Annotated in this window: 231 protein-coding genes, 3 tRNA genes, 3 pseudogenes and 1 riboswitch (1 of these 238 running past the window's edge); of the genes and pseudogenes, 159 read left to right on the forward strand and 78 right to left on the reverse strand. The window is 52.9% G+C overall.

What is annotated here, in order from left to right:
* From BN2591_RS22490 to sdiA, 10 genes and pseudogenes are all read left to right on the forward strand, one after another.
* Window positions 1-604, forward strand: a 604-nt coding sequence (locus tag BN2591_RS22490; protein WP_143468280.1) for a flagellin, incomplete at its 5' end; no start/stop codon positions are given.
* Between the two features lie 158 nt (window positions 605-762).
* Window positions 763-1,198, forward strand: a pseudogene (gene tnpA, locus BN2591_RS22495) (IS200/IS605 family transposase).
* A gap of 245 nt (window positions 1,199-1,443) precedes the next feature.
* Entirely contained in the window at window positions 1,444-5,115 is a 3,672-nt protein-coding gene (locus BN2591_RS22500) for a glycosyltransferase (protein ID WP_086873987.1), read from the forward strand.
* A gap of 302 nt (window positions 5,116-5,417) precedes the next feature.
* A complete protein-coding gene (locus tag BN2591_RS22505; protein WP_007371523.1) occupies window positions 5,418-6,137 on the forward strand; it encodes an RNA polymerase sigma factor FliA in 720 nt (239 codons plus the stop codon).
* A 62-nt stretch (window positions 6,138-6,199) separates the two neighbouring features.
* Complete coding sequence (gene fliZ, locus BN2591_RS22510) at window positions 6,200-6,751, forward strand: flagella biosynthesis regulatory protein FliZ (RefSeq protein WP_017458347.1); 552 nt, start codon at window positions 6,200-6,202, stop codon at window positions 6,749-6,751.
* An 83-nt stretch (window positions 6,752-6,834) separates the two neighbouring features.
* Window positions 6,835-7,635 (forward strand): cystine ABC transporter substrate-binding protein, encoded by an 801-nt coding sequence (gene tcyJ, locus BN2591_RS22515; protein WP_017458346.1) that lies wholly within the window; start codon window positions 6,835-6,837, stop codon window positions 7,633-7,635.
* 108 nt (window positions 7,636-7,743) lie between these two features.
* On the forward strand, window positions 7,744-8,730 hold the full coding sequence (gene dcyD, locus BN2591_RS22520) for a D-cysteine desulfhydrase (RefSeq protein WP_086873988.1): 987 nt from the start codon (window positions 7,744-7,746) through the stop codon (window positions 8,728-8,730).
* Window positions 8,731-8,751: 21 nt separating this feature from the next.
* Window positions 8,752-9,420, forward strand: coding sequence for a cystine ABC transporter permease (tcyL, locus tag BN2591_RS22525; protein ID WP_086873989.1), 669 nt, complete (start codon window positions 8,752-8,754; stop codon window positions 9,418-9,420).
* Window positions 9,417-10,169, forward strand: a complete 753-nt coding sequence (gene tcyN / locus BN2591_RS22530; protein ID WP_086873990.1) for an L-cystine ABC transporter ATP-binding protein TcyN — start codon at window positions 9,417-9,419, stop codon at window positions 10,167-10,169. Before tcyL ends, tcyN begins: the two co-directional genes overlap by 4 nt.
* 285 nt (window positions 10,170-10,454) lie before the next feature.
* On the forward strand, window positions 10,455-11,177 hold the full coding sequence (sdiA, locus tag BN2591_RS22535; protein ID WP_086873991.1) for a quorum-sensing transcriptional regulator SdiA: 723 nt from the start codon (window positions 10,455-10,457) through the stop codon (window positions 11,175-11,177).
* Window positions 11,178-11,243: 66 nt separating this feature from the next.
* On the opposite strand, the gene BN2591_RS22540 is transcribed toward sdiA, so the two are convergent.
* The gene (locus BN2591_RS22540) at window positions 11,244-11,468 is read right to left on the reverse strand and encodes a DUF2594 family protein (RefSeq protein WP_020454169.1); all 225 of its coding nucleotides are present in this window, start codon (window positions 11,466-11,468) and stop codon (window positions 11,244-11,246) included.
* Window positions 11,465-11,575: a hypothetical protein gene (locus tag BN2591_RS25035; RefSeq protein ID WP_419177755.1), complete on the reverse strand. Its 111-nt coding sequence runs from the start codon at window positions 11,573-11,575 to the stop codon at window positions 11,465-11,467. Before BN2591_RS25035 ends, BN2591_RS22540 begins: the two co-directional genes overlap by 4 nt.
* 359 nt (window positions 11,576-11,934) lie before the next feature.
* Between BN2591_RS25035 and uvrY the strand changes: the two genes are divergently transcribed.
* From uvrY to BN2591_RS22570, 6 genes are all read left to right on the forward strand, one after another.
* On the forward strand, window positions 11,935-12,591 hold the full coding sequence (gene uvrY / locus BN2591_RS22545) for a UvrY/SirA/GacA family response regulator transcription factor (protein WP_017458339.1): 657 nt from the start codon (window positions 11,935-11,937) through the stop codon (window positions 12,589-12,591).
* Window positions 12,588-14,420 (forward strand): excinuclease ABC subunit UvrC, encoded by a 1,833-nt coding sequence (uvrC, locus tag BN2591_RS22550; RefSeq protein ID WP_086873992.1) that lies wholly within the window; start codon window positions 12,588-12,590, stop codon window positions 14,418-14,420. Before uvrY ends, uvrC begins: the two co-directional genes overlap by 4 nt.
* A gap of 56 nt (window positions 14,421-14,476) precedes the next feature.
* Window positions 14,477-15,025 carry a CDP-diacylglycerol--glycerol-3-phosphate 3-phosphatidyltransferase gene (gene pgsA / locus BN2591_RS22555; RefSeq protein WP_017458337.1) on the forward strand — a complete coding sequence of 183 codons (549 nt, stop codon included), beginning with the start codon at window positions 14,477-14,479 and terminating at the stop codon, window positions 15,023-15,025.
* Window positions 15,026-15,174: 149 nt separating this feature from the next.
* Window positions 15,175-15,250, forward strand: a tRNA-Gly gene (locus BN2591_RS22560).
* Between the two features lie 54 nt (window positions 15,251-15,304).
* A tRNA-Cys gene (locus BN2591_RS22565) sits at window positions 15,305-15,378 on the forward strand.
* Window positions 15,379-15,391: 13 nt separating this feature from the next.
* Window positions 15,392-15,478: transfer RNA gene (locus BN2591_RS22570), tRNA-Leu, on the forward strand.
* A 273-nt stretch (window positions 15,479-15,751) separates the two neighbouring features.
* Here the strand turns inward: BN2591_RS22570 and BN2591_RS24830 are convergent.
* From BN2591_RS24830 to BN2591_RS22585, 3 genes are read right to left on the reverse strand one after another with little or no spacing between them, the layout of a single operon-like run.
* On the reverse strand, window positions 15,752-16,057 hold the full coding sequence (locus BN2591_RS24830) for a hypothetical protein (protein ID WP_244173055.1): 306 nt from the start codon (window positions 16,055-16,057) through the stop codon (window positions 15,752-15,754).
* Between the two features lie 41 nt (window positions 16,058-16,098).
* Window positions 16,099-16,347, reverse strand: a complete 249-nt coding sequence (locus BN2591_RS22580; RefSeq protein WP_086873993.1) for an Ogr/Delta-like zinc finger protein — start codon at window positions 16,345-16,347, stop codon at window positions 16,099-16,101.
* Between the two features lie 48 nt (window positions 16,348-16,395).
* Entirely contained in the window at window positions 16,396-17,547 is a 1,152-nt protein-coding gene (locus BN2591_RS22585) for a phage late control D family protein (protein WP_086873994.1), read from the reverse strand.
* 150 nt (window positions 17,548-17,697) lie between these two features.
* On the opposite strand from BN2591_RS22585, the gene BN2591_RS22590 reads away from it, so the two are divergent.
* Genes BN2591_RS22590 through BN2591_RS22615 form a run of 6 tightly spaced genes read left to right on the forward strand, consistent with a single transcriptional unit; the run spans window position 17,698 to window position 23,362 of the window.
* Window positions 17,698-18,879, forward strand: a complete 1,182-nt coding sequence (locus BN2591_RS22590) for a phage tail sheath subtilisin-like domain-containing protein (RefSeq protein WP_086873995.1) — start codon at window positions 17,698-17,700, stop codon at window positions 18,877-18,879.
* Window positions 18,880-19,395: a phage major tail tube protein gene (locus BN2591_RS22595; RefSeq protein WP_071920348.1), complete on the forward strand. Its 516-nt coding sequence runs from the start codon at window positions 18,880-18,882 to the stop codon at window positions 19,393-19,395.
* Window positions 19,396-19,451: 56 nt separating this feature from the next.
* The gene (locus BN2591_RS22600; RefSeq protein ID WP_086873996.1) at window positions 19,452-19,751 is read left to right on the forward strand and encodes a phage tail assembly protein; all 300 of its coding nucleotides are present in this window, start codon (window positions 19,452-19,454) and stop codon (window positions 19,749-19,751) included.
* Between the two features lie 41 nt (window positions 19,752-19,792).
* Window positions 19,793-19,918, forward strand: a complete 126-nt coding sequence (locus BN2591_RS24835) for a GpE family phage tail protein (protein WP_256371265.1) — start codon at window positions 19,793-19,795, stop codon at window positions 19,916-19,918.
* Complete coding sequence (locus BN2591_RS22610) at window positions 19,908-22,862, forward strand: phage tail tape measure protein (RefSeq protein WP_425268962.1); 2,955 nt, start codon at window positions 19,908-19,910, stop codon at window positions 22,860-22,862. The genes BN2591_RS24835 and BN2591_RS22610 overlap by 11 nt, the downstream gene beginning before the upstream one ends.
* Before the next feature lie 11 nt (window positions 22,863-22,873).
* Complete coding sequence (locus BN2591_RS22615) at window positions 22,874-23,362, forward strand: phage tail protein (protein ID WP_086873998.1); 489 nt, start codon at window positions 22,874-22,876, stop codon at window positions 23,360-23,362.
* On the opposite strand, the gene BN2591_RS24840 is transcribed toward BN2591_RS22615, so the two are convergent.
* Window positions 23,359-23,457, reverse strand: coding sequence for a hypothetical protein (locus tag BN2591_RS24840; RefSeq protein WP_425268963.1), 99 nt, complete (start codon window positions 23,455-23,457; stop codon window positions 23,359-23,361). The genes BN2591_RS22615 and BN2591_RS24840 overlap by 4 nt on opposite strands.
* Here BN2591_RS24840 and BN2591_RS22620 point away from each other — a divergent pair.
* Window positions 23,417-23,560 (forward strand): tail fiber assembly protein, encoded by a 144-nt coding sequence (locus tag BN2591_RS22620; protein WP_244173056.1) that lies wholly within the window; start codon window positions 23,417-23,419, stop codon window positions 23,558-23,560. The two genes, BN2591_RS24840 and BN2591_RS22620, sit on opposite strands and share 41 nt — an antisense overlap.
* Here BN2591_RS22620 and BN2591_RS22625 read toward each other — a convergent pair.
* The 16 genes from BN2591_RS22625 to BN2591_RS22700 form a co-directional block, all read right to left on the reverse strand.
* A complete protein-coding gene (locus BN2591_RS22625; protein ID WP_086873999.1) occupies window positions 23,535-24,128 on the reverse strand; it encodes a tail fiber assembly protein in 594 nt (197 codons plus the stop codon). The genes BN2591_RS22620 and BN2591_RS22625 overlap by 26 nt on opposite strands.
* Window positions 24,128-25,435 (reverse strand): phage tail protein, encoded by a 1,308-nt coding sequence (locus BN2591_RS22630; protein ID WP_086874000.1) that lies wholly within the window; start codon window positions 25,433-25,435, stop codon window positions 24,128-24,130. Before BN2591_RS22630 ends, BN2591_RS22625 begins: the two co-directional genes overlap by 1 nt.
* Complete coding sequence (locus BN2591_RS22635) at window positions 25,432-26,040, reverse strand: phage tail protein I (RefSeq protein ID WP_086874001.1); 609 nt, start codon at window positions 26,038-26,040, stop codon at window positions 25,432-25,434. Before BN2591_RS22635 ends, BN2591_RS22630 begins: the two co-directional genes overlap by 4 nt.
* Window positions 26,033-26,929: a baseplate assembly protein gene (locus BN2591_RS22640; protein WP_086874002.1), complete on the reverse strand. Its 897-nt coding sequence runs from the start codon at window positions 26,927-26,929 to the stop codon at window positions 26,033-26,035. The genes BN2591_RS22635 and BN2591_RS22640 overlap by 8 nt, the downstream gene beginning before the upstream one ends.
* Window positions 26,916-27,284 carry a GPW/gp25 family protein gene (locus BN2591_RS22645; protein ID WP_086874003.1) on the reverse strand — a complete coding sequence of 123 codons (369 nt, stop codon included), beginning with the start codon at window positions 27,282-27,284 and terminating at the stop codon, window positions 26,916-26,918. The genes BN2591_RS22640 and BN2591_RS22645 overlap by 14 nt, the downstream gene beginning before the upstream one ends.
* Window positions 27,281-27,865 (reverse strand): phage baseplate assembly protein V, encoded by a 585-nt coding sequence (locus tag BN2591_RS22650; protein ID WP_086874004.1) that lies wholly within the window; start codon window positions 27,863-27,865, stop codon window positions 27,281-27,283. Before BN2591_RS22650 ends, BN2591_RS22645 begins: the two co-directional genes overlap by 4 nt.
* Window positions 27,865-28,506: a phage virion morphogenesis protein gene (locus BN2591_RS22655; RefSeq protein ID WP_086874005.1), complete on the reverse strand. Its 642-nt coding sequence runs from the start codon at window positions 28,504-28,506 to the stop codon at window positions 27,865-27,867. Before BN2591_RS22655 ends, BN2591_RS22650 begins: the two co-directional genes overlap by 1 nt.
* Entirely contained in the window at window positions 28,503-28,964 is a 462-nt protein-coding gene (locus tag BN2591_RS22660; RefSeq protein ID WP_086874006.1) for a phage tail protein, read from the reverse strand. Before BN2591_RS22660 ends, BN2591_RS22655 begins: the two co-directional genes overlap by 4 nt.
* The gene (locus tag BN2591_RS22665) at window positions 28,961-29,524 is read right to left on the reverse strand and encodes a hypothetical protein (RefSeq protein WP_086874007.1); all 564 of its coding nucleotides are present in this window, start codon (window positions 29,522-29,524) and stop codon (window positions 28,961-28,963) included. Before BN2591_RS22665 ends, BN2591_RS22660 begins: the two co-directional genes overlap by 4 nt.
* The gene (locus BN2591_RS22670) at window positions 29,521-30,006 is read right to left on the reverse strand and encodes a lysozyme (RefSeq protein ID WP_086874008.1); all 486 of its coding nucleotides are present in this window, start codon (window positions 30,004-30,006) and stop codon (window positions 29,521-29,523) included. The genes BN2591_RS22665 and BN2591_RS22670 overlap by 4 nt, the downstream gene beginning before the upstream one ends.
* The gene (locus tag BN2591_RS22675; protein ID WP_079518316.1) at window positions 30,006-30,308 is read right to left on the reverse strand and encodes a hypothetical protein; all 303 of its coding nucleotides are present in this window, start codon (window positions 30,306-30,308) and stop codon (window positions 30,006-30,008) included. Before BN2591_RS22675 ends, BN2591_RS22670 begins: the two co-directional genes overlap by 1 nt.
* A gap of 51 nt (window positions 30,309-30,359) precedes the next feature.
* Window positions 30,360-30,560, reverse strand: a complete 201-nt coding sequence (locus BN2591_RS22680; RefSeq protein ID WP_086874009.1) for a tail protein X — start codon at window positions 30,558-30,560, stop codon at window positions 30,360-30,362.
* Window positions 30,560-31,057, reverse strand: a complete 498-nt coding sequence (locus BN2591_RS22685; RefSeq protein WP_086874010.1) for a head completion/stabilization protein — start codon at window positions 31,055-31,057, stop codon at window positions 30,560-30,562. Before BN2591_RS22685 ends, BN2591_RS22680 begins: the two co-directional genes overlap by 1 nt.
* A 102-nt stretch (window positions 31,058-31,159) precedes the next feature.
* Entirely contained in the window at window positions 31,160-32,068 is a 909-nt protein-coding gene (gene gpM, locus BN2591_RS22690; protein ID WP_086874011.1) for a phage terminase small subunit, read from the reverse strand.
* Between the two features lie 48 nt (window positions 32,069-32,116).
* Entirely contained in the window at window positions 32,117-33,166 is a 1,050-nt protein-coding gene (locus tag BN2591_RS22695; protein WP_086874012.1) for a phage major capsid protein, P2 family, read from the reverse strand.
* Between the two features lie 23 nt (window positions 33,167-33,189).
* Window positions 33,190-34,023: a GPO family capsid scaffolding protein gene (locus BN2591_RS22700; RefSeq protein WP_086874013.1), complete on the reverse strand. Its 834-nt coding sequence runs from the start codon at window positions 34,021-34,023 to the stop codon at window positions 33,190-33,192.
* A 159-nt stretch (window positions 34,024-34,182) separates the two neighbouring features.
* On the opposite strand from BN2591_RS22700, the gene BN2591_RS22705 reads away from it, so the two are divergent.
* The 4 genes from BN2591_RS22705 to BN2591_RS22720 all read left to right on the forward strand — a co-directional run bounded on the left by BN2591_RS22705 (window position 34,183) and on the right by BN2591_RS22720 (window position 40,380).
* Entirely contained in the window at window positions 34,183-35,904 is a 1,722-nt protein-coding gene (locus tag BN2591_RS22705; RefSeq protein ID WP_086874014.1) for a terminase large subunit domain-containing protein, read from the forward strand.
* Window positions 35,905-35,906: 2 nt separating this feature from the next.
* A complete protein-coding gene (locus BN2591_RS22710; RefSeq protein WP_086874015.1) occupies window positions 35,907-36,959 on the forward strand; it encodes a phage portal protein in 1,053 nt (350 codons plus the stop codon).
* 554 nt (window positions 36,960-37,513) lie between these two features.
* On the forward strand, window positions 37,514-39,283 hold the full coding sequence (locus tag BN2591_RS22715) for a GmrSD restriction endonuclease domain-containing protein (protein ID WP_086874016.1): 1,770 nt from the start codon (window positions 37,514-37,516) through the stop codon (window positions 39,281-39,283).
* A 281-nt stretch (window positions 39,284-39,564) separates the two neighbouring features.
* Window positions 39,565-40,380: a hypothetical protein gene (locus BN2591_RS22720; RefSeq protein WP_086874017.1), complete on the forward strand. Its 816-nt coding sequence runs from the start codon at window positions 39,565-39,567 to the stop codon at window positions 40,378-40,380.
* Between the two features lie 117 nt (window positions 40,381-40,497).
* Here BN2591_RS22720 and BN2591_RS22725 read toward each other — a convergent pair whose 3' ends face one another.
* From BN2591_RS22725 to BN2591_RS22760, 8 genes are all read right to left on the reverse strand, one after another.
* Window positions 40,498-42,948 (reverse strand): replication endonuclease, encoded by a 2,451-nt coding sequence (locus BN2591_RS22725; RefSeq protein ID WP_086874018.1) that lies wholly within the window; start codon window positions 42,946-42,948, stop codon window positions 40,498-40,500.
* Window positions 42,949-42,979: 31 nt separating this feature from the next.
* Window positions 42,980-43,843, reverse strand: coding sequence for a DNA adenine methylase (locus BN2591_RS22730; protein ID WP_086874244.1), 864 nt, complete (start codon window positions 43,841-43,843; stop codon window positions 42,980-42,982).
* A gap of 6 nt (window positions 43,844-43,849) precedes the next feature.
* On the reverse strand, window positions 43,850-44,068 hold the full coding sequence (locus BN2591_RS22735; RefSeq protein WP_086874019.1) for a TraR/DksA family transcriptional regulator: 219 nt from the start codon (window positions 44,066-44,068) through the stop codon (window positions 43,850-43,852).
* Window positions 44,068-44,307, reverse strand: coding sequence for a DUF2732 family protein (locus BN2591_RS22740; protein ID WP_086874020.1), 240 nt, complete (start codon window positions 44,305-44,307; stop codon window positions 44,068-44,070). The genes BN2591_RS22735 and BN2591_RS22740 overlap by 1 nt, the downstream gene beginning before the upstream one ends.
* A 3-nt stretch (window positions 44,308-44,310) precedes the next feature.
* Window positions 44,311-44,517, reverse strand: coding sequence for a hypothetical protein (locus tag BN2591_RS22745; RefSeq protein WP_086874021.1), 207 nt, complete (start codon window positions 44,515-44,517; stop codon window positions 44,311-44,313).
* Window positions 44,518-44,599: 82 nt separating this feature from the next.
* Complete coding sequence (locus BN2591_RS22750; protein ID WP_086874022.1) at window positions 44,600-44,830, reverse strand: phage filamentation protein Fil family protein; 231 nt, start codon at window positions 44,828-44,830, stop codon at window positions 44,600-44,602.
* Entirely contained in the window at window positions 44,820-45,050 is a 231-nt protein-coding gene (locus BN2591_RS22755; RefSeq protein WP_086874023.1) for a hypothetical protein, read from the reverse strand. The genes BN2591_RS22750 and BN2591_RS22755 overlap by 11 nt, the downstream gene beginning before the upstream one ends.
* Before the next feature lie 10 nt (window positions 45,051-45,060).
* Window positions 45,061-45,264 (reverse strand): DNA-binding protein, encoded by a 204-nt coding sequence (locus BN2591_RS22760; protein ID WP_086874024.1) that lies wholly within the window; start codon window positions 45,262-45,264, stop codon window positions 45,061-45,063.
* Window positions 45,265-45,567: 303 nt separating this feature from the next.
* Here BN2591_RS22760 and BN2591_RS22770 point away from each other — a divergent pair, with 303 nt between their 5' ends.
* Genes BN2591_RS22770 through BN2591_RS22785 form a run of 4 tightly spaced genes read left to right on the forward strand, consistent with a single transcriptional unit; the run spans window position 45,568 to window position 48,539 of the window.
* Window positions 45,568-45,954 (forward strand): helix-turn-helix domain-containing protein, encoded by a 387-nt coding sequence (locus BN2591_RS22770; RefSeq protein ID WP_086874026.1) that lies wholly within the window; start codon window positions 45,568-45,570, stop codon window positions 45,952-45,954.
* A 9-nt stretch (window positions 45,955-45,963) separates the two neighbouring features.
* Window positions 45,964-46,587 carry a hypothetical protein gene (locus BN2591_RS22775; protein WP_086874027.1) on the forward strand — a complete coding sequence of 208 codons (624 nt, stop codon included), beginning with the start codon at window positions 45,964-45,966 and terminating at the stop codon, window positions 46,585-46,587.
* 38 nt (window positions 46,588-46,625) lie between these two features.
* On the forward strand, window positions 46,626-47,501 hold the full coding sequence (locus BN2591_RS22780; protein ID WP_086874028.1) for a BRCT domain-containing protein: 876 nt from the start codon (window positions 46,626-46,628) through the stop codon (window positions 47,499-47,501).
* A complete protein-coding gene (locus BN2591_RS22785) occupies window positions 47,502-48,539 on the forward strand; it encodes a phage integrase (RefSeq protein WP_086874029.1) in 1,038 nt (345 codons plus the stop codon).
* 543 nt (window positions 48,540-49,082) lie between these two features.
* Here the strand turns inward: BN2591_RS22785 and tyrP are convergent.
* Window positions 49,083-50,294, reverse strand: coding sequence for a tyrosine transporter TyrP (gene tyrP / locus BN2591_RS22795; protein ID WP_086874245.1), 1,212 nt, complete (start codon window positions 50,292-50,294; stop codon window positions 49,083-49,085).
* Window positions 50,295-50,582: 288 nt separating this feature from the next.
* Between tyrP and BN2591_RS22800 the strand changes: the two are divergent.
* Window positions 50,583-50,866 (forward strand): annotated as a pseudogene (locus tag BN2591_RS22800) (hypothetical protein).
* A 66-nt stretch (window positions 50,867-50,932) separates the two neighbouring features.
* Complete coding sequence (locus BN2591_RS22805; protein WP_086874031.1) at window positions 50,933-51,172, forward strand: YecH family metal-binding protein; 240 nt, start codon at window positions 50,933-50,935, stop codon at window positions 51,170-51,172.
* Window positions 51,173-51,211: 39 nt separating this feature from the next.
* Here the strand turns inward: BN2591_RS22805 and ftnA are convergent, their stop codons facing one another.
* Both ftnA and yecR read right to left on the reverse strand, forming a co-directional pair.
* Complete coding sequence (gene ftnA, locus BN2591_RS22810; protein ID WP_017458333.1) at window positions 51,212-51,709, reverse strand: non-heme ferritin; 498 nt, start codon at window positions 51,707-51,709, stop codon at window positions 51,212-51,214.
* Window positions 51,710-51,916: 207 nt separating this feature from the next.
* Window positions 51,917-52,249 (reverse strand): YecR family lipoprotein, encoded by a 333-nt coding sequence (yecR, locus tag BN2591_RS22815; RefSeq protein WP_025263568.1) that lies wholly within the window; start codon window positions 52,247-52,249, stop codon window positions 51,917-51,919.
* Between the two features lie 237 nt (window positions 52,250-52,486).
* On the opposite strand from yecR, the gene BN2591_RS22820 reads away from it, so the two are divergent.
* Window positions 52,487-53,125: an RpiB/LacA/LacB family sugar-phosphate isomerase gene (locus BN2591_RS22820; RefSeq protein ID WP_017458331.1), complete on the forward strand. Its 639-nt coding sequence runs from the start codon at window positions 52,487-52,489 to the stop codon at window positions 53,123-53,125.
* 52 nt (window positions 53,126-53,177) lie between these two features.
* On the opposite strand, the gene BN2591_RS22825 is transcribed toward BN2591_RS22820, so the two are convergent.
* Entirely contained in the window at window positions 53,178-54,602 is a 1,425-nt protein-coding gene (locus tag BN2591_RS22825; protein ID WP_086874032.1) for an MFS transporter, read from the reverse strand.
* A gap of 213 nt (window positions 54,603-54,815) precedes the next feature.
* On the opposite strand from BN2591_RS22825, the gene azuC reads away from it, so the two are divergent.
* From azuC to otsA, 8 genes are all read left to right on the forward strand, one after another.
* Entirely contained in the window at window positions 54,816-54,899 is an 84-nt protein-coding gene (azuC, locus tag BN2591_RS22830; protein ID WP_017458329.1) for a stress response protein AzuC, read from the forward strand.
* A gap of 120 nt (window positions 54,900-55,019) precedes the next feature.
* Entirely contained in the window at window positions 55,020-55,271 is a 252-nt protein-coding gene (locus BN2591_RS22835) for a DUF2766 family protein (RefSeq protein WP_017458328.1), read from the forward strand.
* 117 nt (window positions 55,272-55,388) lie between these two features.
* Complete coding sequence (locus tag BN2591_RS22840) at window positions 55,389-55,946, forward strand: DJ-1 family glyoxalase III (protein WP_065368168.1); 558 nt, start codon at window positions 55,389-55,391, stop codon at window positions 55,944-55,946.
* A gap of 317 nt (window positions 55,947-56,263) precedes the next feature.
* A complete protein-coding gene (locus tag BN2591_RS22850) occupies window positions 56,264-57,244 on the forward strand; it encodes an arabinose ABC transporter substrate-binding protein (RefSeq protein ID WP_017458326.1) in 981 nt (326 codons plus the stop codon).
* A 70-nt stretch (window positions 57,245-57,314) separates the two neighbouring features.
* On the forward strand, window positions 57,315-58,829 hold the full coding sequence (gene araG / locus BN2591_RS22855) for an L-arabinose ABC transporter ATP-binding protein AraG (RefSeq protein WP_086874033.1): 1,515 nt from the start codon (window positions 57,315-57,317) through the stop codon (window positions 58,827-58,829).
* A 14-nt stretch (window positions 58,830-58,843) separates the two neighbouring features.
* Window positions 58,844-59,824 carry an L-arabinose ABC transporter permease AraH gene (gene araH, locus BN2591_RS22860; RefSeq protein WP_017458324.1) on the forward strand — a complete coding sequence of 327 codons (981 nt, stop codon included), beginning with the start codon at window positions 58,844-58,846 and terminating at the stop codon, window positions 59,822-59,824.
* A 186-nt stretch (window positions 59,825-60,010) separates the two neighbouring features.
* Complete coding sequence (gene otsB / locus BN2591_RS22865; protein WP_086874034.1) at window positions 60,011-60,817, forward strand: trehalose-phosphatase; 807 nt, start codon at window positions 60,011-60,013, stop codon at window positions 60,815-60,817.
* Window positions 60,792-62,216: an alpha,alpha-trehalose-phosphate synthase gene (gene otsA, locus BN2591_RS22870; protein ID WP_086874035.1), complete on the forward strand. Its 1,425-nt coding sequence runs from the start codon at window positions 60,792-60,794 to the stop codon at window positions 62,214-62,216. Before otsB ends, otsA begins: the two co-directional genes overlap by 26 nt.
* Window positions 62,217-62,249: 33 nt before the next feature.
* Here the strand turns inward: otsA and uspC are convergent, their stop codons facing one another.
* A complete protein-coding gene (gene uspC, locus BN2591_RS22875) occupies window positions 62,250-62,675 on the reverse strand; it encodes a universal stress protein UspC (protein ID WP_020454153.1) in 426 nt (141 codons plus the stop codon).
* Window positions 62,676-63,452: 777 nt separating this feature from the next.
* Between uspC and flhD the strand changes: the two genes are divergently transcribed.
* The 17 genes from flhD to cheZ all read left to right on the forward strand — a co-directional run bounded on the left by flhD (window position 63,453) and on the right by cheZ (window position 80,987).
* Window positions 63,453-63,803: a flagellar transcriptional regulator FlhD gene (flhD, locus tag BN2591_RS22880; protein ID WP_017458320.1), complete on the forward strand. Its 351-nt coding sequence runs from the start codon at window positions 63,453-63,455 to the stop codon at window positions 63,801-63,803.
* 2 nt (window positions 63,804-63,805) lie between these two features.
* Window positions 63,806-64,384 (forward strand): flagellar transcriptional regulator FlhC, encoded by a 579-nt coding sequence (gene flhC, locus BN2591_RS22885; RefSeq protein WP_086874036.1) that lies wholly within the window; start codon window positions 63,806-63,808, stop codon window positions 64,382-64,384.
* A gap of 126 nt (window positions 64,385-64,510) precedes the next feature.
* Entirely contained in the window at window positions 64,511-65,398 is an 888-nt protein-coding gene (motA, locus tag BN2591_RS22890; RefSeq protein WP_086874037.1) for a flagellar motor stator protein MotA, read from the forward strand.
* Window positions 65,395-66,354 (forward strand): flagellar motor protein MotB, encoded by a 960-nt coding sequence (motB, locus tag BN2591_RS22895; RefSeq protein ID WP_086874038.1) that lies wholly within the window; start codon window positions 65,395-65,397, stop codon window positions 66,352-66,354. Before motA ends, motB begins: the two co-directional genes overlap by 4 nt.
* Before the next feature lie 4 nt (window positions 66,355-66,358).
* Complete coding sequence (gene cheA / locus BN2591_RS22900; protein ID WP_086874039.1) at window positions 66,359-68,407, forward strand: chemotaxis protein CheA; 2,049 nt, start codon at window positions 66,359-66,361, stop codon at window positions 68,405-68,407.
* Between the two features lie 22 nt (window positions 68,408-68,429).
* Complete coding sequence (gene cheW / locus BN2591_RS22905) at window positions 68,430-68,933, forward strand: chemotaxis protein CheW (RefSeq protein WP_007371553.1); 504 nt, start codon at window positions 68,430-68,432, stop codon at window positions 68,931-68,933.
* Between the two features lie 421 nt (window positions 68,934-69,354).
* Window positions 69,355-69,924 carry a Csu type fimbrial protein gene (locus BN2591_RS22910; protein WP_086874040.1) on the forward strand — a complete coding sequence of 190 codons (570 nt, stop codon included), beginning with the start codon at window positions 69,355-69,357 and terminating at the stop codon, window positions 69,922-69,924.
* Window positions 69,925-70,015: 91 nt separating this feature from the next.
* A complete protein-coding gene (locus tag BN2591_RS22915; RefSeq protein WP_086874246.1) occupies window positions 70,016-70,489 on the forward strand; it encodes a Csu type fimbrial protein in 474 nt (157 codons plus the stop codon).
* Between the two features lie 14 nt (window positions 70,490-70,503).
* On the forward strand, window positions 70,504-71,268 hold the full coding sequence (locus BN2591_RS22920) for a fimbrial biogenesis chaperone (protein WP_086874041.1): 765 nt from the start codon (window positions 70,504-70,506) through the stop codon (window positions 71,266-71,268).
* A complete protein-coding gene (locus tag BN2591_RS22925; protein ID WP_086874042.1) occupies window positions 71,244-73,637 on the forward strand; it encodes a fimbria/pilus outer membrane usher protein in 2,394 nt (797 codons plus the stop codon). The genes BN2591_RS22920 and BN2591_RS22925 overlap by 25 nt, the downstream gene beginning before the upstream one ends.
* Window positions 73,637-74,599 carry a Csu type fimbrial protein gene (locus BN2591_RS22930; protein ID WP_086874043.1) on the forward strand — a complete coding sequence of 321 codons (963 nt, stop codon included), beginning with the start codon at window positions 73,637-73,639 and terminating at the stop codon, window positions 74,597-74,599. The genes BN2591_RS22925 and BN2591_RS22930 overlap by 1 nt, the downstream gene beginning before the upstream one ends.
* A gap of 86 nt (window positions 74,600-74,685) precedes the next feature.
* Complete coding sequence (gene tar, locus BN2591_RS22935; protein ID WP_086874044.1) at window positions 74,686-76,350, forward strand: methyl-accepting chemotaxis protein II; 1,665 nt, start codon at window positions 74,686-74,688, stop codon at window positions 76,348-76,350.
* A 41-nt stretch (window positions 76,351-76,391) separates the two neighbouring features.
* Window positions 76,392-77,990: a methyl-accepting chemotaxis protein IV gene (gene tap / locus BN2591_RS22940; protein WP_086874045.1), complete on the forward strand. Its 1,599-nt coding sequence runs from the start codon at window positions 76,392-76,394 to the stop codon at window positions 77,988-77,990.
* A 19-nt stretch (window positions 77,991-78,009) separates the two neighbouring features.
* Window positions 78,010-78,879: a protein-glutamate O-methyltransferase CheR gene (gene cheR / locus BN2591_RS22945; protein WP_086874046.1), complete on the forward strand. Its 870-nt coding sequence runs from the start codon at window positions 78,010-78,012 to the stop codon at window positions 78,877-78,879.
* Window positions 78,876-79,925, forward strand: coding sequence for a protein-glutamate methylesterase/protein-glutamine glutaminase (locus BN2591_RS22950; protein ID WP_020454143.1), 1,050 nt, complete (start codon window positions 78,876-78,878; stop codon window positions 79,923-79,925). Before cheR ends, BN2591_RS22950 begins: the two co-directional genes overlap by 4 nt.
* A 17-nt stretch (window positions 79,926-79,942) precedes the next feature.
* Entirely contained in the window at window positions 79,943-80,332 is a 390-nt protein-coding gene (gene cheY, locus BN2591_RS22955; protein ID WP_007371559.1) for a chemotaxis response regulator CheY, read from the forward strand.
* Between the two features lie 10 nt (window positions 80,333-80,342).
* Window positions 80,343-80,987, forward strand: a complete 645-nt coding sequence (gene cheZ / locus BN2591_RS22960; RefSeq protein WP_020454142.1) for a protein phosphatase CheZ — start codon at window positions 80,343-80,345, stop codon at window positions 80,985-80,987.
* 81 nt (window positions 80,988-81,068) lie between these two features.
* On the opposite strand, the gene BN2591_RS22965 is transcribed toward cheZ, so the two are convergent.
* The gene (locus BN2591_RS22965; RefSeq protein WP_244173057.1) at window positions 81,069-81,617 is read right to left on the reverse strand and encodes a CPBP family intramembrane glutamic endopeptidase; all 549 of its coding nucleotides are present in this window, start codon (window positions 81,615-81,617) and stop codon (window positions 81,069-81,071) included.
* 390 nt (window positions 81,618-82,007) lie between these two features.
* Between BN2591_RS22965 and flhB the strand changes: the two genes are divergently transcribed.
* The 5 genes from flhB to bglB all read left to right on the forward strand — a co-directional run bounded on the left by flhB (window position 82,008) and on the right by bglB (window position 88,669).
* Window positions 82,008-83,159 (forward strand): flagellar biosynthesis protein FlhB, encoded by a 1,152-nt coding sequence (flhB, locus tag BN2591_RS22970; protein ID WP_086874247.1) that lies wholly within the window; start codon window positions 82,008-82,010, stop codon window positions 83,157-83,159.
* Complete coding sequence (gene flhA / locus BN2591_RS22975) at window positions 83,152-85,230, forward strand: flagellar biosynthesis protein FlhA (RefSeq protein WP_086874048.1); 2,079 nt, start codon at window positions 83,152-83,154, stop codon at window positions 85,228-85,230. Before flhB ends, flhA begins: the two co-directional genes overlap by 8 nt.
* Window positions 85,230-85,652: a flagellar protein FlhE gene (flhE, locus tag BN2591_RS22980; RefSeq protein ID WP_086874049.1), complete on the forward strand. Its 423-nt coding sequence runs from the start codon at window positions 85,230-85,232 to the stop codon at window positions 85,650-85,652. Before flhA ends, flhE begins: the two co-directional genes overlap by 1 nt.
* A gap of 292 nt (window positions 85,653-85,944) precedes the next feature.
* Window positions 85,945-87,519, forward strand: a complete 1,575-nt coding sequence (locus tag BN2591_RS22985; protein ID WP_086874050.1) for an MFS transporter — start codon at window positions 85,945-85,947, stop codon at window positions 87,517-87,519.
* A 10-nt stretch (window positions 87,520-87,529) separates the two neighbouring features.
* Window positions 87,530-88,669 (forward strand): beta-galactosidase BglB, encoded by a 1,140-nt coding sequence (gene bglB / locus BN2591_RS22990; protein WP_086874051.1) that lies wholly within the window; start codon window positions 87,530-87,532, stop codon window positions 88,667-88,669.
* A gap of 60 nt (window positions 88,670-88,729) precedes the next feature.
* On the opposite strand, the gene argS is transcribed toward bglB, so the two are convergent.
* On the reverse strand, window positions 88,730-90,463 hold the full coding sequence (gene argS / locus BN2591_RS22995; RefSeq protein WP_086874052.1) for an arginine--tRNA ligase: 1,734 nt from the start codon (window positions 90,461-90,463) through the stop codon (window positions 88,730-88,732).
* 146 nt (window positions 90,464-90,609) lie between these two features.
* Here argS and BN2591_RS23000 point away from each other — a divergent pair, with 146 nt between their 5' ends.
* Together BN2591_RS23000 and cutC are read left to right on the forward strand one after the other, a co-directional pair.
* A complete protein-coding gene (locus BN2591_RS23000; RefSeq protein WP_086874053.1) occupies window positions 90,610-91,170 on the forward strand; it encodes a VOC family protein in 561 nt (186 codons plus the stop codon).
* A gap of 56 nt (window positions 91,171-91,226) precedes the next feature.
* A complete protein-coding gene (cutC, locus tag BN2591_RS23005; protein ID WP_086874054.1) occupies window positions 91,227-91,970 on the forward strand; it encodes a copper homeostasis protein CutC in 744 nt (247 codons plus the stop codon).
* A 117-nt stretch (window positions 91,971-92,087) separates the two neighbouring features.
* On the opposite strand, the gene cmoB is transcribed toward cutC, so the two are convergent.
* Genes cmoB through BN2591_RS23030 form a run of 5 tightly spaced genes read right to left on the reverse strand, consistent with a single transcriptional unit; the run spans window position 92,088 to window position 95,665 of the window.
* Complete coding sequence (cmoB, locus tag BN2591_RS23010; RefSeq protein ID WP_086874055.1) at window positions 92,088-93,059, reverse strand: tRNA 5-methoxyuridine(34)/uridine 5-oxyacetic acid(34) synthase CmoB; 972 nt, start codon at window positions 93,057-93,059, stop codon at window positions 92,088-92,090.
* The gene (gene cmoA / locus BN2591_RS23015; RefSeq protein WP_086874056.1) at window positions 93,056-93,796 is read right to left on the reverse strand and encodes a carboxy-S-adenosyl-L-methionine synthase CmoA; all 741 of its coding nucleotides are present in this window, start codon (window positions 93,794-93,796) and stop codon (window positions 93,056-93,058) included. The genes cmoB and cmoA overlap by 4 nt, the downstream gene beginning before the upstream one ends.
* Window positions 93,797-93,835: 39 nt before the next feature.
* Window positions 93,836-94,231 (reverse strand): MAPEG family protein, encoded by a 396-nt coding sequence (locus BN2591_RS23020; RefSeq protein WP_017456923.1) that lies wholly within the window; start codon window positions 94,229-94,231, stop codon window positions 93,836-93,838.
* Window positions 94,232-94,283: 52 nt separating this feature from the next.
* Complete coding sequence (locus tag BN2591_RS23025) at window positions 94,284-95,102, reverse strand: DUF72 domain-containing protein (RefSeq protein ID WP_086874057.1); 819 nt, start codon at window positions 95,100-95,102, stop codon at window positions 94,284-94,286.
* The gene (locus BN2591_RS23030; RefSeq protein WP_065368184.1) at window positions 95,099-95,665 is read right to left on the reverse strand and encodes a hydrolase; all 567 of its coding nucleotides are present in this window, start codon (window positions 95,663-95,665) and stop codon (window positions 95,099-95,101) included. The genes BN2591_RS23025 and BN2591_RS23030 overlap by 4 nt, the downstream gene beginning before the upstream one ends.
* Window positions 95,666-95,931: 266 nt before the next feature.
* On the opposite strand from BN2591_RS23030, the gene aspS reads away from it, so the two are divergent.
* From aspS to ruvC, 4 genes are all read left to right on the forward strand, one after another.
* Entirely contained in the window at window positions 95,932-97,710 is a 1,779-nt protein-coding gene (gene aspS / locus BN2591_RS23035) for an aspartate--tRNA ligase (RefSeq protein ID WP_086874058.1), read from the forward strand.
* Window position 97,711: 1 nt separating this feature from the next.
* Window positions 97,712-98,155: a dihydroneopterin triphosphate diphosphatase gene (nudB, locus tag BN2591_RS23040; RefSeq protein WP_020454127.1), complete on the forward strand. Its 444-nt coding sequence runs from the start codon at window positions 97,712-97,714 to the stop codon at window positions 98,153-98,155.
* 145 nt (window positions 98,156-98,300) lie between these two features.
* The gene (locus BN2591_RS23045; RefSeq protein WP_007371580.1) at window positions 98,301-99,041 is read left to right on the forward strand and encodes a YebC/PmpR family DNA-binding transcriptional regulator; all 741 of its coding nucleotides are present in this window, start codon (window positions 98,301-98,303) and stop codon (window positions 99,039-99,041) included.
* A 37-nt stretch (window positions 99,042-99,078) separates the two neighbouring features.
* Entirely contained in the window at window positions 99,079-99,600 is a 522-nt protein-coding gene (ruvC, locus tag BN2591_RS23050) for a crossover junction endodeoxyribonuclease RuvC (RefSeq protein ID WP_086874059.1), read from the forward strand.
* Between the two features lie 26 nt (window positions 99,601-99,626).
* Here ruvC and BN2591_RS23055 read toward each other — a convergent pair whose 3' ends face one another.
* Window positions 99,627-100,445: a helix-turn-helix transcriptional regulator gene (locus BN2591_RS23055; protein ID WP_086874060.1), complete on the reverse strand. Its 819-nt coding sequence runs from the start codon at window positions 100,443-100,445 to the stop codon at window positions 99,627-99,629.
* A gap of 95 nt (window positions 100,446-100,540) precedes the next feature.
* On the opposite strand from BN2591_RS23055, the gene BN2591_RS23060 reads away from it, so the two are divergent.
* The 3 genes from BN2591_RS23060 (at window position 100,541) to ruvB (ending at window position 103,151) form a co-directional block, all read left to right on the forward strand.
* On the forward strand, window positions 100,541-101,422 hold the full coding sequence (locus tag BN2591_RS23060) for an SDR family oxidoreductase (RefSeq protein WP_086874061.1): 882 nt from the start codon (window positions 100,541-100,543) through the stop codon (window positions 101,420-101,422).
* 98 nt (window positions 101,423-101,520) lie between these two features.
* Window positions 101,521-102,132, forward strand: a complete 612-nt coding sequence (gene ruvA / locus BN2591_RS23065; RefSeq protein WP_086874062.1) for a Holliday junction branch migration protein RuvA — start codon at window positions 101,521-101,523, stop codon at window positions 102,130-102,132.
* A gap of 8 nt (window positions 102,133-102,140) precedes the next feature.
* A complete protein-coding gene (gene ruvB / locus BN2591_RS23070) occupies window positions 102,141-103,151 on the forward strand; it encodes a Holliday junction branch migration DNA helicase RuvB (RefSeq protein WP_086874063.1) in 1,011 nt (336 codons plus the stop codon).
* 39 nt (window positions 103,152-103,190) lie between these two features.
* Here ruvB and znuB read toward each other — a convergent pair whose 3' ends face one another.
* Window positions 103,191-103,976 (reverse strand): zinc ABC transporter permease subunit ZnuB, encoded by a 786-nt coding sequence (gene znuB / locus BN2591_RS23075; protein WP_086874064.1) that lies wholly within the window; start codon window positions 103,974-103,976, stop codon window positions 103,191-103,193.
* Window positions 103,973-104,728, reverse strand: a complete 756-nt coding sequence (gene znuC, locus BN2591_RS23080) for a zinc ABC transporter ATP-binding protein ZnuC (RefSeq protein WP_086874065.1) — start codon at window positions 104,726-104,728, stop codon at window positions 103,973-103,975. The genes znuB and znuC overlap by 4 nt, the downstream gene beginning before the upstream one ends.
* 78 nt (window positions 104,729-104,806) lie before the next feature.
* Here znuC and znuA point away from each other — a divergent pair, with 78 nt between their 5' ends.
* The 3 genes from znuA to lpxM all read left to right on the forward strand — a co-directional run bounded on the left by znuA (window position 104,807) and on the right by lpxM (window position 108,196).
* On the forward strand, window positions 104,807-105,751 hold the full coding sequence (gene znuA, locus BN2591_RS23085) for a zinc ABC transporter substrate-binding protein ZnuA (RefSeq protein ID WP_086874248.1): 945 nt from the start codon (window positions 104,807-104,809) through the stop codon (window positions 105,749-105,751).
* A gap of 15 nt (window positions 105,752-105,766) precedes the next feature.
* Window positions 105,767-107,095 (forward strand): murein DD-endopeptidase MepM, encoded by a 1,329-nt coding sequence (mepM, locus tag BN2591_RS23090; protein ID WP_086874066.1) that lies wholly within the window; start codon window positions 105,767-105,769, stop codon window positions 107,093-107,095.
* A gap of 129 nt (window positions 107,096-107,224) precedes the next feature.
* Window positions 107,225-108,196, forward strand: a complete 972-nt coding sequence (gene lpxM, locus BN2591_RS23095) for a lauroyl-Kdo(2)-lipid IV(A) myristoyltransferase (RefSeq protein ID WP_086874067.1) — start codon at window positions 107,225-107,227, stop codon at window positions 108,194-108,196.
* Window positions 108,197-108,246: 50 nt separating this feature from the next.
* Here the strand turns inward: lpxM and pyk are convergent, their stop codons facing one another.
* Window positions 108,247-109,689, reverse strand: coding sequence for a pyruvate kinase (pyk, locus tag BN2591_RS23100; protein WP_017456939.1), 1,443 nt, complete (start codon window positions 109,687-109,689; stop codon window positions 108,247-108,249).
* A 126-nt stretch (window positions 109,690-109,815) separates the two neighbouring features.
* Window positions 109,816-110,685: a MurR/RpiR family transcriptional regulator gene (locus tag BN2591_RS23105; RefSeq protein ID WP_017456940.1), complete on the reverse strand. Its 870-nt coding sequence runs from the start codon at window positions 110,683-110,685 to the stop codon at window positions 109,816-109,818.
* Between the two features lie 342 nt (window positions 110,686-111,027).
* Between BN2591_RS23105 and zwf the strand changes: the two genes are divergently transcribed.
* The 3 genes from zwf (at window position 111,028) to kdgA (ending at window position 115,229) form a co-directional block, all read left to right on the forward strand.
* On the forward strand, window positions 111,028-112,503 hold the full coding sequence (gene zwf, locus BN2591_RS23110; RefSeq protein ID WP_086874068.1) for a glucose-6-phosphate dehydrogenase: 1,476 nt from the start codon (window positions 111,028-111,030) through the stop codon (window positions 112,501-112,503).
* 234 nt (window positions 112,504-112,737) lie between these two features.
* Complete coding sequence (gene edd, locus BN2591_RS23115) at window positions 112,738-114,549, forward strand: phosphogluconate dehydratase (protein WP_086874069.1); 1,812 nt, start codon at window positions 112,738-112,740, stop codon at window positions 114,547-114,549.
* 38 nt (window positions 114,550-114,587) lie between these two features.
* The gene (gene kdgA, locus BN2591_RS23120) at window positions 114,588-115,229 is read left to right on the forward strand and encodes a bifunctional 4-hydroxy-2-oxoglutarate aldolase/2-dehydro-3-deoxy-phosphogluconate aldolase (protein ID WP_007371596.1); all 642 of its coding nucleotides are present in this window, start codon (window positions 114,588-114,590) and stop codon (window positions 115,227-115,229) included.
* 217 nt (window positions 115,230-115,446) lie between these two features.
* Here kdgA and purT read toward each other — a convergent pair whose 3' ends face one another.
* Window positions 115,447-116,625, reverse strand: a complete 1,179-nt coding sequence (gene purT, locus BN2591_RS23125) for a formate-dependent phosphoribosylglycinamide formyltransferase (RefSeq protein WP_086874070.1) — start codon at window positions 116,623-116,625, stop codon at window positions 115,447-115,449.
* 131 nt (window positions 116,626-116,756) lie between these two features.
* On the opposite strand from purT, the gene BN2591_RS23130 reads away from it, so the two are divergent.
* The 4 genes from BN2591_RS23130 (at window position 116,757) to ptrB (ending at window position 120,412) form a co-directional block, all read left to right on the forward strand.
* Window positions 116,757-117,095, forward strand: coding sequence for a YebG family protein (locus BN2591_RS23130; RefSeq protein ID WP_086874071.1), 339 nt, complete (start codon window positions 116,757-116,759; stop codon window positions 117,093-117,095).
* A gap of 58 nt (window positions 117,096-117,153) precedes the next feature.
* A complete protein-coding gene (yebF, locus tag BN2591_RS23135; protein ID WP_086874072.1) occupies window positions 117,154-117,504 on the forward strand; it encodes a protein YebF in 351 nt (116 codons plus the stop codon).
* A gap of 94 nt (window positions 117,505-117,598) precedes the next feature.
* Window positions 117,599-118,258 (forward strand): tellurite resistance TerB family protein, encoded by a 660-nt coding sequence (locus BN2591_RS23140; RefSeq protein WP_086874073.1) that lies wholly within the window; start codon window positions 117,599-117,601, stop codon window positions 118,256-118,258.
* A 78-nt stretch (window positions 118,259-118,336) separates the two neighbouring features.
* Complete coding sequence (ptrB, locus tag BN2591_RS23145; protein ID WP_086874074.1) at window positions 118,337-120,412, forward strand: oligopeptidase B; 2,076 nt, start codon at window positions 118,337-118,339, stop codon at window positions 120,410-120,412.
* Here ptrB and exoX read toward each other — a convergent pair.
* Entirely contained in the window at window positions 120,394-121,056 is a 663-nt protein-coding gene (gene exoX / locus BN2591_RS23150; protein WP_086874075.1) for an exodeoxyribonuclease X, read from the reverse strand. The genes ptrB and exoX overlap by 19 nt on opposite strands.
* A gap of 11 nt (window positions 121,057-121,067) precedes the next feature.
* On the reverse strand, window positions 121,068-121,298 hold the full coding sequence (locus BN2591_RS23155) for a DNA polymerase III subunit theta (RefSeq protein WP_086874076.1): 231 nt from the start codon (window positions 121,296-121,298) through the stop codon (window positions 121,068-121,070).
* A gap of 137 nt (window positions 121,299-121,435) precedes the next feature.
* Here BN2591_RS23155 and yobA point away from each other — a divergent pair, with 137 nt between their 5' ends.
* The 4 genes from yobA (at window position 121,436) to BN2591_RS24425 (ending at window position 124,306) form a co-directional block, all read left to right on the forward strand.
* On the forward strand, window positions 121,436-121,810 hold the full coding sequence (yobA, locus tag BN2591_RS23160) for a CopC domain-containing protein YobA (RefSeq protein ID WP_086874077.1): 375 nt from the start codon (window positions 121,436-121,438) through the stop codon (window positions 121,808-121,810).
* A gap of 3 nt (window positions 121,811-121,813) precedes the next feature.
* A complete protein-coding gene (copD, locus tag BN2591_RS23165; protein ID WP_086874078.1) occupies window positions 121,814-122,683 on the forward strand; it encodes a copper homeostasis membrane protein CopD in 870 nt (289 codons plus the stop codon).
* Window positions 122,684-122,701: 18 nt separating this feature from the next.
* Window positions 122,702-123,040 carry a YebY family protein gene (locus tag BN2591_RS23170; protein WP_086874249.1) on the forward strand — a complete coding sequence of 113 codons (339 nt, stop codon included), beginning with the start codon at window positions 122,702-122,704 and terminating at the stop codon, window positions 123,038-123,040.
* Window positions 123,041-123,952: 912 nt separating this feature from the next.
* Window positions 123,953-124,306, forward strand: coding sequence for a hypothetical protein (locus BN2591_RS24425; protein WP_143468282.1), 354 nt, complete (start codon window positions 123,953-123,955; stop codon window positions 124,304-124,306).
* 292 nt (window positions 124,307-124,598) lie between these two features.
* Here the strand turns inward: BN2591_RS24425 and BN2591_RS23175 are convergent, their stop codons facing one another.
* Window positions 124,599-125,546: a VirK/YbjX family protein gene (locus BN2591_RS23175; RefSeq protein ID WP_086874079.1), complete on the reverse strand. Its 948-nt coding sequence runs from the start codon at window positions 125,544-125,546 to the stop codon at window positions 124,599-124,601.
* Window positions 125,547-125,721: 175 nt separating this feature from the next.
* On the opposite strand from BN2591_RS23175, the gene pphA reads away from it, so the two are divergent.
* Complete coding sequence (gene pphA, locus BN2591_RS23180; protein ID WP_086874080.1) at window positions 125,722-126,366, forward strand: protein-serine/threonine phosphatase; 645 nt, start codon at window positions 125,722-125,724, stop codon at window positions 126,364-126,366.
* Here pphA and BN2591_RS23185 read toward each other — a convergent pair whose 3' ends face one another.
* The 5 genes from BN2591_RS23185 to yebS form a co-directional block, all read right to left on the reverse strand.
* Window positions 126,367-126,558 (reverse strand): YdfD/YebW family protein, encoded by a 192-nt coding sequence (locus BN2591_RS23185; protein ID WP_086874081.1) that lies wholly within the window; start codon window positions 126,556-126,558, stop codon window positions 126,367-126,369.
* A 105-nt stretch (window positions 126,559-126,663) separates the two neighbouring features.
* On the reverse strand, window positions 126,664-126,903 hold the full coding sequence (locus BN2591_RS23190; protein WP_017456958.1) for a YebV family protein: 240 nt from the start codon (window positions 126,901-126,903) through the stop codon (window positions 126,664-126,666).
* Between the two features lie 116 nt (window positions 126,904-127,019).
* The gene (gene rsmF / locus BN2591_RS23195; protein WP_208616159.1) at window positions 127,020-128,459 is read right to left on the reverse strand and encodes a 16S rRNA (cytosine(1407)-C(5))-methyltransferase RsmF; all 1,440 of its coding nucleotides are present in this window, start codon (window positions 128,457-128,459) and stop codon (window positions 127,020-127,022) included.
* 78 nt (window positions 128,460-128,537) lie between these two features.
* Window positions 128,538-131,171: a PqiB family protein gene (locus BN2591_RS23200; RefSeq protein ID WP_159457507.1), complete on the reverse strand. Its 2,634-nt coding sequence runs from the start codon at window positions 131,169-131,171 to the stop codon at window positions 128,538-128,540.
* Window positions 131,140-132,423, reverse strand: coding sequence for a membrane integrity lipid transport subunit YebS (gene yebS, locus BN2591_RS23205; RefSeq protein WP_086874084.1), 1,284 nt, complete (start codon window positions 132,421-132,423; stop codon window positions 131,140-131,142). Before yebS ends, BN2591_RS23200 begins: the two co-directional genes overlap by 32 nt.
* 132 nt (window positions 132,424-132,555) lie before the next feature.
* On the opposite strand from yebS, the gene BN2591_RS23210 reads away from it, so the two are divergent.
* From BN2591_RS23210 to htpX, 4 genes are all read left to right on the forward strand, one after another.
* Window positions 132,556-133,053: a GAF domain-containing protein gene (locus BN2591_RS23210; RefSeq protein WP_086874085.1), complete on the forward strand. Its 498-nt coding sequence runs from the start codon at window positions 132,556-132,558 to the stop codon at window positions 133,051-133,053.
* Window positions 133,054-133,149: 96 nt separating this feature from the next.
* Window positions 133,150-133,836, forward strand: coding sequence for an RNA chaperone ProQ (gene proQ, locus BN2591_RS23215; protein ID WP_086874086.1), 687 nt, complete (start codon window positions 133,150-133,152; stop codon window positions 133,834-133,836).
* Between the two features lie 19 nt (window positions 133,837-133,855).
* The gene (prc, locus tag BN2591_RS23220; RefSeq protein WP_086874087.1) at window positions 133,856-135,904 is read left to right on the forward strand and encodes a carboxy terminal-processing peptidase; all 2,049 of its coding nucleotides are present in this window, start codon (window positions 133,856-133,858) and stop codon (window positions 135,902-135,904) included.
* 193 nt (window positions 135,905-136,097) lie between these two features.
* A complete protein-coding gene (gene htpX / locus BN2591_RS23225) occupies window positions 136,098-136,979 on the forward strand; it encodes a protease HtpX (protein WP_086874088.1) in 882 nt (293 codons plus the stop codon).
* Window positions 136,980-137,148: 169 nt separating this feature from the next.
* On the opposite strand, the gene BN2591_RS23230 is transcribed toward htpX, so the two are convergent.
* Window positions 137,149-138,522 carry an MFS transporter gene (locus tag BN2591_RS23230; RefSeq protein ID WP_086874089.1) on the reverse strand — a complete coding sequence of 458 codons (1,374 nt, stop codon included), beginning with the start codon at window positions 138,520-138,522 and terminating at the stop codon, window positions 137,149-137,151.
* 177 nt (window positions 138,523-138,699) lie between these two features.
* Between BN2591_RS23230 and kdgR the strand changes: the two genes are divergently transcribed.
* A complete protein-coding gene (gene kdgR / locus BN2591_RS23235; RefSeq protein ID WP_045511376.1) occupies window positions 138,700-139,491 on the forward strand; it encodes a DNA-binding transcriptional regulator KdgR in 792 nt (263 codons plus the stop codon).
* A gap of 50 nt (window positions 139,492-139,541) precedes the next feature.
* Here kdgR and BN2591_RS23240 read toward each other — a convergent pair whose 3' ends face one another.
* Complete coding sequence (locus tag BN2591_RS23240; protein WP_086874090.1) at window positions 139,542-139,781, reverse strand: YobH family protein; 240 nt, start codon at window positions 139,779-139,781, stop codon at window positions 139,542-139,544.
* Window positions 139,782-139,941: 160 nt separating this feature from the next.
* Between BN2591_RS23240 and mgrB the strand changes: the two genes are divergently transcribed.
* From mgrB to rlmA, 6 genes and pseudogenes are all read left to right on the forward strand, one after another.
* Window positions 139,942-140,085 (forward strand): PhoP/PhoQ regulatory lipoprotein MgrB, encoded by a 144-nt coding sequence (mgrB, locus tag BN2591_RS23245; protein WP_086874091.1) that lies wholly within the window; start codon window positions 139,942-139,944, stop codon window positions 140,083-140,085.
* 74 nt (window positions 140,086-140,159) lie between these two features.
* The gene (locus BN2591_RS23250; RefSeq protein ID WP_086874092.1) at window positions 140,160-140,447 is read left to right on the forward strand and encodes a YebO family protein; all 288 of its coding nucleotides are present in this window, start codon (window positions 140,160-140,162) and stop codon (window positions 140,445-140,447) included.
* An 18-nt stretch (window positions 140,448-140,465) separates the two neighbouring features.
* Window positions 140,466-141,455, forward strand: coding sequence for an MBL fold metallo-hydrolase (locus BN2591_RS23255; protein WP_086874093.1), 990 nt, complete (start codon window positions 140,466-140,468; stop codon window positions 141,453-141,455).
* A gap of 511 nt (window positions 141,456-141,966) precedes the next feature.
* Window positions 141,967-142,108 (forward strand): annotated as a pseudogene (locus BN2591_RS24430) (DUF2627 domain-containing protein).
* A gap of 12 nt (window positions 142,109-142,120) precedes the next feature.
* The gene (gene cspE / locus BN2591_RS23265; protein ID WP_001062678.1) at window positions 142,121-142,330 is read left to right on the forward strand and encodes a transcription antiterminator/RNA stability regulator CspE; all 210 of its coding nucleotides are present in this window, start codon (window positions 142,121-142,123) and stop codon (window positions 142,328-142,330) included.
* A gap of 140 nt (window positions 142,331-142,470) precedes the next feature.
* Entirely contained in the window at window positions 142,471-143,286 is an 816-nt protein-coding gene (gene rlmA / locus BN2591_RS23270) for a 23S rRNA (guanine(745)-N(1))-methyltransferase (RefSeq protein ID WP_086874094.1), read from the forward strand.
* On the opposite strand, the gene mntP is transcribed toward rlmA, so the two are convergent.
* From mntP to manX, 5 genes are all read right to left on the reverse strand, one after another.
* Window positions 143,283-143,849 carry a manganese efflux pump MntP gene (gene mntP / locus BN2591_RS23275; RefSeq protein WP_143468283.1) on the reverse strand — a complete coding sequence of 189 codons (567 nt, stop codon included), beginning with the start codon at window positions 143,847-143,849 and terminating at the stop codon, window positions 143,283-143,285. The genes rlmA and mntP overlap by 4 nt on opposite strands.
* Window positions 143,850-143,855: 6 nt before the next feature.
* Window positions 143,856-144,029, reverse strand: a riboswitch (yybP-ykoY riboswitch).
* A gap of 196 nt (window positions 144,030-144,225) precedes the next feature.
* Entirely contained in the window at window positions 144,226-144,684 is a 459-nt protein-coding gene (locus BN2591_RS23280) for a DUF986 family protein (protein ID WP_086874095.1), read from the reverse strand.
* 55 nt (window positions 144,685-144,739) lie between these two features.
* The gene (locus BN2591_RS23285; protein WP_065368270.1) at window positions 144,740-145,591 is read right to left on the reverse strand and encodes a PTS mannose transporter subunit IID; all 852 of its coding nucleotides are present in this window, start codon (window positions 145,589-145,591) and stop codon (window positions 144,740-144,742) included.
* A gap of 12 nt (window positions 145,592-145,603) precedes the next feature.
* Window positions 145,604-146,404: a PTS mannose/fructose/sorbose transporter subunit IIC gene (locus tag BN2591_RS23290; RefSeq protein ID WP_017456976.1), complete on the reverse strand. Its 801-nt coding sequence runs from the start codon at window positions 146,402-146,404 to the stop codon at window positions 145,604-145,606.
* Window positions 146,405-146,467: 63 nt separating this feature from the next.
* The gene (gene manX / locus BN2591_RS23295) at window positions 146,468-147,430 is read right to left on the reverse strand and encodes a PTS mannose transporter subunit IIAB (protein ID WP_086874097.1); all 963 of its coding nucleotides are present in this window, start codon (window positions 147,428-147,430) and stop codon (window positions 146,468-146,470) included.
* 457 nt (window positions 147,431-147,887) lie between these two features.
* On the opposite strand from manX, the gene yoaE reads away from it, so the two are divergent.
* A complete protein-coding gene (gene yoaE, locus BN2591_RS23300) occupies window positions 147,888-149,447 on the forward strand; it encodes a CNNM family cation transport protein YoaE (RefSeq protein ID WP_086874098.1) in 1,560 nt (519 codons plus the stop codon).
* 3 nt (window positions 149,448-149,450) lie between these two features.
* Here the strand turns inward: yoaE and BN2591_RS23305 are convergent, their stop codons facing one another.
* The 4 genes from BN2591_RS23305 to pabB form a co-directional block, all read right to left on the reverse strand.
* Window positions 149,451-151,049, reverse strand: a complete 1,599-nt coding sequence (locus BN2591_RS23305; protein WP_086874099.1) for an EAL domain-containing protein — start codon at window positions 151,047-151,049, stop codon at window positions 149,451-149,453.
* A gap of 160 nt (window positions 151,050-151,209) precedes the next feature.
* Complete coding sequence (gene sdaA / locus BN2591_RS23310) at window positions 151,210-152,574, reverse strand: L-serine ammonia-lyase (protein ID WP_086874100.1); 1,365 nt, start codon at window positions 152,572-152,574, stop codon at window positions 151,210-151,212.
* Window positions 152,575-152,748: 174 nt separating this feature from the next.
* On the reverse strand, window positions 152,749-153,327 hold the full coding sequence (locus BN2591_RS23315) for a CoA pyrophosphatase (protein WP_086874101.1): 579 nt from the start codon (window positions 153,325-153,327) through the stop codon (window positions 152,749-152,751).
* Window positions 153,328-153,330: 3 nt separating this feature from the next.
* Window positions 153,331-154,683 carry an aminodeoxychorismate synthase component 1 gene (gene pabB / locus BN2591_RS23320; protein WP_086874102.1) on the reverse strand — a complete coding sequence of 451 codons (1,353 nt, stop codon included), beginning with the start codon at window positions 154,681-154,683 and terminating at the stop codon, window positions 153,331-153,333.
* Window positions 154,684-154,767: 84 nt separating this feature from the next.
* On the opposite strand from pabB, the gene BN2591_RS23325 reads away from it, so the two are divergent.
* Entirely contained in the window at window positions 154,768-154,950 is a 183-nt protein-coding gene (locus tag BN2591_RS23325; protein WP_017456983.1) for a YoaH family protein, read from the forward strand.
* Here BN2591_RS23325 and BN2591_RS23330 read toward each other — a convergent pair whose 3' ends face one another.
* Window positions 154,951-155,295 (reverse strand): RidA family protein, encoded by a 345-nt coding sequence (locus BN2591_RS23330; protein WP_086874103.1) that lies wholly within the window; start codon window positions 155,293-155,295, stop codon window positions 154,951-154,953. It lies immediately after the preceding gene.
* Window positions 155,296-155,408: 113 nt separating this feature from the next.
* Between BN2591_RS23330 and yoaA the strand changes: the two genes are divergently transcribed.
* The 5 genes from yoaA (at window position 155,409) to rnd (ending at window position 161,793) form a co-directional block, all read left to right on the forward strand.
* Complete coding sequence (yoaA, locus tag BN2591_RS23335) at window positions 155,409-157,319, forward strand: DNA repair helicase YoaA (RefSeq protein ID WP_086874104.1); 1,911 nt, start codon at window positions 155,409-155,411, stop codon at window positions 157,317-157,319.
* Window positions 157,320-157,377: 58 nt separating this feature from the next.
* Window positions 157,378-158,073, forward strand: coding sequence for a tRNA (adenosine(37)-N6)-threonylcarbamoyltransferase complex dimerization subunit type 1 TsaB (gene tsaB, locus BN2591_RS23340; RefSeq protein WP_086874105.1), 696 nt, complete (start codon window positions 157,378-157,380; stop codon window positions 158,071-158,073).
* Between the two features lie 36 nt (window positions 158,074-158,109).
* Complete coding sequence (locus BN2591_RS23345) at window positions 158,110-158,703, forward strand: Slp/YeaY family lipoprotein (protein ID WP_086874106.1); 594 nt, start codon at window positions 158,110-158,112, stop codon at window positions 158,701-158,703.
* 206 nt (window positions 158,704-158,909) lie between these two features.
* Window positions 158,910-160,595, forward strand: a complete 1,686-nt coding sequence (gene fadD, locus BN2591_RS23350; RefSeq protein WP_141399327.1) for a long-chain-fatty-acid--CoA ligase FadD — start codon at window positions 158,910-158,912, stop codon at window positions 160,593-160,595.
* Window positions 160,596-160,665: 70 nt separating this feature from the next.
* Entirely contained in the window at window positions 160,666-161,793 is a 1,128-nt protein-coding gene (gene rnd, locus BN2591_RS23355) for a ribonuclease D (RefSeq protein ID WP_086874108.1), read from the forward strand.
* Window positions 161,794-161,884: 91 nt separating this feature from the next.
* Here the strand turns inward: rnd and minE are convergent, their stop codons facing one another.
* Genes minE through minC form a run of 3 tightly spaced genes read right to left on the reverse strand, consistent with a single transcriptional unit; the run spans window position 161,885 to window position 163,682 of the window.
* Window positions 161,885-162,151 (reverse strand): cell division topological specificity factor MinE, encoded by a 267-nt coding sequence (gene minE / locus BN2591_RS23360; RefSeq protein ID WP_017456990.1) that lies wholly within the window; start codon window positions 162,149-162,151, stop codon window positions 161,885-161,887.
* 3 nt (window positions 162,152-162,154) lie between these two features.
* On the reverse strand, window positions 162,155-162,967 hold the full coding sequence (gene minD / locus BN2591_RS23365) for a septum site-determining protein MinD (RefSeq protein WP_017456991.1): 813 nt from the start codon (window positions 162,965-162,967) through the stop codon (window positions 162,155-162,157).
* A 22-nt stretch (window positions 162,968-162,989) separates the two neighbouring features.
* A complete protein-coding gene (minC, locus tag BN2591_RS23370) occupies window positions 162,990-163,682 on the reverse strand; it encodes a septum site-determining protein MinC (RefSeq protein ID WP_086874109.1) in 693 nt (230 codons plus the stop codon).
* Between the two features lie 122 nt (window positions 163,683-163,804).
* Here minC and BN2591_RS23375 point away from each other — a divergent pair, with 122 nt between their 5' ends.
* The 3 genes from BN2591_RS23375 (at window position 163,805) to BN2591_RS23385 (ending at window position 165,425) form a co-directional block, all read left to right on the forward strand.
* The gene (locus BN2591_RS23375) at window positions 163,805-164,080 is read left to right on the forward strand and encodes a YcgL domain-containing protein (RefSeq protein ID WP_086874110.1); all 276 of its coding nucleotides are present in this window, start codon (window positions 163,805-163,807) and stop codon (window positions 164,078-164,080) included.
* Between the two features lie 146 nt (window positions 164,081-164,226).
* Complete coding sequence (locus tag BN2591_RS23380) at window positions 164,227-164,886, forward strand: fumarylacetoacetate hydrolase family protein (RefSeq protein ID WP_086874111.1); 660 nt, start codon at window positions 164,227-164,229, stop codon at window positions 164,884-164,886.
* A 92-nt stretch (window positions 164,887-164,978) separates the two neighbouring features.
* Window positions 164,979-165,425: a YcgN family cysteine cluster protein gene (locus BN2591_RS23385; RefSeq protein ID WP_086874112.1), complete on the forward strand. Its 447-nt coding sequence runs from the start codon at window positions 164,979-164,981 to the stop codon at window positions 165,423-165,425.
* On the opposite strand, the gene BN2591_RS23390 is transcribed toward BN2591_RS23385, so the two are convergent.
* Entirely contained in the window at window positions 165,400-165,699 is a 300-nt protein-coding gene (locus tag BN2591_RS23390; RefSeq protein WP_086874113.1) for a hypothetical protein, read from the reverse strand. The genes BN2591_RS23385 and BN2591_RS23390 overlap by 26 nt on opposite strands.
* Window positions 165,700-165,790: 91 nt before the next feature.
* Complete coding sequence (dsbB, locus tag BN2591_RS23395; RefSeq protein ID WP_086874114.1) at window positions 165,791-166,321, reverse strand: disulfide bond formation protein DsbB; 531 nt, start codon at window positions 166,319-166,321, stop codon at window positions 165,791-165,793.
* Window positions 166,322-166,653: 332 nt separating this feature from the next.
* On the opposite strand from dsbB, the gene fadR reads away from it, so the two are divergent.
* The gene (gene fadR / locus BN2591_RS23400) at window positions 166,654-167,373 is read left to right on the forward strand and encodes a fatty acid metabolism transcriptional regulator FadR (RefSeq protein ID WP_086874115.1); all 720 of its coding nucleotides are present in this window, start codon (window positions 166,654-166,656) and stop codon (window positions 167,371-167,373) included.
* A 32-nt stretch (window positions 167,374-167,405) separates the two neighbouring features.
* On the opposite strand, the gene BN2591_RS23405 is transcribed toward fadR, so the two are convergent.
* Window positions 167,406-168,938, reverse strand: coding sequence for a SpoVR family protein (locus BN2591_RS23405; RefSeq protein ID WP_065368286.1), 1,533 nt, complete (start codon window positions 168,936-168,938; stop codon window positions 167,406-167,408).
* 277 nt (window positions 168,939-169,215) lie between these two features.
* Between BN2591_RS23405 and BN2591_RS23410 the strand changes: the two genes are divergently transcribed.
* Together BN2591_RS23410 and dadX are read left to right on the forward strand one after the other, a co-directional pair.
* Window positions 169,216-170,556: a D-amino acid dehydrogenase gene (locus BN2591_RS23410; protein WP_341864808.1), complete on the forward strand. Its 1,341-nt coding sequence runs from the start codon at window positions 169,216-169,218 to the stop codon at window positions 170,554-170,556.
* Between the two features lie 18 nt (window positions 170,557-170,574).
* On the forward strand, window positions 170,575-171,645 hold the full coding sequence (dadX, locus tag BN2591_RS23415) for a catabolic alanine racemase DadX (RefSeq protein WP_086874117.1): 1,071 nt from the start codon (window positions 170,575-170,577) through the stop codon (window positions 171,643-171,645).
* Between the two features lie 15 nt (window positions 171,646-171,660).
* Here dadX and BN2591_RS23420 read toward each other — a convergent pair whose 3' ends face one another.
* Together BN2591_RS23420 and ldcA are read right to left on the reverse strand one after the other, a co-directional pair.
* Window positions 171,661-173,394 carry a potassium/proton antiporter gene (locus BN2591_RS23420; protein ID WP_086874118.1) on the reverse strand — a complete coding sequence of 578 codons (1,734 nt, stop codon included), beginning with the start codon at window positions 173,392-173,394 and terminating at the stop codon, window positions 171,661-171,663.
* A gap of 123 nt (window positions 173,395-173,517) precedes the next feature.
* Window positions 173,518-174,429 (reverse strand): muramoyltetrapeptide carboxypeptidase, encoded by a 912-nt coding sequence (gene ldcA / locus BN2591_RS23425; RefSeq protein WP_086874119.1) that lies wholly within the window; start codon window positions 174,427-174,429, stop codon window positions 173,518-173,520.
* Window positions 174,430-174,529: 100 nt separating this feature from the next.
* On the opposite strand from ldcA, the gene emtA reads away from it, so the two are divergent.
* On the forward strand, window positions 174,530-175,141 hold the full coding sequence (gene emtA, locus BN2591_RS23430; protein WP_086874120.1) for a membrane-bound lytic murein transglycosylase EmtA: 612 nt from the start codon (window positions 174,530-174,532) through the stop codon (window positions 175,139-175,141).
* Here emtA and ycgR read toward each other — a convergent pair whose 3' ends face one another.
* On the reverse strand, window positions 175,142-175,873 hold the full coding sequence (gene ycgR / locus BN2591_RS23435; RefSeq protein ID WP_086874121.1) for a flagellar brake protein YcgR: 732 nt from the start codon (window positions 175,871-175,873) through the stop codon (window positions 175,142-175,144).
* Between the two features lie 210 nt (window positions 175,874-176,083).
* Between ycgR and BN2591_RS23440 the strand changes: the two genes are divergently transcribed.
* Window positions 176,084-176,338, forward strand: coding sequence for a GlsB/YeaQ/YmgE family stress response membrane protein (locus BN2591_RS23440; RefSeq protein ID WP_017457007.1), 255 nt, complete (start codon window positions 176,084-176,086; stop codon window positions 176,336-176,338).
* 70 nt (window positions 176,339-176,408) lie between these two features.
* Here BN2591_RS23440 and BN2591_RS23445 read toward each other — a convergent pair whose 3' ends face one another.
* On the reverse strand, window positions 176,409-178,130 hold the full coding sequence (locus BN2591_RS23445; protein ID WP_086874122.1) for an alpha,alpha-trehalase: 1,722 nt from the start codon (window positions 178,128-178,130) through the stop codon (window positions 176,409-176,411).
* A gap of 984 nt (window positions 178,131-179,114) precedes the next feature.
* Between BN2591_RS23445 and BN2591_RS23450 the strand changes: the two genes are divergently transcribed.
* From BN2591_RS23450 to BN2591_RS23670, 45 genes are all read left to right on the forward strand, one after another.
* Window positions 179,115-179,606: a hypothetical protein gene (locus BN2591_RS23450; protein WP_086874123.1), complete on the forward strand. Its 492-nt coding sequence runs from the start codon at window positions 179,115-179,117 to the stop codon at window positions 179,604-179,606.
* 23 nt (window positions 179,607-179,629) lie between these two features.
* A complete protein-coding gene (tssJ, locus tag BN2591_RS23455) occupies window positions 179,630-180,136 on the forward strand; it encodes a type VI secretion system lipoprotein TssJ (RefSeq protein WP_016495647.1) in 507 nt (168 codons plus the stop codon).
* 24 nt (window positions 180,137-180,160) lie between these two features.
* A complete protein-coding gene (gene tssK / locus BN2591_RS23460) occupies window positions 180,161-181,504 on the forward strand; it encodes a type VI secretion system baseplate subunit TssK (protein ID WP_016495648.1) in 1,344 nt (447 codons plus the stop codon).
* Between the two features lie 17 nt (window positions 181,505-181,521).
* Window positions 181,522-182,760, forward strand: a complete 1,239-nt coding sequence (locus BN2591_RS23465; protein WP_086874124.1) for a DotU family type VI secretion system protein — start codon at window positions 181,522-181,524, stop codon at window positions 182,758-182,760.
* Between the two features lie 3 nt (window positions 182,761-182,763).
* The gene (tssM, locus tag BN2591_RS23470; RefSeq protein ID WP_086874125.1) at window positions 182,764-186,375 is read left to right on the forward strand and encodes a type VI secretion system membrane subunit TssM; all 3,612 of its coding nucleotides are present in this window, start codon (window positions 182,764-182,766) and stop codon (window positions 186,373-186,375) included.
* Between the two features lie 18 nt (window positions 186,376-186,393).
* Window positions 186,394-187,104 (forward strand): type VI secretion system-associated protein TagF, encoded by a 711-nt coding sequence (tagF, locus tag BN2591_RS23475; RefSeq protein WP_086874126.1) that lies wholly within the window; start codon window positions 186,394-186,396, stop codon window positions 187,102-187,104.
* A gap of 11 nt (window positions 187,105-187,115) precedes the next feature.
* Complete coding sequence (gene tssA / locus BN2591_RS23480) at window positions 187,116-188,129, forward strand: type VI secretion system protein TssA (RefSeq protein WP_086874127.1); 1,014 nt, start codon at window positions 187,116-187,118, stop codon at window positions 188,127-188,129.
* Window positions 188,130-188,203: 74 nt separating this feature from the next.
* A complete protein-coding gene (gene tssB / locus BN2591_RS23485) occupies window positions 188,204-188,728 on the forward strand; it encodes a type VI secretion system contractile sheath small subunit (protein ID WP_016495653.1) in 525 nt (174 codons plus the stop codon).
* A gap of 3 nt (window positions 188,729-188,731) precedes the next feature.
* On the forward strand, window positions 188,732-190,234 hold the full coding sequence (gene tssC / locus BN2591_RS23490) for a type VI secretion system contractile sheath large subunit (protein WP_017457015.1): 1,503 nt from the start codon (window positions 188,732-188,734) through the stop codon (window positions 190,232-190,234).
* Window positions 190,235-190,273: 39 nt separating this feature from the next.
* A complete protein-coding gene (locus BN2591_RS23495; protein ID WP_086874128.1) occupies window positions 190,274-190,711 on the forward strand; it encodes a Rap1a/Tai family immunity protein in 438 nt (145 codons plus the stop codon).
* Window positions 190,712-190,960: 249 nt separating this feature from the next.
* Entirely contained in the window at window positions 190,961-191,443 is a 483-nt protein-coding gene (locus tag BN2591_RS23500; protein ID WP_086874129.1) for an Hcp family type VI secretion system effector, read from the forward strand.
* A 49-nt stretch (window positions 191,444-191,492) separates the two neighbouring features.
* Entirely contained in the window at window positions 191,493-191,939 is a 447-nt protein-coding gene (locus BN2591_RS23505) for a DUF5675 family protein (protein ID WP_086874130.1), read from the forward strand.
* Window positions 191,940-191,954: 15 nt separating this feature from the next.
* Window positions 191,955-192,626, forward strand: a complete 672-nt coding sequence (locus BN2591_RS23510) for a hypothetical protein (protein WP_143468284.1) — start codon at window positions 191,955-191,957, stop codon at window positions 192,624-192,626.
* Window positions 192,627-192,711: 85 nt separating this feature from the next.
* Window positions 192,712-193,536: a peptidoglycan-binding protein gene (locus BN2591_RS23515; RefSeq protein ID WP_086874132.1), complete on the forward strand. Its 825-nt coding sequence runs from the start codon at window positions 192,712-192,714 to the stop codon at window positions 193,534-193,536.
* Complete coding sequence (locus BN2591_RS23520; protein ID WP_143468285.1) at window positions 193,536-194,348, forward strand: lysozyme inhibitor LprI family protein; 813 nt, start codon at window positions 193,536-193,538, stop codon at window positions 194,346-194,348. Before BN2591_RS23515 ends, BN2591_RS23520 begins: the two co-directional genes overlap by 1 nt.
* A gap of 57 nt (window positions 194,349-194,405) precedes the next feature.
* On the forward strand, window positions 194,406-195,230 hold the full coding sequence (locus BN2591_RS23525; protein ID WP_086874134.1) for a lysozyme inhibitor LprI family protein: 825 nt from the start codon (window positions 194,406-194,408) through the stop codon (window positions 195,228-195,230).
* Window positions 195,231-195,359: 129 nt separating this feature from the next.
* A complete protein-coding gene (tagH, locus tag BN2591_RS23530) occupies window positions 195,360-197,165 on the forward strand; it encodes a type VI secretion system-associated FHA domain protein TagH (RefSeq protein ID WP_086874135.1) in 1,806 nt (601 codons plus the stop codon).
* Window positions 197,162-197,956 carry a PP2C family protein-serine/threonine phosphatase gene (locus BN2591_RS23535; protein ID WP_017457022.1) on the forward strand — a complete coding sequence of 265 codons (795 nt, stop codon included), beginning with the start codon at window positions 197,162-197,164 and terminating at the stop codon, window positions 197,954-197,956. Before tagH ends, BN2591_RS23535 begins: the two co-directional genes overlap by 4 nt.
* A gap of 20 nt (window positions 197,957-197,976) precedes the next feature.
* Window positions 197,977-198,966, forward strand: coding sequence for a hypothetical protein (locus BN2591_RS23540; RefSeq protein ID WP_086874136.1), 990 nt, complete (start codon window positions 197,977-197,979; stop codon window positions 198,964-198,966).
* A 9-nt stretch (window positions 198,967-198,975) separates the two neighbouring features.
* Window positions 198,976-199,788, forward strand: coding sequence for a type VI secretion system accessory protein TagJ (locus BN2591_RS23545; RefSeq protein ID WP_086874137.1), 813 nt, complete (start codon window positions 198,976-198,978; stop codon window positions 199,786-199,788).
* The gene (gene tssE, locus BN2591_RS23550) at window positions 199,781-200,350 is read left to right on the forward strand and encodes a type VI secretion system baseplate subunit TssE (protein ID WP_086874138.1); all 570 of its coding nucleotides are present in this window, start codon (window positions 199,781-199,783) and stop codon (window positions 200,348-200,350) included. The genes BN2591_RS23545 and tssE overlap by 8 nt, the downstream gene beginning before the upstream one ends.
* A gap of 2 nt (window positions 200,351-200,352) precedes the next feature.
* Window positions 200,353-202,224 carry a type VI secretion system baseplate subunit TssF gene (gene tssF, locus BN2591_RS23555; protein ID WP_017457026.1) on the forward strand — a complete coding sequence of 624 codons (1,872 nt, stop codon included), beginning with the start codon at window positions 200,353-200,355 and terminating at the stop codon, window positions 202,222-202,224.
* Window positions 202,221-203,264 (forward strand): type VI secretion system baseplate subunit TssG, encoded by a 1,044-nt coding sequence (tssG, locus tag BN2591_RS23560; protein ID WP_086874139.1) that lies wholly within the window; start codon window positions 202,221-202,223, stop codon window positions 203,262-203,264. The genes tssF and tssG overlap by 4 nt, the downstream gene beginning before the upstream one ends.
* Before the next feature lie 113 nt (window positions 203,265-203,377).
* Window positions 203,378-205,996 (forward strand): type VI secretion system ATPase TssH, encoded by a 2,619-nt coding sequence (gene tssH / locus BN2591_RS23565; protein WP_086874251.1) that lies wholly within the window; start codon window positions 203,378-203,380, stop codon window positions 205,994-205,996.
* 26 nt (window positions 205,997-206,022) lie between these two features.
* The gene (locus BN2591_RS23570; protein ID WP_086874140.1) at window positions 206,023-207,489 is read left to right on the forward strand and encodes a serine/threonine protein kinase; all 1,467 of its coding nucleotides are present in this window, start codon (window positions 206,023-206,025) and stop codon (window positions 207,487-207,489) included.
* A 142-nt stretch (window positions 207,490-207,631) separates the two neighbouring features.
* Window positions 207,632-208,009 carry a DcrB-related protein gene (locus BN2591_RS23575; RefSeq protein ID WP_016495669.1) on the forward strand — a complete coding sequence of 126 codons (378 nt, stop codon included), beginning with the start codon at window positions 207,632-207,634 and terminating at the stop codon, window positions 208,007-208,009.
* A 60-nt stretch (window positions 208,010-208,069) separates the two neighbouring features.
* Window positions 208,070-210,463, forward strand: coding sequence for a type VI secretion system Vgr family protein (locus tag BN2591_RS23580; protein ID WP_244173058.1), 2,394 nt, complete (start codon window positions 208,070-208,072; stop codon window positions 210,461-210,463).
* Between the two features lie 10 nt (window positions 210,464-210,473).
* Entirely contained in the window at window positions 210,474-210,845 is a 372-nt protein-coding gene (locus BN2591_RS23585) for a hypothetical protein (protein ID WP_086874141.1), read from the forward strand.
* A gap of 124 nt (window positions 210,846-210,969) precedes the next feature.
* Window positions 210,970-211,317 carry a DUF3592 domain-containing protein gene (locus tag BN2591_RS23590; RefSeq protein WP_086874142.1) on the forward strand — a complete coding sequence of 116 codons (348 nt, stop codon included), beginning with the start codon at window positions 210,970-210,972 and terminating at the stop codon, window positions 211,315-211,317.
* 166 nt (window positions 211,318-211,483) lie between these two features.
* Entirely contained in the window at window positions 211,484-211,831 is a 348-nt protein-coding gene (locus BN2591_RS23595) for a DUF3592 domain-containing protein (protein ID WP_086874143.1), read from the forward strand.
* A gap of 298 nt (window positions 211,832-212,129) precedes the next feature.
* The gene (locus tag BN2591_RS23600) at window positions 212,130-212,501 is read left to right on the forward strand and encodes a hypothetical protein (RefSeq protein ID WP_086874144.1); all 372 of its coding nucleotides are present in this window, start codon (window positions 212,130-212,132) and stop codon (window positions 212,499-212,501) included.
* 109 nt (window positions 212,502-212,610) lie between these two features.
* Entirely contained in the window at window positions 212,611-212,985 is a 375-nt protein-coding gene (locus tag BN2591_RS23605) for a hypothetical protein (RefSeq protein WP_086874145.1), read from the forward strand.
* A 304-nt stretch (window positions 212,986-213,289) separates the two neighbouring features.
* Window positions 213,290-213,649 (forward strand): hypothetical protein, encoded by a 360-nt coding sequence (locus BN2591_RS23610; RefSeq protein WP_086874146.1) that lies wholly within the window; start codon window positions 213,290-213,292, stop codon window positions 213,647-213,649.
* Window positions 213,650-213,866: 217 nt separating this feature from the next.
* Complete coding sequence (locus tag BN2591_RS23615) at window positions 213,867-214,214, forward strand: DUF3592 domain-containing protein (protein ID WP_086874147.1); 348 nt, start codon at window positions 213,867-213,869, stop codon at window positions 214,212-214,214.
* 203 nt (window positions 214,215-214,417) lie between these two features.
* Window positions 214,418-214,792, forward strand: a complete 375-nt coding sequence (locus BN2591_RS23620; protein WP_244173059.1) for a hypothetical protein — start codon at window positions 214,418-214,420, stop codon at window positions 214,790-214,792.
* A 22-nt stretch (window positions 214,793-214,814) separates the two neighbouring features.
* Window positions 214,815-215,213 (forward strand): hypothetical protein, encoded by a 399-nt coding sequence (locus BN2591_RS23625; protein ID WP_086874149.1) that lies wholly within the window; start codon window positions 214,815-214,817, stop codon window positions 215,211-215,213.
* The gene (locus BN2591_RS23630) at window positions 215,213-215,575 is read left to right on the forward strand and encodes a hypothetical protein (RefSeq protein ID WP_086874150.1); all 363 of its coding nucleotides are present in this window, start codon (window positions 215,213-215,215) and stop codon (window positions 215,573-215,575) included. The genes BN2591_RS23625 and BN2591_RS23630 overlap by 1 nt, the downstream gene beginning before the upstream one ends.
* An 85-nt stretch (window positions 215,576-215,660) precedes the next feature.
* Entirely contained in the window at window positions 215,661-218,201 is a 2,541-nt protein-coding gene (locus BN2591_RS23635) for a DUF2169 family type VI secretion system accessory protein (RefSeq protein WP_086874151.1), read from the forward strand.
* Window positions 218,198-219,283 (forward strand): pentapeptide repeat-containing protein, encoded by a 1,086-nt coding sequence (locus tag BN2591_RS23640; RefSeq protein ID WP_086874152.1) that lies wholly within the window; start codon window positions 218,198-218,200, stop codon window positions 219,281-219,283. Before BN2591_RS23635 ends, BN2591_RS23640 begins: the two co-directional genes overlap by 4 nt.
* Window positions 219,280-219,885, forward strand: a complete 606-nt coding sequence (locus BN2591_RS23645) for a DUF3540 domain-containing protein (protein WP_143468286.1) — start codon at window positions 219,280-219,282, stop codon at window positions 219,883-219,885. The genes BN2591_RS23640 and BN2591_RS23645 overlap by 4 nt, the downstream gene beginning before the upstream one ends.
* Window positions 219,886-219,889: 4 nt before the next feature.
* Window positions 219,890-220,282: a DUF4150 domain-containing protein gene (locus BN2591_RS23650; protein WP_016495682.1), complete on the forward strand. Its 393-nt coding sequence runs from the start codon at window positions 219,890-219,892 to the stop codon at window positions 220,280-220,282.
* 98 nt (window positions 220,283-220,380) lie between these two features.
* A complete protein-coding gene (locus BN2591_RS23655; protein WP_086874253.1) occupies window positions 220,381-222,963 on the forward strand; it encodes a type VI secretion system Vgr family protein in 2,583 nt (860 codons plus the stop codon).
* Complete coding sequence (locus BN2591_RS23660) at window positions 222,953-223,474, forward strand: hypothetical protein (RefSeq protein WP_086874153.1); 522 nt, start codon at window positions 222,953-222,955, stop codon at window positions 223,472-223,474. The genes BN2591_RS23655 and BN2591_RS23660 overlap by 11 nt, the downstream gene beginning before the upstream one ends.
* 110 nt (window positions 223,475-223,584) lie before the next feature.
* Window positions 223,585-224,013: a DcrB-related protein gene (locus tag BN2591_RS23665; RefSeq protein ID WP_086874154.1), complete on the forward strand. Its 429-nt coding sequence runs from the start codon at window positions 223,585-223,587 to the stop codon at window positions 224,011-224,013.
* Window positions 224,014-224,026: 13 nt separating this feature from the next.
* On the forward strand, window positions 224,027-227,627 hold the 5' portion of the coding sequence (locus BN2591_RS23670) for an RHS repeat-associated core domain-containing protein (RefSeq protein WP_086874155.1). The gene runs 845 nt beyond the window's last position; 3,601 of the gene's 4,446 nt are visible here — the first part of the coding sequence; the start codon lies at window positions 224,027-224,029; the stop codon falls past the right edge of the window.

Consider the following 227,627-nt stretch of genomic DNA (forward strand, 5'->3'; position numbering starts at 1 on the left):
GCAGAACAGCTCCAACTCTGCCTCTGACATCGACTCCATCCAGGCTGAGGTTAACCAGCGTCTCGCGGAAATCGACCGAGTAACCAAGCAGACTGACTTTAACGGCATCAAAATACTGAACAATGATGATGCGAAAACTTTCAACTTCCAGGTTGGCTCCAAAGATGGTGAGACTATCGGTATCACCATGAATGATAGTTCCGGCTGGAACCTGTACTCTGCGACCGGTACTTCCGGTGCCGGCAATGCCAGCGTCAGCGGCACTGATCGTAAAATCAAAGTCAGTGGCTTCGATGTACTGACTGCAACCGGCACATCAGGTACTACCACTACCGGTGCGCTGTCTACTATCGACGATGCTATCAAAGCGGTCGATACTCAGCGCAGCCTGCTGGGTGCGTCTCAGAACCGTTTTGAGTCCACCATCTCCAACCTTAATAACACCGTGAACAACCTGTCTTCTGCCCGTAGCCGTATTCAGGATTCTGATTACGCGACGGAAGTGTCGAACATGTCCCGCGCGCAGATCCTGCAGCAGGCTGGTTCTTCCGTCCTGGCCCAGGCCAACCAGGTTCCGCAGACCATGCTGTCCCTGCTGCGTTAATCGCAGAACCCGTAACATAAGAAAAGCGCCGCTTGTCGGCGCTTTTTTATTGTCATCCCTACACCACCTCCCGAGGAGGTGGTGTATAGCCTGAAGAATGCCCATGCCGGAATATCTCTGCTTACTTACCGCAAGCAAGTAGAAGGAGACAAACCGACATGGGACTTTACAGGAATTCATCCCATGTATATTGGCGTTGCAAATACCACATAGTCTGGACGCCCAAGTACCGATTCAGGATCCTGAAAGATAAGCTGGGTAAGGAACTGTACAGGACGATCTATATCCTGTGTGGAAGAAAGGATTGTGAGGTTCTGGAGTTAAATGTTCAGCCCGATCATGTACATCTTGTTGTAATCATTCCATCTAAGCTCTCGATATCAACTCTGATGGGCCATCTAAAAGGCCGCAGCGCCATCAGGCTTTATAATTGTTTTCCACATATTAGGAAGACGCTATGGGGAAACCATTGTTTGGTCCCGAGGCTGCTTTGTCGATACGGTGGGAGTGAATGAAGAAATTGTCAGGCGGTATGTGAGGCATCAGGAGAAAACGGAACAAACGCACGAACAGCAGATGGAGTTGCTGGAGTAGTTATCGAATGTTGACAGCAGCCCCCTTACAGGGGGCATTCTCAAAAGCCACCTTCTCAGAAGGTTGTCTTTTACTGTCACTTCTGTGGCTGCGAATCACCCGCTGTCTGATGTAATCCGCAAGAATACCCGCGTTTTATAGCTGATTTTTCGAATTTGGATTTTGTTCTATCAGGTAAATTTGAGTTTTACGAAGTTTATTGACGTACTGTCTGCAGTACCTCTTACTCAGCCAATGGAAAAATTATGCCCCGGATATTAATCACAACCAACCACTTAGAGAAACTTCAGGGAAGCGAACTCGTCACGCTGGAAGCCGTACAGTTTTTTCTGGAGCAAGGATGGGATGTTGATGTTTTTACTCATCTTATTGGTGGTGATCTTGAGCAACTTTTTCTGCAACTGGAACACCAGGATAAGTTGTTACTGACCAACGATGATAACTATCCGTTCGAGGGCGATTACGATATCATTTGGCTGCAACATAGTGTCATGAACAAATGGCTACGCAGGCATATCTTTGAAGAAGGGGTTCGTACACGCTTTATTTTCAATCATATGTCGTCGTTTGCGGATATGGAGTTACCTGTACCGGGTATACCAGAAAACGATATGGCTTATCGCATCTTAGCCGTGTCATACGAATGCAGCGATGTACTGAAAGTGAAAGGGATCGATCCTGCGAAGATTTCGCTGTTTGATAACCCAGTGCCCGATCGCTATATCACTGCTGATGCTGCGAAACCTTTTCCTGAACTAAAAAAAGCACTATTTATTTCCAATCACCGTCCACCCGAACTTGATGAGGCAGCCAAACTACTTATAGCAGAAGGCGTGGAATGTGTGCTTCTCGGCGGTCATAACAAGCAGGTGCGGGTTACACCTGAATTAATCAGCAGCTATGATGTAGTCGTCACGATTGGTAAATCGGTTCAGTATTCTTTAGTCGCTGGCGTCCCCGTCTATATCTACGATCTGTATGGCGGCGATGGCTATCTTATGGCCGACAATCTGGAAAAATCCCACTACCATAATTTCTCCGGTCGTGCGACAAACAAGAAACGCAGCAGTGACACTATCTGTAACGAGCTCTTGGCTGGCTATGCAGAAGCGCGCAGTTTCGTTATGGATAATCGTGCTGAGTTTGCCAGCCGCTGGAGTTTAAATAACAAACTTTCTGCCTTGATAGATTTGAATGATGAAGCCTCTTTTTTCCAGTTCAGCGAAACGGCATTCCGTGAAATAGACTTGCATAACAAAAAACTCAGGAAATTGGTTGAGCCTTCCTGGTCATACAGCAAATGGTTTAGCTCGATTCAAGATGGTGAAAAACGTCTTGAAGCTGTGGAATACATTTTGAAGGAAAATGATGCTCTAATTCCGATAGACGTCATTATCTATCGCCAGGAAGAGACGATTGATATTGAAGCGACATTGGAAAGTATTGAAGGGCAGAAATATAAGGCTAATAAGGTCTGGCTGCTCAGCGGCGATGTTGCAGGTCAGCAGTACGTTGAAGCGATCAATGGCACTGAGCGCAGCCGCTTTAATGCAAACCTTAACGATATTATTTCTGCACTCAACTCTTCCATTGTTTTGTTTGTGCATGCCGGAGATAAAGTTTTTCCACACACTTTACTGGCTATAGCCGAAGCTAAGATGCTGAAACCTCAGGCAAAAGCTTATTACTTTGACGAAGAAATTTTTGTCGATGAAGGTAAAGCACATCCTATATTAAAACCTGACATCAACATCGATTTATTAAGAAGCTATCCGTATGTAGGCAAGATGCTTGCATTTGATGTAGCAACGTTAACCGAGGAAAGCGCATCTATTAATATCTATGGTGAGTTTTTTGCAGTCTCGATGTTGTTCAAACTGATTGAGCAGCAAGGGCTTGCCGTGATCGAACACCTTGAGAAAATATGTTTACGTACAAACATATCCAGCCTTGCTTGGTTAACAAAAGATAATTACCAACATTACAAAATGCTGGTAGGTCAACACCTTACTAACCTGAATGTGAAAGCATGTATTGATACCATTTTTATTAACAATAATGCATCGCTGGATATTAAATATACGGAGTTTGAGACTGCCAGTGCCTCAATCATCATCATTGCCAATAATGATGTTAAGGCATTAAGTGGTTGCGTAGAAAAACTGCTGGAACTCACCAACGGAATTGCGTTCGAGATTATTCTTATTAGCTATAATGAATTGTTGCCTGAGGTTAAAATGTATTTGCAACAGCTGGCTAATTTAGGAATACCGCAGCTTAGAGTATGTAGCTGGCAGGGCGGATATAGTTGGCCGGGCATGAATAATATGGCGGTTACTGAGAGTCGGGGTGATATTGTCGTATTTTTAAATCCAGACATGTTAATCGTCGAATCCGACTGGCTTAGCACGCTTGCGGGGTATTTTTCTCGTCCCGAGATCGGGTTAGTCGGGCCAAAAATTATTAACCAAGATGCCCAGGTGATTGGCGCTGGCCTGGTTTTAGGGATGAACGGTAATGTTGGCAGAATCTTCGATGGTGAATCCACTGCTGCTGCTGGTTATTTAAATCGCTTGCAGGTAGCCAATAACATGAGTGCGTTGACGCATGAATGTTTATTAGTTCGTAAAGACGTATTTATTGCCGTATCCGGATTCAATGCAGATGAATTTACGGCGGGTTTTAGCGAAGTGGATTTGGCTTTGCGATTAACACAAAACGGCTATTGCCATGTTCTAGTCCCTTCCGTCAGATTAGTGTGTCTTAATATCGGTTTTGCGAGTAGTCGCCAGAGTGATGCTGGCCTGCAAGAGCGTTTTTACGAAAAATGGCTTTCTTCACTGCATTCCGATCCGGCTTATAATCGTAACCTGAGCCGACATTCACCTGGCTTCGAATTATCGCCGTATCTGGCGACAGTGCATCGTAATCTGCCTGGTAAACCGCTTCCTGTGGTTATCGCTAATAACGCCGACAGGCACGGTTGTGGTTACTATAGAATTATTCACCCTTTCAATGCACTGGCAAATGAGCTTTTTATTGACGGTGGTACGAGCGATCTTTTACTTAAACTTCCAGATATTATGGAGTTTGAACCTGATACGATACTTATTCAGCCAGGGGCACGTAGGGGATTGTCGTCATATATAGAGAGAATCAAGAAATTCTCTAATGCAAATATCATCCTTGATTATGACGACTATGCTCCGAATATCCCTGTGCGTAGTTCAGTTCGTCGTTTTATTAAGCAGGATATCATCAAGGATATCCGCAAAGATTGTCAGTTAGCTGATCGGATAGTGGTTTCCACCCCTGCGCTGGCTGAAGAGTTCTTTCGATTTTCTGACTCCATCGTGGTGGCACCAAACGGGCTGCCTCGCGATATCTGGGGTAAATTAAAATCACGTCGGCAGGTTGGACAGAGATTGCGTGTTGGTTGGGCTGGCGGCGCGACTCATACCGGTGACTTATCCATTCTCAAACCATTAATGAAAATGTTTGAAAATGATGTGCAATGGGTATTTATGGGAATGCAGCCGCAGGGGATTGATTGCGAATTTCACAAGGGGGTTCCAATCGAGGTATATCCTGAAAAACTTGCAAGCCTTGATCTTGACCTTGCGCTTGTTCCGCTTGAAATTAATCAATTTAACGTCTGTAAAAGTAACTTACGTTTACTGGAGTTGGGTGTTTGTGGTATTCCGATTATCTGCACAGATATAGAACCATACCGGTGCGGGCTTCCTGTAACGTTAGTTAAAAATGAATTCTCGGCATGGGTTAAAGCGATTAAGGATCATATCAATAATCCAGATACGCTCCCCGTGCTCGGCGATAAGTTGAGGGAAGCCATCAACGATAATTGGATGCTGGAAGGGGAGTTGCTGGAAACTTGGCGAAATGCTTGGGTTGAGTAACTTACCTAAGTAAAAAATTTTGTAAATTCATGCATTAACAGAACGAATTGTGCCTTTGCTCAGGTGCAATTCGTGTCCCGTCTTCCCCTTGAGCTGACTTATAAGCTCAAATGTTAAGATGAGAATGTTCAGTTTTTATTTCTGCTTAACGCATTGTTTTTCTTTTTTAAAATGGCATTTAGCTCACATTCCAAACCTATACCAATAAAAACACGTCTTTTTTAGCGCCTATTCATCCGATTAAAACCACTCCAGAATCGGATAATCGTGCCGATAACTCAATTAACGCAGGGCTGTTTATCGTGAATTCACTCTATACCGCTGAAGGTGTAATGGATAAACACTCGCTGTGGCAGCGTTATGTACCTCTTGTGCGTCACGAAGCATTGCGCCTGCAGGTGCGTTTGCCGGCGAGTGTGGAACTGGACGACCTGCTACAGGCGGGCGGTATCGGTTTACTGAATGCAGTAGACCGATATGACGCTCTGCAAGGAACGGCATTTACCACTTACGCAGTACAGCGTATTCGTGGGGCGATGCTGGACGAATTGCGCAGCCGCGATTGGGTGCCGCGCAGCGTTCGGCGTAATGCCCGCGAAGTGGCGCAGGCAATGGGGCAACTTGAGCAAGAACTGGGACGTAACGCGACGGAAACAGAAGTGTCGCAGCGTCTTGGAATTCCTGTAGAGGAATACCGTCAGATGCTGCTCGATACCAATAACAGCCAGCTTTTCTCCTATGATGAATGGCGGGAAGAGCATGGCGACAGTATCGAGCTGGTCACCGACGATCATCAACAGGAAAACCCGTTATTCCAGTTAATGGAAAGTAATTTACGTCACCGGGTCATGGAAGCGATTGAGTCGCTGCCGGAACGTGAACAACTTGTCCTGACACTGTACTACCAGGAAGAACTCAATCTGAAAGAGATTGGCGCCGTTCTGGAAGTCGGGGAATCACGAGTCAGCCAGCTCCATAGCCAGGCCATTAAACGCTTACGTACCAAGCTGGGTAAGTTATAGGTCGGTGATTCTGCATCACTCCTGGTAAATGCTGTACAACGCATTGACAACCAGGAGTTATCATGACGGTGCAGCAACCTAAAAGACGGCCTCTAAGCCGCTACCTTAAAGACTTTAAACACAGCCAGACGCATTGCGCACACTGCCACAAGCTGCTTGATCGCATCACACTGGTACGCCGGGGCGAAATTGTGAATAAAATCGCGATTTCGCGTCTGGATATGCTGTTGGATGAAGCGGCCTGGCAACAAGAGCAAAAAGAGTGGGTCGCACTCTGTCGTTTTTGCGGCGATCTGCACTGCAAAGAGCAGAGCGATTTCTTCGACATCATCGGTTTTAAACAATATCTTTTCGAACAAACCGAAATGAGCCACGGTACGGTGCGCGAGTATGTCGTGCGTTTGCGCCGCCTCGGCAACCATCTCACTGAACTCAATATTTCCCGACAACTGCTTGAAGAAGGGTTCCTCGACGAAAATCTGGAACCGTGGTTACCGGCGACAAGTACCAATAATTATCGGATTGCTTTGCGCAAATATGCGCAGTTTAAAACCCAGATGCGTTTTGCTTCCGTGCAAAAAATCGCTGTAGGTGCAACATCTGATTTATATTAAAAAGGAATAAGATGTAGCCGAGTTGTGCTTGTACTTAGCGTCAGGCACCTTACACTACAGCCAATGTCTTTATCGGGGTAACTATGAAACTAGCACTTTTGGGACGTCAGGCGCTGATGGGTGTGATGGCCGTCGCGCTGGTAGCAGGTATGAGCGTGAAAACATTCGCGGCGGAAAACCTGCTCAATAAAGTCAAAGAGCGTGGCACGCTGTTGGTGGGTCTGGAAGGTACATATCCGCCGTTTAGTTTCCAGGGCGACGATGGCAAGCTTACTGGTTTTGAAGTGGAGTTCGCCGAAGCGTTGGCGCAGCATCTTGGCGTAAAAGCATCCCTGAAACCCACCAAATGGGACGGCATGCTGGCATCGCTGGATTCTAAACGCATCGACGTGGTGATTAACCAGGTCACCATCTCCGATGAGCGCAAGAAAAAGTATGATTTCTCCACGCCCTATACCGTTTCCGGTATCCAGGCGCTGGTGAAAAAAGGCAACGAAGCGGGGATTAAATCCGCGGCGGATCTGAAAGGCAAGAAAGTGGGTGTGGGTCTTGGCACCAACTATGAAGAGTGGCTGCGTAAGAACGTGCAGGGCGTTGATATTCGCACCTACGATGATGACCCGACTAAATATCAGGATCTGCGCGTTGGCCGTATTGACGCTATCCTGGTCGATCGTCTGGCCGCGCTGGATCTGGTGAAGAAAACCAAAGATACGCTGGCGGTGGCGGGGGATGCTTTCTCGCGTCAGGAATCCGGCGTTGCGTTGCGTAAAGGCAATGACGATTTGCTGAAAGCTATCGACGCAGCCATTGCCGAGATGCAAAAAGACGGCACCATGAAAACGCTGTCGGAAAAATGGTTTGGCGCGGATGTGACGAAGTAATCGTTGCCCGCTAAAAAAAGGCGCTTAATCAAGCGCCTTTTTTATTTCATCGACTTTAGTGTGCATAATAAAAACCATTGCTAACGTTACCTGGTATTCGGAGGTTTTATGCCCTTGCACAATGTGACCCGCTTTCCGCGCCTGGAGTTGATTGGCGCGCCCACGCCGCTGGAATATTTGCCGCGGCTTTCCGATTACCTGGGGCGCGAAATTTTTATCAAACGCGATGATGTAACACCGGTGGCGATGGGCGGCAATAAGCTGCGCAAACTCGAGTTTCTGGCGGCGGATGCGCTGCGTGAGGGCGCGGATACGCTGATTACCGCAGGGGCAATTCAGTCCAACCATGTCCGCCAGACGGCGGCGGTGGCGGCGAAATTAGGCCTGCACTGTGTTGCGCTATTAGAAAACCCAATTGGCACCACGGCAGAAAACTACCTGACTAACGGCAACCGTTTGCTGCTGGATCTGTTTAATGCGCAGATTGAAATGTGCGACGCGTTGACCGATCCCACGGCGCAACTGGCGGAACTGGCGACGCGCATAGAAGCGCAGGGGTTTCGTCCTTATGTGATCCCGGTGGGGGGGTCAAACGCGCTGGGCGCAATGGGGTATGTGGAAAGCGCGCTGGAGATAGCCCGGCAATGCGAAGGCGCAGTTGGCCTTTCATCGGTTGTGGTCGCTTCCGGCAGTGCCGGTACGCACGCCGGTCTGGCGGTCGGGCTTGAGCAACTGATGCCCGATGTGGAACTGATTGGCGTGACGGTCTCAAGAAGCGTTGCGGATCAAAAACCGAAAGTGGTGACGCTGCAGCAGGCTATCGCGCGGGAACTCGAATTGCAGGCCAACGCCGATATTCTGTTGTGGGATGACTACTTCGCGCCAGGTTACGGCACACCGAATGATGAAGGAATGGAAGCGGTGAAATTGCTTGCCCGCCTGGAAGGTATTTTGCTGGATCCGGTTTATACCGGCAAAGCGATGGCCGGCTTACTGGATGGCATTGAGCAGAATCGCTTTAAAGATAACGGGCCCATCCTGTTTATCCATACGGGCGGCGCTCCGGCGCTGTTTGCCTATCACCCCCATATTTAATACCCAGGCAGAGCAAAAATAATGCAAGAGAGTCTACAACTGGTTATCGACTCCGCACCTTACCTGTTAAAGGGCGCGGTATTTACACTGCAACTCAGTATTGGCGGGATGTTTTTTGGCTTACTGTTGGGCTTTCTGCTGGCGCTGATGCGCATGTCGTCGCTGTTACCTGTGCGCTGGCTGGCACGGTTTTACATTTCGATTTTTCGCGGTACGCCGCTTATCGCCCAGTTGTTTATGATCTATTACGGTCTGCCGCAGTTTGGTATTGAGCTGGATCCTATTCCGTCGGCGATGATCGGTCTGTCACTTAATACGGCGGCCTACGCGGCGGAGACGCTGCGCGCGGCGATTTCGTCTATCGATAAAGGGCAGTGGGAAGCGGCGGCCAGTATTGGCATGACGCCGTGGCAGACGCTGCGTCGGGCTATTCTCCCGCAGGCCGCGCGTGTCGCGCTGCCGCCGCTGAGCAACAGTTTTATTAGCCTGGTGAAAGATACGTCACTGGCAGCCACTATCCAGGTGCCGGAGCTGTTTCGTCAGGCGCAGTTAATCACTTCCCGTACGCTGGAAGTGTTCACTATGTACCTTGCGGCGTCGCTGATTTACTGGGTAATGGCGACGGTGCTCTCTTCGCTGCAAAACTATTTCGAAAACCAGCTTAATCGTCAGGAGCGTGATCCGAAATGAGTGCTATCGACGTGAAAAATCTGGTGAAAAAATTCCACGGCCAGACGGTGTTGCACGGTATCGATCTTGAGGTGCAACAGGGCGAAGTGGTGGCGATTATTGGCCCGAGCGGCTCCGGTAAAACCACCTTGTTGCGCAGTATTAACCTGCTTGAACAGCCGGAGCACGGCACAATCCGCGTGGGTGATATCACCATTGATACCGCGCGATCGCTGAGCCAGCAGAAAAGCGCTATCCGCCAGTTACGCCAGCATGTCGGGTTTGTTTTTCAGAGCTTCAATTTGTTCCCGCACCGGACAGTACTGGAAAACATTATTGAAGGGCCGGTGATCGTCAAAGGCGAACCAAAAGACGAGGCGGCCGCGCGGGCGCGTGAACTGCTGGTAAAAGTGGGGCTGAGTGGCAAAGAGAATAGCTATCCACGGCGCCTGTCGGGTGGGCAGCAACAGCGTGTGGCAATAGCCCGTGCGCTGGCGATGCGTCCGGATGTGATCCTGTTTGACGAGCCGACATCCGCGCTCGATCCTGAACTGGTGGGGGAAGTGCTTAATGCCATTCGCCAACTGGCGCAAGAAAAACGCACGATGGTGATTGTCACGCATGAGATGAGCTTTGCGCGTGACGTGGCAGACAGGGCAATATTTATGGATCAGGGGCGGATTGTGGAACAAGGCCCCGCGAAAGCGTTGTTTGCCGACCCGCAACAACCGCGTACGCGCCAGTTTCTGGAAAAATTCCTCATGCAGTAATGCTTACGCGGTTCAGCGCACAAATTGGCTGAATCGCGTTAATTTTACTTAAGTTAAAATTCACTGCTTTTATTACATACAGATTTTGCAGGGATATTTCCCGACTTTCTGCCGTGCGGCTGAAAAGCCAGCCAGTTATTCCTTCCTGAAGATGCCGTTAACGCTGGCGTTAAACGCAACTTATTTCCGGCTGCATCGATATTTTATATTTATAATTAAGTTTTATGTGTTAGCTTATTGTATACAAAATAATGATTATTAAAGTCAGGGGTATTACCGGTCGGTATGCAGGATACAGAATTCTTTACCTGGCGTCGTGACATGATGTCGCGGTTCCAGGAGATGACAACGTCCCAGGATGTTTATTCAGAATTACAGCGGCAGACACAGCTGCTGGAATTTGATTATTTCTCGCTTTGCGTTCGTCACCCGGTGCCTTTTACCCGGCCGAAGTTGAGCGTTGAAACCTCTTATCCGCAAGCGTGGATGCAGCATTATCAGGCAGAGAACTACTTTGCTATTGACCCGGTGCTGAAGGCTGAAAACTTCATTCAGGGTCATCTTCCCTGGAATGACAAACTCTTTCGCGATGCCATGGTATTGTGGGATGCGGCACGGGATCACGGATTGCGCAAAGGTATTTCGCAGTGCCTGATGTTGCCCAATCATGCAATGGGTTTTTTATCCGTATCGCGCACCAGCCTGTTTGGCAAAATGATGTCGGATGATGAAATTGAATTGCGCCTGCAGACACTGGTGCAGTTAAGCCTGCTGGCATTAACGCGTCTGGAAGATCAGATGGTGCTGGCGCCTGAAATGAAATTCAGTAAGCGTGAACGTGAAATTCTCAAGTGGACGGCGGAAGGGAAAACATCTGCAGAGATCGCGATGATTTTATCCATATCCGAAAACACAGTTAATTTTCATCAAAAAAATATGCAGAAGAAATTTAACGCGCCGAACAAAACACAGATCGCATGCTACGCAGCGGCGACAGGGATGATTTAAATATCCCTTATGTTTTGCCCGGCAAAGATAGCCAGCTGACAAAGTTATTTGGCAGCCGGTTATTATTTACTGGCGATAGGCTTGTTTAATTTGCTTAACAGTACCGGAAAATACCGTCGCCTGAGCTTCGTCTTCCATTTGTTCGATTTGCTTTTCCATTTTAAGGATAACGCGTCCGGCGTCTGCCTGGCCCATAGCCTGCAGCATCAGCGTAATCATTGATTTCAGGCAGGAGACTTCCAGCGCCAGTTCCTTTGCGTTATCAGCAGTGGAAAAATCAGGTGTGCTCAATTTATTTTCCTCGTTACGGTGTCGCGCAGGTGCGCGACGGACACTGTCAAAGCGGCGGAGTATACCATAATGATGGCAAAAGAAAGCAGCGGTTGTTTTTTGATCATTGTTTTTAGTTTATTAAATTAAACCTGACGGTAATTAACCGTGCTGCTTTTAATTGTCGAAGAATATATGTTTAAGTAAGGTTTAGAGGCAGTTAATGGTTGTTACATGCAAAGCGTGCTAATAGTCAGACCTGCAAACACCATTGTCGGGTAACGGCTTGAAAAGCAGGCCTAAAACTTTTTTAGCGCTGCGCTTAAAAAGATCGCGAAACTTTCCAGACGCTGTATAACTTAATTTCCAAAAACGCGAACAAAATCGAAAGTTACGGGTTTTTTAACCTTTCACTGTTAGATGAAAAAAAGTTAATATACGTTGAATAAGGTTTTTGTCGCGTTATCCCTATTTCGGAGATACTCCATTGATCAACGTACTACTTGTTGATGACCATGAACTGGTGCGCGCAGGGATACGACGCATTCTTGAAGACATTAAGGGCATAAAAGTTATCGGCGAGGTCAACTGCGGGGAAGATGCCATTAAATGGTGTCGCGCCAATACGGTTGACGTCGTTCTGATGGATATGAACATGCCCGGTATCGGCGGCCTCGAAGCGACGCGGAAAATCGCGCGTGGTAGCGCTGATACCAAAGTGATTATGCTTACTGTCCACACTGAAAACCCACTGCCTGCGAAAGTGATGCAGGCAGGTGCAGCAGGATACCTCAGCAAAGGCGCCGCGCCGCAGGAAATGGTGAACGCTATCCGCTCCGTGCAGTCTGGCCAGCGCTATATCGCTTCTGACATTGCTCAGCAAATGGCGCTCAGCCAAATCGAACCCGAAAAAACGGACTCGCCGTTCGACAGTTTGTCTGAACGTGAATTGCAGATTATGCTGATGATCACCAAAGGCCAGAAGGTCAATGAGATCTCAGAGCAGCTACATCTGAGCCCAAAAACGGTGAATAGCTACCGCTATCGTATGTTCAGCAAATTGAACATTCACGGCGACGTCGAACTGACGCACCTCGCTATTCGCCACGGGTTGTGCAATGCGGAGACGTTAATAAGTCAGTGACTGAAGTTTTTGATTCGAAAGCATTTCTCAAAACGGTTACCAGTAAACCCGGCGTTTATCGTATGTATGATGCCGGTGGAACTGTTATCTATGTCGGTAAAGCGAAAGACCTGAAAAAACGGCTTTCCAGCTATTTTCGCAGCAACCTTGCCTCACGTAAAACGGAAGCGCTGGTTGCACAGATCCAGCAGATTGATGTCACCGTTACCCATACGGAAACCGAAGCGCTGTTGCTTGAGCATAACTACATTAAGCTCTACCAGCCCCGGTATAACGTGTTGTTACGTGACGATAAATCCTACCCGTTTATTTTTCTCAGCGGCGATACGCATCCTCGTCTTTCCATGCACCGCGGCGCGAAGCATGCGAAAGGGGAGTACTTCGGGCCTTTTCCGAATGGCTATGCCGTGCGCGAGACGCTGGCGCTGCTGCAGAAAATTTTCCCTGTTCGCCAGTGTGAGAACAGCGTCTATCGCAATCGTTCACGCCCGTGCCTGCAATACCAGATTGGTCGTTGCCTTGGGCCCTGTGTCGCCGGGTTGGTCAGCGAGGAGGAGTATGCGCAGCAGGTTGACTACGTGCGCCTCTTTCTTGCCGGCAAAGATGACCAGGTACTGACTCAGCTTATCGCGCGCATGGAAAAAGCCAGCCAGGCGCTGGAGTTTGAAGAAGCGGCGCGTGTCCGCGACCAGATTCAGGCCGTACGCCGCGTGACGGAAAAACAGTTTGTTTCTAATACTGGCGACGATTTGGACGTTATTGGCGTGGCTTTTGATGCCGGAATGGCCTGCGTACATGTACTTTTTATCCGTCAGGGTAAAGTACTTGGCAGTCGCAGCTATTTTCCAAAAGTGCCGGGCGGCACCGAGCTTGGCGAAGTCGTGGAGACCTTTGTTGGCCAGTTCTATTTGCAGGGTAGCCAGATGCGTACCTTGCCGGGTGAAATCTTGCTCGATTTCAACTTGAGCGATAAAACGCTCCTGAGCGACTCGCTTTCCGAACTCGCAGGCCGACGGGTGAATGTGCAAACCAAACCGCGCGGCGATCGTGCGCGTTACCTTAAGCTGGCGCGTACCAACGCCGCCACGGCGCTGGCAACCAAACTTTCTCAGCAGTCTACGGTTCACCAGCGGCTTGCTGCGCTGGCTAGCGTGCTGGAGTTGCCGGAAGTGAAGCGTATGGAGTGTTTCGATATCAGCCACACGATGGGGGAGCAAACGGTGGCCTCATGCGTGGTATTTGATGCCAATGGCCCGTTGCGGGCGGAGTATCGACGTTACAACATTAGCGGAATCACGCCGGGTGATGATTACGCGGCGATGAATCAGGTGCTGCGTCGCCGCTACGGTAAAGCGATCGAAGAGAGCAAAATCCCTGATGTGATCCTTATCGATGGTGGTAAAGGGCAGTTAGGGCAGGCGAAAGCCGTTTTTGCCGAACTGGATGTGGCGTGGGATAAAAATAAACCTTTGCTGCTGGGCGTAGCGAAAGGCGCCGATCGCAAAGCCGGTCTGGAAACGTTGTTCTTTGAGCCGGAAGGCGAGGGTTTTAGTCTGCCACCGGATTCACCAGCGCTGCATGTTATCCAGCATATTCGCGATGAGTCGCACGATCATGCCATCAGCGGACACCGCAAAAAACGCGCGAAGGTAAAAAACACCAGTTCCCTGGAAACCATTGAAGGCGTCGGGCCGAAGCGACGTCAGATGTTGTTAAAATACATGGGCGGTTTACAAGGTTTACTCAATGCAAGTATTGATGAAATCTCAAAAGTGCCGGGCATCTCGCAAGGACTGGCAGAAAAGATCTACTACTCGTTGAAACATTAAGGGCTCTGTAGCACCATAGAGCGAATATTTACGGACAACAGACAGTTAACGCCACTATGCGATTTAATATCCCTACGTTGCTCACCCTATTTCGCGTCATCCTGATCCCGTTTTTCGTGCTGGCGTTTTATCTTCCCTTTCCGTGGGCGCCGTTTGTTTGTGCGCTGATTTTCTGTTGTGCTGCGGTAACTGACTGGTTTGACGGTTTTCTGGCGCGTCGCTGGAATCAAAGTACCCGTTTTGGTGCCTTCCTTGATCCTGTTGCTGATAAAGTGCTGGTCGCGATTGCGATGGTGCTGGTCGCAGAACACTATCACAGCTGGTGGGTGACGCTGCCTGCGGCAACGATGATCGCGCGCGAGATCATTATCTCTGCGCTGCGTGAATGGATGGCGGAAATGGGTAAGCGCAGCCGCGTGGCCGTTTCGTGGATTGGTAAAGTCAAAACCACGTCGCAGATGGTTGCGCTGGTATGGCTCCTCTGGCGTCCGAATATCTGGGTTGAATATGCCGGAATCGCGCTGTTTTTCGTTGCCGCAGTGTTAACGCTGTGGTCAATGCTGCAATATCTCAACGCTGCGCGTGGCGATCTGCTTGAACCGTGATCGTTTCGTCGCAATTTTCAGCAAACGATCCGGGTTTTGAAAAATATCGTTGACTCAGTGCGTCAGGTAAGTAGAATGCAACGCATCGGAAGGCGGCGTAGCTCGCCAGATGATTGTAAAATCAAGACATTACAACAAATCTTGATTATGCGGGAATAGCTCAGTTGGTAGAGCACGACCTTGCCAAGGTCGGGGTCGCGAGTTCGAGTCTCGTTTCCCGCTCCAGTTTAATGCATCGGCTATATTAGCGGGTGCGGGTTGAAAAACCTGTAGTATTCAGGCGCGTTAGCAAAGCGGTTATGTAGCGGATTGCAAATCCGTCTAGTCCGGTTCGACTCCGGAACGCGCCTCCAATTTCCTTCCCGAGCCCGGATGGTGGAATCGGTAGACACAAGGGATTTAAAATCCCTCGGCGTTCGCGCTGTGCGGGTTCAAGTCCCGCTCCGGGTACCATGGGAAAACAAGAATAAAATCAATGATAAGCAGTGTCGTGAAACCGCCCTTGAAGGCGGTTTTTTTATGCCTGAAATTTGCTGAGTGGCGATGAAATGGCGATGGTGTGGCGGTAACTAAAGCACTTAGTACAGAAAGTCCAAGTTATCATTCAGGTGATATAAAATATATTCATCTAATCAGACTGACATGATTTGGCAAAATTTAGAGTGTTATAATGAAAGAGCCCCGTTTTCACGGGGTCTTTTATAATCTCTCATCATTGTAATTCGATTATTGAAGATTCTCTGTGTTAGTCCACAAATCGTATAGTTCACCTTTGAAGTAAACTTTTACTTGTGCGACGCCGCTTGTCCATCCCATTGATACGATTTTATCAACTGGCAAATCTTTCTTCGGGAAAAAACATTCTGTACCCATGATTTCTTTGTAAGAATCTTGATCTTTGTGCTGAATGATGGCTTGTAATTTCTCAAATGCATTTTCAGACGTGCAAGCAGGATAGTCACCTTTAAGGCTTGCTGCTGAGGCAGCGCTACTGATAAATAAAAGGGTTGCTGTGCTTAAAATTTTCTTCATGATTTCCTTGCTTCCATAAAAATATTGAGGCGACAAACATTTTATACCAACAGATCTAATTGACCATTCCCATAATGTGAGGATGGAAATGCATCAATGGGAATGAAATCATCCGGTAATTTCTCGCGGGGGCCGCGCTTCGTTACCAGCTTTTCCACACTGTTAAGTGTGGTAAATGTGATGCTGCATTCAAAGTTCTGGCACTGATGATACTGACGGATCGTCATCTCACTGAGACGGCGACTGGTGCGTGTGCGAGCGACAGCACCACAAATTGGGCAAACAAACATGATGGCCTCCCGTGGCGGGAGTTGAACTCGCAGTTATTATGGCTTCGTTTATTCAGTCTCTGCAATCCATTCCGGTATTTTGGCTTCCAGCTCCAGCCGGGTTTTAAATCCACCGTCATCAATTGAATGTGCAGCACGGGCAATAATCCAGTCCTGAGAATCAATATCGGATTTAAACCCCGTAACGGTTCCGTGCATTTCCGGGTAGAGATCGGCACGGCCCCGCGCCAGTGTTAATGTAAATTCCGCTGCACCCCGTTTGAGTTGTTGCCATTTGGCAGCAGCGGCGCGCTTAGCCGCTGTTTCACTGGCGTATGTTTTGCGTAATACATAGACGTTGCCGTCTTCACCCTCCAGATAATCCCCGTCTCTGGCGCTGCTGCGTGGTGGCTTTTTCTTTTTCGGCTTGCGGTTTTTGACCGTTACTTTTTTCTTTTTGCCGAATTCCAGATCCAGCCAGTACGCCCTTACGCCTGTATAGGCATCGCGATCAGCAATACGGAATGAATGGCGGTCACCACTTGAACGGGTGATTGAGAATTCCGGCAGCGGCTTAGCACTGGCGCTCACGCCGCCACCCGGCAGAATAAACAACAGGCTGCCATTTTTGATTGTGGCAATGGCGCCCAGCATTTCCGCCATTCTCGTCAGGAAAGACATATCACTTTCCTGCGTCTGATCGGCGTGATCGATCTCGATGTTGATGAGCTGCTCAGAAATAACCGGCGTCAGTTTATACCGGTGAGCGATGGCGGAAATGACGCGCTCAACCTTAACGTCATGCCAGGACACTTCGCGCTTGGTGTTGAATTCATCCCTGAAATCAGCGCTGCGTGCCGTCAGTTCCAGGCGATCAGGCGGCCCGGAATGCGCCACTTCATCCAGGGTATAAATCCCTTTATAGACCAGCGGCTCGCCACGCCAGCCGATGGACACTGACAGTTCCGCCCCGCGCGGCGGCAACTGCAACTGGCCGTCACTGTCAGCAATAGTGATCGTCAGTTCATCGGCTTCAAATCCCCGGTTGTCGGTCAGTTCCAGTGAAATAAGCCGGTCATCCAGTATGGTCAGTGCTTTGCCACCAAGCATGATCCGGAACGCCGGAACCGGTGACAGCTCATCCTGAAAATCCTGAAATGTCTGTGCGCTCTTATCCAGTTGTGCTTTGGTTTTGCTGATTGCGTCTGCTGACAGTGCCATGTGAACTCCTCCGGCGCTGATAGTTTCATGCGCGCGCGAAGCAGAAAACTGTCGTTTGTTGTCGCAAACATCAGACACCCGGCAGTACGTGTCGGGCATGCTCATTTTGTGGAATATAGCCCCGAACTCACAACATGATGGCGGTACAGCATGACCGACAACTTTTTCCACGGGGCGCGTGTTAAGGAGGAAACCGACCTCCAGACAGCGATCAATGACATTGATTCCACGGTCATTGGGCTTGTCGCTGTTGCGGATGACGCCGACCCCGAAACCTTTCCGCTCAACACGCCAGTGCTGCTGACGCGTGTTATCACAGCCCTGGGGAGCGCAGGCAAAACAGGCTCCCTCTACAAATCCCTGAAAGCCATTTCCGACCAGGTGAGCACCCGCGTGATTGTGGTACGCGTTGCGGAGGCGAAGGCAGGGGAGAACGAGCCAACGCAATCCCAGCTCATCATCGGTGGCACGCAGGCTGACGGCAGTTATACCGGGATGTTTGCCCTCCTGACCGCCGAACAGAAAACCGGTTATCGCCCGCGCATTCTCGGTGTTCCGGACTATGACACTCAGGAAGTCACGGCGCAGCTGCGCGTGATCGCGAAACAGTTACGTGCATTCTCTTACAGCTATTGCGATGGCTGCGAGACTATCGCCGAAGCGAAAGCCTACCGCGAACAGTTCGCTGAGCGCGAGGGCATGCTTATCTGGCCCAACTTCATCGCCTACAACTCACAGACCGGCGTGAATGAAGAGTTTCCCGCTGTCGCCTACGCGTTGGGGCTTCGTGCACTGATCGATAATGAACAGGGCTGGCACAAGTCGCTATCCAACGTCGCTGTCAGGAATGTACTCGGGATTGCCAAAGATGTTTTCTGGGCGCTTCAGGCGGAAGATTCGGACGCTAACGAGCTGAATGCCAATGAGATCACCACGCTTATCAAACGTGACGGATTCCGTTTCTGGGGCAACCGCACCACGGAAACGGATGAATACATTTTTGAGGTCTATACCCGCACAGCCCAGATTCTGGCGGACAGCATTGCTGAAGCGCAATTCACGACCGTTGACACGCCACTGACGCCTGCAAACGTCAAAGACGTGGTGAGTGGGATTAACAGCAAGCTTCAGGCATTAGTCACCGAGGGCAAACTGATTGGTGCATCCTGCTGGTTCGATATTATTGATAACCCGACGACCGGCATCCGGCAGGGTAAAGCTGTGGTGCGCTACAACTACAGCCCGGTGCCACCGCTGGAAGATCTGACGATGATTCAGACATTCACCGATCAGTATTACGAAGCGGCATTTTCTTCCCTCGGAGGTGCGTAAATGGCGATCCCTAAAAAAATTCGCTTGTTCACGCTGTTCGTCAATGGCGTGAACTACATCGGGAAAATCCCCAGCGTGACGTTACCGAAGCTTACCCGCAAAACTGAGGATTTTCAGGGCGCCGGTATGCTCGGGGCGGTTGCCGTGGATCTGGGTATCGATTCCGGCGCGCTGGATGCCTCAATGGTTGTTGGCGGCGTGGTTGAAGAGTTGCTCCTGAAATACGGTGGTGACATTGACGAACTGCGCCTGCGTTTTGCTGGCGAGATTTACAGTGGCGGAACCAGTTCCCTGATGGAAGTGGAAATGCGCGGGCGTATTACGGAGATTGATCCCGGTGATGCAAAGCAGGGTGATGACACTAACCACACCTACGCCATCAAAAACACTTATTACAAGCTGTCAGTTGATGATAAGCCGCTGCTGGAAATTGACCTGCTGAACTTTATCTACAAGCGCAACGGGGAAAATCTCTACCCGGATCGTATTTCTTCCGCGCTTGGTCTGAATAGCTGACAACTTTCACTTAACCCTTTAACGGTGGCACAGGTTGCCACCCAGGAGATTTACCCATGGCTGTAACACTGACGAAACCCATCAAACGCGGTAACGATGAAATCACCGTTGTGACCATCACCGAGACGATTAAACAGGCTGGCTCACTTCGTGGCCTGCGCCTCGTTGACGTACTCAATTTCGATTTTGACTCCACCTCGACACTGTTATCCCGCGTTACCTCTCCAGCGCTGACCACGGCGGATATTGCCGCAATGGATACGCAGGATTACGTGGCACTTGCCGAAGAAATCACGCCTTTTTTGACGAAAGCGGCGCCATCAGTTCCGGGCGTGGTGGCGACGGCGAACGAATAAGGGAAGCTCTCTTTAGCAGCGTTGAGGATCTGATTGCTGATATCGCTGTCATTTTCCACTGGCCGCCCTCTGTCATGTATGACATGGAACCGCGCGAACTGATGGCATGGCGGCAGCAAGCCGCCATCCGTAGCGGCAACCATGAGGATGAAGCCGATGGATCTTAATATCCGCGTCGCGTTCAGTGCGATCGATAAACTCACCCGCCCGACTAGTGCCGCCAGCAAAGCTGTTGGCGGCCTTACCGAATCACTTAAAAAAACACAGGACGCAGTTAAACAGCTCGACAAACAAACGTCAGCGTTTGATAAGCTGCGCGCCCAGGCCAACGATACCGCGCAAAAACTCAGCCGCACGCAACGGGCTTTCGATGGCCTCAACCAGAAACAGCGGGAAGGGGGCCAGCTTACTGAGGCCCAGGCGGCACAGCTTGAAACACTGCGCGGAAAAATTTCCCGGCTTAACCAGACCTACAGCCAGCAAACCACCCGGCTACGTGAAGCAACACAGGCTATCCGTCAGCACGGCGTTAACCTGACCGCCGGAAGTGGCGCGGTGCAAAGCGCCCTGCGCAGAACTGAGCAATATACGCTGGCGCTGGAGCGGGAACGCCAGCAACTGGCCGCGATTACAAAGGCTCAGGCTCAATATTCACGGGCAAAAGAAACCGGCGACAAATTACGGGGCGCAGGGATGGGCATGGCCCTCGGTGCTGCCGCTGCGGGCTATGGCGCAGGGCGCTTTTTATCAACTCCGATTGGTTTTGATACTGATATGTCACGCGTGATGGCGCTGACACGGATGGATAAAACAGATCCCCGTTTTAAGGGGTTGCGCGATCAGGCCAAACAGCTTGGCGCAGACACCGCATTTTCCAGCAGTGACGCCGCACAGGGCCAGGCCTTTCTTGCCATGGCCGGATTCACGCCGGAGGCGATCAAGGCAGCGCTTCCCGGCGTGCTGGATACCGCCATCGCAGGCGGGGCGCTGAGTGGCGATATTTCCCTTGGGGAAACAGCGGATATTGGTGCCAGTATCCTCAACCAGTTCCGTCTACAGGCCGGAGATATGGGGCGCGTGGGTGACGTTCTGGCCGGAACATTCACCAGAACGAGCACCAACCTGCGCGATCTCGGCGAAACAATGAAGTACACCGGCCCGGTGGCCGCCAGCCTTGGTATCAGTCTGGAAGAAGCGGCCGGGATGGCGGGCATGCTGGCTAAAGGCGGTCTACGTGGCAGCGACGCGGGCACTGCAATGCGCGCATCATTGAGTCGGCTTGCAGCACCGACCGGCGCAGCATCAAAGGCGCTGAAAGAGCTGGGTGTATCTGTCGCCGACAGCACCGGCAAGATGCGGCCCGTTGAAAGTATCCTCGTCGATTTGTACAAGGCGACCAAAAAATATGGCTCCACTGACCAGGTGAGTTTCTTCAAGGATATCGCCGGAGAGGAAGCTTTTGTCGGATTGCAGTCGCTGGTTAAATCCGCCGGCAGTGGTGATCTTCAGAAGCTCATCGCCGAATTGAAAAAAGCACAGGGCGAATCGGCGGGCGTGGCTAAAAAAATGTCGGATAACCTTGGCGGCGATTTGTCCAACCTCAGCAGCGCATGGGAGGGGTTACAGACCGAAATATCCGACACGGTGAATGGCCCGCTGCGCAGTCTGATTCAGTGGCTGGATGAGACAATCACGCGTGTCGCCGGACTGGTCAAAGCGAATCCCGAGCTGGCACAGACATTGTTACTCGTTGGTGGTGGCGCACTGGCGCTGACTGCTGCGCTGGGTGCGGTATCGATTGTCACAGGCATACTGATTGGCCCGCTGGCAAAGTTGCGGCTGGGCTTTACCCTCCTGACCGGAGGGAAAGGCATAACAGGCACCGTTGCCGCGCTTCGCACGCTGGGAACCGTTGGCGGCCCGGTGCTTGGCAGAATGAGCGGCTGGGGCGTGCTACTCGGTTCATTTTCTAAAAATATCGGTGGTGTAACCGGTCTTTTACCGGCGTTGCGCGGCGGGCTGCTCTCAGCATTCCTTTCGCCAGGTGCGGCGGTTGGCTCACTGGTGAAAGGTATCGGCGGTCTGGCATTACGCCTGACCGGGCTGCCTGCCATCTGGGGGCTGATCACCACGACGGTATCGGCCCTCGGCGGTGTGCTTTCATTTTTGCTCAGTCCGATAGGGTTGATTGGTGCGGCATTTGTGGCTGCCGGGTTGCTGATCTGGCATTTCTGGGAGCCTATTAAAGCTTATTTCCTCGGATTTTTTAGTGGAGTCTGGCAGGCACTAACGCCGCTGCGTGATGCTTTTGCATCCCTCATCCCTGTATTTTCAATGATATGGGACGGCATCAAACAGGTATGGGACTGGTTTAAAAAACTGCTGTCGCCGATGCAGGCCAGTAAAGAAACCCTGGATCAGTGCACCAGTGCCGGTGAGACGTTTGGGAAGGTTTTTGGTTTCGCGTTGCAGGCGCTGCTGGCGCCGCTGACCCTTTTGATGGAGGGGGTAGGGTGGGTTCTGCAAAAGCTTGGGTTGATCCCGGCAGGGCTTGATGAAGCGAAGCGAAAAGCGGAGAGCCTGACGCCCAAAGCGCCGGTTATGTACGAGTGGGATCCCCAGCAGAAAAAGATGATTCCCAAAAGCTGGAACTGGTCTCCCGATGCCCCGGCGAAAACGCCTCCGCCGGTTACCACTCCGCCTGTCATCCCCGAATCCGGAACAGCGCGGCGTCTCAAGGAAATATCAGATAACACCAAAACCACGGCGGATAACACGACGAAGATAGGCCCTGGCGATATCGTTTTCAAAAATTTGCCGCAGGCGCTGGCATTACGTGGCGCATACCAGGAGGCGCGGGTGATCACTCAGCCTGTGCCGGGTGTTGCTGCATCGGCGGCTGGCGGGATGCTGTCCGTCCCGGCTGCCACACAAAGGGCCGTAGCTGCGCCGGTCGCAGCACCTTCCGCTGCGCCTGTTTTTCAGATCAATTTCAACGACGTGGGAAGTAAGTCAGTGCCGGAGCTTGAAAAAATGGTACGCGATGCCGTCCGGGATGCGCTGGCCACCACCAACAAAACTAACCGTGGTTCGTTCCGCGACCGCGATTAAGGAGTGTTTTTATGATGATGGTCTTTGGGATGTTCGTTTTTATGCTGCGTACCACACCCTATCAGCAATTGCGCCACTCGCAGGAGTGGCGACACGTCAAAAACGAAAGGGTTAATCAGTCTGCCAGTTGGCAATACATTGGTGCGGGTGACGATACGGTGACGCTGGAGGGGGTGCTTTACCCGGAAATAACCGGCGGTAATCTGTCCCTTTCCGCACTTGAAACGATAGGTTTTGCTGGTCGACCCTGGCCGCTGATTGAGGGGGATGGACGGATCTACGGGATGTATGTAATGACGCGCCTGGAGCGGGGCAAATCTGAGTTTGACCAGTACGGCAATCCAAAAAAAATCGAATTTACCCTCAGCCTTAGCCGTGTAGATACTGATTTCAGGGAGAAATTGCAGAGCGCATCTGTCAGTGATGCGCTGGCCGAGTTAAAAACCAGCGCAAATAACGCGATAAATCAGGTCAGCAATTCACTCAAAAGCCTGTTTTAATAATCGTCTTGTGAAGGGTATTTCTTATAAGGTGTTGATGAACCTACATTGAAAATGATTGCTACACGTTTATGTGTTTCACCTGCCTCTATCAACCTGCAAGCTTGCCTGGCTGAGTGGAAAAAATACAGGGTGCTGCTGATGCGCGTGGATACGGCAGCACCACAGTGGCCTACACCGCGAGAGCAGGCCAGCTAACATCCGGCGCAGTAGCCGTGTCTACGGCGTTCACGGCATCGATGTAATCCAGCATGGCATTCAGTTTTGTCGTTTCCGCCCCAGTCAGCATTCTGCCAGCCTGCAATTTCAACTGGATAACGCTGATTGATTGCATCGCACTATCGATAAGTTGTTGCTGATAGCTCACGGCAACAGACACCGCAGCAGCGTGCTGCGCTGCAAAATCTGTTACCCATTTATCACCATCCCACTTATCAAACGGTGATGTCGGTGCAGAAGTGGTAAAGCTGTTTCTAATGGCGCCGATATAATCAATTGTTACAGGCGTGCGGTCTTGCACTGAATACACTGTTTCACCGCGATGATCCTCTTTTTGTTCCCATTCCACACCGTTAAATACCGATACATACCCTTCTTTTGCCACTTCAGGTTCTGTTTCTGTTGAATAAGCTGGTAAACCGATGCCTATGGGCAAATATTCGACATTTGACCCGGTATACTCCCCGGTTTGTGCAGAGAAGTTGTAAACCACAATGTTTCCCACAACAGTGGCTATTTTGTTTTTATCCAGTACTGCTGAAGTCATTATGCAGCCCTCACAATGTAGTTAAAGGCGATGTTAACGGGACGGGTTTCTGTTGCGGTTCGTACAACGTTAGATGCATTAAAGTTAAGGGTGTTAGATCGTGTATTGGCATTCACGTTTGAAGCGCTAAAGGTGCTTTCTGTCAACGCTCCCGTTGTAAATGCCCCGGATGCATTAAATGCAATACCTTGTGTAAGTGATGTTCCGGAAAGGTTCGCTGTCCCCGTTATGTTTTGTAGAGCATCAGTTTGAGTGCTGAGCAATGTACGTCCTGTATCAATGTTTTTCCCGTCATCCCAGCCACGAATAAATTGCCCGCGCATATCCGGTAAAACAAGACCCGGATATACAAGTGCAAGTTTCGGATATTGTGCGGCGGTAAAAGCTGCGCCATTGCATTTAATCCAGCCTGCTGGCGCTGTAGATGTAGGCCATGGAATTGGCGTTCCAACCGGAAGAGCTGAGCCTTCTCCCAAACCAAGGTATTCGAGAAGAGCCGCGACAGATTTCCCGGATAACGCCGTGAGCGTGTTATCAAGTGGTTGCTTTCCCGCCAGGGCATTTGTCACGGTAGTAGCAAAGTTCGGATTGTTACCCAACGCTGTTGCCAGTTCGGCAAGCGTATCGAGTGTCGCTGGTGCTCCATTAACCAGTGCGGCGATGGCCGCTTTAACAAATGCCGTGGTCGCCAGTTGTGTATCGTTTGCTGTCTGTGCTGCCGTGGGCGCTTTGGGGGTTCCGGTAAAGGTCGGGCTGGCAATCGGCGCATACTGCGTGTGCGGGTTGCTGGCTGCAATATGCTGGCTCAGCAGGTTATCCGCATAAGCTTTCACCTCGATCACCTTGTTATCGACGTATTGCCGTGTTGCCAGCACCACGGCAGGATCAATCTTCAGCGTGACTGCGGACGTGGATGACACGATCAGCACCATGCGAATGGTTTGCGTGCGTCCGCTACCCTCCTGCAACAGCGGCTTATAGGTTTCCGGGCAGTTAGCCACGGCAACCAGCACGCCGCTGTCGTCATACAGGCCGATTTCACGGATCCAGTATCCGCCCTCGTTTTCCGGTATCACCTGCTCAGCGATAATCTGGCTGCTGTTGTTGGGGTCAATCGACAGCATATTCAGTGCCGCGATGCGTTTCTGGTTAATCAGCGCAGTCTGCGCCGGGTCAGGAGTTGGCAATACCCCATTGGCATCGCCAACTGCCATCTGCGTGATATTGAGTGTCGTACCGAGCGCCGCCGCATTCGCCAGCCGCGCGGCGCCCTGATTGGTCAGAATGGCAAAATATTTCGCTGTCATGCGTTAACTCTCGTGTTCTCTATCAAATGTATGGCCGAAGCCGGGTAGTAATCACCGCCAACGGCGATCTCTTCCGGCAGGTAGGGGTAAACCGTCACCGCTGCGCCATCAAACGTGGCGGCGCCAACGTATAATTCACCGGCGCTCTGAAGCTGGATCGACAGCCCGATCAGATGCCTGCTCAGAGGCTTCGCATCCTGAATCAGCCGCTCAAGCTCCTGATACGTTTCCTCAGTGATGCCCTGTTCCTGCACGCCGATATCCAGCCGGAAAGTGCCCGGCTCTTCGCCGGTCTGCCACCATTCAGTTACCCGAATCAGAAAGCCGAACGGCTCCACAACGCGGCGCAATGCATGGATGGTTCCCTTCTGACGGTGAACCATAAAAGCGGCCCTGATGACGGCACGCTTTGTCTGTTCCGACCAGTTTTTGTCCCAGCGATCAACTGACAACGCCCAGGCGAGGTAGGGAAGGAATATCACGGGGCACTCATCCGGATCCCAGAGCTTGTGAAGTTCGACGGGGATAGCGTTAATCCTCGCCGTGGCGGTTTCGGTGCGGCGCAAAAACTGACTGGCGGTGGGTGGCAGCAAGCTGTTACTCATTGGTGCCTCCCTGGCTGATAGTGGTGCTTACGCACACCGCTGATTGCGTGTCATCGATCACGATATCTGCGGCAGGGGTTGTCAGTTCAACACGCTGCACACCCTGGACATGTAACGCGGCCATCACTGCACTACGCGCAACATCCCGCCCGATTTTCCCCTGGGCTGCCAGCCATGCTGTCAGTGAGTCCTGCGCGGCTGTCAGAATGGGTTCGGATTCCGGCCCCGGATAGAGATAAAGCGTGGCGTCAATCTCATAGGTGACGATCTCCGCACTTTGTACCGTAAGGCGATCACCCACCGGGCGACGGTCTTTTGCGGACAGTGCCGCATTCACGACAGCCAGCAACTCCGGTGAAGCCGTGCCATCACCTTCAGTTGATAACACCGACACCACAACCACGGCAGGAGAGGGGCTGACCGCTTTTGCATCAGCCACTTTGCCGCTGGCGCTTCTGGCGTAGTACTCGTAAGCGCCGGTTGGCCCGGCCACGCTCAGACCTTCAAACGCGGTTTGCGCGCGCAGGCGCAGGGCCGTATCGCTCTCCATTACGGCATCGCTCGTGTCTGTCTCGGGTGTGATTTCAAGCCTGGCGGTGTTGAGGTTGGCGGCCAGATTATCCAGATCGGTGGAGGCGGCGTGACTCAGCATGCAGGCGGCAGCACCCTCGTTTATCTGCTGGCGTAGCATCATCTCCCGGTATGCCACGACCTGCGCAATGACATTCAGTGGTTCAGATTCGAATCCCAGCGCAGCGGTTATTGCCGACTGCTGGTCTGCCGGGAACGCGGCGATAATGACGGCTTTTACATCCAGTAAAATCCCTTCAAAATCCAGCGTTTCGATAATTTGCGGCTGCGGCAGCTGCGATAAATCAACCGTTGCCATGACTGTCGCCCCTGAGTGTGATGGTGGTGGCCTGCTGTTCCATGGTTTCCGTCAGCATGCCTGACATATTCGCTGTTACCGCGCCGCTCGCAGAGAAAGCCACGTCCACGGTGCTCAGCGCTATGCGTGGCTCCCACGTTGCCAGCGCGATGACGATCGCGCTCATCAGCTGCATGCGGGTAACGTTGTTCTGTGGGTTATCGATAAGATCCTGAACCAGCGAGCCATAGTTACGGCGCATCAGCCTGGAGCCAATCGGGGTGCGGAGGATATCGCTTACCGACTGCCAGACATGATCGGCATCCGTAAGCGTTCCCGTCCCGTCCGGGTTCATACCCGTATAGCGCGCTGTCATTGCGTGCCCTCCGTCCAGCTCCCGCCCCGCTGCACACTGCCGTGCTGATGGTTGTCCACCTGCACGCCGTTTGACGTAAACGTTCCGTTGCCGTGAGTGAAATTCCCCTCCAGATTGCCTCCCTCCGAGACGGTGAACGTCCGGGTTTTCAGCAGGCTGGTACATTCAACAACCGGCGTATCCAGAGTGACGCTGACAGCCGCCTCCAGTCTGGCGGTTTTGATTCCGGAGACGGTCAGCGCCCCGGCGCTGGCGTCGTAATGAAACCGTGCGCCGTCCGGTGCGGTCATGACCATCTCGGTTGCCGATGCACCCGGAGCCGGGTTGTCGTTACTGTACAGGCTCCCGCCAATAATGGCGGTTTCGGGGTTTCCGCCCATACACAACAGCCAGACCTGTTCACCCACAGCAGGGGGAAGCCATACACTGAATGCGCCCGCGCGCTGTGCATTCCAGCGAAGCCAGGTGGTGGTAAGTCCTCCGCTTTCCACGCGTACGCGCCACCGGCTCTCATCGATCTCAGTTACCGTGCCGGTGCGGACAACGTTTTCCAGCAGACGGATCAACTCGGCGGTGTCCACTATTGCACCCCCAGCGAATCAATGACCTGACGGGCGATCGCCATGCGGTCAGCTTTGCTCAGCCCCAGCAACTGGCGGCGTGGATAGGTTGCCACCGCGCCGCTTTTGTTCACTTTGTCGCGCAGGCCGTACTGATGCACACGGGCAATCCTTGCGGCCACCCCGGAAAAACCAACACTCGCGCCGTCAGTGTCAGCGCGCGCTTTCAGAAACCGTGCCGTTCGCAGACGGCGAAACATCGGATCGGGCTTCGTGGTATCACGGCGAACCTCCGTAAAACTGACATCGAGATAGCGCTCAATGTCTGCCCGATAGAAAGTACGCACCGCGCCGCGATCTTCATCAAACCCCGTCAGCATACGGCCACGACTTCCCCGGCTGGCCTGCCAGTTTTTCAGGCGCCGGGTTTCCCCGTTCCAGATAAAACTGATGCCAGCCTGTGAGCGCAGAACGCGTCGGCGGCGCTTCTCAAATTTGCTACCGTCCGGGGCTTCCTGCCGCCCGATGCGCTGGCTCTGACTGCGGCGAAGGGTGGTGGCAATACTTCTGGCTGTACGCAACCGGCCCGCCGGAGCCATCCCGGCCAGGATGGTGGTAAACACATCATCAAGCTGCTGAAACAGCGCGGTATCATCACTCATGGCATAACCTCAGCGGCATCCGGATCAAGGAAAACGGCATCCCAATCACCATGGCAAAATCGCGGGCGGTCTTCCGGCAGATGTGTCGCCACGGCAACACCACTCTCATTACTGACCATGACGCGCTCCCATACCGGGAGCGTAAACAGGATATCGGCTGCGTCATCGCTCAGTATGTCGGCCTCAAATTCAATTTTTCTGTTGCTGTCAGGGTTCAGCAGCAAATCGGGTTGGTACTTCCAGACCCAGGCCAGCAGGGGGAGCATGAGATCATCGACATGGCCGGGATACTCCATCGCCAGCACTTTGATTTCGTAGCGGTACATAAACGAGCTTTCACCGGTTGCCTGAATTTCAATAGCGCCTTTCTCCGTCCAGACCGTGATTTGCTCTGGCCTGGCTCTGCACCACTCATTACCGGCAATCAGCGCCCCGCGCAGCAGTTCTGTTTTTTTCATGGTCTTGCTCCTGTAAGCCCGGTTTGCGTACTCTGCTGCGCCCGCTGCTGTTCTATCTCGCGAATGCCCGCAAGCTGATTATTTGCCGTTTCGACAGCCGCCAGCAGTGGCTGGATCCACAACACGGCCTGGCAATAGGTCAGCGTGCCGGTGGCAGCGGTGCGATCACCGGCTGTGTCAGACCCGGCGGGATCGGCACCGAGGGCGCTGGAACGTAAACGGTTTGCGTACCCGAGCAGCCCGCGAGCAACACTGACAGGCACAGCAAAATCACAGGTTTTTTCATGGCGGAGGATCTCCCGGTATTCGATTACGGCTTCATCCGAGCTGGCACTGGTGAGCGCACTGGCATGTGCGGCATTCGCTGCGGTCTGATTGAAGCGATTGATATTGAAAACCTGAGTCGCAATCGTCTCGCGCTGTAGTGCGTTATCAGACGCCAGCACACGCTTATCGCTTTCCGCTGCGCTCAGGTCTGCTCTGGTGGAAACCAGCCACACTGCGAGCGTGGCGATAATTACCAGCGCTGTTGCGCCTGCAATGATCGTAATGCGGTTCATTTCTGGCCCCACAGACACACCTCGCGCTCAACTTCGCGACGATTCATCAGCCCTTTCCACTTTTTGCCGCCAGCGTAAATCCACTGACGCAGCCCGTCACAGGCAGCCCTGTAATTACCGGCATTAAGCTGACGCAACAACGCGGAGCGCTCAAACGCTGTAACACCGACGTTGTAACTGAACGTAATTAGCGCTGCTTTCTGGTACTCGCTGGCGGGCACCTTAACGGAGCGATCCACAGACTGCGCGAAAGGCTCAAGGTCATTTTGCAGAAGTGCACGGCATTCGGTTTCGGTATATTTTTTACCCGGAATAATGTCCCTGCCTGTATGCCCGTAACAGACAGTAAGCACGCCAGCAACATCGTGGTAAGGAGCGTACCGGACGCCCTCCAGTTCAGGGATCATCGTCCCGGCAATAGCCAGCGCGCCAGCGCCGATCATCCCTGCCAGCTTATTTCGCAGTGCGGGTGATATCGCCATTATTCACCTACCTTTTCCAGTGCCCTGACCGCCACCTGCACTGCCGCCGGGCGCTCATGTGAGGGCTTATCTTTCACCTCGTTGAGGTAGCCACTCAGCATCTGCGTACGCTTTTCATCTTCCTTACGGCGGCGACGCGCATCCAGCCTCCCGCTGACATAAGAGGCCAGGGAAATAATCAGCCCTGCTGCACCAAAGAACATGTACACCAGATCCTGTGTGGTGAATCCTATCGCTGCCGCCAGCGCGGCAAGCCACGCAAAGATCTGCGTGAAGATATTCCCGGAATCATTCATTTTCATGCGCTCCTGCCTCGCTACGTGCGTAAGCCGACCCGTCCCATACCCTGTTGATTAACTCCATAGCTGTATGGTCTCCGTGGCTGCCGGTTCGCTGACTTCGGGTAATTCCACCTCCTGACCGGCGGTCAGAAAAAGCTGGCCGGAAATGCCCTTATTGGCCGACACCACGGCCTCAGTCACGCCGCGTGTCAGGCCGTAATGCCGCTGACACAGCAAATCCACGGTATCCCCCTGCAAAGCCTTAACCTTCATCAGAAAGCCTCCGTGAAGTTGCGAGTGGCACCACGAATATCCGCAATGGCCCAGCGCACATCGCGCCAGAGATCCTGCGCCTGGGTGGAGAGGGCAACGGCGCGTTTTTCACCGGCATCACCGGTGGTATCAACGTCACGAAAAGACTCAAGCAGAAGGGCGCGGGCGCAGCTGAATACCGCGCGGCGGTAGCGGTGGATCTTCACGCTCTGCCCGTCAACCTGCATAGCCGGGACGGCACCCAGCGAGGCATAACCTGCAGCCATCTGTTCTGCCTGCCATGACGCCAGCTGCTCTGATACGTGGATCACCGCTTCCGTCACCACATGTTTGAGACGGGTGGTGGTCACGGCACCATTGATACGCATTTCAAGGCGTACATCGCTCAGGGCGATTTCCGGCCAGAACGAACCGGCAGTGACTTTTTCGCCAGCATCATTTACGTCCGGCACATCTTCCGCAGAAGGTGTGACGGCGCGACCCGCTACAAAGCTCATCGTGTAGTCTCCTGAAAAGGTGGCGGTGAGCGGACGGAAAAAAGTAAACGCCAGGCGCTACAGATTTCCGCCCGCGCCGCCAGCGCACGGGGCGCAAGTCGGTTATTTCGTCTTCTCTGTCGTCGCTTTTCGTTTTCGGGGTTGCCCGCCTGACTTCGCGCCGGTGCGTGCTTTTGCACCTGCGTTGCGCCGGGTTCGGGTTACAGTTTTTTCGACGACAGTGGCAGGTTGTGATGTGCTCCCGTCTGCTGTTGCGGAAGCTGGCGCCGAGCCACCTGAACCGGTGTCAGCCGCAGCACTACCCGTGTCATCTGTTGCGCCGTCAACGGAATCGGTTGTTGCGCTGGCTTTTTTAACCACACGCGCCAGGCGTTCGATCTCTTTTTTCACCCCGGCCCCGGCATCAAGCGTCAGCGCCTTACGCAGCAGGGAAAGGGCGGTTTCCTGCTCTTCGGCTGTGCCGCTTCGCAGTGCAAATGCCCTCGCTTTGCAGAGCTTGGCGCGAACCACATCTGGCATATCGCTGTTTGTGGTGATCGCTTCGACGTCATCGAGCACCGCCAGATAGGGCGTTATGTCGGTGCTGTCATCGGCCTTGACCTGCACCAGAATGGGATCGCAAATTTCGTCAACCAGTACGGTGGCGGGCGTGCGGTTAAACCGGTCTGGCATCAGCAGGTTGTGGGAGACGACATAGCGCCCGATACGCACGGCCAGCGTGTAATCGCCCGCATCCACCGCCCATACCATTAGCGTGGTGATCACTTCATCCTGCCGTCCGCTGCCGCCTGTCAGTGTTCCCTCGATCCAGCCCTCATAATTGGGGAGTAACTGGCGCTTCATGGCGGCTTTTGCCTGGTCGGACTGCACTTTGCGCAATGCACTCTGATCCATGCGCAGCCGGTGCAGGATTTGCTCATGCGCGGTGCGCGCCGTGTCGGTCTGCTCGTCTGTTTTGCCATGGCGTTCAGCCATGACCTTCTGAAAATGTTTTTGTGCCGGTGTCAGCATGGTTCTGTCCCCGAGTGAAGCGGGCCGCAAAGCGCAGCCCGCCCGGTGTTACGCGCCGCCCTCAGCCGCTTCGGCGAAGGTGATCCCGTCGATAAACGCCACTGCGCCATAATCTTCAACAATGAAATCGTCATTGGATGACTGGTAAGTTGCGACGCGGTTGTACTCTGGCTCTTCCTTGATAGTCCGGCGCAGGGAGCCGCGCTGGAAGTAGAGCGACAGGTTTTTGAACGGCGTGATGAGGATGCCGTTGCCGGGGAAGTAGGGCGCGATGAAGGTCGGCATATTCCCCACACGCTCCTGCGACACAATGAGCTGTCCCGCCAGCATTTCCGTATTGGGGTTGGTCTGGCTCATGGCGTTGATGGTCGGAAAATTACTGGTCGTCAGCAGGTCGCCCGCCAGGATCACCACGTTGTCAGGGTTGCGCTTGTGCCACTCATCCATAAGGCTGTTTTTGGCGTCGTATACCGCTGCCGTCAGGTTGCCGTATGTCCCGGCGGCGACAATTTTGTTGTCCTGGTCGCGGGAAGTGACTGTCACGCCCGTGATACGGCGATGCGGGGCTTCGTTGCGGATTTTCTGCAACCAGCCGATGCCACAATCCTGCAACAGCGGATTCGCTGCGCGATCAGAAGGATCGGAATAGCTTGCCCCGTTGAAACCGATCATGATGCGGTCAAGCGACATCTGACGGGCCATTGCGCTGCTGATCAGCGGCTGAAAATTTGGCTGATGCGCCCAGGCATCAAGCTGTGCGTACGAGATACCGTAGTCGTAGTTGGTCTTGCGGCAGAGGTAGCCGTAAGGATCCATGTTGTCATTGGATGCCGGATTGCGGCGCGTGGTGGTGCTGTTGTTCACCCCTGCCAGCGGCCCTTTACTGCCAATCAGGATTTTCTGGCCGATCTGCTCATCAACGCCGAAGACGTTAATTTGTTTCAGAAAGGCGTCACTTTCCTGCGCGGCGGCCTCAAGGCGCTGTTGCGCAGTCGGATCAACGCTGAACTGTGCCGCGACAGCGGCGGCTGTCACGCCGTTAAGCTGCGCCTGCCGTGCCACATACTGATCGAACAGTTGACGGGTATTATTTCTCATCTCTTTCTCTCTCGTTGCTGATATCAGTAGTCAGCCAGCTGCGCGTTATCACCACCGCTGGCAGGCGGGCGGCGGCTGAAATTGCCGTCCGTAGTTTCAAGTTTCTGGCGCAGTGCAGCCAGATCGGTTGTCAGCTGCTGAATGGCAGCTTTGTCCTGTGCGCGGCCCTGCTCAACGCTGCTGAACTGATCGCTGAGTTCAACCTGTGACTGCGCCACGGCCTCAACAGCCTGATGCACCTGGCTGAATCGCTCATCGTCGGTCTTCTGGCCTTTGCCAAGGATGCCCATGACGCGGGAAAACCACTGTTTGCTCTCATCGCTGCGCTGACCGGAAAGCTCGATCACTTCCGCTTCAATGGCTTCGGTGAACATCGGCGGTTCCGCCTGCTGATTGTTGAATGCCATCACCTGCGCACGTTGCTGAGCAGCAAATTTCAGGCGTTCAGTGCCAAGGCTAGCGGGCGTGTCTGTCATCGCGAGGCCCATCACATAGGCCTTGCCGTTGAGCGCAAACTGCGGGTGCAGTTCAATGCTGGAGTAAACCTTTTGCCCTTTGTCGGTCATTTGCTTCATACGGTCGGAAGCTTCAATCTCCGCATAGAGCGCGGTGCGCCCGGCCAGCGGCCCGGTGGTAATATCTTCGGCGCTTAATGCGGTCACATCGCCCATCGCCCCGAAATCACTGCCCGGATAAGGCGAGAGGTAGTGCTCAATGTTGACGCGCGCCCCGTACACTTCCGGGTTGTAATTCGCTGCTGCGTCGTGGAGGTGCTCCGGCTTAATTTCGCGGCCATCGACGGTGGCTCCGGAGACAGCAACACGGAATTTTTTGCGGGTTTTCGTTGTGCCAGCCATGTTCGTTTGCTCGTTGTGGGTGAGTTCAGCGAAATGATGGCAGGGGCGGCATTACTGCCTCAACGCGTTGTTGTTGTAGGGGAAACACAACAACCAGAGGTGCGGGAAAGCATCCGCGCGCGCGGGTTAATCTCCCCGGCATACAGCGAGGAGAAGCGAATGTCGGTCGGAGAAGCGTTTATCAGGCAGCGGGCAAGACAACTCTACTGGCAGGGTTACCCGCCAGCAGAAATTTCACGCCTGATGGGGATCAATCAGAACACAGTCTATGCCTGGAAAAAGCGCGACGAGTGGGACGATACGCCGCCCATCCAGCGTGTCACCACATCCATTGATGCGCGTCTGATTCAGCTGACCGGCAAGGATAAAAAGACCGGTGGCGACTTCAAGGAAATCGACCTGCTGACCCGACAGCTTAAAAAGCTGGATAACGGCACCCCGGCCACGCAGCCGAAAAAGAAGCTGCGCAAGAAGCAAAATACCTTCTCGGAATCGCAGATTGCAGCACTGCGGGAAAACATTCTTGGCTCGCTGCACTGGCACCAGCGCGGCTGGTTCGACAATCACCACCACCGCAACCGCGCCATACTGAAATCCCGCCAGGTGGGTGCCACCTGGTATTTTGCGCGCGAGGCGTTGTTGCGCGCGCTGTCTGACGATGTGAAATACAAGCATCAGCGCAACCAGATCTTCCTTTCCGCCAGTCGCCGTCAGGCCTATCAGTTCCGCAGTTTTATTCGTTCTGCCGCTGAGGAAGTGGATGTTGAACTGAAGGGCGGCGACATGATCCAGCTGGCGAATGGCGCAGAGCTGCATTTTCTTGGCACCTCAGCCGCAACAGCGCAGTCATACACCGGCAACCTCTATTTTGATGAGTTTTTCTGGGTGGGGCAGTTTGCCAACCTGAAGAAAGTGGCCGGGGCAATGGCAACCCTGAAAGGGCTGACACGCACCTATTTTTCCACACCGTCAGCGGAAAGCCACGAAGCCTACCCGTTCTGGAGTGGTGAAGCGTTTAACAAAGGCCGCAGCCATGGCAAACGGATTGAGTTTGACACCAGCTGGAAAACACTCAACAGCGGCCTGATGTGTCCGGACAACATCTGGCGCCAGATTGTCACCCTTCAGGACGCCATCGATCACGGGTGGGATCTCACTGACATTGAGGAGATTCAGCAGGAGAACAGCCCGGAGGAATACGACAACCTGTATGGCTGCGTGTTCATCAAAAATGGCGAAACCGCTTTCGATTACAACCAGTTGCTGAGTTGTGGTGTTGACGGGTTTGACGACTGGCCCGACTGGAAACCGTACGCCATGCGCCCGATGGCAGATCGCGCGGTGTGGATTGGCTATGACCCCAACGGCGCCAGCGGCAAAGGTGACAGCGGGGCAATATCGGTTAACGCGGCGCCGCTGGTTCCAGGCGCCAAGTTTCGTACCATCGAAACCCAGCGCATTCGCGGCATGGAATTCGAAGCGCAGGCGCAACTGATCATCAACATGCTGACGCGCTACAACGTCCAGCACATCGGTATCGATGGCAGCGGCATCGGCGAGGCGGTTTATCAGCTCGTGAAGAAGAAGTTTCCGGCGACAGTGTGCTACCAGTTTTCGCCCGCCAGCAAGCGCATGCTGGTACTGAAAATGCTGCAAATGATCCGCGCCGGTCGCTGGGAGTATGACCGGGGAGAGTATGACCTGATAACCGCATTCAGTGCGGTGCGAAAAGTGGTCACGCCGGGCGGCGTGATCACGTATGACACTGACCGCGCCCGTGGCGTCAGTCACGGTGACTTAGCCTGGGCGACCATGCTTGCCACTATCAACGAACCGCTGGGCGCTGACGGCGGCAATACCATGACCGTTATGGAGTACTGACTTTGAGCAGAAAAAAATATCCCGGCGCGCGGCGGCATTCCGGGGAGCAGGCAGACCTGGTTTCTGCATTAAAAAACCAGCCGGGACTGAATTCTTTCACCTTTGACGGGCCATGGCCGGTCACGTCATCTTATGACCTGCTGGACAGTATGTATTGCGCCAATAATGGCCGCTATTACGAAACGCCAATCAGCTGGTACGGGCTGGCGCGGCAGTTTGGTTATGCGAGCTGGCACCAGTCTGCACTGATGTTCAAACGCAACGTGCTGGCCGGGTGTTTTATCCCGCACCGGTTGCTGTCTCGTCAGGTGTTTTCTGCCTTTGCGCTTGACTGGTTTGTGTTCGGTAATGCCTATCTTGAGCTGCGATCAAATCTGCTCGGCGGCCCGTTGGGGCTGCGCCATTCACTCGCCAAGTACACCCGGAGGGGTTCCGATCTCGATACCTACTGGTTTATTCAGGCGGGCCTGGATGATCACCCGTTCAGGACTGGTTCAGTGTGCCACGTCATTAACCCGGATATTCACCAGGATATCTACGGTATGCCTGAGTATTTTGCAGGGCTGCTGTCGGCTAACTTGTCGCACTCGGCTGACAAGTTCCGCAAGCTATACTATGACAACGGCAGCCATGCAGGTTGCATTGTTTACGTGAACAGCGCCATTGCCGATCAGGAAAGTCTCGACAAACTCAAGAAAACGCTGACGGATACGCGGCGGGGTGGGGCATTCAAAAACATCCTGCTGCATGCGCCTGGCGGCGGTAAAGACTCGGTTCAGATCCTGCCGTTCAGCCAGATATCGGCAAAGGATGAGTTTATCGGCGTGAAGTCGGCAACACGCGATGACATTCTGGCCGCGCATCGCGTACCACCACAACTGATGGGCGCCATCCCGGAGGGTAATGGCTCGTTTGGCGATGTGGAAAAAGCCGCCAGGGTGTTTGCCATCAATGAGCTGACACCTGTGATGGAAGCCATGAAACACGTCAACGACTGGCTGGGTGAGGAGGTGATCCGCTTCAACCCCTATGCACTCCTTTCCGAAAGCGCCTGAACATTCCGGCAGACACCATCAGGAGTGGTGGTGTCGCTTCTGCACTTCCGAAAATCCTTCTAATTTTTTCACCTTTCGCCGCCTGTCGGGCATCGTTTTCCGTACCCCTCACAAGACGCGCTGTAAGCCGCTCTGAGACGACATTTTCTCACCTATCCCCGCGCAAGGCCGGAGCAATAGCGCGGCAATGCAACGCTGCTCAGGCATCAGGTCAGAGACAATCCGACCCTTGCCTTGCCCCCAAAGCGCGCGCTTGCTCCCCCGCCTCGCCTGCGCGCTGAATGTGTCTCTTTTTGTGCACTTTTGAAATACAGACGGAACCGCAACAGAACTGGCGCGGAAAGGGATTAATAGCATCAAAAAAATAGTGCAAATTTGTGCTTGTCTTTGCATTTGACTACGGCAGTGCTGGATAACGCTCAAGAAACACTAACACCTTGTAACGGTTTTTGATATACATATGAAATACGATCTATATCCATCTGTTTGCTAGATATAGAAATACATTAGTCTCTAACATAATTTTTATAATCAATGGAATAAGGAGTTATAAAATGGCTTCAATAACCCCAAGGGGTATGAATATTACAGAAGCATACAGGGATTATCGTGCCGGTAAATTTTTGGTTAATAGAAATTATCAGCGTAAGTTAGTGTGGACAACAAAAGAAAAACAAAAATTAATAGATAGTATTTTATTAGGATATCCTATACCGTTAGTTTTATTAGCACAAACAAAGAATGGTGAATATGAAATCATTGACGGTATGCAACGCTTAAATGCAATTTTCGATTTTATAGAGAATAAATATTCTTTAGATGGCGTCTTTTTTGATGTTGATGAGTTTCCGACGGCTAAGCAGGCAATGGAGGCAGATGGCCGAACTTTGGATGATAACCGTGTTCTTCCACCTAAAGATTGTGCGGACATTATAGAGTATCAACTTGCTGTAACTATTTTCCCTTTAGAAAATGAATCAAATGTTACTGATATTTTTGGAAGAATTAACTCTGGTGGTCGCCAGCTAAGTTTTCAGGAAAAACGGCAGGCTGGAGTTGTTAACCCATTATCTATGCTTGTAAGAAAATTATCATCGGAGCTGCGAGGTGACTCGTCTTCAGATATATTGAAGTTATCTGACATGCCAAGTATAAGTGTTGATGGATATGTTGATAGGCAAGGGTACGGTATTAATGCAACTGATACGTTTTGGGTTAAACAAGGAATTCTCAATACAAAAGAACTTAAAGACTCTGTAGATGAGCAGATAATATCAGATTTAATTGTCTCTATATTAGATAATCAACCATTTGCATCAAGTAAGGACAATCTTGATGAGCTTTATGATCCAGAGTCGACACTCTCAAAACGAATTTGTGCAAAAATAATTTCATATCCTGAAGATAATTTGCTTATTGAAGTGAAGGGCACTATAAGTGCAGTACTTACAACTTTTAGTGAGGTTAATTTTGACGGTAACCATCCTTTCAAAAATGTTATCTACAATGGGAGAGCAAGCAACTCAGCAAGATCTGCATTCTATACGGTTTTCATGGCTTATTATGATTTGATTGTTAAAGAATCAAAAGAGCCTGTTGAATATAAAAGTATAATAAAGGCTTTGACAGGCATAAATGCGAAGTTAAAAACAGATAAAAAACACGTAACTACAGGTGACAGGACACTAAATATCAATCTTGTCAAAGGAGCTATCCAGTCTTATTTTATAAAATCAACGCCATCATTATTAACTCATGGTGCTGGATTACTTATTGATTTCGAAAATTCATTAAGAAGATCGAAAATTGAAACTCCTAGGTATGAATTTAAACAAGGCATTTTAAATTTGGATGGTAAGAAAGAAGTAAATAAAAAACTATTAAAAAAAATCAACGAAATAATATGTAGTATGGGTAATTTAGGGCCTAATGCTAGTGACTCTTTCATTTTTATTGGGGTCTCAGATTCTGAATCTGATTCTGATAGAATAAAGGAAATTTATTCTATTGAGCCTGAGGTTATTGGTGATAAATCAGTTTTTGGTATTGACAGAGAAGCTAAATCATTAAATATCGCACTATCCGATTATGTGGCACTGATAGTAGGTTCAATACGTAATAGTGAATTAACTGATCCGCTAAAGAGCCAAGTTTTAAATAACATTGACACCATAGATTATAAAGGGTTGTCGGTAATCAGGATAATGATCCCGGCACAAAACGAAATGAGTTTTGTTGGTGAAGATACCTTTATAAGGATTGACTCAAACACTGAGAAAGCCAGCCCTAAGCAATCTGCAAATATTATGCGGTTGTTCAAATAATAAAACGGCCCATGCAATGTTGGGCCTTTTTTATTTTTATGATTTATATTGGGCGGGCTTGAATTGAGTGTTTTATAAATTATGGCTATACCTAATCGATCAATCAATAGAGCGCCTGATATGTATAGCCGACAAAAAGTGTGATAATAATAAAAATAAATAAATGCAAGTAGGGTTAAAATTGATTTATTTATCTTTAAATCAGTAAGCGATTTATAATGCGGAGACAATTAAATATGAGTTGCGGATATTCACCTAGCATTAAGCGTTTCAGACAATCGATGATAAAGGAATTGCCGAAGGTTCCAAATACTCCGCTGGCTATAGCAGAACTCGAAAAAATGCCAACAAGAGTAATTATTTCTAGTTATATTACATGGAAGATTAGAACTATCCCTGTAAAAAAGAGGATAGTAAAATTCTTTCCTGGAGGGATAGACTTGGATGTTTTTATAAGGAAATATCCTGAAATAAAAGTGTTTCTTAATAAAGTTATTAACGGTGATGATCTTAACCCATATCTATCTGAGCAAGTCAGAACACATGGTATTGTTTTACCTGGTGCTTCACCAAAAAGCGAAGGAAAAGACATTGATTCCTTGGTACTCAGAGAAGGTCTGTATCACTTTCATTTTGGGCCTAAAAATAACAAAAATCCAAAAGGACGAAGCAACTATCTTATCTTCGCTGATGTATCAAAAGATACTTTCACTATAGTTTCCATCGCTCCTCATAGTGTTTTCGACCATAGCAGCGAGGATTCGCTGAAGTTTTTTGAGATACGCCGGATGTATCTTGAAAAAGATATTCCGTCAGGCCAGTCATACATGCTAAATCCAGTTACATGTTCTGGTCATACAATAGAAATATTTGGTTATGCCCTCCATTGCGAGGATACTATCACTTCTATTGATCCACAAATAAATGATGGCAATTTTATATCGCAATTATATGAGGATGGAAAATTACAAATTCCCTCGCTTGTACCACCAACAAAACCGAATCTAATATGGTACTTTTACGATTTAAATCTTGGCATTCTAGAGAAAAGTAAAGGTCATTTTTTTGGGTTGAAATTCCTTAGGGATAGATTGTAAAACAGGATGTCATTAATGTTAAATTCATTTTTCATTTAACATAATGTTATGTGTCTCACTCAATTTAAAGTTGTGTTGTCCGAGCAACCTATTAGTTCAAGTCGAGGCTGAGTCCTATTATTCTAGCGCTTTCTTCCAGAGCTTAATCAATCTCTCTGTACGGTACTTTGCTAAAGTTTTTCTCCACTGTTTATCTGTATCAATAACAACCAATTCGCCCGTGCGCGGGTTCGCGCGATACACGGTATCCAGCACGGTGACTTTCTCGCCGCGCGCCAGCTGTATAGCCTGCACGCGGCTGATCTGGATTTTTTTGATCTGTGCCCACACCTGAACCTGTCCAGCCAGCGTTTCCACTTCTGGCGTAAGGGTTTGCTCTCGCTTCCGTAGTTCACATGCGGCACGAAGGTAACTTTCGGCGCGCGCGTGATCATATTCCGTGTACTCACTTGACGTAATGGCGTGCGCCAGCGCCTCAAACTCATCGGCGGGTGATTTTTTCCGTTCCGGTTTGTGGTTTCGGATGCTCTCAGCGATGCGTTTTTTCTGTTCGCGCGTTAATTGCCCGATCACGATTTGCTCTGGCCCATCAGCGCCAGCTGATATGGGGATTTCTGACGGTGCTGATGGTGGCGAAATTGTTTGTTTTTTAGCCTTGGTACAGTTATTGACACGAGTCCAAGAGGGCGCAGGCGCGCCCTGAAGGTCAACGGCCAAACCCGCGCCATCAGAAATGGGCGGTTTCATCTTCACAATGCAGTAGGTTTTAAGGCGGGTGATCACCGGTTCAATGTTGACCGCAGGCATTACGAGGCCTTTGATCAAATTCTGATATTCGCCATAGGTGTTAGGCTCATCCTTCATCTGATACCAGATGCGAACAACCAGGTTTTTACGTGCGACAAATGCGCCGCCCTGCAACTGAACGTACTGCTGCCAGTCGCCAGAATCAGCAGCGCGGTGAAGCTCGCCGAACAGCGGATTTATGCTGTCTGCCAGCGCCTGATCGTGCATCCGGCGCAGTTCGCGCCACACGGAAACCGGCGCGCCGCCTAAAAACTGAAATTGACGAATACCCCAGCAGGAGGCCCAGGCGGTAGCGTGTTTTGCTGTCTCTTTTAACGGTCTGCCGCTTTCATCGTCGGCTTCGCCATCGAGTGCGTAACCATCAATATTTTTAGAGATGTATTTAACGACATAGCCTGTCGCGCTGCCTTTCTCCGGATCGATATCCTTCATTTCAAAGCGTGGCAACTTGCCATTTCTGCCGCGTAGTTCTTCGGCATCTTCGCGGGTGGCGTAATCCTGCATCACCTCGCGTAACTCGCTGACATGCTCCGGGGCAGTGAACAACAACCCGTGCCAGTGTGGCGTGCCATCGTGATGGGACTCGGCCACGCGAAGCCCGAATACGGGGATTTCTCGGCGGGCCAGCTCTGCACGTATCTGCTGCCAGATGCGGTTAAGATAGCGCTGTGCCGCGCGTGGGCTTGTGCCGCTCCATTTGGCATTGCGATGCCCGAATATACTCCACGCGTGATAGCGTGATGGTGTGGTCAGGGTAAAGAAGCTTCCGGCAAACCCATTTTCATTGGCGATTTTTTCAAAGCCACCAATACGCGTCATCAACTCAATGCGCCGTTTTTCCGGGTTGGAGATGCTCTTATCTATCTGCTCTATCAGCGATATGCGTTCTTTTGTGTCCTGATCTTCCAGCTCCAGCTTGCTCATGATCGCGCGGCTACGTTTACGCCGTGTATCCCACTCGCTGACATGGTGTTTGCTGCAATAGGGCGATATGTCGCGTTTCACGTCACCAAACGCGATATGCAGATGCTCGCGCCAGCGAACTGTATATTTTCTCAATGCGCGATGCCACCAACGGGAATCCAGCATTTTACTGATCGCTGTGGCGAGTTCGTCGAGGCGCAACTTACGTTTGCCCGAGCCGGGTGGCGTCTGACGAAAATAGAGAGTCAGGCGCGCGGCTTCGTTATACAGCCACACCGCCGACTGGCGGTCATCCAGCGCCGCTATATCGTCGTTTACTTCGCTGAGAACGCCTGTCATGTAGATGGCGATATCCTGCGCCATCAACTCCACGTCTTCGGCTGAGTAATCCGGCAGATTATTAAACCGGCGCGTTAATTCCCCCAGGTTCTTAAACGTGTGGTAAAGCGTATTGAGTTCACTGTATGCCTCGCCATCGCTGTCAACCGGAATGGCATATTGTTCAGTTACAGCCTGAATATGTGGCAGATCTCGCCTGACAATATCCCGCACGGCCAGCCTGGCGATATGGCGGCCTTTCATCGAGTGAATGCTGTCAATGCGCACCGCCAGACGGCGGCGAATGAACAGCGGGAGAGGTTGAAGGGTACGTTTAACCCAGTCTAAAAAATCCTGCTCTTGACCCAGCTCAACGAGATCAACAGCAGGTGTCTTATCGACATAAATGGCTTTTCTTGGTTTGTTCCACTCATAGGCGTACCGGGTAGCATCATCAGAACTACCCGGAAAGGGAGGCGGTGGAGAAGGGGCGCGACGGCCACGGTTTTCCGTAGTCATTTTGTTGCCCCGATGCAGCAGAGCGCTTTACTCATGGATGGAGTTCAACGCACTTTTCACAGCCATTAGCAGGATCGAAACCAATCCACGAGGCGTATGGTTTGCTGTTCGAAACGGCGATCACCTCAGTGGCTTTTTTTCCGTCGCCAGCAGCAACGCCGATCCCCCGCGATGCACTGATGCGGTGAAGGATGAAAGCGCGATACAGGGAGGAAACCAGCATTGTGTTGGCGTTGGATGCGACAACCGGGAAGCCTTCCGCTGCCAGTCGTGTTAGCACGGATGCCAGGCAATACTGATCGTCCTCACTGAATCCTTTAGTGTGATACGCGGTAAACACGCCGTCATACGGTGGATCGCAGTACACAACATCGCCGGTCTGCACCATGCTCAGTGTTTCTTCAAACCCTGCACAGATAAAGGTTGCGCGTGTGGCTTTATCAGCAAATGCATGTATCTCGGCTTCCGGGAAATAGGGGGCGCGGTAGTTGCCATATGGCACATTGAAACCGCCGCTGCCGTTATAGCGGCACAGGCCTCGATAACAGTGGCGATTCAGGTACAGAAAATAAGCCGCTCTTGTGCTGAGTGGCAAAGCAGTATCCTGATTAAATGCGTGCCTGATGTGGTAATAGTCGTCAGAGGTGGGATAGCTTTCGAAAACGATCTGAGCCAGCTCAATGAACGCGTCACAATCGTTGGCAATGGTACGATAGAGATTAATCAGATCGGGGTTGATATCAGCGACGAGATAGGCCGGATAGTCAGTTGCCATCATCACAGCGCAGGAGCCTGCGAAAGGTTCAACCAGGCGCTGACCGCCTGCGGGAAGATGCTGTAATAGGTCAGGCATAATAGCGGCTTTATTGCCCGCCCATTTGAGAATAGTGCTGATCATTTCTTACCCCCGGAGATGTTTGTTTTTTGATTCGCTGATGGTCTGGCACGTCACGCACAGTTCCACCCCAGGCACGGCAATGCGGCGTGCTTCAGGTATTGGCGCGCCGCAACAATCACAGGTCAGGCGGGAAACGGAAGTTGGTTTGCTGCGGGCGTTCAGGATGTGACGTTCCCGCTCCTCATACTCGTGTTGCTGTGCAATATCGATTTCGTCCGCCATCAGAGGATCTCCCCGATGGCATTTGTTACGTTGATCGCTTCTTGTCGTAAAAGCTCACCGGCTTCTTTGTAGCTGAGCTGGTGGCTGATAATTCTCCCGGCCAGGGAATCCAGCCGGGCTGCCATGGCCTCCATTCGTGCGCGGCGTTCATCCATACGGGCAGCAGTCAGTAGATCGTTAAGCCGGGCATCATCAGGGCCGATTTTTGTTGTACGGGTTTCGATATTTCGACGTTGCATTTCTTAAGCTCCATATACCGACGATGTAGAAGGGCGCTGCAATTCTTCAATGCAGTGCTGACGCAAGTTCTTAACGAAATCTTCAGCAATAGAACCTTGAGCGGATAATGTAATTTCACCGTCGCGCTGGGTTTTGATTGTTAACCCTTCATTTTCTATGGCTGGCAAAATAATATGCAGAATGAAATTAAACTGATCTCGTCTCGTCATGATGTTTCCTCTTTACAGGGATGAGTTAATCCGCCACTGTTTTAAACAGTGGTGAGAGCAGGAACGATTTTTTAAGACCGAATTAGTTAATCAGTTTTTTAATTAATTCGGTTAGTGCGGTAGCAAATTCTTTATTAACCTTTCGGACATACATAAAAGGTTTATTCAGTCCTTTTATAAATTGAACTTTGGCCGGTTCGGGTTTAAAAAATCTCCCGTCCGGAGTTTCGAGCCATCCGCGCGAGTTCTTAAAGTGCGTGACCTGACAGCCATTGCGTAGCAGGCTTGCCAACGTTGGGCCTTCATCGTGCATGGTTGCCCCCGGCCTTTAACATATGGTCAACGGTACGCATGGCTTCTGCAAGCGCAAAATCACGGCCCAGATAATTATCATAAGAGTTAGAATCATCGCGTTTATTAATTAAATACGTTGCGCATTTAATAATGTTATTACGCGGTGCCTTTCTTATAGTAAAACCACGGTAAAGGAAAAGATTTTTACCCGCCTCAATCAAAGGATATTTATTTTTCATTTCGCGTCCTTTAACTATTAGCAATGGCATCTTTAAGCATTGCCACTAAATTGACCTCTGGTTTTTCCATCTTTCGTGTTTTGGGGCGGATAATAATACGACCATCTTCCATCATGCCCCGGCATGTCTCGAATGGTATGCCTGTCATTTCTGAATAGCGCTTAAGAGAAACGTAGGGCGTGCTCACATTAATGTTGATTGTGATCCCGGACATTTTTCACTCCTTATTACTCGGCCTTGTTGGCCGTTGAGACGTGAAGAAGTGACTCAAGTCCACGAAGGAAAATAACACGCACCATATTGCTGGCTGAGCGGCTTTCTTTCTCGGCCATTTCTTCAATGATGTGTCGTTCTTCAGGATTGAGTCGCAGCGGCAGAGGCCGACCGGCCACTGAATTTTTAGGGGTGCGAGACCTGCTGGTGTAGTTAGCTTGCGTCATAGTGGTATATTGTGATCTGCTAAGTGTTCGTGAATCACATTGTGGTATTCGTTTGAATACCTGTCAAGGGTTTCTGTATGCGAGAGAATATCGGGGCGCGTCTGAAAGAGGAACGCGAACGCCTTGGCTTAAGCCAGTTAGCTTTTGGCGACGTGGGCGGAGTGAAAAAATTGGCGCAATTGAATTACGAAAAAGGCGAGCGGTATCCGGATGCGTCTTATCTTTTCGCAGTATCAAAACTTGGTGTCGATGTTCAGTTTGTTGTCACAGGGGTTCGGTCTGCCGAAGCTCTAAACGAGGATGAACAACAACTAATCAATCTATTTCGTTCTGCTCCTATTGCCGTTAAAGCAGCTGCTCTTGCTGCTCTGAATGCCGGAAATTTGGCGTCAGATACGGCAATAAATGTCACCGGACATGGGAACCGTGTAGCGGGAAGGGATTTCAGCGAAAACAAAAAGTAAGGATACTCTATGACCGTAAATTCTACTGGAAGTCAAAACCGCAACGCGGGTCGAGACTTTAACGAAAATAATATCCAGATAGAACGAGTTGATGCACAGCGAACAATCAACATAGCGATACCTTCTACGAGGGAGGACGATCGACCACTCGTAAAAGCACAGCGTAAAGAACTTAATAAGTTAGTTCTTTCCATAGCTGAAGCGGGGGAAGGTGAAGCCTATGAAATTTGGCAAAGAATGCATGCAGAAATTGGCGTCTCAAGCATTGATGAAATGACGGTTAATCAATACCAGACCGCTGTTAGCTTCCTCCAGGCAATACTGGATCGCTGTAAAGATGGGGACGCAAGGAAAGCGCTTGTCCATTTGTTGCTGCGAAATAGCGAGGAAGGAGACTCCCGGCAGCGTCTCATTCGTTTTTGTCATATCAATTTTGGTACCGGAAGATTTAATGATCTTACGCGCCCGCAGCTACAGATGGCGCTGTCCTGGATTGACGAAGAAAATCAGACGAAACCAGCGAATGAATCAACAAAAAATCATTCAGATATCGCAAGCTGGCTAAAAGATTATCCCAAAGAAATTATCGTTGTTTTTATTGTAGGTGTGGTCGTGGGTGCTCTCTTTTTTTAGAGAGTAATAATATATCACTCAAAAAGAGGTGATTAGTTATGACGGAACTCAGCACATTTAATTACGTCAGAAACAGAAGTAAGTTATTTGCCAATCTGATAAGCATCATTGATGGTCTACTAAGTGATGGTGCTCTTGATAGTAAGGAAGTGCTCTACCTTGATACCTGGTTGCTTGAGGCTGAAGCTATCAGTAATAACTACTGCGTGAAAACAATTAAGCGCAGGCTTTCCGATATCCTTGCTGATGGGGTGATAGAAAAAGTTGAATTGGAATTTCTGAAAGCGGATTTAATTACTATTCAAAAAGACTTGTTAGACATTCCTAATATAGATCTCTTCTCTGAAGACGCAGATAAGCACTTACTGGAGGGTTTATGCAAGGGAATGATTGCCAATCAGGAACTCAATGATAGTGAAATTCGCTATCTTAATTGGTTCCTCTCAAAAAATGCGGCATTGAAAAACAACTACCCCGGCAAAGAACTTTACGCAGTGGTTAAGCAGATCTTGGATGATGGGGTTATCACTGATGAAGAACGCAACACCTTAAAATCTGCATTAATAGATTTTACTGGCAGTAATATTGAAGAAGGCGTCGTTGATGGCCTTTCAACAGCCTTACCCCTTGATACTATTGATTCGCTTGAGCTTGATGGTGCTACGGTGTGTCTTACGGGAGAATTTTTGCATGGTAAGCGAAGCGTTTGCGAAGATGAGTTTCGTGCGTCAGGTGCAAAAATTAGCTCCACCGTTACACAAAAAATTGATTATCTGGTAATTGGAACGCTTTGCGCGAGGGACTGGCGGTTCCAGTCCTACGGAAGAAAGATTGAGAAGGCAGTATCTTATCGCGATGAGAAAGGTACTAAGTTAAAAATTATTAGCGAAGAGCAATGGAAGAGCTTTGCCTAAATGACCGTTCGTAAACTTCCTTCCGGCAAATGGCTCTGCGAATGCTACCCGCATGGCGCAGCCGGAAGCCGTACACGTAAACAGTTCGCCACGAAAGGTGAGGCGCTCTCTTTTGAGCGCCGGTTAATGAATCGGATTTCCACTGATGGGATTTGCACCGGTTCCGGCCCTCGGCTATCCGAACTTATTGATCGCTGGTATGAGATGTATGGAAAGGCTCTTACTTCCGGTGAAGAGCGCAAAAATAAACTGCTGGCGATCTGTGAAAGGCTAAATGACCCATTTGCCTCAGATTTTAATAAAAACGTATTCGCTGTTTATCGTGAGCGCCGACTAAGTGGCGAATGGAATCAGAAGGGCAAGAAGAAGCTCAGCGAAGCAACCGTGAATCGTGAGCAGTCGTATCTGCATGCTGTATTTGCTGAACTAAAACGCCTGGGCGAATGGCATGGAGAAAACCCGCTATCAGGTATCCGGAAGTTTAAAGAGGAAGAGCAGGAACTGGCGTTCCTTTATCAGGGTGAGATCGATCGCCTGCTTGCCGCATGCGATGAGTCCCGTAACCCTGATTTAGGCATTGTCGCGCGCATCTGCCTGGCAACCGGTGCCCGATGGGGAGAGGCTGAAGGGCTAAAACAGTCTCAGATCCTACCAGGGCGAATCACCTATACCCGGACTAAAGGCAAAAAGAATCGTACAGTTCCCATTTCGCCAGCCCTTAGCCAACTGCTACCGAAGAAGCGAGGGGCGTTATTCACTCCCTGTTATGAAGCATTTAAGGCGGCAGTGAAAAGGGCGGGGATTGAGCTGCCGGACGGTCAACTTACCCATGTGCTGCGGCATACCTTCGCCAGCCATTTTATGATGCGTGGCGGTAATATTCTGGTGCTTCAACGCATACTCGGGCACACCGACATTAAGATGACAATGCGGTATTCGCATTTCGCGCCGAGCCATCTGGATGCTGCTGTTGCGCTCAATCCATTTGATAACCGGGAAAGGGTAAACGATGGCGATGAAAATGGAGCAGCAGCCTAAATCAGCCGCCCTTAGCCTTTTTATTTTATGATTATAATCATAAGGTTATGATTTTAAAAGCGGCTCGATAGTTTTTAAAATCCCTCGGCGTTCGCGCTGTGCGGGTTCAAGTCCCGCTCCGGGTACCATGGGAAAACAAGAATAAAATCAATGATAAGCAGTGTCGTGAAACCGCCCTTAAAGGCGGTTTTTTTATGCCTGTTTTTCGTCTTCGCCGTATTTCGCCATTCGGTTTCGTCCTGTACGACCTGTAAAAGAGGCATTAGTACATTCCAGTCATCGAAAAGACTGAAACCTTGCGCTTGTATCTCACCGTTGGCGATACGTTTTCATGCCCTGAAATTTCCCACTTTCATTTCGCGTTACTTTCGAAGCGGTAACCAGGTTCGTGAATTTGCTGGTGCGAGGAAGTTTCACCGTATTAGTGTGACAGCAATTTTCTGCAAAAACGGCGTGGAGAACGAACCAGAGGCAGACCCATCAAAGAGGGGGAAGAGCGGTGCGAGCACGTACATTGAACAGGCTCACACCTGATGGCGGTGATTAACCGACTTCCGGCAACAACCCGGCGACGATAGAGAACTGAATAACAATAATCGCGATACCGCAGGCAAAAATCAGACACAGCGCCGGTTTGCCGCCGGGTACACGATAACCGCTTTGCGGATGATGCTTACGGCTTTGCCATGCCAGCATTGAAGGCAACAACAACGCCAGCACGGAAAGCGCAACGCCGGCATAGCCCAACGCCATTACGAAGCCACGCGGATAAAACAGCGCGAACGCCAGCGGTGGCAGAAAAGTGATAGCGCCTGTCTGTAAGCGCCCGACGACATTGTTGCGCCGCTGGAACAAATCGGCCAGGTAATCAAACAGACCGAGCGATACGCCGAGGAAAGAGGTTGCAAGCGCCAGGTCGGCAAACAGATGTACCGCTAACTCAACATGTGGCGACGCCACCACTTCACGTAATGCCTGCAACAGACCGTTAAGCCCGGCCTGGCTGGCCAGCAGCCCGATAAAGGTCGGGGAATCAATACTGCCAAGCGTCGCCAGTTGCCAGAAAATATAGGCCACCAGCGGGATGGCGCTGCCGGTAATAAACACGCCGCGCAGTTTACAAATATCTCCACCCATATAACTGACGATGCTTGGAACGCTGCCGTGAAAACCAAACGAGGTAAAAATGACCGGAATGGCAGACAGCGCCAGACCTTTTTCCAGCGGCATGGTCAGCAAATTAGCCTTATGGATATGTGGCATCAGCAGCGCCAGCATCACGACCAGGAACAAGAGCTTGGCGCTGAACAGAAAACGGTTAAACAGATCGACCAGGGAAGTCCCTGCACATACAACGCCACCGGCAACAAGGGTGAATAGCAACACACCCGTTGAGGGCGAAAGCGAAATGTTAAGCCACGCGCTGATGCTTGCGGCCAGCAATTCACCTGCGCCGCTGATATATGCTGCCGTCAGCGCATACATCAAAAACATCATGCTAAAGCCTGTCACCCATTGACCATACTTCCCCAGATAACGCCGGGCGAGCGATCCAAGCCCGGTATCTGCCGGAACATGCTGATAAACCTCCAGCAGCAGAAGGGCGGTGTAACACATCACTGCCCATAGAGTGAAAAGTAAAACAAAAGTGGTTGCAAAACCTACGCCTGCCGCAGCCAGCGGCATTGCCAGCATTCCCGCGCCGATGGTTGTTCCGGCGACGATAAAAACACTGCCAAGTGTTCGATTCTTCACGCTTTCCTCTGTAATAAAACGTACTGCCAGCTCAAGATGCGGCGCAGAGTAAGACAATTCAGTGATTTCGTCAAACAACCGTTACATGTACTGTATTTATTTCTTTACGATGAGAGTTGTGCGGGCGCCTGCAGAGGAAAATTGCCGGATTTACCTACTTCATCAGGAGGATGTATTTAGGCCACAATCCCATGAAACTTAAAAAATATTATAAAGTTTCAAAGATATTGAAGGTTAGCGATAGCGGGTACTAATCCCTTTACAGCGCTGTGATCGCGCAGCGGAAATCTGCTTTGTCACGGTCACTGGAAAATGTGCTGGCAAGGGGCAGAGGTAGCACTACCAGAGCCGCGCCAGGAAAAGGATATGGGACGTGGGCAATCTATTCGATCATTGGTCCGGATGATGAAACCTTTGCTCAGGGCTTGCCGGAAGATGAGTGGATAATTGACAACGTTGCCTGGCTGACCGATCTGTTTTTCGAAAACGGTATCCCGCTGGAAACGGTAAATTATCGCTACTTCTACCATGCCGTGAATAAGCAGGACTGGCGCTGTACCAGATGCATGTAAACCTGTTTTAGCGCAACGTCCGCTGGAAATGTTGAGTTTATGATGCATCTTTTTCGGGGAGGATCTATGACATCCATTCACGGTCATGAAGTGCTGAATATGATGATTGAAACAGGCGAGCGTTATTCAAACGAGAGTCTGACGGCGGCAATTATTCATCGGTTTGGCGAAGCAGCGCGTTTTCATACCTGCTCAGCGGAAGGAATGACGGCGGCTGAACTGGTCGCGTTTCTGGCGTCTCGCGGAAAGTTTATTCCGGCGGAAGAGGGGTTTTCTACTCACGAAAGTAAAATCTGCAGGCATTAATAAAAAGGCGGTAAAGAATCTTCTTTACCGCCCGCCATATTAGTTTTGTGTGTCCAGCGTCGCCAGTTCTTTATCGATGAAATAAAGGCCTTCACCGCTTTTACCGGCCAATGTTAATTTATCAATCACTGATTTAAACAGTTTTTCTTCTTCATGCTGTTCCGCCACATACCATTGCAGGAAATTAAACGTTGGATAATCTTGCGTGGTCATCGCCACATGCGCCAGTTCGTTAATTTTCTGCGTGATCAGTTGTTCATGTTCATATGTTGCACGGAACAGAACATCGAGCGAAGCATAATCCGCCACCGGCGATTCAATGGTATTGATACGTGGCAGGCTGCCGGTGTCAGTCAGGTAATCAAACAGACGCTGCATATGCGTCATCTCTTCCTGCGCGTGGCGGCGCAGAAACGCGGCAGCACCTTCAAAACTATGGTAGCTGCACCAGGCGCTCATCTGCTGATAAAGCAGAGAAGAAAACAGTTCCAGATTCATTTGTTCATTTAATTTTTCGATCATCTCTGCTTTTAACATGGCGCGGCTCCATCAATATAATTATCAGGCGAAAGGAGCGCTCACTATAATTTGTTATTTAATTATTTGCAAAAGGTAAAATAAAAAATAAATGTATTAAGAAGAGAATGAGAATAACACGCATTGCCGGAGATTAATTAAATAAATGAGAATTGTTTTTATTTTTAATAAAAAGATAAGCCAGTAAAATTATACTGGCTTAAGAATTTACCAGGTCGGTTTGGTTTGCGTAAAAGCCACGCCACGGCACTGGTACTGAATAGTTACTTTGGTATTCATACAGACCGAGCCGCTAATCAGGCTACAGGTTTGCACCGGCTGACCGTAAGGCACTGCGGTAGCGTAACCCATCTGCTGACACTGTTTATTAGCTGTTCCCTGCGCGGTGTAGGTGTCGTATTTTGCAGTTTGCATCATCGACTGGTTATAGCTCAGGCGTACCAGACCGCTGATGGTATCCACACTACTGACTTCCGCTTGTTTCGTCATCGTGCATCCCGCGAGCAGGAGCAGCGAGGCGGCTACAACTATTCTCTTCATGAAATCACTCTGTTTCATTTTGGCATGATCTCATCTTATCGCGTTGATTTGCAGGCAATCGACAGAATAACCCGCCGAACAGCCTCTACTAATCGCGACGGCACTGCGCGAAGAGTAAAAACTGTGAGCCCGCTTCTGATTTTTAAAACCATTTTTCATTAAATTTGAAAGTATGTTTGTCAGGTAGTAAGGTTTACCCAACCTTTGCTATCCGAAGCATGTCACAGGAGATCTGAAATGAAAATTGCACTGATGATGGAAAACAGCCAGGCGGCGAAAAACGCCATCATCCTCAAAGAGCTGAAGACGGTTGCCGATGAGAAAGATTTCCCGGTATTTAACGTCGGGATGAGCGATGAGAACGACCACCATCTGACCTATATCCACCTTGGTATTATGGCCAGTATTTTGCTGAATGCCAAAGCTGTGGATTTCGTGGTAACCGGCTGTGGCACTGGCCAGGGCGCGCTGATGTCACTGAATATCCACCCGGGTGTGGTGTGCGGTTACTGTATCGATCCGGCGGATGCTTTCCTGTTCGCGCAGATCAACAACGGTAACGCACTGGCGCTCCCGTTCGCGAAAGGTTTTGGCTGGGGTGCAGAACTGAACGTGCGCTTTATCTTTGAAAAAGCCTTTACTGGTCGCAAAGGGGAAGGGTATCCGCCGGAGCGCAAAGAACCGCAGGTGCGCAATGCCGGGATTCTGAACCAGGTCAAAGCGGCAGTGGTAAAAGAGAACTATCTCGATACGCTGCGTGCTATCGACCGTGAGCTGGTGAAAACCGCCGTTTCTGGTGAACGTTTCCAGAAGTGCTTCTTTGAAAACTGCCAGAATAAAGAGATTGAAGCCTTCGTTCGCGAAGTCCTTGCCTGATAATAAAAAGCCGCAACGTCTGTTGCGGCTTTTTTCTTTTTCCGTTCCTGCATCAGGCTTTCTGTTTACCTGATACGGCGCTACCCGCATCCTTTGTTAGCCGCAGCGTATCAATCATGCCCACCAGGCAAATCAGGGCAATAAAAACGAACGCCAGTCGAAAGCTGATCCCCTCAATGGCGGTGAGATGTAACCACCTGCTGACATGCTCACCAATGCGAATACCAATTGCGCCCAGCGTAACACCTAAGCCCACCGCTAATTGTGTTGCCGTGCTGAATAACGTGTTGGCATAACTCATTTGCGGCGACGGTACATCGGCAAACGCCAGCGTGCTGATGCCGGTGAACTGCACCGAACGGAATACGCCGCCGAGATAAAGGATCACAAATGTCAGCCACACCGGTGTGTGTGACGTCAATAATGCGCAGGCCAACAGTGCCAGCACATTGAGCGCTCCATTGATTAACAGCAGCTTTTTGAAACCCAGCCAGCGGATAAGCGGTGTGGTTGCCGGCTTGATGGAAAGATTCCCGGCAAACACCGCCAGCACAAACAACCCGGCATGGAACGAATCCATGCCGAATCCGACCTGAAACAGCAGCGGCAACAGAAACGGAACTGCACTGATGGAGGCGCGAAACAGTGAACCGCCGTACATGGTTACGCGAAATGTCGGCACTTTCATGGCGTCGAGGCGGATCATTGGCCATGTTGCGCGCTGGAAATGGCGCAGGGTAAAAGCAAGTGTTAACGCGCCGAGCGCCAGCAAACCTAACGTTAGTGCGCCTTGAGGATGTTCAGAACCCAGTGCCTCCATGGCGTACACCAGGCTTATCATCGCCACAGACGTGGCAATAAAACCCGGCAAGTCGAATGGACGGCGTTCCTCCTCGCGGATATTGGGGATAATGCGTAACGCCAGCGCAATCGCCAGCAGGCCCAGCGGCACATTAATAAAGAAGATCCAGCGCCAGTCGGCATAGTGGGTAATAAAACCGCCGAGCGGCGGACCGATAATGGGGGCGACCAGCGCGGGCCAGGTCAGCGTGGCAATAGCGGTAATGAGCTGATGTTTCGGTGTGGTGCGCAACACCGCGAGGCGGCCGACCGGCACCATTAACGCACCGCCGATGCCCTGTAAAATCCGCATCGAGACAAACATATCAACGCTGGTTGAAAGCCCGCAAAGCACCGAGGCGAGGGTAAAAATAGCCAGCGCCAGCGAGAAGACATTGCGCGCGCCAAAGCGATCGGCAATCCAGCCGCTGGCGGGGATCAGCACCGCCAGCGTTATCAAATAGGCACTAATACCAATATTGAGCGCGACGGCTTCCACGCCAAAGGTTTTCGCCATATCCGGCAACGCCGTGGCGATCACCGTGCCGTCGATAAACTCCATAAAGAAAGCGCCGGCTACCAGTAGCGCAGCGGGAGAAAGACCTCCAGTCTTTCGCGAAAGGGTGCTTGCACGCATAGTGGGGCTGCCATTTGCAAAAATAATTGAGGATGCTAAAAAATATTTTAGCTCGCTAACTACAGGATTTATAATTGGATTTTTAACAAAGCTACTGCATTTTAGATTTTTGAAACGTGATTTCCATCACACTGAACTTGCTTTTTGTGATTGAGATCATATTATATGCGCATTGAGACGTAACACCTGCATAACAAATCGCCGGAGTAACAGATGAAACTGCGTAAGATCCTGAAGCATATGTTTGAAACCTATTGCAAGACTTTCAAAGACGTACCGCCAGGCGCGATGTTCTGATAATAAAAAACCTGCCGCGAGCAGGTTTTTTTATGCCCGCAACACAGTGGCAGATGGGACAAAACTACTCTTGCCTGATATTTCCCGCTACTATGACGCCCTTTAGTAAAGGAGCTTCATATGTCGCAAAATCTTTCTGCTGACCAGGAACTGGTCTCTGATGTCGTAGCCTGCCAGCTGGTCATTAAACAAATCCTTGATGTTATCGACGTTATCGCGCCGGTTGAAGTGCGCGAGAAAATGGCGAACCAGTTAAAAAGCATCGATTTTTCCACCCATCCGGCAGCTGCCGATCCGGTGACGCGCCGCGCTATCCAAAAAGCCATCGCTTTAATTGAACTGAAATTCACTCCGCAGGGCGAAGCGCACTGATTTTATTCTTGCTGTGTTGCGCCTGCCGGTCTGTGACGCAACGGAGATTTTGAAACGTTGTTTTGATCAACAATAACGCCACTGAATTCAACCAACCTTGCACAAAAGGAGTCGGGAATGAAAAAAGTGGCGGTGTTGTTGGCGCCCGGTTTTGAAGAAGCGGAAGCGATTATCACCATTGATATTTTGCGCCGCTTGCAGATAGAGGTCGAAACGCTGGCTTGTGCGGAATCTCGCGCGGTGGTCAGTTATCATAATATCCCCATGGTGGCAGACAGCACGCTGGCCGAGCGGCAGCAGACGCTGTATGACGCCATCGTGCTGCCCGGTGGTCCGCAGGGCAGCGTCAACCTCGCCACCAACCCGGCGGTGCTGCAATTTGTTGAACATCATGACGCGGCAGGCAAATTCATTTGCCCAATCTGTTCGGCCGCTGCGCGCGTGCTGGGCGCGAACGGCTTACTGAAAGGTCGCCGCTATGTCTGCTCCGGCGATTTATATGCAAACGTGCGTGACGGCGAATATGTTGATGCGCCGGTGGTGGAAGATGGCAACCTGATCAGCGGCAAAGGTCTGGGGCTGGCTTTTGATTTTGCCTTAACGATAGCCGCGCGCCTGCAAGGGAACGAAATTGCGGCGCGAGATCACGCCGAGCATATCTACTATAGCTGGTGATTTTTCCGCCCGGATGCGCCCTGTATCCGGGCACAAGGATAAGCTGGCTGATGTTATGGATTATCCTGCTTTTACCCTTCTTATTTGTCAGACAAAATCGGCTGATTTTATGTGATAAATCGCTGAATTTATGTACGGAATTACTGTAATTCTGCCGTGTGATGCCGCTCTCCTATGGAGAATCAATTTCCCGCTAAAACTATTTCCAGCACAGAGCTCCAGTGATGTATGGACTCTAATGCCTTGTTTTATGAACTTTTAAAAGACCTGATGAGTTGTTTTCCCTACATAAAAGAATGCTAAAGCTGGAGTTTACCATGCACAAATTCACTAAAGCGTTGGCGGCCATCGGCCTGGCTGCCGTTATGTCACAATCCGCTATCGCTGAAACCATGAAGCTCGGATTTCTGGTTAAACAACCGGAAGAGCCGTGGTTCCAGACGGAGTGGAGATTCGCCGACAAGGCAGGCAAAGATTTAGGTTTTGAAGTGATCAAAATCGCCGTTCCTGACGGTGAGAAAACCCTGAATGCCATTGATAGCCTGGCGGCCAGCGGCGCGAAAGGGTTTGTTATCTGTACTCCCGATCCGAAACTGGGTTCGGCAATTGTTGCCAAAGCCCGTGGGTACGACATGAAAGTCATCACGGTCGATGACCAGTTCGTCAATGCGAAAGGCGAGCCGATGACCTCTGTGCCGCTGGTCATGATGGCGGCAAGCGAGATCGGCGCACGCCAGGGGCAAGAGCTTTATAAAGAGATGCAAAAACGCGGCTGGGATGTGAAACAGACCGGCGTGATGGCGATTACCGCTAACGAGCTGGATACCGCTCGCCGCCGTACCACGGGCTCCATGGATGCGCTGAAAAAAGCCGGTTTCCCGGAAAAACAGATCTATCAGGTGCCGACAAAATCGAACGATATCCCCGGTGCGTTTGATGCCGGTAACTCCCTGCTGGTACAGCATCCGGAAGTGAAACACTGGCTGGTGCTGGGCATGAATGACAACACTGTGCTTGGCGGCGTGCGTGCCACGGAAGGGCAGGGCTTTAAAGCGGCGGACGTTATCGGTATCGGCATTAACGGCGTGGATGCAGTAAGCGAGCTGTCCAAAGCTCAGGCTACAGGCTTCTTCGGTTCCCTGCTGCCAAGCCCGGACGTTCATGGCTATAAAACCAGTGAGATGCTGTACAACTGGGTGACCAAAGGCGCAGAACCGCCAAAATTCACCGCCGTTACGGATGTGGTGTTGATCACCCGCGATAACTTCAAAGAAGAGCTGGCGAAAAAAGGACTGTAATTCTCTGTTGGTTGCGCTCCCCGCATAAGCGGGGAGCCAGACGTACAATGAACTGTTTTGCGGAGACGTTATGCAACAGTCTACTCCTTACCTCTCGTTTCGCGGCATCGGCAAGACATTCCCCGGTGTGAAAGCGCTCAGCGAGATCAGTTTTGATTGTTACGCCGGGCAGGTTCACGCCTTGATGGGCGAGAACGGCGCCGGTAAATCAACGCTACTTAAAATCCTCAGCGGCAACTACGCACCGACAACCGGTACGCTGGCAATAAAAGGAGAAGAGGTCTCCTTTGCCGATACGACCGCCGCGCTCAATGCCGGGGTGGCCATTATTTACCAGGAGCTGCATCTGGTGCCGGAAATGACCGTTGCCGAGAACATCTACCTGGGCCAGCTGCCGCATAAAAGCGGCATTGTGAACCGCTCCCTGCTCAACTATGAAGCGGGTTTGCAGCTTCAACATCTGGGGCTGGATATCGACCCACAAACGCCGCTGAAATACCTCTCCATTGGTCAATGGCAGATGGTGGAAATTGCCAAGGCGCTGGCGCGTAACGCCAAAATTATCGCCTTCGATGAGCCAACCAGTTCCCTTTCTGCGCGTGAGATCGACAACCTGTTTCGCGTGATCCGCGAGCTGCGTAAAGAGGGGCGTGTCATCCTTTATGTCTCGCATCGCATGGAAGAGATATTTGCCCTCAGCGATGCCATTACGGTGTTTAAAGATGGTCGCTATGTGCGCACCTTTACTGACATGCAGCAGGTCAATCATGACCAGCTAGTGCAGGCGATGGTAGGGCGCGAGCTGGGCGATATTTACGGCTGGCAGCCGCGCGAATATGGCGAGCAACGTCTGCGCCTGGAGCAGGTGAAAGCGCCGGGCGTACGTACGCCGATTAGCCTGAGTGTACGCAGCGGGGAAATCGTCGGCCTGTTTGGGTTGGTCGGTGCCGGTCGCAGCGAGTTGATGAAAGGGCTGTTTGGCGGAACACAGATCACCGAAGGGCAGGTGTTTATCGATGGCGAGCAGGTCGATATTCACAAACCTGCTCACGCTATTCGTGCTGGCATGATGTTGTGCCCGGAGGATCGCAAAGCCGAAGGCATTATTCCGGTGCATTCGGTGCAGGAGAACATCAACATCAGCGCCCGGCGCAAATACATTCGCGCAGGGTGTCTCATCAATAATGGCTGGGAGAGCGAAAACGCCGAGCACCACATTCGCTCGCTCAATATCAAAACGCCGAGTGCGGATCAGCTGATTATGAATCTTTCCGGCGGTAACCAGCAGAAAGCCATTCTTGGCCGCTGGTTGTCGGAAGAGATGAAGGTGATCCTGCTTGATGAGCCTACGCGTGGGATTGACGTCGGGGCGAAACACGAAATCTACAACGTGATTTATGCGCTGGCGGCACGTGGTGTGGCGGTGCTGTTTGCTTCCAGTGATTTGCCGGAAGTACTCGGCGTCGCCGACCGTATTGTGGTGATGCGTGAAGGCGAAATAGCCGGTGAGTTGTTACACGGTCAGGGCGATGAACAGCAGGCGCTGAGCCTTGCGATGCCGAAAGTGAGTCAGGCTGTCGCCTGAGTGAGGAGAATACGATGTCATCTTTAACTACGTCCCGCGCGCCGAAGTCGGCGTTCAGCTTCGGGCGCATCTGGGATCAGTTCGGCATGCTGGTGGTGTTCGCCGTCCTGTTCATTGGTTGCGCTGTTTTCGTGCCGAACTTTGCCTCTTTCGTCAATATGAAAGGGCTGGGGCTGGCGATATCCATGTCCGGTATGGTGGCCTGCGGCATGCTTTTTTGCCTGGCCTCCGGCGATTTCGACCTCTCGGTGGCGTCTGTGATTGCCTGCGCCGGGGTGACCACGGCGGTGGTGATCAACCTCAGCGAAAGCTTGTGGATCGGGGTATTTGCCGGGTTACTGCTCGGTGTGGTGAGCGGCTTTATTAACGGCTTTGTCATTGCACGTTTGAAAATCAACGCCCTGATCACCACGCTTGCGACAATGCAGATTGTGCGCGGTTTGGCCTATATCATCTCTGATGGTAAAGCGGTGGGGATCGAAGATGAGCGCTTCTTCACACTCGGTTATGCCAACTGGCTTGGCCTGCCTGCGCCTATCTGGCTGACGGTCGGCTGCCTGATTATTTTTGGCTTCCTGCTTAATAAAACCACCTTTGGTCGCAATACGCTGGCGATTGGCGGTAACGAAGAGGCGGCGAGGCTTGCGGGTGTGCCGGTAGTCAGAACCAAGATTATTATCTTTGTGCTCTCAGGCCTTGTGTCAGCGGCGGCGGGGATTATTCTTGCTTCACGTATGACCAGCGGCCAGCCAATGACCTCGATCGGTTATGAGCTGATTGTCATTTCAGCCTGCGTGCTGGGTGGCGTATCGCTGAAAGGTGGCATCGGTAAAATTTCCTACGTTGTGGCCGGGATTTTGATTCTGGGGACCGTGGAAAACGCCATGAACCTGCTGAATATCTCTCCCTTCTCGCAATACGTTGTGCGCGGCTTGATCCTGCTGGCGGCGGTGATTTTCGACCGCTACAAACAAAAGGCCAAACGCACGGTTTGATGCTTTTTGCTTAAATTTTGCACACAACCTTATAGTGTAACTCCAGACCTTACCAGCCGCTAATCCGGCTGGTAAGTCATGTTAAAAATGGCGAGCAGCGTCACACTGTCTATACTTACATGGCTAATGATAATGAGACGTTAATGAAAAACGGCTCTCATCTGACACTGTAAGGAGGAAACCAGGGTGGAAGACGCACTATCTATACCGCCTCTCATTTCCGGAAATTTTGCCTTTTTTTTCGATTTGGATGGCACCCTTGCGGATATCAAACCGCACCCGGATGATGTTTTTATCCCTGAAGATGTGCTGACCAGACTTTCATTGCTTGCTGAGCTAAATGACAGGGCGTTGGCATTGATTTCAGGGCGTTCAATTGCTGAGCTGGAACAGCTCGCCAAACCGTATCGTTTCCCGCTGGCCGGGGTACATGGGGCGGAGCGCCGCGATATCAATGGTCGAACCGAACGAATGACCTTACCGGAAGCGGTATTGCAGCCGCTGGAACGTGAACTCCGGCATGGCATTGCGCCGCTAACCGGCGTGGAACTTGAAACCAAAGGGATGGCATTTGCACTGCATTATCGCCAGGCGCCGCAGCATGAAGAGGCGGTTTTTGCCCTGGCAAAAACACTTGTCAAACACTACCCGCAGCTGGCAATGCAGCCGGGAAAATGTGTGGTCGAGCTGAAACCCTCTGGCATTCATAAAGGCGCCGCCATTGACGCGTTTATGCGAACGCCACCCTTTCTCGGCAAGAAACCTGTGTTTCTTGGCGACGATCTGACTGACGAACATGGGTTTAAAGCCGTTAACAAACTTGGCGGTATATCGATAAAAGTCGGCCCGGGCGCAACACAGGCAAAGTGGCGTCTGGCTGGCGTGAATGATGTCTATCAATGGCTTGAAAAACTTGTCGACCATCAACAACAAGAACAACGGGCGCTAACAAACAGGAGAGATGGCTATGAGTCGCTTAGTCGTAGTATCTAATCGTATTGCTCCGCCTGACGATAAAAAATCCAGCGCTGGCGGGCTGGCTGTAGGGATCCTTGGGGCGCTAAAATCAACCGGTGGGCTGTGGTTTGGCTGGAGCGGGGAGATCGGTGACGAGGATCAACCGCTAAAAAAGGTCACCAAAGGGAATATTACCTGGGCCTCTTTTAACCTCAGTGAAGATCATTACGAGCAGTATTATTCGCAATTTTCCAACGCGGTGCTATGGCCCGCTTTCCACTATCGTCTGGACCTGGTGAAGTTCCAGCGCGAGGCCTGGGAGGGTTACCAGGATGTCAACGCGCTGCTGGCAGATAAGCTGTTGCCGCTGATAAAAGACGACGATATTTTGTGGATCCATGATTACCACCTGTTGCCGTTCGCCAGCGAGCTGCGTAAGCGGGGCGTCAATAACCAGATCGGCTTCTTCCTGCATATTCCTTTCCCGACCCCGGAAATTTTCAACGCCTTGCCGCCGCACGCCGAGTTGCTTGAGCAACTGTGCGATTACGACCTGCTGGGCTTCCAGACTGAAAGCGATCGTCTGGCCTTCCTCGATAGCTTGTCGACACAAACAAGGCTTACCACGCGTGGCGGCAAAGAGCATGTCGCCTGGGGCAAAAATTTCCGCACCGAAGTCTACCCCATCGGTATTGAGCCGCAAGAAATCGCGCAACAAGCCGCAGGGCCGCTGCCGCCTAAACTGGCGCAGTTGAAAAATGAACTGAAGAATGTGAAAAACATCTTCTCGGTAGAGCGTCTGGATTACTCCAAAGGCTTGCCGGAACGCTTCCTGGCGTATGAAACGCTGCTTGAGAAGTTCCCTCAGCACCACGGTAAGATCCGTTATACGCAGATAGCGCCTACCTCGCGTGGCGAAGTGCAGGCCTACCAGGATATTCGTCATCAACTGGAAACTGAAGCCGGTCGCATTAACGGTAAATACGGTCAGCTTGGCTGGACGCCGCTCTATTACCTCAACCAGCATTTTGACCGTAAGGTATTGATGAAGGTGTTCCGCTATGCGGAAGTCGGGCTGGTGACGCCGCTGCGTGACGGGATGAACCTGGTGGCGAAAGAGTATGTGGCAGCCCAGGATCCCGAAAACCCCGGGGTGTTAATTCTTTCGCAGTTTGCCGGTGCGGCGAACGAGCTGACATCGGCGCTGATCGTTAACCCTTACGATCGCGATGATGTCGCGGCGGCGATGGACAAGGCATTAAGGATGCCGCTGGCGGAGCGTATTTCGCGTCATGCGGAGATGCTCAACGTCATCAAAGAGAATGATATCCATCGCTGGCAGCAGAGGTTTATCAGCGATTTAAAGCGCATCACGCCACGTAGCGCCCAAAGCCAGCTACAAAACAAAGTGGCGACCTTTCAAAAGCTAGCCTGAGGCAACGAACGCTCCCGCTCAGGCGGGGGCGTTTTACGCGCTTAACGGCACTAACAGCACATCAACTTCACTGGCCTGGACAATGCTTTTCGCCGAGCAGACGGCGCGCGAGAAGAACGTCTGATTGTGATTACCACACACCACTAAATCGACATCCTGGGTGCGGCAAGTATGCAGGATATGCTTACTCAGCTCGCCGGAGGCGATCAGCGCCTGTTCGATGGGATAATTCGCGTTGCGCACCAGCTCATCCAAAAACTGTTGCGTCTCTTCCTGCAACACCTCACGGACATTTTCCATCATCGGTGCGGCGAGCTGGTTATACAGTTCCGGGTCAGCGGCTAAGGTAATCAATGTGATACGGGCACTGGAAGGGCGGGCGATATCAACCGCTTTTGCCAGCAACTGTTGGCTCTCTGGCGTAACGGCTACGGCGACCAAAAGATGTGCATAAGCCATTTTTACTCCCCGATTGAATCAAATTTTTTTCACCATTACTCCGATTCTTAAACCAGTGCAACCTGTGAATATGGCAGGGATGTGAAGGTTATCATAAATATTCATTAATTATTCTTACGTAACGGTATGGTCGCGCTTTAATCACCTTAACCGATTTTAAAAGCTTAACTAAAATTTAGAGAATTTAAGATCGAATTGTTAAATTATCAATCATAATGATTAACAAAAGTGCAATGGTTACTTTGAGTGATTAATTAAGATCGCTTAAAGCATAATTTATTGTTTTATATAACTTTTTATATTTGTTTCTTAAATAGATACATATTGTCAAATGTAAATAGGGCAGCATCCTAATCCTCCGACCAGTTAGCGTGGGTAAGAGCGCGTTTTGCATGCCTATTCGGACAATTGGAATAGAAAAGGGGGTTGATCGAGCAAAAAAGCATCAATTCACAAGCGAGACTGATAGATTTATTGTCAATATTCGCGTAAATTATGTGACATGGATCACAAAAATTTCAAATTTCCGCACTGGTCAGATTGTATGTGGCAGCACCTACGAGTACAGTTGCGTCGAATTAGGAAAAATCTTAGTTCTTTGTAAGAAATGATTAAGAATGTTGTAAGGCAATTAACATTTGAGCGAAGCGCCTTATCGCAAGATCCTAGTCAGTTATGCATTTAGCCTTTTCTTTTTTATACCGGGTTTTTCCCGGCGACATCACGGGGTGCGGCTCAGCCGCATAAGATACAAGTTGGTTATTCGGGATGGGAAAAATGCATACATCCGAGTTGCTGAAACATGTTTATGACATTAATTTGTCGTATTTACTTCTTGCTCAGCGTTTGATCAGCCAGGACAAAGCGTCCGCCATGTTCCGTCTTGGTATTAATGAAGAGATGGCGACCACACTGGTTGAGTTAACCCTTCCGCAAATGGTGAAGTTGGCTGAAACCAATCAGCTGATTTGCCAGTTCCGTTTTGACAATCATCAGACCATCACTCGTCTGACCCAAGAGTCACGCGTGGACGATTTACAGCAAGTTCACACCGGGATTTTACTTTCAACCCGCCTGCTGAATGAGTCTTCACAGACTGGCGACGCGGCCCGGAAGAAAAGGGCATAACGATGAGCGAAAAAAGCATTGTTCAGGAAGCACGCGATATTCAGTTAGCAATGGAACTGATTACGCTGGGTGCGCGTTTACAAATGTTGGAGAGTGAGACGCAGCTTAGCCGCGGTCGTCTTATCAAACTCTACAAAGAGTTGCGTGGTAGCCCGCCGCCGAAAGGTATGCTGCCATTCTCCACCGACTGGTTTATGACCTGGGAACAAAACATCCACGCGTCTATGTTCTGTAACGCATGGCAGTTTTTGTTAAAGACAGGTCTTTGCAGTGGCGTTGACGCAGTCATCAAAGCATACCGACTTTACCTCGAACAATGCCCTCATGCTGAGGAAGGACCGCTGCTGGCGCTGACCCGCGCTTGGACGCTGGTTCGTTTCGTGGAAAGCGGAATGCTGGAGTTGTCTCGCTGCAATTGCTGTGGTGGTAATTTTATTACGCACGCACATCAGCCTGTTGGTAGCTTTGCCTGCAGTTTATGCCAGCCGCCGTCTCGCGCGGTAAAAAGACGTAAACTTTCCCAGGAAGCTGCCGATATTATTCCACAACTGCTGGATGAACAGATCGATCAGGCTGTTTAACCGAATACAGGTGGAAACACTCCAGCAGCGGTGCAGTTATGCCGCTGCTTTTTTTTTACCTGTCACTCGCGTTAACCCTTTGAAATGTTTATCCCGAGCCTTAGTCATTAGCAGAAGGATGATGTCGTGCTTATCGTATTAGGTTACCTGGTTGTTCTTGGTGCAGTTTTAGGCGGTTATATGATGACCGGCGGTCACCTTGGGGCACTGTATCAACCCTCTGAACTGATTATCATCGGCGGGGCAGGTGTGGGTGCATTCATCGTGGGCAACAATGGGAAAGCTATCAAAGGCACCATGAAAGCGTTGCCGCTGCTGTTTCGCCGTTCTAAATACACCAAAAGTATGTACATGGACTTGCTGGCGCTGCTGTATCGCCTGATGGCGAAATCACGCCAGCAAGGGATGTTCTCGCTGGAACGGGATATCGAAAACCCGAAAGAGAGCGAGATTTTCGCCAGCTACCCGCGCATTCTCGCGGATGCGACGATGCTTGAATTTATCGTGGATTATCTGCGTCTTATCATCAGCGGCAACATGAACACCTTCGAGATTGAAGCGCTGATGGATGAAGAAATTGAAACCCACGAAAGTGAAGCCGAAGTCCCGGCGAACGCGCTGGCGATGGTGGGTGACTCACTTCCGGCGTTCGGTATCGTGGCGGCGGTAATGGGTGTGGTACATGCGCTGGCCTCAGCGGATCGTCCGGCGGCGGAGTTGGGTGCGCTGATTGCGCATGCGATGGTGGGAACTTTCCTCGGTATCTTGTTGGCATACGGTTTTATCTCTCCGCTGGCAAGCGTACTTCGCCAGAAGAGTGCGGAAACCGCCAAAATGATGCAGTGCGTGAAGATAACCCTGCTGTCGAACCTGAACGGTTACGCACCGCCAATCGCGGTTGAGTTTGGTCGTAAAACACTGTACTCCAGCGAGCGCCCGTCGTTTATCGAACTGGACGAACATGTTCGTGCGGTCAGAAACCCTAACCAACAGACGACGACTGAGGACGCATGAAAAACCAGTCCCATCCGATCGTCGTAGTGAGACGAAAAAAACATAAAGGCCATGGCGGCGGCGGACACGGCTCCTGGAAAATTGCCTATGCCGACTTTATGACGGCGATGATGGCGTTTTTCCTGGTGATGTGGCTTATCTCCATCTCCAGCCCGAAAGAGCTTATCCAGATTGCGGAGTATTTCCGCACGCCGCTGGCAACTGCGGTCACGGGTGGGCCGAGAATTTCGAACAGCGACAGCCCCATTCCGGGCGGTGGCGATGACTACACACAGCAACAGGGCGAAGTACAAAAACAGCCCAATATTGACGACCTGAAAAAACGCATGGAGCAGTCGCGCTTGAGTAAATTGCGCGGCGATCTGGACCAGTTAATTGAAGCCGATCCCAAATTGCGTGCCTTGCGCCCGCATTTGAAAATCGACCTGGTACAGGAAGGGTTGCGCATACAGATTATCGATAGCCAGAACCGGCCGATGTTTAAAACCGGCAGCGCGGAAGTCGAACCTTATATGCGCGATATTTTACGGGCGATTGCGCCAGTACTGAATGGTATTCCGAACAAAGTGAGCCTCTCCGGTCACACCGACGATGCCCCTTACGCTAACGGCGATAAAGGGTACAGCAACTGGGAGCTTTCCGCCGATCGCGCTAACGCGTCGCGCCGTGAGCTGGTTGCCGGTGGCCTGGATGATGGCAAGGTGATGCGCGTTGTTGGCATGGCGGCAACCATGCGCCTGGTCGACCGCGGCCCGGATGAAGCCATCAACCGCCGAATTAGTCTTTTGGTGCTGAACAAACAAGCAGAAGCGGCCATTCTGCATGAGAACGCCGAAAGTCAGAGTGCGCCAATAAGCGCGATTACACAGCCAGAGCCAGCGGCAGCGGCAGCACCCGCGCCAGCAGCCTCGTCTCCGGCAGCAGTTCCTACGTCGCCACAAGCCAATCCGAGGTGATAGCGTGAGCATGGATATTAGTGATTTTTACCAAACATTCTTTGATGAGGCCGACGAACTGTTGGCCGATATGGAACAACATTTATTGGACCTGGTGCCGGAAGCGCCGGATTCAGAACAGCTCAACGCCATCTTCCGTGCTGCACACTCTATTAAAGGCGGCGCGGGTACATTTGGCTTTACCATCTTGCAGGAAACAACCCACCTGATGGAGAACCTGCTTGATGAGGCTCGGCGTGGCGAGATGCAGCTCAACACCGACATTATCAACCTGTTTTTGGAAACCAAAGATATTATGCAGGAACAGCTCGATGCCTATAAAAGCTCGTCAGAGCCAGATGCCGCAAGCTTCGAATACATCTGCAATGCCCTGCGCCAGCTGGCGCTGGAAGCAAAAGGAGAGGTCGTTCCTGCCGCTGCGAATGGGGCAAAACTCTCTGTTGTAGAGACCGCACTGGCAGCTGATGTGACAGCGCCCGCCGCTGAAAACGACGGCATACTGCGAATTGTCCTTTCTCGCCTGAAAGAGAGCGAAGTTGACTTACTCGAAGAAGAGCTGGGCAACCTCGGCACGCTGAGCGATGTCGTGAAGGGGAAAGATACCCTGAGCGTGACTATCGACGGCGGCGTGAGCGAAGACGACATTATCGCGGTGCTGTGCTTTGTTATCGAAGCGGATCAGATCGCTTTCGAAAAAGCGGCTCCAACGCCCGCGGCGGCAGACGCTGCGGAAGCCCCGGCTGAAGTGGCTGAAGCGCCGGCAGCAGCGGCTGTCCCGGCGGTGCAGGCGGCTGCGGCACCTGCGCTGAAAGCGGTGGCGAAAGAGCAACCAGCAGGCCGTGAAAAACCGGCAGCCCGCGCCAGTGAATCGACCAGTATCCGTGTTGCGGTTGAAAAAGTTGACCAGTTGATCAACCTGGTAGGCGAACTGGTTATCACCCAGTCCATGCTGGCGCAGCGCTCTAACGAGCTGGATCCGGTGACGCACGGTGACCTGATAACCAGTATGAGCCAGTTGCAACGTAACGCCCGTGACCTGCAGGAATCGGTGATGTCCATCCGCATGATGCCGATGGAATACGTCTTCAGCCGTTTCCCGCGCCTGGTTCGCGATCTGGCGAGCAAGCTGGATAAACAAGTGGAACTGACGCTGCAGGGCAGCTCGACCGAACTTGATAAGAGCTTGATCGAACGCATTATTGACCCGTTAACGCACCTGGTGCGTAACAGCCTCGACCACGGTATCGAAACGCCGGAAAAACGTGTGGAAGCAGGGAAGTCGCCTATCGGCAACCTGATCCTCTCGGCGGAACACCAGGGCGGGAACATCTGTATTGAAGTGACCGACGATGGTGCTGGCCTGAACCGTGAACGTATCCTGGCGAAAGCGATTTCGCAGGGGATGGCCGTGAACGAGAACATGACCGATGAAGAAGTGGGCATGCTGATTTTCGCGCCGGGCTTCTCCACCGCAGAGCAGGTGACCGACGTTTCCGGCCGTGGCGTGGGGATGGACGTGGTGAAACGTAACATCCAGGAGATGGGCGGCCACGTTGAAATCAAATCGAAGCAGGGCACCGGCACGACCATTCGTATCCTGCTGCCGCTGACGCTGGCGATCCTCGACGGCATGTCAGTAAAAGTGAACAACGAAGTCTTTATCCTGCCGTTGAACGCGGTAATGGAATCGCTGCAACCGCGTGAAGAAGATCTGCATCCGCTGGCTGGTGGTGAGCGCGTGCTGGAAGTGCGCGGTGAATACCTGCCGCTGGTTGAACTGTGGAAAGTCTTTGACGTTATGGGCGCGAAAACCGAGGCCACGCAGGGGATTGTCGTTATCCTGCAAAGCGCGGGTCGTCGCTATGCATTGCTGGTTGATCAACTGATTGGTCAGCATCAAGTGGTGGTGAAAAACCTGGAAAGCAACTATCGCAAAGTGCCGGGCATTTCTGCTGCCACTATCCTTGGGGATGGTAGCGTTGCGCTGATTGTTGACGTATCAGCGTTGCAGGGATTGAATCGTGAACATCGTATGGCGCACACAGCCGCCTGATTTAGTTAAGAAGGTATAAAACATGACCGGTATGAGTAATGTAGCAAAACTGGCGGGCGAGCCATCAGGTCAGGAGTTCCTGGTTTTCACTCTGGGCGATGAAGAATACGGAATCGATATTCTCAAAGTGCAGGAAATTCGTGGCTATGATCAGGTGACCCGAATCGCCAATACCCCAGACTTTATCAAAGGCGTCACCAACCTTCGCGGTGTGATTGTGCCGATTGTCGACCTGCGCGTGAAGTTCAGCCAGGGCGATGTCGAGTATGATGACAACACGGTTGTCATCGTGCTGAATCTCGGTCAGCGCGTGGTGGGCATTGTGGTTGATGGTGTTTCCGACGTCCTGTCGCTGGCATCTGACCAGATCCGCCCGGCACCGGAATTCGCGGTAACGCTGTCGACTGAATACCTGACCGGCCTCGGCGCGCTCGGCGACCGTATGCTGATTCTGGTAAATATTGAAAAACTGCTCAACAGCGAAGAAATGGCGTTGCTGGATATTGCTGCCACGCACGTAGCGTAATAATTACGCAAATCGATTAATAATAAAGGCAGGTGAAGTTACTTCATCTGCCTTTATTTTTGCCCATTTTCTTGTCGCTATAATATATATCCTTCACGCCTGCTTAATTTCTACTTCATAAATTCTGCTTACTTCTCTTTACGACTCGTCACATATTGTGATGCTCATCACAAATTAAGGTATATATCTTTCAGAAAATTAATGGGTTAACCGTTTTTTATTCGTTAACTAAATGATTTACAGAGATAAAATTATCACCAGGCTATGGCGTTCGCGCCGTTACGGTTAAGTGGTTGAAGCGCACAGCGTAAACTAAATTTCTGTTATTCCTGCTTTAATCGGTTGCGTGTTTTTCTTATTTCGATGGCTAATTCGTTGAGCGGTGAAATAAACAGCACGCGGTATTTTCGGAGGTGGAAACATGAACAGAAAATTACTTTATGTGCTGGTAAGTGGTGCGCTGGTGATGGCCGGGCAAAATGCGCGAGCGGTCACCAGTAGCGGGACAATTGGCGCAACCCTGACGTTGACGAATGGCTGCCTGATTAACGGCTCGCCAAGCCAGAACGGGATCAACTTTGGTTCGCTCGATTTTGGTACCCATCCGGCAACATTTTCAGAACTCACCACCCAACTCACCAACGCCGGCGGCGGTAACAGTTTTGGTATTCAATGTACCACCACCGATTACACCGTACAGGTAACCGGCAACACCAACTCTACCGCGCCCGGCACCGTCGTCGGCACACCGGGAACGCCTGCCCGTTACCTGGTCAACGCGGCCAATACCACGCAAGGCGTTGCCTACAGCCTCTATAGCGATAGCGGCTTTAGCAACGTCATCACTAACAACACCAACATTCCTCGCGCGTCAACGACCGGTGGTGTCGATAACTACACGCTCTATGGGCGGATCTCCGGCGGCGGCAACAGCGTTAGCGTCGTACCGGGTACCTATACCGATACGATCAACGTGAGCGTGACGTACTAAACCTCCCCGCATGATGCCAGGCGGCATGCGTGTTTCCCTGCGGGGGAAGCGGGGATCTCTGCGCGTCATTTCTGGGCTGCTCCTGTTCGGGATGTGGGCGCCGCAGGTTGCGTTTGCGGTGACGACGCAAACCTTCACCGTGGGCGCAACCATCACTCCAGGCTGCTCGGTGGTGAGCGGCAGCGGCGGGGCGCTCGGCTCACTCAATTTTGGCACCCGCACCGGGGTGCAGAGCGGGCAGGTCACCGCCAGCTTCGTACCTAATGCGTCGCTCTCGCTGGGCTGCACGCCAGGCGTGGCGCTGAGTATGAGCATCAACGGCGGGCAGAACTATTCCACCGTGCGCAATCTGCAACGTAGCGGCGGTACAGATCGCGTGCCTTATCGCCTCTATACCAGCAGTACGCTGGCGGCAAATACCGAGATCGGCGTCAACCAGAGCGTCTCCGTCGCGTACAGCAATAGCAATAGTATTTCGCTGGCGATTTTCGGCGCGGCGCAGCTAACCGGGTTCAGCCCGGCGGGAACCTATACCGATCAACTCACTGTGACATTGTCATGGTAACAAGGGAGAAGGAGATGAAGGTCATTTCGTTTGGCCGCGCGGCGGGCTTGCTGTGCACCTGTGCGCTGACACTTAGCGCTAACCACGCATTTGCGGCGACCACTATTCTGCTCTGGCCCATCGATCCGTGGCTAAGCGCCACCAGCAACGCCACCGAATTATGGATCCAGAACCAGGGCGAAGCGCCCACCACCATGCAGGTGCGCATTGTCCGCTGGCAGCAGGAAAAGGGACTTGAACGCTACCAGCAACAAAACGAAATCGTTGCCAGCCCACCGATTGTGAGAATCGAAAAAGAGAGCAAACAGCTGATCCGCCTGATTAAGCAGGCGTCAATTCCGGCGGGTGTCGAACAGGCTTACCGCATCATCGTTGATGAGATCCCGCAGCCGGAAAGCAGCGACAAACCGCAAATTGGCCTCAAGCTGCAAATGCGCTACTCGATTCCGCTCTTTGTTTATGGCACCGGCATCGAAACCCACACCAGCGGCGCGCACCATGCGTTGGTGGATAGCAAAGATTTACGCTGGCGGGTAAGCAGGGATAACGGCAAACCGGCGCTGGAAGTGCGTAACAATGGCGATGTCCATGTCCGGTTAAGCAAGGTTACCGTTCGGCAAGGCGGGCAAACGCGACAGGTTGCGGAAGGACTACTCGGTTATGTCCTGCCGCACAGCGTGCGAAGCTGGCCGTTACCTGCGGGCATCAACAATCCAGTGGAGATGAAGGCGACAATCAATGCCAGGGATAGCGAATGGCAGTCGTCCGCGGGCAACTGATTTTACCGCTCACCGCTATGCTGCTGGGCAGTTCAGCATGGGCACAGCAGGGCGATGATATGCTCCCGCCGCCGCCCGATGCGCGCGCCATCAATGAGCACGTGGTTTTCCATTTAAGCCTGGTGATTAACCATTACGATACCCAGCGAGTGGTGCCCGTGACGCGGCGGCAGAATGACTTTTTTGTCTCCAGCGCCGACCTCCTGCAGGCCGGGCTGCCTGCTGAGCATGTGCCACAAGGGGAGGTCAATGTATCGGCCCTGGCGAATGTGCGCGCCGAGTATGACAGTGCGGGTCAGCGTCTGCTGCTCTCGGTGCCCGGCGAGTGGGTGCCGGAGCGTGCTACGGCATTCAACTCGGGCCTGCGACGCACGACACCGAAATATAGCCAGGGCGCGTTACTCAATTACGATGTCTATACCAGCGCCAACGAACACATTGGCGGCCAGGCGGCGCTGTGGCATGAGTTTCGCTACTTCAACGGCAACGGCGTGCTCTCCTCAACCGGTTCACTGCGTAAGACACTTTCCGGCAATATCAGGCAGCAGGAAGGGTATATGCGTTATGACACCACCCTCACGTTTACCGATGAAGATGACGCCACGCAGTGGAGCGTGGGCGATGTTATTTCCGATGCCTTAACCTGGAGCAGCAGTGTGCGTATTGGCGGGGTCAGTTACGGGCGCGACTTCTCTCTGCGCCCGGATCTGGTCACCTGGCCACTGCCCGCGTTTTCCGGTGAAGCGGCAGTGCCGACCTCGGTGGACGTGTTTATTAACGGCTATCGCGCCGGGAACACCCAGTTACAACCGGGCCCCTTTACGCTGACCAATATGCCCTATATCAACGGCGCGGGGGATGCCGTACTGGTGACCACGGACGCGCTGGGGCGCCAGGTTAGCACCACCTTGCCTTTTTATGTCGCCAGCGATTTGCTCAAACCTGGCTTGAGCGACGGGGCGATTACCGTGGGTGCGCTGCGGCGCAATTATGGTATTGAGAATGTTGACTATGGGACGCTGGTGGGCAGCGGATCGTATCGCTATGGCCTGACCGATTATTTAACCCTCGAAGGGCACGGTGAAGCGGCGCAGTCGCTGACGCTCGGCGGTGCCGGCGCGGTGCTGAAGCTCGGACGGCTCGGCGTGCTCAATGGCGCATGGACGCAAAGCCGCATGTCTGGCGATAACGGCAGCCAGCTTGCCTGGGGTTATCAGTACAACACCCGCTTGTTTAGCGTTAACACGCAGCACAGCCGACGCGATCGCGACTTTGGCAATCTGGCGCTCTACGACCAGCGCAATTTCTACAACAACGAGCAACGCAACGGGCAACGGCCTGTCGCCAGCCTGAGCCGCAACACGGACCAATACGCGCTGACCTTTAATATGGGCGATTTCGGTAATGTGGGGGCGGCATGGATCGGTGTGCGCAGCTTTGATAATCAAAAGACGGAACTGCTCAACCTCTCCTGGAGCCGTAATCTGTGGGGCGGCAGCAGTCTTTATCTGGCGGCGAGCCGCGACAACCAGCAGGGTGACTGGACTTTTGCTTTATCGCTGCAAATCCCGATGAGCGACCTGGATAGCGCGGCGGTGAGTATGGAGCGAACCCCCGACAACGGCTCCACTGAGCGTATCAACTATAACCACGCCATGCCGACCGATGGCGGTTTTAGCTGGAATATGGCTTTTGCGCACCAGTCGCAGGCGAAAAATTACCAGCAGGGGACGCTGGCCTGGCGTAATAACAATATCGAGTTGCAGGGCGGCGGCTACGGCGAAAGCGACATGATGACATGGTGGGGCGAAGCGCTGGGTTCGCTGGTGTTGATGGATGGCCAGTTATTTGCCGCCAACCGCATTAATGACGCGTTTGCGGTGATCAGCACCGGCGGTCATGGCGGTGTGCCGGTGAATTATGAAAATCAACCCGTCGGTGAAACCAACCGTGACGGCTATCTGCTGGTGAGCGGTGTATCTGCCTATTACCCGGCCAGTTACAGCATCAATACGCTGAACTTACCGGCGGATACGCAACTGAAAGATACTGAGCGCAAGATCTCGCTGCGTCGGCGCAGCGGCTATCTGTTGGAGTTTCCGATGGTGCAGGAGCGCGTCGCCAGCGTGATCCTGCATGATGAAAACGGCGAAGCCATTCCGCTTGCCAGCGAAGTTGACCGGGCGGGCAAAGCTACCGCGATTGTCGGCTATGACGGCATTGCGTGGCTGGAAAGTCTGGATGAAACCAATGCGCTGCATGTCCGTTTGCCGGACGGCAAAACCTGTGACACCCGCTTCACGCTGATCGCCAATCCTGAACATAAATTGCAAACCTACGGACCACTGACCTGCCGGAGGAACCCTTAATGCGTCGGCTACTTCTTCTGTTATTACTCCTGAGCTGCGGGTCAGCGTGGTCGGCCTGTACGGTCAGCACGACCAGTGGGGCGTTCGGCTCGGTGACGTCGTTTGTGCTTAATGCCTCGGCGCAAAACACCACCGCCAGCCTGATTGTGCGCTGCGATGCGGCACTTAACCTGCTCACCAACGACTCGATTACCCTGACGCTGACCGGGGCGAGCGCCACCGCGTCGAACCGGGGCGCGATGAAACGTTCTGACAACGCCGCCGTGACGGATGCCATTCCGATCCGCGTCTGCGGCCAGGCCAACTGCGCCAATAACAGCGAAGCGACAATCAGCGGCAACAGCTACACCTGGAGCGGTTCAACCTTGCTGGCGTTATTGGGCACCCGAACTTACACCTTGCCGCTCTATTTCCTCACCGTTCCGGGGCAAAACGTGAGCGCCGGGCCTTATACAGTGACGCTCAATTTTAGCGTCGCGTATAACGTCTGTTCGGTAGGGATTTTAGGGTTCTGTTCGACAGCACAAACAGGCACGGCGACCACCAGCCTGCAGGTCAACGGCACCGTCACCAATGACTGCACCACCATCAGCGCACCGAACGTCAATTTCGGCAGCGCGCCGCTGGTGCGCAACTTCCCGACCATTTCGAAATCTATTGCCATCACCTGTACGAAAGGCATGGTTTACACCGTCGGCATCAACAACGGCAGCTACTACAACGGCAGCGCGCGAAATATGGCCAGCGGCACTAACCGGCTCAGTTATGAGATTTACAAAGGGGCAACCAGCAACCGCTGGGGGAGCGCCGGTGCGGAGCGCTGGTCAAGCGGCGTCTCATCGCAAGTGAGCACCGATGGCCTGCTGCGAACCTACAATTACACCGCGCAAATTTTGACGTCGCAGACCACGCCGCCGGGGGGAACTTATAGCGATACCTTAACTGTGGATATCGCGTTTTAAGTCATAATTTAATTCCCTTTCGCAAATGTAAAGTTCCGTGGCCGCATGCCGATAACACCGTTAAGAACTTATCAAGAAGGTGTTGCATGTTGAACCGTATCCGCGTCGTTACTCTGCTTATGAGCGTGCTGGTGGTCTTTGCCTTGTTACAGCTTGTCTCTGGTGGCCTGTTTTTTTCGTCGCTTAAGCAAAACCAGCAAAGTTTTGCGGTCTCCAATGACCTGCGCATGCAACAAACGGAATTAGGCAAAGCCTGGGAACTGATGCTGCAAACGCGTATCAACCTGAGCCGTTCCTCGGCGCGGATGTTGCTGGATCCAAGCAACCAGCAGAGCAGTGCGAAAACCGATTTGCTGAACAGCGCCAAAGCCTCGCTTGCCGACGCGGCAAAACACTACGATGCCTTCCGCGCACTGCCATCACTGCCGGAAACCGACGCCGCGCGCCAGACGCTCGATGAAAAGTACCGCACTTATCACGATGCCTTAGCGGAGCTGGTGCAGTTCCTTGAAGGCGGCAACATTAACGGCTTTATGGCGCAGCCAACGCAGGGGATGCAAAACGCCCTTGGCGATGCGATGAAGAAATACGCGGAATTGAGTGAAGGCCTGTATCGCAATGCCTGGGAACAGAGCGTCAGTGATTACACCTTCGCCAAATGGCAGATGGCGATTCTGGCGCTGGCGCTGGTGATCGTGCTGGCCGGGGTCTGGTATGGCATTCGCCGTATTCTGCTGTCGCCGCTGTCGGCGGTCATTGCCCACATTCGTGAAATTGCCGGTGGCAACCTGACGCATTCGCTGACCATTGCGGGTCGCAGTGAAATGACGGAGCTGGCGCAAAGCGTTGACCATATGCAGAACGCCCTGATCGAAACGGTGACTAACGTTCGCCAGGGTTCAGATGCTATCTACTCCGGTACCAGCGAAATCGCCGCCGGCAACAATGATCTCTCTTCCCGTACCGAAGAGCAGGCGTCCGCCCTCGAGCAGACCGCCGCCAGTATGGAAGAGTTGACCGCCACGGTGAAACAGAACGCCGATAACGCCCGCCAGGCTTCATTACTGGCGCAGAGTGCGTCGGAAACGGCAGAACGCGGCGGTAAAGTAGTTAACAGCGTGGTAAAAACCATGCACGAAATTGCGGGCAGTTCGCAAAAAATTGCCGATATTATTAGTGTGATTGACGGCATTGCCTTCCAGACCAATATTCTGGCGCTGAACGCCGCGGTGGAAGCCGCGCGAGCAGGCGAGCAGGGGCGTGGTTTCGCCGTGGTCGCCGGAGAGGTGCGCAATCTTGCCAGCCGCAGTGCGCAGGCGGCGAAAGAAATTAAAGGCTTAATTGAAGATTCTGTCTCCCGTGTCGATACCGGTTCTGTGCTGGTGGAGAGCGCAGGGGAGACGATGTCGGACATCGTTAACGCGGTAACACGGGTGAACGACATTATGGGTGAGATCGCCTCGGCTTCTGATGAACAGAGCCGCGGCATCGATCAGGTTGCGCTGGCGGTATCCGAAATGGATCGCGTCACGCAGCAAAACGCGTCACTGGTACAACAATCGGCAGCCGCAGCGGCCGCCTTAGAAGAACAAGCCAGTTTGTTGACGCAGGCGGTATCTGCTTTCCGCCTTTCTTCTGTATCCGGCAAACCGGCGTCGCGTGCTACAACTCCGGCAGCAGGCAGCGCTCAGACCCCGGCGCGGAGTCGCCAACTTGTAACCGGACAAGAAGATAACTGGGAAACATTTTAGCTGTTCTTAACCGCGGACTTTTTCCGCCAGATGGGGCGTTAATGTTAAATCGTATTCGCATCTCGACAACACTTTTTTTGATTTTGATCGTGTGTGGCATTTTACAGGTTGGCAGTAACGGGTTGTCTTTCTGGGCATTTAAAGAGAGCACTTCACATTTACAAGAAGTAGAAAACAGTAATCACCAGCGCAGCGCATTAATGCAGATGCGGGCCACCTTACTTCAGGCCAGCACCGCGTTGAACAAAGCCGGGACGTTAACGGCGCTCAGTTATCCGCCGGATGACATCAAAGCGCTGATGACCCAGGCGAAAGCCAGCCTCAAGCAGTCGGCTGAGGTAGAAAAAGAGTTTCTTGGCCTGAAGGTGATGACACCGGAAGGTAAAAAATTACAGGAAAACACGCAGGCCAGTTACACCGCCTGGCGTGGTGACCTGGAGCACCAGGCGACCTGGCTTGAGAATAACCAGTTGTCGGATTTCATGACCGCGCCGGTGCAGGAGTCGCAGGATAAGTTTGATGCCAGTTTCAGTGCGTGGGAGAAACACATTAACCACTTTACTGAACAGGCGAGAGCGGATGGTGAAAGCAACTATCATCGCTCGGCGGTTATTTTTGTCGTGGTGGTGATCCTTGCCGCGTTATTGACCAGCGCCGCGCTGTTCTGGTCGCGCAAGATGATTGTCCAGCCGCTGGCGGTTGTCAGCAGTCACTTTGACAGCATCGCCGAAGGCAATCTGGCGCGACCGATCGTCGTTGACGGGCGTAACGAGATCGCGGCGATTTTTACCAGCCTGAAAAAGATGCAAACGGCGTTACGCACCACGGTGAGCGATGTTCGTCAGGGCAGCTACGCGATGCATACCGGTATCTCGGAAATCGCGGCGGGCAACAATGATTTATCGTCGAGAACGGAGCAACAAGCGGCGTCGCTGGCGCAAACCGCTGCCAGCATGGAGCAGTTAACGTCGACGGTAAGCCAGAACGCCGATAACGCGCGTCAGGCTTCCGTACTGGCGCAGAGTGCGGCGGAAACGGCGAGAAAAGGTGGGCAGCAGACCACGAGCGTGGCAAGTACCATGCAGCAGATTGCCGGTAGCTCGCAGAAAATTGGCGACATCATCAGTGTGATTGATGGTATCGCGTTTCAGACCAATATTCTGGCACTGAACGCCGCCGTTGAAGCGGCCCGCGCCGGTGAGCAGGGACGTGGTTTCGCGGTGGTCGCCGGTGAAGTGCGTAACCTGGCAAGCCGCAGCGCGCAGGCGGCAAAAGAGATTAAAGGCCTGATTGAAGAGTCGGTTTCCCGCGTTCAGCAGGGTTCCACGCTGGTGGATACCGCCGCGCAGACGATGACGGAAATCGTCCGCTCTGTCACTCAGGTCAACGATATCATGGGCGAGATCGCCTCCGCGTCCGATGAACAACGGCGCGGGATAGAGCAGGTGGCTCAGGCAGTAACACAGATGGATCAGGTGACACAGCAGAACGCTGCGCTGGTAGAAGAGGCAGCTTCCGCCACCGACCAACTGGCTAACCAGGCAAATAACCTTACTGAGCTGGTGGCCGTATTTAAGATTGAAGAGCATGTCGCAATACCCGAAGTGGCACCGCCTAAGGCAGTGCCCGTTGCATCCTGAACCTAGTTGAGAAGGCGCTATGACATCATCCATGCCTAACGGGCAAACGTCATCAATATTGCAACAGATGACACAGCGCCTGGCGCTGTCCGACGCGCACTTTCGTCGGATATGTCAATTGATCTACCAGCGCGCGGGGATTGTCCTCGCGGATCATAAACGCGACATGGTTTACAACCGCCTTGTCCGCCGTTTACGCGCGCTGGGGTTAGACGATTTTGGCCGCTATCTGAGCATGCTGGAAGCGAACCAGAACAGCGCCGAGTGGCAAGCGTTTATTAACTCGCTGACCACCAATCTCACCGCGTTTTTCCGGGAAGCACACCACTTCCCGGTTCTCGCGGACCATGCGCGCAAGCGCACGGGGGAATACCGGGTATGGAGCGCGGCGGCGTCGACAGGCGAAGAGCCGTACTCTCTTGCCATTACTCTCGCTGACGCGCTGGGTATGGCACCGGGTCGCTGGAAAGTTTTCGCCAGCGACATTGATACCGAAGTGCTGGAAAAAGCACGTAGCGGCATCTACCGCCAGGACGAGTTGAAAACCCTCTCGCCCCAGCAGATGCAACGCTACTTTATGCGCGGTACTGGCCCGCATGCCGGGCTGGTGCGTGTACGGCAGGAACTGGCGAACTACGTCGATTTCACCACGGTCAATCTGCTGGATAAGCAGTACAACGTTCCGGGGCCTTTCGACGCAATTTTTTGCCGTAACGTAATGATTTATTTTGATAAAACGACGCAACAGGACATTCTGCATCGTTTCGCTCCGCTGCTTAAGCCGGACGGATTACTGTTTGCCGGGCATTCGGAGAACTTCAGCAACCTCGTGCGTGAGTTTACCCTTCGTGGGCAAACAGTTTATGCGCTGAGTAAGGATAAAGCATGAGTAAAATCAGGGTGTTGTCCGTCGATGATTCCGCATTGATGCGCCAGATCATGACAGAAATTATCAATAGCCACAGCGATATGGAAATGGTGGCGACGGCGCCAGACCCATTGGTTGCCCGGGATTTAATTAAAAAATTCAACCCGGATGTGTTAACGCTGGATGTGGAAATGCCGCGCATGGACGGGCTGGATTTCCTTGAAAAATTAATGCGTCTGCGCCCGATGCCGGTGGTGATGGTCTCTTCACTGACCGGAAAAGGCTCGGAAGTGACGCTGCGCGCGCTGGAACTGGGGGCAATTGATTTTGTCACCAAACCGCAGATTGGCATTCGCGAAGGCATGCTGGCTTACAGCGAGATGATTGCCGATAAGGTACGCACCGCGTCACGCGCGCGTATCGCGGCACATAAACCGATGGAAGCGCCGACCATGCTGAAGGCCGGGCCGTTACTCAGCTCGGAAAAACTGCTGGTAATTGGCGCGTCAACCGGAGGAACAGAGGCAATTAGGCATGTACTCCAGCCATTGCCGCTCTCAAGTCCGGGTATTCTTATCACTCAGCATATGCCGCCGGGCTTTACCCGCTCATTTGCTGAGCGTTTGAATAAGCTCTGTCAGATCAGCGTCAAAGAAGCAGAAGATGGTGAGCGCGTATTACCCGGACACGCGTATATTGCACCAGGCGATCGGCATATGGAGCTGGCGCGTAGCGGGGCGAACTATCAAATTAAGATCCACGACGGACCGCCGGTTAACCGGCACCGACCGTCGGTGGACGTGCTGTTTAATTCGGTGGCGAAACACGCGGGGCGTAACGCCGTGGGGGTAATTCTCACGGGGATGGGCAACGATGGCGCGGCCGGAATGTTAGCAATGCACCAGGCTGGCGCCTGGACGATTGCGCAAAATGAAGCAAGTTGTGTGGTGTTCGGCATGCCGCGTGAGGCCATCAATATGGGTGGCGTCAGCGAAGTGGTCGATCTTAGCCAGGTAAGCCAGCAGATGCTGGCGAAAATCAGTGCCGGACAGGCAATACGTATTTGAACCAGGAGTAATTTTTTATGGCGGATAAAGAGCTTAAGTTTTTGGTTGTGGATGACTTTTCCACCATGCGTCGAATTGTACGTAACCTGCTGAAAGAGCTGGGATTTAACAACGTTGAAGAAGCAGAAGACGGTGTTGATGCGTTAAACAAATTGCAGACGGGTGGCTTCGGTTTTGTTATCTCCGACTGGAACATGCCAAACATGGACGGTCTGGAACTGCTGAAAACGATTCGTGCCGACAGCAATATGGCCTCCATGCCGGTGCTGATGGTTACAGCAGAAGCGAAAAAAGAGAACATCATCGCGGCGGCGCAGGCCGGTGCGAGCGGCTATGTGGTGAAACCGTTTACCGCGGCAACCCTGGAAGAGAAACTCGGTAAGATCTTCGAGAAACTTGGCATGTGAGGACTGGCTAATGATTCAACCTTCAATTAAACCAGCGGACGAACATTCACCCAGCGACATCATTGCCCGGATCGGCAGTCTGACGCGTATGTTGCGTGATAGCCTGCGCGAGTTAGGTCTTGACCAAGCGATTGCCGAAGCGGCGGAAGCCATTCCGGACGCGCGCGACCGTCTGGATTATGTAGTGCAGATGACCGCGCAAGCGGCAGAACGCGCGCTTAATAGCGTTGAAGCTTCTCAGCCGCACCAGGATGAGATGGAAAAGGGTTCGAAAGCACTGAGCAAACGTTGGGACGAGTGGTTTGAAAACCCGATCGAACTGGCGGATGCGCGTGAACTGGTGACCGATACGCGCAAATTCCTTGGCGAAATTCCGGGGCACACCAGCTTCACCAACGCCCAGTTGCTGGACATCATGATGGCGCAGGATTTCCAGGACCTCACCGGTCAGGTTATCAAACGCATGATGGATGTTATCCAGGAGATCGAACGTCAGCTGCTGATGGTGCTGCTGGAGAATATCCCGGAACAGTCCGCACGTCCGAAGCGTGAAAACGACAGCCTGCTCAATGGCCCACAACTCGACGCGACCAAAGCGGGCGTGGTGGCAAGCCAGGATCAGGTCGACGATCTGCTCGACAGCCTGGGCTTCTGATATGTCTGCACATTCATCTTCAGTCCGCCTGAAGGTGCGTGTCTGAGCACAATGAAAAGGGAAGGGGAAACCTTCCCTTTTTTATTGCAGGAAAATATCCCCCAGCGCGAAGGTGTTCGCCAGCGCATGCAGCGCCATCGGGACAATCAGGCCGCCCGTACCGAGCCTGACCACACACAACACCGCAGAGAAAATAAATAGCTGAATGAAAGTGACAGGCGCCTGATATTGCATATGGATGACGGCGAACAGCAATGACGTCAGTACAATCCCCACCTGCTGCGGCACTTTTCCCCATCCCAGGCTGGCATTGAGTAAAAAGCCGCGAAAGATAATCTCTTCACTTACGGGTGCCACCAGGCACGCCGTTAACATCCACGTCCAGCGGGTCAACCCGGTGTAATCGCGCAGCGAATCGAGCCAGGGTTCAGGCTGCTGAAACAATTTCTCCATCACCAACATTACCGCCAGCGCCAGCAGCGGCACGATAAAATTGCGCAGCGCCAGTGTGCCAACGGGTAACAGCCCCGCAAAATGGCGCGCGTAGCAGCGCCAGAGTAATAGCGAGCAAGGTAATAACAGCGCGGTGTAGAGAAACGGTCCGGCAAGGCCATTTCGATAAAGCGTCATAAAACCAGGAATGAAAAATTCCAAATAAAAGAGGCTGTAATAGATAACAAACGCCGCGATGCAAATAACCGTGTGCGAGATCCTGTCCAGGTGTCGTGGCATAAAAAATAACGTCCGTGCCGATAACGATGCGAAGCCGACCATTATAAAGGAGAGCGTTAGCATTTCTGTTATGCGATGACTGAATAGGATATGTCGATAAAAAATGGGCTTTAGGCAGGATTTTCCTGATGACGTTGCCGTTTGGTTTGCGTTTCAGCATGCGGGGTTGAACGTGAAGCGACAACTCAAATGGCGAAAACCCTCTGTTTTTATGCCTTACTCTGCCCATTGGACAGGCTTGACTCTGGCAATATGTCATCAAACCTGTAACCCGTGGATGTGTTGGCCGTGGCCTCTGAAGACAACGACGACAAAACAGAAGCCCCCACAGCGCACCGACTAGAGAAAGCGCGCGAAGAAGGGCAAATCCCCCGATCCAAAGAACTGACATCGCTACTGATCATGTTGGTCGGTATCGGCATTCTGTGGTTTGGCGGTGAAGCGTTTGGTCACAGGTTATCGATGGCGCTCTCATCCGGGCTGCGTTTTGACCACAAGATTATCAGTGACCAGAACCTGATCCTCGGGCAGATCATCGTGATGCTGAAAAACGTGCTGATTGGCATGTTGCCGCTGCTGACAGGCGTAGTGATTGTCGCCATGATCGCCCCGGTAATGCTGGGCGGGCTGGTGTTCAGCACCAAATCGCTGGAGTTTAAATTTTCCAAACTCAACCCGCTGAGCGGGTTGGGACGCTTGTTCTCCGCGCAAGTGGGCGCGGAGCTGGTGAAAGCGTTGATGAAAGCACTGCTGATGGGCAGCGTGGCGGGCTTTTTTTTATGGCATCACTGGCCGGAAATGATGCGCCTGATGAGCGAATCGCCGCTGACCGCAATGGCGAGCGCCCTCAATCTGGCCGGGCTGTGCGCCATGCTGGTGGCGCTGAGCATTATCCCGATGGTGGGCTTTGACGTTTTCTGGCAGATCTACAGCCATATGAAAAAACTGCGCATGTCCCGCCAGGACATCCGCGACGAATTTAAACAGAGCGAAGGCGACCCGCACATTAAAGGCCGTATCCGGCAGATGCAGCGTGCCGCGGCGCGCCGTCGCATGATGGCCGATGTGCCAAAAGCCGATGTGATTGTCACCAACCCGACGCACTACTCTGTCGCGCTGCAATATGACGAGAATAAGATGAGTGCGCCGAAAGTGGTGGCAAAAGGCGCGGGAATGATTGCGCTGCGTATTCGTGAGCTGGGGACGGAGAACCGTGTGCCGATCCTCGAAGCGCCGCCGCTGGCGCGTGCACTCTATCGCCATTCTGAAATTGGTCAGCAAATCCCGGGCCAGCTGTATGCGGCAGTTGCCGAAGTGCTGGCGTGGGTATGGCAGTTGAAACGCTGGCGTCTGTCCGGCGGGCAACGACCTGTTAAACCTGAGAATCTCCCGGTGCCTGAGGCGCTGGACTTTTTGAACGAGAAGGACACTGATGGCTAATCTGGTAGCAATGCTGCGTCTACCCAGCAATCTGAAATCGACCCAATGGCAGGTTCTCGCCGGGCCGGTGCTCATTTTGCTTATTTTGTCGATGATGGTGCTGCCGCTACCGGCGTTTGTCCTCGACCTGTTGTTTACCTTTAACATCGCCCTTTCCATCATGGTGCTGTTGGTGGCGATGTTCACCCAGCGCACACTGGAGTTCGCCGCCTTCCCGACCATTCTGCTGTTTACCACCTTGCTGCGCCTGGCGCTGAACGTGGCCTCGACGCGTATTATCCTGATGGAAGGGCATACGGGATCGGCGGCGGCAGGGCGGGTGGTTGAAGCCTTCGGTCACTTCCTCGTCGGCGGCAACTTCGCCATCGGTATCGTGGTGTTCGTCATCCTCGTTATCATCAACTTTATGGTTATCACCAAAGGTGCGGGGCGTATCGCCGAAGTGGGCGCGCGTTTCGTACTCGATGGGATGCCCGGTAAACAGATGGCGATTGACGCCGACCTTAACGCCGGGATCATCGGCGAAGACGAAGCGAAGCGCCGCCGTTCTGAAGTGACGCAAGAAGCGGACTTCTACGGTTCGATGGACGGTGCGAGTAAGTTCGTTCGCGGCGACGCCATCGCCGGTATTCTGATCATGGTTATCAACGTCATCGGCGGCTTGCTGGTGGGCGTTCTGCAACATGGCCTGTCAATGGGCGATGCGGCATCAAGTTACACCTTGCTGACCATCGGTGACGGTCTGGTCGCGCAGATCCCGGCGCTGGTTATCTCTACCGCGGCGGGTGTTATCGTTACACGCGTCAGTACCGATCAGGATGTTGGCCAGCAGATGGTTGGCCAGCTGTTCAGCAACCCGCGCGTGATGATGCTCAGCGCCGGCGTACTCGGCCTGCTGGGGCTGGTGCCGGGCATGCCGAACTTTGTCTTCCTGCTGTTTACCGCCGCGCTGCTGGGCCTTGCCTGGTGGCTGCGTGGTAAAGACCAGGCTGCGCCTGCTGAAGCCGCGCCGATGAAGCTGCCGGAAAACACCCAGGCGGTGGAAGCCACCTGGAACGATGTACAGCTTGAAGATTCCCTCGGTATGGAAGTGGGTTATCGCCTGATCCCGATGGTGGACTTCCAGCAGGATGGCGAGCTGTTAGGCCGTATTCGTAGTATTCGTAAGAAATTCGCGCAGGATATGGGCTTCCTGCCGCCTGTTGTTCACATCCGCGACAATATGGATCTGCCGCCAGCGCGTTACCGCATCCTGATGAAAGGGGTGGAAATTGGCAGCGGCGAGGCTTATCCAGGCCGCTGGCTGGCGATTAACCCGGGCACGGCGGCGGGTTCGCTACCGGGCGAGCAAACCGTGGATCCGGCCTTTGGCCTGGCTGCTATCTGGATTGAGAGCGCGTTGAAAGAACAGGCGCAGATCCAAGGTTACACCGTTGTGGAAGCCAGTACCGTGGTGGCAACACACCTTAACCACCTGATTGGTCAATTCTCGGCGGAGCTGTTTGGCCGCCAGGAAGCGCAGCAACTGCTTGACCGGGTGAGCCAGGAGATGCCGAAGCTGACCGAAGATTTGGTGCCGGGCGTCGTCACGCTGACCACGCTGCACAAAGTGTTGCAAAACCTGCTGGCCGAGAAAGTGCCCATCCGCGATATGCGCACCATTCTGGAAACGCTGGCCGAGCATGCGCCGCTGCAAACCGATCCGCACGAACTCACCGCGGTGGTACGCGTCGCCCTGGGTCGCGCCATTACCCAGCAGTGGTTCCCGGGTAATGATGAAGTGCAGGTGATTGGTCTTGATACGCCGCTTGAACGTTTGCTGTTGCAGGCGTTGCAGGGCGGTGGTGGTCTGGAACCGGGTCTTGCCGATCGCTTACTGGAACAAACACAGGAAGCGTTGACGCGCCAGGAAATGTTGGGTGCGCCGCCGGTGTTGCTGGTTAACCACGCACTGCGTCCACTGCTGGCGCGCTTCCTGCGCCGCAGCCTGCCGCAACTGGTGGTGCTGTCGAATATGGAAATGTCGGATAACCGCAGCATCCGTATGACTGCGACCATCGGAGGCAAATAATGCGTTATCTGGCCTGGTTGGTGGTTTTGCCGTTGTTTGCTCACGCGGCCGGAAACGGCATTGGCGAAGGCATGTGGCAGGCCAGCAGTATCGGTATCCGGCTGGACAACCGTGGAGTGGTCTCATCATCGCGGCCGCTGGGCCCGTCGCAGCCGGTAAACGGGCTGATGACGGATGTCTCCTGGCGCTATGAATTAAATGGCCCGACGCCTGCCGGGTTGATTGTTCGACTCTGCTCACAGGCGCGCTGTGTCGAACTGGATGGGCAGAGTGGCACCACGCGCGGCTTTACCGATGTCCCGGCGCTCGAATCGCTGCGTTTTGTCTGGGAAGTGCCCGGCGGTGGACGCTTATGGCCGCCGCTGGACGTGCGTAGTAATAAAGTGCTGGTCAATTACCGCCAGCCAACTCAACAAAACTAACCGCTGCGCTTCAAGTAGTTAGCTCGTTTTCCGCCCGAAAATCCCGCCGCACTGGTGGGATTTTGCTATCCGCCCCGCATTTTTGGCCGCTCCTTTTGATGCAAAAGAAACGCTGTTTTATAAATCAGTGAAGCGCGTATCGGCACTCTTTGCATTTTTGCCAGCCGCGTAATTTTGATGGCAGAAACAGAAAGGTTTCCCGCTGCACATCCTCTTACTTTAGCCGTGTAAGAAATTCCTTTGGCTAAGCCGGATCGTCAAAGGTCCCCCAAAATAAACAGGGTTGACGGCAATGAAAACACGAAAAATTGGATTGGCTAATTATCTCGCCTATGGCTCGGGCGATTTTCTGGGTGCGGGCACAACCGCGTTAACCGCAGCATGGTTGCTCTATTTCTATACGACCTTTTGCGGCCTGACGCCGATTGAAGCGACATTTATCTTCGCGACAGCAAGGGTGCTGGACGCGGTGGTCAGCCCGCTGATGGGCTTTTTAACCGATAACTTCGGTTCGACCTGGCTTGGTAAACGCTTCGGTCGGCGTAAGTTCTTTATTCTGCTGGGTATTCCGTGCGTGTTCAGCTACTCGATAATGTGGGTAGGGGATATGAGTTTCTGGTATTACCTGCTGACCTATCTGCTGTTTGATGTGGTCTACACCATGATTCTGGTGCCGTACGAAACGCTGGTGCCGGAAATGACTGACGATTTTAAACAGAAAACCAAATTCTCCGGCGCGCGTATCTCCATGGCGCAGATGTCGGCGATTCTGGCCTCGTTCCTGCCGGGTGTTCTGCTGTCACACTTTGGTAAAGACAACCCGGTCTCCTTTTTCTATGCAAGCCTGGTGTTCTCGGTGCTCTGTGCGCTGATGCTGACGTTTGTCTGGTGCTTTACCTGGGAGCGTCCGCGCGAAGAGTGGACCGAAGCGGCGCTGCGTGCGGAGGAAGAGAAAAAGAGCCTCACGCTTGGGCAAAGTTTGCGTCGCCTGTTTGTTGAACTCAGCTCTACGCTGCGTATCAAGATTTTCCGCCAGCACCTGGGAATGTACCTCGGCGGCTATATCGCGCAGGACGTGTTTAACGCGGTATTCACCTATTACGTGGTGTTTGTGCTGATGCAGGAAGCTTCGCTGGCCTCCAACTTGCTGGGCACGATGGCGATTTTCCAGTTCATCGCGGTGATTGCCATGATCCCGTTGTGCATCCGCTTCGGACCTGCGCCGTCCTACCGCATGGTGGTGGTGCTGTTCGGCCTGAGCGCAGCCTCTTATGCCGTGCTCTACTACGCCGGTTTAAGCGATGTTTATTCGCTGCTGTTGCTGGTTTCCGCCGTTGCCGGTCTGGGACGCGGTGGTATCAACTACGTACCGTGGAACACCTATACCTATATCGCGGATATTGACGAAGTGGTCACCGGTCAGCGCCGGGAAGGGATCTTCGCCGGGATCATGACGCTGACCCGTAAAGCCTCGCAGGCGGGTGCGGTGATGCTGGTAGGGATCGTGATGCAGGCGTCTGGCTTTGTCTCCGGGCAGAAAACCCAGGTGCCAGAAGTGAGCCACACCATTTTGATGATCATGTGTTTTGGCACCCTTGCGGTGCTGTGCTGCGGCTTCCTTGTCTCTTTGCGCTTCAAGCTGAACCTGAAAACCCACAGCGTGCTGCGTGAAGAAACCGCCAAAATGCGCCAGAGCGGTCGCGCGATGCCAGAAAGTATTACTCCGCAGGCGCGTGAAACCGTCGAAATGCTGGCGGGCATGCCTTATGAATCCTTGTGGGGAAACAACAATATCGGCTATTTGAATCGCAATAAACCCGCCGCGCCATCGCTGAAAAACGCGTCACTGAAATCGACTTACAACTGAGGTTAAGAATATGAAGGTTTGGCCTGTCAAACACAGCCCGTTACTGCGTCAGCCAGAGCGTTTTATCGCCCGTGATGAACTGAAAGCGTTGATCCGCAAGGTGACGCATAACCTGGTCAATATTCACGACAACACCGGTGAGTTTTTACTCCGTCTCGACGATGGGCGCGTGATTGATACCAAAGGCTGGGCTGGCTGGGAGTGGACGCACGGCGTCGGTCTGTACGGGATGTATCAGTATTATCGTCAGACCGGGGAAGAGGGTGTGCGCGAGGTGATTGATAACTGGTTTGCCGACCGCTTTGCAGAAGGGGCGACCACGAAAAACGTCAACACCATGGCGCCGTTCCTGACGCTGGCATATCGCTATGAAGAGACGGGTAATCCGGCCTGGCTGCCGTGGCTGGAAAGCTGGGCTGAATGGGCGATGAACGAGATGCCGCGCACCGACTGCGGCGGGATGCAGCACATCACGCTGGCGGAGGAGAACCACCAGCAAATGTGGGACGACACGCTGATGATGACCGTGCTGCCGCTGGCGAAAATTGGCAAACTGCTCAACCGGCCAGACTATGTGGAAGAGGCAGTGTATCAGTTCCTGCTGCATGTGCAGAACCTGATGGACCGGGAAACCGGGCTGTGGTTCCACGGCTGGAGTTATGATGGCCACCATAATTTCGCCAATGCCCGCTGGGCGCGCGGTAATAGCTGGCTGACCATTGTTATCCCGGATTTTCTCGAACTTGTCGATCTGCCGGAAAACAACGCGGTGCGCCGTTACCTGGTCCAGGTGTTGAATGCGCAAGTCGCCGCGCTGGCGCGGTGTCAGCATGAAAGCGGGTTATGGCATACGCTGCTCGATGATCCGGATTCTTATCTGGAAGCCTCGGCAACCGCCGGGTTTGCCTATGGCATTCTGAAAGCGCTGCGTAAGCGTTATATCAGCGCCGATTACACGGATGTGGCAGAGAAAGCGGTGAAAGCGATTGTGGGCCATATCTCGCCGGAAGGGGAGTTGTTGCAGGTGTCGTTTGGTACCGGAATGGGCAGTAATCTGGCGTTTTACCGCCAGATCCCGCTGACCTCAATGCCATACGGCCAGGCGATGGCGATGCTCTGTTTAACGGAGTATCTGCGCAAATATTTCTGAGAGGCGATAAAAGAAAACCCCGGCTGACCGGGGTTTTTTTATGGCGATAAAACAGTGCGATTACATACGCTCAACGGTTTCGATACCCAGCGTATCCAGACCGAGTTTCAGCGTTTTTGCCGTCAACAGAGCCAGTTTCAGACGGCTCAAGCGGGTCTCATCGCTCTCGGCGCTGAGGATCGGGCAGTGCTCGTAGAAGCCGGAGAACAGGCCCGCCAGATCGTACAGATAGGCGCACATCACGTGCGGCGTACCTTCACGCGCCACGACGGAGAGGGTTTCTTCGAACTGCAACAGGCGCGCTGCCAGCTGGGATTCACGCTCTTCGCCAATCACCACAGGTGCGTTTTCCAGCACGTTCTCTTCAATGCCCGCTTTGCGGAATACGGAGAGCACGCGGGTGTAAGCGTACTGCATGTACGGCGCGGTGTTACCTTCAAAGGCCAGCATGTTGTCCCAGTCGAAAACGTAATCGGTGGTGCGGTTTTTCGACAGATCCGCATATTTCACCGCGCCAATACCCACGGCGTTGGCCAGTTTTTCCAGCTCGTCAGCAGGCATATCCGGGTTCTTTTCTGCCACCAGACGACGGGCGCGCTCCAGCGCTTCATCCAGCAGATCGGAAAGTTTCACCGTACCGCCCGCGCGGGTTTTGAACGGCTTGCCGTCTTTCCCGAGCATCATGCCGAACATGTGGTGTTCCAGCGGTACAGAATCCGGCACATAACCGGCTTTACGAACGATGGTCCAGGCCTGCATCAGGTGTTGATGCTGACGGGAATCGATGTAGTAGAGCACGCGATCGGCATGCAGCGTTTCATAACGGTATTTCGCGCAGGCGATGTCCGTAGTGGTGTAGAGGTAGCCGCCATCCTTTTTCTGGATGATAACGCCCATCGGCTCGCCTTCTTTGTTTTTGTACTCGTCCAGGAACACCACGGTCGCGCCTTCGCTCTCGACTGCCAGACCTTTGGCTTTCAGATCCGCAACAATGCCCGGCAACATCGGGTTATACAGGCTTTCGCCCATGACATCTTTGCGGGTCAGTGTCACGTTCAGGCGTTCGTAGGTTTTCTGGTTCTGGCTCATGGTGATATCGACCAGCTTGCGCCACATCTCACGGCAATATTCATCGCCGCCTTGCAGCTTCACTACATAACCGCGCGCGCGTTCAGCGAACGCCGCGTCTTCGTCGTAATGTTTTTTGGCTTCGCGGTAAAAACCTTCGAGATCGGCCAGCGCCATTTCACCGGCGTTCTCTTGCTGTTGCAGCTCAAGATAGGCAATCAGCATGCCGAACTGGGTGCCCCAGTCGCCGACGTGGTTAGCGCGAATAACGTTATGGCCGAGGAACTCCAGCGTACGGACCGACGCATCGCCAATGATGGTGGAGCGCAGGTGGCCGACATGCATCTCTTTTGCCACGTTCGGCGCCGAGTAATCGATAACCACCGTTTGCGGCTGCGGTTTTGTCACGCCGAGGCGATCGGATTTCAGCGCGGCATCCACCTGCGAGGCGAGAAACTCAGGCGCGAGGAAAATATTGATAAAGCCAGGACCGGCAATTTCAACTTTGTTGGCAATCCCATCGAGAGAAAGGTGAGACAGAACCTGCTCGGCCAGTTGTCGCGGCGCCATGCCCAGTTTTTTCGCCACTGCCATCACGCCGTTAGCCTGATAGTCGCCAAACTGAATTTTTGCTGATTGACGAACCTGCGCTTCACAATCGGCTGGCGCGCCTGCTGCAATCATGGCCTGACTGACTTTTTCTGAGAGAAGAGCCTGAATATTCACCGGGATACCTTACTTTTAGGACACCGCGTAGCTGAGGCGGCGTCCGGGTGTTTAATAAAGGCGGGAGTATACTGCAAATGCCCGGTGGCGTCAGCACTGCATAACACGGTAGATTATGCGCTTTGTTATGACTTGCGAGCACTGTTATGCGTACCTGGCAAACCATCGAAGAGTTGCAGGATATCGTGGAAGATTTGCCACGGTTTACCCAAGATTTGCAAAATTTAACTACCCGTCTGGGGCTGGATATTGCACCTTTAAATGCCGATCACATCTCGTTGCGCTGTCACCAGAACACCACGGCGGAACGCTGGCGGCGTGGCTTTGAGCAATGCGGCGCACTGCTGTCGGAAAACATCATTAATGGTCGGCCAATTTGTCTGTTCAAACTGCGCGAGCCGGTGTGCGTTGCCCACTGGCAGTTTACGGTGATTGAGTTGCCATGGCCGGGTGAAAAGCGCTACCCGCACGAAGGGTGGGAGCATGTTGAAATCGTACTGCCGGGCGATATCGCCACGCTCAATGCGCGTGCGCTGGCACTGCTGGCTGATGAGGGTTTAAGCCAGCCGGGTATTTCGGTGAAAACCAGTTCACCAAAAGGCGAACGTGAACGGCTGCCTAATCCCACGCTTGCGGTGACGGATGGCAAAGTCACTGTGAAGTTTCATCCGTGGACCATCGAAGAGATTGTCGCGAGCGAGCAGTGAAGCGAGCGGGCGACAGCGCTTGTGAAAACAAGTCATGCTGAACCGAGGGAGATGAAATGACCTTACTGGAAATCTGTTGTTATGGTGTCGATGACGCGGTGCTTGCTGAGCAACGTGGTGCCGATCGCATAGAATTTTGCGCCGCGCCGAAAGAGGGCGGATTAACCCCTTCCTTTGGCGCGTTAAAAGCGATTCGCCAGGCGGTGACCATTCCCGTACACCCGATCGTGCGCCCGCGCGGTGGGGATTTTTGCTACCGGGGCGATGAGTTTGCCTCCATGCTGAGCGATATTGCGATGCTCCGTGATCTGGGTTTCCCCGGGCTGGTCACCGGCGTGCTGACGGAAGAGGGCGATGTCGATATTGTGCGCATGCGGGAAATTATGCAGGCCGCACAGGGGATGGCGGTAACTTTTCATCGCGCGTTCGATATGTGTGCCAACCCACTTCAGGTGTTTGATAATTTAGCGGAATTAGGCATCGCACGTATTCTCACATCCGGTCAGCAGCCGTCGGCAGCAAAAGGACTTTCATTAATCACGGAACTAAATGCCCGGTCTGGTGTTCCAATCATTATGGCCGGCGCAGGGGTGCGTCCGGATAATCTTGAAACCTTTCTCCATGCGGGTATCAAAGAGGTGCATAGCTCGGCAGGCCGCTGGACAGCGTCGCCGATGCGCTATCGCAATCCAGGATTATCGATGTCGTCAGATGCCAGTGCGGATGAATATGCCCGCTACGGTGTGGATGGCGATGCGGTGGCGGTGATGAAAGAGATGATTTTGCACCATCGCCCGTAACAGTTTTTACCGCGCATCATGTCGCCCAATATGATGCTTGCTTGTACCAGGCCCCTGCCATTAACAGGGGCCTTTTTTTGTCTGTAGAAACCCCCTCGTCAGGCTGGGGGCAGCGACTCAGGGTTTCCGGGCTATCAGCACCGCGCGAACTGGCGCCGGGTAACCTTCAACGGTTTTACTGTTATCCGCCGGATTAAGAAAATCGGCCAGTGATTCTGTGACCATCCACGACGTGCGGCGTTGCTCTTTGGTGCTGGTAACGCTGGTATCCGCAATGCGTACATCGACAAAACCGCACTTCTCCAGCCAGTTCTTCAGCGCCAGCGCAGAAGGGATAAAGTAGACGTTACGCATTTGCGCGTAGCGGTCACCGGGCACCAGCACGGTATTTTCATCGCCGTCCACCACCAGCGTTTCCAGTACCAGCTCGCCCTCTTTCACCAGTTGATCTTTCAACTGCCACAGATGCTCAAGCGGTGAACGGCGGTGATAGAGCACGCCCATGGAAAACACGGTATCGAAGGCGTTCAGCGCCGGAAGCTGTTCAATGCCAAGCGGCAAGAGATGCGCGCGACGATCGTCGCCCAACAATTTACGCACGGCTTCAAACTGGCATAAAAACAACTGCGTCGGATCGATACCAACGGCAAGCTGCGCACCCGCGCCGACCATGCGCCACAGGTGGTAACCGCTGCCGCAGCCGACATCTAAAATTGTGCGGCCTTTCAGATCGGAAAGGTGCGGCAGGACGCGCTCCCATTTCCAGTCGGAACGCCACTCGGTATCGATATCAATGCCATACAGAGAAAACGGCCCTTTGCGCCACGGCATCAGATTACGCAGCAGCGTTTCCATACCTTTGAGTTGACCGGCGCTGAGCGGTTCGGCGCTCTGCGCGCTGACGCTGTGCAGCAGATCCAGCTTTGCAGGCGTGATGGTCGGCAGAAACTCCACCGCGTTGTTCCATTGCTTAAACTGCCCGTGCAGTGCTTCACGCTGCCAGGCGGAGATTTGTGCGGGTAAGGTTTCCAGCCAGTGCGCGAGCGTACCGGTGGCAATTTGCTGATAAAAACGGCCAAACTCAATCATGCTTCGACCGCCTTCAGTGCCACCAGCGAACCAAAATTAAAGCACTGGAACCACAGTTCACTGTGTTCAAAACCCGCGCTGCGCAGCCGCGCTTTATGCGCTTCAACAGAATCCGTCAGCATCACATTTTCCAGCATGCTGCGTTTCTGGCTGATCTCCAGTTCGCTGTAGCCGTTAGCACGTTTAAAATCGTGGTGCATATTGAACAGCAGTTCGCCGACGGTCTGGTCTTCAAAACTGAATTTTTCCGACAACACTAACGCGCCGCCAGGATTGAGCCCCTGGTAAACCTTCTGCAGTAGTTTCAGGCGGTCGTCTGGTTCCAGAAATTGCAAGGTGAAGTTGAGCACCACCATCGAGGCGTTTTCAATGTGAATATCGCGAATATCGCCTTCAATCACTTCAACGGGCGTTGGCGCTTTATAGGCATCGATATGACGACGGCAGCGTTCCACCATGGCTGGCGAGTTGTCGACGGCGATAATTTTGCAATCAGCGTGGTGAATGTTGCGACGCACCGAGAGCGTTGCCGCGCCCAGTGAGCAGCCGAGATCGTAGACCTGCGTGGCAGGCTGGACAAAGCGCTCCGCCAGCATGCCGATCATCGAGATAATATTGGAGTAACCCGGTACGGAACGCTGGATCATGTCCGGGAAGACTTCGGCTACCCGTTCGTCAAAAGTCCAGTCGCCCAGGCTGGCGATAGGCGCAGAAAAAAGCGTGTCGCGGTGAGACATAGTGTAAATATCCGGGAAAACAAAGGGGCGTATTGTGCGCTAATGCAGGGAGAAAACCAACTCCCAGGGCATGTACCACAGATTTGCCAGCACCATCAGCAGCAGGGAACAAAAGGTTGCGCCCATACCGGAACGACGCCAGCGGATCAGACGGTGGTGAAAGCCGTAATAATGCATCAGGCGACCGGCGATCAGCAGCAGCCCACAAACATGCACTAACCACGTTTGTGCACCGTCCATCTCCATAAAAAGCAGCAAAATAAGGGCGACGGGAATGTACTCGACCGCATTGCCGTGAATGCGTATCGCACTTTGCAGCTCGCTGAACCCGCCGTCGCCGTAGCTAACACGGTATTGCGTGCGCAGGCGAATAACGTCAAAAGAAAATTTTATGAGTAACAATGCACCCAGCACGGCGTAAAGCGCGCTAACCATATTAACTCCCTTTAAGGCTCTGGTGACCGCTTAACAATGATAGGTGGTTCGTTCAGAAAAGAGAAGATTGCAGCGGAAGAGAAGGGGCGTCGCCAACGCTCGGGATGGCGGTCTGCAAACCCTGCCACAGGGTTTCCACCAGTTCTGGTGCCTGGGCGATATCCGGCGTGTGCAAAAACAAATACGGCGTGGTGGTCTGTTCCCACACCGGGAGTTTTTGCAGCCATACGGCAAACAGCTGGCGATTTTGTTCCATATTGTCGCTACCGATAAAACGCACCATCGGATGGCTGGCGGTAATCAGCGCATGCACCGGGACTTTCGGTTTTTTGCGCTGCGCTTCGATGATCGCTTCATTGTGGGGAATGGCGCTATGCACCGGTCGGCTATCAAGGATCACCCGGTTCACGCCGCGTGCATGTAAGCCCTGATTGAGCACTTTTTCCTCTTCGCCTTTAGCGAAAAACGTTGGGTGGCGCACTTCAACGCCATAGGTGAAACCTACAGGCAGCGCGTCCAGAAATGCCCACAACGCGGGGAGATCGCGCGGGCCAAAGGTTGCCGGAAGCTGTAACCAGTACTGGCCTATCCGGTTGGCAAGCGGCGACATTCGTTGAAAAAACTCGTCTGTCAGATCGCGGCAGTTACGCAGCGCCGCCTGATGCGAAATGGTGGCGGGGAATTTAAAGCAGAAGCGGAAATCATCGGTGGTTTGTTCGCGCCAGCGCGCCACGATCTCAGCTTTTGGCAGTGCGTAAAGCGTGGTGTTGCCTTCGACGCAATTAAAGTGACGGGCGTACTCTTCGAGGCTGGTAATGCCAAGGCGCCCCCATTTGGGGTGCGACCATTGCGGCAGGCCGACATACATCATAACGCGCTGAGGATCTCGTCCGTGCTGCGAACACGGCTAATGCGCGGGAAGATATATTTCAGGCTACCCTGATGTTGCTCGTTGCTGCCAGCGCTGCAAGCATCTTCTGCAATCACCAGCGAAAAACCCAATTCCCAGGCGTTGCGCGCGGTGGATTCCACGCCGATATTGGTGGAAATGCCGCACAGCACAATGGTGTCAATGCCGCGGCGGCGCAGTTGTAACTCAAGATCGGTACCGTAGAACGCGCCCCACTGGCGTTTGGTCACTTCAATATCGCTCGCTTTTTTACCCAGTGCCTGCGGATAAACCCACCAGTTTTCTGGCAGGGTATGACCGCCTGTTGCCGCGTCAACCGGCTGTTTCAGCGCTTCGGCGAAACCCTCTGACCAGCCAACGCGCACGAATACTACCGGCGAACCGTTGGCACGAAATTTCTCCGCAAGTTTTGCAGCGCGTTGAACCACGTCCTGCGCTGTGTGCGGGCCACCGGCGAAAGGTAAAATGCCTTCCTGTAAATCGATCACTACCAGTGCGGTTTTCTCAGCATTGAGTTCCAGCATAATAACTCCTGAAAAATGAATGACGTCGGCGGATACCTTACGCGTTATGTAGCTGCGGACGGTTTACAAATTTTGTTAAATTTTGTGAGAATGCGCAATAAGCGCGCAGCAAACGCGCGTACAGTCGGCCGCGGGCTTATCGTCAGTCAGAATTTCCAGTATAATAGCCCCCTTTTTTCATCCAGTTGTGACATACGAAAATAGCTGCCACCAGAGTGCCTGCCTCGCAGGCGGCGGGTCGCGCGCAGCTAATTAAGGGATATCTCATGCGTACAGTATATTGCGGGCAGCTCAATCAGTCCCATGTGGGACAGCAAGTAACGCTTTGTGGGTGGGTCAACCGTCGTCGTGACCTCGGTAGCCTTATCTTTATTGATATGCGCGATCGTGAAGGCATCGTGCAGGTGTTTTTCGACCCGGACCGTCAGGATGCGTTCCAGCTCGCCTCTGAACTGCGTAATGAGTTCTGCATTCAGGTAACCGGTACCGTACGTGCGCGCGATGGCAAAAACGTCAACAAAGATATGGCAACCGGTGAAGTGGAAGTGTTCGCCACCGAGCTGAATATTATCAACCGTTCTGACGTGCTGCCGCTGGACTCCAACCACGTTAATACCGAAGAAGCGCGTCTGAAATATCGCTACCTCGATCTGCGCCGCCCGGAAATGGCTCAGCGCCTGAAAACCCGCGCCAAAATCACCAGCTTTGTGCGTCGCTTTATGGATGACCACGGTTTCCTCGATATTGAAACCCCGATGCTGACCAAAGCGACGCCGGAAGGCGCGCGTGACTATCTCGTGCCTTCGCGCGTGCATAAAGGCAAATTTTACGCGCTGCCGCAATCTCCGCAGCTGTTCAAACAGTTGCTGATGATGTCCGGCTTCGACCGCTACTACCAGATCGTCAAATGTTTCCGTGACGAAGACCTGCGTGCTGACCGCCAGCCGGAATTCACCCAGATCGATGTGGAAACCTCCTTTATGACCGCGCCGCAGGTGCGTGAAGTGATGGAAGCGATGGTCCGCGAACTGTGGCAGGAAATTCGTGGTGTGGATCTGGGCGACTTCCCGATTATGACTTTCGCCGAAGCCGAGCGCCGTTACGGTTCCGATAAACCCGATTTGCGTAACCCAATGGAGCTGGTCGACGTTGCTGACTTGCTGAAAGCGGTTGAGTTTAAAGTCTTCTCCGGCCCGGCAAATGATCCGAAAGGTCGCGTTGCTGCGCTGCGTGTGCCAGGTGGCGCACAACTTAGCCGTAAACAGATTGACGACTACGGCAAGTTTATCGAAATCTACGGGGCGAAAGGCCTTGCTTATATTAAGGTCAACGAAGCGGCAAAAGGACTGGAGGGGATCACCAGCCCGGTCGCCAAATTCCTGAACGCTGAAATTGTTGGTGCGATCCTTGAGCGCACTGGCGCACAAGATGGCGACATGATTTTCTTCGGCGCAGACCACAAAAAAGTGGTTGCCGATGCGCTGGGTGCGCTGCGTCTGAAACTCGGTAAAGACCTGAATCTGACCGACGAAGCCAAATGGGCGCCGCTGTGGGTGATCGACTTCCCGATGTTTGAAGATGACGGCGAAGGCGGTCTGACCGCGATGCACCATCCGTTCACTTCGCCGAAAGATATGACCGCGGCTGAGCTGAAGGCGGCGCCGGAAGACGCTGTGGCTAACGCCTACGATATGGTGATTAACGGCTATGAAGTGGGTGGCGGTTCGGTGCGTATCCATAACGGCGAAATGCAGCAGACAGTGTTCGGCATTCTGGGTATCAATGAGCAGGAACAGCGTGAGAAGTTCGGCTTCCTGCTGGATGCGCTGAAGTACGGTACGCCGCCGCACGCGGGCCTGGCATTTGGTCTGGATCGTCTGACCATGCTGCTGACCGGCACCGATAACATCCGTGACGTGATTGCGTTCCCGAAAACCACGGCTGCGGCCTGTCTGCTGACGGAAGCGCCAAGTTTCGCCAACCCGGCGTCGCTGGCTGAGTTGGGTATTTCTGTCGTCAAAAAAGAGACGCCGGAGAATAAATAAGATGGCCTTTAAGCACCCTGTTTCTGTGCTGGTGGTGATTTACGCCGAGGACACGAAACGGGTGCTGATGTTGCAGCGACGCGACGATCCTGATTTCTGGCAGTCGGTGACCGGCAGTCTCGAAGCAGGAGAAGTTGCGTCGCAAGCCGCCATGCGTGAAGTAAAGGAAGAGGTCGACATCGATATTGCTTGCGAGCAACTGACCTTAGTCGACTGTCAGCGCACGGTGGAGTTTGAAATATTTAGTCATTTACGTCATCGCTATGCGCCGGGCGTTACGCACAATACCGAATCCTGGTTTTGTCTTGCGCTGCCCCATGAACGCCAGATTGTTTTTAGTGAACATCTGGCGTACCGCTGGCTTGATGCCCCGGCAGCGGCGGCATTAACCAAGTCATGGAGCAACCGGCAGGCGATTGAAGAATTTGTTATTAACGCCGACTAATTTCCCTGAAATTTCAGTTCTCAGGAAAGTGGCAACCCCGGCGTCGCCAGGTGCTTACTGCGGTAAGCAAGGGGTACGATCGGGAGCAGCCAATGAGCCAGAGGGCTGAAAGCCGCCGGGAAAAGGCTTTATTGGAGAGTTTTTTATGGCAGGTCATAGTAAATGGGCCAACACCAAACACCGCAAAGCGGCACAGGATGCTAAACGCGGTAAGATCTTTACCAAAATCATCCGTGAACTGGTAACGGCTGCTCGTCTGGGCGGCGGTGATATCGGTTCTAACCCGCGCCTGCGTGCGGCGGTTGATAAAGCGCTGTCTAACAACATGACCCGCGACACTTTAAACCGTGCTATCGCACGTGGTGTGGGTGGTGATGATGACGCGAACATGGAAACCATCATTTATGAAGGCTATGGTCCTGGCGGCACGGCGGTGATGGTGGAGTGTCTGAGTGACAACCGCAACCGTACCGTGGCGGAAGTGCGTCATGCTTTCAGCAAATGCGGTGGCAACCTCGGTACTGACGGTTCTGTCGCTTATCTGTTCAGCAAAAAAGGGGTGATCTCCTTCGAAGCTGGTGACGAAGACACCATTATGGAAGCAGCACTTGAAGCTGGTGCTGAAGACGTGGTGACGTTTGACGATGGCGCAATCGACGTTTATACCGCGTGGGAAGAGATGGGCGCAGTGCGTGATGCACTGGAAGCTGCGGGCCTGAAAGCGGACAACGCTGAAGTCTCCATGATCCCGTCAACCAAAGCCGACATGGACGCGGAAACCGCGCCGAAACTGCTGCGTCTGATCGATATGCTGGAAGATTGCGACGACGTGCAGGAGGTTTATCACAACGGTGAGATCTCTGATGAGGTTGCGGCGACACTCTAATGTCGCTGATTGATACGCATGTAACCGGAGACGCATAATGGCGATTATTCTCGGTATCGATCCGGGTTCGCGCGTCACCGGTTACGGCGTGATCCGCCAGACGGGACGGCAATTGACCTATCTGGGCAGCGGTTGTATCCGTACCAAAGTGGATGATTTACCGTCGCGTCTGAAGTTGATTTATGCAGGCGTGACGGAGATTATCACCCAGTTCCAGCCGGATTTTTTCGCTATCGAACAGGTGTTTATGGCGAAAAACGCCGATTCGGCACTCAAGCTGGGGCAAGCGCGCGGTGTGGCGATTGTCGCTGCTGTGAATCAGGATTTACCGGTGTTTGAATACGCCGCACGGCAGATAAAACAGACGGTGGTAGGGATTGGCAGTGCGGAAAAAAGCCAGGTGCAACACATGGTGCGAACGCTGCTGAAACTACCCGCTAACCCGCAGGCGGATGCGGCAGATGCGCTGGCTATCGCCATCACGCATTGCCATGTCAGCCAGAATGCGTTGCAGGTGAGCAGCACAAGGCTCAATCTGGCTCGCGGACGATTACGCTAAAAAGCGCCGGTTTACCGGCGCTTTTTTTATAGCAGTGAGCGGATTTTATCCGCGTCTTCCTGCGTTGACGGGTTATAGACCACCATCGTCAGGTCCGGTTGTCCCTCCACCGAGAAACTCGAAAACTCCAGCGATAAGCGGCCTGCTTCGCGATGAAGCAGGATTTTTGTGCCTTCTCCCATCATGTCAATATCATTGCTGCGCCACAGTTCGGCAAACTCAGATGAAGCCGCGCTTAGTTCTTCAACCAGCGGGCGAATTTCAATGGACGCTCCGGCACGGGTGGCGTCTGCGCGAAAAGCAGCGACCAGAAAGCGGGCGAGCGCGTGCCAGTCGGTCTGCGCGGCGCGCGCCTGCGGATTAAGAAAGATGCGCCGCAGAATATTGCGCTCGTGCGCAGGCTGATTCGGGTAATCGGATAACACCACCGTGGCGGCTTTGTTCCAGGCGAGCACATCCCAGGTCGCATTGCGGATCATCGCCGGGCTCAGGTGCATACAGTCCAGCACCTTTTGCAGCCTCTCCGTCACCGTCCCTCTCGCCTGGTAATACATACCCGGAGCACGGCCTAACGCCAGATGAAAAACATGTTCACGTTCAGGCTGTGAAAGGCGTAGTGCCTGGCAAATACGTTCCAGCACTTCGGCTGACGGCGTACCGCCACGCCCTTGCTCAAGCCAGGTGTACCAGGTCGCGCTGATACAGGCCAGATGCGCCACCTCTTCACGGCGCAGCCCCGGCGTACGCCGCCGCGCGGTGTGAAAACCCAGCGCCACGGGGTCAAGTTGCGCGCGGCGCGATTTGAGATAACTGCCCAGATCTTTAGGCTGAGTAACGCTCTGCATCCTGTTAGTCCTTATACCCCGATAAACTCACTACTTTTCACCTTGATGGATATTTATAAGGATAACGGCGCGAGTCAACATCAGGAGGCACACGCATGCATGTTTTTTTAACGGGCGCGACCGGTTGGGTCGGCGCAAAAGTGGCGGCAGAGTTGATTGCTGCCGGGCACCAGGTGAGCGGCCTGGCAAGAAATGCGGATAAAGCACAGGCGCTGCTGGCCGCCGGAGGACAGGTGGTTTCCGGAACGCTGGATGATCATTCCGTCTTGTTTGACGCAGCGTCGCGTGCGGATGCAGTGATCCATACCGCCTTTAATCATGACTTTTCACGTTTTGCGGAAAATTGCGAACAGGACAGGCGCGCCATTGAAGTGATGGGGGAGGCGCTACTCGGCAGCGAACGCCCGTTACTGGTGACGTCAGGGCTGGCAAGACTGGTTCAGGGGCGACCAGCAACTGAACAAGATAAACCTGTCAGCGCGCCGGATTACCTGCGCCGTTCCGAACTGGCCGCACTGGCGCTGGCCGAAAAAGGTGTCCGGGCCGCCAGTGTGCGTCTGGCACCCACCGTTCATGGCGTAGGTGATCACGGTTTTATCCCGATTTTGATCGCGCTGGCGAAGAAAACCGGTGTATCCGCCTGGCCGGGCGAGGGCAACAATCGCTGGGCGGCGGTGCATCGTTCTGATGCGGCGACGCTCTACCGGCTGGTGCTGGAAAGTGGCGTCACGGAAACGGTATACCATGCGGTAGCTGAGGAGGGGATCGCGATGCGGGAGATTGCTATCGCCATTGGCAACATGCTGGGTTTACCCGCTGAATCACGCAGTGCCGACCATTTTGGCTGGTTTGCCACCTTTGCCGCAGCGGAAATGTCGGCGTCCAGCGAGCGAACCCGCGACGTTTTAGACTGGCACCCTGCGCAACGCGATTTGCTCACCGATCTTGCGGATGCGGCCTATTACGCGAATTCCTGAACCGCGCTCGCGTTTTCCTGTATATTCGGCTGGATATCTATCCAGCCTTTTTTTATCATACGGCATTACACTTTCGGCCGTTAACGCAGGAGCGTCATGTGATAGGCAGACTCAGAGGCATCATTGTAGAAAAACAACCCCCGTTGGTTCTGCTGGAAGTCGGGGGCGTGGGGTATGAAGTCCATATGCCGATGACCTGCTTTTATGAACTCCCGGACGCCGGAAAAGAAGCGGTTGTTTTTACACAGTTTGTAGTACGCGAAGATGCTCAGCTGTTGTACGGCTTTAATAACAAGCAGGAACGGACACTGTTCCGTGAACTCATCAAAACCAATGGCGTTGGGCCAAAACTGGCGCTGGCGATTTTGTCCGGCATGTCGGCGCAGCAGTTCGTTAACGCCGTCGAACGCGAAGATCCTGCTGCACTGGTCAAATTGCCAGGAATAGGGAAGAAAACTGCCGAGCGTTTGATTGTCGAGATGAAAGATCGCTTTAAAGGTCTGCACGGCGATCTCTTCACCCCGGCAGCCGATTTGGTGCTGGCCTCTCCGGCGAGCCCGGCGACGGATGATGCAGAGCAAGAAGCCGTTGCTGCGCTGGTGGCGTTGGGCTATAAACCTCAGGAAGCCAGCCGGATGGTAAGTAAGCTTGCGCGTCCGGACGCCAACAGTGAAACCCTGATCCGCGAAGCGCTGCGCGCGGCGTTGTGAGGTAGAGGATGATTGAAGCAGACCGTCTGGTCACGCCCGCCAGCATCAATATAGAGGAAGTCGCGGACCGCGCTATTCGTCCGAAAATGCTCGACGAGTATATCGGTCAGCCGCAGGTGCGCTCGCAAATGGAGATCTTTATCCAGGCGGCAAAGCTGCGCGGTGACGCGCTGGACCATCTGCTTATCTTCGGCCCGCCAGGCTTAGGTAAAACGACGCTGGCGAATATCGTGGCAAACGAGATGGGAGTCAATCTGCGCACAACCTCAGGGCCAGTGCTGGAAAAAGCGGGCGATCTTGCCGCGATGCTCACTAACCTCGAGCCGCATGATGTGCTGTTTATCGATGAAATCCACCGCCTCTCGCCGGTTGTCGAAGAGGTGCTTTATCCGGCAATGGAAGATTACCAGCTGGATATCATGATTGGTGAAGGGCCTGCGGCACGTTCGATAAAAATCGACTTACCGCCGTTTACCCTGATAGGCGCGACAACGCGCGCGGGTTCGCTTACGTCGCCGTTGCGCGATCGTTTCGGTATTGTGCAGCGTCTTGAGTTCTATCAGGTCGCGGATTTACAGCATATTGTGGGGCGCAGCGCGCGCTATATGGGGCTGGAGATGAGCGATGAGGGGGCGCTGGAAGTGGCGCGACGCTCGCGTGGAACGCCGCGTATTGCGAATCGTCTGTTGCGCCGTGTGCGCGATTTCGCCGAAGTGAAACACAATGGCGACATTACCGCTGATATCGCGGCCCAGGCGCTCGACATGCTGAATGTCGATGCCGAAGGGTTCGACTATATGGATCGTAAACTGCTATTAGCCGTTATCGACAAGTTCTTCGGTGGCCCGGTCGGGCTGGATAACCTGGCGGCAGCCATTGGCGAAGAGCGTGAAACGATTGAGGATGTGCTGGAGCCGTATCTCATCCAGCAGGGCTTTTTGCAGCGTACGCCGCGTGGTCGGATGGCAACAGTCAGAGCGTGGAACCACTTCGGTATTACGCCGCCGCAAATGCCATAACATTAAAGGCCGGAGAGCATTTGCTTCCGGCCTTTCGCTTTAGCTGGCGGGTTTCTTCATCATGCTGAAGATAAACAGCAGCGCCGCGCACAACACCACGGATGGACCTGCGGGCGTGTCATAAAAGGCTGAAAATGTCAGTCCGCCGGTGACGGCGATCATCCCTATACCGACTGCAATACCCGCCATTTGTTCCGGCGTACGTGCGAAGCGCCGCGCTGTCGCGGCAGGGATAATCAACAGGGAGGTGATGATCAGTGCTCCGACGAATTTCATGGCAACGCCAATCGTTAATGCGGTGACCAGCATCAGCAGCAGCTTCACGCGTTGCAGCTTCACGCCATCGACAAATGCCAGCTCGGGGCTGATGGTCATCGACAGCAGGTTGCGCCATTGCCAGAACAGAATCCCCAGTACCACGAGAACGCCCAGGGCGATCGCCACCAGGTCGCCAGGCGTTACTGCCAGCAAATCCCCGAACAGATAGGCCATTAAATCGACACGAATATTCGACATCAGGCTAACAACAACCAGGCCAAGTGAGAGTGCGCTGTGCGCCATGATCCCCAGCAGGGTATCAATGGCCAAATGCGGCCGTTTTTCCAGCCATACCAGCCCGGCGGCCAGTAACAGCGTAACCGCGATCACTGCATAAAATGGATTAATGTTCAGCAACAAACCGAAAGCGACACCCAACAGAGAAGCATGCGCGAGCGTATCGCCGAAATATGACATTCTCCGCCAGACAACAAATGAACCCAGCGGACCCGCCGCACAGGCGAGCATAACCCCGGCAAGCCAGCCGGGCAGTAACAATTCAATCATGAGTGTCCATTACCCTGGCGCAGCACAATGCGGCCCTGTAAATCGTGGCGGTGGTTGTGATTGTGGCGATAAATTCCCAACTGTTCTGCGCCACGCTGGCCGAACATGGAGATGAATTCCGGGTGCATTGAAACCACTTCCGGCGTGCCAGAACAGCAAATATGGTGGTTCAGGCAGAGCACTTCATCTGTCTTTGCCATAACCAGGTGCAGATCGTGAGAAACCATCAACACAGCGCAATCCAGCTCTTTGCGCAACTGGTCAATCAGGTTGTACAGCGCCACCTGGCCATTTACATCAACACCCTGGGTTGGCTCATCAAGAACCAGCAATTGCGGGCGATTGAGCAGCGCTCGCGCGAGCAATACGCGCTGGGTTTCACCACCAGAAAGTTTTTGCATTGGCGCATCGACCAGGTGTGCGGCCTGCACACGTTTCAGGGCCGGAATAATATCGTCTTTACGGGTGTCTGGTCGCAGGCGCATAAAGCGGCCAACGGTGAGTGGCAGAGTCGCATCAAGATGTAACTTCTGCGGCACATATCCGATGCGCAGCGTTTTGTCACGCTTGATTAACCCGGAGTCGGGTGCTACCAGCCCAAGCACAACGCGCACCAGCGTTGATTTGCCCGCGCCATTAGGGCCCAGCAAGGTTAAAATTTTACCGGCACGTAAATTCAGCGAAATATCAGACAGGACGCGACGTTGACCGAAAGTGACGGTGATATTTTCGAGCGTTACAAGATTCGTCATAGCATTTATGGGGTTGCACAAGTTGTCGAATGTTATAATATCACACTCCACTTATTCATTACGATTAATAGTCGCATTATGTTACATAAAAATACGCTTCTTTGCGCAGCGTTATCCGCTGCGCTTCTCGGTGGCGCAGCACAAACTGCTAACGCCGCCGTTGTAACGTCATTAAAGCCGCTGGGGTTTATCGCGTCAGCAATAGCCGATGGGGTAACGTCAACGGAAGTATTACTGCCGGACGGTGCATCAGAGCACGATTATTCCCTGCGCCCGTCTGATGTAAAACGCTTACAGAACGCGGACTTAGTATTTTGGGTCGGGCCCGAAATGGAAGCCTTTATGGTGCGTTCCGCGCAGCAAATCCCGGCAAAAAAATTAGTGACAATGGCGGAATTGGATGGCGTGAAAACGCTGCTCATGAAAGGGTCAGATGAGGATGAGCACGACCATGATGATGGGCATCATCAGGACGAAAAAAGTGACGAGCATCACCATCACGGTGAGTACAACATGCATCTGTGGCTCTCACCAGAGATTGCGCGGCTGTCGGCAGTTGCAATCCACGATAAATTAGTGGAAGTTATGCCGCAAAGTCGAGCCAAGCTGGACGCCAACCTGCAAGCATTTGAGGCATCATTAGCCCAGTCCGATAAGCAGGTCGGTAACGAGCTGGCACCGCTGAAAGGGAAAGGGTATTTCGTTTTTCATGACGCCTACGGCTACTTTGAAAAACACTACGGACTGACTCCGCTGGGTCACTTCACCGTCAACCCCGAAATTCAGCCTGGTGCGCAGCGTTTACATGAAATCAGAACACAGTTGGTTGAGCAAAAAGCAACCTGCGTTTTTGCTGAGCCACAGTTCAGGCCAGCGGTCGTAGAAGCTGTTGCCAGAGGGACATCCGTTCGAATGGGAACGTTGGATCCGCTCGGTATCGGCATCAAGTTAGGCAAAGAGAGCTATCCGCAGTTCCTTGCCCAACTTTCACATCAGTATGCGAGCTGCCTGAAAGGAGAATAACGAGGAAGTGAATACGTGCAACAGATAGCCCGCTCTGTCGCCCTGGCATTTAATAATCTGCCCCGACCCCACCGCGTTATGCTGGGGTCGCTTACAGTTCTCACTCTCACGGTCGCCGTTTGGCGTCCGTATGTTTACCACCCCGAATCCGTTACACCCATTGTGAAAGCTATCGAGCTGCCGAAGAGCGAAATTCGCTCTTTGCTGCCGGAGGCCAGCGAACCTATCGACCAGACTGCGTCGGATGATGACGTTGACGCTATTCCGCAGGATGAACTCGATGAGAAAACATCCAGTGAAGCTGGCGTACATGAATATGTCGTATCCACGGGCGATACGCTAAGCAGCATTCTTAACCAGTACGGCATTGATATGGGTGATATCAGCCAGCTTGCCGCTGCGGATAAAGAACTGCGTAACCTGAAAATCGGCCAACAGATCTCCTGGACGCTGACCGCAGATGGCGATTTGCAGAGATTGACCTGGGAGATGTCCCGCCGCGAGACACGCACTTATGACCGCATTGATGGCGGCTTCAAAATGAGTAGCGAAACGCAGCAGGGCGATTGGGTAAACTCGGTGATGAAAGGGACGGTCGGTGGGAGTTTTGTTTCCAGCGCGCGCGATGCCGGGTTAACCAGCGGTGAAATCAGCGCGGTGATTAAAGCCATGCAGTGGCAGATGGATTTCCGCAAGCTGAAAAAAGGCGATGAATTCTCGGTGCTCATGTCCCGCGAAATGCTGGAAGGCAAGCAAGAGCAAAGCCAGTTGCTTGGTGTGCGTCTGCGTTCCGATGGCAAAGATTATTATGCGTTCCGCGCGGAAGACGGCAAATTTTACGATCGTAATGGTACCGGCCTGGCAAAAGGGTTTTTGCGTTTCCCGACATCCAAGCAGTTCCGCGTCTCTTCGAATTTTGACCCCCGTCGTCTGAACCCGGTGACCGGTCGCGTTGCGCCGCATAAAGGCGTTGATTTCGCATTGCCACAGGGCACGCCTGTGCTCGCGGTAGGGGATGGTGAAGTCGTCGTGGCGAAACGCAGCGGAGCGGCAGGTAACTATGTCGCTATCCGCCATGGCCGCACCTACACCACGCGCTATATGCACCTGCGCAAGCTGTTGGTAAAACCAGGGCAGAAAGTGAAACGTGGCGATCGTATTGCGCTCTCCGGGAATACCGGGCGTTCTACCGGGCCGCACCTGCACTATGAAGTGTGGATCAACCAGCAAGCTGTTAACCCGTTAACGGCGAAACTGCCTAGAACTGAAGGATTAAGCGGGTCGGATCGCAAAGATTATCTGGCACAGGTTAAAGAGGTTTTACCTCAGTTAAAAGTCGACTGATTCGTTTAACAAATGTGCGTCTGAAGCCGATGCCTCAACCGCATCGGCTTTTTCTTTTGTGCGATGGATGGCACCTCGCTACACTATCTCATTACTTTATGTGAACTGATTCTCGCCTGCGGAAGATGCATGGAAACGAAAAAAAATACCGCTGAATACATTCCTGAGTTTGAAAACGAATTTCGCCATCCGCGTTACTGGGGCGCGTGGCTGGGAGTGCTGGCTTTTGCGGGCGTTGCATTGATCCCGCCGTCGGTGCGTGATCCTCTACTCGGCAAACTTGGCCGCCTGGCCGGAAAGTTCGGCAAAAGCGCGCGTCGCCGTGCGCAGATCAACCTCTACTACTGCTTCCCTGAAAAGAGCGATGCGGAAAGAGAGGCCATTATTGACGAGATGTTTGCCACTGCGCCGCAAGCCATGGTTCTGATGGCGGAATTGGCGCTGCGTGGCCCGGAAAAGATTCTGTCGCGTGTGGAATGGCAGGGGCGTGAAATTATTGATGAAATGCACCGCAACGAAGAGAAGGTGATTTTCCTTGTCCCGCACGGTTGGGGCGTAGATATCCCGGCGATGTTAATGGCATCGCAAGGCCAAAAAATGGCGGCGATGTTTCATAACCAGGGCAACAAAGTGTTCGATTATGTCTGGAACACCGTTCGACGTCGTTTTGGCGGGCGTTTACATGCGCGTAATGATGGGATCAAACCCTTTATCCAGTCGGTTCGCCAGGGCTACTGGGGGTACTATCTCCCGGACCAGGATCACGGTGCGGAGCACAGCGAATTTGTTGATTTCTTTGCAACCTATAAAGCGACATTGCCTGCTATTGGCCGTTTGATGAAAGTGTGCCGCGCGCGCGTGGTGCCGCTGTTCCCGGTTTATGACGCGAAAACACACCGTCTGATTATTCAGGTGCGTCCGCCGATGGACGACCTGCTCACTGCCGATGACAACACGATTGCCCGTCGTATGAACGAAGAAGTTGAAAAGTTTGTCGCTCCGCATCCTGAGCAATATACCTGGATCCTCAAATTGCTGAAAACGCGAAAACCGGGTGAGATCGAGCCTTACAGGCGCAAAGATTTGTTTGCGAAAAAATAGCCCATAAAAAAGGCCTCTCATTGAGAGGCCTTTTTGCTTTCTATAACCGTTTATTCAACGGTCAGAATTCGCGTGGTGTTCGTGGTGCCGATGGTGCTCATCACGTCACCCTGAGTCACGATAACCAGATCCCCGGACAGCAAATAGCCTTTATCGCGCAGCAGGTTTACTGCGTCGTGAGCTGCTGTCACACCGTCATTTACGCTGTCGAAATAGACCGGGGTGACGCCGCGATACAGGGCTGTCAGGTTGAGGGTACGTTCATGACGAGAGAGGGCGAAAATCGGTAACCCCGAACTGATGCGTGAGGTCATCAGCGCGGTGCGGCCCGATTCCGTCATCGAAATGATAGCGGTTACACCTTTCAGGTGGTTTGCCGCATACATGGCCGACATGGCAATCGCTTCTTCCACGTTATCGAATTGAATATCCAGGCGGTGTTTGGAAACGTTGATGCTTGGAATTTTCTCAGCGCCCAGACATACACGAGCCATTGCCGCAACGGTTTCGGACGGATACTGGCCTGCTGCAGTTTCGGCAGAGAGCATGACCGCATCGGTACCATCTAACACGGCGTTGGCAACGTCCATCACTTCCGCGCGGGTTGGCATCGGGTTGGTGATCATCGATTCCATCATCTGTGTCGCGGTGATCACCGCACGGTTAAGCTGGCGCGCACGGCGGATCAGCGCTTTCTGGATACCAACCAGTTCCGGGTCACCGATTTCAACCCCGAGATCGCCGCGTGCAACCATGACCACGTCGGAGGCAAGGATCACGTCATCCATCGCATCCTGATTGCATACCGCTTCTGCACGCTCGACTTTTGCCACGATTTTGGCATCACAACCGGCATCGCGCGCCAGACGGCGAGCATAGTTAAGATCTTCTCCGCAGCGCGGGAAGGAGACGGCCAGGTAGTCAACGCCGATCAATGCGGCTGTTACGATATCCGCTTTGTCTTTTTCTGTCAGCGCTTCAGCAGAGAGGCCGCCGCCCAGCTTGTTGATGCCTTTATTGTTCGATAGCGGGCCGCCGACGGTCACTTCGGTAAACACTTTCATGCCTTGAACTTCCAGCACTTTCAGCTGGACACGACCATCATCGAGCAGCAGGATATCGCCCGGAACGACATCGGCAGGCAAACCTTTATAATCGATGCCCACTTTTTCTTTGTCGCCTTCACCTTTACCGAGGTTGGCATCAAGCAGGAATTTATCGCCGATGTTGAGGAAAACTTTGCCTTCCTTAAAAGTGGAAACACGAATTTTTGGCCCTTGTAAATCGCCAAGGATAGCAACATGACGTCCCAGTTTTGCCGCAATCTCACGCACTTTATCCGCACGTAATTTATGATCTTCAGGTGTTCCGTGTGAGAAGTTCATACGTACCACGTTAGCACCTGCCGCGATCACCTTCTCAAGGTTGTTATCGCGGTCAGTGGCCGGGCCTAAGGTGGTTACGATTTTGGTTCTGCGAAGCCTTCTGGACATGTAATACTCCGTTGACTGAAACAACTTGGTGTTGCGTGAACATAAATCCGGTCACTTAGCGCCCTGCTGTGAAGGGCGATGCGTCAGATCGGACAGCGTAAGAGGTTACCGCTTTTATATTTACTATTAGTGGTTATCGCTTTTGATAAGCAGCTCTTTATCAAAGCGCGATTCTTTCAGTGCTTCTTTGACTCGCTTCAAGTTATCCCTGAATTTTGCTCCCCGACGCAATGTGAAGCCTGTTGCCAGCACATCAATGACCGTGAGTTGCGCAAGACGAGAAACCATTGGCATATAAATATCTGTATCTTCCGGAACATCCAGAGTGATAGCAAGTGTTGCCTCACGCGCCAGCGGCGTGCCTGCAGACGTAAGGGCTATCACCATGGCATCGTTTTCACGCGCCAGTTGCGCAAGTTCCACTAAATTCTTGGTTCTTCCGGTATGTGAAATCAACACAACCACGTCATCGTCGCTACAATTCATACAACTCATGCGTTGCAGCACAATGTCGTCGGAGTAGACCACCGGTACGTTGAAGCGGAAAAATTTGTTCATGGCATCGTGCGCAACGGCGGCAGATGAACCAAGGCCAAAGAAGGCAATTTTTTTTGCCTGCGTCAGTAAATCTACGGCGCGATTTACCGCCGCCATATCCAGTGACTGGCGCACATGATCGAGACTCGCCATTGCGGATTCGAAGATTTTGCCGGTATAGGCTTCAACACTGTCATCTTCATCAACATTTCGATTAACATAGGGCGTGCCATTGGCGAGGCTTTGCGCCAGATGCAGTTTGAAATCGGGGAAACCCCGGGTATCAAGGCTGCGGCAGAAACGGTTCACTGTGGGTTCGCTGACATCCGCTTCTTGCGCAAGGGCCGCAATGCTTGAATGGATGGCCTGGTCCGGCGCGGCGAGGATCACCTCCGCCACTTTACGCTCGGATTTGCTAAGGTGTTCCAGCCGTGACTGGATTTTTTCCAGCATATTCATGGGTGATAAACGCTCATGGTAAAACGATTACACCAATAGATGGAATCGTGATGCGATTTAGCTAGATATTACCCCTGCGGCGCGCAGAAAGGTAAGTCGTGATGAGAAATGTTGTTGTTTTTTTTCATTACATGATCAGAGTCGGATTTTACCCACTGCGTATTGGGCAAATATCCCGCTTTATCAGGGCGAAAGAACAGTTTTTTCATCACAACAGAATAACGCACGTCCTGACAAGGCTTAACAGTTTCGGGAATTACGTAAAAGCAGTACAGTGCACTGTAATAAAATTACAACTGAGGCCTGGCTGAAGCTCCAGGATAGCCAACTGAGGAGAAAGACATGGCGGTAATACAAACAGCCCAGGCGTGTGACCTGGTCATTTTCGGCGCTAAGGGCGACCTCGCCCGCCGGAAATTGCTGCCTTCCCTGTACCAACTGGAAAAAGCGGGCCAGATTCACCCGGAGACACGGATCCTGGGCGTGGGCCGCGCTGATTGGGATAAGGAAGCGTATACCAAGGTTGTTCGCGAAGCGCTTGAAACCTTTATGAAGGAAAAGATCGACGAGAGCCTGTGGGATAAGCTGAGTGGTCGTCTGGATTTTTGCAATCTGGACGTTAACGATACGTCAGCCTTCAAACGTCTCGGTGCGATGCTGGATCAAAAAAACCGTACCACCATCAACTACTTCGCCATGCCACCGAGCACCTTTGGCGCAATCTGCAAAGGCCTGGGTGAAGCGAAACTGAACGCCAAACCGGCGCGCGTGGTGATGGAAAAACCGCTGGGCACCTCGCTTGCCACATCGCGGGAAATCAATGACCAGGTGGGCGAATTTTTCGAAGAGTGCCAGGTTTATCGTATTGACCACTACCTCGGTAAAGAGACGGTGCTCAACCTGCTGGCGCTGCGTTTTGCGAACTCTCTTTTCGTCAATAACTGGGACAATCGCACCATCGATCACGTTGAAATCACCGTGGCGGAAGAGGTGGGCATTGAAGGGCGCTGGGGCTATTTCGACCAGGCCGGACAGATGCGCGATATGATCCAGAACCACTTGTTGCAAATTCTGTGCATGATTGCCATGTCGCCGCCGTCCGATCTGAGCGCCGACAGCATTCGTGACGAAAAAGTAAAAGTATTGAAGTCGCTGCGCCGTATTGATCGCACCAACGTGCGTGAAAAAACCGTACGCGGCCAGTACAGCGCCGGTTTCGCTCAGGGCAAGAAAGTACCGGGCTATCTGGAAGAAGAGGGCGCGAATAAAACCAGCAACACCGAAACGTTCGTTGCTATCCGTGTCGACATTGATAACTGGCGTTGGGCGGGTGTGCCGTTCTACCTGCGCACCGGTAAGCGTTTGCCGACCAAGTGTTCTGAAGTGGTTGTGTACTTTAAAACACCTGAGCTGAATCTGTTCAAAGAGTCCTGGCAGGATCTGCCGCAGAACAAGCTAACGATTCGTCTGCAGCCGGATGAAGGGGTGGATATCCAGGTACTGAACAAAGTGCCGGGTCTCGATCACAAACATAATTTGCAGATTACCAAGCTGGATCTGAGCTATTCCGAAACGTTCAATCAGACACATCTGGCAGATGCTTATGAGCGTCTGTTACTGGAAACAATGCGCGGTATTCAGGCGCTGTTCGTGCGTCGTGACGAAGTGGAAGAAGCCTGGAAATGGGTCGATTCCATCACGGAAGCCTGGGCGGCGGATAACGACTCGCCGAAACCTTATCAGGCGGGAACCTGGGGGCCAGTGGCCTCGGTGGCCATGATCACCCGTGACGGCCGTTCCTGGAACGAGTTTGAGTGATTTGCTGTCGGTTAAAGTTGCGCAATTTTACCGGTAACATGATCTAACTCAGCTATCCGAACAATTTTTCATCTTTCAAGCCCCGACTGGATTCACCAGCGGGGCTTTTTTTATTACACTGGCTGAAGCGATTTTGCCTTTGGGGCGCGGCGCTCTGGTGTTTTCAGCTTGTTACGTAAAGCTAATCGCACTGTTAACGCGGCTTCCCCGGACAGATAAATTTCAGGAGCTTCTATGAACCCGACAATGTTACGCGTAACAAATCGCATTATTGAACGTTCGCGCGAAACCCGCTCAGCCTATCTGGCACGTATTGAACAAGCGAAAAGCGATACCGTACGCCGTTCAACACTCGCCTGTGGTAACCTGGCGCACGGCTTTGCCGCTTGCCAGCCCGATGATAAAGCCTCCCTCAAAAGCATGTTGCGCAACAACATTGCGATCATCACGTCTTATAACGACATGCTCTCCGCGCACCAGCCTTACGAGGTTTATCCGGATATCATCCGTAAAGCACTGCATTCAGTAAATGCAGTTGGGCAGGTGGCTGGTGGTGTTCCGGCCATGTGTGATGGCGTAACGCAAGGCCAGGACGGGATGGAATTGTCCTTACTGAGCCGTGAAGTGATTGCGATGTCTGCTGCGGTCGGCCTGTCGCACAATATGTTCGATGGCGCGCTGTATCTTGGCGTGTGCGACAAAATCGTCCCGGGACTGGCAATGGCAGCATTGTCGTTTGGCCACCTGCCGGCACTTTTTGTGCCATCAGGCCCGATGGCGAGCGGCCTGGCAAACAAAGAGAAAGTGCGTATCCGCCAGCTTTATGCTGAGGGCAAAGTCGATCGCATGGCTCTGCTGGAATCTGAAGCCGCATCCTATCACGCTCCAGGCACCTGTACCTTCTACGGTACTGCCAATACCAACCAGATGGTGATTGAGTTCATGGGCATGCAGTTGCCGGGTTCCTCGTTTGTCCATCCTGATGCGCCGTTGCGCAAAGCGTTGACGGAGGCTGCGGCCCGTCAGGTAACGCGTCTTACCGGTAACGGCAATGAATGGATGCCGCTTGGCAAAATGATCGATGAAAAAGTGGTGGTCAACGGTATCGTTTCGCTTCTGGCGACCGGTGGGTCCACTAACCACACGATGCATCTGGTGGCGATGGCACGAGCTGCAGGCATCATCATTAACTGGGATGATTTCTCCGATCTCTCTGACGTTGTTCCTTTGCTGGCACGTCTCTACCCGAATGGCCCGGCGGATATTAACCACTTCCAGGCCGCAGGCGGTGTGCCGGTATTACTGCGCGAGTTGCTGAAAGGCGGCCTGCTGCATGAAGATGTCAATACGGTCGCAGGTTTTGGTCTGGCGCGCTATACCCACGAGCCGTGGCTCAATAACGGCGAACTGGACTGGCGTGATGGCGCAGCCGCGTCGCTGGATGACAACGTTATCGCCAGCATTGATAAACCGTTTTCTAAACATGGCGGCACTAAAGTGCTGAGCGGCAACCTCGGGCGTGCGGTAATGAAAACCTCCGCTGTTCCGGTAGAAAACCAGGTGATTGAAGCGCCGGCGGTGGTTTTTGAAAGTCAGCATGACGTACTGCCCGCCTTTGAAGCAGGTCTGCTGGACCGCGATTGTGTGGTGGTTGTTCGCCATCAGGGGCCAAAAGCGAACGGTATGCCAGAATTACATAAACTCATGCCGCCACTTGGTGTATTATTGGACCGCCGTTTCAAAATTGCATTAGTTACTGATGGACGGCTGTCAGGGGCATCAGGTAAAGTGCCGTCGGCAATTCACGTTACACCAGAAGCATATGATGGCGGGTTGCTGGCAAAAGTGCATGATGGCGACATGATTCGGGTTAACGGGCAGACCGGCGAATTAACGCTGCTGGTTGATGACAACGTTCTTGCCGCACGTCAGCCACATATTCCTGACCTTAGCGCGATGCGCGTGGGCACAGGGCGTGAAATGTTTGGTGCGCTGCGGGAAAAACTTTCCGGCGCAGAGCAGGGCGCGACCTGTATCACTTTTTAAGACGACAAGATTTTAGTTCTGGCGAGAGAAAAACACTGATGAAAAACTGGAAAACGAGTGCAGAAGCAATCCTGAAAACGGGTCCGGTAGTGCCGGTAATCGTAGTGAACAAACTGGAGCACGCCGTACCGATGGCGAAAGCGCTGGTTGCAGGTGGTGTTCGCGTTCTGGAAGTGACTCTGCGTACGGCTTGCGCTATCGATGCTATTCGCGCTATCGCGAAGGAAGTGCCGGACGCGATTATCGGTGCGGGTACTGTGCTGAACCCGCAGCAACTGGCAGAAGTGACCGCAGCTGGCGCACAGTTCGCCATCAGCCCGGGCCTGACCGAGCCGCTGCTAAAAGCCGCGACCGAAGGCACTATCCCGTTGATCCCGGGTATCAGCACCGTTTCTGAACTGATGCTGGGTATGGACTACGGTCTGAAGGAGTTTAAATTCTTCCCGGCGGAAGCCAATGGCGGCACCAAAGCGCTGCAGGCGATTGCGGGTCCGTTCTCGCAGGTACGTTTCTGCCCGACTGGTGGCATCTCTCCGGCTAACTACCGTGATTACCTGGCGCTGAAAAGCGTGCTGTGCATCGGTGGTTCCTGGCTGGTACCGGCCGATGCGCTGGAAGCAGGCGACTACGATCGCATCACTAAACTGGCTCGCGAAGCAGTTGAAGGCGCGAAACAGTAATTTTCGCTGGGCCTGAAGCCCGCCTGATAAAAGCCTGGTCGTATAACGTCGACCGGGCTTTTTTTTATGACTCTGACTCGTCTTGGGTCACGGACATCGAAAGATGTGATTCTGGTTAATGCCCCCAGAGTTAACTCTCAGGGGGCTGGCAGGTGCTTCTTTATTAAGAGACCTTGTGCGTTTCAGTAAATACTCACGCCCCTACAGGAAGGGCAGTTTACCCGTTGACCTTCACCGCCGCCGCTGCCGCAACAGCGTATTCCACCGCTTTTTCGACGTTATCTGCCACAGCCAGCGCGACCCCCATACGGCGGGAACCCGCAATTTCCGGCTTGCCGAACAGGCGCAACTGCACGCCAGCACCCACCGCATTGTCCACATCATCAAAGGTGACATTCTGGCTGGTCAGGCGTGGCAGGATCACGGCCGAAGCGGACGGTCCATACTGACGAATGGCGCCAATGGGCATGCCGAGAAACGCGCGGACATGCAGGGCAAACTCGGAAAGATCCTGCGAAATCAGGGTCACCATGCCGGTATCGTGCGGGCGCGGAGAAACTTCGCTAAAGATAACGTCATCGCCGCAAACAAAAAGCTCAACGCCAAACAGACCGTAACCGCCAAGCGCCAGCACCACTTTGCTGGCAATAGCTTGCGCGCGCTCCAGCGCCAGGGGCGACATTTGCTGCGGTTGCCAGGATTCGCGGTAGTCGCCATCTTCCTGGCGATGACCGACTGGTGCGCAGAAGTGAACACCGTCGACGGCGCTGATGGTCAGCAGCGTGATTTCAAAATCAAAATTGACCACGCCTTCAACAATGACGCGCCCGGCGCCTGCTCGACCCCCTTGCTGGGCATATTCCCAGGCGCTTGCTAACTGATCGGCGCTTTTAATAAAGCTCTGGCCTTTACCGGAGGAGCTCATCACCGGCTTTACAATACAAGGCAAACCTATCTCCGCGACGGCTTGCTGAAAGGCAGCTTCACTGTCGGCAAAGCGATAGCTGGAGGTCGGCAACTGTAACTCTTCAGCCGCCAGGCGGCGGATACCTTCACGATTCATCGTAAGCCTGGTGGCGCGTGCGCAGGGGACAACATGTTGACCCTGCGCTTCCAGTTCAATCAGCGTATCGGTGGCGATAGCTTCGATCTCCGGCACGATAAAGTGGGGCTTTTCCTGCGCAACCAGCGCTTTCAACGCCGTGCCATCGAGCATGTTGATGACATGCGAGCGATGCGCAACATGCATCGCTGGTGCGTCGGGATAGCGATCCACGGCGATCACTTCAATACCCAGACGCTGGCATTCGATAGCAACTTCCTTGCCCAGTTCGCCAGAGCCTAATAACATCACGCGTGTTGCTGCAGGGCGCAGCGCCGTTCCTAAAAGAGTCATAGCATTATACCGTTAGAAAAAATTTGCGCGCAGTATAAACGAAAACGTTTGCGTCTGTCTTTTATCACTTGCGGTGGTTTTTTCATCGCGCTACTATACTGTATAAATACACAGTTAAATGAGGCTGCATCATGGCGGTAGAAGTTAAATACGTAGTCATTCGTGAAGGTGAGGAAAAAATGTCTTTTGCCAGCAAAAAGGAAGCCGATGCTTACGATAAGATGCTCGATTTGGCCGAAGTTCTCGGTGACTGGCTTGCAACAGGGCCGGTAGCACTGGAAGACAACGCGCGTGATGAGATGGCGCTGTGGCTTGCCGAGCAAAAAGAGGCGCTTAACGGCATTCTGAAATCAGGCAAATTGCCGGGTGCTGAAACGGAAGACGCGGCAGCACCGGCCGACTCTTCTGATGCAGAAACCGCTGACGCTGTGGATATCAAAACTGCAGCGAAACGCGTGAAAGTCGCGTGATCTTGCACTGCCAGCAATTTGTACCATGCTTTGAAGGGGTAAAAATCAGGAGATAAGCATGAAAATAGCAGGAGTTTTCACTGGTCTGCTTTTGCTGGCAGGTAGCACGGCGGCGTATGCCGCCACGGATAAGGCGGTGAAATTTCCCTCGTGCGAGGGGCTCAAGGCAGACGGCATTGCCGCCAGTGTTAAGCGGGATTATCTGCAGAATCGCATTGTCCGATGGGCTGATGATCAAAAGAAACTGGGGCAGGCCGATCCGGTTGCCTGGGTCAATCCGAAGGAAATTACTGTTAAGGATGATAAATGGGTTGTGGCGTTAACCGTTCGCGGCAAAAGCACGGACATTCACTATCGCGTCGCCATCGATTGTAAAGCTGGAACCGCAGAGTATCAGCCGCGATCGTAACAGCGCATTTTCCCATTCTTTTCAGATATAGACACTTCCTGACATCCCCCTCGCTTACTCTGTGCGCACAACTATCATGGTAAGCGAGGGTTCTATGAGCTGGTTAAATCAACTGCAGTCGTTACTTGGTCAGAAAAGTGATACACAGACGCCGAGTTCAGGTGGGCAGGGGCTTAATAATTTATTGGTGCCGGGTGCATTAGGTGGCCTGGCGGGTCTGCTGGTTGCCAGTAAATCATCGCGTAAATTGCTCGCGAAATATGGAACGGGTGCTTTGCTGGTGGGCGGAGGCGCCGTTGCGGGCAGCGTGCTGTGGAATAAGTACAAGGATCGCATCCGGGATGCACATCAGGGTGAGCCGAAATTTGGCCAGCAAAACACGCCCCTGGATGTACGCACTGAGCGGCTGATCCTGGCGCTGGTATTCGCCGCTAAAAGCGATGGACACATCGATGATAAAGAACGCGCGGCGATAGAACAGCAATTGCGTGAAGCGGGCGTGGAAGCGCAAGGGCAGCAACTGGTGTCGAATGCTATAGACCAGCCGCTGGATCCCGCGCGTCTGGCGCAGGGAGTGCAAAACGAAGAAGAAGCGCTGGAAGTTTACTTCCTGAGCTGCGCCGTTATCGATATCGATCATTTTATGGAGCGCAGCTATTTAAACGCGCTGGGCGATGCGTTAAAAATTCCGCAAGACGTGCGAGAAGATATCGAGGCAGATCTCAAAAAGCAGAAATTAGCGCTTAGCTCATGATCTACATTACGTTTCGCTTGCATCGCGCGCGGGTTTTGCCACCCTTATAGGTATGTAAAACCAAATAAGAATTGTGTTATGTCGCCGAAAGCAAAAAAAATCCCGCACGCCATGACAATGCATGGTGATACGCGTATCGACAACTATTACTGGCTGCGGGATGATACGCGCTCACAGCCAGATGTTCTGGATTATCTCCATCAGGAAAATGATTACGGGCGTGAGGTAATGGCCTCCCAGCAAGCGTTGCAGGACGACGTGCTGGCAGAAATCATCTCGCGAATACCTCAGCGCGAAGTCTCCGCGCCCTATATTAAAAATGGCTACCGTTACCGGCACATCTACGAGCCGGGAAATGAATATGCCATTTATCAGCGTCAGTCGGTTCTCAGTTCCGAGTGGGATGAGTGGTCGGTGTTACTGGATGCCAACCAGCGTGCGTCTCACAGTGAGTTCTACACCCTTGGCGGCATGGAAGTCTCACCCGACAACACCATCATGGCGATTGCCGAAGATTATCTTTCCCGCAGACAATATGGTCTGCGTTTTCGCAATCTTGAAACGGGCAACTGGTATCCGGAAATGCTGGATAATGTCTCGCCGGAATTTGTCTGGGTTAATGATTCTGAAACGCTCTACTATGTGCGCAAACATGCCACAACTTTACTGCCTTACCAGGTCTGGCGACACACCATAGGCACGCCTTCGCAGCAGGATGAGCTGGTGTATGAAGAGCAGGATGAGACCTTTTATGTTGGCCTGAGCAAAACTACCTCCCAGCACTACATCACTATTCATCTCGCCAGCGCGACTACCAGTGAAGTTCTCCTGCTTGATGCAGAACTGCCGGATGCGCAACCGCTGCGTTTTCTGCCAAGGCGCAAAGATCACGAATATAGCCTCGATCATTACCAGCACACCTTTTATTTGCGATCTAACCGGGATGGTAAAAATTTCGGCCTGTATCGAACCAAAGTGCGCGATGAACGGCGTTGGGAAGTGCTGATCCCGGCGCGTGAGCAGGTGATGCTCGAAGGGTTTACGCTGTTTACTGACTGGCTGGTTGTGGAAGAACGGCAGCGCGGCTTAACGAGTTTGCGCCAGATTAACCGCAAAACGCGGGAAGTTGTCGGTATTGCGTTTGATGATCCCGCCTATGTCACCTGGCTTGCCTACAATCCGGAACCGGAAACATCACGCCTGCGTTATGGCTACTCATCAATGACCATGCCGGATACGCTGTTTGAGCTGGATATGGATACCGGAGAGCGGCGTGTACTGAAACAAATGGAAGTAGCGGGGTTTGATTCCAGCGATTATCGCAGCGAGCACTTGTGGATCCACGCCAGAGATGGTGTCGAAGTGCCAGTGTCGCTGGTTTATAACCATAAATATTTCCGCAAAGGTGAGAATCCGTTACTGGTTTATGGGTATGGTTCTTACGGCGCCAGTATGGATGCAGATTTTAGCAGTAGTCGGCTCAGCTTGCTGGATCGCGGGTTTGTCTGCGCTATCGCGCATATTCGCGGCGGCGGCGAATTGGGGCATTCCTGGTATGAGGACGGGAAGTTCCTCAACAAAAAAAACACTTTTAATGATTTTATCGATGTCACCGACAACTTGCTGGCGCAAGGCTATGGCTCGCCACTGTTCTGTTATGGCATGGGGGGGAGCGCGGGCGGATTACTGATGGGCGCGGTCATCAACCAACGTCCATCGCTGTTCCACGGCGTCATTGCCCAGGTGCCGTTTGTCGATGCTCTGACCACCATGCTTGATGAGTCAATTCCGTTAACCACCGGGGAATTTGAAGAGTGGGGCAATCCGCAGGATGAAACCTATTATCACTACATTAAAAGTTATAGCCCGTACGACAATATTGCAGCGCATGCCTATCCGCATATGCTGGTAACGACCGGTCTTCACGATTCGCAGGTACAATACTGGGAGCCTGCAAAATGGGTCGCGAAGCTGCGTGAATATAAAACCGATGATAATTTGCTATTGCTGTGCACGGATATGGATTCCGGACATGGTGGAAAATCCGGCCGGTTTAAATCCTACGAAGGTGTTGCACTGGAATATGCGTTTTTAATCGCCCTGGCACAGGGAACATTGCCCGGAAAAGGGAACGGTTACTCTTCGCCCAGGTAGTGTTTTAATGTTAATCGCAGCTCCGGGCTCATGCGCTCCAGGTTGTTAAACAACCAGCGCAGGTATCCCGGATCGCGATCGGCGATTTCAGAGACGGCTTTACCCCGGTATTTACCGAACGTAAATGTTGTCAGCAACGCGGGGCGACCGGTTACTGTGGCCATTTGATCGGGTGTCCAGCCGGACACCTGCATAATGTCGATCAACAGCGCAGCGGTGATGTAGCAATCATATAACGCGCGGTGGTGATGCAATCCGGCAGGCGTTTGAACACTCAACTTACGTGATTTATACAGCGCCATATTGCTGTATTTGATGCCGGGCCACAGGCGGCGCGCCAGTTTCATGGTACAAATCCACTCTCCCGGCATTTCAGGCAACACCCGGCGGTCAAAACTGGCATTGTGCGCGACATACCAGTCGCTCCCGTAATAGTGTGGAACAACCTCCTCAATCCATGGCTGATGAGCGACCATCGCTTCGGTGATATGGTGTATCGCCATCGCCTGCGGGCTGATTGGCCTGTCCGGGCGTACCAGATGGCTCATCGGATTAACAATCTGCCCGTCGACAACATCAACGGAGGCAATTTCAACAATGCCTCCTTGCAAATCGCAGGTTTCGGTATCGATAACGCGTAACATGCCTGGCTCCATTATTTCACTTTGGGCTCGTAAGGCAGGCGGGAGAGCGACACAGAGGCCAGACGGTGGGCTATCAACCGCTCTCTAAACCAGCTCCGCAGATGTTCCGGTTGCTCGCGTTCAACGGCTTCGGCAATCACCGGCATGTTGTAACGCTCTTTAAACGCGACACCCGCCGCAGCAAGGTCAACGTTGACCTTGTCCATCTCTTGTTGTTCAAGCTGCGCAAGATTGGTAATCATGATGTTCTCCTGGGTTCACGCGGCAAAAGTTACTAAGCCTGTCGCAGAAAGACAAGCGTGCCGACGATGATACTCGACGCGATTATTGTACAGCGTTATTCTTTGTGTCATATGCATAACTAAAAGGAATGAACAATATGCCTGTTGCATCCTGTCGCCACTGGCGAGCCATCGCATTGATTGTCAGCCTGTTCGCGACACCTGCTGTTCTGGCGCATGCTCATCTTAAAGGGCAGTACCCCGCCGCAGATGCAGCCGTTGCGGCCGCGCCACAAGCATTAACGCTGAATTTCTCTGAAGGCATCGAGCCTAAATTTAGCGGCGTCGCAGTGACCAATGCGCAGCAGCGAATTATCAAGACTGGCGTGGTAAAGCGCAATGAGAATGACAAAAAGCAGATGATTGTTCCGCTGGAAGAACCGCTGCCAACGGGCAACTATACCGTTAACTGGCATGTCGTTTCCGTTGACGGGCACAAAACCAGTGGCCAATACGCATTTTCCGTGAAGTGACTGATGTTAGCAGCCGTGTTGGTTGGATTACGTTTTGTGCATTTTGCGTCTCTGATGCAGGTCTTGGGCTGCACGTTATTTAGTGTGTGGTTCGCGCCGGGCAGCCTGCAACGGCTTCTCGCGCAACGCTTTCTTTTTTGGCAACGAGGCTGTTTATGGCTTGCCGCAGTCAGTGCAGCAGCGATGTTTGCCGTGCAGGGCGGTGTAATGGGCGATGGCTGGTCTGATGTCGTGCGTCCGGATATCTGGCTGGTAGCCGCTGGCACACAAACCGGGGCCGTGCTGGTGTGGCAGGTTGTTGCTGCGTGTCTGGCGCTTGTTGTCGTGCTTATGCAACCGTTACAGCAACGTAAAATACTGCTACTGGTAATTCTGCAATTTGTACTGGCCGCAGGAATAGGGCATGCCGCGATGCGTGAGGGCGCAATGGGCGTCGTGCAGCGGGGTACTCACGCAGTGCATTTATTATGTGCCGCGATGTGGCTGGGCGGGTTGTTGCCGGTATTATTCTGCATGAAACTGGCTCGCGGCCCCTGGCGTGCATCGGCAATTGCCGCCATGATGCGCTTTTCCTGGTACGGCCATTTCGCCGTCGCGGGCGTGATCCTCACTGGCGCTATCAATACGCTCTTAATACAGGGTTTGGCCAGGCCATGGCAGAGCCTCTGGGGCCAGGGGTTATTGTTGAAATGTGCGCTTGTGGCGTTGATGGTAGTAATAGCTGTCATGAATCGGTATGTTCTGGTGCCGCGACTGACTCTGCAAAGTGACACTGCCCGGCAGCGTTTTATCGCATTGACCTGGGCTGAAGTCGGGCTGGGCGCACTGGTGCTGGCAGCAGTAAGTTTGTTTGCAACATGGGAACCTTTTTGAATGAACCTGGCGGGAAAAATGAAGAAGAGTTTATTAGTTCTGGTAATGCTGGCATGTTCAGGTACGGTACTGGCTTCGCCACAGGTCATTACGGTAAGCCGCTTTGAGATTGGCAAAGACAAATGGGCATTTAACCGTGAGGAAGTGATGCTGACGTGCCGGCCAGGTCATGCGTTGTATGCCATCAACCCCAGCACGCTGGTGCAATACCCATTGAATGATGTGGCTGAAAAAGAAGTTGCCAGTGGTAAGACTATTGCTCAGCCGATTAGCATCATCCAGATCGATAATCCTGCCAAACCTGGTGAAAAAATGAGTCTTGCCCCTTTTATTACGCGAGCTGAGACGCTTTGTTAAAATTCAGCGTTAATCCGCTGATCCACAATAAAAAACCGCAAGCCTGAATAAACAAGCCTTGCGGTTTTCGCCTTTCATTAGCGTGACGGTAACCCAATTTTTCTGACCACTTTTGTCGCGGACTGGAAAACCTGACGCCGTCATCTATTCTTAAAGTGCAAGGCGACTTAGCCTGCATTAATGCCAACTTTTAGCGCACGGCTCTCTCCCAAGAGCCATTTCCCTGGACCGAATACAGGAATCGTGTTCGGTCTTTTTTTATCTCTACGTCATGCAGGTTTCTTTATCTCGTCCTGAAAATTCCCAAAACCGTGCATCGCCACAAACCATAACATATTCTGCACCGCGTGCGTCCAGGTATTTTTTTGTGATTACGATGTTTTTATGACCACAACAATGCATGCCAGAACACCTCTTTATGCCGCATCTAATAACCAGCCTGTAAGCCACGGGAAACCGTCACGTACCGCGGGGTTATGGTTTCCCGAGGCACAGAAGTAAAAGCATCTACGCTGGAGAGGTTCTGATCGGGAGTCCGTTGATAGTTTTACGCGATGTACGTCAGTTTTAACGAACGTTTTTGACCTGTTTGCCCTGGTTCTGGAGCTGCACTTCGCTGACATCTTCACATCACTCCGGTCGCGGCAACCCGCGTAAGACAAATGGAGTACTGCTCGCAAAATACATTTCATGAAACAGCAACATGCAGAGCGTAGTGATGAAAAATATAAATATTAAGACCTTATAACCGATAAAACGATCCGCCTTTTCAAGGGAATGCACTTAGTATGAAAATAAAGATGTTATTAGCTTCCATGGCGCATGTGGTTTATGGGTAGAGCAATATATAACGTAATGAGCTGAACAGGCTGTCATTAATTTTTTTGAGAAAAGTAACTTAATCCCGGCAGGGTGCCAATTCGTAAAGGAAAGCCAGCAAAAGACCTAAATAACCAACCGGCAAAGGATATGCTGCCAGGTATTTGTGATAACAATATTGCTTATACAAAGCCGGTATCTTTCTCTGAAATTTCTCCACACGAATATGCGGGAGAGTCTTATATCTGCGGTGTCATCTCAGGAGAAACTGAACTTGGCCGTAGAATTGGCATCCGATTTATTTCAGCAGAATCTAGTCACCTGTTTATCGGTTTTACGTTCTCGCGACGACCGATTACCTATATTGCTAAAAACCCGTTCACAGCTCTCGAATACCGTCGAGAAAGTGATTTGTCTAATAAACGCAATAACGAAGTTTTCCTTTAGACCTGCAGGTATTAAAGCTCGATAATTACTTGATATTGTTTGCGTATTTTGCGTCCATGCGCAGCGAGTTGTCGCAGTTCAGGAATACTCCACCGTACTCGCGGCAATATGAAACAGCTGACAATTACATTGATCTCACGGAAGGGGCAGGTCAGCGGCGCGAAGCATCAGGAGAGTACTTGTTGAACCCAGAGGATTTGATGAAAAAAAACCACAACGGGCACAAGAGAATATCAATCGTCCAGTCCAGGGAGCAACTCACGCTAGCTGGACGATTTATCAACACATGCTGTTATGCCGCAAATAAGTGGTTAATTTTTACAATCACATCGTCCAGTAATTCGAAACGACGGCGGTATTCAGCACGTTTTTTACTGGCGATCGCCTCCAGCGGTTTACGCGCGAATTGCACTGGTAAACGCCAGCGCCATGCACTCTCTTTTTCGCCTTCAATTGATGCCCAAAACTCATCATAGCTGGCGTGGAAATGGCGGCCTTTGCTCAGGCGATAGCGCAATGCGCGGAATACGTGCCCGTTGTCACTGACGCCATACATTGCCGAAACGCCGGTAAGCAGGGAAATCTGACTTAAGACTTCAAGCAACATTTTTTTCGGGAAGATACCGTGGCAGGCGCGAGTTGCGACTTTAATAACTTCATGGCTGACACTGCGGCGCGGGCCTTGTAAACCACCAATCACCAGCGCGCGATGGCCTTCTTCACCCACCACACTAAAGGTTACGCTTGCCAGCAAGGTCTGCTCGCCATCATACATCCACAGGGTGGTTTCTCCCTCGCGTTCAGCTTTACTGGCGCACGAGGCATAAACGCTAAAATGCGCATCATCCTTACCGGTAAATTCAATTATCTGCACTGGTACGGGCGAACTCAGCGCTTCCGCCAGTTTTGGCGATACTTTTTCATCAAGCCAGGCGTAGTGGCTGATGATGGCATCTGCACGTTGCGAAGCATTTAACCCGAGCGTTAAATATTGGCGATGAGATTTGCTCGGCAGCGTTATTTGCGCGTCAAGTAAGCGGCTAAAATCCGGGCGCTGCGAAAGCGAGGTAAGCATCCGGTTTGTGGACGACCAGAACAGCAGCGAACGTAACAAAAACTTAATGCGGTAATTACGTTTTTTCCAGATGGGGCCTGGCACAAGACGTCCGCTTACCAGATCGGAAATAATATGCGCATTATGATTTGAGTTAAGTTCTGTTTGCAGGCTGGTATTGGACACGGAGAAAGACCTCTAAAAGTTCAGCGCTTAGTTTAGAGATCATGGAAATACAAATTAACCTTGCTCCCGGCTTTATTTCCGTTCTGTTTAACTTCTATTTAGAAATAGAGGCAAAAAACGATTCTCTCTTCCTGGTGCAGGATTTTCCTATACTGGAAAGAGAGGGGGAATGAATATGTATCAACGTATTGACGGCATTCACTGGCGCCATATCTGGATTGTCGGCGATCTCCATGGTTGTCACCAACGTTTAATGCAAGCCTTACGGGAACGTCACTTTGACCCCTATCAGGATTTACTTATCTGCGTCGGGGATTTAATCGATCGCGGTCCGCAGAGCCTGCAATGCCTTGAATTGCTCAAAAAACCCTGGTTTCGTACCGTGCGTGGTAATCATGAACAGATGGCTATCGACGCGCTACGTTACGGCGAGATGGCAATGTGGCTGCTTAATGGCGGCAACTGGTTTAGCGCGCTTGATGAAGCACAGCAGCAACAGGCGCTCGAAGCACTGCGTGCTTGCGCTGAATTGCCATACATTATGGAGCTGCGCTGCAAGGGGGAGGTGAATGTGATTGCCCATGCAGACTACCCGGCGGAGGAGTACCTGTGGGAACAGGCGGTGGATCGCGAATCCGTGCTCTGGTGCCGCGACAGGCTTAACCAGTTGCTGGCAGGTAAAGGGAGTCGTATCGCGGGAGCCGATCATTTCTGGTTTGGCCATACTCCACTCAAGCAGCGTTTTGATGGGCAAAACCAGCACTATATCGATACCGGGGCAGTATTTGGTGGCGAACTGACGCTGGTACAGGTTCAGTGATCAGAAATCGCTGAACTCGTTAGCCGGGTGCCAGAAACCATCGATAAACTCTTCTACAGGAAAACAGCCGCCGTGGCGCATGCGCTGATCCTTCATTGCAATAAGGCACTGCTGTTCCGTGTTATAGACATCGACCACGATGTCATCGCATCCACCATCCAGGTAGCAAACAAATAATACCAGAGCGAACATTCCATCCTCGGCGCTGTACAACGTAACGATAAGTGTAGGGGATGAATGAGGGCAGGGGAAATTGGGCAGGTAAATAACCCGTCTTGCGGACGGGTTCCCATTGGGTCAGGCAAGACGCATAACCCAGGTATCAGATTTCTGATCGTAATGTTCGCGATAAAGCACCGAGTGTTCACCATTCAGGATCGCGGGAATGCTGGTATCCGCGTCCCAGGCATCAAGCTGCATACATAAATCCGGGTCAGAACTGCAGGGAATGCGTAACGTTCGCTCGCCCTGATTATCTCCCTGCAACTCGGCATCATCGATTTCAAATGCGCCAATACGCACGCTGGTTTTCGTCATAATGCTCTCCGTTGATGGTCAAAAAATGTGGTATGACCAGTAAAGTCACCCATATCTGAGCCTGGTACAACACTGAGCAAGTCGCCAGTCAAAAAATGCGTTTTTTTAGCGCACCGTCACGCATGACCGGCGAACAATCGCCCATCACGTACCAGTTCACGGGGATAACTGTTTTTCAGACGCGAACCGATTTTTTTGGCAAGCCCCAGAGGCTGGCCCTGAAACGTGACAATCACTTCATCACCTTTGGGGGGATTTTGCGGGTAAATATCGCGCCCGCGATACCACTCTTCCGCCTCGGCGAGCGTTAGCGCAAATGCCAGCGGATTATCACGGCTGGCGAGGGCAATAATCGCTTCATGTTGCCAGCGATACCCTTTGTTATAGGTCTCAGCAAGACGAATACCGATACGTGAAAAACGCACTTTACCAATCAGTGGTTCTATCTGTGCCGGGAACAGCCAAATCTCTTTATCCCGCTGCCATAAATGCAGCTCGTCGCCCCATTGAAGGCCAACTTGTGCTGCAGCCGTTGCCACCAGAGCGGAATCTTTAGGTTTCAGCGGGGTAAAGGGAAAATTACCGACCTTGTAAGTCGGCGCGGGCATCGGCGCTATCGCGGCGGTTTTACGCAGGCGCGCGACGAAAAAACCTTCACAGTCGTAAATCTGAGGGAACACATGCAGAAAACCTTCTGCGGTTAGCGCCTGGCTGGCTTGCGGGAACAGATCCCCAAGCGGCAAAAACTGTACAGCAAGCGGATATTGCGCCTGCAGCCAGTGGCAAATCGCTTCGTTTTCGTCACGATTGAGGGTGCAGGTTGAGTAGACCAGGGTTCCCCCGGGTTTTAAGGCGTGAAAGGCGCTGTCGATCAGCTCGCGCTGGGTGGCGGCAATCTCAAGGTTACTGGCAACAGACCAGTTTTTTAGCGCGTCGGCATCTTTACGTACCACGCCTTCGCCGGAGCAGGGCGCATCAAGCAAAACGGCGTCGAACATCTCTGGCAATGCCGGACCGAATACGCGCCCGTCAAAATGGGTCAGCGCCACGTTGCTGATGCCGTTGCGGCTGATGTTGGCATGCAATACTTTAACGCGGCTGGCGGAAAACTCATTCGCGAGGATCGCGCCATTGTTGCCCATCCGGGCTGCAATCTGCGTGGTTTTAGAACCGGGGGCCGCGGCAACATCCATCACTCGCTGTGGCATTTCTCCGTCGGCAAACAGCGCCGCGACGGGTAGCATTGAACTGGCTTCCTGAATATAAAACAGGCCGCTCAGGTGCTCTGCGGTGCTGCCCAGGGGCAATGCTTCTTCATCATCGCGCTCGATCCAGAAACCTTCCGCACACCACGGCACTGGCGTTAATTGCCAGCCATAAGGCGCGACCAGTTCCAGAAAGTCGTTAACGGAAATTTTCAGCGTATTGACGCGGATACTGCGTCGCAGCGGGCGTTGACAGGCAGCGATAAATTCATCGAATGAGAGATGTTCCGGCATCGCTTGACGCATTTGCGCCAGAAATTCATCCGGAAGATAGACAGCGTTTTGAGCCACGGGGCGCACCACAGGAGTAAAAACAGGCGCGCAGTGTAACATAAAGGCTCCGGCGCAAGCACGCCGGAGCCCACAGGCTTAACGTGGCAGGGCAGTGCCCCACTGGCGCCACTCTTTGGGTTCGCTTTCCAGCAGCAGGAAGTGTTTACCCGGTTGCGCTTTCGGCGCCAGCGGTGTTTCCGGCGGCGTAGCGAAGGCGATACCACCGCGAATAAACTGGTTGAACGTTCCTGTTTTCACCACGCCGCCAACCAGGCCAAAGTCCAGCGAGTAACCGGAAGCGAGCCAGAACACCGAATTATTCCGCACCAGATGCTGATAGCGTTTACTGATCCGCATGCCAATCATCACGCGATCGGAAAGCGTTCCCAGCATCATGCCAGTTACAGTGCCCACTTCGATACCACGGAACAACACCGGCGTGCCGATGTTGATCGAACCCGCTTCCGGCGCTTCGACGACGATATTGAGGCCATCGAGGTAGCGGGAATCCGTAATGGTGGCTTCAGAGATCTCAAAGTCGCGCCGCGCATCGCCGCGGCCTGGCTCCACATTGATATAGGGTTGCAACAAGGTATCGAGATGTTCGACACCCGCCGCGGAGATTTGCGGGGTGATCACCGAGAAGCGTGACCCGGCGCGGGCGAACGTCTGGACATACTCCGGATATAGCACTGCGCTCGCCTGGACTTCGTTCTTATCGGTAATCAGTTGCAGATCCTGAATCTGCCCGATATCAATTCCCAGATAACGGATAGGCATGCCCGCAGCCAGTTTGCCGGCGTCAAAGGCATGTAATGTAATCTGCCCACCGACCGCGCGAGCCGCGGTTTCTGAAGCGTAAAGTACGCGTTTATCGCCTTTGCGCACGCGGCCACTGGCGCCGCTAAGGTTATCGAAACTGATAGCGCCTTTTATAGCGCGCGAGAGCGGAGACGCCTGTACGGTAAGGCCGCTACCGTTAAGTTGTACTTTCGCGCCACCTTCAGCCCAGAAAACGCTATTGCTGGTCAGTAAATTGCGGTATTCCGGTTTGATATGCAGTTCGATATCAAAAGCATTCGCACGCGGACGCACAGTTATCACTTCGCCCACTTCAAACTTGCGGTACAGCACCACCGACCCGGCCTGCACGTCTGGCAGCGTGTATGCCGTCAGTGTCAGCGTGGTGGTTGGCAGGTCGCTCAGGCTGTTTTCGAGAGCCTTATCCAGATTGGCAAACAGAGGGTAACTGTTTTTCATCTCGCCTTTGGCACCAGGCAGAATGCGGATGCCGCCGCTGAGCCACTCGTTAGCGCTGGCGGCGAGGAACTCAACGCCATCCAGCCCCACTTTGACATCAACGCGACTGTTGACGACGAACTTGCTATCCCCGTGCACTAAATCGCGATACTGCGGATCAATAGCGACGGCAAACGTCACGCCCTGGTTCGTCAGGTTGCGCTCCAGCACCTGGCCGACCTGCACACCATGCAAAATCAGCGGTTGCCCGGCGTCAATACCGTAACTTTCCGGTGCGGTAAGCGTCAGGGTTACAACACCGGGCTCCTGCAACAGGTTTTTGTCCGCCGGCAGAACAACAAACTGATTACGGGGTTGACCTTCACCCGGTACCAGCTCCAGCGTGCTGCCGGTCAGCAGGGAACTGAGATTGGTATTACTCAGTGAGATTTTTGGATTGTGCATTTCGATGCGCGTGTTATCGCGCAACAGATTCACCACACTCGGATCAACCGTCAACTCGCCGCTGACAGCGCCGCCAGGGTTGAGATTGATTTTAGTCAGTTGGCCTACTTCCAGCCCCTGATACATCAGCGGTGTTGAACCGGCTTTTAATCCCTGACCACCAGGCAAATCGAGTTTCACCAGTACGCCGCGCTGGCTGTGCGCCAGGTCTTCGTACAAACCATATTCGTCGTCCTGGGCGGCGGGTTGCGAGGCTTCGGGGGAGTCAAAAGCGATTGCGCCGTTGACCAGTGCCGCCAGGCTTTCAAGTTCGACTTTGGCCCCGCTCAAGCCGACATCGGCTTTCACACCGGAAACGTTCCAGAAACGGCTGCCTTTTTTCACCAGGTTAGTAAAACGGCGCTCGATCAGGACATCAATGGTTACGCCCTGTTTATTGGCATTGATCGAATAGTCGTAGACGCGACCGACCGGGATTTTACGAAAATAGACCAGCGAGCCGCTGTTCAGCGCACCCAGGTCCGGAGCATGAAGGTGGATCATTAATTCGCCGTTGTTCAGGCGATATTTGGGTTGCGTATCCAGTGCGGTGAAGTGCTCCTGCGGCTCACCTTTACCCGGCATCATGCCTATATAGTTACCGCCTACCAGCGCATCGAGTCCTGAAACACCCGCCAGCGACGCTTTCGGCGTAACCAGCCAGAACTGAGTTTCACTGCGTAGCGCATCTTTCATATTGGATTTGATGCTGGCGCGGACTTCGATTTTTTTCAGATCTTCGCTCAGGCGGATGTCTTGCACCGTGCCGACTTCAACGCCCTGATAGCGGACAGGCGTTCGCCCTGCAACAATGCCATCGGCGGACATAAAATCAATCGTGATGGTGTTGCCACGATCCTCATAAGTGCTCCAGATAAGCCAGCCCGCAATGAGCAGGGCGATGACCGGGAGCAACCAGAAAGGCGAAATGCGCCGTTTTGTTTTAATACGCGCTTCAGTCGGCGAAGCGGGGGTTTCCTGACTCATGTGCATCCCAAAGTAAGCGGCTGTCCAGCCATTCCACAGCAAGAATAGTCAAAATTACCGCCGCGCCGAAATAAAACGCAGCGGGTCCCATCGTAAAGTTGAGTAACTGGTCGCGATTAATCAGTGACATCATGAGTGAAATGACAAACAGATCGAGCATCGACCAGCGCCCAATCCAGGTCACAAAGCGCAAAAGTAAAATGCGAGTGCGTAACCCCTGTTCAAATTTGAAATGGATGCTCAGCAGCAGTGTAAAGAGCACAATCACTTTGGTAAACGGCACCAGAATACTGGCGATAAACACCACACCTGCCACGGCAATATTGCTGTGCGCCAGCGAAATAATCCCCGACATAATCGTATCTTCTTGTCGCGAACCATTGACGTAAATAACGGAGATCGGTAACAGGTTCGCCGGGAACAGAAAGATCAACGATGCGAGAAGTGACGCCCAGCATTTCTGCAAACTCTGTTTACGGCGATGCGTTAATGGAATGTGGCAGCGAGGGCAGCGGCCGCGAACGTCGGGAAAGCCGGTAAAATGACAGCCCAGACAGACCTGCAATGTGGAATCGGGGCGTTTCGCCGGGCGTTGCGGATAAAAACGCTCCCACAACTGTTCTACGTTCAAATGAATCAGCGTCATTACGCTTAAAATCACAAGCGCGCCAAACGCGAACAGCCCGAGCCCTGGTTGTAGATAGGCGTAATCCTGCACTTTAATAGAGGCGACGCCAACGCCAACCAGATAGATATCCAGCATCACCCACTCTTTGAGTTTTTCCAGCATTAGCAACACGGGACGCAAATTCATGCCGAGGATGTTGCCAAGCCATAAATAGGCGATAGCCGTAACCAGCACCAGCGGCGCGCCAACGGTGCAAAACAGCACCATCGCGCCGGTAATGGGCGAGCCTTGCGCGGTCATTTGCCAGATACCCTGCAATAAATTGGCGTCAATACGTACACCGAGCAAATAGAGATGCAGCAGCGGTTCACCCCAGGCGAAGGGCATCAAAAGGATCATAGTTACCGCCATCGCACCGAGGCGCGTTAAGGACCAGTCCCGTCCGTCACGGACTTTGGCATCACAACTCGGGCAAAATGCGCTTTGGTGCGATTTCATAACCGGTAACGCAAAAAGCGTATCGCACTGGGGACAGCGCTGATAATGTGCGCGTGGCAGCGCTTCGCCCACGCGATGAACGGCGATTTTTTTCCCCGGCGTAATTTGTTGTATCTTTAGTGCCATTGCGGGTATCAAAAAATGTTTAGATGTATCTATCTTAACTCATGAATGGAACATCTTGAGCATCAACGCATTTAATGCTTATTTTAATAGGCTAAGCAGTTTTTCGAAGTAAGACACCAAAGTGGTTGGATAATGAACGAAACAGAATTTTACGCGGACTTAAACCGCGATTTTCAGGCGTTAATGGCAGGTGAAACCAGTTTTTTAGCGACGCTCGCGAATACCAGCGCGCTGTTATTTGAACGCCTTGATGGGGTGAACTGGGCCGGTTTTTATCTTCTGGAAGCGGATACGCTGGTATTAGGGCCGTTCCAGGGCAAAATTGCCTGTGTGCGCATTCCTGTTGGGCGTGGCGTTTGCGGCACTGCGGTCGCGCAGAACCGCGTACAGCGTGTGGAAGATGTGCATCAGTTCGATGGTCATATTGCCTGCGATGCGGCAAGTAATTCTGAAATTGTACTGCCGGTAACGGTAAATAATCAGATTATTGGCGTACTGGATATCGACAGCGTCGTCTTTTCTCGCTTCACCGCCGAGGATGAACAGGGGCTGCGCGAGCTGGTTTCGCATCTTGAAAACGTTCTTGCGGCGACCGATTATCAAAAAATCTTTGCACCCGTCGCAGGATAATCAACGGATAACGTAGCATTTACCGATAGCGTCATTATAATGACGCCTGTTCATGCCTGCGCTTGTTGGCAACGTCCGTTGTAATCAGGAAATTTCATGGAAAATCAACCTAAGTTGAATAGCAGTAAAGAAGTTATCGCTTTTTTGGCCGAACGTTTCCCACACTGTTTCAGTGCTGAAGGCGAAGCACGCCCCCTGAAAATCGGTATTTTTCAGGATCTCGTCGAGCGTGTGGAGGGTGAGATGAATCTCAGCAAAACCCAACTTCGTTCCGCTTTACGTCTTTATACTTCAAGCTGGCGTTACCTGTACGGTATCAAAGCTGGTGCGGCGCGTGTGGATCTCGATGGCAACGCTTGTGGCGTGCTGGATGAGCAACACGTAGAGCATGCCCGCAAACAGCTTGAAGAAGCCAAAGCGCGCGTTCAGGCACAACGTGCTGAACAGCAAGCGAAAAAACGAGAAGCCGCTGCTGCCGCAGGTCAAGAAGAAGCGCCGCGCCGTGAGCGTAAAGCCCGCCCGGCTCCGCGTCGTAAAGAGGGTGCAGAACGCAAACCTCGTACTGACAAGCCTGTTGCGAAAACCCAGCGTGCGCCCCAGCAGGAAGTGCGCCACACGCCAGTTTCAGATTTATCTGTGCTCAGCGTGGGTCAAAACCTGAAGGTGAAAGCAGGGAATAATGCGATGGACGCCACGGTGCTGGAAATCACTAAAGATGGCGTTCGCGTACAGCTTAGCTCGGGTATGTCGATGATTGTACGCGCAGAACATTTAATGTTCTGAAACGGAGGCCTGGCCTGGCATGAACACTTTGTTTAAGCGCACAGCATTGGCTGGTCTGTTATTCGTAACAGGCCACGCTCTGGCTGTGGAAGATATTACCCGTGCCGATCAAATTCCGGTATTAAAGGAAGAGACTCAGCACGCGACGGTGAGTGAACGCGTAACCTCGCGTTTTACCCGCTCTCACTACCGTCAGTTTGATTTAGACGCCGCTTTTTCGGCGAAGATTTTCAATCGCTATCTCAATCTGCTCGACTATAGCCACAATGTGCTGTTGGCGAGTGATGTCGAACAGTTCTCCCAGAAAAAAAGCCTGATTGGCGACGAACTGCGCACCGGTAAGCTGGACGTATTTTACGACCTGTACAACCTTGCGCAGAAGCGTCGTTTTGAGCGCTACCAGTACGCGCTGAAGGTGCTTGAGCGTCCTATGGATTTTTCCGGTAACGACACCTTTAATCTTGACCGTAGCAAAGCGCCATGGCCGAAAGATGAAGCCGAACTGAACGCGCTCTGGGACAGCAAAGTTAAGTATGACGAACTTAGCCTCAAGCTGACCGGGAAAGACGAGAAAGAGATCCGCGAAACGCTGACGCGTCGTTATAAGTTTGCGATTCGCCGTTTGGCGCAAACCAATAGCGAAGACGTGTTCTCGTTAGCCATGACCTCTTTCGCGCGTGAAATTGACCCGCACACCAACTACCTCTCTCCGCGTAATACCGAACAGTTTAATACCGAGATGAGCCTTTCTCTTGAGGGGATTGGCGCGGTGTTGCAGGGAGATGACGACTATACCGTGATCAACTCTATGGTCGCAGGCGGCCCGGCAGCGAAAAGCAAAGCCATCAGCGTTGGCGATCGTATCGTTGGCGTTGGGCAAACCGGGCAAAATATGGTCGATGTCATCGGCTGGCGTCTTGACGATGTGGTTGCGCTGATTAAAGGACCCAAAGGCAGTAAAGTGCGCCTCGAAATCCTGCCGGCGGGTAAAGGCACCAAAACGCGCATTGTTACACTGACGCGTGAACGGATTCGCCTCGAAGATCGCGCGGTGAAAATGTCCGTGAAGAGCGTCGGCAAAGAAAAAGTTGGCGTACTGGACATTCCTGGTTTCTATGTCGGTCTGACTGACGATGTCAAAGTCCAGTTGCAAAAACTTGAAAAACAAAACGTTAGCAGCGTGGTTATCGACCTGCGTACTAACGGCGGCGGCGCGCTAACGGAAGCGGTATCGCTCTCGGGCCTGTTTATTCCGTCCGGCCCGGTGGTACAAGTGCGTGATAATAACGGAAAAGTGCGTGAAGACAGCGATACCGACGGCGTGGTCTATTATAAAGGCCCGCTGGTGGTGCTGGTTGACCGCTTTAGTGCCTCGGCATCCGAAATCTTTGCCGCTGCGATGCAGGACTATGGTCGTGCGCTGATCGTCGGCGAACCGACGTTCGGTAAAGGTACTGTGCAGCAATATCGCTCGCTCAACCGTATTTACGATCAGATGCTTCGTCCTGAGTGGCCGGCGCTGGGATCGGTGCAGTACACCATCCAGAAATTCTATCGTGTAAACGGTGGGAGTACGCAGCGCAAAGGCGTAACGCCGGACATTATTATGCCGACGGGAACGCAGGTTACTGAAACCGGTGAGAAATTTGAAGACAACGCATTGCCGTGGGATAGCATTAACGCGGCGACGTTCGTGAAGTCTGGCGATTTAAAACCGTTTGGCGCGGAGCTGCTCAAAGATCATGAGGAACGGATCGCCAAGGATCCTGAGTTCCAGTACATCATGAAGGACATTGCGCGTTTCGATGCGTTGAAAGATAAACGTAACATTGTTTCTCTTAACCTGGCGCAGCGTGAGAAAGAGAATGCGGAGGATGATGCCATTCGTCTCTCGCGTCTCAACGATCGCTTCAAACGCGAAGGTAAGCCGCTGCTGAAAAAACTGGACGATTTGCCAAAGGATTATCAGGAGCCCGATCCGTATCTCGATGAAACGGTTCATATTGCCTTGGATCTGGCCCATCTGGAAAAAGAACAACCCGCGGAACAACCCGCTCCCACGAAGTAAAAATAAAACAGGCACAAGAAATTGTGCCTGTTTTTTTAACAACTCTTCTCTGGCGTAAGCAACATACTACAAAATGTAAAGTTGTGTTTTTCTCGTGACTTACGCTGCCCTGATGCTTGAAAATAACCGCTATGCCCATACGATGTGGGTAATCGCATAGTGCGTTTTGTTAAGTCGAGGTTAAAAGAAAATTATGATGCGAATCGCGCTCTTCCTGTTGACTAACCTGGCCGTCATGTTGGTGTTCGGTCTGGTACTTAGCCTGACGGGCATTCAGTCGAGCAGCGTTCAGGGCTTGTTAATTATGGCGCTGCTGTTTGGTTTTGGCGGTTCGTTCATTTCGTTGTTGATGTCGAAATGGATGGCGCTGAAATCTGTTGGTGGTGAAGTGATTGAACAGCCACGTAACGATATGGAGCGCTGGCTGATGGACACCGTTGCCTGGCAGTCTCGCCAGGCGGGTATCGCGATGCCGCAGGTGGCTATTTACCATGCGCCGGATATCAATGCCTTCGCAACCGGTGCGCGCCGTGATGCTTCGCTGGTTGCTGTCAGCACCGGCCTGCTGCAAAACATGAGCCGCGATGAGGCCGAAGCCGTTATCGCCCATGAAATCAGTCATATTGCGAATGGCGACATGGTCACCATGACGCTGATTCAGGGTATTGTGAACACTTTTGTTATCTTCATTTCTCGCATCATTGCGCAAATTGCGTCAGGTTTCCTCAGTGGTAACCGTGATGATGGCGAAGAAACTAACGGCAACCCGTTGATCTACTTCGCGGTTGCAACGGTGCTGGAGCTGGTGTTCGGTATCCTGGCGAGCATTATCACTATGTGGTTCTCGCGTTACCGCGAATTCCATGCCGATGCCGGATCTGCAAAATTGGTGGGGCGTGAGAAGATGATTGCTGCTCTCCAGCGTTTGAAAACCAGTTATGAACCGCAGGAAGCAAGCAGCATGATGGCTTTCTGTATTAATGGTAAGTCAAAATCGCTGAGCGAACTGTTCATGACTCACCCGCCGCTGGACAAGCGTATTGAAGCATTGCGTTCTGGCGAATATCTGAAATAACAGGTTATCCGGAAGTAAAAAAACGCGTCGAATGACGCGTTTTTTATTGCCCGTTCAAAACCACGCGCTTAGGACGTGGTAAACAACATATTTTGGTACCTCAGGACTTAAAGCTTACAGAACGTTAATCTTTTCGATTGTTTTATCAACGACTTGTTATACAAGTTTTTTACTCACTGGCGCGCGGCTGTGTAATTCGTAAGCTGCTGATTACGGCAGCAATCGTGGCGAGCGTTCCTGCAAGTAGCAACGAGGTATGCGTCCCATGCGTTTCAAAGAGATTAAACATCAACGCTACCAGTGCGGCACCGGAGCTTTGCCCCAGTAAACGCGCCGTACCCAGCATGCCACTGGCACCGCCACTGCGCTGGCGCGGTGCGGCAGTAATGATCGTGTGGTTGTTGGGCGATTGAAACAGGCCGAAACCCGCACCGCATAACGCCATTCGCCAGATAATTTCAATATCTGTCGGTGCCGATGGAAGCAGTGCTAGTGCAAATAACCCGCCCGCCATCATGACCATTCCTAACCCACCCAAAAGCCCGGCATGTACGCGCTCAATCAGATATCCGGCCAGCGGAGCCATTACCATTGTCGCCAGCGGCCAGGGCGTTAACAGCAAACCCGTTTCCACTTCACTGCGCCCTAGCACTGTCTGCAAAAAGAAGGGCAGGGAAACCAGCGCCAGCATCTGCGCGCAAAATGAACAGACAGAGGTACCAATCGACAGAGAAAAAAGCGGGATCCGCAGCAAATCTACAGGTAATAAAGGCACCGGTAATTTCAGCTGCCGGCGAACAAAAAGTGAACCGATGAGCAACAATGCGACCAATTCCACTAACACTAACGTCATGGATTGTCCCTGAGCGAAGCTGCTAAGTGCAGTGATTAACAGGCCGAATGTCAGCGCATTCATCACCGCGCTGGGCAGGTCAAATTTAGGTTTTGCACTGCGTGTCGCATTGGGGGGGAGGTATTTTACTGCCAGCAGCAAAGCGAGAATACCCAGAGGCACATTGATCAGGAATAACCATTGCCAGGAGGCAACAGAAAGAATAGCCGCTGCAATGGTTGGCCCTGCTGCGGATGATACGGCAACAACGAAGGAGTTAATGCCCATGCCGCGCCCCAGGCTGCGATAGGGATAAATCAGCCGAATGAGCGCAGTATTAACGCTCATCAGTGCGGCACCGCCAAAGCCCTGCGCAACACGCGCCAACGTTAAGGTCAATAACGAGTCGGAAAGGGCACAAAGTAATGAGGTAAGCGTAAAGAGCACCAGGCCGCATTGATAAACCCGGCGATAACCAAACATATCGCCAAGGAATGAAAGGGTTAGTAGTGAAACGACAATGGCAATTTGATAGGCGTTAACGATCCAGATTGAACTCGCAGCGGAAGCATTCAGATCCCGTGCAATGGTCGGTAGAGCAACGTTAGCAATTGCACCGTCAAGCACGGCCATGGCGATGCCAAGAATAATTGTCAGAATTGCGCCGTAACGCTGTGGAATGGGCAAGCCATCAAAGGAAGATTTATCCATGGAAATTTCAGGGTTAATGTCACAAAGTTATTTGTATAATAATTCTATCATTGGCATTCCGGTTTTATGTCGCAGATTTGTAACGAAGTTGACAAACGCACATTGCGGTGACCGGATGACGAATTTATAATAAAAACCGATTCTGAATTTTATAAAACACAGGCGATGAGGTGATTAATGGCAATCGCAGATTTGGACAAGCAGCCAGATTCTGTCTCTTCTGTATTGAAGGTATTTGGCATTCTGCAGGCGCTCGGAGAAGAGCGTGAAATCGGCATCACCGAGCTTTCGCAGCGTGTCATGATGTCGAAAAGCACCGTCTATCGCTTTTTGCAAACCATGAAATCGTTAGGTTATGTCGCGCAGGAAGGGGAGTCTGAAAAATATTCCCTGACGCTGAAGCTTTTTGAGCTTGGTGCGCGGGCATTGCAAAACGTTGATTTGATCCGCAGCGCGGATATCCAAATGCGCGAGCTTTCTCGTCTGACGAAAGAGACCATCCACCTGGGCGCGCTGGATGAAGATAGTATCGTATACATTCATAAAATTGATTCAATGTACAATCTGCGTATGTATTCGCGCATTGGTCGCCGTAACCCGCTGTACAGTACTGCGATTGGTAAAGTCCTGCTGGCGTGGCGCGATCGTGAGGAAGTGCAGCAGATTCTCGAAGGTGTAGAGTATAAGCGCAGCACTGAGCGCACTATCACCAGCACCGAAGATCTGTTGCCGATGCTGGATATTGTGCGTCAGCAGGGGTATGGCGAAGACAACGAAGAACAGGAAGAAGGCTTACGCTGTATTGGCGTACCGGTTTTTGACCGTTTCGGTGTTGTGATTGCTGGTTTAAGTATTTCTTTCCCGACATTGCGCTTTTCGGAAGAACGCCTGCATGAGTACGTTGAAATGTTGCACAATGCCGCGCGTAAAATTTCCGAACAGATGGGTTATAACGACTATCCGTTCTGAATGAAGACAAAAAAGCCGCCTGAAAAGGCGGCTTTTTCTTGTGTAAAGGGTTAGCCGTTATCGACTACGGTATCGCTTTTGCGCAACAGCGGGCAGTTTGCCAGACCAAAAAAACCATTACTGGAATGCACATATTGTGCGGTGCTGGTGCCTCGTGCAGTAGCATATTTACATTGCAAGCCCAGCCCAGCCGCGTTTTCCGTACTGTTAATCAGCACCCCGTAACCGCTCAGCAAGAGCCCAATCCACAGCAGCGCCACAATGATAACGCTTCGTATGAGTGTACGCATATTTGCTCCTTGCATATCGGCAGACTTTATCACAAGGCTACGGTATTTACCTGGTGAAACAAGTCCAGCATTCCTAAAAATACCGAAAGGAGATACAGTTAGTCGCGGTTTAAGGAAGCCATGATAACCTGGTTACCCTTGCAACGTATCGGAGAGTGGAGTGAGAAAATATAGATGGCTGATTCTGACTGCCGTATTGGTAGTCTGCCTGCTGCTCTGGACTCAAATGCTTAACGTAATGTGTGATCAGGATGTACAATTCTTCAGCGGCATCTGCGTCATCAATAAATTCATCCCCTGGTAGTGGCATTTTTTCAGTGAGAGATTTCCTTCCTTGACGTCAGTGGTAGAATGCCGCGTCTATATTGAGGTGGTGAAATGAACGAAGTTTTAAATTCAGGCGCGATCAACCTTGCGTCCATAATCCTTTCTTTGGTGGTTCTGCTTGTCGGTCTGGTTTTGTGGTTCTTTATCAATCGAGCCAGTTCGCGCACGAATGAACAAATTGAGTTGCTCGAAGCGCTGCTGGATCAGCAAAAACGACAAAATGCGCTGCTGCGCCGCTTGTGCGAGTCTAATGAACCCGAAAAAGACGAAGCGGTTGAGCCAGTAAAAGCGCAAGAAAAAGGCGATGATGATTTCATTCGCCTGGTCGCAGAGCGCTAACCTGCCCGGGAGTGCGAGATGGTGTGGAGAAACCCCTGGTATAATCCTGCAATCTCGCACCATACGCCGGAAGGTTTTACCAACTCGGCATCTGTCGCCCATCAACCCGGAGATGTTAAGCGCTGGCGAAAAGAGCGGCAGGCCGCCGGCCTTCCCAGACCACCTTCCTGCGGTTACCCAGGATTTATCGAACAGTGGTGGCAAAAAGCTAATGTTGTTGGCGAGGAAGATTGCCTCTGGTGGTTAGGCCATGCCTGTATGCTCTTGCGTCTTCAGGGTCAATATCTTCTCACAGATCCCATCTTTTCCCGTCGTGCCTCACCTGTAAGTTTTGCAGGTCCACAACGTCGTACACCGACAGCGCTCTCAATTGTTGACATTCCACAGCTGAATGCGATTCTTATTTCTCACAACCATTACGATCATCTGGACGCATGGACGGTGCGCGCGCTGCTGCGTCGCTTTCCGGATGTGCATTTCTTTGTACCGCTGGGGGTTGGCGATTGGCTTCGTTGCCGCGGTGCGCAGCATGTCACTGAGTTAGACTGGTGGCAAAGTTTTACATTTCAGGGAATAACCTACACCGCAGTGCCTGCACAACATTGGAGCATGCGCACATTATGGGATCGCAATCGTTCATTGTGGTGCGGCTGGGTCATTGAATCATCAACGCAGCGTTTTTGGTTTGCGGGTGATACAGGTTACACGCCAGAATTGCTCACCATTCCTCAACGGTTAGGTCAACTGGATACTATCGCGCTGCCAATTGGCGCTTATGCGCCACGCTGGTTTATGGCGATGAATCATATGGATCCCCAAAGCGCTGTTACACTCTGGGAACAGCTGGGGACACCACTTGCTGTTCCCATTCACTGGGGAGTATTTGAACTGGCGGACGAATCGCTTGATGAACCGGTAAAAGAGTTACAGAGAGCATTAACCGAAACGGCAGTGGAAAAGGACACCTTTCGCATCTTAAAAATTGGGCAGTATTTGCCCCTTTGTTAATTCAGACCGTCCTTCAAAAAGATGAGTTTTTTTATAATCATCTTCTTTTATTTATATCGAAACGTTTTCTTTGCCTTTTTATGAGGCAGTGTCATCATAATTTCATTATTTTGGTGCACAACTTTGCTTATTTGCACAAGAAATATCCATAATGGTTCGAGGTAATAGCTTCCGCGATGTGTATATTTGTTTAGGAATCTTCCTAGTCTAAGAAAATGGCATAAGTATGCGCAAAAAGTTCTTACGATATACGCTATATGTATAGCGGAGCAGGAGCGGACGTGGAGCAACGGAACTTATTGAGCTATAGTAATAAATTCGCTGCTTTGAGTATTGGTATTGGTGTTCAGAGCGTCTGTTATAGCGTTCAATGTTATGCATAAACGTGCACAACAAGTGTTGATGACCGTAGAATTTGTGCGACGGATCCAGACATGTTTAAAAATGGCTTGCCATAATTTACGTATTATGTGATAACACGTTTTGGGTCAATCGAGGTACAGTTCTGTTTATGTGTGGCATTTTCAGTAAAGAAGTCCTGAGTAAACACGTTTCGTTGAATACAGCTTCTCTGCCGAACCTTATATTAGTGCCTCAAGCAGTAATGTCTCAGTTTTCTCAGTCAATGCCTGCGGGCGAAGTATATACATTAAGGAATTTTGCAAATGGCAAAGATTAAAGGTCAAGTTAAGTGGTTCAACGAGTCTAAAGGTTTTGGTTTCATTACTCCGGCTGACGGCAGCAAAGATGTATTCGTACACTTCTCTGCAATCCAGGGTAACGGCTTCAAAACTCTGGCCGAAGGCCAGAACGTTGAGTTTGAAATTCAGGACGGCCAGAAAGGCCCGGCTGCAGTTAACGTAACTGCTATCTGATTTCGACACCCCTGAGCTTGAAGCGCATGTAGCGCATCAATGTCAGACATAAAGCCTCGCCTTCGTGCGGGGCTTTTTAATTTCCACGGCACAACAAATGGCGGTACACTTTCGCCCTTTAAGAATGCCCCGGAGTTTTTATGGCCTTCAGTTGCCCGCTCTGCCACGAACCTTTGCACCGTCGAGATAAATCCTTCTTTTGCGCGCAGCGGCATCAGTTTGATGTTGCGAAAGAGGGTTATGTTAATCTTTTGCCCGTTCAGCATAAACGCTCAAAAGATCCTGGTGATAGTGCGGAGATGATGCAAGCGCGCCGCGCTTTTCTGGATGCGGGGCATTACCAGCCATTACGTGATGCAATTGGTGACATTTTGCATGCGCGACTATCGCCGTTAGCCGATGCGGTGCTGGATATAGGCTGCGGGGAAGGGTATTACACCCAGGCTTTTGCCGCGATTGCACAGCAACATGGCGCGCAAATGTTAGGGCTGGATGTTTCAAAAGCGGCGATCCGCGCGGCTGCAAAGCGCTATTCGGCAATCATGTTTTGTGTTGCTTCCAGCCACCGCTTGCCTTTTGAGGATGGCTGCATTGACGGGCTGGTGCGTATTTATGCGCCCTGTAAAGCGCAAGAACTGACGCGCGTAATGAAACCAGAAGGTATTGTCATCACCGCATCACCAGGACCCCGCCACCTGATGGAATTAAAGGGGCTTATCTATGATGAGGTGCATTTGCATGCGGAAAATAACGGCGATATAGCAGGGTTCAGGCTACTGGAACAGCAATCGCTCTCTTATGAGATGACATTGACGGGCCAGCAAGCCGTTGCGTTATTGCAAATGACGCCTTTTGCCTGGCGGGCAAAACCGGAAGTGTGGGAAAAATTAGCGGCAATGGAACAATTCCACTGCCAGACCGATTTTACGATCCACTGTTTACAGCGGGAAAGTTAAGCGGCGAAGTGGCTCCACAAGATTTGCGCGCCAATGCCAATCAGTACGATCCCACCGAGGATTTCGGCGCGCTTTCCAAGCATGGGGCCAATAAAGCGGCCAATCATGATCCCTACCGTGGACATAATAAAAGTGGTGCAGCCAATCGCCAGTGCGGTCGCCACAATATTCACTTGTAGAAAAGCGAGGCCAACACCCACGGCCATCGCGTCGAGGCTGGTTGCAATTGCAGTGGTTACCAGCAGCCAGAAACCATGGCGCTGCGGCGTTTCCGCTTCACTGTCCTCATCGCTACGCATTCCCTCCAGCACCATTCGGCCACCGAGAAACACCAGCAGCACAAACGCTATCCAGTGATTCCATTCCAGGACAAATTTCGTAGCCAGCAGGCCCAGCCCCCAGCCAATCAGCGGCGTCAGGGTTTCAATCACGCCAAAGATAAGGCCGGTGCGCAATGCTTCAGAAAACTTCGGCTTATGTAAGGTGGCACCTTTACCGATAGAAGCAGCGAAAGCGTCCATCGACATGCCAAAAGCGAGGAGAAGAGTGGCAGATAAATTCATGTGAGCGTCCTGACCGGGAGTTCCATATAACACATCTCTGCCCCCAGTAAACAGCAGTTGATGTGCCAATGGTCTCGCCTGACTGATAACTTCAGTCCGTACGTGCCACGTTTTGCAACGAGTATGTTGACACGTACATTTCCAGGTGGTGGAAATCGGCTACTCCCCAACGACGGACGCACCTTAACATATTTTGAGAATATAAAACAACAACAGCAATATATAATGTTGTTTATTTATCGATAACGATTAGCATTTAGATTTATTGGTAATAATTACGTTAATAAATATAAGTACATCGCCCCATAAATATAGCAAAGGCTATAAGTTTGTTGATTATTTACGCGGAGCGATCTCCGCGCTACAAAATCCTAACTTACTGAGTTTTAAGTAAAACAGAAGAGATCTTCTCCAGGTCGTCGATATTTCGTACGCGAATAAGCAAACGTCGTTGTTCTAATTGCATCACTAACACACCATCTTCCGATAAATTCATCTCTTTTATACGGCTATATTCAATCCACGCATTTGCTAAGAAAAAACCTCGCATTTTAAAGATGATTTTGGGGGCGCGGATCCAGAATAAATAAATACCCAGCAAAGCCAGCGCAAATAATAACCACAGGGTTAATGGTGAACCGCCATTAGCCGTGTTGTTATAGATAAGGATCACCAGTAAGCCGACAAAAATAGTGCCATCAGTACGGCTTCTGCGTAACAGGGGAACCGCCAGGAGCGTGGCACCATTGCGGCGTGGCATGATGAATTCATCATAGATGGCGAAAGCCAGCAGGGCGGCGATAAACAGTACCAATACGATATCCGTAATCGTCATTGTTTCTCCTTACATAAAAAAACCGGGGGCAAGCCCCCGGTTGTCACATCACACATTACAGACCCAGAAGACCAATGGCGTAACCCACAATCCCGATTACGAAGAAGCCAACGATAATCCACAGTGGGTTAACTTTCTTACGCAGCAGCCACATGCAGGCGAAAGTCAGCAACAGCGGTACCAGGCCCGGCATTAATTGATCGAGAATGGTTTGCACCGTCGTGACGTTGGTTTTACCGGTCTGATCGGTAATTTCGGATACCACAAGCGGAATGTTCACATGCGTCCACTTGTTAACCAGCGCACCCATGACGAACAGGCCGAGAATTGACGCCCCCTCGGTCAGTTTTTGCAGGAAACCACCGCCCATATCTTTAACAATGTCGATACCTTTACGGTAGCCGTACGCCACGCCGTAATAACGTGTCGCCAGGCGGACGATATTGAACAAGAAGAAAAACAGCAATGGCCCAAGCAGGCTACCACTCATAGCAATACCCGCACCGAGCGCCGCAAATACCGGACGCACCGTACCCCAGAAAATCGGGTCACCGACGCCTGCCAGCGGCCCCATCAGACCAACTTTGATACCGTTAATCGCACCATCGTCGATCTCTGCGCCATTTGCACGCTGCTCTTCCATCGCCAGCGTAACGCCCAGTACTGGCGCAGCGACGTATGGATGGGTGTTAAAGAACTCCAGATGACGTTTAATGGCCTGACGGCGCGCTTCGTTATTTTCCGGATACAGGCGTTTGATCGCCGGCACCATCGAGAAGCAGAAGCCCAGTGCCTGCATACGTTCGAAGTTCCATGACCCCTGGAACAGGTTAGAACGCAGGAACACGCCACGAATGTCACTCTGGGTGAGTTTTTTCTCAGTCGGAGTTTTTGTCATATCAACCATGTCGTTCACCTGTTAATCCAGTTCGTTATCAAGATCGTTGGAACCCGCAGCCGGAGCAGCGCCGCCTGCTGAACGGTTATATTTCGGGCTGAGCTGAATGTAGAGAATCGCCATGACTGCACCGATAACACCCAGCGAAACGAGGTTGAAATTGGTGAATGCCGCCGTCACGAAGCCGAGATAGAAGAACGGCATCAGGTAGCCTGCGCGCATCATATTAATGACCATCGCATAACCTACCACCACGATCATGCCACCGGCGATATTCAGGCCACTGGTCACCACTTCAGGAATGGCGTTCAGCATGCTCTGTACTTCACTGGTACCGACAGAGATAGCGACAATGACCGCCGGGATAGCGATACGCATAGCTTGCAGGAACAGGGAAGAGACGTGGATCCAGGAAAGTGCCGTCAGGTTGCCGGTTTCGGCTGCCTTATCCGCGGCATGCTGGAAGCCGACGGTAATGGTACGAACAATAATGGTCAGAACCTGGCCTGCCGCCGCCAGAGGAATGGCCAGCGCGATACCGGCACCGATACTCTGATGACCGCCGATGACCAGAATGGTCGAGATAATCGACGCCAGCGCTGCATCGGGAGCGACCGCCGCACCGATGTTCATCCAGCCCAGAGCAATCATTTCCAGCGTACCGCCGATAATGATACCGGTTTTCATATCACCAAGAACGATGCCCACCAGCGTACATGCCACCAACGGACGGTGGAACTGGAATTCATCGAGTATCGACTCCATACCGGCAATACACGCGACGACGAACACCAGCACAATCTGAAGAGTGGTAATCTCCATTGTACTTCTCCTATAGCTAAATCAGACGTAAGTGTGAAAACTGAGTCAATCAGGCCGCCGCGGTTATTTCGCCACTTTGCTGATTAAATCCATCATTTTCAGTTTCGGATCGTTGGAAACTTTGCGAACTTCCAGCTCGATATTGCGTTCGTTCAATTTTTTGAATGCGGCAATATCTTTCTCATCCACCGAAACCGCGTTATTCACCTGGGTTTTACCCTGACGGTAAGCCATACCGCCGATGTTGACGGAGGTGATTTTTACCCCCTCTTCAACGACGCGCAGCACATCCGTCGGATTGGTGAACAACAGCATCACGCGCTCGCCCGCGTATTTAGGGTTGTTATATACACGCACCATTTTGGCGACATCAACGACATGCGCCGTCACGCCTGGAGGCGCAACCTGAGTCAGCAGGGTTTTACGGACATTATCTGCTGCCACTTCGTCGCTCACGACGATAATACGCGTAACGTTAGTCTCTTTTGTCCAGCGGGTAGCAACCTGGCCATGGATCAGACGGTCATCGATACGGGCAAGGCCGATAACCATATAATCGTTCGGTCCCATAGGTTTGGCTGGCGCTGCCGCTTTCGGTGCCACAGGAGCCGGCGTGGGTTTGGCCACCGGCTGGGCTTTGAGCGCTTTCACGCCTTCACGTCCGGTCTCCACCGCCAGCGCCACCAGTTCGTCGAATGTCGGGTTGTCATCCCGGGCCATCAGTGTTTCCACCAGCATCGGAATATTGACGCCAGCAATAACTTCATAATGCTCTTTATCGACGACAATGCGGCTGGCAGCGTTAAACGGGCTGCCGCCCCACGTATCAACGAGAAACAGCACACCCTTGCCGGTATCCAGCTTCGCCAGTTGTGCGTTGTACTTTTCGATCAACGTTTCCGCATTTTCACCGGGAACAAAATCAATCCAACCGACGTTCTCCTGCTCGCCCAGCAGCATCTCGGCGGTTTTGAGCAACTGTTCCGCAGCCCAACCATGTGTGCCTATAACAATAGCAATGGTCACTTGCTACCTCCTTCTTCTTGTCGTTAACACATCATTAATTGATGTATTGTGAATCTGTCCCGGTAACGGTAAACCGAATCGATTCAGATAAGGGTTAAAGAGAACACCTATGACTTTCGGGAATTATTTTAGATAGTGAAAAAATAATTTATGTGATGAAGATCCGTAATTTAGGTTTCCTCTTCGTGAAATTTCGAAGCGCAAAATATCCACACAAATTGCAAATTCCGGTAAATCTTTGCAAATGCCAAAGTCTCTCTGATATGTTTATCCTCCGTTTAATTAGTCAGGAGTATAGGGCAGCAGCCCACCGTATGGATCGTCACCGACGTCAGTTCACTTTTGGGCCTTCTCGTGCCTCGCAGTCCGGCGTTTTCCGCCATTTCCCATCGACGTTCAATGTCATATTTGTGCGTTTGTGCACACTGAATAACGCATCTCTTATCAGGAGCCTGTCATGGAATTCTTAATGGATCCCTCGATTTGGGCGGGATTATTGACGCTGGTTGTTCTGGAAATTGTTCTCGGTATCGACAACCTGGTGTTTATTGCCATCCTTGCCGACAAACTGCCGCCGAAACAGCGTGATAAAGCGCGTCTGATTGGCCTGTCGCTCGCGTTGGTGATGCGACTGGGGCTGTTGTCGCTGATCTCGTGGATGGTCACGCTGACACAACCGCTTTTTTCCGTCTGGGATTTCACCTTCTCCGGTCGCGATCTGATTATGTTGTTCGGCGGTGTATTCCTGTTATTCAAGGCGACGACGGAGCTGCATGAACGGCTGGAAAACCGCGAACATGACAGCGGGCATGGCAAAGGCTACGCCAGTTTCTGGGTGGTCGTCGTGCAGATCGTTATTCTTGACGCGGTGTTCTCACTCGATGCGGTCATCACCGCGGTAGGTATGGTCAATCACCTGCCGGTAATGATGGCGGCTGTCGTTATTGCTATGGCAGTGATGCTGCTGGCGTCAAAACCGCTGACGCGTTTTGTCAACCAACATCCCACGGTGGTCGTGCTCTGTCTGAGCTTCCTGCTGATGATTGGTTTGAGCCTGGTGGCCGAAGGTTTTGGCTTCCATATTCCGAAAGGTTACCTGTACGCGGCGATTGGTTTCTCCATCATCATTGAGTTCTTTAACCAGATTGCGCGCCGGAACTTTATTCGTCATCAGTCACATCTGCCGCTGCGCGCCCGTACGGCTGATGCCATCCTGCGTCTGATGGGCGGCCGTCGCCAGTCGAACCCGCAAATTGAAGCGGATAGCCAGGCCTCCGTGCCGGTGCCGGAAGGGGCGTTTGCGGAAGAAGAACGTTATATGATTAACGGCGTATTAACGCTGGCCTCACGCTCGCTTCGCAGCATTATGACGCCGCGCGGTGATATCAGTTGGGTAGATGCCAACCTGGGTGTTGAACAGATCCGCCAGCAACTGCTGTCCTCGCCGCACAGCTTGTTCCCGGTCTGCCGTGGTGAGCTGGATGAAGTCATTGGCATTGTGCGGGCGAAAGAGATCCTGGTAGCGCTGGAAGAGGGCGTGGATGTTGCAGCGATCGCGTCGGCAACACCGGCGATTGTTGTGCCGGAAACCCTGGATCCGATTAAGCTGCTGGCCGTATTGCGCCGGGCGCGCGGAAGTTTTGTTATCGTCACCAATGAGTTTGGTGTCGTGCAAGGCCTGGTAACGCCGCTGGACGTGCTGGAAGCCATCGCCGGGGAATTCCCGGACGCGGATGAAACGCCAGAAATCGTTGCCGACGGTGATGGCTGGCTGGTCAAAGGCACCACAGATTTACATGCGCTGCAGCACACCCTGGGCCTTGACAACTTCATTGATGAAGACGAAGACATTGCCACCGTGGCCGGTCTGGTGATTGCCGCGCGAGGGCAAATCCCGCCAGTGGGCGAAACCTTCGAAATGGCACCGTTGCATATCACCGTGATTGAAGCCAACGATTACCGTGTTGATCTGGTCCGTATTGTTAAAGAGCAACCTGCTCACGACGAAGAAGAGTAATTTTTACCCCGGCATTAACGGCGCGACATGGCCGTTATGCCGTTCCGGCGGCGGGGAGATATTCCCTGCCAGCCAGGCCGGAAAATCCTTCACCGGCATGGGTGCCGCAAAAAGAAATCCCTGCAACATATGCACACCCTGTTGACGTAAATACTGCGCTTGCTGCGTGGTCTCCACTCCCTCGGCGACCAGCTCGATATTCAGCCGTTGGCCGAGCGCAATAATCATATCGGTCACCGTCGAGTTCACCGCATCCGTACCGATAGCTGCGGTATAAGACTTATCAATTTTCAGAATGTCCGGGTGTAATTTCTCCAGCCATGAAAGCGAGCTATTCCCCGTACCGAAATCATCAATCGCGATCTTCGCGCCATGGCGATGAAGTTCGCGCAGCATTCGTGATTCGACATCCAACAGCGCATCGCGCTCCGTGAGTTCAATGGTTAACTGCTGGGCAGGATTTTTGCTAAACCAGAGCTGGACGACATCTTTTAGCAATTCACCGTGCCGTAAATGGCTTGGTGCGGCGTTGATACCAATATGAAAGTGAGGATCATCCGGGAAGAGCGCCAGCTGACGCTGCGTTTCAGTCAACACATAACGTGTCAACGGCGCGATCAGGTGCTGTTCTTCGGCGATTGGGATAAATATTTCCGGCGAAATCCAACCCTGGCGCGGATTGTGCCAGCGCAACAAAATTTCGACGCCCGCACACTGCATGTTGTGTGCATTGAGTAACGGCTGGCAAAACAGCTCAAACTCATGCCCGGCAAGCCCGAGGTTTATCTCGCGGGAAAAACTCATACGGCTGGCGGTGGCAAACCAGGCAATAAACCCGGTCAATAAACCCATCATCAGCGCCAGAGGCAACTGTGAAGGCAAATGCCACAGCGCCAGCCGCGTAGAGCCCGGCCCGGTAACGCTGACGGTAAAAGGAAAATGGGCAGAGGTACGCTGGTAGCGCTTCTCGTTTTCCAGCGGCGGTAAGTTATCCAGCACACCTTTGCCTTCGACGAGATGTTTGCCGCCGACGCTGAGGCTGACGCTGGTAATCAATGGCGCTTGCGGCTCCAGCATTAAGTTGCTGAGCAACTCAATATTTACCGCTTCCATCACACCACTTTGCCCGTCTTCGCTGGTGGGATACCACATGATCAAGATAGGGCGATCTTTTAATAGTGATTGATCAGTGGTGAGTACCAGTTTTTGCGAACGTGACGGCAGCGAGGGTTGAAGCTGGTGAATGGCAACATCACGTTGGCCAAAGATACTCGAACAATAGAGCGTTCCGTTTTGAATCAGACCGATAGATCGCACGGTCTGCAGGCTTGCTGCTAGTTTGCGAAGTTGCAGGTGGATTTCGTTACAGGGAATGCCAACCAGCGGCACCAGCACACTGCGACCCGCTTCCAGCGGCAGCATCAAGCGCTCAAGGGTTTGAACTGCGTGGCTGGTAAAGGCGTAAACGCGCTGATGATTTAAATTACGCTCCGAAATAAAGCGAAACGTGAGGGTCAAAAATAGTGCGACAGCGCCAACCAACACGCAAACAATGGCGCGCCGTCGTCGGTAACTTTTAATGATCCGTTGAGCCGTTTGCATGCCGCTGCCGCCTGTAAAATCCCTGGCCTGATTTCCATGCCAGAACACTCAAAGTGTAGTGGGGAATTACCGAAGCGACGATAAATCGGTGAAAGCTCACTCAACTGCAGCAAAGGTTAAAAAAAACGCCGTTCGGCTGAACGGCGTTGATAAGCAAGCATTAATCACACTGTACTTTGATGGCAAGCCCGCCACGCGATGTTTCACGGTATTTGGCGTTCATATCTTTCCCGGTCTCGTACATCGTTTCGATCACTTTATCGAGCGATACACGTGGCGCACTGGTGCGGCGCATGGCCATACGCGAGGCGTTAATCGCTTTCACCGATGCAATAGCGTTACGCTCAATGCACGGGACTTGTACTTGCCCGGCCACCGGGTCACAGGTCAGACCGAGGTTGTGCTCCATGCCAATTTCCGCCGCCACGCAGACCTGTTCCGGGCTGGCACCCAGCAGTTCCGCCAGGCCCGCCGCAGCCATAGAACAGGCAACGCCCACTTCGCCCTGGCAGCCAACTTCGGCACCGGAAATGGAAGCATTCATTTTATACAATGCGCCGATGGCGCCAGCGGCGAGGAAATAGCGGATATAAATATCCGGGCTGACGGATTCGATAAAGTGGTCGTAATAGGCCAGCACAGCCGGAACGATGCCGCAGGCACCGTTAGTTGGCGCGGTGACCACGCGGCCACCGGCGGCGTTTTCTTCGTTAACCGCCAGCGCAAACATATTCACCCAGTCGATAACGTTCATCGGATCGCTGGAGAGCTTATCACTGGCAACCAACATACGACGCAGTGCGGAAGCGCGGCGCGGAACGCGCAGCGGCCCCGGCAATACGCCTTCCGTATTCATGCCGCGATCGATACAGGCGCGCATGGTAGACCAGACATTACCGAAGTACTCTTCAATCTCTTTTTTCGAGTGCAATGCCAGTTCGTTCTGCATCACCATGCCAGAAAGCGACAAACCGGTTTCTTTGCAATACTCCAGCATCTGGGTCGCGGAATTGAACGGATAAGGGACATCGACCGAGCTGGTGGTCTCTTTACCAAAATGCTCTTCATCGACGATAAACCCCCCGCCGATGGAGTAGTAGGTTTTGCTGTAAATGACGCTTTCGCCATTCAGCGCGGTGATGCGCATGCCGTTCTCATGCAGCGACAGGTTATCGCTGTGAAAACGCATCCCGTCATTCTGTGGGAAATCGACTTCATGACGCCCCTGCGCCAGCAGCAGACGCCCGCGATTTTCCACATCACGGATAAAACCCGGAATTGCATCGATATCGACCGTGGCCGGCTCGTTGCCCGCCAGCCCCATGATGATGGCGATATCGGTATGGTGACCTTTCCCGGTAAGGGAGAGCGAGCCGTACACATCAACCACCACGCGGGTGACGTTATCCAGCAATCCTTTTTCGACCAGGTCATCGACGAACTGCTTACCGGCCTTCATCGGGCCTACAGTGTGGGAAGATGAGGGACCGATCCCCACCTTAAACATGTCGAATAGACTAATCACATTAACGCTCCTGACAGGGTTACCGGCGTTTCCAGTAACGATGTAATAACTGCGCATAGTGTAAGAGGGAAGGCCATCATCAGCTTAACTATTCACATGAATTAAACTAATGGCTAACCCTGATTTTACTAATAGCGCGTACACTGTCACAAAAGTGCGATATGTAAAGTATAGTCAAGGTCTCCGCCCAATCTGCAGCGCCAGCGAGCGAATTATTCCTGCCGTCATGCCCCAGACAAAATAATGCTGATACCAGGATAACCACACCCGATGCGCATTGCCGTGGCGGTGAATATCCAGCGGATGATAGCGACCAAGACGCAGCGCTTCGGCCAGCGGCATCTCAAACACCGCGGCCACTTCGTCTTCACTGGCGTGATAGGGCAAATCCGGCGGGATAATGCCGACCACCGGCGTAACCTGAAAACCGGTCACGCTATCAACCGGCGGCAAAACGCCAATCACCTCGACGGCTTCAGGCGGAATGGCGACTTCTTCCTGCGCCTCACGCAGCGCCGCAGCGATGAGCGACGCATCCGTGCTGTCAACCGCGCCACCGGGGAACGCGACCTGACCGGCATGCTTGCGCAGCAGAGGCGAGCGTTGCGTCAGTAATAAGCCGGGTTGCTCACGGCGCACCACCGGCACCAGCACCGCCGCCTGACGTGTATTTGCCACCGGCGGGTTGAGTTGCGGGCGTAAAAGCTGAAAGCGCGATAAAAAATCATCCAGAGTTAAAGCCGGTTGCTCCACGAATCATCTCTCCAGTTGCCGCAGGATACGGTTAACTTTATCAAAAGTTTCCTGATACTCCGCCTCTTCCTGGCTGTCGGCCACGATGCCACCACCTGCGGAACAGTAAATTTTCCCTGCACAGGCGCTGAGCGTGCGAATGGTGATGCTGGTATCCATGTTCCCGCAGAAACTGAGGTAGCCAATCGAACCGCACCAGGCGTTACGCCGCTGCGGTTCAAGCTCGTCAATAATTTCCATCGCCCGCACTTTCGGAGCGCCAGTGATCGAGCCCCCCGGAAACGCCGCGCGCAGCAGATCGCTGGCATGTCGCCCGGCGGGCAATTTTGCCGTTACGGTGCTGACCAAATGGTGCACGGCAGGAAAAGGTTCGACCACGAACAGTTCCGGCACGCGCACCGAACCGGGAGTCGCCACGCGTCCAATGTCGTTACGCATTAAATCAACAATCATCAGATTTTCAGCCTGGTCTTTCGGCGAGGCGGCGAGTTTCTGTGCTTGCTGCGCATCGGCCTGCGGGTCGGCAAGCCTTGGCAGTGTGCCTTTAATGGGGCGCGTTTCGATATTGTCGCGTTCGAGGCGAATAAAACGCTCCGGCGACAAACTCAGGATCGCGCCGTGTTCAAGGCGTAAAAAAGCGCTGAACGGCGCACGGTTTTCGCGATTGAGTTGGCTAAACGCCAGCCACTCATCCCCGTAATAGTCCGCCGCAAAACGTTGCGCCAGATTGACCTGGTAGCAGTCGCCGCTGTGTAACCACGCCTGAACCTGGCGGAATTTTTCGCCATATTCGCGACGCGTCATATTGGCCTGCCAGGCGGATGTCAGCCGAAACGCCTGGCGCTGCGGTTCACGTTGCGCCTGTAACCATGCCAGCCTTGTGTTAACATCGCGATGGCTGAACAACGTCACACGTTGCAACTGATGGTCGACAACCAGTGCCCAGTCATAAATCCCGACTGCCATATCCGCAATGCTAATGTCCTGTTCGGCAATCGCCGGCAGCTTTTCGAAACGGCGGCCTAAATCATAGCCAAACAGCCCCAGCGCACCGCCCTGAAACGGCAGATCCGCATGAGGTTCACATCGAAAGGGGTAGGCATCCAGACGCTGTTGCAGCAGGTGTAGCGGATCTTCCAAAGATATCTCGCTACCATTAAGGGTCGTTGCCTCGCCGCGCGTCGTCAGCGTTTCCAGGGGATCGGCCACCAGAATATCAAAACGATTATGCGGATGTTCTGCATGGCCAGAATGCAACAGCATGGCCCAGGGCTGGTGGCTGAGGGGGGCAAAGTAGTGTTCGGCGGCGTCCTGGCGCCACGGCAGTGAAATAACGGCAGGGGATAACGTCTTCATTGATCCTGACTCATGTGCGTCTGCGCTGGTGAAGCGCGCCGACGCATGGAATAATTAGCGCCAACAATTTAGCAGGAGTTGACAATGTTTGCAGGTTTACCTTCCCTCAGCCACGAGCAGCAGCAAAAAGCGGTAGAGCGTATTCAGGAATTAATGTCCGGTGGCATGAGCAGCGGGCAGGCGATTGCGCAGGTCGCTGAAGAGTTACGCGCCAGCCATACCGGCGAACGGATTGTGGCGCGCTTTGAAGATGACGATGACGAGTAATTAAACTGCGGCGATGATTTTGATTTCCACTTTATAACGCGGGTTCATCAGTTTTGCCTGCACGGTGCAGCGCACCGGTGCATGGCCTGCCACAACCCAGGCATCCCACGCTTTATTCATGGCGGCGAAGTCGCCGTCATCGGCCAGAAAAATGGTGGCATCAAGAATGTGCGTTTTATCGCTGCCTTGCTTGTGCAGAACCGCATCTATTTGCGCCAGCGTATTGGCCGTCTGTTCAAACGCGTCGGCATCGAGATTTTCCGGCACGCCAGTGTAGTAAAGCGTCTGGTTGTGAATAACCACATCAGACCAGCGGGCTTCCGCATCAATACGCTTAATTGTCATTATCTGTTCCTTCTTATTTGCCATGAATTCGCGGGCAAGAGTGCCATAAAAACCTGGCTGGCGTAAATCCGCTCGCCCTGACATAATCACTGGCGATTTAACCAGGGGGTAGTGTGACGGACGATTTTGCAACAGACGGCCAGTTAGCCAAAGCCATTGCGGGATTCAAACCGCGTGAACCGCAGCGCCAGATGGCGCAAGCCGTCACACACGCGATTGAGAAAACGCAGCCGCTGGTGGTGGAAGCGGGTACCGGTACCGGTAAAACCTACGCCTACCTTGCGCCTGCGCTGCGCGCCGGGAAAAAAGTGATTATCTCCACCGGTTCGAAAGCCTTGCAGGATCAGCTTTACAGCCGCGATTTACCCACCGTCGCCAAAGCGCTTGAGTTCACCGGCCGTACTGCTCTGCTGAAAGGGCGCTCCAACTACCTCTGTATTGAACGTCTGGAACAGCAAGCGCTGGCAGGCGGCGATCTTCCTGTACAAACCCTCAGCGATGTTATTTTGCTGCGCTCATGGTCGAATCAAACCACCGATGGTGATATCAGTACCTGCGTCAGTGTGGCGGAGGATTCGCAGGCGTGGCCGCTGGTGACCAGCACCAACGATAACTGCCTGGGTAGCGACTGCCCGATGTACAAGGACTGTTTCGTGGTCAAGGCGCGCAAAAAAGCGATGGATGCCGATGTGGTGGTGGTCAACCATCATCTGTTTCTTGCCGATATGGTGGTGAAAGAGAGCGGTTTCGGGGAGTTGATCCCGGAGGCCGAAGTGATGATCTTTGATGAAGCGCACCAGCTTCCGGACATCGCCAGCCAGTATTTTGGTCAGTCACTCTCCAGCCGCCAGCTTCTTGATCTCGCAAAAGACTTCACCATTGCCTATCGCACCGAACTGAAAGATACCGCGCAGTTACAGAAGTGCGCCGACCGCCTGGCGCAGAGTACGCAGGATTTTCGCCTGCAGTTAGGTGAGCCGGGTTATCGCGGTAACCTGCGCGAGCTGCTGGCGGATGCGCATATTCAACGTGCGTTGTTGCTGCTCGATGATGCGCTGGAACTCTGTTACGACGTGGCGAAGCTGTCGCTGGGTCGCTCCGCACTGCTGGATGCCGCGTTCGAACGCGCAACGACATACCGTGCCCGGCTGAAACGGCTCAAAGAGATCAACCTGCCAGGTTACAGCTACTGGTATGAATGTACCTCGCGCAACTTTACGCTGGCGTTAACGCCGCTGACCGTAGCGGATAAGTTTACCGAGGTGATGGCGCAGAAAAAAGGTAGCTGGATTTTCACTTCTGCAACGCTTTCAGTGAATGACGATCTGCACCATTTTACCGCGCGGCTTGGCATTGAAGGGGCGCAATCGCTGTTGCTGCCAAGCCCCTTTGACTATCAACGTCAGGCACTGCTGTGCGTACCGCGCAATCTTCCGCAGACCAATCAGCCAGGCGCTGCGCGCCAGCTGGCGGCGATGCTCAGGCCGATGATCGAAGCCAACAATGGCCGCTGCTTTATGCTGTGCACCTCGCACGCCATGATGCGCGATCTCGCCGAACAATTTCGCGCCACCATGAGCCTGCCCGTATTGCTGCAGGGAGAAACCAGCAAAGGGCAACTGTTGCAGCAATTTGTGAATGCCGGTAATGCGTTACTGGTGGCAACCAGTAGCTTCTGGGAAGGGGTGGATGTGCGTGGCGATACGTTATCGCTGGTCATTATCGATAAGCTGCCGTTTACGTCTCCGGAAGATCCGTTATTAAAAGCGCGGATGGAAGATTGCCGTCTGCGCGGGGGCGATCCCTTTGATGAAGTTCAACTGCCGGACGCGGTTATTACCCTGAAACAGGGCGTCGGCCGTTTAATTCGTGATATTGACGATCGCGGCGTGCTGGTCATTTGCGATAACCGACTGGTGATGCGCCCGTATGGCGCGGTTTTCCTTGCCAGCCTGCCGCCTGCGCCGCGAACCCGTGATATTCGCCGCGCGGTTGAATTCCTCGCCTCTCCCCCGGCGCAGTAATTTTCTGCGGACTGTGGTAAGATGCGCGCCATTTTGTTTTTCATGGACCGCTATACCCATGCGCATTCTGGCTATTGATACTGCCACAGAAGCTTGTTCTGTCGCCCTATGGAACGATGGAACCACCTTCGCTCACTTCGAACTTTGCCCACGTGAACACACGCAACGCATCCTGCCACTGGTCAGGGATGTGCTTGGCGACGCTGAACTTAAACTGACGCAGCTGGACGCACTCGCCTTTGGTCGCGGCCCGGGAAGTTTTACCGGCGTGCGCATTGGCATTGGCATTGCGCAGGGGCTGGCGCTCGGCGCTGAACTGCCGATGATTGGCGTTTCAACGCTGGCGACGATGGCGCAGGGCGCGTGGCGCAAAACGGGCGCGACACGCGTACTGGCGGCGATTGACGCACGGATGGGCGAAGTCTATTGGGCAGAGTATCAGCGCGATGAAAATGGCGTCTGGCATGGCGAAGAGACGGAAGCGGTAGTAAAACCGCAAGCCGTAACTGAACGTCTGCAACACCTGGATGGCGAGTGGGCGATAGTCGGTACTGGCTGGCCCGCATGGCCTGAGATGAGCAACAACAGTACGGCAACACTGCGCGACGGCGAGATCTTATTGCCCGCCGCGGAAGATATGCTGCCCATCGCGCGTCAACTGTTGGCTGCGCAGAAAACCGTCGCTGTTGAACATGCCGAGCCGGTTTATTTGCGTAACGAAGTGGCGTGGAAGAAACTTCCTGGCCGGGAATGAATCTCAGTAGTATCCACTGGGGTAAGGAGTCGCATCATGGCGGGTCAAAAAAAGGTTGTGCGCGGATTGCTGGCTGGGCTGGCGATCGCGGTATTAAGCGGTTGTGTTTCTGTGCCTGACGCGATTAAAGGAACCAGTCCCACGCCGCAGGATGATTTAGTGCGGGTGATGAGTGCGCCGTCGCTGTATGTCGGCCAGGAAGCCCGCTTCGGCGGTAAAGTCGTTGATATCCAGAATCAGCAGGGGAAAACCCGGCTTGAGATCGCAGCCGTACCGCTCGACAGCGGTGCGCGTCCGATTTTAGGCGAGCCATCCGTCGGGCGTATCTTTGCCGAGGTGAACGGTTTTCTCGATCCGGTTGATTTCCGAAATCAGCTGGTGACCGTGGTTGGCCCGATAACCGGCACGGCCGACGGCAAAATTGGCAACGCACCGTATAAATTTATGGTCATGCAGGCGGAAGGTTACAAACGCTGGCGGTTAACCCAGCAGGTGATGTTGCCGCCGCAGCCTATCGACCCGTGGTACTGGGGGCCGGGGCCGCACCCACGCGCGTGGCACGGTGGGTACGGTGGATGGGGCTGGTTCCCACCCGAACCTGCGCGAGTCGAGACAGTCGTAACAGAGTAATTTCTTGTTTTATCAGGAAAACGAAACAGCGGCTAAGCCGCTGTTTTTTATATTGGGCTTTGTATAAGAAAAATAATTAGTGACGCGCTTCGCAACCTTCAATCCGCTTAATTAATAAACTGGTACGCTGAGTTAATATTATGTTAACGACTTGTTTATTAACTGGGGTTGTGATGACCAAGAATACTCATTTTAGAGGTGATGCATTGAAGAAGGTTTGGCTAAACCGGTATCCCGCCGATGTTCCGGCGGAGATCAATCCTGACCGTTATCAATCCCTGGTTGAATTATTTGAACACTCCACGGCGCGTTACGCCGACCAGCCTGCGTTTATCAACATGGGCGAGGTAATGACGTTTCGTAAACTTGAAGAGCGCAGCCGGGCGTTTGCGGCTTACTTACAGCAGGGGCTGGGGCTGCAAAAAGGCGATCGCGTTGCGTTAATGATGCCGAACCTGCTGCAATACCCGGTGGCGCTGTTTGGTATCTTGCGCGCCGGGATGATCGTGGTGAACGTCAACCCGCTGTATACCCCGCGTGAACTGGAACACCAGCTTAATGACAGCGGGGCTGCCGCGATTGTTATTGTGTCGAATTTCGCCCATACGCTGGAAAAGATCGTTGATAAAACACAAGTGCGGCATGTCATTTTGACGCGCATGGGCGACCAGCTCTCCCCGGCAAAAGGGACGCTGGTGAACTTCGTGGTGAAATACGTGAAACGGCTGGTGCCCAAGTATCACCTGCCGGACGCGATCTCCTTTCGCCGGGCGCTGCAGACCGGTTATCGCATGCAATACATCAAACCGGAAGTGGTCGCCGACGATCTCGCCTTCCTGCAATACACCGGCGGCACAACTGGCGTGGCAAAAGGGGCAATGCTGACGCACCGCAATATGCTGGCAAACCTTGAACAGGTGAACGCGACTTACGGGCCGTTGCTGCATCGCGGGAAAGAGCTGGTGGTAACCGCGCTGCCGCTGTACCACATTTTCGCCCTGACCATGAACTGCCTGCTGTTTATTGAGCTCGGCGGGCAAAACCTGTTGATCACTAACCCGCGCGATATCCCCGGGCTGGTGAAGGAGCTTGGCAAATATCCCTTTACGGCGATGACCGGTGTGAACACGCTGTTCAATGCCTTGTTGAATAATGAAGATTTCCGCAAGCTGGACTTCTCCTCGCTGCATCTGTCCGCCGGTGGCGGGATGCCTGTTCAGCAGGCGGTTGCCGATCGGTGGGTGAAATTAACCGGACAGTATTTGCTGGAAGGTTACGGTCTGACCGAATGTGCGCCTCTCGTTAGTGTGAACCCGCATGACATTGACTACCACAGCGGTAGCATCGGCCTGCCGGTTCCCTCAACAGAAGCTAAGCTGGTCGATGACGACAACAATGAAGTTGCGCCGGGCGAACCGGGCGAGTTGTGCGTGAAAGGGCCGCAGGTGATGCTGGGATACTGGCAGCGCCCGGACGCCACGGATGAGATCCTGCGCGACGGCTGGCTGCACACTGGCGATATTGCGGTGATGGATGAGGAAGGCTTCCTGCGCATCGTCGATCGCAAAAAAGATATGATTCTGGTTTCCGGTTTTAATGTCTATCCGAATGAGATCGAGGATGTGGTAATGCAACATGCCGGCGTGCAGGAAGTGGCGGCTGTTGGCGTACCGTCGGAAAACAGCGGCGAAGCGGTGAAGATTTTCGTGGTGAAAAAGGACGCCTCGCTGAGCGAAGAGGCGTTGATCGCTTTTTGTCGCCGTCAACTGACCGGATATAAAGTGCCGAAGCTGGTTGAATTTCGCAATGAACTGCCAAAATCGAATGTCGGTAAGATTTTAAGGCGAGAATTGCGTGACGAAGCGCGTGGCAAAGTGGACAATAAAGCCTGAGCTATGCGTAAGTCCCCTTAACGCCGGTTAAGCCGGCGTTTTTTATGGGCGCAACTAAAGAGAAGATGACGTGAATTACCAGATGATAACGACGAACGATGCGCTCGCAGCGTTATGTGACGCCGCCCGCGCATTTCCAGCGATTGCCCTGGACACCGAATTTGTCCGCACCCGCACCTATTATCCGCAACTGGGGTTGATCCAGCTGTATGACGGTGAACATGTGGCGCTGATTGATCCGCTGACCATCACCGACTGGACGCCGTTTCGCGATTTGCTCATCAACACTGGCGTGACCAAATATTTGCATGCGGGGAGTGAAGATCTGGAAGTGTTCCTCAATGCGTTTGGCGTACAACCTCAGCCGATGATTGACACGCAGATCCTCGCCGCGTTCTGCGGCCGCCCGCTGTCGTGGGGCTTTGCTGCGATGGTGGAAGAGTTTACCGGGCTGGTGATTGATAAGAGCGAATCCCGCACCGACTGGCTGGCGCGTCCGTTAACCGAACGCCAGTGCGATTACGCCGCCGCCGATGTGTGGTATCTCCTGCCTATCGCCGGTAAATTACTGGCGGAAACCGATCAGGCGGGAAGGCTGGATGCCGCGCTGGATGAGTGCCGCTTGATGATGCAACGCCGCCAGGAAGTGTTAGCCCCGGAAGAGGCGTGGCGCGAAATTACCAACGCCTGGCAATTGCGTACGCGCCAGCTTGCCTGCCTGCGTTTGCTTGCTGACTGGCGCCTGCGTAAAGCGCGTGAGCGCGATTTAGCCGTCAACTTTGTGGTGCGTGAAGAGAATCTGTGGGCAGTAGCGCGTTACATGCCTGGCAGCATGGGCGAGCTGGACAGTATTGGCCTTTCCGGCAGCGAAATCCGCTTCCATGGTAAAACGCTGCTGGCGCTGGTCGCGCAGGCGCAGGCCTTGCCGGAAGAGGCGCTGCCAGAGCCGCTGCTTAACCTGATGGACATGCCGGGTTATCGTAAAGCGTTCAAAGCTATCAAAGCGCTGGTGCAGACCATCAGCGAAAGTCAGAGCATTAGCGCTGAGCTGCTGGCATCACGTCGGCAGATAAATCAATTACTCAACTGGCACTGGAAATTGAAACCGCAAAATTCGTCACCGGAATTAATTAGCGGCTGGCGCGGGGAATTGATGGGCGAGCAGCTGAAAATATTACTTGCGGAATACCCGCGTTAAATACTGTAAATAAATACAGCTTATTTGCGGAAATAAAATAAAAAAGGCAGAGAATATTCTGCCTTTTTTTATCCCTGCATTTGCGGGGGATCTATTTTGTCTCTTCGGTTTCCGGTAGGGTGACGTTCAGTTCCAGAATGGAAATATCATCCCCTTTTTGCTCCAGTTGCACCGAAACCATTTCCGGATCGATTTGCACATATTTGCAGATCACTTCCAGAATGTCCCGCTTCAGTTGCGGTAAATAATGTGGTTCAGCATCGCTGCGGCGGCGTTCTGCAACAATAATCTGCAGACGCTCTTTCGCAATGCTAGCGGTGTTCTTTTTTCTGGAGAGAAAAAAGTCGAGTAATGCCATAACTTATCCTCCGAACAGGCGTTTGAGGAAACCTTTCTTCTCTTCTTCAATGAAGCGGAAAGGACGATCTTCTCCCAGCAGACGCTCCACGGCATCGGCATAGGCTTTGCCGGCGTCAGCATTGGTATCTAAAATAACCGGCTCACCCTGGTTTGACGCACGCAACACCGACTGATCTTCCGGGATCACGCCAATCAGTTTGATACGCAGGATTTCCAGCACATCTTCCATACTGAGCATGTCACCACGGTTTACGCGACCCGGGTTATAACGGGTGAGCAACAGGTGCTCTTTAATCGGCTCTTCGCCATTTTCCGCGCGGCGGGATTTCGACGCCAGAATACCGAGAATCCGGTCAGAGTCGCGCACGGAAGAGACTTCCGGGTTGGTGGTAATAATCGCTTCATCAGCGAAGTAGAGCGCCATCAATGCGCCTGTCTCAATGCCTGCCGGGGAGTCGCAGACGATAAAATCGAAGTCCATTTTCTTCAGGTCTTCCAGCACCTTATCGACGCCTTCGCGAGTCAGTGCGTCTTTATCGCGCGTTTGCGATGCCGGGAGAATGTAGAGGTTCTCAGTGCGTTTATCTTTAATTAACGCCTGGTTGAGTGTGGCATCGCCCTGAATAACGTTAACGAAATCATAAACCACGCGGCGCTCGCAGCCCATAATCAGGTCGAGGTTACGCAGGCCGATATCGAAGTCGATAACGACGGTCTTTTTGCCCTTCTGGGCTAAACCAGTAGCGATGGCCGCGCTGGAGGTGGTCTTGCCAACGCCCCCTTTACCCGAAGTAACAACAATAATGCGTGCCATAGGAGTTCCTTGTTAAAAGGGCTTAATTTAAGGGTTGAATTGTCAAAGCGTCGTTGGCCAACTGCAAACGCGCCGCTTTGCCATAAAATTCGGCCGGGATCTGATCGCTCAGCCAGTATTCCCCCGCAATGGAGACCAGCTCCGGCGTGAGATGAGAACAGAATATTTGTGCGTCTTTATCACCACTGGCGCCTGCCAGCGCCCGACCGCGCATCATGCCATAGACATGAATGTTGCCATCGGCGATAAGCTCTGCGCCCGCGCTGACGTGGCTGGTCACAATCAAATCACAATTTGGCGCATAAATGCGCTGCCCGGAACGTACCGGCGCGTCAATTAAGCGTGTTTTTGTGACCGGAGCCGCAACCGGCGCCGGTTCCGCAGCGCGCTCTTTACGCGGTGCTTTCTCTTTTCCTTCCGTCAGCAGCGGAAGGCCAGCGCGTTCAACTTCAGCCTTCAGTTCTGGATCTTTGCAGCCGCTGATGCCAACCACATGTAAATCTGTTGTGGTAATAGCCTGCAATAGCGCGGGCCAGTTAACAGCGCCTTCCAGCGCGGAGACATTGACAACAATAGGAGCGTGCAGCAAAAAAGCGGGAGCCTGAGCGATTTTGTCTTCTAACGCCTGACGAATAACCTCGGGTTTTGCATCATGCAAGTGAACCACTGATAAGGTAAAACTACTGCCTTTTAGCTCGATGGGCGTATTTGACATCCTGACCTTACTCATTTTGCTATTATCACCCGTATCTTGAGTGATATTCCGAAGACTATCAGGCATGTTATAGTCACTATTATTTTCAGGCAAGTAACCTCCCGATAATTCCGAGTAAAAGTATGTTTTGTGTGATCTACCGAAGTGCCCGACGCGATCAGACTTATCTGTACGTCGAAAAAAGAGACGATTTTTCCCGCGTGCCGGAAGCATTAATGCAAAGTTTCGGTCAGCCGCAACTGGCAATGATTCTGCCGCTTGATGGACGGAAAAAATTAGTCGGTGCAGATTTAGAAAAAGTAAAAGAGGCGTTAATTTCGCAGGGCTATTATTTGCAACTTCCTCCGCCGCAAGAAAATTTATTGAAGCAGCATCTCGCCGACCAGGGTAAAGAATAATCCTGCGGCAATAACGGCGGAGCTCTCCGCCGTTTCTTATTTATGGCTATTGTATCGCCGTAACATATTGGCATTTGACAAACCGCTGGGTGGCGCGGATAGTCATTTTTCGCTCATGTTCAATGTGTTACCGGAGGTCGTACACCATGTATCAACATCATAACTGGCAGGGCGCTCTGCTGGATTTCCCGGTTAGTAAAGTGGTTTGCGTTGGCAGCAACTATGCGAAACATATTAAAGAGATGGGGAGCGCTACCCCGGAAGAGCCTGTACTGTTTATTAAGCCCGAAACTGCGTTGTGCGATCTTCGCCAGCCGCTGGCGTTGCCGCAGGATTTTGGGTCGGTTCACCATGAAGTTGAGCTGGCGGTGCTGATTGGCGCAACGCTGCGTCAGGCGACGGAAGATCATGTGAAAAAAGCGATTGCCGGCTATGGTGTCGCGCTCGATCTGACGCTGCGCGATCTGCAAGGCAAAATGAAAAAAGCCGGGCAGCCATGGGAAAAAGCGAAAGGGTTTGATAATTCCTGCCCGATCTCAGGGTTTATCCCGGCGGCGGAATTCCAGAGCGATCCGCAAAACACCACGCTTGGGCTCAAAATCAACGGTGAAGTCCGCCAGCAGGGCACCACGGCAGATATGATCCATAAAATTATTCCGCTGATTGCTTATATGAGCCGCTTTTTCACCTTAAAAGCCGGCGATGTCATTCTGACCGGCACGCCAGAAGGGGTAGGGCCGCTAAACAGTGGCGATGAGCTGGAAGTCAGTTTTGACGGGCTGTCGTTAACGACCCGCGTACTTTAAAGCAGTTTGCCGCCTTTCCTGGCGGCAAAACTTGCATCCGCGTGCCAGACTGGTTATAAGGTGCACCCTGGATTTCAACGGCGGATTTCATCATGAGCGACACTCCTTTCTGGCAAAGCAAAACCCTCGGGCAAATGACGGATGCGGAGTGGGAGTCACTGTGCGACGGCTGCGGACAGTGCTGCTTGCATAAACTGATGGATGAAGACACTGACGAAATCTATTTCACCAACGTCGCCTGTCGTCAGTTAAACATAAAAACCTGCCAGTGCCGCAACTATGAACGCCGCTTCGAGTATGAGCCGGACTGCATCAAGCTGACCCGCGAAAATCTCCCCACGTTCGAATGGCTGCCACCAAGCTGTGCTTATCGCCTGCTGGCGGAAGGCAAGGCGTTGCCGCTGTGGCACCCGCTGCGCACCGGCTCAAAAGCCGCCATGCATGCTGAACGTATTTCGGTGCGCCATATTGCGGTGAAAGAGTCAGAAGTCCGCGACTGGCAGGAGCATATCCTCAATAAGCCGGAATGGGCTGATTAACGAAAACGTCATAAATAACCGAGACAATCAGTAGCCAGCAGGGCAGGGAAAAGTGAAGAACCGCTTTCTTGTCACGATTGCAGTTTAGGCTCAACAAGATGACAAAAGTGATGAGCAGGCAGGCAACTAACAGGCCGGTAAGGAGCGCATTTGCGGCAGCAATGTGCAGGGCCACGTAGAGAATAAAAGAAGAGACAATGGCGAACAGCTTAATTTTCTGCGTAAAAACGACCGTCCCTAATGTGAAGTAAAAGAGTGCGATAATTCCAGCCACCCGAATCGTCCTTTTCCCTGTGGGTATTTATTTTTGTGGATGTTTCTGTCCCCGGATCAGTCAAAAAAAACGCTCCCGAAGGAGCGTTCTGTTAGCGACCAAACAGGTCACGTTTTTTCGGTTTAAACGGCTGGGCAATCAGCACCAGCAGCGCAACAACCAGATAAGCGACAAAAATACCCAGTAACCATTGTGGCATTTCCAGTGTCAGGAATGACCACTGGCGCTCGGCACAGTCGCCGGAAGCAACAAACACCTGCGGCAGCCATTTATCCAGCGGCAGCCAGGTCGGAAAACGCGCGGCAAAATCGCACGTCATAAACGGCGAGGGATGTAACTGGATCATCGTATGTTCCCAGGCCAGCTGGATGCCGCGCCAGGCGCTGTAGATCCAGATAGCCAGAGCGACATAACGTAATGGTGTTTTCGGCGCAATGGCCCCGACAATACCCGCGCCCATTACGCCAAAGAGCGCGCTGCGCTCATAAATACACAGGACGCAAGGTTTAAGCAGCATGACATGCTGGAACCACAATGCGACCATTTCCAGCGCAAACGCTGTTAGCGCCATCAAAATCCAGGCACCGCGCCCGCGTGAGCACCCGTTTAAATATCGCAACATAATCATTTCCCTGGGAGATGCGTAGACAAAGCAGTGTAAACGAAATCATTGCGCAGGCCACTAGCGGGTAAGAAAATAATGCGTAATCGAATGTTTATCATGCGAAAAGTCAAACCTGGCAACAAAGTGCTGCCATTTACGCAACAAAATATCCGGCGTCCTGCGGCGTCACGAGTCCGTATTAAAGCCCTGCCGCTGTTGCTGATAAGCGCCGTTAAATCGCCAAAATGGATCCCCGATCCCCTTTTTTCTTCATGAGGTACGCTATCTGCACCGGGTGCGGTCTGGTATGATGAGTGTCCTTTGCTTAGCTGTGTAATGGAAATCTCTCTATGGTCATTAAGGCGCAGAGCCCGGCGGGTTTCGCGGAAGAGTACATCATTGAAAGTATCTGGAATAGTCGCTTCCCTCCAGGGTCGATTCTTCCGGCTGAACGCGAACTCTCTGAACTGATTGGCGTCACTCGTACCACATTGCGTGAAGTTTTACAGCGCCTCGCCCGTGATGGCTGGCTGACAATTCAGCACGGCAAACCGACAAAAGTGAACAACTTCTGGGAAACCTCCGGGCTGAATATTCTGGAAACGCTGGCGCGTCTCGATCACGAGAGTGTTCCGCAACTGATCGATAACCTGCTTTCGGTGCGTACCAACATTTCCACGATTTTTATTCGCACTGCGTTTCGTCAGCATCCGGAAGACGCGCTGAAAGTGCTGGCCAGCGCGCGTGAAGTTGAAGATCATGCCGATGCCTTCGCTAACCTGGATTACAACATTTTCCGCGGTCTGGCCTTTGCATCCGGTAACCCGATTTATGGTTTAATCCTTAACGGCATGAAAGGACTCTATACGCGAATTGGTCGCCACTATTTCTCAAGCCCGGAAGCCCGCAGCCTGGCGCTCGGTTTCTATCATCAACTGGCGCAAGTGTGCGAACAGGCGCAGCATGACAAAGTTTACGAAGTCGTGCGTCGGTATGGGCATGAAAGTGGTGAGATCTGGCATCGCATGCAGAAAACGATGCCGGGTGATTTAGCCTTACAAAGCCGATAAGCAAGAAAACCCCTCAACAGAGGGGTTTTTCATTACAGGCTGTTGGGGCGGGGCGGGCAACGTTCCAGTAACTCCACACTGCCATCTTCGTTTTGCTGTTCCAGCAACACATCAAAGCCCCACAAACGATGCACATGTTTCAGCACTTCGCGGCGGCCCTTATCGAGCGGCGCGCGGTTGTGCGGAATATAGCGCAGCGTCAGCGAACGGTCGCCGCGCAGATCCACATTCCACACCTGGATGTTGGGCTCAAGGTTGCTGAGATTGTATTGCGAGGAGAGTTTCGAGCGGATCTCCCGGTAACCCTCTTCATTATGGATAGCGGCAATCTCAAGATAATTGTTACGGTCATCATCCAGCACGGTAAAGAAGCGGAAATCGCGCATGATCTTCGGCGACATAAACTGGCTGATAAAGCTCTCATCTTTGAAATCGCGCATCGCGAAATGCAGCGTTTCCAGCCAGTCCGAACCGGCAATATCCGGGAACCAGTAACGGTCTTCATCCGTTGGCGACTGGCAAATACGCTTAATATCCTGGAACATCGCAAAGCCCAGCGCATACGGGTTAATGCCGCTGTACCACGGGCTGTTATAGGGCGGCTGGAACACCACATTGGTGTGGCTGTGCAAAAATTCCAGCATAAAGCGGTCGGTCACTTTGCCTTCGTCATAGAGGTGGTTAAGGATGGTGTAGTGCCAGAACGTCGCCCAACCTTCGTTCATCACCTGCGTCTGTTTTTGCGGGTAGAAATACTGGCTCACTTTACGCACAATGCGCAGGATCTCGCGTTGCCACGACTCCAGTAACGGCGCATTTTTTTCCATAAAATAGAGCAAGTTTTCCTGCGGCTCCGCCGGGTAGCGACGCGCTTGCGCGATAGTGATTTCTTCTTCGCGTTTGGGCAGGGTGCGCCACAGCATATTCACCTGGCTTTGCAGATACTCTTCACGGCTTTTCTGCCGCGCCTTCTCCTCCTGCAACGATATTTTCTGCGGGCGTTTGTAACGATCGACGCCGTAGTTCATCAGCGCATGGCATGAGTCGAGTAACTTTTCCACTTCGTCCACACCGTAGCGTTCTTCACAATCGGTGATGTATTTACGCGCGAAAATCAGGTAGTCGACAATCGAGCTGGCATCGGTCCAGCTGCGGAATAAATAGTTGTTTTTAAAGAAAGAGTTGTGCCCGTAGCAGGCGTGCGCCATCACCAGCGCCTGCATGGTGATGGTGTTCTCCTCCATCAGATAAGCGATGCAGGGGTTAGAGTTGATGACTATCTCGTAGGCCAGCCCCTGTTGCCCATGCTTATAAAGCCGCTCGGTTTCAATAAATTTCTTACCGAACGACCAGTGAGGGTAATTGATCGGCATGCCGACGCTGGAATAAGCGTCCATCATCTGCTCTGAGGTGATCACTTCGATTTGGTGCGGATAGGTATCCAGCCGATAAAGTTTCGCCACCCGGTCAATCTCTGCCAGGTAATCATCCAGCAGTTCGAAAGTCCAGTCGGGTCCATCGCTCAGACGAATAGAATCCTTATTCATTGAGTCAATCGTAGCCATTAGCGCGCCCTCGTTGTTAACGACACTCTCTGTATGGAGCGTCTCATTTCAAGCATAGAACACGCAATTAAATCTGTACCTAAGCCATAAATTTTTCTTCGCGATTTTTCATCACATCAACGGCGTAAATAGCAAGTGTTGTGAAATATTATGCTGCGGCGAAAAGTCGTGCAGCAGGAGATGCTAAATAACAGAAACCCTTGTCATACGGCGAAGCTGTGAGGAAGCTCACCATAAAAAAGCCATATGTTGAATAATATTTTCATCTGGGTTATCAATTTGTAATCAGATGATCGTGCTTTACTCACAGGAGAGGGATATGCGAGTTGTTGTATTAGGCAGTGGCGTGGTGGGTGTCACCAGCGCCTGGTATTTACGCCAGGCCGGGCATGACGTCACGGTGATTGATCGCCAGCCTGGCCCCGCGCAGGAAACCAGTGCCGGTAACGCCGGGCAGATCTCACCGGGCTACGCTGCGCCCTGGGCGGCTCCAGGGGTGCCGTTAAAAGCCATTAAATGGATGTTCCAGCGCCACGCGCCGCTCGCAATTAGCCTTGATGGCACCTCATCGCAACTGAAATGGATGTGGCAGATGCTGCGTAACTGCGACACGCGCCACTATATGGAAAACAAAGGCCGCATGGTGCGCCTGGCGGAATACAGCCGTGATTGCCTGAAACTGTTGCGCGAAACCACAGGCATTCAGTATGAAGGGCGACAGGGCGGCACATTGCAGCTCTTTCGCACTGCGGAGCAGTACGAAAACGCTACGCGCGATATTGCCGTGTTGCAGGATGCCGGCGTGCCTTATCAGTTGCTGGAGTCTGCGCGGCTGGCGGAAGTCGAACCCGCGCTGGCTGAAGTTGCACACAAACTGACCGGCGGTTTGCGTCTGCCAAATGATGAAACCGGTGACTGCCAGCTTTTCACCCAGCAGCTGGCGCAGATGGCGGAACAGGCGGGCGTGGAGTTTCGTTTTAACACGCCGGTGGATCGCCTGCTGTACGAAGGCGAGAACATCTACGGTGTGAAGTGCGGTAAAGAGGTGGTCAAAGCCGACGCGTATGTGATGGCATTTGGCTCCTGGTCTACCGGCTTACTGAAAAACATCGTCGACATCCCGGTGTATCCACTGAAAGGGTATTCATTAACGATCCCCATTGCCGAAGAAGACGGCGCGCCGGTGTCAACGATCCTTGATGAAACCTACAAAATTGCCATTACCCGCTTTGATCAGCGTATTCGCGTCGGGGGTATGGCGGAAATCGTCGGGTTTAATACTGAACTGCTGAAACCACGCCGCGAAACGCTGGAGATGGTGGTGCGCGATCTTTTCCCGCGTGGCGGATTTGTCGAGCAAGCCACCTTCTGGACCGGCCTGCGCCCCATGACGCCAGACGGCACGCCAGTTGTCGGACGCACACCGTATAAAAATCTGTGGCTGAATACCGGGCACGGCACCCTTGGCTGGACGATGGCTTGCGGTTCCGGCCAACTGCTAAGCGACCTGATGTCCGGCAACACCCCTGCGATTGCTGCCGATGATTTAAGCGTGGCGCGCTATATGCCAGGTTTTACCCCTGTGCGCGCCCGGCATTTGCACGGTGCTCATAACTGATTCGAAGAAGGAATAGGAATGTCTCGTCCGGTTCTCGCCACGCTTGATTTAACGGCGCTGAGCAATAATTTACAAGTCGTGCGCCGCGCGGCACCTGCCGCAAAAGTCTGGTCGGTGGTGAAGGCGAACGCGTATGGCCACGGTCTGGATCGTATCTGGCGCGCGCTCAACAGCACAGATGGCTTCGCGATGCTCAATCTTGAAGAGGCTATTTTGCTGCGCGAACGCGGCTGGAAAGGGCCGATTCTGATGCTGGAAGGGTTTTTCCATGCAGATGAGCTGCCGCTGTTTGACAAATACCGCCTGACGACCAGCCTGCACAGCAACTGGCAGATCAAAGCCTTGCAGGACGCACGCCTGCAAGCGCCGCTCGATGTTTACCTGAAGATCAACAGCGGCATGAACCGGCTCGGTTTTATGCCTGAACGCGTACATACCGTGTACCAGCAACTCAATGCCTTAACCAACGTGGCAACCGTGACGCTGATGTCCCATTTTGCTGAAGCGGAGCGGGCTGACGGTATCGCCGCGCCGCTGGCGCGCGTTGAACAGGCGGCTAAGGGTATTGACGCGCCGCGCTCGCTGGCTAACTCTGCCGCCACGTTATGGCATCCCGAAACACATTATGACTGGGTACGCCCCGGCGTAGTGCTGTATGGCGCTTCGCCATCGGGCGCGTGGCAGGATGTCGCCAACAGCGGTATCCGCCCGGTCATGACGCTCAGCAGCGAGATCATTGCCGTGCAGACGCTAAAAGCCGGTGAGACGGTGGGGTATGGTTGTCGTTACCGTGCGCAGACCGAGCAGCGTATTGGTGTTGTCGCCTGCGGTTATGCCGACGGCTACCCGCGCATCGCGCCTTCCGGCACGCCAGTGCTGGTGGATGGCATTCGTACCGGCATTGTTGGCGCGATCTCAATGGATATGCTGACGGTGGATTTAACCCCGTGCCCTCAGGCCGGCATTGGTACGCCGGTTGAGCTCTGGGGTAATGAGATAAAAATCGATGAAGTGGCGGCGGCGGCCGGAACGGTAGGGTATGAACTGATGTGCGCCCTGGCGCCGCGCGTGCCAGTTGTGACGGTGTAACTTAATGCGAGGCGGTTATTCCGCCTCGTCTTCTGCCACGCGAACGCCGACTTTCAGTACGGCATTATCGGCTTTTTCCGCTACTGTCCAGATCATCCCGGCGAACTCGACCTGATCCCCCACGACTGGCGCGGCACCCAGCAGTTGCTGCACAATATCGCCCAGCGTTTGCTGGCTTTCACGATACTCCAGCCCATCTTCCAGGCCGTAAATCAGCGCCACATCGGCAAATTTCGCGTCGGCTTCAAGGATAAAATCACCGAAGAATCGCTGATCCAGCGCCACCGGCGGAGACTGGCTAAACAGTTTCCCGAGCGCGGGGAGATCGCTTTCGCGGCCGATTACGCATAACACATCACCTTCACGCAGCCGGGTACTGCCGGTGGGGTGCAGAAGGCTATTGTCACGAAATAGCGCGGCAATGCGCGTATCCGCAGGCATATGTAAATCGCGCAGCGCGGCACCCACGCACCATTTATCCGCACTGAGTTGATAAACGAACTGCTCAAACGGGTTGTCCGGATGAATATCCAGACCAACCCGGGAGACCGGCCAGCCAACCGGCGGCACGACAACTTTGGCTTTTTTCGCTGCCCACGAGAGTGACGTTCCCTGGAAAAGCAGCGAGATTAACACCACGAAGAAGGCGACATTAAAGAACAGGCGCGCGTGATCAAGCCCGGCCATCATCGGGAAGGTGGCGAGAATAATCGGCACTGCGCCGCGCAGACCCACCCAACTGATAAAAACGCGTTCGCGCAGGTTAAAACCGCGAAACGGCAACAGACTGGCGAACACGGACAGAGGGCGGGCAACAAAAATCATCCAAGCTGAAAGGATGAGTGCGGAAGCGGCAATCGGCAACAAATCAGACGGTGTGACTAACAACCCGAGCACCAGGAACATGGCGATTTGCGCCAGCCAGGCCAGACCATCAAAGTTTTGCAGGATGCCGTAACGGTTACGAATAGGGCGGTTGCCCAGCACAAAACCACACAGGTAGACCGCCAGAATGCCGCTACCGTGCAGGGCCGTGGTTAAGGCGAAAACCAGAATCCCGCCGCTCAGGGCCAGCAGCGGGTAAAGACCCGGCGGCAGAGAGATGCGGTTAATCATCTGCTGCAACAGATAACCGCCCAACCCGCCGAGCAGAATACCGAGACCAAACTCCCGCACAATATGCACCAGGAACATGATATCGAGGTCAGCGTTGTGCTTCTGGATCATCTCAATCAGCGTGATGGTGAGGAACACCGCCATCGGATCGTTGCTGCCGGATTCGATTTCAAGCGTTGAGCCGACGCGTTCGTTCAGCCCTTTACCGCCGAGCAGCGAGAACACCGCAGCGGCATCGGTGGAGCCAACAATCGCGCCGATCAAAAAGCCTTCCATAATATTGAGCTTGAACAACCAGGCCGCCATCATCCCGGTTAAGCCTGACGTGACCAGCACACCTATGGTTGCCAGGGAAAGCGCGGGACCAAGCGCTACGCGAAACGAGCTGGCGCGGGTACGCATGCCGCCATCAAGCAAAATGATCGCCAGCGCGAGGTTACTGACCATGTAAGCAAACGGGTAGTTATCGAACGGAATACCGCCGATACCGTCAACACCGGCTAACATACCGATTGCCAGAAAGATAACCAGAATGGGAATACCAAGGCGGGAGGAGAAAGAACTTAATAAAATACTGCAGGTTACAAGAACTGAACCCAGAATAAACAGACTGATTATCGCCTCAGCGTCCAATGGTGTGCATCTCCTTAATTTTCACCGTGCTGGATCCCGGGCGGCGTTGACCGGCCGGGTTGAATAGTGCGCCATATAATAACGGCAGAAACAACGTTTTAATAAGCGCATAAAGGGCTTTTTTTACATCAAGATCGTGGGATGACCCGATAAGGTCAGTTGCGTCTTTTCAGCATGTTGCAACCGGGCATGCGCGCCGAGCGGCAGTGTGACGGTCTGCGGTTCATGACCAAACGCCAGCCCGGTGACAACCGGGATCGTCAATTGCGCACGCAGATAGTCGATCATCTTATTAAGATTGTAGCCCGCATCGTAATCGTTGGGTTGCGCCAGTGAGAAACTGCCGAGGATCAGCGCCCGCTGCTGCGCCAGAATGCCGGCGTGCAACAACTGCAACAGCATGCGTTCCACGCGGTAGGGATGTTCATTGATGTCTTCCACGACCAGAATACCGCCGGGTATAGAAGGCAGCCAGGGCGTACCAATCAGCGAGGTTAACATCGCCAGATTTCCCCCCCACAGGAGGCCTGCCACGTCACACTGCGGGCCTTCACCGTGCCACTCGATAGTGAAGGTTTCATTGCTGATAGCTCGCCAGAAGTGCTCTGCCGTAAAGGTATCCAGCGTTTCGGCACCGAAATTCCCCGCCAGCATTGGCCCGCTAAAGGTGATGACCTTTCCGTGTGCCAGTAACCCAAGTTGAATGGCGGTGAAATCGCTATGGCCGCAAATCAGCAGCGGGTGATGCTGCTGGCGCGCTACCAGCGCCGGCCAGTCGATATCCGGCAGCAGACGGCTGGCGCCGTACCCTCCGCGCACCGGCATCACAATAATGTTTTCACCCGGCAATTGCGCCAGTGCGTTGATATCCGCCAGTCGTTCTTCGTCACGCCCGGCGAAACGCTCATGACGGCGGGTAATGACGTGTTGGTTGTTAACCTGATGTCCCTGCTGAGTAAGACGTTCGACGCCACGCGCTGCTGCGTGCTGGTTAATGCAATAGCCGGAAGGGGCAATCAGGTGGAAGGTGGACATGGCAATTCCTTGCTGACATCTATAGGGAAACGGTTATCATGCCGCTAACCTGTGTCGTTGTCATCCGTCGCCGATGACACTTATAGAAGGATTAGCTTGCGTGAAATTGAGATGGTTTGCTTTTTTAGTGGTACTGCTCGCCGGATGTAGTTCAAAGCAGGATTATCGTAACCCGGACTGGAACCCGGAAGTTCCGGTAAAACGCGCAATGCAGTGGATGCCCATCACCGAAAAAGCCGGTGCGGCCTGGGGCGTCAGCCCGCAATTGATCACCGCGATGATTGCCGTGGAATCCGGCGGTAATCCTAATCTGGTCAGTAAATCAAACGCTGTTGGTCTGATGCAGCTTAAAGCCTCCACCGCCGGGCGCGAAGTTTACCGTCATATGGGCTGGAGCGGGCAACCGTCCACCAGCGAACTCAAAAACCCGGAGCGCAACATCTCCATGGGGGCGGCTTATTTGAGTATTCTCGAGCATGGGCCGCTGGCCGGCATCCGCGATCCGAAAGTGATGCAGTACGCGCTGGTGGTCTCGTATGTGAATGGCGCAGGCGCGCTACTGCGGACATTTTCGTCCGACAGAAGCGAAGCCATTGAAGAGATAAATGATTTAAGCGCAGACGCGTTTATGAAGCATGTGGCGGAAAACCACCCCGCGCCGCAGGCGCCGCGCTATATCTGGAAAGTGCAAAAAGCGATGGATGCGATGTAATTAGCGCACCCGGTTGGCGCGTTCGCGCGCCTCGCGCTCCAGGGCAAAAATAATGCGCTGGAGCTCGCGCTCCACGCCCGGGCTGACATTCAAAAAGCGAAAACTCAGGCGCGGCGTAACAATGGTTTCATTCTTGCCATCAACGACTTTACGCTCGCCAATCGCAATCAACTGCGCGTCAAAATAGAACTGCCCCCACGACGCCATATCCAGTTCCACTTTGGAAAAACGCATGCCTGGTTGTAACGCGGCAGGCGCTTCGCCATCCAGCAGGGCGCCCATGCCACCTAATGACAGGTCGAACAGACGAAAGCGGATCTCGCTTTTATCCGGCATAAAGGCTTTACAAAAATAGGCCGGGTGGAGCGGGGCGCTGATGCGAAAATATTCACGGCGTTGAATAAACCACAGCGTTTCCGGAAGCGGAGTAATAAAAGCAGGTAACGCCTGAAAATCGCCGGCAGAAAGTTTTGTCAGTGTGAATTCAACTTTGGCGCCGTGTGTTTCAGCGGTCACGGTCACTTTTCCGGCACGCTGTACTGCGTTGTTCTCGTACTCCTGGCTACCAAAATCCATGATCAGCTCTTCTGGATTCACTTCCAGTATCTTACTGATGAACTGACCGCTACCCCAGGTAATGCACACGGGTACCTGGTTTTTTTGCAGGTCGCGTAACACGCCCAGCACGGCCAGAGGATTTTGTTTCAGGAACTGCTCACTGTAATTGCTCACGCCGAATGGCTCCTTGATGACTGACACACCTTCGTTGCGTTATCGGCATTTTCAGCAAGAACTTAATACAAATAACGTAATTATTTTCGTAATCCGTTTGAATTAAGTCTGTGAGATGAAAATGTTTTATGACCGACAACTATACTGTAGCTAACGCGTCGCCGAAGTGGTATGGGCGCGTCAACAAGACTAACAGAAGGAGAGAGAAACATGGGCATTCTCGCGTGGATCGTTTTTGGCCTGATTGCTGGCGTTATTGCGAAATTGATTATGCCAGGACGGGATGGGGGCGGTTTCATTCTGACTTGTATCCTTGGGATCGTCGGGGCCGTGGTCGGCGGCTGGCTCGCGACACAATTTGGCTATGGCGGAGATATTACTGGCTTCAACTGGCACAGCTTCCTTATTGCGGTGCTGGGCGCGATTGTTGTGCTGGCCGTATTCCGGCTGTTCAGACGAGGTTAACCGCCAGTTCATCCGTTTTTGAGACAAAAAAGCCGCAACATGATTGTTGCGGCTTTTTACTGCGTGCGGATTACTGCGCGACGGCTTGCTGCTGTTTTTGCGGCTGCGTCGTCGTTTCCACCTTCGCGGCAGGCTGCTGTGCGGGCTGCGTTTGCGGGACGCTGTCGCACGGTTTCTCTTTCGGGCAGATCAGGTCGAGCATTTTCAGCGTCACACCGTTCGTCCAGCCGAAACCGTCCTGCAACGGATATTCGCCTCCGCCGCCACCAGTACCGGTGGTGCTGACATCATATTTCTCGACCAGCTTTTTCTCACGATCGTAGGTGTGCTGCACATTGGTCAGAAAACGCCAGCTCACTTCCATCGCCAGTTTCTGCTGATCGTAATTTTGCAGCCCAGCTGTTGCCACCCATTGCAGCGGTGCCCAGCCGTTCGGCGCATCCCACTGCTGGCCGCTGTTTACCGTGGTGGTCGCGATTCCCCCTGGTTTCAGCAACCGTTCTTTTGCCGCGATGGCCACTTTATCGGCGCGATCTTTGGCGGCGGCATTAACAAACAACGGGTAAAGCGCCGCGGCTGTCAGCTGATTACGCACCTTCTTCGTCTTCAGATCGTAATCCGCGTACCAGCCCTCTTTTTCATTCCACAGATTGGCTTCAATGCCTTTCTGACGCGCGTTCGCCAGTGCATCATACTGGCTTGCTTTTGCGCTATCGCCGGCGGCCTGATAACCACGGGCGAGCATTTTTTCCATCTTGAACATCAGCGCATTCAGATCGACCGGCACAATGCTTGTGGTCCGGATAGTCCCAAGCTGATTGGGATCGTCCATCCAGCGGGAGCTAAAATCCCAGCCCGACGCGGCGGCAGAACGCAAATCGCGGTAAATCTCGGTGGCCGGGCGATTGGGGTTATTTTTTGCCGTCGTCACATCATCCAGCCACGACTCCGGGCGCGGCGTATCGCGATCGTCCCAGTAGCGGTTCAGCACACTGCCATCGCTGAGCTTAACCACGCGCTTACTGGCCTGGCCTGGTTGCAGTGTATCCGCACCTTCCATCCAGTACTGGTACTCTTTCTCCATTTGCGGCAGCCAGGTTTTCAGCGCCTCATCGCCGTCGTGCGTGGCCAGCAGTTCCACCATCAACGAGAAGAATGGCGGCTGCGAGCGGCTCAGGTAGTAGCTGCGGTTGCCGTTAGGAATATGACCCCAGGTATCGATTTCATGGCCAAAGTTGGTGACCATGTCTTCAATCTTGTCCCAGTGGCCGCTCTCGGCGAGGCCGAGCATCGTGAAGTAGCTATCCCAGTAATAGACTTCGCGAAAACGTCCACCTGGCACGACATACGGTTTTGGCAGTGGCAGCAGCGAATCCCACTTCCCGGCGCTGTCGGTGGTGCGTGTTAACACCGGCCACAGCCCGTCGATATGTTCACGCAGGTTTTGCCCTTCAGGCGGAACATATTTTTCCCCCTCTTTGGGCAGCGTAAAGTTCACATTCACAAAGTGGCGTAAATCGAAACTGGTTTGCGTGCGTTGCATGCGGTAATCGGCGAGGATCATCAGCGGGTCGCCTTTTGGCACAGCATCAGCAAAGGTTTTTTGATCGGGGAACAGCTTAGCGCTTTGCACATCGCTAAACAGCGGACCGAACAGAATATCTGGTGGCTGCGGTGAGTTTTGCGCCTCGGCGGCGAACGTGTGAGGCGCTGAGGCGAGTAACGTGCCGCCTAACGCGATTTGCAATACCAGCAGCAGGGCGCGCGGCCGGTGTAGAACAGGTCTTGTCATCGATTATTCTCCTTAGCGGGTGCACAGCGGTGCTGCCGCAATCAACCTTGCACAAAACCATAGTCGAAACTGAAACAAATCGTGTGTCGCGTTTGGCATTTTGCACGATTCCAGACAATTTCCCCGTTTGGCTGGCAGAGTAGGAGGGCGGATTTTTATGCGATCCGCGCACGAATAGTGCGCGCCAGTTGCACATTTGATCGCCAGAGGGCTTTTATTTATTTGCGTAAAGGCGCATTGCGGGTAAATAGCGCGCTGAATCAATTTTGCTGAAAGGGTTCATTTATTGGCCGTTCACAAGAATTAAGTATGACTACACAATTTAAGGAAGGGTAACATTTCATATGAAAGTAAAGAATGTTTCCGCGCAGGAACTGTTACATCCTTGACTATCTTGCCAGGGAAATAATCTTTTTTTGTTCAATATATTTTGCCTATCAACGCAGAAATAACACCGCTGCCTGTCTTTTATGTTAATCCGCACTTTTATTCCGGTATTTTCACTACTAAATATCGTAGGGTTTATCACATTAAATTAGCTTTTAGGATTCATCCTATCCCGCAACGTAAAATATATGCTATTGGATTGTGATTAATAATATCTATTAATAATCAGCCAGTTATGCAAAGATCGCGCACCGTTATTAATCTGGTGGGTTGGCATCTTTAGGGATTATCATCTAAAGTGAAATTCTTTCTTGAGAATTGTCCTAATTTGCAAAAAAATTAAATAATAGTATTTCAACAGGTCGGAGATCATATTGAATTGAATAACCTGATCTGTAAAATTGTGTCACGATAGTCAATGAAAAGTAATATTATTGCGGCCTGTCCCTGCGACAGACTCATGCGGTAGCTATGCCTTTTATTCATTATCTGAGCGTTTAACTGGACATGGATTTGCGTCATTTAGAGCGATTTAAATACCCTTTCCAAAACGCTCCAGGTCAACACAGTAATATATTTGCAATGGAAAAAAACGTTATGAACATGCGAATGGTATTGGCTCTTCTTTTTGTCTTTGGCGTTTCGGCTTGTAAAGCGCCACCTAAGCCCGCCCCGACCGATGACACCATCGTCACCAGCGAAGTGAACGGTGTCACGCTGACACACCGCTACGCGGTTATTCCGCCGAAGGAATTCCAGCCTATCAAACAAGACTATCGCGCGCTTTACCCGGCGTCGGTGATGAGCACGCCGGATTTCGGCGGCAAAGTGATTCGCCAGCTGCAAGCCGGTAAAACCTATGTGGTGCTGGGGCAGGTTGAACACTTCTGGATGGCGCTGGCCGATGAAGGTCAGGAAGAGCTGATTGGTTATGTGCCGATGCGTGCCGTAGTGAAAAGCGAACTGTACGAAAAAACCCTGCGCGATGACAAACGCCGCGTCGTGCGTAAAAAACAGACCTGCGTGACTGTCGATGGCAGCGGTAAGGCTTGCAAAAACGCCAACTCCGGAACGTGGATCATCAATTAATCCAGCCGTGACGAGTACCTGGTATGAATAATAATTCGGTTGTACGCCAGATTAGCCTGGTGTTTTTCTTTGTGCTGGCCACCCTGGCCAGCGGTTGTGGCTCCTCTTCACACAGCGTACCTACCAGCTATAACCTTCAGTTCAGGGCTCATCCGCAGATCAATGAGTCCGCTCCCCTTAAAGTCAGGGTGTTGCTGTTGAAATCGGACGCGACATTTATGTCCGCCGATTTCTGGTCGCTGCAAAACAACGCAGATAGCGTACTTGGCGCCAACCTGCTGAACAGTGATGAATTTTTCCTGATGCCCGGCCAGTTGTCGAAAACGCTGAGCGGTAAAAGCGCGCCCGACGCGCGTTACATCGGCGTGATGGCCGAGTATCAGGCGCTGGATGGCAAAAAATGGCGGATGTCCTTACCGCTCCCGGTACAGGGAGAGACGCACTTCTACGAATTCTGGAAATCCTCGTCTGACGAACTGGAAGCCAACATCTTCCTCGACGTCAATGGCATCCGCGTGATTTCCAAATAGCGCCAGTCTTAACAGGAAAACCGTATGAACAAAGCAGAAAAGGTCGTGTGGACCGAAGGTATGTTTCTGCGCCCTCATCACTTTCAGCGTGCGGAAAGCTATCTGCAACACCATATTCGCGAGTGGGGGACACTGCAGCGCCCGTATCTTTGGGGCTACCTTGATATCGAGCTCGACGATGCCATGCTGCGCCAGGGCTGTATTGCCCTGAGTTATGCCAGCGGTTTACTGCCGGATGGTACCTTCTTCTCATTCCACGATGCTCGCCAGGCGCCCACACCGCTGGCTATCCCTGACAACATCAACAATGAGCGCGTGGTGCTGGCGCTGCCGGCCCGTCGCGGCGGGCGTGATGAGGTGATCTTCAGCGAAGAGAAAGACTCGCTGGCGCGTTATGTCACCTGGGAAAGCGAAGTCGATGACGATAACGCCATGTCAGTAGGACCGGCGGCGGTGCAGTTTGGCCGTCTGCGGCTGAAACTGATGCTGGAAAAAGATCTCTCGGCAGAGTGGACGGCGATCGGTGTCGCGCATGTCGTAGAAAAACGTAACGATAACCACGTTCGTATTGATAGCCGTTATATTCCGCCGATGCTGAATGCGGTTAACAATCCGGCGATTTACGCCATTATCAACGATCTGCAAAGCCTGCTGATGCAGCGTAGCCAGCAGATTGGCCAGCGTCTGCGTCAGCCGGGGCGTTTTAATACCTCCGAAATGGTTGAATTCACGCTGCTGGCGTTGATTAACCACCATGTCGGCCAGGTTTCCCATCTGAAAACGCTGCCGATGATCCATCCGGAAGAGTTGTGGCGTAGCTGGCTGGCGTTTGCCACCGAGCTGACCACCTGGACCGCCTCGCGCTCGCCGGAAGAGACGCTGCCGGTTTATGACCATGACGATCTGGCTGGCTGTTTTGGCAAGTTACAACTGATGCTGCGCAACGGATTGTCTCTGGTGATGGAAGAGCACGCCATCCAGTTACCGCTTACCGAACGCACGCACGGGTTGAATATCGCCACCTTGCCGACCACCACCATGGCGCGCGAGTTTGGTTTCGTGCTGGCAGTGAAAGCCAGCGTGCCAGGCGAAATTCTGCAAACCCATTTCCCGGCACAGATGAAAGTCGCGCCGGTCACCAAAATCCGCGACCTGGTGCAGTTGCAACTGCCGGGTATGAAGCTGCGCACCATGCCGGTCGCGCCGCCGCAAATTCCGTGGCATGCCGGTTACAACTATTTCGAACTGGAAAAGGGCGGCGAGCTGTGGAACGAAATGGAGAAATCGGGGGCTTTCGCCCTGCATCTGGCAGGTGAATTCCCGGGTCTTGATATGGAGTTTTGGGCCATCCGTAGCCCGACTGAATAATACAGCGAGCGCACAATATGCAGGAACAACAAGCCTCCGGCAGCGATGCCGCTCTGGCAGGAGCAAGTGGCAACAATCCTTTGGTCGCGGCCGCCAACCCGCTACTTAACGCCATACCGCAGATCCGCTATTCCGTTTCTCATGATGATCAAAGCGGTCTGCGCCAGCACCTGATTGATGAAATTCGCCGTTTTGAAGTGCGCTGCCAGCAATCCGGGCTGGCCTATGAAGTGATCGTCGGCGCCCGTTACTGTTTATGCACCGCGCTGGATGAAGCGGCGGCGCTCACCCCGTGGGGAAGCCGTGGTGTGTGGTCCGGTAGCGGTCTGCTGGTGACCTTTCACAACGAAACCTGGGGCGGGGAGAAATTCTTCCAGTTGCTGGCGCGCTTATCGCAAAACCCGCGCGAGCATATCGCGCTGCTGGAGCTTATCAACTTCTGCCTGTTACTCGGTTTCGAAGGGCGTTACCGGGTGATGGACAATGGCCGCACGCAACTGGAAACCATCAAACAGCGTTTGTGGCAGATGATTCGCGGTGTGCGTGGCAACTATCCGCCGCCGCTGTCGCCGCACCCGGAAGATCAACCGGTGATGCGCAAATTGTGGCGTCCGGTGATTCCGCTGTGGGCGTGTGTCGGGCTGGCGGGTTTTCTCGCCTGCCTGTTCTATATCGTGCTCAACTGGCGTCTGGGTGACAGCACCAACCCGGTGCTGGCGAAAATTTATCAGACTCAATTGCCGGAAGCTTCCATTGAGCAACCGGTACAAAACGTGCAGCCGGTGCTTAACCTGCGCGCGTTTCTGCGCCCGGAAATTGAGGCAGGGCTGGTGGCGGTACGCGATGAAGCCGATCGCAGCGTCGTGACGCTGAAAGGCGATGGCCTGTTCGCTTCCGGATCGACAGTGGCACGCGAAAGCTATGAACCGGTTATCGATCGTGTGGCGCAGGCGATGAACAACGTGAGCGGGAAAATTCTGGTGGTCGGCTTTAGTGACAACGTGCCGATCCGCAGTGCGCGTTTCGCCTCGAACTACGAGCTGTCGCTGGAGCGTGCGCGTTCTGTGCAGTCGCTGTTGCAAAAACACCTGTCGCAACCGGCGCGCGTGAAAGCGGAAGGGCGAGGGGAGATGAACCCAATAGCGCCGAACAACTCGGCTGAAAACCGCGCCCGTAACCGCCGCGTTGAGATTACTTTGCTGGTGTCGCCGGGAAATACGGCCGCCGAGCTGAACGGATTGCCGCAAGGAAACTAAAGGATGAATATGTTGCTTTCATTGCTGACCAACCGCATTTTGTGGGGTTTCCTTGGCGTAACGGGGCTGGCCGCAGTTATCTGGATGATTGGCCCGCTGCTCTCCGTCGTGGACTCCCGCCCGCTTGAGTCTGAGCAAAACCGCATGATCACCATTGCGGTGATGTACCTGATTTGGGTTCACAGCCACATTGTGCCGCGTCTTTACAACGCCTGGCTCAACCGCAAGCTGATGGACAACCTGAAAAGCGAAGAAGCGAAAGATCCGGTTGAGCGCAAACGCCTCAATAATGAAGATCAGGTGCTGAACGAGCGTTTCGAAGAAGCCGCGCAGGTGCTGAAAAAAGCGCACTTCAACCAGCCCGGTCAACGCGGACAGTGGGCGCAGCGCTTCAGTACCCAGTACCTGTATCAGTTGCCGTGGTATGTCATTATCGGTGCGCCGGGTTCCGGCAAAACCACCGCGCTGGTGAACTCCGGTCTGCAATTCCCGCTGGCCGATCGCTTTGGTAAAACCGCGCTGCGCGGTATTGGCGGTACGCGTAACTGTGACTGGTGGTTTACCAACGAAGCGGTACTGCTCGATACCGCCGGGCGCTATACCACGCAAGAGAGTGAGCAGGTTCAGGATGCGAGCGAATGGCTGAAGTTTCTTGGCCTGCTGCAAAAGTATCGCCGCCGTCAGCCGATCAACGGCGTGATTGTGACGGTGAGCATTGCCGATCTGCTCACCCAGTCCGCCGAGGCGTCGCGCGAACAGGCGCTCAACCTGCGCCAGCGTTTAACCGAGCTGCATGAACAACTGGGTATTCGTTTCCCGGTATATGTGCTGGTTACCAAAGCGGACTTGCTGAAAGGTTTTCGCGCCTACTTTGCTGGCTTTGATAAAGCGCAGCGCGATCAAATCTGGGGTTTCACCTTCCCGTGGGAAAAAGCCAAACTGGCGGATTTCGACCTGCAGGGCAGCTTTCTTCAGGAGTTCGCGCTGCTGCAACAGCGTCTGGACGCGGCGCTGCCGGATACGCTGCTACGCGAAAGCGATGCGCAGGCTCGCGCGGAATGTTTCCTGTTCCCGCAGGAGTTCGCCGCGCTGCGCCCGCTGCTGGCTGATTACCTGAACACCATTTTTGCCCGCTCCAACTTTGAAACCGAGTTCTCCCCGCGCGGCATCTATTTTGCCAGCGGTACGCAGGAAGGCCTGCCGTTTGACCGCGTGATGGGCGAGCTGAACCGCGCGCTGTCGCTGCCGCAAGGGAAATCGGGCGATAACTGGGATTCGGTCAGCAAAGAGGAGCCGGTGCCCGGCGGGAAAGGGCAGAGCTTCTTTATCAAGCATCTGCTGCAAAACGTGATCTTCCAGGAAGCCGGTATCGCCGGGCAAAACCGCTGGTGGGAACTGCGCAGCCGGGCGGTGATCTGGTCGGGCTACGCGGCGCTGCTGGCGCTGTTGATTATTATCAGCGCTTTGTGGTTCACCAGTTACGGCAATAACCGCGATTATCTGGATGAAGTGCAGGCCAAAGTGCCAGCGCTCGATCAACAAATCAAAGCGCTGCGTAACCGCCAACAGGGCGATCTCTTTGCCTTGCTGCCGCTGCTTAATGGCCTCTCCGCGCTGCCGGAAAGTGAGAAGTTTGACGTCAATAACCCGCCGATCACCCGCCGTATGGGGCTTTATCGCGGTAACGATGTCGCCGACGCCTCGCAAACGCTGTACCAGAAAGCGCTGCAACAGATGCTGCTACCGGAAGTGGCGATGCGCATCACCACCTGGTTGCGTAACGACAACGGCAGCGATGTGGAATACAGCTATGAAGCGCTGAAAGCCTATCAAATGCTGTATCAGCCGAAGCATTACGACGGTAAGTTCCTGCATTCTTGGGTGATGCTCAATCTGCAACGTAACCTGCCGCAGAACGTCACCAAAGCACAGTTAAGCCAGCTTGAGTGGCACCTGGCGCAACTGCTGGAGCCGCAAATTCAGTCCTCGCCGTATGCGAAAGACGACGCGCTGATTAGCCGCGAACAGGCATTAATCAACCAGCAACCACTCTCCACCCGCGTTTACGGGCGACTAAAACGCCTGCTGGAACGCGATGAAAACCTGAAACAGGTTTCGCTGGCGTCGCTGGGCGGCCCGCAGAGTGAGCTGGTCTTTTCCCGCAAAAGCGGCAAGCCGGTCGGTGAAGGGCTGCCAGGGTTGTATACCCCGGATGGTTACTGGAACAGTTTCAATGCGCAAATCGCGCCGGTCACCGCCTCGCTGCATGAAGATGATGTCTGGGTGCTCGGTTCCACCACGCAAGCAGAAGACAAACAGCAAACCGATAACGCGGTGCGCCAGCTCTATGCGCGTGATTTTATCGCCATCTGGGATAACTTCTTAAGCGACATTCAGTTGAATAACAGCGCGGATCTGAACCAGCGCATCAACACCGCGCGTCTGCTTTCCGGGAATAACTCGCCGCTGCGCCGGCTGGTTATCAACCTCAGCCAGCAGTTGAAACTCAGCCGCGATGACGTGGCTGACGGCAAAGAGAAAGCGCCGGAGAGCAGCAACCGTGGCACGCAGATGCTCGAAACGCTGTTCAGCAACCATGACAGTGCGTCAGCCACGGCAAACGCCGCCGCCAGCCAGACGCCGGAACAGCGTGTCACCGAACATTTCGCGCCAATCATTGAACTGGCGCAGCCGCTGGAAAAGGGCGGCAAGACCATTGTGTTTGATGATTTTCTCAAACAGGTTGATGAGCTTTATCGTTACCTGACCGCCGTGCAGGATGCCGCCAACAGCGGGATGCCACCGCCGGGCGGCGAAGCGATTAGCCGTTTGCAGGCCAGCGCCGGGCGTTTACCGGGCGGGCTGCAAACCATGTTCAGCAATATGGCGGTCGGCGCGAGCAGTGATACCCAGCGCCGGGATATGGAAAACGTGCGCAAGCGCATCAGCGTTGAAGTGGGCAGCTTTTGCCGCCAGGCGATTGCCGGGCGTTACCCGTTAGTGCGTACCGCCAGCGCAGAAGTGACCCCGGACGATCTGGCGCGCATGTTTGCGCCGGGTACCGGTCTGATGGATGTCTTTTTTCGCGACAACCTGACCAACAAAGTCGATACCACCCAGGCAACCTGGCGTTTTATGCCGGGCATCGATGGTAAAACCTTGCCGGGCAGCGAAGGCGTGCTGGTACCGTTTCAGCAGGCGCAATCCATTCGTGATGCGTTCTTTGCCAACGGCAGCGCAACCCCGTCGTTTCGCACCACGGTGCGTACGGTGCGCATGGATAACACCATCCTGAATATGACGCTGGATGTGGACGGGCAAATACTTCGCTACAGCCACGGCCCGCAGGCGGTGCAAATCGTTAGCTGGCCGGGTTCCGGCGGCACCAACCAGGTGCGCATGCAATTAGGGCTGGCCAACGGCACAACGGCTACGCTTGTGACCAACGGTGCCTGGGCGCTGAACCGCTTTTTCGATAAAGCGCGCGTCAGCCCCGGCAGCAGCAGCCTGAGCCGCCAGGCGACATTCACGGTTGACGGACATCAGGTGACGCTGGAATTCGCACCGAACAGCATCCGCAACCCGTTCCAGCTTCCACGTTTCGCATGTCCTTGAACTGCAAAGGAACGCCTAATGACTACGACTTCTGCAATTAGCTGGTATGGCAAACTGCCCAGTGCGGGCGATTTTTTACAACGCCGCTTTCCTGATGCGCTTCAGCGTCAGTGGTCCCACTGGTTCCAGGTGGGGTTGATGAACTGGCAGAAAGAAGAACAGCGGGCAAGCGACCGGCAGTTCAGCAATGCACCGATCTGGAATTTCGTTGTGCCGCCGATGCTCGGCGGGCAGCAGGTGCAAATGGGCTGCCTGCTGCCAGGGCGTGACAGCGTCGGTCGCCAGTATCCGCTGTGTGCGTTGATGGCAATTAACCCGCTGGAGTGGTCGCCGCGCCATTTAGCGAAGGCGGGCGACTGGTATGAACAACTCGGACGCACCATGCTGCATGCCGTGCGAAATGGTTTTTCGCCCGAACAGCTCGACCAGGCGCTACTCTCCATTCCGCCGGTGCAACTGGTGGAGCCGGAAACGCGCTCGGAAATTCTGGATGTGATTGGTTATGACGGCGACGGCGAATCCACCATCGGCTGGCGACAGGCCGCCGAATGTTTTGATCCGCTGCGCCAGATAAGCTTCTGGTGGACCAACCGCAGCGATGGCTACCCGCTCTATACGCATGTGCACAGCGGCAATTTTACCGGCCAGCTATTCACGCTGTTGTTTGAGCCGGCGGGTGGCGCAAGACCCGGTCGCCACGGCCTCTACCCACCGATGTTTGAAGAATAAGCAGGTTGCGGATGACTATAGAATCGTTACTCGCTCCGGTCAGCCCGGAGCAACCGTGCGGTGAGAATCTGGAGTACGACGCCGATTTCCAGGCCATGGAGCAGGCGAGCCTCGGCAAGGCCGAGCAGCAGTTTGGCAGCACCATTATTCCCGCCGAACCGGCAGACTGGACGCGGGTGGAAAAACTGGCCACCGGACTGCTGGCGCGCACCAAAGATATCCGCGTGATGATGGCATTAACCCATGCGTGGACTCGACGTCGCGGGCTGGAAGGCTATGCTGATGGTTTAATGCTGTTAGGTCAGGCGCTGGCGCTGTACTGGGATCAACTCTGGCCTGCGCTGACGGACGGCGGTGAGTTCGACCCGTTTTACCGCATTAATGCGCTGGCGGGGTTAAGCGATAAATCTTCGCTGACTACCACCTTGCGCCAGGCGACGCTTTTACGCAGCAATGGCGATGAGCTAAATGTGCGCGACGCGCAGGCGTTGCTTGACGGCAGCAAAACGGAATGTGCAGGCTATCCTGGCGGTCGGGTGCGTCTGATTGATGAACTCACGCGCGGCGGTCAGCCGGGGGTTGAAGCCATTGGTCAAATCGAAGGGCGTCTGCAAACGATCCGTACATGGCTGCTCGAACAACTGGGCGAAAGCGGGGTGCCGGAAATGGAACAGTTACTCAAAACGGTCGGGTTGATAGCCGGCGTCAGCCGCGCTAACCGCACGCAAGAGCCACAGGCGACAGAACAAACGGCGCCTGCGGATAGCGCGCCGCAACCGGTCGTCGCCGCGCCGCTGGCGGCGCATACTGACTGGCGAACCGCGCAGGTTACCACGCGTGCCGATGCGCAACTGATGCTGGAAAAAGTGAAGCAATATTTCACCCAGCATGAGCCGAGCCACCCCGCGCCGTTGATGATTGACCGCGTACAGCGGCTCATCGAACTGGACTTTATGGAGATTATTCGCGATCTGGCGCCCGATGGCGTGAATCAACTGCAAAACATCTTTGGGCGTCAGGATTGACGCGTACCGAGTTATGACGGCAGGCGTGTTGCCGATCGTCAAACCTTCACCGCGCATATTCGATGGAGAACATCATGGCAATAAGTAACAGTGGTCAGAAATTTATCGCCCGCAACCGTGCCCCCCGCGTACAGATTGAGTACGACGTGGAAGTGTACGGCGCGGAGCGCAAAATCCAGCTTCCGTTTGTGATGGGCGTAATGGCGGATCTGGTAGGGAAACCGGTGGAGAACTTACCCTCTATTGAGGATCGTAAATTCCTCGAAATCGACGTCGACAACTTCGACGAACGCATGAAAGCGCTGAAACCGCGCGTAGCGTTTAACGTCGACAACACGCTGACCGGCGAAGGCCGTCTGAACGTCGATTTAACCTTCGACAGCATGGATGATTTCCTGCCGGACGCGGTGGCGCGCAAAGTTGAGCCGCTGAACAAACTGCTGGAAGCACGCACGCAGCTCTCCAACCTGCTGACCTACATGGACGGCAAAAACGGCGCGGAAGAGTTGATTGCCAAAGTGTTGCAGGACCCAACCCTGCTGAAATCGCTCAGCCAGTTACCGAACAGTGAAGACAGTGCGCAAGGTAAAGAGGAGTAAACCATGAGCAACCCTTCTCAACAGCAAGAATTGCAGCAGGGCGCACAGGCCTTTAGCCAGGATGAATTCAGCGCGCTGCTCAGCAAAGAGTTCCGTCCGAAAACGGACCAGGCGCGTTCCGCGGTAGAAAGCGCGGTGAAAACCCTGGCGCAACAGGCGCTGGAAAACACCGTCACGTTTTCCAGTGATACCTACCGCACCATTCAGAACCTGATTGCCGGTATCGATGAAAAACTGTCGCAGCAGATTAACCAGATCATCCACCACGAAGATTTCCAGAAACTGGAAAGCGCGTGGCGCGGTCTGAGCCATCTGGTGAACAACACCGAAACCGACGAGATGCTGAAAATCCGCTTTATGAGCATCTCCAAGCAGGAACTGGGCCGTAACCTGAAACGCTTTAAAGGCGTGGGCTGGGACCAGAGCCCGCTGTTCAAAAAAATCTATGAAGAAGAGTATGGCCAGTTTGGTGGCGAGCCGTTTGGCTGCCTCGTTGGCGATTACTACTTCGACCACAGCCCGCAGGATGTCGAACTGCTGGGCGAAATGGCGCGCATCGGCGCGGCGGCGCACTGCCCGTTCATTACCGGTACTGCGCCAAGTGTAATGCAGATGGAGTCCTGGCAGGAGCTGGCGAACCCGCGCGATCTGACGAAAATCTTCCAGAACACCGAGTACGCCGCCTGGCGTTCACTGCGCGAATCTGAAGATGCCCGTTACCTTGGCCTGGTGATGCCGCGCTTCCTGTCGCGTCTGCCGTACGGTATTCGCACCAACCCGGTTGACAGCTTCGATTTCGAAGAAGAGACCGACGGCGCGAACCACAACAACTATTCGTGGGCGAACGCCGCGTATGCGATGGCAACGAACATCAACCGTTCATTCAAAGAGTACGGCTGGTGTACCTCGATTCGCGGTGTGGAATCCGGTGGTGCGGTGGAAAACCTGCCATGCCATACCTTCCCGAGCGATGACGGCGGCGTGGACATGAAGTGCCCGACCGAGATCGCCATCAGCGACCGTCGCGAAGCAGAACTGGCAAAAAACGGCTTTATGCCGCTTATCCACCGTAAAAACTCCGACTTCGCCGCGTTTATTGGCGCGCAGTCGCTGCAAAAACCGATGGAGTACCACGACGCCGACGCGACCGCTAACGCACGTCTGGCTTCGCGTCTGCCTTATCTGTTCGCCTGCTGCCGTTTTGCGCACTACCTGAAGTGCATTGTGCGCGACAAAATCGGCTCCTTCCGCGAGCGTGACGAAATGGAACGCTGGTTGAACGACTGGGTGATGAACTACGTCGATGGCGACCCGGCGAACTCCTCGCAGGAAACCAAAGCGCGTAAACCGCTGGCGGCGGCAGAAGTGCAGGTGCAGGAAATCGAAGATAACCCTGGCTACTACGCGGCGAAATTCTTCCTGCGTCCGCACTACCAGCTGGAAGGTCTGACGGTTTCTCTGCGTCTGGTATCGAAACTGCCATCGCTGAAAACCAAAGAGGCGTAAGCCAGACAGGCTGGCTTCATTAACCACAAGGATGTGACGATGCGACAGCGCATTATGTTAGCCGGTCTGTTGTTCTGTTCAGCGTTAAGCTGGGCAGAACAGGATTACACCCTGCGCGCACAGGCGTTGCCGCAGGACGATACGGCTAATTTTTTGCGCGACCCGGCGTTGCTTACCAGCCAGGATGTGAATATGTCCGGCGAGCGCTTTTTCAACGCCTGGACATCAAAAAGCAACGAGCGCGAGCGCATTAAAGCCGATCTCTATTTATTAGGCGTGCTGGATACCACGGAAGGGACTGTCTGGTGCAGTTACCGGCGGTTCAAATCCATCACGCTGCATGAAATTGTGTATAGCTACTTTCGCAGCTTGCCACCTGAGAGGCTGAAACAGGCGCGCGCGTCGAGGTTAATTATCGACGCGATGACGCAGCATCATGGTAGCTGTGAAAAAAACAAACCATCGCGCAATAAATAACGCGAGCGAATTATCTGAACGCTGATAGTGCTATTTCCGTAACGCCACGTCGTTATATTGGCGTCAGAATGTCATGAATTCTTTCTCTCAACCGAGGGAATGAGTGTTTCTGAACAGATGCATAATCTTTTCAGAATCAAACGAGGCAGAGGTAAAATATGGACGGTTTTATTCGGCCCCATGCTTACCCGTTTGCCATATAAGCGCTTTTTCGAAAGCAATATTTATCATTAACGAAGAGTAAATATTATGGCTATTGATATGTTTCTGAAGGTCGATGGAGTTACGGGTGAATCTAAAGACTCTAACCACACCGGCTGGACTGATATTACCTCCTTTACCTGGGGTGCATCCCAACCTGGGAACATGAGCGTTGGTGGTGGCGGTGGTGCCGGGAAAGTAAATTTCAACGACTTGCACGTTAATGCGCTGATCGATAAATCAGCTACGGCTATCCTGAAACATTGTGCAAGCGGCAAACACCTGAGCAAAGTCGAGCTTTCTGTCTGCAAAGCAGGCGGCCAGCAGGTTGAGTACGCGCGCATCACCCTGGAAGATGTGCTGGTCACGTCTGTTCAGTATACTGGATCCGACGATGGCGATCTGGTAGGGATTTCCTACGCGTTCCAGGCTGCGAAAGTGAAACAGCAGTACTGGGAACAGTCTTCTTCCGGCGGTAAAGGTGCCGAAACCAGCGCTGGCTGGAACATTAAGGAAAATAAAGAAGCGTAATGTTCGACAGCGATCCCGAAAGGGATCGCTCATTTAAAGGGGTTTATGCATGGCCAACCATCTCATTTCAGTGAAACGCCTATGGGAAAGCGATACATCAACTATTTCAACCTTTGAGGTTTCTGGCAGTACCATTAAAGGGTATTTTCTGGAGCGCCCAGGACCAGATACTACGGCCTCCGGACAGTTAAAACGGATTCCCGAAGGTTCTTATCGCCTCAAATGGCATACGAGTAATATTGCTTCTGTTCAGATGCATAATCCCGTTCCACTTCTTTATAATTCCGCAGTGCCGCAATCTCGCTATATTTTAATTCATAATGGTAATTATCCCTATAACACCGAAGGGTGTCTGTTAATTGGTGGTAGTAAAGGAAACAACTTTGTCGGCGGGAGTGTGACAAAATTAACAGAATTAAAAGACTTTCTGACCCAAGAGGGTATTGAAAACTTTACCCTGACGATCACTTCTTGCTATGTCAATTGTAGCAATTAGCATGGAGTCACAACGATGTTAAGAATATTTATTGCCAGCGTATTTTGTATGTTGTGGTCACTAAATGGCATCGCTTCCCAGACATTTCATCAGGGAGTTTTGCAAGCATATTGGTTACCTGTGTTTAATGATGACGGAATAAAAAAAACAGCGCAATTAAAGTACCGTTATTTTGTGATTAACAACGCTGGTAAAGTCGAAAAAACGATTAATGTCAATATTAATAATGGTGAGCGCCAATTGGAAAAATATTTCCCTCGCTTACCTTCAACGTTTAAACAATTCTCTGAAGGTCATACGGAACAATCCGGCCAGATCACTATTGATACGTTAAAAAAGCAGACCGAGTGTGATAGACCATTATTCAGCGCTAATGCCATGAGTTTTTCACCGATTTCCACTCCTTCGCCATCTGTCGACACGCTGGAGCGGGCTGCTGGATGTGAATCCTGGCCGTGGGCAGAAACTTTCATATTGAAAGAGGGTGTCAAGGATCTGCATTTGAAAAGTCAACCAGATGACGGCGCTAAGAATCTTCAGGTTATTAAATCAGCGCAGCCACTCATTAAAATGAAAACGGTGAATGAAAAATGGATTCGCGTGGCAATTCTTGATGAGAAAAATGGCGGCCCGGTACAGAAAACAGAAGGGTATATCAGGCTTAATGAACTTCAGCCGATTAACTAAAATTATTTTCCGTGAATGAAAAATTTACGTCAGCAAGGTATTTTCGGTTTTTTTACTCTGAACAACTATCTTTCAGGACATTGATATGCCGGTATTAAGGACAGGAAATAAGGGACCTCAGGTCAAAGAGTTGCAGAACTTATTAAAAGAAAAGGGCTATTCCATTAGTACAGACGGTATTTATGGTCCGCGTACTGAGAATGCAGTACGTCTTTTTCAGCAAAAAAGTGGTCTTCATGTTGACGGTATTGCCGGACGCCGAACTCTTCAGGCGCTCGGTAAAACGGTCACGGAACGCGCGCCAGCGCCACCGATTGGGGGGGCAGTTGAACGCCAGCCCTGCGCAGGGATGAATTTATCGCAGAGTGGTTTTGAAACACTCTTTGGTCTTGAAGCACAACCTAATGTGAGTTGCCATCTCCATTGGCCTACCGGAGCGAGTGGTGTAACACTGGGGCCAGGTTACGATATGAAAGAACGTACTCCGGATGAGATTAAAGCCAAATTGCTTTCTCTGGGGCTTTCTGAAGACGTTGCAGAAAAAGCTTCAGCCGCATCGGGCAAGTCTGGGACAGCGGCAGACAAATTTGCGAAAGAGAATAAATACCTCATTACACTTACACACGAGCAGGAAAAAGCATTATTACGTCTGACTGTACCGGGTTACGTAAATTCAATACGTAGACGTATCACCGTTCCATTACGTCAATATGAGTTCGATGCACTAGTATGCTTTTCCTACAATAGTGGTGGATTCCTGAATAAAGTATGTAACTTCATTAATAATGGACAAGTCAGCGATGCAATGACGCTGATAAGCCAAATTATACGAAGTGGAAACACCTATCCTGCGGGGCTCGTTGCCCGCCGCAAAACTGAAGTTAATCTTTTTTTAAACGGACAATATTGATGCGATATTCACTACTTTCGACACTTGCCTTTTTAACTATCGGGACAAGTACCGCGAATGCTGATGGGCAAAAAATACCTGACTCACTTGCTGGAAGTTGGCGCATTATATCCGCAGAACCTGATAGCCAGGCTACGGCAAAAACGCCAACGAGTCCTGATGATCCACGCTATGTAGGACGAGTTATCAATTTTGGTGCAACGTCAGCACATGTTGAATTGATGTGGGATGTGAATTGTCAACAGCCGACTTATACCACTCAACCCCCGATGACGCTCGACGAAATCATTTTTAAAACGTCCGGTGAGCGATATATAGCGCCCAAAACCCCGGTCGCGAAGGATTTTGGCTTCAAACAACCGGGAAACCTGAAAGTCACGCCGATCCTTATTCAGTGTAAGTCTGGCTATCTTTCGACTGATGGTGAGTCGATCAAAAACTGGATTGCGCTACTTTCCGCCGACAGTGCGGTGATGAATTGGTTTGATAATAGCTACGTTGTACTGCAACGCGTAAAACCTGGTGAAAAAACAAAACCCAGTTTTTCTTGTGACGGAAAAGTGAACGCTGTTGAACAAACTATTTGCAGCAGTGATGATCTTTCTTCATGGGATCTTAGCGTCGCCAACGCCTATAAAACTCGCCTATGGCAACAACAAGACACGGATGCGAAAGATACGGCTGCAATAGCGCAAATTAAAACTGAACAGCGCGACTGGCTCAATAAACGTAACCAATGCAAGAATGATGCTGAATGTATAAAAAAAAGTATGAAAGATCGTGTTGAAGCGTTAATTGAACAATTCCAGTAATGGGTGTGTTAACCGGTTGAACCGCAGCCAACAGCGGGGAGCGGATTAGGGAGTTATATGGCTATTGAAGCGGCTCAACAAAGTGTCATGAGAGTGGTTGCCGCTCTCATTATTTTCGGTGTCAGCATTGCAAATGCGACAGAGACTCCGACCTCTATTAGTGGTCAATGGCGGGTTGTTTCCGGCGAGACGGACAACTACGCCACGACTTATTTCGATACCAAAATAGACGATCCCCGTTATGTTGGCCGCATGGTTCGTTTTGATAACCACGCGGTAAGTGGCGACGCGGCGCTGAACATTGATTGCCAGCAACCCGCATACCTTCAGCAATCGCCGATGACGCTGAACGAAGCGATAGTTAAAACTTCCGGCGAACGTCGTTTCTCGCCAAAAATTCCTGTCGCAGAAGATTTCGGTTTGAACGGGCTGGGCAAGCAGAAAATTACCCCGATTGTGCTGCAATGCCAGCAAGGGCACCTGGGGCCGGATGGCGAATCCATCGGTAACTGGGTTGCTTTGTTATCTGCCGATAAGCTGCTGATGTACGGGAATGACAACAGCTATTTTGTGCTGAAACGCGTGACAACTGATGAAAAAATTACGCCCAGTTTTTCCTGTAACGCTAAGCTAAGCGCCACCGAGCAAGCGATTTGTGGCGACAACGAACTGGCGGCCTGGGATCGCAGCGTGACCGATGCCTACACCATTCAGTTGCAGCAACAGCAAGAAATTGACCCGGCGGATAAAGCCGCGTTGGCGGGCATGAAAGCGGCGCAGCGTAACTGGCTTAAAAAACGTAACCAGTGCCAGACAGATGCGGCCTGCTTAACAAAATCGATGCAACAACGGACCTTTGAATTGGTCAGTAAAATCCAGTAAAACAAGAGACTTATCCGGTGGCTGCGCCGGATTCGCGAACGTCGACCTTCTTTTCGCTTGTCTTCAAACGCAGCCGTTTTAGCTAAAGCGGCACCGTTTGAGTGCACATAACTCCAGCAGGAATACGCGATGCGATTCACTATTATTACCAGTAAACCCGGTCATCAGCCGCCACAAAGTAGCTGCGACTTTTATCCCCCGGGCGGCACCATTGGCCGCGGCACGGACAACAATCTGGTGCTGCCGGACAATGACCGTTCCATTTCACGTTTGCAGGCGATTGTTCATATTGCCGGCAATGGCGAATGCCGCGTCACCAACCGTGGCAACGTGACCCGCGTTGTACTGAATGACATCCCCCTGGAGCGTGGTCGTCAGGTTGAGCTGCAGGATGGCGATATTCTTGGCATCGATGAATACCGTATTGAAGTCACCGATCTGATTCAGGATACCCGTCCTGTCACCCGCATGGCGGAAGAGATGTATCCGAAGCCAGCGCAGCCGCAGGTGGCAAAACCGGCACCCGCACCGGCGCAGAAAAGCGCGCCAGAAGGCGCACCGGCGTCTGTGCCGACGGAAATCTGGGACAGCCTGATGCAGGAGTTTTCCATCTCCGACAGCATCTCCAGCAGCCGTGCGAAACCGCAGGACGCGCAAAATCTTAACCCGTTCGCCGCGCCGAAAGGGCCGGAACGTAACCCGGAAGATCCGCTGTCGCTGCTCAATAACAATGAACCGCTGGTAACGCCGAAATCGCTGGCCTCGGATCAGTTGTTTAACGACGAGCAGTTGTTTAAAAACGACAGCATTTTCAACGACTCCACACCTTCTGCGCTGGTGCCGCCGGTTGAACCGGCACAAAAATCGCACTCGCCGGATAGCGACGAACTCGATCCGCTGGCGCTGTTTGGCGGGAGCGGTAGCACGAAGCAAACCCGCAGTGACGATCCGCTTGGTCTGCTGAGCGGCGCGGTGCCGCTGGCGCATGCCGATGAACTGGCAGCGCAGAAACCGGCTGAACCGAAACCGATCATTACCGATCTGAACACGCCGGAGCCGCAGCCAACCACTCAGCCGATTATTACCGACCTGCGCCCGGAAGATTTAAGCTCGACGCCGCTGTTTGCCGACGACGCGCCGCTCGCCGCGCCGGAAGAGGTGCAGGAGCCGCAGGATTACGCCGGTATCACGCTGCCAACACCGCAGGCGGTACAGCGCAGCGCGGCGCAAACGCCGAAAGGGCGTCTGCGTATCGACCCGGTACAAAGTAATGGCGCCAAAAGCGCGCCGTCTGCCAGCACCGGCGACAGCGGTGATGTACTGAAAGGCGAACTGCTCGACGCGCTGCTGGAAGGCATGGGGCTTAGCGATATGCAGCCGGTGCCGCAGTTTGATAAAGAAAACATGCGCCAGTTCGGTCAGATGCTGAGCATGTTCTCACAGGGTACGGTCGCGCTGTTGTCGTCGCGTTCTATTCTCAAACGCGGTGTAAAAGCGGACATGACGATGGTGCTGGACGATGCGAACAACCCGTTCAAACTGTTGCCGTCCGGTAAAACCGTGCTGATGCAGATGTTCGGTACGCGTATGCCTGGTTTTATGCCGCCGAAAAAATCGGTGCGTGATGCGCTGATTGATTTGCAGGCGCACCAACTGGGGATGATCTCCGGTATCCGCGCGATTATCGCCGCCATGTTGCAGCAATTTAATCCGGAGCAACTGGAAGATGACGCCAAACGCGACGGCGCGACCGCGCGGCTTGGCGTGCTCTCTAACCGTAAAGCCGCGTTATGGGATTACTACGTACGTACCTACGCCCAGACGGCCGGTGAGATTGACGATGACTTCCACACCCTGTTTGGCGAAGCGTTCCTCCACGCTTACGACATGGAAGTCAACCAGTACAAAGACTCACAAAGCGGATCGGAAGAATGAATATCAGCACGGCCTCTATTTCGCGACAGGGCGAACGTGCCAGTAATCAGGATCAGACCGGGGAAACCATCGGCGAGCGCGCCGCCTGCTTTGTGGTCTGCGACGGCATCGCCGGTTTACCCGGCGGTGACGTGGCGGCGCAACTGGCGCGAAATGCCATTATCACCCGGTTCGACGGTGATGAGCACCTCAATGCCCAGTACATTCGTCAATACGTGAACGGCGCGAACCGCGCCATCCGCGAAGAGCAAAAAGCGGTGCAGGATTATCACCGTATGGGCACCACCATGGTGAGCCTGTTTATCGATCGCGATTACCAGCTCGCCTACTGGGCGCACGCGGGTGACAGCCGGTTATATCTGTTTCGTCGCGGCTGGCTTTACCACGTCACCACCGATCACAGCCTCGTCCAGCAGATGAAAGACGCCGGGCACCAGACCGAAGGCATCAACGGTAACTTGCTCTATTTCGCGCTCGGGTTGGGCGAGGATGAGCGTGAACCGAGCTACAGTGATGTAGTGCCGATTGAAGATGGCGACGCGTTTTTGCTGTGTACGGATGGTTTCTGGCACGGCGTCACCGAGGAGCAGATGCAACAGTCGCTGCACATGGTCAATACGCCCGATGAGTGGCTGACGTTGATGAATCAAATCCTGCTGAAAAACGGTGTCGGGGCGCAGACCCAGCAGGACAACTATAGCGCCGTAGCGGTGTGGATGGGCACGCCTCAGGAGACGACGCTTTTGCATACGCTCTCTGAAGCCGCGCAGTTTTTCCCTCTTCGTGATTGATACAGCTTACAAGGACTTTTATGAAACTTTGGCTACCGGGTTTGGCCCTGCTGGCAGTGTGTGGCAGCGTGCAGGCAGAAAACTACCGCATCGTGCAATCGCCTTCGCAAAAACTGGATGTCTGGATCGACAACATCGCCGATAACACGCCAAAAAGCTGGTGTGCGAAGACGCTGCCGCTGCGCATTGTCGCCAGCGGCGATAAAAAACCCTCGGTACTGAATAGCTTTTTACCGCGTCTGGGCGCGCTGCTGGAAAACCAGTGCGGCACGCTGACCCAGGTGCGCTGGAAACTGACCGACCCACAAGGCACGACGCTGGCAGAAGGCACCGCCGATAAAGCCAAAGAGTGGGACCCGGTAGTCACGTCAACCGGTGCGACTAACGCGCCCGCCACTACCCAGACTTCCGGGCTGATTGCGCCAGCCGGACGCGCCGAAGATCTTTCCCCCGCCGCTAACCGCGCGCCATGGCAGGAGTTCACCCTGCAGGATGGTTGCCATTTGCGCACCTTCTGGCAGGGCGGCGCCAGTACGCCTGCGCTGTTTATCCCTGCTAAAGAAGATGGCAAGTGTGAGAAGGGCGGCTGGCTGAACGGGCGCAGCGTGGTGACGCAACTCAGCAACGGCGTGGAAAAGAAAATCACCATGACCTTTGTGCATGGTTTCCCGGTCAGCGGTCTGAATGCCAGTGTGGATGCGGATCGCCTGTTGATCACCACCGTCAACAACGAACGTATGGTGGTCAGCGAAGGTACGCTGGCGCAGAGCTGGATGATCCTGCCGTATGTCGACAGCCTGAATGGCTGGCAGGCCAACGGCACCGTGGCGGTGGAGATCTCCCGCGATGTGGCAAATGACCAGGCGCGTTTACAGGCGCGTATTGATGAAGTGCGCAAAGCGTGGACGCCGTGGTTTGAACCGGGTACGCATCTGAACATTTTGCTGATTGACTCGCTGCACCCGCAGCTGCGCAACCCGGCGGTTGGCACCTACAAAACGGTTAATTAAGGAGCGGCGATGAACACGTTGTTTCAACAGCTGGCGGGCGAATCGTTGCAGGAAAGCCTGGCGCAGCTCGAAAGCCGTATCCGCACGCAGCCGGGCGACGCCGATCTGCGTGCCGCTTTTGCCCAATTGCTGTGCCTTGATGGTAACTGGTCGCGCGCGCTGGCGCAGTTAAAAAGCTGGCAGGCGTTAAAACCGCAGGCGCAGCCAACCGTTACGCTGCTGGAACAAGCCATTGAAGGCGAACGTCAGCGTGCGGAAGTGATGGCCGGGCGTGCACGTCCGGTTACGCCGGATCAACAATGGCCGTGGCTGGCGTCAATGGTCAGCGCGCTGGATCCGGAAGCGGTGAATGCTGGCGCGGATCGTGAAACCGCCCTGGAAATGGCCGACGCCAATCCTGGCCAGTTAACGACGCAGGACGGTCAAACCCTGAGTTTTGACTGGCTGATGGATGGCGACTGCCGCTTTGGCCCGGTCTGCGAAGCTATCGTCAATGGCCGTTATTTTTGGCTGCCGTTCAGCGCCATTTCCGCGATGCAGTTCCAGCCCCCGGCCAGCGTCACCGATTTAGTGTGGCGTCACACGCTGGTGCGCTTACAGGATGGCAGCGAACAGGTGTGCCAGATCCCGGCGCGCTACCCGCTGGATGTCAATGCCGATGACCGCTTCAAGCTGTGTCGCGTCACCGAATGGCAACAGTTGCCTGGCGATGCGCCGCACTATATCGGGCAGGGACAAAAAGTGTGGCTTAACGACAGCGCTGAATATTCGCTGCTCGATCTGGCAACCCTCAGTTTCAACGTGGAAGCCGCAGATGAGTAACTCTGCGCATGATGAAGAGAGCGACCTGCTGCGTAGCGGCTGGCGCTCACGGCGCGGGAAAGAGACCGTTGGCGCGCGCGATAAAATGCAGCCGTCGCTGCTCGATCGCCTGACGGATGACGCGCCGGATAAAGTGCAGGAGCCGGTGAACAGTAATCTGGTTTCGCACTCCGCGCTGCGCCGCCATGTGCTGCGCGATTTGCAGTGGCTTTTCAACACCATTAATAACGAAGCGCAGCAGGATCTCTCAGGTTTTGACCAGGTGCGACGTTCGGTGGTGAACTTTGGCGTGTCGCCGCTGGCGGGTAAGCGCATGTCGGATATCGAATGGCAGGATATCCAGCGCAAACTGACCGATGCGATTTTGCATTTTGAACCGCGCATTCTTCCGCAAGGATTGCAGGTGCGCTGCATCTCCGATACCCAGTCGCTGGATCTGCATAACGTCCTGTCGATTGAGATCAAAGGTCGCCTGTGGTGCGTGCCTTATCCGTTGGAGTTCCTGTTTCGTACCGATGTGGATCTGGAAAACGGCCATTTCGAGCTGAAAGACGCGGGGTAACGATGGACAGCAAATTACTCGAATATTACAACCGCGAACTGGCCTGGCTGCGCGAAATGGGCCAGGAATTCGCCGGGCGCTACCCGAAAGTTGCCGGGCGTCTGGGCATGCGCGGCATGGACGTCTCCGACCCGTATGTCGAACGCCTGATGGAAGGTTTTGCCTTTCTGACCTCGCGCGTGCAGTTAAAAATGGACGCCGAGTTCCCGCGCTTCTCCCAGCGTTTGCTGGAAATGGTCGCGCCGAATTACCTCGCGCCCACGCCGTCCATGGCGATTGCCGAACTGCAACCGGACAGCGCGAAAGGCGATTTAAGCAACGGTTTTGTGGTGCCGCGCGGCACCATGATGGACAGCCAGGTGATGAAAAAGAACGGTGTCACATGTAGCTACACCACCGCGCATGATGTCACGCTGCTGCCGCTGAAAATCAGCCAGGTGGAGCTGGGCGGCGTACCCGCCGATCTGCCGCTGGCGCAGGTTGGTTTAAGCCAGCGCGGGGCGCAAAGCGCACTGCGCATTCGCCTGAGTTGCGACGGCCCGGTTAACCTCAGCCACCTTGATTTCGACCGTCTGGAGTTCTTTTTAAGCGGCCCGGATATGCAGGCGCTGAAACTTCTCGAACTGATCATGGGTCACCAGGTCGGGATGCTGTGTCAGGCGAACGGGCAGAAAACCCCGCCGCTGGTGCTGGCCGACGATGCGCTGCGCCAGGAAGGGTTCAGCGCAGACCAGGCGCTGCTGCCGGACGATCTGCGCAACTTTGACGGCTACCGTCTGTTGCAGGAGTACTTTGCTTTTCCGTCGCGCTTCCTGTTTATCAGCCTGCATGGCTTGCGCACGATGCTGGCGCAAAGCGGCGAAGCGAAGTCCTTCGATATCATCATCCTGCTCGACAAAGCCGATGCGCAGCTTGAGCGGGTGGTGGATAAAAGCCACCTCGCGCTGCACTGCACGCCGGTGATTAATCTGTTCCCGAAAGTGGCGGAACGCCAGAAGCTGAGCGACAGCCTGCATGAGTACCATCTGGTGGTCGATAATATTCGCCCGCTGGATTACGAGATTTACGCCGTGACCAAAATTCACGCCAGCATTGATGGCCAGCGTGATGAGCAAACATTTCGCCCGTTCTGGAGTAGCTGGAGCCAGGACGAGGGCAACTACGGCGCCTACTTTTCGCTGCGCCGCGAGCAGCGCGCGTTATCAGAACATGCGCAGCGTTACGGCACGCGTACCGGCTACATCGGATCTGAAGTGTTCGCCTCGCTGGTGGATGAACAGCATGCGCCGTGGCGTGAAGAATTACGCTACATCACCGCCGAAGTGCTGTGCACCAGCCGCGATCTGCCGCTGATGTTGCAGCAGGATATCGGCCAGTTTGTGTTACCGGATTCGCTGCCGGTCAAAACCTTACAACTGCGAAAAGGCCCGACGCCGCCGCGTCCGGCGCTGGCAGAAGGGCTGAGCACCTGGCGGCTGATCAGCCAGTTGCAGATGAACTATTTAAGCCTGATGGATGGCGAAGACGGCGCGGGCGCCGCGGCGCTGCGCCAGTTGCTGGGGCTCTATACCCGGCTGGCGGAAGCGCCGGTAGCGCGTCAGATTGAAGGCGTGCGCCACTGCGTGCTCGAACCGGTACATCGTCGGGTGCCGGAACCGGGGCCGATTGTTTTCGCGCGCGGTATTGGCATCACGCTGACGGTCGATGAGCAGGCCTTCTCCGGCTTCAGCCCCTATCTGTTTGGCAGCGTACTGGAGCGTGTTTTTGCCCGTCTGGTGGGCATGAACAGCTTTACCGAGTTCACGCTTAAGAGCCAGCAGCGCGGGGAAGTGGGTTACTGGCCGCCGCGCATGGGCAAGAGGGCGCTGATATGACCGAAACGCTGAGCAGCGCGCCGGTCATTACGCGCGCCAGTGCGTTGCCGGAGGCGTTCTGGCAAAACGTGATGGCGACGCCGTGGCGTTACGATCTGTTTACGCTGCTGCGCCGCGTCGATGCGCGAGGCGGCGAGCGTTACCCGCTGGGGCGCGCGCCGCTACCGCGATTCGAACCGTTGCGCATTGGTCAAACCCCCTCGCTTGGCTTTGCGCCGTCGACGTTGTCAAGCGTGCGCCAGCGCGAAAACTCGTCGCTGTATGACGTATCGATTCTGAGTTTTGGCCTGTTTGGCCCCAACGGCCCGCTGCCGGTTCACCTGACTGAATATGCCAGCGAGCGTATCGCGCACCACCAGGATGACAGCCTGAGTGCCTTCGCCGATCTCTTTCATCACCGCCTGGCGCTGCTGTTTTATCGCGCCTGGGCTGATGCGCAGCCGACCGTTTCACTGGATCGCCAGGACAATAAACGGTTTGAGCAGTACATCGCCTCGCTGATCGGCATGGGCCAGCCCGGACAACTGGAAAAAGGCAGCTTAAGCCCGCATGCGCGCTTTGCTCTGGCCGGACATCTGACCCGCAACGGACGCGACCCGGAAGGGCTGGAGAAGATCCTGCGCAGCTATTTCAACGTGCCGGTCACCATTGTCGAAAACGTGCCGCAGTGGATGCCGCTTAGCGAACGTGAACGCGCGCGCTTACAGGGCGGGCGACACGCGCCGCGCCTCGGGCAGTCGGCGTTTCTTGGCGAAGCCGTGCGCGATGTGTGCCATAAGTTTCGCATCGAAATTGGCCCGCTTCCCGTCGATACCTACCGGCGCTTTATGCCGGGTGAAAAAGATGTTGCCGCGTTACGCGACTGGGTGCGCCAGTATCTGGGCATTGAGTACCAGTGGGCGGTGAAAGTGATTTTGCGCAGTGAAGATGTCGCCGGTGCCACGCTTGGCGGCGTCGGGCGTCTGGGTTACAGCGCCTGGCTTGGCGCTCAGCCGACGCCACAAGCGCGAGGAGATTTGGTTTTCAGCCCGGAGGGGTAACCTCCGTTGTTAGTTTCCTGGTCTGACGTACGCACACATCCTGCATGTCGTATCGCGCGACGAGCTGGCTTGTCAGGATGACTGCACACTAATTATGAATAATGGATGAACTCATGTCAGAAATCAGCCGCGCCGTTCTGTTCGGCAAACTCGATACGCTGTTATTTACCTCGCTGGAAAGCGCCACCGCCTTTTGCAAGCTGCGTGGCAACCCGTATGTGGAGCTGGTTCACTGGCTGCATCAACTGATGCAACAGACGGACGGCGATCTGCAGCAGGTTATTCGCCACTTTTCGCTGGATGAAGAGGCGCTGACGCGCGATATCGTCGCGGCGCTGGACAAACTGCCGCGCGGCGCAAGTTCGGTTTCCGACTTGTCAGAACACATTGATACCGCCGTTGAACGCGCGTGGGTGTATGGCTCGTTAAAATATGGCGTGACGCGCATTCGCGGCGGCCATCTGCTGGCCGGGATCCTGAAAACCTGGAGCCTGGCGAACGTGCTGAAAGGCATTTCGCCGCAGTTTGAGCGTATCAGCGCCGATACGTTGCTGGATAACTTCGACGCCATTTTCGCCAACAGCAAAGAGAGCCAGCAAGTGACCGTGGCGCTGAACGATGCCGCAGGCGCGGGCGTACCGCAGCAGCAGGGCACACTGGCGCAGTATGGTCAGGATCTGACCGCCCGGGCGCGCGACGGCAAAATCGATCCGGTAGTGGGGCGTGATGAAGAGATCCGCCAGATGGTGGATATTCTGATGCGCCGTCGCCAGAACAACCCGCTGCTGACCGGGGAAGCTGGCGTCGGTAAAACCGCGGTGGTTGAAGGGCTGGCGCTGCGCATTGCCGCAGGCGATGTACCGGAGCCGCTGGAAAATGTGCAACTGTGGCTGCTGGATATCGGTATGTTGCAGGCGGGCGCGGGTATGAAAGGCGAGTTTGAAGCGCGTTTACAGTCGCTGATTAACGAAGTGCAATCGAGCCCGACGCCGATCATTCTGTTTATCGACGAAATCCACACGCTGATTGGCGCAGGCGGTCAGCAGGGCACGGGCGATGCCGCTAACCTGCTGAAACCGGCGCTGGCGCGTGGTCAGCTTCGCACCATCGGCGCGACCACCTGGGCGGAATACAAAAAATACATTGAGAAAGATCCGGCGCTGACCCGCCGTTTCCAGACCGTACAAGTCGCGGAACCCGATGAAGAAAAAGCGGTGCTGATGCTGCGCAGCACCGTGTCCGCACTGGAAAAACACCATCGCGTGCTGCTGCTGGATGAGGCGGTTGTCGCGGCGGTGAAACTCTCGCACCGCTACATTCCGGCGCGCCAGTTACCGGATAAAGCCGTTGCGCTGCTCGATACCGCCTGTGCGCGCGTCGCGGTAAGCCAAAGTTCACCGCCGCCGCAGTTAGAAGATTGCCTGCACCGCATTGCTGCGCTGGATGTGGAGATTGAGATTGCCAACCGTGAAGCGAAAATGGCGACCGGGGAAAGCGATCGGGTGGAAAAATTGCAGGTCGAGCTGGAAAAACTGGCGCAACAACGCGACGAACTGACGGCGCGCTGGGAGCAGGAGCAGGCGCTGGTTGACGCGATCATTGCGCTGCGCGCGCAACTGCACACCTCGCCGGAAGAGGCGCTGGCCGATTTACGCGCCACGCTGACGCAGCAGCAGGCAGAACTGCGAACGCTTCAGGGTGATGCGCCGCTGCTGTTTACCTCGGTCGATGCCAACGTGGTGGCGGCAGTGGTTTCCGACTGGACCGGCATCCCGCTGGGCCGGATGGTGAAAAACGAAATCGACGCGGTGTTAAAACTGGCCGATACCCTGAACGAGCGCGTGATTGGACAGCGCCACGGCCTGGAGCTGATTGCCAAACGCGTGCAGACCTCGCGCGCGCGGCTGGACGATCCGAACAAACCGGTAGGTGTCTTTATGCTGTGCGGCCCGTCTGGTGTCGGTAAAACCGAAACCGCGCTGGCGCTGGCGGAGTCGCTGTACGGCGGTGAGCAGAACGTTATCACCATCAACATGAGTGAATTCCAGGAAGCGCACACGGTTTCCACGCTGAAAGGTGCGCCTCCGGGCTACGTTGGTTACGGTGAAGGCGGGGTGTTAACCGAAGCGGTGCGCCGCCGTCCTTACAGTGTGGTGCTGCTCGATGAGATCGAAAAAGCCCACCCGGACGTGCATGAAATCTTCTTCCAGGTGTTTGATAAAGGCTGGATGGAAGATGGCGAAGGCCGCCATATTGATTTCCGTAACACCATTATTATTCTCACCTCCAACGTCGGGACAGAGCTGATTACCGGCATGTGCGCCGATCCGGAACTGATGCCGGAACCGGATGCCCTGCGTGACGCGCTGCGCCCGCCGCTGTTGCAGGTTTTCCCGCCCGCGCTGCTGGGCCGTTTGCTGGTGGTGCCGTACTACCCGCTCAGCGACGAGATGCTGGCGATGATTGTGCGCCTGCAGCTTAAACGCATTCAGCGCCGTCTGGCGGACAACCACGGCATTGTGTCGGAAGTGGACGACAGCGTGGTGGCGCAAATTGTTGCCCGCTGTACGGAAGTCGAATCAGGCGGCCGTATGGTGGACGCCATCCTTACCAATACACTGCTGCCGCTGATGAGCCAGCTATTACTCGACGCCAGCGCGCGCGACGAGCAATATAAGCGCTTACGGGTCACGTTTGAGCAGGGTGAGTTTCACTGTCAGTTTGCGGCGTAAAGCCATTATCAAGAGAGTTTTCCAATATGACGGATCACGATAACAACCGGAGTGTACCGAATGCGCTGCCACCGGGATATCGCTTCAACGAGTTCGAAATTTTAGAAGTGATCGGCGGCGGTGGTTTTGGCATCGTCTATCGCGCCAAGGATCACCAGCTTGAGCGAACCATCGCGATTAAAGAGTTTATGCCGTCGTCGCTGGCGGTACGTAATGATGACATGACGCTGGTGCTGCGCAGCGAGCGCTTCAGTAAAGCGTTTACCGCCGGGCTGAACAGTTTTATTCAGGAGGCGCGTCTGCTGGCGCGCTTCAACCACCCGAACCTGCTGCATGTGCTGCGCTTCTGGGTACAGAACGACACCGCCTACATGGGAACGGTGTTTTACAGCGGTACCACGCTTTCCCGCCTGCGTGAAAAGAACCCGACGCTGATTAATGAAGCGTGGATCCGCCGCATGCTGCCGATGCTGCTGGGTGCTATCAAAACCATTCATGACGAAGGCTATCTGCACCGCGATATCTCGCTGGATAACATCCAGATTCAGGATAACGGTCTGCCGGTGTTGCTCGATTTCGGCTCTGCGCGCCGCAGTATTGGCTCGGTATCCGATGAAACCGAAACCATGCTGCGTCCGGGTTATGCGCCGATTGAACAATACACCGACGACAACGAAAGCGAGCAGGGGCCGTGGACCGATATTTACGCCCTTGGCGCGGTACTGCACACGCTGATTATTGGCTCACCGCCGCCGGTAAGCGTGGTGCGCAGTATTCAGGACACTTATGTCCCGCTGACGCAGCGCGGTTTGCCGGGGTATTCACACACGCTGTTGCAGGCGGTGGACCGCGCGCTGTCGCTGAAAATGGAAGACCGTCCGCAAACGGTGGATGAATTCGCCGCGCTGATTGAAATGCCGGTCGCCGGGATCGACGACGTCATGAGCGTAAAACAGCCGGGTACCATGCTGGTGCCGGTGGAAGAAACAGCGGAAAAAACCGATGCGCTGAGTAGCGTGAAACGTTACAAAGTGCCGGGGCTGGTGGCGGCGGGCGTTATCGTTGGGGTGATTGCGGGGGCGGTGCTGTTTGGCGGGAGTTCCTCGCCGGACACGGCGGCGACGCAAAATGCCAGCAACACCAATCAGCAGCAAACCACGCAGCAGGTCGCTGAGCCGCCGCGCCAGAGCGTGCAGGAGACAACCACCGCAGCTGCGGCGACGCCTTCGCAAACTACGCAGGCACAAAGCCAGACTACGGCACCTGCAGTACAGGAGCCGATTGCGCAGATTTTTGTGCGTATGAACGAGGGCGAAAAACTGACGCTCAACGGCGAAGCGCAGTCTGTTTCTCCGGCCACTAACGGTTTTGCTTCGCTGAAGCTGCAACCGGGGCGTTACAACCTGGTGTTGCAGGGCAATGGTCAGACCCGCAGCCAGACCATTACTATTGGGCAGCCAGGCACCTGGCTTATTAACCCGCAAGCGCAATAGTAGTGATTCCTCCGGGCTGACGCCCGGTAGCGTGCGGGAAGCCATTCCCGCGCGCGTCATTTTTCACATTGCATGATGGTGCAATGTCTTCTTGTAGCAATAACAACGCTCGTCTCGCTCGTTATATTAAAAAGACAGAACTATGAATTTATTAACACACAGCAATCAGGGTGGCGGTGAATTTACGTTTGTCGTATCGCGAAGTAATGCAAAAGCTGACGATAAAGTTCACGCCCTCGCAGCCCGAAAAACGCGTGAACTGGAGATGACGCTCATTGATTTTCATCTTGAATCGTCGGAAATGCTGGAAGTGGACGGTTATCCCGCCGTGGAGCTCTTCTACCAGTTCAAAAATGACAACCACGTTATCTTCCAGCGGCAGACGTTAATTTTGCTCGACGATCCCGCCGGTAAAAAAATGGTGAGCTACGTAGGCACCTGCCCCGGCGAATTCAGCGAAGAACACCAAAAGCAATATCAACAAATTATCCAGAGTATTAAATTTCATCGCGCAAAATAGCGTACAGGTTTTACTATGCGCTGATTGCCGCTGACGGACATTGAGTAGGGATCTCTTGTTATGCAGAACAGAATCACGGTCAGGCTGCCGGTCGACGGCCTGCTTTTCTGGAAACTCTCCGGGCGCGAGGCGCTGTCGGAGTCATTTACGCTGGCGCTGACGGTGCTGAGTACCGATGCGCGGGTCGACCGCAGCAAGCTGCTGGGTCAATCCGCAACCGTCAATATTCCCACCCAGGGAACGGGCACGCGTTATATCAATGGCAAAATCACCCGCGTGGCGGTGAGCGCCGTGGAACTTTCGGGGACGCGTTACGCGGTGTACCAGCTCACCGTGGAGCCGGATTTGTGGCCGATGAAACGCGACCGCAACCTGCGTATCTTCCAGGGCCAGACTGCGCCGCAGATTGTGAAAACGCTGCTCGGCGAATATCAGGTGAACGTGGAAGATAAGCTGACCGGCAGCTACCGCACCTGGGATTACTGCGTGCAGTACCAGGAATCGAGCCTCGATTTCATCAGCCGCCTGATGGAGCTTGAAGGCATCGCCTACCATTTCCGCCACGAAGCCGACCGCCATGTGCTGCTGCTGACCGACGCGGCGACGGAACATCAGCCTTTCAGCGGCTACGAAACCATTCCCTATCACCAGACGCCGTCCGGCGGCGCGACCGACGAAGAGGGCATCAGCCAGTGGGCGCTGGAGGACAGCGTGACGCCGGGCATTTACAGCCTCGATGATTATGACTTCCGCAAACCAAACGCGTGGCTGTTCCAGGCGCGGCAGAACCCGGCGTCACCGCAGCCGGGCAGCATTGATGTTTATGACTGGCCGGGGCGCTTTGTCGAGCACGGTCACGGGGAGTATTACGCGCGTATCCGCCAGGAGCGCTGGCAGGTGGAGCACCAGCAGATTCAGGGCACCGCCACGGCGATTGGCGTGGCACCGGGAAACACCTTTGCGCTGTATAACGCGCCGTTTTTCAGCGATAACGGTGAGTACCTGACCACCGAAGCGAACTACTTTTTCGAGGAAAACCGCTATGCCAGCGGTTCCGATGGCGAAACGGTGCACCGCATCGATTTCACCGTGATTCCGTCGACGGTGGTGTTCCGCCCGGCGGCGGTGACGGCGTGGCCGAAGACCTACGGTCCGCAGACGGCGAAAGTGGTCGGGCCGCAGGGCGAGAGTATCTGGACGGATAAATATGGCCGGGTGAAGGTGAAATTCCACTGGGACCGGCTGGCGAAAGGCGATGACACCAGCTCCTGCTGGGTGCGTGTGTCGAGTGCCTGGGCGGGGCAGGGCTTCGGTGGGGTGCAAATCCCGCGCGTGGGCGACGAAGTGGTGATCGACTTTATCAACGGCGACCCGGACCGGCCGATCGTCACCGGGCGCGTCTATAACGAATCCAGCATGCCGCCGTGGACGCTGCCGGATGATTCAACGCGCATGGGCTTTATGACCCGCAGTAAAGACGGTAGCAAAGACAACGCCAGCTACCTGTTTTTTGAGGATCGGTTAGGCAGTGAATCCGTCGATCTGCATTCGGAACGCGATATGAATGTATCGGTTGAAGGTGTTCATAATGAAGTTGTGCACCAGCAAACGATATACACGCACAAGAATACCCGTTCGGTAACCGTTGATGATCACGATACGCAGACCTTTAATAAGGGCCAGACCATCTCGATTACCGCTAAAGGACGCGAAGAGACAATCGTTGATAACGAGAAAAAGTCTGTTACGGGGTTCTCAGATAACAGCTATACGAGCAATTTGGTGTTTAAAACCGATGCGAGTGTAAGTACTACTGCTGCCGCGAAAATAATGTATGAAGCACCAAATATTATCTTTGGGCAAGTGGTTGATGCACAAGGGAAAGAAAGCGCAGTACCATCTATTCCTTTTGATATTAAACAGACGCAAGGAGCAGTAATATCCGCGCCTGGCGTAAAAGTTGCTCCCACTGATTACCTGGCTTCTGCATCAAGCTCAGCTATCGGAGCAGCAACAAAAGTCTATTATAAGAAAGGAGTCGTGACAGAAATCAATGGGGTAGATAAATTAACAGTGAAACAAAACCAGATTACGGATGTAGAGGGTAATGTTGCCAGAAACATTATTGGTAACAGTACTGATACAGTACTTGGTGAAATAATGATTTATTCTCCAAGTAAAATCAGTATTAAAAGTGATACCGAAGTAAATGTTGATACTCCATGGGCAGTTGATAAAAAATGGAATGTGACAAGCTTGGTTGCAAATTCCATTTCTGCAACAGGTTTAGCAATGGGTTTTACAGGTTTCAACTTCGGGATAACGACCACAAAACTTGAAAATAATGCTGTGGCTATGGTCTATAATAGTGGTTTTCGCTTTAAAGCCGGAACTGTCGATACAACCAATTATAAGATGGCTTTGAGAGCAGCTATCCTAACAATGTTTCATTGAGAGAGTCAAAATGCAATATCTTAAGTACCTCAATATCATCATTCCTATTATATTAGCACTTATTGTATTATCAATATTTGTTCGTAACTATAAAAATGGGAGGATTGAAAAACAAATTGCAAAGGATCCGGTTCATGTTAATGCTCTCATAACAGCAGCTGTGCCAGGAACACCCTCATCTTATGGTGTCGTAAACGTAACTTTGGATTATAAATTTAAAGATAATAACGGCGTGGTTATTGAAGCAAAAAATGTCATGACTGCCGTTAAAACAATGGATTTATATAATTATAAGGTTGGGAATACTGTGCCTGTCATATATTTAAAGACAGATCCTAATAAAAACATGCTAAACGTAAGAAATGCATTGTTGGATTTGTAAATTAGAAAACCTGCAATGATATCCATTGCAGGTTAATTTACGAGCAGCCAAAGAAATAAAAATATATTCATTTTAAAAATAATTCCTAATTAATGGGCTGACAATGCTCATGTAAGGTTAATCGATGTCAGATTCAACTATGTGGTCTATTGCACTCGTTGTGTTAGTTATAGCCTGGCTTATTTATGGGATTATGAAGGCCGGTTATGATGATGACAGGTTTAGAGCTAAGGGTAGTAAAGTAGAGGCGCGAATTCTTGATAAGAAAAATATCGGTGTATCTGGCACGGGTAATATTAAATATAAAGTTGTAGTGGAGTTTGAAACAAGAAATGGTGTCGTCAGAGCACAAACTAAAAGATATTTTACACCTGAGGACTTGATCAAAGTAATGAGAAAAAATACGGTGCAGTTATTTTATTTGCCAGAGGATCCTCAACAAATCTATTTGGTTCCTCAAGATATGGAATAGCCATTTTGTAAATAGTGACTCGAATCGGTTAGTTACAAAGGTAATCCTGGTCGGCTTTTTTTAAGGTCGTAGGCTATAAAGCTATCGCTTTTAAATTGAGTTCATTCTTTTTTAAAGTGAAAAATTAACTTATATTGTTTTAATTATTTAAACCACGGCGGCTATCGTGTTTGACTCTCCAGTTGTTACCATCTCAATTATTTTTATTGTTTGCATGGGTGTCTTTTTATACTGTTATCATACAGGTGTTGTTCACGATAAATTTAAGAAAGAAGGGATCAGAACAGAAGCGAAAATTTTAAGTAAGGAGAAAATTGGCGCATCTGGCACGGGAAATACCCGATTTCGTATGGTTGTCGAGTTTACAACTAAAAATGAAACTATAACCGTTACAACTAAAAGATACTTTACGCCAGAGGATTTAATAAAAATCATGAGGGACAACACTGTTGTGCTTTACTATCTCCCTCAGGATCCTCAACAAATACTTCTTATGCCAAGTGAAATGGAATAAGCTAATTGGATTTTTGAGTGGTGAGTTGCTGGTTTAATTATTGCATCTCATTTCAAAAAAGACATTTAAATTATTAATGGCAATAGCGCGATTTCATAAGAAAAGTTTAAATAGCGATGCCTTACACTGTATTTTATCCTTCGTTAGTTGAAGTCGTGTATCAGCTAACGATATATGCAAAACTATTCATTCTGGTATCGTTGATGATGGCGATGCGCAAACTTAGTAGTAGTGAATAAATGATAACAACCATTTATCAATTAATGACGGCATCAATATTTTTTATAACCGAGGCACAATGAGTTATTTATCGTATATTATGCCCAAGCTTGCCTGGTTTATACCATTGTGCATACTGCTATTCGTTGGTTATGTTGTTTATAAGAACAGGCAGCGTGATGCTCAGGATGCATATATTAAAGAACACGGCGTTAGTCTTGAAGCTGAAATATCAGATGTGGTTTATGACAAGATTCAAAGGATAAACAATTATTTTGTGGTGGTAGCCACAGTAAAATATAATTACAACGGAAAGAATGTTACTTCTAAAAGAGGGCTTTCCTTCTTAGTAACCGACAAGGAAAAAATTGAGTCTGGAAAAATTATAAAAATCAAAGTAAATCGTGATATGCCTGAGCAGTTTTATTACGAAGATTATCAAAATTATTAACAAAAATCTTTAAATGGATATGTGTTTCATGGGTTATTAATTCATGTTTGGATGTTTAGTTAATTTTAGTGAAATTAGATCACTATATGTTAATCAAGGAAATCTCCCCATGGATTATTTGAAGATCCTGCATATCATTTTGGTTGGGCTGGCAGTAGGTCTTATTATTTATTTGATTTGCAGGGACATAGTTCGGGGCGTAATTAAAAGAGTAATTCTTAGAGATCCGGTCTATACCCATGCGACTATCTCTGCCGTTATGCCAGGAACTCCATCATCTGCCGGATTGGTTAACTTAACGATTGATTATGAATTTAAAGATCTAATTGGAGCGAACTATTCTCGCAAGAACGTACTGACAATAATTAAAACAATAAACCTTTTCGAATACCAGATCGGTAATACCGTTCCGGTTGTCTATTTGCGGACTAATCCTGAAAAACATTTTCTGAACGAAGGGAAAGATGGCGTGTTAGTCAGGTGAATCTCTATTGTCACCATACCATTCACGAATCCAAAATTTGGGTGTTAATCCGATTTGTTTATTTACATGACAGTGAATATGAGTGCTTTCACAGAAACTCCTTTAATAATTGGTGTTATCGTATCTATCCTAGGAATTATACTGGCCTTTTGATTATAAATAAAATCTATAACGCTTTTAAAACAATGAATAAAGATGCTTTTGAATTAATATCGTATGTGTATAATTTTTTTGATATTATATTCAGCTGAAGATATTCATTAAAAGCCATCATATCGACAAATATCAATCTTAAGAGGGCATAATGTTCACTGGCGATAATGTTGGCCTGATATTAAGCATTGCAGCGCCATGCTTCCTTCTTTATTTGGTATTCCATACAGGGATGATTCATGATGATTTTAAAAAGAACGGTACAAGGACAGTTGCTAAGATAAACAATATCAAGCAAATATCCACTTCAGGTACGGGTTCGCCAAAATGTGTTTTTACGCTTTCTTTTACTACGCAAGACGGTCAAGAGATCACTCTGGAAAAAACACAGGTTGTTACTGTATTAGATATGATGCCTCTTGAGCGAGAGCGTAAAGTGGATATTTATTACAAGAAAGAAAATCTTAAAAAAGTATGGCTTATACTTGAATCCGAAAGTCGCATAAAGTAATTACAAATGGTTTTGTCTGGGCGTTGTCACCGACAACGTCTCACTTCTGCTATCGTGCTAAGCGCACGGTTATGTTAATTGAAGCAGAAAGTGCCATCTTCAACCACAACCAAACGAAAACCATCAAGAATGGATGTACGCTGAATATTACCTGCGGTGGTGTAAGTAATATAAATAAGAAATTAACGGGTTAGCAGCTCTTATGTAAGGTTAATCGATGTCAGATTCAACTATGTGGTCTATTGCACTCACTGTATTAATTATAGCCTGGCTTATTTATGGGATTATGAAGGCCGGTTATGATGATGACAGGTTTAGAGCTAAGGGTATTAAAGTAGAGGCAAGAATTCTTGATAAGAAAAAAATCGGTGTATCCGGCACGGGCAATATTAAATATAAAGTTGTAGTGGAGTTTGAAACAAGAAATGGTGTCGTCAGAGCACAGGCTAAAAGATATTTTACACCTGAGGATTTGATCAAAGTAATGAGGAAAAATACGGTGCAGTTATTTTATTTGCCAGAGGATTCTCAACAAATCTATTTGGTTCCTCAAGATATGGAATAGCCATTTTGTAAATGGTGACTCGAAACGGTCAGTTGCAAAGGGCGGTGGATTTCGACGGTGTCGAGCGCATCGTCAAAGGATCACAAACGATCGATACCTTTTATTCCTATCAGTTAGACCCCGGTAAAGAGATACAAATAAAGTATCTCGATGACAAAAATATCTTATTTCAGTACCGTAAATAGACTTCATTCAGGCATGTGATGATGGGCATTGAATACTATTCAAAATATTTTATGTATGGCGGTATTGCGGTGTCCGTCATAGCTACTCTGTTTTTTTATTTTCTGGCCAGAATGGACGATAAGAAAAAAGCAGATATTGGTATCTTTCTGACTTGCCATCTTTGGCCAGGAGATATTGTCGAAAGCAAAATTGTTTCTTGCAAAATCACAGGCGATAGATTTGGCAATGACTTCTTTTATGATATTCGCTTTCACCTGCCGGGCGGTAATCAACTCTACACTGCTAAAACACTGGTAAATATTTCTCAGATGCCATTGATCCAACCTGGACTGCGAATCAAAGTGAAGAAAGGAAGCGAAGGCCGCTTAGCGGTCATTAAAATTGAGTTTTAGCGAAGATAAGGTATTGCCATTCATGACGGACCTCATTGCAAAAAACCTCACGCTCTTTTCATGGTCTATATTGGCTATTTTTATTTACCTTCTCATTAAAGGTCTGCGTGAGCCTACCGGCGATGCGAAATTAATCCAGGATCGTGCAACGTTACGTCACTGGTATGGCCCTGAAAAAGAGGGGGTGCTGGAAACATGGGAACCGTTAAAATCAACGCGAAAAGGTGAATATTTTCTATTTCACTTCATCATTGTGATTGACCGGAAAACGCAAAAGAAAAAAGCAGCGGCTTTTATTAATGCAAACGATATCGCAAGATTAAAACCGGGTCTTAAGCTGCGCATAAAATATCAAGGGTTGCTGACAAAGAAAATCGCTGTCGCCGATATTATTTTTGATGAATCATCTCAGGAAACGTAATGGATTATTTTAAGTATCTGGCTTATCTCTTGCCCGCGCTGGTAGTTGTTGTTTTTATTAAAATCGCGATTCGCGATATAAAAAACAACCGAATAAAAAAGCGCATCGCCAGCGATCCTGTGCATGTCAATGCGCGAATAACTCAGGCCGTGCCGGGAACGCCCGCGCCAAATGGTATCGTCAATGTCACACTGGATTATGAATTTAACGATCATACCGGCAGGGTTTTCAACCAACAAAATGTGGTTACCGTGGTGAAAACGATGGAGATGCTTAACTATAAAGTGGGCGAAACCGTTCCGGTCATGTATTTGCGCAGCGATCCGTCACTCAATAAAGTTAATCTCCCGCGCGTATTCTAAATTCATTAATTATTTCATCGTAAGGCGGTCTTTCCTGACGTTAAAAAAACGCCAACGATACGCTTAATCTTCCAAAGGATGTTATATGAAGATTATTAAACCGCTGCGGCTGAGCGTGCTTAATCGCCCATTTCGTCTGCAGGGGCAAAATCACCTGGGTGTTTCTGTTCTCGCGCTACTGGATATGGGCGCACAACCAAAATTACGTCCTGAAGTCGAGCTTTGGCAGCTGGCTGCCAGCGAGCTGCAAACCAGCGGCGGCGTGCTGGATATGGCAATGCCGAAAGCGCGCGCCGAATTCCTCGCTACCGGCTTCGCTTACTCGCACCATCATCAGGATAAAACCGCCTGTGCGGTGCGCATTGAAATCGGCGAGCTCAGTAAAACCCTGGCCGTCACCGGCGATCGTTACTGGGCCGGTTCGCGCCCGACTGCTGCCAAACCTTTTGATCAGATGCGCCTCGACTGGAGCCGCGCTTTCGGTGGCGAAGGTTTTGAGGAAAACCCGCACGGTATCGGTGCCGTGGAAGAAAACCACAACGGTACCCGGTTCCGCCGCCTGCCCAATATTGAACTCTTAAATCAGCGTATTACGTCTCCGCGCGCTAAACCAGAACCTGCCAGTTTCGGCCCGCTGGATCTGCTGTGGCCACGCCGCTTTCGCCGGATGGGTAAAAACTACGATGCCCGCTGGTTGCAGCATGATTTTCCTGGTTTTGCGCCCGATATCGACTGGCGAGTATTTAACGCCGCCAGCCCCGATCAATGGTGGGAAGATAAAGATGCGTTACCGCCGCAGGCCGTATGGCGCATCTGGAACATGCACCCGGAGCAGCATTTGCAGGAAGGGACACTGCCGCCGTGGCAGGCGCGCTGCTTTATGCAGCGCCAGCGCGGCGATGAGATCCTCTTTGAAGAGATAGCGCTGCGCGCCACCACGGTGTGGTTTTTCCCTCATCTTGAGCAGCTGGTGCTCATCTGGCAGGGTAATCAGCGTATTAATGAAGACGATGCCGCAGACGTTTTGCAACTGATGCCGGCGCTCGAAAAAACCGGTGCTGCCCGTTCGGTCAACCACTATCGCAAAGTCCTTCATCAGCGGCTGGATAAAGAGAAAGGCGCGCTGTTTGCCTTCCGTGAAAAAGATCTGATCCCTGAAGATATCATCGGCCCGTGGATTGACAGCGAGGTACAGGAAAACCACAGCCCGATGCGTGATAACCAGCAAAACCGCGCTATACAGCTGCGTGAGCAGCATCGTGCGCGGCTGGAAGCGCAGGGGGCGGATACCGCCGATCTGCTCCAGGAGATGGAGGAACCCGCGCTTCCGAAGCTGGAGGATTTACCTGAATTTATCGAAGAGATGGAGCGCAAAGCCCAACAACTGCAGGAGCAGGCCGAAACACGCAAAGCAGAAATGGAGGCGCGTTTCCCGCAGATGAATGCGCAGGAAAACCAGCCACGCGGGCCTGAGTCGATGATGCGCATGCAGGATTTACTGGAGCGTAACGCCGACAACATGAGTGAGAAAAAGCTCAAGCAGAGCCGGGAAGCGCTGCACAAACTCTATCTGATGTCTGCTGCCGAACAACCACCTGCCATCAAACTGACTGGCGATATCGCGCTGATTATTCGCCAGCGTGCTGAAAGAACGATGCAGCAGGGCGGGGATTTCAGCGGGCTGGATCTGACCGGCGCGGATTTTTCCGGCATGGATTTGCGCGGCGCCAATTTCCGCAATGCGCTGCTGGAGTGTGCGAACCTCAGCCAGTGCCAGCTTGACGGCGCTGATTTCAGCCACGCGATGCTGGCGCGCACGGATTTACAGGGTGCCTCGTTTCGCGAATGCAACTTCACCGAAGCAAGCCTCGCGCTGGCGCAGTGCCGTCAGACCAATTTCACCGGCGCGCAGTTTACAGAATCCGAAATGACCGACGCGCTGTTTGACGCGTGTGATTTCAGCCATGCGCGACTGGAAAACCTGCTGCTGCGTAAAACCGGTTTTAGCCAGTGCGTATTCCGTCATGCAACGCTGGATAATTGTGTATTTATGGAACTTACGCTACCGCAACCTGACTTTGGCGCGGCAAACATGAATAAAAGCAGTTTTATCAAATGCGAACTGCAAAGTGCCTCGTTTGCCGGGGCGCACCTGGACGGTTGTTCCTGGGTAGAAAGTCGCCTGGAGCGCGCTCTGTTTCGTGACGCCACGCTTATCACCTGCGCGGTGGCATCCGCAGGCACGCTGTGCGGCGCGGATTTCAGCGGTGCGCAGCTTAAGCAGAGCAATTTACGCCAGGCGGTGCTGACTGGCGCGCATTTCGTTCGTGCGAAACTGGATAACAGCGATCTCAGCGAGGCGCAATGTGAAGGCGCGGATTTTAGCGGCGCGACGCTAACCGGCAGCCTGTTTATACGTACTGATTTCCGGGGCGTACGTTTTACTGACGCCAATTTAATGGGCGCGATGATGCAAAAAAGCCGCCTTGAAGGTGCCGATCTGAGTTTCAGCAATCTGTTCCGCGCCGATCTTTCCCAGTCTATCGCGGACAGCGCCACAAAATTTGAGGGCGCCTATAACAAACGCGTGAAAACCCTGCCGAAGCGCGACGGGGAGGTGATATGAGTCAGTTAAGTACCGCTGCGCTGCAACAGAAAGTGAAAAGCGGCGAAGCCATTATGGAACTCAACCTTGATGGCTGCGATCTGCGCGGATGTGATTTATCCGGCGGGATTTTTCAGGAGGTGTCGTTCGCAGGGGCCAATCTGCAAGGCTGTAATCTGCAGGAGAGCGTTTTTACCGAATGCCAGCTTAGTGGAGCGGTGTTCAGCGCAGCTCACCTCGAAGAGACCGTGTTTAACCAGTGCGATTTAGCCACGGCGAATTTCAGCAATACCTCGCTGCTGCGCTGCGTATTCAACGAATGCACATTGACCGGCTGCGACTTTTCACAGTCGGCTTTTGACAGCACGCAGTTTATGCGTAGCCCGCTGAACAAAACTGTTTTTACCGGTGCGCGTCTGGAACGTTCGACCCTGTTTGAGTGCCCGCTTGAAGGGGCGAAGCTCAATCATTGCCATAACCTGCTGACCACGTACTACGGCATTGATCTGCGCGATACGGATCTCAGCGGGAGCCAGTTTGAACGCGCGGTGTTCTTTAACTGCGACCAGCGCGGCAAAAACTATGCGCAACATCAGTTCACCGGCTGCCAGTTTACCGATAACCAGCTTGATGGCGCTGATTTTAGCGGGGCGCAACTCACCCAGTGCAATTTCAAAGGCGCATCGCTTAAACAAGCACGACTGAACAACGTTAATGCCACGCAGGCGCTGTTTATGCAGGCCGATTTGAGCGGTGCACACGCCCACGGCAGCCTGTTCGATCAGGCGATTTTTGTCGGCGCGACATTGCACCAGGCCAGCTTTAAACAGAGCCGTTTTTTTCAGAGCATCCTGCAACATGTTGCCGCCCGGCAGGCCGATTTCACTCTGTGTGATTTTACCTATGCCGACTTCAGCGGCGCGGAGGTGGGCGACGCCGATTTTCGCGGCGCGACCTTCTCTCGCAGTCGTTTTCATCGCGCACGGCAAGAGGGCGCGCGTTTTGCCGATCGCAAAGGCATTCTTGAGTACGACGAAGAGTTACTGGCGGCGGAGGCCTGGACTGCCGAACGCCACAGCCGAATTTACGGAGACCCGCAATGAACAACCTCAACCAACCTTTGACACTCGCCACGCTGCCCGGCGGGCAATTTTCCGCACGCGTCACCCACTGTTTTGACGATGGCAGCCTGATGGTCGAATGCGACGGGCGCGGCTGGCACTGCCGCCGGGCAGTAAGCTGCGTGATCGCGCCGCAGGCGGGCGATACGGTGCTGATAAGCGCGGTCGATAACCAGATGTGGCTACTCGCCGTGCTGGAGCGCGGTAACGAGGACGCCACCGAGCTTAGCGTGCCGGGCGACTTACGTATCACCAGCCTGGGCGCGTTAACCCTGAGCAGCGATGCGCTGAATGTCAGTGCGGCGAAAGGTGATTGCCATATCAGCGAGATGAACTACAGCGGCGACAACATTTCCGCGTGGGTTACGCTGTCGCGCATTGTTGGTAAACGCGCGGAATCCGTCTGGCAGACGGTCACGCAGATGAGCCAGCACCTGTTTCGCACCACCCGCCAGACCGAGCATGTGCGCGCCGGGCAACTGGATATGAAAGCGGAAGATTATCTGCGGATGCACGCACAAAACACGGTGATCACCTCGAAAGCGATCACCAAAGTTGATTCTGAACAGATCCATATGGGGTAATTCGATGTTTGCAAACTGCCAGTTGATGGGTGTTGATCTCGCGTTTCCGGATGTCTGCCTGACGCCAATGCCCGCCCCGACGCCAATCCCGTATCCGGATATCGCGCTGGGGCCAACCGCGATCCCGAACGCGCTCAATATTCTGTTTATGGGCATGCCCGCGCACAATATGGCGACCATTACGCCGCTGACTAATGGTGATAACCCTGGTGTGGCGACGGGGGTCGCGTCCGGTACGGTGATGGGGCCGTCGCGCCACCTGACCGGCGCATTCACCGTGCTGCTAAAAGGCACTCCGGCAACGCGTTTAACCAGCGTCAGCCTGCAAAATTCCACCAATGCCATTGGCATGCGCATTGTACCCAGCCAGTTCAAAGTGCTAATGCTGGCACCGTAACGGCACACGCTACGCACAGTCTTTTCCACTTAAAAAAACGAACGCACAGGCAACAGCAAGTGCGCTTTCCGGTAATTGATTTTTACGGAATCATGGTTATGGCGAACAGAATCACGGTCAGGCTGCCGGTCGACAGCCTGCTTTTCTGGAAACTCTCCGGGCGCGAGGCGCTGTCGGAGTCATTTACGCTGGCGCTGACGGTGCTGAGTACCGATGCGCGGGTCGACCGCAGCAAGCTGCTGGGCCAGCCGGTGACCGTCAATATTCCCACCCAGGGAACGGGCACGCGTTATATCAACGGCAAAATCACCCGCGTGGCGGTGAGCGCCGTGGAACTTTCGGGGACGCGTTACGCGGTGTACCAGCTCACTATGGAGCCGGATTTGTGGCCGATGAAACGCGACCGCAACCTGCGTATCTTCCAGGGCCAGACTGCGCCGCAGATTGTGAAAACGCTGCTCGGCGAATATCAGGTGAACGTGGAAGATAAGCTGACCGGCAGCTACCGCACCTGGGATTACTGCGTGCAGTACCAGGAATCGAGTCTCGATTTCATCAGCCGTCTGATGGAGCTTGAAGGCATCGCCTACCATTTCCGCCACGAAGCCGACCGCCATGTGCTGCTGCTGACCGACGCGGCGACGGAACATCAGCCTTTCAGCGGCTACGAAACCATTCCCTATCACCAGACGCCGTCCGGCGGCGCGACCGACGAAGAGGGCATCAGCCAGTGGGCGCTGGAGGACAGCGTGACGCCGGGCATTTACAGCCTCGATGATTATGACTTCCGCAAACCAAACGCGTGGCTGTTCCAGGCGCGGCAGAACCCGGCGTCACCGCAGCCGGGCAGCATTGATGTTTATGACTGGCCGGGGCGCTTTGTCGAGCACGGTCACGGGGAGTATTACGCGCGTATCCGCCAGGAGCGCTGGCAGGTGGAGCACCAGCAGATTCAGGGCACCGCCACGGCGATTGGCGTGGCACCGGGAAACACCTTTGCGCTGTATAACGCGCCGTTTTTCAGCGATAACGGTGAGTACCTGACCACCGAAGCGAACTACTTTTTCGAGGAAAACCGCTATGCCAGCGGTTCCGATGGCGAAACGGTGCACCGCATCGATTTCACCGTGATTCCGTCGACGGTGGTGTTCCGCCCGGCGGCGGTGACGGCGTGGCCGAAGACCTACGGTCCGCAGACGGCGAAAGTGGTCGGGCCGCAGGGCGAGAGTATCTGGACGGATAAATATGGCCGGGTGAAGGTGAAATTCCACTGGGACCGGCTGGCGAAAGGCGATGACACCAGCTCCTGCTGGGTGCGTGTGTCGAGTGCCTGGGCGGGGCAGGGCTTCGGCGGGGTGCAAATCCCGCGCGTGGGCGACGAAGTGGTGATCGACTTTATCAACGGCGACCCGGACCGGCCGATTATCACCGGGCGCGTCTATAACGAAGCGAGTATGCCGCCGTGGGCATTACCTGCTGCCGCTACGCAGATGGGTTTTCTCAGCCGCTCGAAAGATGGTTCGGTCGATAACGCCAACGCCCTGCGTTTTGAAGACAAGGCGGGCGAAGAGCAGGTGTGGATCCAGGCGGAGCGCAACATGGATGTCCACGTTAAAAATGACGCGTCCCGTTCGATTGGCAGTAATCACAGCCACTATGTGCGTAAAAATGAGCTGTACCGCGTCGAAACGAATCAGACGCAGGCAGTGAAAGGGCAAACGGAAATCCTCACCGGCAAAGGCAAGCTTGATGCTGTGGTGGAGCAGTTTATTCTGGCTTCCGGGACGCAACTGCGGCTGGTGTCCGGCCACAGCGCCATTGAGCTTAACGCGAACGGCAAAATCAACCTGATCGGTAAATCCTTTAACTTCTTTGTCGAAGAAGATGGGCACATTACCACCGGCGGTAAGTTGCATCTGAATGCTCCCGGAACAAAAGCCCCGACTACCGCACCAGGGGCTGACCATAAAGGGAATATTAACTCCGCCGTACAGGCAAAATTTTCCCCGCAGGGTAACGTGCAGCACGCGGCACCCGTGGCAGCGGCTCCGGCGGGAGCAGCCAAACCGGTTACAAAATACAAAGCGCCACCGCCGCTGAAGGGGGATTATGTTTATAAGAATGATCCTGAGAATTCTCAGACTATGCCGTTCAATGAGGATGTGGTTAACCAGATCAATAAATCGCCTACTCTTCAGTCGCAGCTTAAAGAATTGAAAACGAAAGGTTGGGCTATCCAGCCAGGGGCTGCAGGGGAAGGGAGTTTCACCAGCGGCGAGAGCAGGCTTATTGTCATGGATCCTGAGCATATGGTTAATGCTCAGGACACGGTACAAACGCTGGCGCACGAAGCGGGCCATGCGATGTATCCGGTTACGCCGGATTTATCCAGCCGTGAAAATTATATCAATAGCCAACTGATGGACGAGGGTGGCGCGACGTTGAACAACATCAAGATCCAGCGCGAAATACTGGCAAATGGTGGGCTTGATATTGGTGTCGCCGCAGGCAGCGATGCAACGGAAGCGGCCTATAATCAGACGTACAACAAGATGGTTAGCGGTGAAATATCACGGAATAGTGCTATGCAATCCATTGGTAAGATTATCGGTAAAAATGAAATCGCCTCTGGAACCGAACAAAATTATAACGATTATTATGGGAGTCATTATGACCAGTAGGATGGCGATAAATTTCCCGGTGTTATTACTCCTTTCTCTTTTCACGTTGACGACGCATGCGGAACAAAAAAAAATGAATCATGATTCTCTGTGGCAAATAACAAAAGAATTAAAATCACTATGGGGCAAAAAAATAGATGCGGTCAGCGCCCTTTTAAACCAGCCGATGATTCCTTATAAACCGACAGCAAAAGATCGTTACACCTCCGCGCCATTTACCTTAAATGATGGGATAACCATCAGCAACCTGGATGTGCGCCTTAGCCCGAATGGTGGCGGTACCGTTAAGCTGGTCTCGTTTTCAATCAGTGGAGAATGTATTACTCTTGAAGAGGTCCAGGATAATTTCCCGGATGTCACATTGCGCTTTGTCCCCCGCGAAAAATTACCGGGAAGAACGTTTGGTTATCTCACCGCACGCGACAATAAGCAGTTAGCCTGGGGATTTGGTTTCCCGGCGCTGGACCGCAAATGCCTTAGCGAGATTACGATGTCGGATTACGATTTTTAATCTTTCTGCTGCCTGAACTTACCGTCAGTCTTTTTCTCTGGCGGTAAGCTAATTCTTACATCCTGCACCGTTTTATTTTTATTTCTATGCCTCAGCAATAGGGTTTTATCATGCAATATACCCTCCAGGAAGGTTCCTTTTCATTATTTCCTGCCGGCTGGCAGGACACCAGTATGACCATGCTTCGCCATGAAGAGAGTGGCTTATCGCTGATCGTCAGTCGCGGCCCAATCCCGGACGGCAGCGATTTTGAGAAAGAGTTTTATCGCCAGTGGGAGGTGCTGCGCACGCAAATGGGCGACATTGCACAGAGCGAATTCGCGCGCATTCTCGTTGGCCGCGACAACAAAACCCGCGCGGTGGAAGTGGAAACAGTGTTTACCCGTAACGGTCAGCAAATCTGGCAAAAACAGTTTGCCGTTCAGGCGCCGGGCGCGGCGGTAGTGATGATCTTTACCCTTTCGGCACTGCGCGACTTTACCGATGAAGATGGCGAGCGCTGGGACGCCATCAAACACAGTCTGACGCTGCACGAATAACGGAATCGGTAGCATGAGCGACAAACACGCGGCCCGTCAGGGCGATGAAATCATTCACTCGAGCGTTTTCGCCGATATCACCAGTATCGTTGCCGAAGGGGTCGCCTATGCGGCGATTGGTTCGGCGGTGGCGTTCGCGGCGGCGACTGCAGCGCCTTTATTGGGCGCCGGTGCTGCTGCCGCGAGTGTAGCGGCGATTGGTTCCAGTTGCCTGTTAAGCGGCATTGTTGGCGGCATCCTTGCTAACGTCGCCGGGATCACCGATGACATCAGTAATATGGCGAATAGCCTTGGCGACGCGCTTTTCCCGCCGTCGCCTGCTGGCAAAATCGTTACCGGCTCGGCCAACGTATTGACCAATAACAAGCTGGCAGCGCGAGCGGCCGGAACCTTAACCCCTGCGGATACGCCACCCGCCGAGCCGCAATCGCCCGCCAGTTTCGCCGATTACGCCGGAATGTTACTTGCCGGAGCAAAACATTTTGGCAGCGAAATGTGGCAACCTACTGTTGGCTCAGCGGACGCTGGTACGTCGCCACTGGAGCAGGACAAAGTGGCCTGCGAGAAGCACTCCGGGCCGCAATACCTGGCACAGGGGTCGAAAAGTGTGTTTATCAACGGTCAGCCCGCCGTTCGCGCGAAAGATAAAACCACCTGTGAAGCGACAGTTTCGGATGATGTCTCGCCAAATGTGATTATTGGCGGCGAGACCCTGACGGTGCGTGATATCAAAAGTGGCAAATTACCCGGTTTAGCGGTGGCGATGATCGCGTTGTCGCTTATTCGCGGACGTCCCGGCAAAATTTTAAAAAATATGCCCTGTGCGCTGGCATCCGCAGGCGGCGGTATGTTAGCGGACATGGCGGTAAATGCGATATTTGGCTCACCGCACCCGGTGCATGCCGCCACCGGTGTGAAAGTCCTTAATGACGAGCAGGAACTCGATTTCTCACTGCCGGGGCGCTTTCCGCTGCGGTTGCAGCGCAGCTATAACAGCCTGACCTCACGCGCCGGGCTGTTTGGTGCGGGCTGGTCGACCGTTTTTGATTGTTATCTGGTGCTGACGGGCGATGAAGCCTGTTGGTTTGACGAAACCGGGCGTGAATTGCGTTTCACCTTGCCGTCGGTTGATCAGGCGATGTACAGCATCAGTGAAGGGGTGATTATCCGCCGTAACGATAACGGGGATGTCGCCATTGCTGATGATGACGGCGCGGTATGGCGTTTATTCAAACCCACCCGCGCCAACCCGGCGATCCTGCGCCTTGCCTCGCTCAGTGACGAATATGGCAACGCGCTGGAAACCGGCTGGGATGAGCACGGACGTCTGGTACGGCTTCACGATGCGTCCTGCGCGATTGATGTGACGTTCACTTATGATGACGCGCGTTTTTCGCAGCGTGTGACGTCCGCCAGCCATTTTGATGGCGAACACCACTGGCCGCTGATGCGCTGGCATTACGACGCGCGCGGTCAACTGGCAACGGTTACCGATGCCAGCGGGATCGTGACGCGCGAGTATCGTTATAACGATGACGGCCTGATGGTCTGGCACCGCGCCGCTGGCGGGCTGGAAAGCGAATACCGCTGGGCGATGTTTGATCACTGGCGGGTCATTGAAAACCGCACCAATACCGGAGATGGCTGCCGCTTTGCCTACGATCTCGATGCCGGGTTAACTACCGTTACGCACTATGACGGCCAGACGCGCCAGCACTACTGGAATGCGCAGGGGTTGATTGTACGTTTCGTTGATGAACGCGGTGAGAACTGGCGTTTCGAATGGAACGACAACGAGCAATTAACTCGCCGTATCGATCCGCTCGGTAATGCCATGACCTTCGTTTATGACGAGATGGGCAACCGGGTCCAGGAGATTGACGCCGACGGCAATGAACGCGCCACCCAGTGGCTGGAAAATCGCGCGTTGCCAGCGGTAATAACCGAACCCGGCGGCAGTACAACACGCTTTTTTTACGACCCACATTTTGGCCTCGCGCGCACTGTGGACGCGCTGGGGCAGAGCACCCTCTGGCATCGTGATGAATATGGCCAGGTTATCGAAGAGGTGGATGCGGCTGGCAATAGCCGTCGCATGGAGTACAACGATGCCGGTCAGGTTATCCGCGAAACAGATTGTTCCGGGCATCTCACCCGCTATCACTACCATCCTCTCGGCTGGCTGGTTGCGGTGCAGGCGGCGGACGGGGAAGAAACCCGTTACCACTATGATGCCGCAGGCCGCCCGGTGCAGCTTGAGCGGGCAGAAGGCTGGCTGGAAACGCTGCGCTGGAATGAACAGGGGCTGCCGACAGAACATGAAGCGGCGGATGGCAGCCGCAGCGCGTTTCGTTATGACAACACCGGGCGGCTGGTGGCGACGCGTAACCATCTTGGGGAAGAGATCCGCCGCAGTTGGGATAGCCGTGGCCGACTGGTCGCCTTGCATAACGAGAACGGGGAAGCCTACCAGTTCCGTTGGGGCGCAGATTCCCTGTTGCTGGAAGAGCAGGGGCTGGATGGCGTTGTCAGCCGCTATACCTACGATGCATGCGGACGCACGTTGTCGCGCACATTTGCCGCCGGGCACCCTGAGGCGATTACCCACCGTTTTAGCTGGAGCGCGGCTGGGCAGTTGCTCGCGCGATCCACACCAGAAGGCCAGACGCGCTGGCGCTGGTCTGCTGCGGGGTATCCTGAACGCATTAGCCTGCATCCCGCGCTTGATGAAAACAGCTGGAGCGCCGAAGCGGAGCAGGAACTGAACTTTACTTTCGATGCGCTGGGGCGCGTGATCGGTGAGCAGGGGGAAAACGGTACACTCGGCTGGGGCTACGATGCGCTGGGTAATCGCACCTCGCTACAGTTGCCGGATGGCCGTGAGCTGAAACAGTTCTATTACGGCAGCGGGCATTTGTTGAGTATTGCGCTGGATAACCTGCCGATCAGTGATTTTGGCCGCGACACCTTGCACCGGGAAATTAGCCGCACGCAAGGGCTGCTCACTACCCGCAGTGATTACGATCGCCTTGGACGCCTGCATCGGCGCGACGTCTTTAGCGGCAACGCGCAGCGTCCGGCACCGCGACGCTGGTCCCGCCGCTGGGATTACGATCACCGCAACAACATGGTGCGCGAAGAGCGGGACGATAATCCATTTAACTGGTATCGCTGGAAATACGACGATGCCGGGCGTTTACTGACGCAGGACGGTACTCTACCGGGGCAGGAGCAGTGGCGCTGGGATGCGGCGAGCAACCCTGTCGATACAACGGTGCAGCATGCCGTGCGCCACAACCGCGTCACGCAGTTGCATGGTATCCGCTGGCAATATGACATCCACGGTCGCACCGTGGAGAAAGATAACGGCCAGACGCGCTGGCGCTATCGCTATGATGGCGAACACCGGCTGACGGAGGTCATCAGCCAGCCGCGTGACCGCAATAAGCCGCAGGTGCAGGTCAGTTTTCGTTATGACCCACTGGGACGACGTATCAGCAAAACACGCCGCCAGATGCGCGCTGGCCAGCCGGTTGGGCAAAGCGTTACCACGCGTTTCGTCTGGGACGGTTTCAGGTTATTACAGGAAATTTACGACGATGTGCCGCTGACCT

Source organism: Kosakonia pseudosacchari (assembly GCF_900184035.1).
GTDB classification, from domain to species: domain Bacteria; phylum Pseudomonadota; class Gammaproteobacteria; order Enterobacterales; family Enterobacteriaceae; genus Kosakonia; species Kosakonia pseudosacchari.

What these genes read in the sequence shown, in the direction of transcription:
- BN2591_RS23495 (WP_086874128.1), top strand. Translation starts at nt 190,274, where the DNA reads ATGCGACAGCGCATTATGTTAGCCGGTCTGTTGTTCTGTTCAGCGTTA.
- BN2591_RS23285 (WP_065368270.1), bottom strand. Translation starts at nt 145,591, where the DNA reads ATGGTTGATATGACAAAAACTCCGACTGAGAAAAAACTCACCCAGAGT.
- BN2591_RS22720 (WP_086874017.1), top strand. Translation starts at nt 39,565, where the DNA reads ATGATAAAGGAATTGCCGAAGGTTCCAAATACTCCGCTGGCTATAGCA.
- BN2591_RS22630 (WP_086874000.1), bottom strand. Translation starts at nt 25,435, where the DNA reads ATGACAGCGAAATATTTTGCCATTCTGACCAATCAGGGCGCCGCGCGG.
- BN2591_RS22985 (WP_086874050.1), top strand. Translation starts at nt 85,945, where the DNA reads ATGAAAACACGAAAAATTGGATTGGCTAATTATCTCGCCTATGGCTCG.
- flhA (WP_086874048.1), top strand. Translation starts at nt 83,152, where the DNA reads ATGGCTAATCTGGTAGCAATGCTGCGTCTACCCAGCAATCTGAAATCG.
- BN2591_RS22850 (WP_017458326.1), top strand. Translation starts at nt 56,264, where the DNA reads ATGCACAAATTCACTAAAGCGTTGGCGGCCATCGGCCTGGCTGCCGTT.
- edd (WP_086874069.1), top strand. Translation starts at nt 112,738, where the DNA reads ATGAACCCGACAATGTTACGCGTAACAAATCGCATTATTGAACGTTCG.
- tsaB (WP_086874105.1), top strand. Translation starts at nt 157,378, where the DNA reads ATGCGCATTCTGGCTATTGATACTGCCACAGAAGCTTGTTCTGTCGCC.
- BN2591_RS23155 (WP_086874076.1), bottom strand. Translation starts at nt 121,298, where the DNA reads ATGATTACCAATCTTGCGCAGCTTGAACAACAAGAGATGGACAAGGTC.
- tssF (WP_017457026.1), top strand. Translation starts at nt 200,353, where the DNA reads ATGGACAGCAAATTACTCGAATATTACAACCGCGAACTGGCCTGGCTG.
- BN2591_RS23380 (WP_086874111.1), top strand. Translation starts at nt 164,227, where the DNA reads ATGTATCAACATCATAACTGGCAGGGCGCTCTGCTGGATTTCCCGGTT.
- motB (WP_086874038.1), top strand. Translation starts at nt 65,395, where the DNA reads ATGAAAAACCAGTCCCATCCGATCGTCGTAGTGAGACGAAAAAAACAT.
- tar (WP_086874044.1), top strand. Translation starts at nt 74,686, where the DNA reads ATGTTGAACCGTATCCGCGTCGTTACTCTGCTTATGAGCGTGCTGGTG.
- yecR (WP_025263568.1), bottom strand. Translation starts at nt 52,249, where the DNA reads ATGAAGAGAATAGTTGTAGCCGCCTCGCTGCTCCTGCTCGCGGGATGC.
- BN2591_RS23545 (WP_086874137.1), top strand. Translation starts at nt 198,976, where the DNA reads ATGAACACGTTGTTTCAACAGCTGGCGGGCGAATCGTTGCAGGAAAGC.
- BN2591_RS22780 (WP_086874028.1), top strand. Translation starts at nt 46,626, where the DNA reads ATGACGGAACTCAGCACATTTAATTACGTCAGAAACAGAAGTAAGTTA.
- BN2591_RS23610 (WP_086874146.1), top strand. Translation starts at nt 213,290, where the DNA reads ATGTTCACTGGCGATAATGTTGGCCTGATATTAAGCATTGCAGCGCCA.
- BN2591_RS23140 (WP_086874073.1), top strand. Translation starts at nt 117,599, where the DNA reads ATGAGCTGGTTAAATCAACTGCAGTCGTTACTTGGTCAGAAAAGTGAT.
- tssH (WP_086874251.1), top strand. Translation starts at nt 203,378, where the DNA reads ATGTCAGAAATCAGCCGCGCCGTTCTGTTCGGCAAACTCGATACGCTG.
- BN2591_RS23630 (WP_086874150.1), top strand. Translation starts at nt 215,213, where the DNA reads ATGGATTATTTTAAGTATCTGGCTTATCTCTTGCCCGCGCTGGTAGTT.
- BN2591_RS23190 (WP_017456958.1), bottom strand. Translation starts at nt 126,903, where the DNA reads ATGACGAAAACCAGCGTGCGTATTGGCGCATTTGAAATCGATGATGCC.
- BN2591_RS23635 (WP_086874151.1), top strand. Translation starts at nt 215,661, where the DNA reads ATGAAGATTATTAAACCGCTGCGGCTGAGCGTGCTTAATCGCCCATTT.
- BN2591_RS23305 (WP_086874099.1), bottom strand. Translation starts at nt 151,049, where the DNA reads ATGCAAACGGCTCAACGGATCATTAAAAGTTACCGACGACGGCGCGCC.
- cmoA (WP_086874056.1), bottom strand. Translation starts at nt 93,796, where the DNA reads ATGTCTCACCGCGACACGCTTTTTTCTGCGCCTATCGCCAGCCTGGGC.
- pphA (WP_086874080.1), top strand. Translation starts at nt 125,722, where the DNA reads ATGTATCAACGTATTGACGGCATTCACTGGCGCCATATCTGGATTGTC.
- BN2591_RS23505 (WP_086874130.1), top strand. Translation starts at nt 191,493, where the DNA reads ATGGCCAACCATCTCATTTCAGTGAAACGCCTATGGGAAAGCGATACA.
- purT (WP_086874070.1), bottom strand. Translation starts at nt 116,625, where the DNA reads ATGACTCTTTTAGGAACGGCGCTGCGCCCTGCAGCAACACGCGTGATG.
- BN2591_RS22925 (WP_086874042.1), top strand. Translation starts at nt 71,244, where the DNA reads ATGGCAGTCGTCCGCGGGCAACTGATTTTACCGCTCACCGCTATGCTG.
- araG (WP_086874033.1), top strand. Translation starts at nt 57,315, where the DNA reads ATGCAACAGTCTACTCCTTACCTCTCGTTTCGCGGCATCGGCAAGACA.
- BN2591_RS22910 (WP_086874040.1), top strand. Translation starts at nt 69,355, where the DNA reads ATGAACAGAAAATTACTTTATGTGCTGGTAAGTGGTGCGCTGGTGATG.
- BN2591_RS23510 (WP_143468284.1), top strand. Translation starts at nt 191,955, where the DNA reads ATGTTAAGAATATTTATTGCCAGCGTATTTTGTATGTTGTGGTCACTA.
- tcyJ (WP_017458346.1), top strand. Translation starts at nt 6,835, where the DNA reads ATGAAACTAGCACTTTTGGGACGTCAGGCGCTGATGGGTGTGATGGCC.
- ruvC (WP_086874059.1), top strand. Translation starts at nt 99,079, where the DNA reads ATGGCGATTATTCTCGGTATCGATCCGGGTTCGCGCGTCACCGGTTAC.
- BN2591_RS24830 (WP_244173055.1), bottom strand. Translation starts at nt 16,057, where the DNA reads ATGAAGAAAATTTTAAGCACAGCAACCCTTTTATTTATCAGTAGCGCT.
- fadR (WP_086874115.1), top strand. Translation starts at nt 166,654, where the DNA reads ATGGTCATTAAGGCGCAGAGCCCGGCGGGTTTCGCGGAAGAGTACATC.
- tssC (WP_017457015.1), top strand. Translation starts at nt 188,732, where the DNA reads ATGAGCAACCCTTCTCAACAGCAAGAATTGCAGCAGGGCGCACAGGCC.
- BN2591_RS22600 (WP_086873996.1), top strand. Translation starts at nt 19,452, where the DNA reads ATGGCTGTAACACTGACGAAACCCATCAAACGCGGTAACGATGAAATC.
- BN2591_RS23375 (WP_086874110.1), top strand. Translation starts at nt 163,805, where the DNA reads ATGTTTTGTGTGATCTACCGAAGTGCCCGACGCGATCAGACTTATCTG.
- BN2591_RS22635 (WP_086874001.1), bottom strand. Translation starts at nt 26,040, where the DNA reads ATGAGTAACAGCTTGCTGCCACCCACCGCCAGTCAGTTTTTGCGCCGC.
- cheW (WP_007371553.1), top strand. Translation starts at nt 68,430, where the DNA reads ATGACCGGTATGAGTAATGTAGCAAAACTGGCGGGCGAGCCATCAGGT.
- otsA (WP_086874035.1), top strand. Translation starts at nt 60,792, where the DNA reads ATGAGTCGCTTAGTCGTAGTATCTAATCGTATTGCTCCGCCTGACGAT.
- uspC (WP_020454153.1), bottom strand. Translation starts at nt 62,675, where the DNA reads ATGGCTTATGCACATCTTTTGGTCGCCGTAGCCGTTACGCCAGAGAGC.
- BN2591_RS23060 (WP_086874061.1), top strand. Translation starts at nt 100,541, where the DNA reads ATGCATGTTTTTTTAACGGGCGCGACCGGTTGGGTCGGCGCAAAAGTG.
- ptrB (WP_086874074.1), top strand. Translation starts at nt 118,337, where the DNA reads ATGTCGCCGAAAGCAAAAAAAATCCCGCACGCCATGACAATGCATGGT.
- BN2591_RS23620 (WP_244173059.1), top strand. Translation starts at nt 214,418, where the DNA reads ATGATGGGCATTGAATACTATTCAAAATATTTTATGTATGGCGGTATT.
- BN2591_RS22915 (WP_086874246.1), top strand. Translation starts at nt 70,016, where the DNA reads ATGTGGGCGCCGCAGGTTGCGTTTGCGGTGACGACGCAAACCTTCACC.
- tssM (WP_086874125.1), top strand. Translation starts at nt 182,764, where the DNA reads ATGAATATGTTGCTTTCATTGCTGACCAACCGCATTTTGTGGGGTTTC.
- BN2591_RS22805 (WP_086874031.1), top strand. Translation starts at nt 50,933, where the DNA reads ATGACATCCATTCACGGTCATGAAGTGCTGAATATGATGATTGAAACA.
- exoX (WP_086874075.1), bottom strand. Translation starts at nt 121,056, where the DNA reads ATGTTACGCGTTATCGATACCGAAACCTGCGATTTGCAAGGAGGCATT.
- cutC (WP_086874054.1), top strand. Translation starts at nt 91,227, where the DNA reads ATGACCTTACTGGAAATCTGTTGTTATGGTGTCGATGACGCGGTGCTT.
- kdgA (WP_007371596.1), top strand. Translation starts at nt 114,588, where the DNA reads ATGAAAAACTGGAAAACGAGTGCAGAAGCAATCCTGAAAACGGGTCCG.
- BN2591_RS23540 (WP_086874136.1), top strand. Translation starts at nt 197,977, where the DNA reads ATGAAACTTTGGCTACCGGGTTTGGCCCTGCTGGCAGTGTGTGGCAGC.
- tap (WP_086874045.1), top strand. Translation starts at nt 76,392, where the DNA reads ATGTTAAATCGTATTCGCATCTCGACAACACTTTTTTTGATTTTGATC.
- BN2591_RS23185 (WP_086874081.1), bottom strand. Translation starts at nt 126,558, where the DNA reads ATGTTCGCTCTGGTATTATTTGTTTGCTACCTGGATGGTGGATGCGAT.
- BN2591_RS22665 (WP_086874007.1), bottom strand. Translation starts at nt 29,524, where the DNA reads ATGAACCGCATTACGATCATTGCAGGCGCAACAGCGCTGGTAATTATC.
- BN2591_RS22615 (WP_086873998.1), top strand. Translation starts at nt 22,874, where the DNA reads ATGATGATGGTCTTTGGGATGTTCGTTTTTATGCTGCGTACCACACCC.
- BN2591_RS22645 (WP_086874003.1), bottom strand. Translation starts at nt 27,284, where the DNA reads ATGACAGCGCGCTATACGGGTATGAACCCGGACGGGACGGGAACGCTT.
- gpM (WP_086874011.1), bottom strand. Translation starts at nt 32,068, where the DNA reads ATGCTGACACCGGCACAAAAACATTTTCAGAAGGTCATGGCTGAACGC.
- znuA (WP_086874248.1), top strand. Translation starts at nt 104,807, where the DNA reads ATGTTACATAAAAATACGCTTCTTTGCGCAGCGTTATCCGCTGCGCTT.
- pabB (WP_086874102.1), bottom strand. Translation starts at nt 154,683, where the DNA reads ATGAAGACGTTATCCCCTGCCGTTATTTCACTGCCGTGGCGCCAGGAC.
- BN2591_RS23200 (WP_159457507.1), bottom strand. Translation starts at nt 131,171, where the DNA reads ATGAGTCAGGAAACCCCCGCTTCGCCGACTGAAGCGCGTATTAAAACA.
- flhD (WP_017458320.1), top strand. Translation starts at nt 63,453, where the DNA reads ATGCATACATCCGAGTTGCTGAAACATGTTTATGACATTAATTTGTCG.
- BN2591_RS23250 (WP_086874092.1), top strand. Translation starts at nt 140,160, where the DNA reads ATGAACGAAGTTTTAAATTCAGGCGCGATCAACCTTGCGTCCATAATC.
- ftnA (WP_017458333.1), bottom strand. Translation starts at nt 51,709, where the DNA reads ATGTTAAAAGCAGAGATGATCGAAAAATTAAATGAACAAATGAATCTG.
- BN2591_RS22685 (WP_086874010.1), bottom strand. Translation starts at nt 31,057, where the DNA reads ATGAGCTTTGTAGCGGGTCGCGCCGTCACACCTTCTGCGGAAGATGTG.
- BN2591_RS22705 (WP_086874014.1), top strand. Translation starts at nt 34,183, where the DNA reads ATGTCGGTCGGAGAAGCGTTTATCAGGCAGCGGGCAAGACAACTCTAC.
- dcyD (WP_086873988.1), top strand. Translation starts at nt 7,744, where the DNA reads ATGCCCTTGCACAATGTGACCCGCTTTCCGCGCCTGGAGTTGATTGGC.
- BN2591_RS22500 (WP_086873987.1), top strand. Translation starts at nt 1,444, where the DNA reads ATGCCCCGGATATTAATCACAACCAACCACTTAGAGAAACTTCAGGGA.
- BN2591_RS23290 (WP_017456976.1), bottom strand. Translation starts at nt 146,404, where the DNA reads ATGGAGATTACCACTCTTCAGATTGTGCTGGTGTTCGTCGTCGCGTGT.
- BN2591_RS23325 (WP_017456983.1), top strand. Translation starts at nt 154,768, where the DNA reads ATGTTTGCAGGTTTACCTTCCCTCAGCCACGAGCAGCAGCAAAAAGCG.
- cheR (WP_086874046.1), top strand. Translation starts at nt 78,010, where the DNA reads ATGACATCATCCATGCCTAACGGGCAAACGTCATCAATATTGCAACAG.
- BN2591_RS22740 (WP_086874020.1), bottom strand. Translation starts at nt 44,307, where the DNA reads ATGCAACGTCGAAATATCGAAACCCGTACAACAAAAATCGGCCCTGAT.
- tssJ (WP_016495647.1), top strand. Translation starts at nt 179,630, where the DNA reads ATGAATAATAATTCGGTTGTACGCCAGATTAGCCTGGTGTTTTTCTTT.
- BN2591_RS23020 (WP_017456923.1), bottom strand. Translation starts at nt 94,231, where the DNA reads ATGGTTAGCGCGCTTTACGCCGTGCTGGGTGCATTGTTACTCATAAAA.
- BN2591_RS23625 (WP_086874149.1), top strand. Translation starts at nt 214,815, where the DNA reads ATGACGGACCTCATTGCAAAAAACCTCACGCTCTTTTCATGGTCTATA.
- BN2591_RS23615 (WP_086874147.1), top strand. Translation starts at nt 213,867, where the DNA reads ATGTCAGATTCAACTATGTGGTCTATTGCACTCACTGTATTAATTATA.
- ruvB (WP_086874063.1), top strand. Translation starts at nt 102,141, where the DNA reads ATGATTGAAGCAGACCGTCTGGTCACGCCCGCCAGCATCAATATAGAG.
- BN2591_RS22835 (WP_017458328.1), top strand. Translation starts at nt 55,020, where the DNA reads ATGTCGCAAAATCTTTCTGCTGACCAGGAACTGGTCTCTGATGTCGTA.
- BN2591_RS23045 (WP_007371580.1), top strand. Translation starts at nt 98,301, where the DNA reads ATGGCAGGTCATAGTAAATGGGCCAACACCAAACACCGCAAAGCGGCA.
- BN2591_RS23660 (WP_086874153.1), top strand. Translation starts at nt 222,953, where the DNA reads ATGACCAGTAGGATGGCGATAAATTTCCCGGTGTTATTACTCCTTTCT.
- araH (WP_017458324.1), top strand. Translation starts at nt 58,844, where the DNA reads ATGTCATCTTTAACTACGTCCCGCGCGCCGAAGTCGGCGTTCAGCTTC.
- znuB (WP_086874064.1), bottom strand. Translation starts at nt 103,976, where the DNA reads ATGATTGAATTGTTACTGCCCGGCTGGCTTGCCGGGGTTATGCTCGCC.
- BN2591_RS23210 (WP_086874085.1), top strand. Translation starts at nt 132,556, where the DNA reads ATGAACGAAACAGAATTTTACGCGGACTTAAACCGCGATTTTCAGGCG.
- tssA (WP_086874127.1), top strand. Translation starts at nt 187,116, where the DNA reads ATGACTATAGAATCGTTACTCGCTCCGGTCAGCCCGGAGCAACCGTGC.
- dadX (WP_086874117.1), top strand. Translation starts at nt 170,575, where the DNA reads ATGTCTCGTCCGGTTCTCGCCACGCTTGATTTAACGGCGCTGAGCAAT.
- BN2591_RS23605 (WP_086874145.1), top strand. Translation starts at nt 212,611, where the DNA reads ATGGATTATTTGAAGATCCTGCATATCATTTTGGTTGGGCTGGCAGTA.
- BN2591_RS22770 (WP_086874026.1), top strand. Translation starts at nt 45,568, where the DNA reads ATGCGAGAGAATATCGGGGCGCGTCTGAAAGAGGAACGCGAACGCCTT.
- BN2591_RS22590 (WP_086873995.1), top strand. Translation starts at nt 17,698, where the DNA reads ATGACCGACAACTTTTTCCACGGGGCGCGTGTTAAGGAGGAAACCGAC.
- zwf (WP_086874068.1), top strand. Translation starts at nt 111,028, where the DNA reads ATGGCGGTAATACAAACAGCCCAGGCGTGTGACCTGGTCATTTTCGGC.
- BN2591_RS23385 (WP_086874112.1), top strand. Translation starts at nt 164,979, where the DNA reads ATGAGCGACACTCCTTTCTGGCAAAGCAAAACCCTCGGGCAAATGACG.
- aspS (WP_086874058.1), top strand. Translation starts at nt 95,932, where the DNA reads ATGCGTACAGTATATTGCGGGCAGCTCAATCAGTCCCATGTGGGACAG.
- BN2591_RS23655 (WP_086874253.1), top strand. Translation starts at nt 220,381, where the DNA reads ATGGCGAACAGAATCACGGTCAGGCTGCCGGTCGACAGCCTGCTTTTC.
- BN2591_RS23500 (WP_086874129.1), top strand. Translation starts at nt 190,961, where the DNA reads ATGGCTATTGATATGTTTCTGAAGGTCGATGGAGTTACGGGTGAATCT.
- znuC (WP_086874065.1), bottom strand. Translation starts at nt 104,728, where the DNA reads ATGACGAATCTTGTAACGCTCGAAAATATCACCGTCACTTTCGGTCAA.
- BN2591_RS22820 (WP_017458331.1), top strand. Translation starts at nt 52,487, where the DNA reads ATGAAAATTGCACTGATGATGGAAAACAGCCAGGCGGCGAAAAACGCC.
- lpxM (WP_086874067.1), top strand. Translation starts at nt 107,225, where the DNA reads ATGGAAACGAAAAAAAATACCGCTGAATACATTCCTGAGTTTGAAAAC.
- BN2591_RS23650 (WP_016495682.1), top strand. Translation starts at nt 219,890, where the DNA reads ATGTTTGCAAACTGCCAGTTGATGGGTGTTGATCTCGCGTTTCCGGAT.
- minC (WP_086874109.1), bottom strand. Translation starts at nt 163,682, where the DNA reads ATGTCAAATACGCCCATCGAGCTAAAAGGCAGTAGTTTTACCTTATCA.
- BN2591_RS22725 (WP_086874018.1), bottom strand. Translation starts at nt 42,948, where the DNA reads ATGACTACGGAAAACCGTGGCCGTCGCGCCCCTTCTCCACCGCCTCCC.
- BN2591_RS22580 (WP_086873993.1), bottom strand. Translation starts at nt 16,347, where the DNA reads ATGTTTGTTTGCCCAATTTGTGGTGCTGTCGCTCGCACACGCACCAGT.
- BN2591_RS22595 (WP_071920348.1), top strand. Translation starts at nt 18,880, where the DNA reads ATGGCGATCCCTAAAAAAATTCGCTTGTTCACGCTGTTCGTCAATGGC.
- tssE (WP_086874138.1), top strand. Translation starts at nt 199,781, where the DNA reads ATGAGTAACTCTGCGCATGATGAAGAGAGCGACCTGCTGCGTAGCGGC.
- BN2591_RS23025 (WP_086874057.1), bottom strand. Translation starts at nt 95,102, where the DNA reads ATGATGTATGTCGGCCTGCCGCAATGGTCGCACCCCAAATGGGGGCGC.
- htpX (WP_086874088.1), top strand. Translation starts at nt 136,098, where the DNA reads ATGATGCGAATCGCGCTCTTCCTGTTGACTAACCTGGCCGTCATGTTG.
- copD (WP_086874078.1), top strand. Translation starts at nt 121,814, where the DNA reads ATGTTAGCAGCCGTGTTGGTTGGATTACGTTTTGTGCATTTTGCGTCT.
- nudB (WP_020454127.1), top strand. Translation starts at nt 97,712, where the DNA reads ATGGCCTTTAAGCACCCTGTTTCTGTGCTGGTGGTGATTTACGCCGAG.
- BN2591_RS22930 (WP_086874043.1), top strand. Translation starts at nt 73,637, where the DNA reads ATGCGTCGGCTACTTCTTCTGTTATTACTCCTGAGCTGCGGGTCAGCG.
- tssK (WP_016495648.1), top strand. Translation starts at nt 180,161, where the DNA reads ATGAACAAAGCAGAAAAGGTCGTGTGGACCGAAGGTATGTTTCTGCGC.
- BN2591_RS22620 (WP_244173056.1), top strand. Translation starts at nt 23,417, where the DNA reads ATGATTGCTACACGTTTATGTGTTTCACCTGCCTCTATCAACCTGCAA.
- BN2591_RS23465 (WP_086874124.1), top strand. Translation starts at nt 181,522, where the DNA reads ATGCAGGAACAACAAGCCTCCGGCAGCGATGCCGCTCTGGCAGGAGCA.
- flhC (WP_086874036.1), top strand. Translation starts at nt 63,806, where the DNA reads ATGAGCGAAAAAAGCATTGTTCAGGAAGCACGCGATATTCAGTTAGCA.
- mntP (WP_143468283.1), bottom strand. Translation starts at nt 143,849, where the DNA reads ATGAATTTATCTGCCACTCTTCTCCTCGCTTTTGGCATGTCGATGGAC.
- BN2591_RS23640 (WP_086874152.1), top strand. Translation starts at nt 218,198, where the DNA reads ATGAGTCAGTTAAGTACCGCTGCGCTGCAACAGAAAGTGAAAAGCGGC.
- BN2591_RS22825 (WP_086874032.1), bottom strand. Translation starts at nt 54,602, where the DNA reads ATGCGTGCAAGCACCCTTTCGCGAAAGACTGGAGGTCTTTCTCCCGCT.
- yobA (WP_086874077.1), top strand. Translation starts at nt 121,436, where the DNA reads ATGCCTGTTGCATCCTGTCGCCACTGGCGAGCCATCGCATTGATTGTC.
- sdiA (WP_086873991.1), top strand. Translation starts at nt 10,455, where the DNA reads ATGCAGGATACAGAATTCTTTACCTGGCGTCGTGACATGATGTCGCGG.
- BN2591_RS23445 (WP_086874122.1), bottom strand. Translation starts at nt 178,130, where the DNA reads ATGACAAGACCTGTTCTACACCGGCCGCGCGCCCTGCTGCTGGTATTG.
- tssG (WP_086874139.1), top strand. Translation starts at nt 202,221, where the DNA reads ATGACCGAAACGCTGAGCAGCGCGCCGGTCATTACGCGCGCCAGTGCG.
- BN2591_RS22785 (WP_086874029.1), top strand. Translation starts at nt 47,502, where the DNA reads ATGACCGTTCGTAAACTTCCTTCCGGCAAATGGCTCTGCGAATGCTAC.
- pgsA (WP_017458337.1), top strand. Translation starts at nt 14,477, where the DNA reads ATGCGATTTAATATCCCTACGTTGCTCACCCTATTTCGCGTCATCCTG.
- yebF (WP_086874072.1), top strand. Translation starts at nt 117,154, where the DNA reads ATGAAAATAGCAGGAGTTTTCACTGGTCTGCTTTTGCTGGCAGGTAGC.
- BN2591_RS23105 (WP_017456940.1), bottom strand. Translation starts at nt 110,685, where the DNA reads ATGAATATGCTGGAAAAAATCCAGTCACGGCTGGAACACCTTAGCAAA.
- tagF (WP_086874126.1), top strand. Translation starts at nt 186,394, where the DNA reads ATGACTACGACTTCTGCAATTAGCTGGTATGGCAAACTGCCCAGTGCG.
- BN2591_RS23255 (WP_086874093.1), top strand. Translation starts at nt 140,466, where the DNA reads ATGGTGTGGAGAAACCCCTGGTATAATCCTGCAATCTCGCACCATACG.
- BN2591_RS22965 (WP_244173057.1), bottom strand. Translation starts at nt 81,617, where the DNA reads ATGACGCTTTATCGAAATGGCCTTGCCGGACCGTTTCTCTACACCGCG.
- BN2591_RS22680 (WP_086874009.1), bottom strand. Translation starts at nt 30,560, where the DNA reads ATGAAGGTTAAGGCTTTGCAGGGGGATACCGTGGATTTGCTGTGTCAG.
- BN2591_RS23590 (WP_086874142.1), top strand. Translation starts at nt 210,970, where the DNA reads ATGTCAGATTCAACTATGTGGTCTATTGCACTCGTTGTGTTAGTTATA.
- BN2591_RS23450 (WP_086874123.1), top strand. Translation starts at nt 179,115, where the DNA reads ATGAACATGCGAATGGTATTGGCTCTTCTTTTTGTCTTTGGCGTTTCG.
- tcyL (WP_086873989.1), top strand. Translation starts at nt 8,752, where the DNA reads ATGCAAGAGAGTCTACAACTGGTTATCGACTCCGCACCTTACCTGTTA.
- pyk (WP_017456939.1), bottom strand. Translation starts at nt 109,689, where the DNA reads ATGTCCAGAAGGCTTCGCAGAACCAAAATCGTAACCACCTTAGGCCCG.
- BN2591_RS22660 (WP_086874006.1), bottom strand. Translation starts at nt 28,964, where the DNA reads ATGAAAAAAACAGAACTGCTGCGCGGGGCGCTGATTGCCGGTAATGAG.
- bglB (WP_086874051.1), top strand. Translation starts at nt 87,530, where the DNA reads ATGAAGGTTTGGCCTGTCAAACACAGCCCGTTACTGCGTCAGCCAGAG.
- cheZ (WP_020454142.1), top strand. Translation starts at nt 80,343, where the DNA reads ATGATTCAACCTTCAATTAAACCAGCGGACGAACATTCACCCAGCGAC.
- rlmA (WP_086874094.1), top strand. Translation starts at nt 142,471, where the DNA reads ATGGCCTTCAGTTGCCCGCTCTGCCACGAACCTTTGCACCGTCGAGAT.
- ldcA (WP_086874119.1), bottom strand. Translation starts at nt 174,429, where the DNA reads ATGTCCACCTTCCACCTGATTGCCCCTTCCGGCTATTGCATTAACCAG.
- minE (WP_017456990.1), bottom strand. Translation starts at nt 162,151, where the DNA reads ATGGCATTACTCGACTTTTTTCTCTCCAGAAAAAAGAACACCGCTAGC.
- yebS (WP_086874084.1), bottom strand. Translation starts at nt 132,423, where the DNA reads ATGGCACTAAAGATACAACAAATTACGCCGGGGAAAAAAATCGCCGTT.
- BN2591_RS23280 (WP_086874095.1), bottom strand. Translation starts at nt 144,684, where the DNA reads ATGACGATTACGGATATCGTATTGGTACTGTTTATCGCCGCCCTGCTG.
- BN2591_RS22670 (WP_086874008.1), bottom strand. Translation starts at nt 30,006, where the DNA reads ATGGCGATATCACCCGCACTGCGAAATAAGCTGGCAGGGATGATCGGC.
- BN2591_RS23570 (WP_086874140.1), top strand. Translation starts at nt 206,023, where the DNA reads ATGACGGATCACGATAACAACCGGAGTGTACCGAATGCGCTGCCACCG.
- BN2591_RS23170 (WP_086874249.1), top strand. Translation starts at nt 122,702, where the DNA reads ATGAAGAAGAGTTTATTAGTTCTGGTAATGCTGGCATGTTCAGGTACG.
- BN2591_RS22715 (WP_086874016.1), top strand. Translation starts at nt 37,514, where the DNA reads ATGGCTTCAATAACCCCAAGGGGTATGAATATTACAGAAGCATACAGG.
- BN2591_RS23535 (WP_017457022.1), top strand. Translation starts at nt 197,162, where the DNA reads ATGAATATCAGCACGGCCTCTATTTCGCGACAGGGCGAACGTGCCAGT.
- BN2591_RS23600 (WP_086874144.1), top strand. Translation starts at nt 212,130, where the DNA reads ATGAGTTATTTATCGTATATTATGCCCAAGCTTGCCTGGTTTATACCA.
- BN2591_RS23240 (WP_086874090.1), bottom strand. Translation starts at nt 139,781, where the DNA reads ATGCGTACACTCATACGAAGCGTTATCATTGTGGCGCTGCTGTGGATT.
- BN2591_RS22655 (WP_086874005.1), bottom strand. Translation starts at nt 28,506, where the DNA reads ATGAGTGATGATACCGCGCTGTTTCAGCAGCTTGATGATGTGTTTACC.
- BN2591_RS22610 (WP_425268962.1), top strand. Translation starts at nt 19,908, where the DNA reads ATGGATCTTAATATCCGCGTCGCGTTCAGTGCGATCGATAAACTCACC.
- BN2591_RS22745 (WP_086874021.1), bottom strand. Translation starts at nt 44,517, where the DNA reads ATGACGAGACGAGATCAGTTTAATTTCATTCTGCATATTATTTTGCCA.
- BN2591_RS22920 (WP_086874041.1), top strand. Translation starts at nt 70,504, where the DNA reads ATGAAGGTCATTTCGTTTGGCCGCGCGGCGGGCTTGCTGTGCACCTGT.
- BN2591_RS22735 (WP_086874019.1), bottom strand. Translation starts at nt 44,068, where the DNA reads ATGGCGGACGAAATCGATATTGCACAGCAACACGAGTATGAGGAGCGG.
- BN2591_RS22640 (WP_086874002.1), bottom strand. Translation starts at nt 26,929, where the DNA reads ATGGCAACGGTTGATTTATCGCAGCTGCCGCAGCCGCAAATTATCGAA.
- BN2591_RS25035 (WP_419177755.1), bottom strand. Translation starts at nt 11,575, where the DNA reads ATGATCAAAAAACAACCGCTGCTTTCTTTTGCCATCATTATGGTATAC.
- BN2591_RS22625 (WP_086873999.1), bottom strand. Translation starts at nt 24,128, where the DNA reads ATGACTTCAGCAGTACTGGATAAAAACAAAATAGCCACTGTTGTGGGA.
- BN2591_RS22585 (WP_086873994.1), bottom strand. Translation starts at nt 17,547, where the DNA reads ATGGCACTGTCAGCAGACGCAATCAGCAAAACCAAAGCACAACTGGAT.
- fliZ (WP_017458347.1), top strand. Translation starts at nt 6,200, where the DNA reads ATGACGGTGCAGCAACCTAAAAGACGGCCTCTAAGCCGCTACCTTAAA.
- BN2591_RS23525 (WP_086874134.1), top strand. Translation starts at nt 194,406, where the DNA reads ATGGCTATTGAAGCGGCTCAACAAAGTGTCATGAGAGTGGTTGCCGCT.
- BN2591_RS23580 (WP_244173058.1), top strand. Translation starts at nt 208,070, where the DNA reads ATGCAGAACAGAATCACGGTCAGGCTGCCGGTCGACGGCCTGCTTTTC.
- BN2591_RS23000 (WP_086874053.1), top strand. Translation starts at nt 90,610, where the DNA reads ATGCGTACCTGGCAAACCATCGAAGAGTTGCAGGATATCGTGGAAGAT.
- BN2591_RS23575 (WP_016495669.1), top strand. Translation starts at nt 207,632, where the DNA reads ATGAATTTATTAACACACAGCAATCAGGGTGGCGGTGAATTTACGTTT.
- yoaE (WP_086874098.1), top strand. Translation starts at nt 147,888, where the DNA reads ATGGAATTCTTAATGGATCCCTCGATTTGGGCGGGATTATTGACGCTG.
- minD (WP_017456991.1), bottom strand. Translation starts at nt 162,967, where the DNA reads ATGGCACGCATTATTGTTGTTACTTCGGGTAAAGGGGGCGTTGGCAAG.
- BN2591_RS22695 (WP_086874012.1), bottom strand. Translation starts at nt 33,166, where the DNA reads ATGAGAAATAATACCCGTCAACTGTTCGATCAGTATGTGGCACGGCAG.
- BN2591_RS23645 (WP_143468286.1), top strand. Translation starts at nt 219,280, where the DNA reads ATGAACAACCTCAACCAACCTTTGACACTCGCCACGCTGCCCGGCGGG.
- BN2591_RS23585 (WP_086874141.1), top strand. Translation starts at nt 210,474, where the DNA reads ATGCAATATCTTAAGTACCTCAATATCATCATTCCTATTATATTAGCA.
- prc (WP_086874087.1), top strand. Translation starts at nt 133,856, where the DNA reads ATGAACACTTTGTTTAAGCGCACAGCATTGGCTGGTCTGTTATTCGTA.
- azuC (WP_017458329.1), top strand. Translation starts at nt 54,816, where the DNA reads ATGAAACTGCGTAAGATCCTGAAGCATATGTTTGAAACCTATTGCAAG.
- BN2591_RS22760 (WP_086874024.1), bottom strand. Translation starts at nt 45,264, where the DNA reads ATGTCCGGGATCACAATCAACATTAATGTGAGCACGCCCTACGTTTCT.
- BN2591_RS22775 (WP_086874027.1), top strand. Translation starts at nt 45,964, where the DNA reads ATGACCGTAAATTCTACTGGAAGTCAAAACCGCAACGCGGGTCGAGAC.
- BN2591_RS22755 (WP_086874023.1), bottom strand. Translation starts at nt 45,050, where the DNA reads ATGAAAAATAAATATCCTTTGATTGAGGCGGGTAAAAATCTTTTCCTT.
- BN2591_RS23230 (WP_086874089.1), bottom strand. Translation starts at nt 138,522, where the DNA reads ATGGATAAATCTTCCTTTGATGGCTTGCCCATTCCACAGCGTTACGGC.
- BN2591_RS23055 (WP_086874060.1), bottom strand. Translation starts at nt 100,445, where the DNA reads ATGCAGAGCGTTACTCAGCCTAAAGATCTGGGCAGTTATCTCAAATCG.
- BN2591_RS22700 (WP_086874013.1), bottom strand. Translation starts at nt 34,023, where the DNA reads ATGGCTGGCACAACGAAAACCCGCAAAAAATTCCGTGTTGCTGTCTCC.
- BN2591_RS22750 (WP_086874022.1), bottom strand. Translation starts at nt 44,830, where the DNA reads ATGCACGATGAAGGCCCAACGTTGGCAAGCCTGCTACGCAATGGCTGT.
- BN2591_RS22675 (WP_079518316.1), bottom strand. Translation starts at nt 30,308, where the DNA reads ATGAAAATGAATGATTCCGGGAATATCTTCACGCAGATCTTTGCGTGG.
- BN2591_RS23405 (WP_065368286.1), bottom strand. Translation starts at nt 168,938, where the DNA reads ATGGCTACGATTGACTCAATGAATAAGGATTCTATTCGTCTGAGCGAT.
- BN2591_RS23665 (WP_086874154.1), top strand. Translation starts at nt 223,585, where the DNA reads ATGCAATATACCCTCCAGGAAGGTTCCTTTTCATTATTTCCTGCCGGC.
- cmoB (WP_086874055.1), bottom strand. Translation starts at nt 93,059, where the DNA reads ATGATTGAGTTTGGCCGTTTTTATCAGCAAATTGCCACCGGTACGCTC.
- BN2591_RS23520 (WP_143468285.1), top strand. Translation starts at nt 193,536, where the DNA reads ATGCGATATTCACTACTTTCGACACTTGCCTTTTTAACTATCGGGACA.
- proQ (WP_086874086.1), top strand. Translation starts at nt 133,150, where the DNA reads ATGGAAAATCAACCTAAGTTGAATAGCAGTAAAGAAGTTATCGCTTTT.
- BN2591_RS23515 (WP_086874132.1), top strand. Translation starts at nt 192,712, where the DNA reads ATGCCGGTATTAAGGACAGGAAATAAGGGACCTCAGGTCAAAGAGTTG.
- tssB (WP_016495653.1), top strand. Translation starts at nt 188,204, where the DNA reads ATGGCAATAAGTAACAGTGGTCAGAAATTTATCGCCCGCAACCGTGCC.
- tagH (WP_086874135.1), top strand. Translation starts at nt 195,360, where the DNA reads ATGCGATTCACTATTATTACCAGTAAACCCGGTCATCAGCCGCCACAA.
- dsbB (WP_086874114.1), bottom strand. Translation starts at nt 166,321, where the DNA reads ATGTTGCGATATTTAAACGGGTGCTCACGCGGGCGCGGTGCCTGGATT.
- BN2591_RS22950 (WP_020454143.1), top strand. Translation starts at nt 78,876, where the DNA reads ATGAGTAAAATCAGGGTGTTGTCCGTCGATGATTCCGCATTGATGCGC.
- tcyN (WP_086873990.1), top strand. Translation starts at nt 9,417, where the DNA reads ATGAGTGCTATCGACGTGAAAAATCTGGTGAAAAAATTCCACGGCCAG.
- BN2591_RS22840 (WP_065368168.1), top strand. Translation starts at nt 55,389, where the DNA reads ATGAAAAAAGTGGCGGTGTTGTTGGCGCCCGGTTTTGAAGAAGCGGAA.
- kdgR (WP_045511376.1), top strand. Translation starts at nt 138,700, where the DNA reads ATGGCAATCGCAGATTTGGACAAGCAGCCAGATTCTGTCTCTTCTGTA.
- cspE (WP_001062678.1), top strand. Translation starts at nt 142,121, where the DNA reads ATGGCAAAGATTAAAGGTCAAGTTAAGTGGTTCAACGAGTCTAAAGGT.
- cheY (WP_007371559.1), top strand. Translation starts at nt 79,943, where the DNA reads ATGGCGGATAAAGAGCTTAAGTTTTTGGTTGTGGATGACTTTTCCACC.
- BN2591_RS23440 (WP_017457007.1), top strand. Translation starts at nt 176,084, where the DNA reads ATGGGCATTCTCGCGTGGATCGTTTTTGGCCTGATTGCTGGCGTTATT.
- BN2591_RS23130 (WP_086874071.1), top strand. Translation starts at nt 116,757, where the DNA reads ATGGCGGTAGAAGTTAAATACGTAGTCATTCGTGAAGGTGAGGAAAAA.
- BN2591_RS23330 (WP_086874103.1), bottom strand. Translation starts at nt 155,295, where the DNA reads ATGACAATTAAGCGTATTGATGCGGAAGCCCGCTGGTCTGATGTGGTT.
- flhE (WP_086874049.1), top strand. Translation starts at nt 85,230, where the DNA reads ATGCGTTATCTGGCCTGGTTGGTGGTTTTGCCGTTGTTTGCTCACGCG.
- BN2591_RS23030 (WP_065368184.1), bottom strand. Translation starts at nt 95,665, where the DNA reads ATGCTGGAACTCAATGCTGAGAAAACCGCACTGGTAGTGATCGATTTA.
- BN2591_RS23345 (WP_086874106.1), top strand. Translation starts at nt 158,110, where the DNA reads ATGGCGGGTCAAAAAAAGGTTGTGCGCGGATTGCTGGCTGGGCTGGCG.